Genomic DNA, 225,870 nt, shown 5'->3' on the forward strand with positions numbered 1-225,870 from the left:
TGGTTGTTTGATCGGATACTTGATAAAGAGAATATGTGTGTCATCTGCTGTGATGATGATCTGAGGTTTCCTGCCCTGTTGGGTGGGGGTGAGGGTTGTCGGTGGCGATGGCGGGGAGGGTCCGCCCGGTCCCATTCCGAACCCGGTAGCTAAGCTCCCCAGCGCTGATGGTACTGCACTCGACAGGGTGTGGGAGAGTAAGACACCGCCGACACACTACTGAGAAGGGCCCCGTTCCCGGACGTATTCGTCCAGGGAACGGGGCCTTTCTGCTGTTCCCGACAACACCCCACCGAAACACCGACCGCGATTTCGAACGGGGAGTGGTGGGACTTCGGCGTTCCAGGTCGTACGCTGACGGCATGGGTGGTGTGCGGATTCTCATTGTGCAGCCGTCGAGAACGGATCCTCCGGGACCCCTCGCGGAATGGCTGGTCACGGCCGGCGCCGAGATCGATGTCGTTCTGCCCGCCGAGCAGGAGTTGCCCGCCGACTTCAGCGAGCACCAGGGGATCGTCGTGCTCGGTGGCGAGATGGGTGTTTACGACGACGCGCAGCACCCGTGGCTGGCCGACGTCCGGGCGTTGCTCAGCAAGGCCGTGGGTGGGCGGGTTCCGGTCTTGGCGCTGTGCCTGGGGGCCCAGCTGCTGGCCGCTGCCACCGGGGGCCAGGTGCGGGCGGCTCGCAAGGGACCGGAAGTCGGCACGTTGCTGATCGCCAAGCGCGATGTCGCGGCGGAGGATTCGCTGTTCGGGCCGGTTCCCCTGACCCCGGACGTCCTCCAGTTCCACACCGACGAGGTGTCGGTCCTGCCGCCCACGGCCCAGTTGCTGGCTTCCTCGCCGAAGTGCGAGAACCAGCTCTTCCGGGTCGGGGAGTGCGCTTACGGGCTGCAGTTCCACATCGAGACGACGACGGACCTGGTGCTGAACTGGGCGGAGCTGTCACCTGACGTGGCGGCCGCGGCGCGGCCCGGTCAGCTCGAACCGGAGCACCTCGAGGAGTTCCACGCGGATCTGGCCGAGACCTGGCAGCCGGTGGCGGAGCGCTTCGTGCGCTTCGTGGGAACCGCGCCGGAGGAGCGCAAGGCCAGCAGATTCCTGCCGCTGGCGTGATCATGGCCAGGTCGGGTCCGCACCGGCACGTGGCGCGGACTACGGTCGAGTAATGGCCAACAGCAACTCGTCGCGCTCGGGTTCGGTGCCGTCTCCCGCTCGGTACGGGTTCACCGATGCGTCACGTGCTGAGGCTCAGCTGCGCCGCGCCGGCTGGTGGTCGGACCGCGGTCCGGAGGAGGCCGAGCCGATCGTGGCCGCGCTGTCGCGGACTCCCGATCCGGATCTGGCGTTGCACTCCCTGGACCGGTTCCGGGATGCCGCGGAGGCGGAGTGGGCGGAGTTCTCCCGTGCGCTGGTGGACGATCCGGGGCTGCGCGCTCGGCTGTTCGGCGTCTTCGGCGCTTCCACCGCCTTCGCCGACCACCTGGCGGCGCACCCGGATGATTGGCAGCGGCTGCGCTCGGGCGCGGACATCGCCAGAACGCTGGAAGATCGCACGGCGGTGCTCCTGGCGGCGGTCGGTGCCGAGGGAAGCGGTGATCCTGGGACGCCCGGTGGCCCGGTCGCCGAGCTGCACGGGCCTGATGCGGTCAGCGCGCTGCGCCGGGCTTATCGCGGACTGCTGATGGACGTCGCCGGGCAGGACATGGCCAGTATCGTCGACCCCTCCCTGCCCAAGCTGCTGTACGAGGACGTGGCCGCGACGTTGTCGGACGTGGCCGTCGCGGCTCTGCGCGCGGCGTTGTCGGTCGCGGTGGCCGAGTTGAAGCTCTCCGGCGTGACGGAGGTGCCGCGGCTGGCGGTGATCGCGATGGGCAAGTGCGGTGGCCGGGAGCTGAACTACGTCAGCGATGTCGACGTCGTGTTCGTGACCGGCGACGAAGCGGAGGTTCCGGCCGCGATCCGGTTGGCCAGCCTCATGATGCGGGTGGCCGGGCCCGCTTTCTTCGAAGTCGACGCGGCCCTGCGCCCGGAGGGCAAGGCCGGGGCGCTGGTGCGGACTCTCGACGGGCACCTCAGCTACTACCGCCGGTGGGCGCGCACGTGGGAGTTCCAGGCGCTGCTCAAGGCTCGTCCGGTGGCCGGGGACGCGGAACTCGGCGCTGACTACCTCGCTGCGGTGCAGCCGCTGGTGTGGACGGCGGCGGAGCGCGAGGGCTTCGTGGCCGATGTTCGCTCGATGCGGCGCCGGGTCGAGGACCACGTGCCCTCCGAGCTGTCCGAGCGGGAGCTCAAGCTCGGTCGTGGCGGGTTGCGCGACGTGGAGTTCGCCGTGCAGCTGCTGCAGATGGTTCACGGCCGCAGCGACGACTCGCTCCGTCCGACGTCTACATTGGATGCTTTGCGGGCCTTGGGCGAAGGCGGGTACGTGGCTCGCACCGATGCCGCGGACCTGGTGGATTCCTACCGGTTCCTGCGCACCGTCGAGCACCGGTTGCAGCTGCGGCAGCTGCGCCGGACGCACCTGTTCCCGGCTTTCGACGACGCCGAGGCGCTGGGTGTGCTGGCGCGGGCGGCCGGATTGCGCTCGAGCGGGCGCAACACGGCGGCGCAGGCGCTGGTGGCGGAGTTCCGGCGGCACAGCAACCGGGTTCGGCGGCTGCACGAGAAGCTGTTCTACCGGCCGCTGCTGGAAGCGGTCGCGAAGGTGCCCACCGCGGCGCTGCGCCTGACGACCTCGGCCGCGGTGGAGCGGTTGGCCGCACTCGGTTACACCTCGCCGGAGGGCGCGTTGCGCCACATCGGTGCTTTGACCTCGGGAGTGTCCCGGCGGGCCAGCATCCAGGGCACGCTGTTGCCGATGCTGCTGGATCTGCTGGCGAACACCCCCGACCCCGACGGCGGGTTGCTCGCGTACCGCAAGGTGTCCGAGGCGTTGGCGGAAACTCCTTGGTACCTGCGGTTGTTGCGCGACGAGGGCGTGGTGGCCGAGCGGCTCGCGCAGTTGCTCGGCACCTCGAAGCTGGTTCCGGAGCTGCTGGTGCGGGCGCCGGAAGTGCTGCGGCTGTTGTCCGACACACCGGCGCTGGCCGGACGCGATCCGATGGAGGCCTCGGTTTCGCTGCGAAGCACCGTCGCGCGCTACTCGGAGCCGGGGAGAGCCGTCGCCGCGGCGCGTTCGCTGCGGCGTCACGAGCTGCTGCGCATCGCCTGCGGTGATCTGCTCGGCCTGGTCGAGCCGGCCGCGGTGTTCCACGCGCTGTCCAACATCTGGGCCGCGGTGCTGGAATCCGCGCTGGACGTGTCGATCCGGGACACCGCGAAGGCGACCGGCGACGTCCCGGCGCGGATCGCGGTGATCGGAATGGGACGGCTGGGCGGCGCGGAACTCGGTTACGGCTCCGACGCCGACGTGATGTTCGTGTGCGAGCCGGTGGCCGGCGCGGAGGAGACGACGGCGGTTCGGTTCGCGACCGCGGTCGTCGAGCAGGTGCGGCGGTTGTTGGGAGCGCCGAGCCAGGACCCGCCGCTGGAGGTCGACATCGACCTGCGGCCGGAAGGACGTCAGGGCGCACTGGTGCGCACGCTGGACTCCTACCTCGCGTACTACCGGCGGTGGGGCGAAGCGTGGGAGGCGCAGGCGTTGCTGCGCGCGCGGCACGTCGCAGGCGATCAGGACCTGGGCGAGCGGTTCTGCCGGGCCATCGATCCGATCCGGTACCCGGAGGGCGGGCTCGACGAGGCCAAGGCGCGGGAGATCCGGCGGATCAAGGCGCGGGTGGATTCCGAGCGGCTGCCGCGCGGTGCGGATCCGGCGACGCACACCAAGCTCGGCCGCGGTGGTCTGGCCGACGTGGAGTGGACGTTGCAGCTGCTGCAGCTGCAGCACGCCCACGAGCACCCGGAGCTGCGCACGACATCGACGCTGGACGGGCTGCGCGCGGCGACCGAGGCAGGCGTGCTGGACGCCGGCGATGCCGATGAGCTGGCGGAGGCCTGGACGCTGGCGATGCGCGTGCGCAACGCGGTGATGCTGGTCCGGGGCAAGCCGGGCGACCAGCTGCCGAAGCAGACGCGGGAGCTCAACGCGGTGGCCGCCGCGCTGGGATATCCGGCGGAGGTGGACACCGGGGAGGTCGTCGACGACTACCTCCGCGTCACCCGGCACGCCCGCGCTGTGGTGGAGCGGGTGTTCTACGGGGCCTGAGCTCCTAGGGTGGTGGTCATGATCGATCTTCGTCGTGCCCGGGAAGAAGACCATCCGGAGATCGTGGCGGCCATCCAGCGGTGGTGGTCGGACTCGCGCAGCCCGGAAGCCGCTCGCGAGCTGTCGCTGCTCGTGCCCCGGCTGTTCCTGCAGCACTTCGCCGGAACCAGCCTGGTCGCCGAGCAGGACGACCGGATGGCGGGCTTCCTGATCGGTTTCGGCTCCGCCGACCGCGCCGCGGACGCCTACATCCACTTCGTCGGGGTCGACCCGGAGCTGCGCCGGTCCGGGCTCGCGCGCCGCTTGTACGGGGAATTCTTCGCCGCGGCCGCTCGCGCCGGGCGCACCCGCGTGCACTGCGTCACCTCACCGGCCAACACCGGTTCGATCGCCTTCCACCGGAGCATGGGTTTCGAGCTCATCGGTGGCGATGCCGAAATCGGCGGAATTCCGGTGCACCGCGATTACGACGGCACCGGCCACGACCGCGTTTGCTTCGTGCGGGATATCGATCCGGCCGAATTCCGCTGAGCCGCGGGCAGGCCGCCGAATGCTCTGAAAGGCGCAATGCTGCCGGGCATTCGCGGTTCTCCGCCGCGCGGTGGATCGTGCCGGGCGCTCGTCGCCGTTTCCCCTTTCAGCGGGCGGAACCGAGCGCTTCATTTCCGGCTCGGTCAAAGTGTTTTCGCGCTGTCCGGCGCGCAGAACGCCCCGGAAAACCGCAATGGTTTCGGCGAACCCGGTCGGCGGTCCCCGATTGCCGAATTCGCCAGTACCCTGCGCAGGAAGGCAGGGCGGCGAACAGGGGACTGCCGATGTCCGAGGACTTCGAAGTGCTCGTCGACCGGCAGGCGCTGTGCGGGGCGAGCCCGTTGTGGATGCCCGCGCTCAATTGCGTGCACTGGGTGGATCTGCTGCGCCGGGAATTGCACACCTTCCACCGCGATTCCGGCAGCGATGAAGTGCGCGTGCTGCCGGGGCCGGTGACGGCCTTGGGCGCGACCCGGCAAGGACAGCTGATCGCCGCCGCCGGGCGCGGGTTCGCCCGGGTGCACCTCGGGCGCTCGGCGCTGGAACCGGTTGTCCAGGTGCGCAACGGCGATCGCATGGGCGTGGGCGCCTGCGATCCGGCCGGTCGGTTCGTGGCGGGCACCCAGACGCACTCCCGCGAGCTGCAGGGCAGCGCGCTGTACGTGCTCGACGGGGACCGGGCGCGGCTGCTGGTCGACGGGGTGACGGCGGCGGGCGGCGTGGCGTGGAGCCCGGACGGCAGCCGGATGTACCTGGTCGACGCGCGCACCATCTGGGCCTACGACTACGACCCGGAACGCGCGCTGGCGGTCTCCGGACGGCAGTGGGTGGCGTGCGCCGAAGCGGAGGGCGAGCCGGAGGGGATCGCGGTGGACGCCGAGGGCTGCGTCTGGGTCGCGATGCACTGGACCGGGCGGATCCACCGGTACGCGCCGGGCGGAGATCTCGAAACCGTCCTGTGGGCGCCGACCCGGCGGATCACCAGCCTGGCCTTCGGCGGTTCGCGGCTGGAGGAGATGTACGTGACCTCGGCCTGCTACGGCTACGACGAGCTGGCGCTCCTCGACGACCCGTGCGCCGGTGCCCTGCTGCGCTTCAAGCCCGGTGTGCTCGGAGCCGCGCTGCAGCCCTGGCAGGGCATCTGACCCGCTGTTAACAGCGGATGCCGGGATCGGCTGAAAACGCCGGTGGCCCGCCAGCCGGAGCTGACGGGCCACCACGCGTTCAGCGCATCACACGTCGAAGTACAGCGAGAACTCGTGCGGGTGCGGGCGCAGGCGGATCGGGTCGATCTCGTCCTCGCGCTTGAGCCGGATCCAGGTCTCGATCAGGTCCGGGGTGAACACGCCGCCCTCGAGCAGGAAGTCGTGGTCGGCTTCCAGGTTGTCGATCGCCGCGGCCAGGTTGTCCGGGACGGTCGGCACGTTCTTGGCCTCTTCCGGCGGAAGCTCGTAGAGGTCCTTGTCGATCGGCTCGGCGGGCTCGATCTTGTTCTTGATGCCGTCCAGGCCGGCCATCATCATCGCGGCGAACGCCAGGTACGGGTTGCCGGACGGGTCCGGGCAGCGGAACTCGACGCGCTTGGCCTTCGGGTTCGCACCGGTGATCGGGATGCGCATGCAGGCCGACCGGTTGCGCTGCGAGTACACCAGGTTCACCGGGGCCTCGTAGCCCGGCACCAGGCGGTGGTAGGAGTTCACCGTCGGGTTGGTGAAGGCCAGCAGGCTCGGCGCGTGGTGCAGGATGCCGCCGATGTAGTGGCGGGCCATGTCCGACAGCCCGGCGTAACCGGCCTCGTCGTAGAACAGCGGGCTGCCGTCCTTCCACAGCGACATGTGGCTGTGCATGCCGGAACCGTTGTCGCCGAACAGCGGCTTGGGCATGAAGGTGACGGTCTTGCCGTTGTCCCAGGCGGTGTTCTTGATGACGTACTTGAACAGCTGCAGGTCGTCGGCAGCGTGCAGCAGCGTGTTGAACCGGTAGTTGATCTCGGTCTGGCCGCCGGTGCCGACCTCGTGGTGCGCCCGCTCGATGGTGAAACCGGAGGCGGTCAGCTGTGTGCACATCTTGTCGCGCAGGTCGGCGAAGTGGTCGTAGGGCGAGACCGGGAAGTAGCCGCCCTTGAGCCGCGTCTTGTAGCCGCGGTTGCCGCCCTCCTCGTCGCGCCCGGTGTTCCACCAGCCCTCGATGGAGTCGACCTCGGCGAACGACTTGTTCGGGCCCTCGCCGAACTTGACCGAGTCGAAGATGTAGAACTCGGCCTCGGCGCCGAAGAACGCGGTGTCGGCGATGCCGGATTCGTTCAGGTACTGCTCCGCCTTGCGCGCGATGTTGCGCGGGTCGCGGCTGTAGGGCTCCAGCGTGAACGGGTCGTGCACGAAGAAGTTCAGGATCAGCGTCTTCTCGATCCGGAACGGGTCGAGGCGCGCGGTGTAGGGGTCGGGCAGCAGCAGCATGTCCGACTCGTGGATGGACTGGAAGCCACGCACGGACGAGCCGTCGAAGGCCAGTCCCTCGGTGAACGCATCCTGGTCGAACGCGGCGGCCGGCACGGTGAAGTGCTGCATGACGCCCGGCAGGTCGCAGAACCGGACATCGATGAACTTCACGTCCTCATCAGCGATGAAGCGCAGGACCTCGTCAGGATTCTTGAACAAGCTCGGTGGCTCCTTCAGCACTCGTACAGCTCACCGACGCCACGTCGAAGTTTCCGCCGCCGGCTCGGTTCCCACCGTATGTCCTGGGTGTTGCTCCGTCGTCACCCGAATGTTTCGCCGGCGTTAACTGCGACCCGTCCGGGTGGCCGATGTTGCGGGAAGCGGTGCTCCGACGGTACCAGCGGACCGGCACGTACCCTGGATGACGTGCGAAGAGTCGGATCCTGGCTGGACGGCCCGAAGACCGCGCTGAACAACGTGCGCGAGCAGGCGAACGAATCCCGGCCCCAGTGGCGCGGCGAGAAGCTGGGGCTGCCCGAGCACGGTCCCGGCTCGGCGGCGCCGGTGAGCAGGCGGCTGGGGGCGTTCCTCATCGACATCGTGCTGGCCGCGCTGGTCGCCGCGCTGTTCACGATGCCGGACTACCCGAAGAACTGGAGCCTGCTGGCCTGGGCGGTCATCACCGTGGTCCCGGTGTGCTTCTTCGGCGCCACGCCGGGCATGGCCGCGCTGCGGATCTGGGTGGCGCGCGTCGACGGCGCGATCATGGTGGGGCCGTGGCGGGCCGCGGTGCGCTGCGTGCTGTCCGGGCTGATCATCCCGGCCGTGGTGTGGAACTTCGACGGCCGCTCCTGGCACGACCGGCTCACCGGCACCATCGTGCTGCGCCGGTGAACTCCTGACGTGAGAAAGCGGGCCCGGGGTTCGTCCCCGGGCCCGCTTCTCGTTGCCGGTCAAATCACCGCGCGCGGCGCACTGCGCGCGACACGTTGCGCATCTTGGCGCCCTGCGGCACCGGGCCCTTCGGCATCGCGTTGCCGCGGTTGGCCAGCGCCGCGAGCCGGTTCTCGATCGAGTCGATCTGCGCCGGGCCGATGTTGCGCGGCAGCTTGGTGATCCGCTGCTGGAGCTTGGCCAGCGGCACCTGGTTCTCCTCGTTGCCCACCACGATCTCGTAGATCGGGGTCTCACCGACCAGCCGGGCGACGCGCTTCTTCTCCTGCGCCATCAGCGACTTGACCCGGTGCGGGGCACCCTCGCCCACGAGCACGATGCCGGGGCGGCCGATCAGCCGGTGCACGGCGTCGAGCTGGGCGGTGCCGGACACGGCCTGGGTCAGCACCCAGCGGCCGCGCAGGTTGTCCAGCGCCCAGCCGGCGGCGCCGGGTTGGCCGTCGGCCTTGCGGTACACGCTCGACTGCACGCGGCGGCCGAAGAGGATCACCGCGCCCAGCAGGCCGAAGGCCAGCCCCACCGGGAGGAACACCCAGTGCAGGCCCCAGATCATGCCCAGCAGGAAGATCGCTGCGGTGACGCCGAGGAACACCCCGAGCATCAGCGGGAGGAGGAGCTTGTCCTCCCGGCGCTGCATCTTGAACACCTCGAGGATCTGCTTGAAGCGTCCCCGAGTTGCCTTGCGCCGTTCTTTGGCCGCCGCTTTCTTGGCGGCCTTGTCCTCCTTGGCCATGCATTTCAGGATACGGCGCGACCCGGACCAGGTGCAGACGCGGTCCCGGATGCGTGACCGACCCGTGAGGTCGGGCCCGCGCGCGTGTCCGGATCGTTTTGCCTGCTAGATGCACGTGAGCACTTCGAGGTGCTATGGCCCCTCGAAGTGCTCACGTGTCATGACCAGCGGAAACGGTGCTCAGCGGGAGAGGAGGCTGGTGGCCTCCTGCGCGGCCGTGCCCTCCTTGGCCAGGTGGGCCAGGTTCTCCGGGAGCGGCATGCCGCGGTGCACGGTGGCCTTCGCGAACAGGCGGCCCGCGCGGTAGCTGGAGCGCACCAGCGGTCCGGCCATCACACCGGGGAAGCCGATCTCCTCGGCCGCCTTGGTGTGCTCGACGAACTCCTCCGGCTTGACCCAGCGGTCCACCGGGTGGTGGCGCGGGCTCGGGCGCAGGTACTGGGTGATGGTGATGATGTCGCAGCCCGCGTCGCGCAGGTCCTGCAGCGCCGGGCGCACCTCGTCCGGCGTCTCGCCCATGCCCAGGATCAGGTTGGACTTGGTCACCAGGCCCGCGTCGCGCGCCTCGGAGATCACCTGCAGCGACCGCTCGTAGCGGAACGCGGGGCGGAGTCGGCGGAACACGCTGGGCACGGTCTCCAGGTTGTGCGCCAGCACCTCCGGCCGGGAGCCGAAGACCTCGGCCAGCTGGTCCGGTTCGGCGTTGAAGTCCGGGATCAGCAGCTCGACGCCGGTGCCCGGGTTGAGCGCGTGGATCTGGCGGACCGTCTCGGCGTACAGCCACGCCCCGCCGTCGGGCAGGTCATCGCGGGCGACGCCGGTGACGGTCGAGTAGCGCAGGCCCATGGCCTGCACCGACTCGGCGACCTTGCGCGGCTCCTCGACGTCCAGCGCGGCCGGCTTGCCGGTGTCGATGAGGCAGAAGTCGCATCGGCGGGTGCACTGCTCCCCGCCGATGAGGAAGGTAGCCTCCCGGTCCTCCCAGCACTCGAAGATGTTGGGACAGCCCGCCTCCTCGCACACGGTGTGCAGGCCCTCGCGGCGGACCAGACCCTTGAGCTCCTGGTACTCGGGTCCCATCCGCGCGCGGGTCTTGATCCACGACGGCTTCTTCTCGATCGGGGTCTGGCTGTTGCGAGCCTCCAGCCGCAGCAGCTTCCGACCCTCCGGAGCCACAGTCACGCGCCCCAGGCTACGCCCCCGGGAAGCGCCGTGGTCATCTCGCTTCCGGTTCCACCAGGCGAAAGAAACCGCTGGTGAGCTGGGTCACGGCCAGTCCGGTGCGACCCCGGTGTGCTCGGCCGTCACCGCCCACAGCCGGCCTGCGGTGCCCGCGTCCCGGGCGGCCTTGCTCAGGCGGGCGCGGCTCGGGTGGCCGCGGAGCTCGCCGATGCCGCTGGGGCCGAAGTAGTCGCCGCCGCGGACGCCGCGCGCGGTGGCGGCGTAGAGCTGCGGCAGCGCGCCCCGCTCGGCGGGTTGGGTGACCAGCCGGGTGCCCAGCCCGATCACGTCGTGCACTGCGTCGGGCATCGCGCGCAGCCGCGACGAGTTGCCGGTCAGCTCGGTCATGGCCATGCCCGGGTGCGCGGCGACGCTGATCAGGTCGCGTCCCGCGCGCTTCGCGGCGCGGTCGAGCTCCAGCGCGAACAGCAGGTTGGCGAGCTTGGACTGGCTGTAGGCGAGCAGCGGCTGGTAGCGGCGGCGGGTGAAGTTGAGGTCGTCGACGTCCAGGCCGCCGAAGCGGTGGGCGAGGCTGGAGACGGTCACCACGCGCGCGCCGGGGCGCAGCGCCGGGAGCAGCAGCCAGGTCAGCGCGGCGTGCCCGAGGTGGTTGGTGCCGATCTGCAGCTCGAAGCCGTCGCTGGTGCTGCGGCGCGGGGTGGCCATCACGCCGGCGTTGTTCATGAGGACGTCCAGGCCGTCGGTCCGGTCGCGAACGGCGTCGGCGGCCCGGTGGATCGAGGCGAGGTCGGTGAGGTCCAGCTCGACGAGCTCGGGCGCGGTGGTCGCGGTCCGGGCGATCTCGGCCAGCGCCGCGCGGCCCTTCTCGGCGTTGCGGCAGGCGATGAGGACGCGGGCGCCGCGTTCGGCCAGGGCTTGTGCGCTGCGGCGGCCCAGGCCGGAGTTCGCGCCGGTGATCAGCGCGGTCCGTCCGGTCTGGTCGGGGATGTCGGCTGCGGTCCACCTCGTCATGCCCGAAACCTACTCTCAGTAGGTTGAGCGTGCCAGCCATCCGGGTGATCGGCTGCGGGAATACTGCGGTGTCGTGCCTACGACTTCTTGGACGGTGCGCATCCGATGGGCGCCGTGGTCCCGCGTGGTGCGGTTGCGGGTGGCGGGCGATCGCTGGCCGAGGCTGAGCGAAGGCCCGTTCTCGGTGGCGCTGCGGCTCGTCTGGTTCCTGCTGCTGACCGCGGTGCTGCTCGGCTGCTGGCTGGAACTGCTCCTGGTGCTCGTGCTGATGCCGCTGGTCCTGGTCGCGCGAGCGGCCGGGCGGGGATGGCGGCTGGAGATCAGCGCCCGGCGGTGCTGCGCCGGAGTGGTCCACGTGGGCAGCCTCGCCGCCGCCCGGCGGCTGCGCCGCGCCCTGCGCGAGCACCTCGGGCGCAACAGCGGGCTCGACGGCGCGGAGGCGCTGCTGGCCGCTGAGAAGGCGGAGTTCACGCCGGTCGCGATCGACCCGAAGCGCTGGCGGCTGGTCGAGCGGCGGCTGAGCCCCTACGGGAGGCGCCGCTGGCTGCTGTGGCGGCGCAAGCTGTCGTTCCAGGACGCGATGGACAGCCTGCCCAGCGGGCTCGGCGACGACCCGATCTCGGCCATCATCGCGATCCCGTTCCTGCTGCTTTTCGTGGTCCTGTTCTGCGGTGCGGCGCTGGAGCTCGCGGCGCAGCTCGTGATCTTCCCCTTCGTCTTCCTGCTCCGGATGTGCCACGCGCTGCGGTGGCCGGTGGAGCTGGTCCGGCCGAACTCGGTCGAGCCGCCGGCGCTGATCCGCGGCACGGTCGCCTCGGTGCACGCGCGCCGCGAGCTCACCGCCGCGCACGCGCTCCGGCTGCCGGTGCCGAGCCTGACGAGCGCGTCGCGGGAGACGGTCGTCGTCAGCTGAGCTCGTGGGCGGCCGGCCGGTGGTGGACGTACTCGATCACCGTGCCGTCCGGGTGGCGGACGGTGAAGCCCTCGCCGACCGGTGCCCGGAAGCGGGGCTGCACGAATTCCAGGCCCTGCTGCTGGAAGAGCTCCTCGTGCGGGCCGACGTCGGCCACCAGGAGGGTGCCGACGGTCCGCCTGAACGGGGCCAGCGCCGCCTCGGAGCCCGCGATGATCAGGAAGCCGCCGACCGCGGTGAGCGCGAGGTCCTTCTCCGGGTACGGCATGACCATGTCGCGTTCGACGCCGAGGAGCTGCTCGTACCAGGCGACGGTCGGTTCGAGCTCGGCTCGGGGGACGAACACGCGGACGAACGTGCGGGGGCCGGTCAGGTGCGAGGAATCGGGGTGACGGCGCCAGAGCTGCTGGGACACGGGGGAGGGTCCTTCCTGTTCCGAGTGGGACGCCTCCACCCTGCTCGGCGGCCGGAGACCCGACCAGGCGTCGGTTTGTGGGGTTACTCCAGGTCATAGGCTGGCGGGATGAGCGGCGATCTGCGACGTCGGGAGCTCGGTGCGTTCCTGCGGGCCAGCCGGGAACGGCTCGATCCGGCGGACTTCGGCATCGCGGTGCGCGGGCGGCGCCGGACACCGGGACTGCGCCGGGAGGAGATCGCGTCGGAGTCCGGCGTGGGCCTGGCCTGGTACGCGTGGCTGGAGCAGGGCCGCGTGCAGACTTCGCGGGAGGTCCTGGAGGCGCTCGCGCGAACGATGCGGATGACGCACGAGGAGCGCAGGCACCTGCTCGCGCTCGGCGGCTACGCGGCCGATGGCGTGGCCGACGACGGGCTGGTGGCGCGACTGCGCCCGCTGCTGGACAACTGGCCGCTGACGCCCGCGCTGCTGCTGGACCAGCGCTTCGACGTGCTGGCGGGCAACGCCGCTCATGCCGCGGTGTGGCCGGAACCGGCGCCGACGGGCCGGCCGAACCTGCTGCTGAGCCTGGCGGGCAGCGCCCGGCTGGAGTCGTTGCTGGTGCCGGAGGAGCAGTTCCTCTACGAGCTGTTCCTGCGGTTCCGCGCGCGAGCGGACCGGTTCCCCGCCGAGGACGTGGTGGCGGGGTTGCGGGAGCTGCGGCCCGAGCTGGCGCACTGGTGGAGCTGCCGGGCGGTGCGCGAGTTCGGCAGCTGGCCGGTCACCGTCCTCGCCGACGACGCGCGGCTGCGCTTCGAGTGCTCGCTGCTCCGGCCGGACGACACCGCGACGCTGCTGGTGCAGGCGCCGGTCGACGCCGAGACCCGGGAGTGGTTGCGGCAGCGCTGCTGAGTCCTGGGCGGTGGTTCCAGGCTCGTCTTGCGTGGCGGAACCTCAGCGGCCGTCTGGCTGCGCGGGCTGTCCTCGCCAGGCGACCTCTGAGAACCCGCGGCGGTGCCGGTTGCGAGGGCGGATTATGAGCCTGCGGCAGCCCATCGACGTGCGGCTTCGGGCCTCGCGATCGCGGTATCGCCAAGATGAAGAGGCTCAGTGCAGGGACAGCAGGCAGGTCCTGCTCGACTCGACGCCGGTGGCCCTGAGCAGCTGGAGGAAAGCCTGCCCGACGCGGACGACCTCCGCATCCGGTTCGGCGGGCTCGGCCAGGCCGCTGGCCAGCGCGAGCATGCGGTGCTCGCGGGCGGCGTCGCCGCGCAGCACCGGGTCGGCCTGGTTGCGGTCGAGCAGATCGCGGAGCACCGGATTCGCCGCCGCCGTGGTGCGCCAGGCCTCGGTGACCGCCTGGATCCGGTCGCCGTCCGCGGCGTCACCGGTCTCGGTGAGCGCCACGTCGACCCGCCCGATCAGCTGCTGGGTCCACTTGTGCTGCAGGGCGCGCAGCAGCTCGGTGGCGTCGGAGAAGGGCGCGGGCACCTGGTCGAGGGCCTGTGCCGGGTTCTGGCGCGCGCTGTCGAGAACCGCCGCGATCGCGCGTTGCCGCTGGTGGAAGTCGTGCCAACTCATGTGCGCTCTCCGGGGTCGGACCCGGGGGATACCCCAGGTGTGCGGCATACCGAGAGTATGTTGGTGTACCGAGGGTAGCACGGCTCCGTACCGTCGGTATGACCTAGGGTTGTGAGCATGGCGACAGCTCGACCTCGACGTCTGGAGTACTCCGAGTCCACCCGGCAAGCGCTGGTGGACTCCGCCGTTGAGCTGTTCACCGAGCACGGCTACGCGGGCACCTCGCTGGAGGAGATAGCCAAGCGCGCCAGGGTCACCAAGGGCGCGCTCTACCACCACTTCGGCGGCAAGCAGGCGCTGTTCGAGGCCGCCTTCGACGCGGTGGAGACGAACGTGGTCGCCCGGCTGGCCGGGGTGCTGTCGGAGACCGGCGACCGGTGGGAGGCCACCTGGTCCGGGCTGAGCGCCTTCCTGGACGTCTGCCTGGAGCCGTCCTACCAGCGCATCGTCGTGCGCGACGGGCCCGCGGTGATGGGCTGGGAGCGCTGGCGCTCCGCCGAGGAGACCCACACCTTCGGCGTGGTCCGCGCCGTGGTCGCCGGACTGGTCGAGTCGGGTGCGATCGACCCGCTGCCGGTCGACGCGCTGGCCCGCGTGGTGTTCGGATCGCTGTCGGCGGGCGCGACCGCGATCGCCGGGTCCGACTCGCCGGAGCAGGTCAAGGCCGACGTCGAGGCCTGCGTCGCGCGGGTGCTGGAAGGCCTGCGCACCCGCTGAACGAGGCGCGCGGCGGTCGCGAAGACGCCCCATTAGCCTCGGGACCCGTGACCGAGAACTTCAAGTTGCGGATCTTCACCGAACCCCAGCAGGGCGCGACCTACGACGACCTGCTGCGGGTCGCCAAGCACGCGGAGGCCACCGGCTACGACGCGTTCTTCCGCTCCGACCACTACCTGAAGATGGGGCCGGTGACCGGGGAACCCGGCCCGACCGACGCCTGGGTGACGCTGGCCGGGCTGGCCCGCGAGACCAGCAGGCTGCGGCTGGGCACGCTGATGACCGCGGGCACCTTCCGGCTGCCCGGTCCGCTGGCGATCGCCGTGGCGCAGGTGGACCAGATGTCCGGCGGGCGCGTCGAGCTGGGCCTCGGCAGCGGCTGGTACGAGGAGGAGCACACCGCCTACGGCATCCCGTTCCCCTCGTTGAAGGAGCGCTTCGACCGCTACGCCGAGCAGTTGGAGATCATCACCGGGCTGTGGGCCACCCCGACCGGCGAGCACTTCCGGTTCGACGGCGCGCACTACCAGCTGGCCGAATCGCCAGCGCTGCCCAAGCCGGTGCAGCAGCCGCGACCGCCGGTGCTGATCGGCGGCCTGGGCAAGAAGCGCACGCCGGAACTCGCCGCGCGCTTCGCCGACGAGTTCAACCTGCCCTTCGTCGACGTCGACACCGCCGCCGCGCAGTTCGGGCGGGTCGACGCGGCGTGCGAGGCGATCGGCCGCGACGCCGGCGAGATCGTGCGCTCGGCGGCGCTGGTGCTGTGCGTGGGCAAGGACGAGCAGGAGATCGCCCGCCGCGCCGGGGCCATCGGCCGCGAGGTCGAGGAGCTGCGGCTCAACGGGCTGGCCGGAACGCCTGCCGAGGCCGTCGACAAGATCGGCGCCTGGCGCGAGCGCACCGGCATCAGCCGGCTGTACCTGCAGGTGCTGGACCTCTCCGACCTCGATCACCTGGACCTGGTCGCCAACGCGGTCGCGCCCCAGCTCTGAGCGCCGAGCGGGCTGCCCGCGGAAGGGGCAGCCCGCGCATCCGCCGCGGAGACCGTCCTTCAGGGGCGGAGCTGGCCTGCGATGTCGGAGGCGGCGGTGAGCAGGATCAGCGCGGGCACCGTCGCCTCGGCGCGGAGGCGGTAGGTGCCGCGCTTGTCCTGCTCCACGAGCCCGCAGCCGGTCAGGCTCTTGAGGTGGTGGTAGAGCTGGCCGGTGGAGCTCAGGCCCGCCGCTTCCTGCAGCGCTGCGGTGTGCTGGGCGCCGGAGCTCGCGAGCAGCCGCACGATCGCCGCCCTGGCCGGGTGGCCCAGCGCGGCGAGCACGTCGGTGCGCGGGCCGTCGGGCATGGTGAGGACCCAGGCCGGATCGACGTGGATGCGCCACTCCAGCGCGGCCGGTTCCACGAGGCTGCCCTGGTACTGCACGACCGAGCCGCTGGGTTCGACCGGTTCGGCGCGTTGCGCGCCCTCCAGCGCCGCGACGCGCCGTTCGAGCGCCTCCAGCCGCTGCTGCAAGTCCTCCGAGTCCACGCCGATGAGCTTCCCTCAGACCCCCAGCGCCCGCGCAAGCCGGTCCCGCCATTCCGGCTGCTGCATCGCCAGCAGCAGCGGGAGTCCGGGATCGCCGTTGCCGAGCTGCTCCGGCGAGATGTCGCCGTGCGCGAGCAGCGCCCCGGAAGCCGTGGTGCCGTCCGCGCGGCGGACGGTGAGCCCGCAGGTCAGGACGCCGGGCAGGCTGCCGCCCTTCAGGCCGATCCCGACCACCCCCGGCGGCAGGTGACCGCTGAGCGGGCGTTCCAGGTGCTCGCGCGCCACGGCCGCGGCCTCGCTCGGGAAGTCGTCGGTGGCGATGGCGCGGTGCAGCGCGGCCAGCTCCGCCGCGGTCGACGACATCGTCCGGTCGGCCCAGGACAGCTGGTGCTCGTGCGGCGGCAGGCCGTCCTGCAGGAGCCGGTCCACCACCTGCTCGCGCAGGGCGGCGTCGGTGCTGAAGCGGCGCTCCAGCCGGTATCCCCAGGCGCGGCGGGCCGGTGTCGGCAGCTGGGCGGGCGGCGCGAACTCCGGGAGCAGGAACAGGTATTCCGCGCACATCGAGCGGATGTCGGGGCGGTGCCAGCCGCCCGCCGCCGCTGCCTTGCGCAGCGCTGGTTCGCCGAGCCGGTCGCGGATGAAGTCCGGGGCGGCGCTGTCGCTGAAGGTGATCATCGCCGAGACCACGTCGTCCAGCGCCACGCGGTGCTCGGGATCGGCCGCGCGCAGGCCGGTCGGGTCGGTGGGGATGCCCAGGTGCTGGAGGGCGTTGACGTGCGCGAACCCGTCGGTCGGCACGTAGAAGCGCTCCCAGTCGCCGACGCGGACCTGCTCCGCGGGATCCAGCCTGCCGCCGGCGACCGCGGTCGCGTAGGCGGCGAGGTGCACGACCTTGACCGCCGAGGCCAGCGGCTGCGCGGCGTGCGGCCGGTGCTGCAGGTGGTTCCCGCGACCGTCGTCGAGGACCAGGCCGAGCCGGTCGCGGTGCGCGCTGATCCAGGCCAGCCAGCCCTCCGGGGTCGACAGATCCGGCGGGGCGGGCGCGGGCTGGGCCAGCGCGCTCGGCGCGAGCAGCAGCGGCGACACCGCGGCGGCGGTGACGAGCAGGTGACGGCGGGACAGCAGCATGCTCCACTCCTCCAGTAGTCCGTAATTACGGAATTCTAGAGAAGTGGAGTGCGGTTGTCAGGTCTGTCGGCGAAGCCGTCCGCGCCTGATAAGCGGTGGCAGCGCACGCACGGCGGCCACCGGCGGGTTCTGGGTGGTTTCCTGGCGAGGGCGGCCCCTCTCCCGTGCATTGGTCGCACATCAGGAGGGGCGCCCGCGGTCCAGGCAAGCACCCAGGTTCCACCGAGCGACCACCCGAGGCGCGACCATCGACGAGTTGTCAGGTGCTCAGCGCAGGCTCGGGTCCAGCGACAGCGTCACACCGGCCGCCTCCGGACGCGGGATGTCCCGCTCGGTGACCGGCAGCAGGCCGTCCAGCGCGTCCAGCACACCGCGACGGACCAGCGGGAACGCCTCCTCGGTCGACACGTCCCTGCCGAGCTCGGCGGTCAGCGAGGTGGTGCCCGCATCGGCGATGCCGCACGGGACGATCCGGTCGAACTCGCTCAGGTCGGCGTTGCAGTTCAGCTCCAGGCCGTGCATCGTGATGCCGCGCTGCACGCGGATCCCGATCGCCGCGATCTTGCGCTCCGGCTTGCCGTCGGCCGCGGGCAGCCAGACACCGCTGCGGCCCTCGACCCGGCCTGCCTGCAGCCCGAACTGATCGCACACCCAGATCAGGCCCTCCTCGATCCGCCGCACGTAGTCGACCACGTCGATCGGGTCGACCAGCTGCAGGATCGGGTAGCCGACGATCTGCCCCGGCCCGTGCCAGGTGATCTTGCCGCCGCGATCGACGTCGATGACCGGGGTGCCGTCGGTGGGACGGTCCTCCGGCGAGGTGCGCTTGCCCGCGGTGTAGACCGACGGGTGCTCCAGCAGCAGCATGGTGTCCGGGTTCCGCCCCTCGGCCCGGCCGGACGCCAGCTCGCGCTGCAGGTCCCAGGCGGAGAGGTAATCGATGGTTCCCAGGTGGCGCACTTCCACGGGCTCCGTGGAGGCGCGGCACGAAGAATTCGCACGACTCACGCGCGTCAGGCTACGCCTGCACCTGCCGGCCCGGCCCGAAGGCTTCGGTGGCTCCGTTTCCGCTGGTCAGGTCCCGTGCGCGTTTCGGGGTGTCATAGCACCCCAAAGTACTCACGGGTGACGACCAGCGGAAACGGAGCCGAAGAGGGCTCAGCCGACGGCGGCGGCCAGCGCCGAGCTGATCGACGGGTGCTGGAAGGTGAAGCCGTGCGACTCCAGGACGGTCGGCACCGCTCGCTGGCCGACGAGCGCCTGGTCGGCCAGCTCGCCGAGCACGATGCGCAGCGCGAAGCCCGGCACGATCCACGGCGCGGGGCGGCCCACCGCCTCCGCCAGCGCCTTGGTGAACTGCGCGTTGGTCACCGGGCCGGGGCCGGTGAGGTTGACCGGGCCGGAGATCTCGGGGTGCTCCAGCACGAACCGGATCGCGGCGACCTCGTCGTCCAGCGAGATCCACGGCATGTACTGCCTGCCGTCGCCCAGCCTGCCGCCCAGCAGCAGCGAGAACAGCGGGCGCAGCCGACCGAGCAGCCCGCCGGACGGGGCGAGGACCAGGCCGGTGCGCAGCAGCACCACGCGGACACCGGCCGCCGCCGCGGGCTCGGTCGCCGCCTCCCAGCGGCGGCAGAGCTCGGCGAGGAAGTCATCGCCCGGTGACGCCGCCTCGGTCACCGGCTTCGGCCCGGTGTCGCCGTAGTAGCCCACCGCCGAAGCGTTGGCGAGCACCGGCACCCCGGACTCGGCCACCGCCGCGGCCAGCACCTCCGTGGCGCGGACCCTGGAGCGCACCAGCAGCCGCTTGCGCTCAGGTGTCCACCGCTTGTCGCCGATGCCCGCGCCGGACAGGTTCACCACCGCGTCCGCGCCCTCCAGCGCATCGGCGTCGAGCCGCCCGGACTCGGGGTCCCAGCCCCGCTCGTCCGGCGCGGCGGGCCGACGCCGGACCAGCCGGACCACCTCGTGCTCGGCCGCCCGCAGCGAGGCGACCAGGGACGTGCCGATCAAGCCGGACGAGCCGGCGACAACCACGCGCATGCCCGGAATCGTCCCGCACCCGCGGGCCCGAGGCGAGCTCTTCGGCACAACGGCGAACGGCCGCCCACCGCAGCGGTGGACGGCCGTTCGCAGCTGGTCGGCTCAGAGACCGAGGTCGGCCTCGAAGGCGCCTTCCTCCAGCCGCTGCTTGAGCGTGGCCAGGAAGCGGGCGGCGTCCGCGCCGTCCACCAGGCGGTGGTCGTAGGACAGCGCCAGGTACACCATCGAGCGGATCGCGATGGTGTCCCCGCCGTTCTCGTCGGCGACCACGACCGGCCGCTTGACGACCGCGCCCGTGCCGAGCATGCCCACCTGCGGCGGGTTCAGGATCGGCGTGTCGAACAGCGCGCCGCGGCTACCAGTGTTGGTGATCGTGAAGGTGCCACCGGACAGCTCGTCGGGCTTGATCTTGTTGTTGCGGGTCCGCGCCGCCAGGTCGGCGATCTTGCGGGCCAGCCCGCCGAGGTTGAGGTCCCCGGCGTCGTGGATCACCGGCGAGACCAGGCCGCGCTCGGTGTCCACCGCGACCGACAGGTGCTCGGCACCGTGGTAGGTCACTTCCTTGGTGTCGTCGTTGATCGAGGCGTTCAGCTTCGGGTGCAGCTTCAGCGCCTCGGCCGCCGCCTTCGCGAAGAACGGCAGGAACGACAGCTTGACGCCCTCGGCGGCCTCGAAGTTCGCCTTGGCGCGGTCCCGCAGCCGGGCGATGCGGGTCACGTCGACCTCGATCACCGTGGTCAGCTGCGCGGCGGTCTGCAGCGACTCCACCATGCGGCGGGCCAGCAGCTGCCGCAGGCGCGACATCTTCTGCGTGGTGCCGCGCAGCGCCTGGGCCTCCTCCGACGGCTCCACCAGCGAAGCGCTCGGCGCCGCGGCCGGAGCGGCGGTCTGCGCCGGGGCGGACTTCTTGGCGTCGATCGCGGCCTGCACGTCCTGCTTGCGGATCCGGCCGCCGACACCGCTGCCCTTGATCGCGGACAGGTCGATGTTGTGCTCGTTGGCCAGCTTCCGCACCAGCGGCGTCACGTAGGGCGTGGCACCGGCGGGCGCGGCCTCGGCGGGAGCCGGGGCGGGAGCGGACGGAGCGGCCGGCGGAGCGGCCGGAGCCGGAGCCGGGGCGGGCGCCGGAGCCGCGGGAGCGGCGGCCTGGGGCTCGGGGGCCGGCGGAGCCGGGGCAGCGGCGGGAGCCGCGCCGGCCGCGCCGATCACGGCGAGCTTGGCGCCGACCTCGACGGTGTCGTCCTCGTTGGCGGCGATCTCCAGCAGGGTGCCCGCCACCGGCGACGGGATCTCGGTGTCCACCTTGTCGGTGGAGACCTCCAGCAGCGGCTCGTCGACCTCGACGCTGTCGCCGACCTGCTTGAGCCACCGGGTCACGGTGCCCTCGGCGACGCTCTCGCCGAGCGCGGGCATGTTCACGTCGGTGCCCTGCGCGCCACCGGCCGGAGCGGCCGGGGCCGGAGCCTCGGGGGCAGGCGCGGGCGCGGCGGGGGCGGGCTGCTCGGCGGCGGGCGCGGCGGGGGCGGGCTGCTCGGCGGCGGGCGCGGGCTGCTCGGCGGCGGCCGGGGCGGCGGGCTCGGCGGGGGCCGGGGCCGAGCCGGCGTCACCGATCACGGCGAGCTCGGCGCCGATCTCGACGGTGTCGTCCTCCTGAGCGATGATGCGCTGCAGCACGCCGGCGGCGGGGGACGGGATCTCGGTGTCGACCTTGTCGGTGGAGACCTCCAGCAGGGGTTCGTCGACCTCGACGGTCTCGCCCTCCTGCTTGAGCCACCGGGTGATCGTTCCCTCGGTGACGCTCTCGCCTAGTGCCGGCATCTGAACGGAGAAGGCCATCTCTTGCTGACTCCTCGTGGTGTGGCGGGGTGCTTGGCTGACTGCGGAGCCGACGTCAGCCGTGCACGTGCAGCGGCTTGCCGGCCAGGGCGAGGTGCGCCTCGCCCAGGGCTTCGGTCTGGGTGGGGTGGGCGTGCACCAGCGGCGCCACGTCCTCCGGCAGAGCTTCCCAGTTGTAGATCAGCTGCGCCTCGCCGATGAGCTCACCGACGCGGTCACCGACCAGGTGCAGGCCGACGACGGGGCCGTCGGTCGCGCGGACCAGCTTGACCGCGCCCTGGGTCTTGAGGATCTGGCTCTTGCCGTTGCCCGCCAGGTCGTAGGTGAAGGTCTCCACCGAGCCGTACTGCTCCTTGGCGGCGGCCTCGGTCAGGCCCACCGAGGCGACCTCCGGGTGGCAGTAGGTCACGCGCGGGATGCCCGCCTCGTCGATGGGCTGCGGGTTGAGCCCGGCGATGTCCTCGGCGATGAAGATGCCCTGCTGGAAGCCGCGGTGCGCCAGCTGCAGGCCGGGCACGATGTCGCCGACCGCGTAGACGCCCGGCAGGTTGGTGCGCAGGCGCTCGTCGGTGCGGACGAAGCCGCGCTCCACGTTCACCCCGGCGGCCTCGAAGCCGTGGCCCGCGGTGTTCGGGCCGCGGCCGACCGCGACCAGCAGCAGGTCCGCGTCGTAGGTCTCGCCGTTCTCCAGGCTGACCGAGACGCCGGCGTCGGTCTGGGTGGCACCGGTGAACTTGACGCCGGTCTTGAACTTGATCCCGCGCTTGCGGAAGGCGCGCTCCAGGCGCTTGGAGACGAACTCGTCCTCGTTGGGCACCAGGTGCGGCAGCGCCTCGACGATGGTCACCTCGGCGCCGAACGAGCGCCAGACGCTGGCGAACTCGACGCCGATCACGCCGCCGCCGAGCACCACGACCTTGTTCGGGATGAAGTCCAGGTTCAGCGCCTGCTCGCTGGCGATGACCCGCCCGCCCAGCTCCAGGCCGGGCAGCGTCTTGGAGTAGGAGCCGGTGGCCAGCACCACGTTCTTGCCGGTGTAGCGGGTGCCGTTGACCTCGACGGTGTTGGCGTCGACCAGCGTGCCCGCGCCCTCGACCAGGGTGACCTTGTGCGCCTTGGCCAAGCCCTGCAGGCCCTTGTACAGGCCGGCGACGATGCCGTCCTTGTACTTGTTGACGCCGTCGATGTCGACGCCCTCCAGGGCGGCCTTCACGCCGAACTGGTCGGCGTCGCGGGCGGAATCGGCGACCTCCGCGGCGTGCAGCAGCGCCTTGGTCGGGATGCAGCCTCGGTGCAGGCAGGTCCCACCGAGCTTGTCCTTTTCCACCAGGACGACGGACAGGCCTAGCTCGGCTGCGCGGAAGGCGCAGGCGTAGCCGCCCGAACCGCCACCGAGAATGACTAGATCGGCGGACGTGTCGGTCACTTCGCACTCCTCGACAGGCTTCGTTGACTCGCTGACAGCACTTCACCGGACCGGATGGTCACGAGCACCTGCAAGCCATCTTGTCACCACACGACAGGCTCACGCGACGTGGGCCGGGTGATCTGTGCTGCATCTCGGCGGATCACAGTGGAGGGTGGGTGATTTTCACCCGTCCCCCATGTCGGTGATGGCACCATCGGGAGCAGGCTGCTCTTCCTTCACCTGAATGGAGGCGAGTTGCGGTGGGCCTCTTCGACCGCTTCCGCAGGCGGCGCGCCGGTGAGGTGCGCGGTGCCGATTCCGCCGATTCCGCGCACTTGATCAGCTGGACCGAGCAGCACCACGGCGTGGAGGGCTACCTCGAACCGCGCACGACGGTGACCGAGACGACGCTGATGCTCATCGCGCACGACGGCGAGTGGACCCGGCGCCGGGTGGACGGCCCGGCCGCGGCGCACCGGCTGACCCGCAAGCTCGGCATCCCGCTGTACGAGGTGGCCAAGGTCGGCTACCCGCAGCGGATGCGCGACTACCAGGCCCGCCAGCGGATCCTCCGCGACCGGAACCGCCGCTCCGCCGACGGCTGAACTGGGTTTCCCCGCTCGTTTTGCGTGGCGGTGCAGGTGGCGGAACCTCAGACGCCGCCTGGTCTGCGGGAGCCCGTTCTGATGTATGTCCAATACACGGCGAACGGGCTGTCCTCGCCAGACGACGTCTGAGAACCCGCGGCGGTGCGAGCTGCGAGGGTGGGTTATGCGCCTAGCGGCGCATGCGGTCACTGCCGGGGCTGGGCGCGGAGCGGCTTCGCGGTTGCGGTTCAGAACCGGAAAGACCGGTGTGAGCTCGCCCGGCGCGGCCGGTCAGTTCGCGATGCGGGTGGTCGGGGTGCAGTTGACCGGGAAGTTCACCGCTTTGGCGATGTAGCAGAGCTCGTGCGCGCGTTCGTGCAGCGCCTCGGCCACGTCGATGCTGGCGCGATCGGACACCGTCACCACCGGGGCGAGCTCGACCGACTCGAACTGGCCGGTGCCGTCCGGGTTCTCGGCGAGGTAGCCGCGGGCCTGGTCGTGGTAGCCGGTGACCACCACTCCGCTGTCCGCCGCCAGGTGCAGGAACCACAGCATGTGGCACTGCGACAGCGAGGCGACCAGCAGTTCCTCGGGGTTGTAGCGGTCCGCGTCGCCGAGGAAGACCGGGTCCGCGGAGGCGTCGATGGCGTCCTTGCCGTCCGCGCGCACCTCGTGGGTGCGCTCGTAGCTGCGGTAGGAGCTGGTGCCCTGGCCGGTGTTGCCGGTCCACACCACGTCGACCTGGTACCCGTGCCGGGCCGTCGTCGGCGAGGCCGGTTTCGATTCGGTCATCGCCACATCGTTGCATCGCCGCGGGGTGCTGTGGTGATCCCTTTGCGGCCTACGTCACAAATACGCCACCGGGTGGGGCGATACGGGAAGCGCGGAGCGCGCCGGTTTCGCCTGGTCAGGCCCGTGAGTGCGTTGAGGGGTGCAACCCCCCCGCGAAACACTCACGGGCCATCACCTGCTGAAGCGTTCCCCGCTGCCGAAGCATCAGCGGTGGGGAACGCCGGGCTCAGCCCTGGTCGGCGATGTCGGCGAGGACCGCGGCCAGGGTGCGGACCGGGACGCCGGTGCCGCCCTTGGGCGTGTAGCCCCACGGGCCGGAGGTGTTGTACGCCGGGCCCGCGATGTCGATGTGCGCCCACTCCACGCCGTCGGCGACGAACTCCTCCAGGAAGATGCCCGCCGCCAGCATGCCGCCCCAGCGGTGGCCGGTGATGTTGGCCAGGTCGGCGAGCTTGGAGTCCAGGTCGCCGCGCAGCTCCTCCGGCAGCGGCATCGGCCAGGCTCCCTCGCCCGCGGCCTGCGACAGCCGCGCGACCCGGTCGCGGAACTGCTCGCTGCCCATCACGCCCGGCGTGCGCTTGCCCAGCGCCACCACCTGCGCGCCGGTCAGCGTGGAGGTCTCGATCAGGTAGTCCGGCTCGTCCTCGCAGGCGCGGGTGATCGCGTCGACCAGGATCAGCCGGCCCTCGGCGTCGGTGTTGAGCACCTCGACGGTCTTGCCGCCGTACATGGTCAGCACGTCACCGGGGCGGTAGGCGGTGCCGGAGGGCATGTTCTCGGCCATCGGCACGGTCGCGGTGATGTCCAGCGGGTAGTTCAGCCGGGCGGCCAGCACCATGGTGGCCACCACCGAGGCCGCACCGGACATGTCCGAGGTCATCTCCTCCATGCCCGCCGCGGGCTTGATCGAGATGCCACCGGTGTCGAAGGTGATGCCCTTGCCGATCAGCGCGACCTTCTTGGCCGCCTTCGGGCCCTTGTGGCGCATGCGCACCAGCCGCGGCGGCCGGGACGAGCCGGCGCCGACGCCGAGGATGCCGCCGAAGCCCTGCTTGCGCAGCGCGTTGTCGTCGAGCACCTCGACCTCCAGGCCGACGGCGCGGCCCAGCTCGGTGGCGCGCTCGGCGAAGGAGGCCGGGAACAGGTCGTTGGGCGGCGTGTTGATCAGGTCGCGCGCGGTGTTGACCGCTTCACCGATCGCGGTGGCGCCCTTGAGCGCGTGCAGGGCGCTGTCCGCCTTCGCGTCGGCGACCACGAACTCCACTTCGGACACCGGGGCGTCGCCGGACTTCGACTTGTACCCGGTGAAGGCGTAAGCACCGAGCACGGTGCCCTGCACCGCGGCGGAGAGGTCCACTGCGGACAGCGTGGTGGCGGCGCGCTCCACACCGGTCAGCGCGCGGGCGGCGGCACCGGAAGCGCGGCGCACCTGCTCGCCGGTCGGCCCGCCGGTCGCGGACTTGCCCAGCCCGGTCGCGACCAGGACCGGGGCGCGCAGCTTGCCACCGGCGGGCAGCTTGACGACTTCGTCGGCCTTCCCGGTCGCGCCCAGCGAGGTCAGCACCTGCCGCAGGTCGCCGTCGTAGGCCGCGGCGACCTGCTCGGAACCGGGCGCGAGCCGCAGGCCGTCGGTGTCCTGCACGGTGCCGACGATGAGCGCGTCCACGGCCAGCTTGGTCACCGCGGCGTCGGTGAGGGAGAGTTTCGGGGTCGTCACGTGGTCATCCTCCGTTGAAGCTGCCGTGTCAGCATTGGGTCCATTCGCACTCTAGAGGGTTGATTCCAGGCGTGTTTCGCCTGGCGGAAACCTCGGGGCTTGTCCGGATCGCCCGGTCGGTGGTAGTGCTCGGCCGGGCCGGAATCCGACGAGGACAGTGGTGCGCCTGCGCCGGCTCACAGCGCCGTCGGGCTGTCAACCGACAGGTGGCTGCACCATCGGGGTTCGTCTGCAAGGGTGGTCGGGTGGCCCAACAGGTTGAATCGAGCGGTCGGCTCGCGTCCGGTGCCGGGGCGGTTCCCCTGGCGCTCGGCGGGATGCTCGGCGTCGGTGTGCTCGTGGGCCCGGCGCCCGCGGCCGCCGCGGCCGGGATGTGGTCGCCCTTCGGGCTGCTGATCGCGCTGCTGGCCGCGGTCTGCTCGGCGACGGCGACCGCGTACCAGTCGGCGGCCTACCGCGGCCCGGGAGCGGTCTACGCGTGCGTTCGCGGGCGCATGGGCGTGCTGCCCGCGCGCGTGGGTGCCAGCGCCTACCTGGCCGGGCACATCGCCGCGATGGCCGCGGTCGCCCGGGTGCTCGGCGACTTCTTCCTGCCCGCTTCCGGGCCGCTGGTCGCTGCCGCGGCGATCCTGCTCGTGGTGCTCTCGGCGACGACCGGCCTGCGGATCCGCGGTGCCGCGGCCTGGATCTGGCTGGCGCTGACCGCCGCCGTGCTGGGCCTGGTGGTCGTCACGTGCTTCGCGATCGCCCCGGTCCCGCCGCTGCCGACCGGTGCCTCGCCCGCCGACAGCGCGGTGGGCATCACCGGTGCGGCCGGCGTGCTGTTCTTCGCCTTCCTCGGCTTCGAGCGGCTGACCGCCCCGGCCGAGGAGCGCGACCGGGTCCCGTGGGCCGCGGTCAAGCGCGGTGTGGTGATCTCGTTCGTCCTGCTGACCGCGGTGCTCGCGGTGGTGACGGCGGCGCTGGTGCACCAGCTCGGCTGGTCCCGGCTGGCGCTGTCGCCGACGCCGATCCGCGATGTGCTGACCGCGGCCGCGGCCTCCGAGCTCGCGCCGCTGATCAGCGTCGGCGCGGCGGTCGCGCTGCTGCCGGTGCTGCTGGCCGGGCTGGAAGCCATCCGGTCGACGGCGCTGGCCCTGGTGCAGGAGGGCGATCTGCCCCGGGGGTTGGGACGCCGGAGCGGCGCGGGCACTCCGTACCTGCTGGACGTCGGCGCCGGTGTCGCGGCGGTCGCGGTCGCGCTGCTGGTCGACCCGGTGACGGCGATGGCCTTCGCCGCGTGCAGCCTGCTGGTGCACTACGCCTTCGCCAACGCCGGAGCGCGGTTGCTGCTGGCGGACGCGGGCGGCTGGCCGATGCGCGCGGCGTGCCTGGGGATGGGCGTGTCTGTCGTAATTGCGATGAGCATGCCGATTTCTGCGATGCTTGCCACGCTTGTTGTCGTTTTTATCGGTCCTTTGGCGACGGGAGGTGTGTCCCGTCGCTGGAGATGAGGCGGGTCATGCTGAACGCGAGTGCAGGCAACCTTTCCCTGGAACCAATCGAACAGCCGATCTGGCTGCCCGGCGAGGAAGCGCTTTACAGCTTCTGGCGGCTTGACGGCTCCCTCGGCACCGTCCACCCCGCACGGGTGGTCGCCGACGACGGCGACCAGCTGCTGTGCTGGGTCCTCGACGGCACGCCGATCCGGGTCACCACATCGCCGGACGGCCGTTCGTACCGCGAAATGCCGCTGTTCGAACGCTTCAACGGGCCGCGGGTGCCCGCCAGGTCCACCTGGCGCGGCACGTCCACGCTGCGGCTGGTCTACGAGCACCGCTGGGTGTCGGTGTGGTGGTTCTTCGAAGCCGACGGCACCTTCCGCAACTGGTACGTCAACCTCGAAGTGCCGCTGGGGCGCGACGAGCTCGGGGTGCGGCGCGTCGACGGCGTGCTGGACGTCGAGGTGTTCCCGGACGGAACGTGGTCCTGGAAGGACGAGCACGAACTGGCCGCCGCGATGGCGGCAGGCCGGTTCGACCGCTGGCACCTCAAGCAGTTGCGGGCCGAGGGAGAGCGCATGATCGCGCTCGCCGAGGCGCGCTTGTTCCCGTTCGACGGCACCTACTGCGACGCGGCGCCGGATCCGAAGTGGGCACTGCCGTCCCTACCGGATGGACTGCTGCGGATCTGACCGGTGTTCGGGGGGTCAGGACACCGAGATGAACAGCAGCACGATGATGACCGCGACCAGCGCACCGATCCCGCCGACCGAGCCACCGCGCAGGTCCTTCGGGAAGAACGTCTTGTGCTTGTTGCGCCACCAGAACGCCCACCCGATGGCGCCGCCGAGGCCGAGGATCAGGCCGAACACGTCGAGCCAGGCGTAGCCGAGCGCCACGAGCAGGCCGCCACCCAGGGGCATCAGCGCCGCCAGGGTGGCGGCCAGCGCGTCTTGCGCCGCCGTGGTGGGGACCGGAACAGGAGCCTGCTGGTTCATGACCACATCATAGGGCCCGGAACGTCGGCTTCCGGAAGGTTCCGGGTAACGCTCGGTGGCTTCGGCCCAGCTGCCTGTGATCGGACGACGGACAATTGGACGACCAACTTAAGAAGACCGGTTTCCACTGCTCGGGGGGTCGCGATACGGTACGCGCATGACTGAAGCGCTGTCTTTCACCCGGACCACCAACCCGCAACCGGCCAGCGACGAGCGCCGTGCAGAGGTACTGGCCAATCCGGGGTTCGGACGGCACTTCACCGATCACATGGTGACGATCCGCTGGACCGACGATCGCGGCTGGCACGACGCCCGCGTCGAGCCCTACCACTCGCTCGAACTCGACCCGGCGACCTCCGTCCTGCACTACGCGCAGGCCATCTTCGAAGGCCTCAAGGCCTACCGCCAGCCCGACGGCTCGATCGCGGCGTTCCGCCCGGACGCCAACGCGCGGCGCTTCCAGGACTCCGCGAAGCGGATCGCGATGGCCGAGCTGCCGGAGGAGCTGTTCGTCGAGTCGCTGCGCGAGCTGATCGCGGTCGACGAGGCCTGGGTGCCCAGCGCGGCGGAGAGCTCGCTCTACCTGCGGCCGTTCATGATCTCCACCGAGGTCGGCCTGGGCGTCAACAGCCCGGCCAACGCCTACCTGTACGCGGTGATCGCCTCGCCGTCCGGCTCGTACTTCGCCGGCGGCATCAAGCCGGTCACCGTGTGGTTGAGCCACGAGTACGTGCGCGCCGCGCCCGGTGGCACCGGTGCGGCCAAGTTCGCGGGCAACTACGCCGCTTCCTTCGCGGCGCAGGCCGAGGCCGTGAAGCAGGGCTGCGACCAGGTCGTGTGGCTCGACGCGTGCGAGCGGCACGTGGTCGAGGAGATGGGCGGCATGAACCTGTTCTTCGTGCTGGGTTCCGGCGCCGATGCGCGCCTGGTGACCCCGGAGCTCAGCGGCAGCCTGCTGCCCGGCGTGACCCGCTCGTCGCTGCTGGAGCTGGGCCGCGAGCTCGGCATGCAGGTCGAGGAGCGCAAGTTCACGGTGGAGGAGTGGGAGAAGAAGGCCGTGACCGGTGAGCTCACCGAGGTCTTCGCCTGCGGCACCGCGGCGGTGATCACCCCGGTCGGCCACGTCAAGCACCGCGACGGCGAGTTCACCATCGCCGACGGCCGGCCGGGCGAGGTCACGATGCAGCTCCGCGAGCGCCTGACCGGCATCCAGCAGGGGACGGTCGCCGACACCCACGGCTGGATGACCAAGCTCAACTGAGCAGGGGTTTCCACACTCGGTTTGCGTGGCGGTGCGGTTGCCGCAGGTGGGCTATGCGCCTGCGGCGCATACGGGCCGTGAGTGTTTTGGGGTGCTATAGCGCCCCAAAACACTCACGGACACCTGCCAGGCTGAACGGGTATGACGGCGTATCGATCGGTCCTGCTCCGGCAGGTCAGGCGAAGGTCGCGCCGATGAGGACGATCGTGGTGGCCAGCTCGGAGGCCGCGCCGAGGACATCTCCGGTGATTCCGCCGAAGCGGCGGCGGACGTGGTGGGTGAAGCCCAGCAGCAGCGCGGCGGCCGCTGCTACCGCGATCGCCGTGGGCCAGTCGACCGCGATGGCCGCCACCGCGAAGAGCAGCAGCCACCAGGCCGCCACCAGCCAGGTCGGTTGGCTGCCCGCCACCAGGGCGCCCATGCCCTCCGGGCGGGCAGGTGGCACACCGCGGCGGCAGCACAGCACGAATCCCGCGCGGCCGACCGCGCAGGCCAGCACCACCACCAGCGGGTTGGTCGACAGCTCGGCGAGGCTGACCGCCTGGATGCCCAGCACGAGGATCAGCGCGACCACCGCGAACGGCCCCGCACCGCCGTCGCGCATCACGCTCAGCGCGCGCTCCGGCGGTCCGTAGCAGCCGAGGCCGTCCACCGAATCGGCCAGCCCGTCCACGTGCATGCCCCTGGTGACCAGCACCAGCACCGCCACCGTCAGCAGCCCGGCCAGCAGCGGCGGTGCGCCGAGCGCGGTCAGCCCCCACAGCGCGAGCGCGCCGGATCCGCCCACCAGCGCGCCGACCAGGGGAGCGAACGCAATCGCCTGCCCGCAGGTGGCGTCGTCGACGCGGCGCGCCGGCACCGGCAGCACGCTCAGCCACGAGACGGACAGGCGCAGGCCGTCCAGGGTCACGACTTCGCGGCCTCGGCTTCGGTCGGGCCGCCGACACCGGCTTCGTCGAAGGTCGCCATCTCGCCGAGCACCCGCGTCGCGGCGGTCAGGATCGGCAGCGCCGCCAGCGCCCCGGAGCCCTCGCCGAGCCGCATCCCGAGGTCGAGCACCGGGGTCAGGTCGAGGTGCTCGAGCACCAGCGGCCCACCCGGCTCCGCTGAGCGGTGCCCGGCCAGCCACCACTGCCGCGCTCCCGGCGCGAGCTCCTCGGCGACCAGCGCCGCCGCGCCCACCACGACCCCGTCCAGCAGCACGGGCGTGCGGCGGACGGCGGCCTGGGCGAGGAACCCGGTCAGCGCGGCGATGTCGGCACCGGAGGAGGTGCGCAGCAGCGCCACCGGGTCGTCCAGCACCTTGCGGGCCCGGCGCAGGGCGTCGCGGATGGCGGCGGTCTTGCGCATCCAGGCGTTGTCGTCGATACCGGTGCCGCGGCCGACGACCGCCACCGGCTCGGTGCCGGTGAGCACCGAGATCAGCACCGCCGCCGGAGTGGTGTTGCCGATCCCCATGTCGCCGGCGATGAGCAGGTCGGCCCCGGAGTCGATCTCCTCGTCGGCGATGGTCCGCCCGGCGTTGATCGCGGCCCGCACCTCGGCGTCGGTCAGCGCGTCCTCGCGGTCGATGGCGCCGGAAGAGCGCCGCACCTTGTGCGCGCTGACCACCGGCGGGGTGTCGGCGTTGACGGCCATGTCCACGACCCGCACGGTCGCCCCGGTGTTGGTGGCGAGCACGTTCACCGCCGCACCGCCAGCCAGGAAGTTCGAGACCATCTGGCCGGTCACCTCGCTGGGGTAGGCGGAAACGCCGTGCCCCGCGACGCCGTGATCACCGGCGAAGACGACCACGCGAGGCCGGGTGAACGGCCGCGGCGGGCATTGGCCCTGGCGGGCGGCGACCCAGACGCCCAGCTCCTCCAGCCGACCCAGCGACCCGGCCGGCTTGGTCAGCTGCTCGTGGCGGGCGACGGCCTGCCGCTGGGCCTGTTCGTCGGGGACCGGCACCGTCGGGAAGCTGATCTCGTTCTGGTCGGTGGACAAGCGAACCTCCGTGTCGATTTCAGCGCAGTCGGAGCGGAAGACCGGCGACGAGCAGGACGACCTCGTCGCACACCTCGGCCAACCGGGCGTTGAGCACTCCGAGCTCGTCGCGGAACAGCCTTCCAGACCGGGTGGCGGGAACGATGCCCAGGCCGACCTCGGCGGAGACGACGACCAACCGCCCGGCGCAGCCGACGACGGCGTCGACGAGCTCAGCGCGCCGAGCGGCGACGACCTCCAGCGCACCGGCGTCCCGTTCCCAGGCCCCGGCGTCGTCGAGCACCCCGGTCAACCAGGTGGCGAGGTCGTCGACCAGCACGGACGCCCCGGCGGGAACCTCGCCCAGCGCCTGGCACAGCGAACGGGTGTCCGGTGCCTCGGTGGTCCGCCAGCTGTCCGGCCGCCGGGCGACGTGAGCGGCGATCCGCTCGTCCCACTCGCGATCACCGGCGACCCGCCGAGCGGTGGCCACGTAGGTGACCGCCTCATCGGCACCGACCAGCCCTTCGGCGTGCGCGGACTTCCCGGAACGCGCCCCACCGAGCACCAACGTGCGCACCAACAGCCCCTCCGCAGTTCTGATCCGTGCAGACGTTACCCAGCCAGGATCGAGCGCCTCGCCGGCGGGCAGGAGCCTGCTGTCGTGCGGGAGCGCTTCGCCGGGGCGGACTGCTCCGAACACCGGTGCGGACCTGGTCGTTGCGGACCAGGAATCGCTCGCGAATGCCGAGCATTGCGCCGATCAGTGCGATTCCGATCTGCGCGGGCTGCGCTCGTGCGACACTGGGTTGCTTTTGGATCAGTTTGTTGAGCTCGTGGGCGGGGGCATGAGTCGACAGAGATTCCCGGCGAATCCCGATCCGCCCGTCATGAACGCGGTGCGAGGCACGGTAGCCGGAAACACCGTTCAGGCGGGCATCGTGCACGGCGGCGTGCACCTGCACTTCGCAGGCGCTGAGCGGGGCGGTCCGGAACCTGTTCCCGACATGTTGCCACGGGCGTCCCGCTTCTTCACCGAACGGGCCGGTAAAACCGAGAAATTCCGGGAAATCGTCGCTGACGGTCGTGACGGTTCGGTGATCGTCGTGGTCAGCGGAGTCGGTGGAGCGGGTAAGTCCGCCCTGGCCGCGCATTGGCTGCGCTCCTTGCAGCACGAGTTCCCGGACGGAGCGCTCTACGCAGACCTGGGTGCCTTCTCAGCGCGGGAGCCGGTGGCCCCCGCGCACGTCCTGGAGACCTTCCTCCGAGCGCTGGGAACGGCTCCCGAGTCGATTCCGACAGAGCTCGACCGGCTTCGTTCGCTGTACTGCCAGGTCACTTCCGGCAAGCGGCTGATCTTGTTCCTGGACGATGCGGTTTCTGCGGCTCAAGTGCGTTCTCTGCTGCCGGGTGGCGATTCCGCGCTGGTGGTGGTGACCAGCCGGTACCGGCTCTCCGGGCTGGGCATGGAGGGCGCGCACTTCATGGACGTCGGACCGCTGCAACCCGCTGAGTCGCTGGAAATGCTCTCCAACGTCCTGGGATCGACCCGGGTCGAGCGGGAGATGGACGCCGCGCGGGAGGTCGTCGATCTGTGCGGTGGACTGCCGGTCGCTCTGATGGTTGTGGCGGCCCGGCTGCTGGCGCACAAGAAGTGGTCGCTGGAGCGGATCGCGGAGGCTCTCCAAGATGAACGACGTCGCTTGCCGTCCCTGGCGTTGCGTGGTGATGTGTCGGTGACCGCTGTCTTCGACCTGTCGTACCGGAAGCTGACCTGCGAACAGGCCGAGCTGTACCGAGTGCTCGCCGTTCACCCGGGCACCTCGTTCGGGCCGGAAGTCGCTGCCGCCGCTGTGGGACGTGCACTGCCCGACACGCTGAACCAGATCGAAGCCCTGGTGGAGGCGAATCTGCTCGACGAACCGATGGAGAACAGATTCCGGTTCCACGACCTGCTGCGGTTGCACGCCCGGGAACGGGCGGAGGCGGAGATGTCCGAGGCCGATCGGGCGGCCGCGGTTCGCCGAATGGTCTCCTGGTACCTGGATTGCGCGTTCAGCGCCGATCGGCTCATCACTCCTGGCCGGTGGTACGTCTCGGAACGAGACGCGGCCGCGGGACTGCCGTTCTCCTCCGCGGCAGCCGCACTCGACTGGCTGGAGGCGGAGCGCGCCAACCTGGCGCAGGCGCAACGGGAAGCGGTCGAGCGCGAATGGCCTGATCTGGCCTGGCAGTTCGGCGAGGCGATGTGGAGCCTCTTCATCTACCGCAAGCACTACCTGGACTGGCTGGAGACCACCGAGGTCGCGGCGCGGGCTGCGGAACGGGAAGGACATCTCCGGGCGGAGTCCCGCCTCCGCGGTCAGCTCGGACATGCGCTGCTGAACCTGCACCGCTTCGACGACGGGCAGATCGAGCTGACCAGGGCGATGGAGCTGGCCGAGCTCGCGGGTGACCTGCCGAGCCAGGCCACCGCGACGTCCAGGCTGGGAATCCTCGCCAAGCAGCAGGGGAGGCTGGACGAAGCTCTCGCCCTGTTCCGCCGAGCCCTCCAGCTGGATCGCCGACTGGGGGACAGGCGCGGCGCGGCGCTGCGCACGCGCCGCATCGGGGAGACCTTGGCGGCTTCGGGCCGATACGAGGAAGCCATCGCGGAGCTGTCCTCCGCGGTGGAGCTGATGCTGGAACTCCCCGATCCCGGCGGTGCGGCGCGCGTGTCGACGTTCCTCGGGGAGACCCAAGTAGCGGCTGGGGATCCGGCTGCCGCGGTCGCCTCCCTCGGCGAAGCCCTGGCGGTCATGCGCGGGATCGGTTCCGAGTTCTTCGTGGCGGAACTGCTCGTCGCGCTGGCGGCCGCCCACGAGAGCGCCGGCGATCTGGAGATCTCGCGGAGCTGCCTGCGGCAAGCGTGCGAGCTCTACGAGCAGATCGGCGGCCCGCACGCAGAATCGCTGCGCCGACGTCTGTCCTCTGGTCCGCCTGCGGACAACAGCCAGGCGTGAACCCGGTCCGCGCAGTTCTCCGCGGTGGAGGGCGGGTGGAAGCGCAACACCTCGAACCTTCGAGTGTGCGCCAAGAACCCGGCGTCGACCTTGGTCACGGTCGCCGCGCAGCCCGGGAAGCAGTCCAGCGCGGCAACAGCCGCCTGGTGGGCCGCGCCTTCATCGGCCACCTCGGGAAGAACCAGGACGTCGGCGAGCGCGTGCCACCGCGCCGACGTCGCTTCGAACCGGACCATGAGATAGCGGTCGGCGGTGGTGGTCTCTGGCACCGCGGTGCAGGCCCGCAGCTCAGCACCCAGCACCGTGCTCGCGCACTCCGCTGCCGCTGTGGGGATTCGGCGGTTCATCGGAGCACCTCCTTCGCAACAGCTAGTCGTGGTCCTGCCACGGGACGGGAGTGCCGGACGAGCAGTCGAGCACCGGCAACGCACCGGTTCGCAACGCGCTGTAGTCCACTGTGGTGTGCTTGGTCAGGATCACCGCGATGTCGAAGCCGGTGGCGTCGAGTCGGGCCGTCGAGCGGAGCGCTCTGCCGCGCTCCATCCGCAGCTGCGGAATGCGGGGATCGTAGTAGCCGACGTCGGCTGCTTCGACGCGGAGCCGGTTGATCACCTGCACCGCGCACGAGTTCCGGATGTCGACCACGTCCGGCTTGTAGGTGACTCCGACGACGAGCACCTTGCAGCGGCTGAGCGACAACTTCCACGACCGCGCCAGTCGGTCCCGGATCAGCTCCACCGTTCGACCGGGCATCGCCGCGTTGACCGCGAGAGCGGCCTCCACCATCGGCGGAATGACCCCGCGCTGCCGAGCCGAGGCGCGGAAGAACTCGGTCACCACGGGGATGCAGCCGCCACCGGCGCCGATCCCGGGGTGGTGCGGCAGGAACCCGTAGGGCTTGGTGGCTGCCGCCTCGATGACTTCGACCGGATCGACGTCGTGGCCGCGGCACACCTCGGCGAGTTCGTTCGCCAACGAGATGTTCACCAAGCGGAACGTGTTCTCGAACGTCTTCACGAACTCGGCGGTGCGGATGCTGCTGACCGGGACCACCCGGGCGAAGGCGCTGCGCAGGAAGGTCGTGGCCGCCTTGGTGCACTGCGGAGTGAGTCCTGCGACGATGCGCGGCAGGTCGGCGGTCGGTGTCCCGCGTGCCGGGTCGATGCGCTCCGGGGCGTGTGCGATGTGGAAGTCGATGCCGGGCAGCAATCGCGACTTCCGGGCGATGAGCGGTATGACCTGCTGTTCCAAGCTGCCCGGCGCGCACGTGCTGTGCACCAGCACCAGCGCCCCCTTGCGCATGGCTTTGCCGACGGCTTCCGCGGCGTCCAGAAGATGTGCGGTGTCGATCCGCCCGTCGGCCCGCATCGGCGTCGGAACGCTGATGCAGTACACGTCGGCGTCCGGCAGCGCGCCGCGCCGGCGCAGCTCCAGCTGTCCGGTCGTGAGCAGCGTTCTCAATTCCGGGTTCTGACTCCCCTGCGCGCCGGCGCTCTCAGCGAGGTGCGAGAGCTTCTCCGCGGCCGCGTCAACGCCGCACACCTGGAATCCCGCGCGGGCCGCGGCAGCCGCGAGCGGAACGCCGACGAAGCCGAGGCCGATGACTACGACATCTGCTCTGCTCATTTCGTCTCCTCGGGCCAGCCGGCTGACATCCCGTTCGATGCCAGCTGCTGTTGTCGGCTGGTCGGATTCGTCGACAAGCTTGTGGCGCGAACGTTGGCATTCGATTGCCGGTAAACCCGCCAGGGCGCTGTCCCCGCTGGTAAAAGCTATTTTCTCGATCTTGTCGCACTTGTTTTCGAGTGTCGTGCGACGGGATTTCCGAGATTCGGTCAGCCTGTGCGGCGGCGCATTGGCGTCTCGTTGCCATTCGATTGTCGGCAGCCGCTGGCCGGTCCGCGCCAATTCGGCCCGTTGGTCGTATGAATGGAAATTCAAGCCGGGAATACTCGGAGGTACGACGGGTATCGGGGAACCAGCGAGGGGGTGCTGGTGAACATCCTGTTCAAGATCTTGGGGGCCACCAGCCTGCGGGTGGGCGACGGGTTCGACGACCACTGGGCGAAGCGGCAGGAGCGCGGGTTGCTGGGGGCGCTGCTGGTCGGCTCGCCCGGGCAGCGGCTCTCCGCGGACGAGCTGGCGTCATGGCTTTGGGGCACCGACAGCGCTGCCGGGCGGTTGCCGAATCTCCGGTCCTTGATCAGCAAGGTCAAGACCGGCCTGCGGAACCGGAGATCTCCGGCGGAAGTGCGCAGCGAGCAGGGCATGTACTGGATCGACGTGGACCCCGATGCTGTCGACTACCACTACTTCCGGAGCTCGTTGCGGACGGCCAAGTCGGCGATGGACGAGGGTGCCCACCAGGACGCCCTCACCTTGCTGGACGAGGCCATCGGACTGTGGCGGGGAACCCCGCTGAGTGACCTGTCCAGCGCGCGGGCGGATCGCTGGCGGTTGCACTCGGCGCAGGTGGTGCTGAGCGCGCGGTGCACGCGGATGGAATGCCTGCTGGCTCTCGAGCACTACGAAGACGTGCTGGACGAGCTGGACGGCAGACTCGCCCAGGAAGTCATGGACCCGCGGCTGGCGATGCTGCGGATGTCCGCGCTGCACGGGGTGGGTCGCGTCGGCGACATCACTCCCTTCTACCTGGCTTACCGGAAGAACTTCCTGGACGTGACGGGTGCTGAACCCCCGGATGCGGTGCGCAGGCTGGAGCAGGAGCTCAGCCGGGGCCGCTCGTCGCGGCCGCCCGTTGCGGAGACCGACGTGCCGCCGGCGAAGTCGGTCATCCGGAACCTGCCGCCCCAGGCGTGGGGCTTCCACGGCAGGCAGGACCTGCTCGCCGAGCTCACCCGACTGGTCGCCGAGCGATCCACCGGCCTGGTCGCGGTGGACGGCCCGGCCGGGATCGGCAAGACCACGCTGGTCGTGCAGTGGGCGGACCAGGCGATCGGCCGGGTGGTGGACCGAGTGCTCTTCGTCGAGCTGCAGGGGTACACCGGCGGCCAGCCGTTGGGCCTGGGAGAAGTGGTGGGAGCGCTCCTGACCCAGCTGGGCGTCGCACCAGATCGCATCCCGAGCGCTACGCAGCGCACGATCCGGTTGCGGCAACTGCTGGAGCAGCAGCGAACTCTCGTGGTGCTGGACGACGCGCGTGATTCGGCCCAGGTCCGAGAGGCGCTGAAGGTCCTCTCCGGAGGTCTCGTGCTGGTCACCAGCCGCAAGCACCTCGACGGGCTGGTGGTCCGGAACGGGGCGTACCACCTCGAAGTGCCGGCGCTCACCGAAGCGGAGGTCTTCCAGTGGCTGCACACCGAGCTCGGCCCGCGGGCGCTCGCTGAACCGCTGGCCGTGCAGCAACTGGCAGCGGTGTGCGCGGGGATCCCGCTGGCGGTGCGGATCCTCGCCCAGCACGCTGCGAGCAGGGCGTCCCAGTCCCTGACGAGTCTGGCGGAGGAGCTCCAGGACAAGCGCGTCCTGCTGAAGCTCGGCGGTGCGGATGACGAGGAAGCGACCATCGAGGCGGTGCTCAACTCCTCGTACCGCGCCCTGGAACCGCCCCAGCAGCGGCTGCTGCGGCTGCTGGGGCGGTACCCGGGCCGGGACCTGGAGATCGGTTCGGCGGCGGCGCTGGCCGGTCGGCCTGCTGAGGAGGTGAGTCGGACGCTGGACGTGCTGGTGGCCCTGCACCTGGTCGATCGGGTGGATGGGGAGCGCTACCACCTGCACGACCTGGTCCACGAGTACGCCGCACAGCTCCCGGAGCCCGATGCAGCTTCAGCCGCCGCGCTGCGGCGGCTGGCGGACTGGGCGGTCTGGACCGTCTACAACGCGTTTCGCGTGGTCTTTCCCAGCCGTGACCCGTTCCCGGTCGAGGGGTTCGAGACCGACGTGCTTCCGCGGTCGTTCAGGAACTACGACTCCACGATGCGCTGGTGCGCGCAGCGGCGCCATGAACTCGTCGCGGTGAGCGCGGCCACCCGCGAGCACGGGTTGAGCGGACATTGCTGGCGGATCGGGAACGGTGCCTGGGAGATCGTCCGCCTGCAAGGCTTCGACTCGGAAGCCGGGGACCTGCTCACCACCGCAGTGGACGCGGCGCGGGAAGAAGGAGATCTCGTCGGGCTGGCCGGATCCCTCAACAACATGGGCCTCTACCGAATGGTGCTGGGCGACCTGGCCGAGGCCAGGAAGTGTCTGAACGAGGCGTCGCAGATATTCAATTCCACCGGCGAGTTGTTCGGTGTGCACAGCTGCTTGCACAATCTTGCGGCCTGCGAGGTGAAGGATGGCAATTTGTCTGCCGCGCTCGACATCTACCGCTCCGCGCTGCGGATGGTGACAGGCGAGGGCGAGCCGTTCCGCAAGGCGGGCACGCTCCGCCGGATCGCCGAAGTGCTGCGGCGGCAAGGGCGCAACGACGAAGCGATGGCGCATTGCCGGGACGCGATCTGGATTTACGAGGGAATCGATGACCCGAAGGGGCATGGCGATGCTCTCGTCGAGCTGGCGCTCATCTACCGGGAGTTCGGGGACGTCGAATCCGCCTACGCCTATGCACGGCGTTCTCTGGAAGGTGCTGAGGCGGTCTTCGACGTCGATTCAGCCGCGACCGCGGCCGGGCTGATCGCCGGGATCGCGTTCGACGCAGGCCGGTACGACGACGCACTGCGGTACGGCAAGCAGGCGGTGGCCCTCTTCCACCGCCTCCGGGACGCCAGTGGCGAGGCCGACGCCTGGGACGTGGTGGCTGCGGCGCTCGAATCGACGGGCCGACCCGACGCCGCGGCAGAAGGGCGAGCCCGCGCGAAGGAGATACGAATAAATCTCGGGTTTATTTGATGCGCAATTCAACATAACGCACGTACTTTTTCATGGTCGCGGGCTGGTTGCCGATCGTACGTGCCGGCAGGGGGCGCTTCAGTGCGGGGTCCCGTTTAAGCGACACCCGATGGGGGTATACCCTACGTCTGGTAATTGAAATTGCCCATCTGAAGAGGTTCCGTGCTCAAGAAGAGTTACACCCGTTGGGTGTTGGTTGCCGCGGCTGTTGTCACCCCTGCGTGGGTCAGCATTTACTCGTTGATTCCGGGCCACACCGCCTGAGTTAGCAGCCAGTCGGCCGGCCGGTGAAATTTGGTCTCCGGCAGTAGAAATAAACAATCCGCTGGTGTCGGCATTGTGCTGGCACCAGCGGATTTGTCTATGATCTCGTCCGCCCCGATCAGCCGATCTTGGCGGCGTCCTTGGGGGTGTAGCGGGGGCGGGGGACGCGGAGCTTGCGGATCTGCATCGCGCGGGTGAAGGCGTACCAGCCCAGGGAGAACGGCTTGTCCTGGGAGTCCGGGTACTTCGCGCGGACCCGCTTGTTGATGTAGCGGCCCAGCAGGGTGCCCTCGACGATCATCATCACCAGCAGGGCCATGCAGAACAGCGTCGCGTACTGCTGGACGATCAGGTTCTGCGACAGGGTGCTGACGAAGACCACCAGCACCAGCGGCATGAACAGGCCCATCAGGTGGCGGCGGGTGTCCACCAGGTCGCGGACGTAGGCGCGCACCGGGCCCTTGTCGCGGGGCATCAGGTAGCGGTCATCGCCCTGCATCATCCGCTCGCGGCGCTCCCTGGCCGCGTTGCGCCGCTCCTCCTTGTTGCCGCGGGCGCGCTTGACCGCTTCGCGCTGCGTCTTCGGCGGCGGCGGGACCGGGCCGCGGCGCTTGCCCTCGGCGTCCCGGCGCTTCGGGGTTGGGCGGCCCTTCTTGGGCGTGTGGTTGGGGGCGTGCTCCGCCGCGAGCTGGGCAGTCTCGTTCTCGGACTCCGGGCTGGCGGCCTGCTCGGTGCTGCTGCGGCGAAGGAACCTCACTCCAACAGGGTATTCGACGCCACTCCCGTCGCTGCAGCAGACCGGGCGGAAAGACCGTTACCGGGCGCGTTCCGCCTGGCGGAACCGCGCGACGAGCTCTTAAGCACATCACACCAGCTCGGCGTGCGACTGTGCCACCATGGACGCAGGAGCACACGTCCCCGGGTCCGCCCGCGGGAATAGGCCGGTGCGGCAGGTGGTTGCACCACAGGCCGGAATCGGATGAGCGAGACCTCAAGGGAGAGTCCATGACCGCCCCGAACACCACGACCGAGACCGAGGCGCCCGCGCACGGTGTCACGTTGACCGACGCGGCGGCCCAGAAGGCCAAGGCCCTGCTGGACCAGGAGGGCCGCGACGACATGCACCTGCGCATCGCCGTCCAGCCCGGTGGCTGCGCGGGGCTGCGCTACCAGCTGTTCTTCGACGAGCGCACCCTGGACGGTGACGCGCGGCGGGACTTCGAGGGCCTGGGCGTCGTCGTCGACCGGATGAGCGCGCCGTACCTGCAGGGCGCGACGATCGACTTCGTCGACTCCATCGAGAAGCAGGGCTTCACCATCGACAACCCGAACGCCGGCGGGTCGTGCGCCTGCGGCGACTCGTTCCACTGACCGAGCGAGCCGATCTGGCATGAGGCCGGTACCCCGCGCGGGTGCCGGCCTCAGTCGTGCGCGGGCGAGAGCACCCGGGCGCCGGTTTCCGGCGGAGGTGCTCAGGCGGGGTCTCCGGGACGCCCCGGACGCAGGACTGCACCGCTTCGAGCAGGCGCTGCCGGAACTCCCGGTGAGAGCCCCGTCGTTCTGCGTCGCGGAACCTCGGACGCCGCCTGCGGAACGGGGTCCCGCTGCGAGGCGACGTCTGAGACCCCGCGGCGCGCCAAGCGGCGACGCTTCAAAGGCGAAGGGCCTTCGTGAGACCAGGTCGACCGTCGCCGCTCGCCAGCTGTTCAGCGGGTGACGACCCGGACGACCTCGGAACCCAGAACGATCTCGTCGCCTTCGGTGAGCTGCTTGCCGCGGCGGGTCTCCACCGCGCCGTTGACCTGGACCAGGCCTTCCTCCAGGACCTCCTTCGCCTCCGCACCGTGCTCGACCAGGCCGGACAGCTTCAGCAGCTGGCCGAGCCGGATCACGTCGTCCCGGATCTCCACTTCGCGCATGCCCCCATTGTCCGGCCACCGCGCGCGGCGGCCGGACGCCCCCGGCGGCGGTACTCTCGGTGCGCGTGCGCTCACCTGCAGCGACATCCGGGAGGTCGCCGTGCCCGTCGCCGTCACCGGCAGCATCGCCACCGATCACCTGATGCACTTCCCCGGCCGGTTCACCGACCAGCTCGTCGCCGACAACCTCGCGCAGGTCTCGCTGAGCTTCCTGGTCGACGACCTCGTGGTGCGGCGGGGCGGCGCCGCGGCCAACATCGCCTTCGCGCTGGGGATGCTGCGCCAGCGGCCGGTGCTGATCGGCGCGGTGGGCGATGACTTCGCCGACTACCGCTCCTGGCTGGAGCGCCACGGCGTGGACTGCTCGGGCGTGCACGTCTCGGAGGTCGCGCACACCGCGCGGTTCGTGTGCACCACCGACGAGGAGTTCAACCAGATCGCCTCCTTCTACACCGGCGCGATGGCCGAAGCCCGCAACGTGGAGCTGGCGCCGGTGCTCGACCGCTCCGGTGCGGACCTGGTGCTGATCGGCCCGAACGATCCGCTGGCGATGCTGCGGCACGCCGACGAGTGCAGGCAGCGCGGCTACCCGTTCGCCAGCGATCCCTCGCAGCAGCTGGCCCGGCTCGACGGCGCGCAGGTGCGCCGCGTGGTCGAGGGCGCGGAGTACCTGTTCAGCAACCAGTACGAGTGGGGCCTGCTGCTGCAGAAGACCGGGTGGACCGAGTCCGACGTGCGCGAGCGGATCGGCGTCCGGGTCACCACCCTCGGCGCGGCGGGCGCGGAGGTGGTCGGTGGCGACGGGTCCCGGCTGCTGGTGCCCGCGGTGCCCGAACGCGGGCGGGTCGACCCGACCGGGGTGGGCGACGGATTCCGGGCGGGTTTCCTCGCCGGGGTCCAGTGCGGACTGTCGTGGGAGCGGGCCGCGCAGCTCGGGTCGTTGGTCGCGGTGCACGTCCTGGAGGTGACCGGGACGCAGGAGTGGTCGCTGGACCACGGTCGCGCGCTGAGGCGCTTCACCGACGCCTACGGAGCCGCCGCGGCGACGGACGTCGCACCTCTGCTGGCCTAGTTTGCAAATTTTTGCAAGTATCAGAGCAGCTCAAGCCTGGTTCTGATGGCGTATTGACTTAACTCGCGCAAGAAAATGTGATCGATGGCAACCGCTCGAAGCTGAGGAGGTTGTCATGCGATTGGCATTGCTCGCGTTCGCCGCGGCGGTCGGCGGCACCGCGCTGGTGCCCACCGGGGCAGCAGAGGTGCCCGCCAGGGCGGCAGAGGTGCCCGCCACCGCTCCGGTGCGCGGACCGATCGTCCAGATGTTCCAGTGGCCGTGGGACTCCGTCGCGCGGGAGTGCACCGACTTCCTGGGGCCCAGGGGATTCGGCGCCGTGCAGGTGTCCCCGCCGCAGGAGCACGTCGTGCTCGGTGACAAGGGCTATCCCTGGTACCAGGACTACCAGCCGGTCAGCTACCAGCTGGAGAGCCGCCGCGGTGACCGGGAGCAGTTCGCCGCGATGGTGCGCACCTGCAACGCCGCGGGCGTGGAGATCTACGTCGACGCGGTGGTGAACCACATGAGCGGCTCCGGCTCGGTGGGCAGCGGGCCGGGCAGCGGCGGCTCCACCTTCGAGAAGTACGTCTACCCGGGCCTGTACTCCGACGCCGACTTCCACGGCTGCCGCCGCGACATCGCCAACTACCAGGACAAGTGGGAGGTGCGCAACTGCGAGCTGGTCGGCCTGGCGGACCTGGCGACCGAGTCGGAGCACGTGCGCAACACCCAGATCGGCTTCCTCAACGACCTGATCGGACTGGGTGTCTCCGGTTTCCGGGTGGACGGTGTCAAGCACATGCCGCCGGAGGACGTCGGCGCGATCTTCGGTGCGCTGCAGGACGTTCCCGGCACCGGTGCGCGGCCCTACGTCTTCCAGGAGGTGATCGCGGACGCGACGACGACGGCGGGGGAGTACACCGGCAACGGTGACGTGACCGAGTTCGGCTACTACGGCGTCGTCGCCAACGCGTTCCGGGACGGCTCGCTGGCGCAGCTGGCGAACCTGCCGGAGCGGATGTCGCTGCCGAGCGACCAGGCGGTGGTGTTCATCGACAACCACGACACGCAGCGCAGCTCGCCGATCCTGACCTACAAGGACGGCGTCACCTACGACCTCGCGGTCGCCTTCGAGCTCGCCTACCCGTACGGGACGCCGCAGCTGATCTCCGGTTTCGCCTTCGACGACAGCGACGCCGGGCCGCCCGCCGAGGCGGACGGCGCCACGCAGGCGGCCGGCTGCGACAACTCGGCGTGGGTGTGCGAGCACCGGCGACCGGCGATCGCCGGGATGGCCGGGTTCCACGGCGCGGTGCAGGGCACCGAGCTGACGAACTGGTGGGACAACGGCGGCGGGCAGATCGCCTTCGGCCGCGGGGACAAGGGATTCGCGGTGTTCAACCGGGAAGGCGGCGAGCTCGCCCAGACCTTCCAGACCTCGCTGCCGGCCGGGACCTACTGCGACGTGATGAGCGGCGAGCTGGTGGACGGGTCGTGCACCGGTGCGACTGTCGAGGTCGGTGCGGACGGCACCTTCACGGCCGCTGTCGCGCCGAACTCGGGACTCGCCCTGCACGCCGGCGCGAAACTCTGAGCAGGTGACGCTGCCGTGAGCGTTTTGGGGTGCCATAGCGCCCCAAAACGCTCACGGGCAGCTACCCGCGGGTGGCCGTCACGATCAGGCGCTCGTGCTCCCGGGTCAGCCGCGAACCGTCCTCACCGAGCGCTTCGATGTCGCGAAAACCCGCTTGGCGAAGCCAATCACGCAGCTCCGGCACGGTGAAGAAGCGGACCGAGTAGCGGATGGTCCGGCGTTCGCCCCCGCGGACGATCGTGCGTTCGACGTGGGAGCGGAAGGTGATCGGATCCAGGCGGTGCTGGTCGATCGACATGTCCTCGCCGACCTCGCGGACCACCGCGGGCAGATAGCGGGGCAGCAGGTTGACGACGTTGTTCAGCTCCATCGCGAACCTGCCGCCCGGCTTCAACGACCGGTGCACCTCGGCGAGGACCCGGCGGTTGCCCTCGTCGGAGAAGTAGCCGAAGGCGGTGAACCAGTTGAAGACCGCGTCGAACCGGTCGGTCCAGGGCAGCTCGCGCATGTCGCCGAGCACGTAGTCGACCTCGATACCGCGCGCCGCGGCGTCGGTGCGGGCGCGGTCGAGGAATGGAGCGCTGCTGTCCAGGCCGGTCACTCGGCAGCCGCGAGCCGCCAGCGGGCCCGCCAGCCGTCCGTGCCCGCAGGCGAGGTCGAGCACTTCCGTCCCGGGTTCCAGGCCGAGCAGCTCCCAGATGAGCGTCGCTTCCGCGTCGCTGCCGGTGTCGATCAGCTCGCGGTAGAAGTGCAGGTAATCGTCATCGAACAGACCTTCGGCGTCGAACTCCGGCTCCATGGGCACTCCCGTGATCGGTCGGCCGCTCCAGCTTGGAGCGGCCGACCGAGCGGTGACAACCGGTTTTCAGCGGGCCAGGTCGTTCTCGCTGAACCTCGCGTAGCGGATCGTCTGGTGCGCGTCCTGCGATTCCGGGGAACCCGCCTCGTAGAGCAGGCCCGCCCAGCCGCCGCCCAGGTTGATCAGGTCGGAGTACGCCGACCACGTCGCGTCCACCACCGTGCCGACCTCCTGCCAGGTCGCGCCCTCGTCGGAGGAGGTGCGGATCCGCATGGTGTGGCGGCGGTGGTCCATGTCCGGATCGGTGTTGTACGGCCCGGAGAACAGGATCAGGTTGCTCGGGTCACCGGCGGTCGTCGCGCGCAGCCGGACCACCGAGCCCTGCACCACCGGTCCGCGCAGCTGCGGCACGACCGAGAACGGCTCGCGGAAGGTCTCGCCGCCGTCGGCGCTGACCGCGTGCGCCCGGTTGCCGTCGGCCACGGTGGTCCCGGAGTTGTCCTGGTTGCGCGCGGCGACGTAGAGCTCCGCGTCGACGGTCTCCAGCAGGCTGAGCTCCTGCGGCTTGATCTTCTCGCCGGTCCGGTCGTCCAGGGCGCCGAGGCGCCAGGTCGTGCCGCCGTCGTCGCTGTGCACGATCCCGGCGCCCTTGAGCCCGTCGGTTCCCTCGTAGTTGATGCCGGCGACCATCCGGCCCTGGTGCTCGCCGCGGGTCATCTGCAGGCCGTGGCCGGGCCCGGTGGCGTACCACTTGGTCCACTCCGGCTTCTTCAGCTGCGGCTGCGCCACCGGCTCGGTCCACTGCTTGCCGCTCGGATCCGTGCTGTGCTGCAGGAAGGGCGTTCGGCGGCAACCGCTGCCGTTGCAGTCCGGGCCCGGGTTGTGCGTGGTGAGCAGCGAGATGCGGCCGGTGCCGCGATCCACGATCGGCACCGGGTTGCCGCGGGTGTCGCCGTCGCCGGGGGACACGAGTTCCAGCTTCTGCCAGGACTTCCCGTCATCGGTGGAGCGCTTGAGGACCACGTCGATGTAGCCGGTGTCGTCGCAGTTGTTCCGCCGTGCTTCGGCGAACGCGAGCAGCGCGCTGCGGTCCTGGGTGCGCACGATCGCGGGGATGCGGAAGCAGTTGTAGCCGCCCTCGCCCTTGGTGAACACGGTGGTCCCGCTGATCGCCAGCGGCTCCCCGGTGGACACCTGGGTCGCGCCCAGGCACAGCAGCGCGGCTCCGGCCGCCGCCCCCACGATCTTGGTGATCCGGCGCATGCCCGTCCCTTTCGCCGATGGATACCGAATTCCACCGCGAAGGTATCGGTTGGAAAAGAACTTTCAGATGAACTGTCCGGTAAAAGCGTCCCAGGATGGGCGGTTCGGCCCAACCCGGTCAGTCCTCCGGATCAATCAGCGCTTCCGCGATCGCCGAGATGTCCTCGGGGCCGACCCGGCAGCAGCCGCCGATCAGCTGCGCACCGGCCGCCCGCCAGCTGCGCGCGTGGTCGGCGACCGGAGCCGCGCCACCGGTCCAGGCCCGCTGCTGCGCATCCCAGACCTCACCGCTGTTCGGGTACACCACGACCGGCTTCTCCGTTGCGGTCCGGGCGATTTCGATCGCGGGCAGCACGTCCTCGGGTGCCGAGCAGTTGACGCCGACCGCGATGATCGCGGCGTCGTCGGCGACCGCGAAGGCCTCCGCCAGCGGTTGCCCGGCGCGCGTGCGGTCGCCGTCGATGGTGAACGACAGCCAGGCCGGGACCTCCAGCCCGCCCAGCGCGTCGACCAGGGCTTCCGCCTCGTCGACGTCCGGGACCGTCTCCAGCGCGAAGACGTCGGGGACGGATTCGGCCAGCACTTCCAGCCGTGGCCGGTGGAAGTCGCGCAGCTCGCGCTTGGTGAGTCCGTATCGGCCGCGGTACTCCGAGCCGTCGGCGAGCATCGCGCCGTACGGACCGATCGAGGCCGCCACCCACCGGTGCCGTCCCGGCTCGACGTCGCCGGCCAGCCGGGCCAGCTCCACGCTCCGGTGCATCAGCTTGGCGGCCTCGTCGCGCTCGATGCCGCGCGCCGCGAAGCCCTCGAAGCTCGCCTGGTAGCTCGCCGTCGTCGCGATCTCGGCCCCGGCGCGGAAGAACGCGGCGTGCGCGGCCACGATCTCCTCCGGCGAATCGGCCAGCAGCCGGGCCGACCACAGCGAGTCGGAGAGGTCGTGCCCGCGCGCCTCCAGCTCGGTGGCCAGACCGCCGTCGAGGATCGTGGTCGCACCACCGAGCGTGAACGCCGTCATGCCGCCAGCGTAGTGGGACGAAGACCCGCGCACGAGCACGCCACCACCCGGGCGAGCCGATTTCCACAGGCCTGCCAGGACATCGGTGCGTCAGTCTCCCGACACACCGGTGGATGCCGAGGAGGTGCGCAATTTCAATTGAAATCAACTCGTCGATTTCAATTGAAATTGCACGACCGTCGGCGTGTCGGGCACCCGACACGCCGACTGTGCGTCGGGTTCTGTGTGATTTCAATGGAAATCGGACGTCTGATTTCCATTGAAATCGCGTGCCACTGGGTCAGGACTTGACGCTGCCCGCGGTGAGGCCGCCGACCAGGAAGCGCTGGACCAGGTAGAAGACCAGCACCGCGGGCACCGCCACCAGCACCGATGCCGCCGCCAGGTGGCCCCATTCCGCCCGGTTCTGCTGGACGAACACCTGCAGGCCCACCGCCAGCGTCTTCGAGCGGTCGTCGGCGGACAGGAACGCCGAGGCGAAGGCCACCTCGCTCCAGGCCACGATGAACGAGTAGAACGCCGTCACCGCCAGGCCCGGCCTGGCCAGCGGGAGGACCAGCCGCCAGAACACGCCGAACGGCGAGAGCCCGTCCACCCGCCCCGCCTCGTCGATCTCGCCGGGGATCCCGTCGAAGTAGCCCTTCAGCATGTAGGTGCAGAACGGGATGGCGGTGCTGCAGTACACCAGCACCAGGCCGAGCGCGCTGCCCTGCAGGCCCAGCGCCAGCAGGATGTTGTACAGCGGCACGATCAGCACCGCGAACGGGAACATCTGCACCACCAGGAACGACAGCAGCAGCCACCGCCTGCCCGGGAAGCGGAACCGGCTGGCCGCGTAGGCGGTGGTGGCCGCCAGCAGCACGCCGAGCACCGTGGTCAGCGCCGCGATCAGCACCGAGTTGCCGAACCAGCTCAGGAACGCGCCCTTCGCCCCGGACAGCACGTTCCAGTAGTTGTCCACTGTGGAGTCGGCGAACAGCGTCGGGGTGCGCTCGATGGCCTTGGCGTCCGGCTTGAACGACACCACCAGCACCCAGAACACCGGGAACACCGCGATCAGCGAGGCCACCACCAAGGTCGCGTGCAGGCCGATGCTGGCCGCGGTGGACCGCTTGCGCCGCGCCGGCTGCCGGACCGCCGCGGTCGTGGCGCGCAGCGAGGCCGCGTCGATGGACATCTCAGAGCACCTCCCCGTGCCTGCGCATAACGCGGCGGTAGATGGTCGCGAACACCAGCAGGACCGACAGCACGAGCACGCCGTAGGTGGAGGCGATCGCGTAATCCCGGGTGGCACCGGAGAAGAACCGCTCGAAGGCGTAGGTGACCAGGATCCGGGTGTGCGGGTTGTTGCCGGTGATCAGGTAGATGACCGGGAACATGTTGAACGTCCAGATCACCCCGAGCAGCACCACCGAGCTCGACACCGACCGCAGCCCCGGCAGCGTCACGTGCACGAACCGCTGCCACGGCGACGCCCCGTCGATCTCGGCGGCCTCGTGCAGATCGGCCGGGATCGACTGCAGCCCGCCCAGCAGCGCCACCATCATGAACGGCACGCCGAGCCAGACGTTGACGACGATCACCGACACCAGCGCCAGGTCGGACTGCCCCAGCCACACCTGCGCGGGCAGCCCCACCGACTCCAGCGCCCAGTTGATCAGCCCGTACTCGGCGTTGAACAGGTACCGCCAGGCGAAGGCGCTGATGAACACCGGCACCGCCCACGGCAGGATCAGCAGCACCCGGTACACCCCGCGGAACCGGAGCTGCCGGTTGAGCAGCACCGCCAGCGCCAGGCCGATCGCGTAGTGGAAGAACACGCAGGCGCCGGTCCAGATGACGGTGCGCCCCAGCGTCGCCCAGAACGAGCCGTACGCGGGATCGCCGGAGAGCACGTTGAGGTAGTTGGCGAGTCCGGTGAACTCGTAGCTCGCCTCGCGGTCCAGCACCGGGTTGGCGATGTTGGTGTCGTTGATGTCGGTGAAGCCGAAGAACAGCCCCTGCAGCAGCGGCAGCGCCACGAGCAGCGCGAGCACCACCACGACCGGCAGGACCATCGCGTAGGCGAACCAGTAGCGCGCGAACAGATTCCGCATGCCGGCCTCAGCGCTGGGCGTAGCCGGGGACGACGGAGGTCTGGTAGGTCCGCGCGACTTCGTCGAGCGCGGCACCGGTCTCCTTCTTCCCGGCCAGGATCTCGGCGTAGGCGGTCTGCAGCGGCTCCAGCAGCTCGGCGTTCTCCGGGATCCACGGCCGCTCGTGCGTGTCGGCGGCCAGCGGCCGGAACGCCGAGACGACCGGGTTCTGCGCCACCGCCGGGTCGTCGTAGGCGGACTGGCGGGTCGGCAGCAGCCCGAGCTCCGCGGCGATCTTCGCCTGGTTCTCGGTGCTGCTCATGCACTGGAGGAACTTCACCGCGGCCTCGGTGGCGTCGCTGCCCTGCCGGATCACGTAGTCGTGCCCGCCGACCGGTGAGGTGCCCGCGCCGGGCAGCGGCGCGATGCCGAGGTTGGCCGGATCGGCGAACTGCTCGGACTGGGTGTACTCCGCGACCGCCCACGGCCCGTCGACGACCATCGCCACCTCGCCGGAGGTGAACGCGGCCTTCATCGTGGTGTAGGAGTTCGGCTGGTCGAGCGCGGTGCGGGCCGCCTTGGCGTCGATCAGGTCCTTGGCCGTCTGCACCCCGCGCACGGATTCGGCGGAGTTCACCGTGATGGTCCGGGACTCGGTGTCGACCAGGTCGCCGCCGTGGGCGTAGAGGAACGGCAGCGCGTAGTACTCGTCGTTGTTGATGAACAGCGCGCGGTCGCCGCCGAGCGCGGGCGCGATCGAGCGGAGCTCGTCCCAGCTCTTCGGCGGTTGGACGCCCGCCCGCGCCAGCTGGGCCTTGTTGTAGAAGAGCGCCAAGGCGTCGGTGACCTGCGGGACGGCGTAGGTCTTGCCCTCGTGCTTGGTGGATTCCAGCGGTGCGGGCAGGAAATCGGCGGTGTCTGCGGCCAGCGGGGTGTCCGAGAGGTCCTGGATCAGCCCGGCCTTCGCGAGCTGGGCGACCCAGCCGACGTCGGAGCGCAGCACGTCCGGCCCCTGCCCGCCCTGCGCCGCGGTCTTGTAGTTGTTCAGCGCCTGGTCGAATGCGACCGTTTCGACGCGCACCTGGTAGCCGCCGGTGCGCGCGCAGTCGGCCGCGATCTCCCGGAACACCCCGCTCTCCGCGGAGCCGCTGGTGTCCCAGAAGACGACCTCGCCGGGGTTGCCGCCGCCGCCACCGCACCCGGCGGCGAGCACGCCGACCAGGCCCAGGGCGGCGCCGACCATGACCTTGGGTCTCATGTCCGGACCTCCTGCTTGCAAAAACTTGCGAACACTTGGCGTCAAATTGCATACCCAAGATGTGATGCAAGTCAAGGTGTTCAGCGATCATCGACAAAGTTCTCGTGATCAATCCGAGGTAGAGGTTTGCAAAATATTTCGATCATGTGCAGGATTGCGTCAGCAAGTGGTCCCGGCGCGACAGGAGCGGAGCAGTGGCGGGTCTGGCCGATATCGCCCAGGCGGCGGGGGTGAGCGTGTCGACGGTGAGCCGAGTGCTCAACCGCAAGGCGGGCATCAAGGAGGAGACCCGGCAACGAGTCCTCGAAGTCCTCAACCAGATGCCGCACACCGCGCGCGGCACCGGTGCGCTGCGCCGCACCGGGGTCATCGGCCTGCTGGTGCCGGAGCTGACCAACCCGGTGTTCCCGGCCTTCGCCGAGGCGCTGGAAGGCCGCGCCTCGCTGGCGGGCTACTCGTCGCTGCTGTGCAACACCCGCGCGGCGATGACCGAGAAGGACTACGTCCGGATGCTGGTCGCCCGGGGCGTCGAGGGCATGATCTTCGTGTCGCCGGAGATCGCCAACCCGGACAACGACGAGCGCCGCAGCCGCGGCTACTACGAGAAGCTGCGCGCCGAAGGCGTCCGGATGGTGTTCGTCAACGGCAGCACGCCGAGCCTGGACGTCCCGGACATCACCGTCGACGAGCACCTCGCCGGTCACACCGCCGCCCGCCACCTGCTGGAACTGGGCCACCGCCGCATCGGCTTCGTCAGCGGCCCGGCGCGCGCCCTGCCGTCCCGGATGAAGCGGGCGGGATGGGCGTCGGCGCTGGAGGAGGCCGGGATCGAGCCGAGCGCGGACCTCGTCGTGCACGCGCCGTTCGGGGCGGAGGGCGGCGCGCAGGCCATGGGCGAACTGCTCGACGGCCCGCGGCCGACCGCGGTCCTGTGCTCGTCGGACGTGATGGCGCTCGGCGCGATGCGGGAGGCCAAGCGGCGGGGACTGGCCACGCCGGAGGACATCTCGGTGGTCGGCTTCGACGACATCCCGCTTGCCGCCTACTGCCAGCCCGCGCTGACCACGCTGGCCCAGCCGATCCGCGACATGGCCGCCGCGGCGGTCGACGAACTGACCCGCCAGCTCGACCCGGACGAACCGGTGCGGGCCTCGACCAACTTCAGCCGGATGTTCCGGCCGAACCTGATCGTCCGCGAATCCACCCGGCGGTTGTGAGGGCGTCCGTGCGCGTTTCGGGGTGCCGGAGCGCCCCGAAACGCGCACGGACCCACCTCGGCACTGCAGCCGCCCCCACCTCGGTACGCGTCGTGAACCTCATGAGGAGCAGCGAATGACGAATTGGTGGCGTGACGCCGTCGTTTACCAGGTCTACGTGCGCAGCTTCGCCGACGGCGATGGCGACGGGATCGGCGATCTGGCCGGCATCCGGGAGCGGCTGCCGCACCTGGTGTCCCTCGGCGTGGACGCCGTGTGGCTGACCCCGTTCTACCCGTCGCCGATGGCCGACGGCGGCTACGACGTGGCCGACTACCGCGACGTGGACCCGACCTTCGGCACGCTCGCCGACTTCGACGCGCTGCTCGCCCGCGCCCACGAGCTGGGCCTGCGGGTGCTCGTCGACGTCGTGCCCAACCACACCTCCGACCAGCACGAGTGGTTCGCCGCGGCGCTGGCCGCCGCGCCCGGTGATCCGGCCCGCGACCGGTACCTGTTCCGCGACGGCCGCGGCGAGCGCGGCGAACTGCCGCCCAACGACTGGGAATCCGTCTTCGGCGGCCCGGCCTGGACCAGGGTCGCCGACGGCCAGTGGTACCTGCACCTGTTCGACCCGCGGCAGCCCGACCTGAACTGGCGGAACCCGCAGGTGCGCGCGGACTTCCGCGAGGTGCTGGCGTTCTGGCTGGACCGCGGCGTGGACGGCTTCCGCATCGACGTGGCGCACGGCATGATCAAGCACCCGGAGCTGCCCGACACCGGGCTGGACGAGCAGATCTCCCTGCTGGGGCACGGAGAACTGCCGTACTTCGACCAGGACGAGGTGCACGAGATCTACCGCGACTGGCGGCAGCTCTTCGACTCCTACCGGGGCGAGCGCATCGGGGTGGCCGAGGCGTGGGCGTCGACCAGCGAACGGCTGGCCCGGTACGTGCGCCCCGACGAGCTGCACCAGGCGTTCAACTTCGCGCTGCTGGAAGCGCCCTGGTCGGCCCCGGACTTCCGGCGGGTGGTGGTGGAATCGCTGGCCACCACGGCCGAAGTCGGCGCGACCACCACATGGGTGCTCGGCAACCACGACGTCCAGCGCCCGGTGACCCGCTACGGCGACGGCGACCTCGGCTCGCGCCGGGCCCGCGCCGCGGCGCTGTTCAGCTTCGCGCTGCCCGGCTCGGTCTACGTCTACCAGGGCGAGGAGCTCGGGCTGCCGGAGGTGCTGGACCTGCCCGACGATGTGCGCCAGGACCCGATCTGGACGCGCTCCGGCGGCACTGACCCGGGGCGCGACGGCTGCCGGGTGCCGATGCCGTGGTCCGGTGACGCGCCGCCGTTCGGCTTCAGCTCGGGCGAGAGCTGGCTGCCGCTGCCGGAGGAGTGGAAGACCGCGACCGTCGCCGAGCAGGAGAGCAGCGGAGATTCCGTGCTGCGCACCTACCGCGACGCGCTGGCGTTGCGGCGCGCGATCCCCGCCCTCGGCGACGGAGAGCTGGAGTGGGTGGACACGCCCGAGGGCGTGCTGGCGTTCCGCCGCGGGCCGGACTTCGTGTGCGCCACCAACTTCGGCACCGAACCGGTCGCGCTGGAGCTGCCCGGCGAACTGCTGTGCCGCAGTGACGCCGCGACCGGCTGGAACGGTGTGCTGCCCGGCTCGACCGCGGTGTGGCTGGGAAAGATTCACGAAGAATCCGCCTAATAGGTCTGTTCTTCCCCTTTGCGGCGTGGTCGCATGAATCCCCTTGTAACTGGAGGTGGTTCATGTTGCGACGATTAGGCACGGGCGTGGCGGCTCTCGCGCTCGCGGCGGTCGGCGTGGTCGGGCTCGGGCAGGCACCCGCGTCCGCCGCGCCGAACTTCCAGGTCCCGTTCGAATGCGGCGTCACGGTGACTGCCGCGACCTTCAGCGGCCACAACCCGGCGAACTCGGTGGACTTCCAGAAGTCCGGCATCACCGGCATGCCGGTGCTCGCCTCGGCGGCGGGCACCGTCACGCGGGTCGCCAACGAGGGCAGCACCAGCTACGGCCGCTGGATCGAGCTGGACCACGGCAGCGGCTGGCGCACCCGCTACGCCCACCTGTCCGCCCAGAACGTCTCGGTGGGCCAGAAGGTCTCCCTGGGCGCGAAGATCGGCGCCGCGGGCGCGACCGGCGGAGTGACCGGCCCGCACCTGCACTACGAGCAGATCCTGAACGGCACCGTGGTCAAGGCGAAGCTCAACGGCGTTGCCGTGCCGTACTTCGACAAGACCTCGTTCACCAGCAAGAACAACTGCGGCGGCAACCCGTACTCGCCGACCGAGGTGTGCGGCTCCGGCTACAGCGTGATCAACTCCAAGGCGCTGGCCAACGGTGCGGGCACCGTCTACCTGCTCTACAACGCCTCGAACGCGAACAACTGCGTGGTGACGCTCAAGTCGACGTCGCTGGGCAAGGCATCCCCGACGGCGGCGTTCCTGGAGGTCCAGGGCAAGTCGCGGGTGACCGACTCCGGTGACTTCACCTACTACGCGGGCCCGGTCCGCCAAGCGGCCGGTGCGACCTGCGTGAAGTGGGGCGGCTCGGTCGGCTCCAACGCCTACGAGAGCCCCTTCGAGCACTGCGGCTGACACCCGGGTCGTGAGTGCGGAAGCCACCCGAGCAAAGGCTTCCGCACTCACGACCGTCAGGCTGCCGAGCTCCGGGGTCGGACCTCACGACCAGCTCCACGCCGAGCGCCCGCGCCAGCCGTTCGAGGAGTGAACGGTGCCTCCGGCCTCAAAGCGCGCCACAGCGGGCTGCGAGATCCCAGCGGCTTCGGCGAGCTGGCCCTGCGTCCAGGACCGCTGCTCCCGAAGTTCACGAGTGGTCGACCCGGATCGAAGGCGATCCGGGTGGCTTCGCACGCCTCGCTGGCCCCCGGTTCTGCCATCCGGCGGTCACGCAGCGACTGCCAATCCGATACGACCACTGCCGTCACTCCCCGATGTGCTCATCCACGGTGTGCGCTTCGCTCAAGCAGCGGCGGAACGCCTGCCGCGCCCGTTCGACCTCGCGACGTCCGTCACCAATGGGCGATCACTGGTGCAGCCAGTCATGCCAGGTGGGGCCTTCGGTGGGCTGGTCCGGGAGGGTGAGGGCTCCGGCGCGGAATGCCTTGCCCAGGGCTCCCGGGACGTGGAGGGGGAGCTGGGGCCTGCGGCGGCCCCGGGCTTCGAGCCAGGCCGTGGCGAGCTCCTTGAAGGTCAGGACCTCCGGGCCGCAGACGTTGGTGATCTGCTTCGACGGGCCCGCCGCCAGGTTCTCCGCGATGACTCGCGCGACCACGGCGGGATCCACCGGCTGACCTGGGACCTGGGACGGGACCGGCATCAGCGGGAGGCGGGCCGCGCCCGAGAGCACCATGTCGATCGCCGGGTGGAACTGCGTGGCGCGCACGATCGACCATGGCACCCCGTCGCGCACCAGCTCCTCGCCCGCGAGCTTCTGCCGGAAGAACTTCCACGGGATGTCGTCGATGCCCACGATGGACGCGAACAGCAGGTGACCGACGCCGGCCCGCCGCGCCGCGTCGCGGAGCCGCTGGGTGCCGTCCACATCGGTCCGCTGGGTGTACTTGCCCTTGTACGGGCTCGACGCCAGGTGCGCGATCGCGTCGACGTCCCGCACCGCGCCGTCGAGGCCCTCCCCGGTGGCCAGGTCCGCCTGCCGCCATCCCGCGTCCGGCGCCGCGCGCCGGCTCATCCGCACCACGTCGTGCCCCGCTGCCTGCAGCGCCGGAACCACCTGCTGCCCCAACGTCCCGGTCGCGCCGGTGACGAGAATCCGCATCATGTCCTCCTGTCGTTCACCGGGAGGACGGGGCGGCCCGGCGAAGTGTGACAGGAAAGGCGAACGGCCCGCCCACCTCCGAGAGGTGAGCGGGCCGTCCGGTGGGAAGCCTCAGAGGCGGACGGGGTAGTGCGGCTCCGGGACCTCGGGGGACAGGCGCCCCTCGATGAAGATGCCGTGCCAGAGCATGAACACCAGCAGCGCCCACAGGCGGCGGCTGTGGTCCAGCACGCCGGAGCGGTGCTCCTCCAGCAGCTGCAGCACCGCGGTGCGGTTGAGCAGGTGGTCGGTCTGCGACTGCTGGATGATGTTGCGCGCCCAGTCGTGCATCTCGTCGCGCAGCCAGTGCTTGATCGGCACCGGGAAGCCCAGCTTGCGGCGGTTGAGCACATGCGCCGGGACCACCTGGTACATCGCCTGGCGCAGCGCGTACTTGGTGGTCTCCTTGGTGATCTTCTGCTCCAGCGGCACCGTGCTGGCCACCCGGAAGACCTCCGGGTCCAGGAACGGCACCCGCAGCTCCAGCGAGTTGGCCATGGTCATCTTGTCGGCCTTGACCAGGATGTCGCCGCGCAGCCAGGTGAACAGGTCCACGTGCTGCATCCGGGTCACCGGGTCCCAGTTCGCCGACTGCCGGTACGGGCCCGCGGTGACGTCGCGGTGCGACACGCCCGGGTCGAAGCTGCGCATCACGTTGCGCAGCTGGTCGTCCCGGAAGATCCGCGCGTTGCCGTAGTAGCGGTCCTCCAGGCTCAGCGCGCCGCGACGCAGCAGGTCCTTGCCGCGCACGCCCTCCGGGATCGCGGTGGAGACCCGGCCCATGGCCTTGCGCAACGCGCCCGGCACCTTCTCGAACGGCGCCAGCGACAGCGGCTCGCGGTAGATGGTGTAGCCGCCGAACAGCTCGTCGGCGCCCTCACCGGAGAGCACCACCTTGACGTGCTGGCGCGCCTCGCGGGCGATGAACCACAGCGGCACCAGCGCCGGGTCGGCCACCGGGTCGTCCAGGTACCAGACGATCAGCGGCAGCGCCTCCATCATCTCCTCGGCGGAGACGGTGCGGACCACGTGCTTGACGCCGATCGCCGCGGCCGACTCGGCGGCCACGTCCACCTCCGAGTAGCCCTGCCGCTCGAAACCGGTGGTGAAGGTGATCAGGTTCGGGTTGTGCTCCTTGGCCAGCGCCGCGATCGCGGTGGAGTCGATGCCGCCGGACAGGAACGCCCCGACCGTGACGTCGGCGCGCATGTGCTTGGCCACCGAGTCGCGCATCACGTCGACGATCTCGTTCTGCAGCCGCCGCGCGTCGGCGTCGGTGTTCACCGGCCGGGAGTGGAAGTTCGGCTGGAAGTACCGCTCGGTGACCAGCTGGCCGCCGGGCGACACGGTGAACGAGGTGCCCGACTCGATGCGGCGGATCTGCCGGTGCAGCGTCTCCGGCTCCGGCACGTACTGCAGCTGCAGGTAGTGCTGCATCGCCTTGTGGTCGAGCTCCTCGGCGATGCGCAGCGTGCTGGCCAGGCTCAGCAGGCTCTTCTTCTCGCTGGAGAAGGCGGTGCCGCCCGGGCCCGCCGCGTAGAACAGCGGCTTGATGCCGAACGGGTCGCGCGCGCCGAAGACCACCTTGCGCTCGTTGTCCCAGATCAGGAACGCGAACATGCCGCGCAACCGGCCGACCATGGACGTGCCGAGGTAGTGGTAGGCGGCGACGATCACCTCGGTGTCGCCGTCGGTGCTGAACCGGGCGCCGAAGCGCTCGATCAGCTCGGCCCGCAGCTCCAGGTAGTTGTAGATCTCACCGTTGAAGTTGATGGTGTAGCGCCGCGGGGTCTCCGGCGGTCCCCAGGTCAACGGCTGGTGAGAGTGCTCCAGGTCGATGATCGACAGTCGGTTGAAGCCGAAGACGACCTCACCCCCCTGCCAGGTGTCGCTCTCGTCCGGTCCTCGGTGTCGCTGGCACGGCAGCGCGTTGGCCACCGCGTTAACCGCGAATCCGGCGTTCTCTTCCGTGGGACAGATCAGTCCAAGCAGGCCGCACACGCGTCTGGAGCACCTCTTCGAGTCGGCGATGTCGTCTCTCTGGAGCCTCCCCCCGAAGGCTCGCCCCAGTATGCCGTCCGCCCGCACGCGCGCTGCACGCGCGGGGGAGCAGCTGTTCGAGCGCGCGAACTCCCGAGCGCACAGGGGCGTTGGACAGGGCTTCCGGGGCTCCGCTGGGTAACCGGCGTCGCGAACGAGTAGATCGATCGACGCCCCCGGAGCAGTATCGCGGCTACACCTGGGCTAGAGTCTGCGCAGGATTCCGGCGGCAGATCCGGCGGTCCGGCTTCGCGGCCGGGCTCGGATCACCCGGCCGCACCGGTGAGTTTTGCACGAGGAGGCGTCGCGCAGTGGGCCTGAAGGAGGGGACCCGAGTGCCACGGCTGGTCAAAGTCGCTGGGCTGATCGGCCTGGTTGGTGTCGCGGCCACGGGTTGCACGACCGATGAGGTCCTGCGGTTCGGTTGGCCGGAGGGTGTCACCCCGCAGGCCGATTCGATGCGAACCCTGTGGACTTGGTCGGTCATCGCGGCACTCGCGGTGGGCGTGTTGGTCTGGGGGCTGATCTTCTGGTCGGTCGCCTTCCACCGCAAGAAGAAGGGCGACGAGGAGCTGCCCCGGCAGTTCCAGTACAACCTGCCGCTCGAGATGATCTACACGGCCATCCCGTTCGTGCTGGTCGTCGTGCTGTTCTACTTCACGGCGGTCACGCAGAACTACGTGCTGGCCAAGCCCGCGAACCCGGACCAGAAGGTCAACGTGGTCGCGTTCCAGTGGAACTGGGAGTTCAACTACCCGGAGCACAAGACGCCGGACGGGCAGCCGGTGCGCACGGTGGGCAGCAGCAGCGAGATCCCGCTGCTCGTCCTGCCGACCGGCGAGCGCATCGAGTACACCCTGAGCGCCACCGACGTCATCCACTCGTTCTTCGTTCCGGAGTTCCACTTCAAGCGGGACACCTTCCCGCACCCGAACAAGAACAACCAGGACAACGTCTTCCAGAACACCATCGACCGCGAGGGTTCGTTCGTCGGCCGCTGCGCCGAGCTGTGCGGCACCTACCACGCGATGATGAACTTCGAGGTCAGGGCGCTGTCCCCGGACAAGTTCGACCGGTACATGGAGCTGCGCACGCAGGTCAACCCGGCGACCACCCAGCCGTACACGGCGGCGGAGGCGCTGACCCAGCTCGGCAAGGAGCGGCAGGACTGCGGCGAGCTGTGCGAGCCGTTCGCGGTGACCGGCGTTCCGTTCAACACCGAACGCACCGGTGGAGCACCTTCCGGTCAGCAGGTCGGGACCAAGTAGTGGTGCCCTCGACAGGGCGTACGGCGTGAGAGCGAGGACTCCATGAAGATCGAATCCCGGATCTTCAACATCATCACCATCTTCTTCTTCCTGTCCGCGATCGTGTACGGGCTCTGGGCCAAGGAGCCGGTGGGCACCGTGGCGCTGATCCTGGTCGGCGGCCTCTCCCTGATCATCGGCAGCTACTTCTCGTTCGTGGCCCGCCGGATCGAGGACCGGCCGGAGGACAACCCGGACGCGGAGATCAGCGATGGTGCCGGCGAACTGGGCTTCTTCAGCCCGGGCAGCTACTGGCCGGCCGGCGTGGCGGGGGCTGCTGCCTTCGCCGGCGTCGCCCTGGCGTTCTTCCACGTGTGGATGATCGTCCTGGCGGTCGGCTTCCTGCTGATCATGGTCGCCGGTCTGGTGTTCGAGTACCACACCGGCCAGGGCCACCACTGACGAAGAACTGACGATCAGGCCCCCGAATCCCGCTGGGAATCGGGGGCCTGATTCGGTCTAGCATCGGTTCCGCACCCAGCTGCAGGAGGTAATTCCCGTGATCACCGCGATCGTGCTGATCCAGACCGCCGCCGACCGGCTCGCCGAGGCGGCCCAGGAGATCGCCGACCTGGACGGCGTCGACGAGGTCTACTCCTGCGCGGGTGACGTCGACCTGATCGCGATGCTGCGCGTCCGCCGCCACGAAGACCTGGCCGACATCGTGCCGGGCCGGATCAACAAGGTGGCGGGCGTCCTGGACACCGACACCCACATCGCCTTCCGCTCCTACTCCCGGAAGGACGCGGAAGCGGCCTTCTCCATCGGGCTGGAAGAGGAGTGACGCCCCGGCGCTGACCGCCGCCGGGCGGTGGTCAGCGCAGCGCGGTCGACGTCGTCGCCCAGCGGCTCAGCAGCGCCGCGGCCGCTCCCGAGTCGATCGCCTCGCCGACCCGGACCAGCGCGGCCCTGAGCTGCGCGCTGATGTCCTCTCCCGGGCCGTCGTAGGCGACCATCGCCCCGGCCGCGTTCAGCAGCACAGCGTCGCGCACCGGGCCCTTCGCGCCCGCCAGGAGGTCGTGCACGGCCTTCGCGTTCACCACCGCGTCGCCGCCCTGCAGGTCCTCCGGCCGGGCGTAGGCGATCCCGAAGTCCTGCGGATCGATCCGGTCCTCGCGGACCGTCCCGTCGTGCACCACCCAAGCGGTGCTCGGCGTCGTGGTGGTGATCTCGTCCATGCCGTCGTCGCCGCGCACCACCAGCGCGGACTTGCCGCGGGCGGCGAACACCTCGGCCACCACCGGCGCCATCCGGCGGTCGGCGCAGCCGATCAGGCCCGCCACCGGGCGCGCCGGGTTGGTCAGCGGGCCCAGCAGGTTGAACGCGGTCGGGATGCCGATCTCGCGGCGCGGTCCGCCCGCGTGCTTGAAACCGGGGTGGAAGACCGGCGCGAAGCAGAACCCGATGCCGACCTCCTCGACGCAGCGCCGCACGCCCTCCGGCGGCAGGTCGATGGCCACGCCCAGCTCCTCCAGCACGTCGGCCGTGCCGCACTTGGAGGAGGCCGCCCGGTTGCCGTGCTTGACCACGGTGATGCCCGCGGCGGCGAGCACGATCGCGGCCATGGTGGAGATGTTCACGCTGCCGGAGCGGTCGCCGCCGGTGCCGACGATGTCCACCGCGCGCTGGGCGATGTCGACGCGGCGGGCGTGCTCGAGCATGGCGTCGGCCATGCCGCGGATCTCGGCGGGCGTCTCGCCCTTGGCGCGCAGCGCGACGACGAACGCCGCGACCCGCGCCGGGGTGGCCTCCCCGGACATGATCAGGTCCATCGCCCAGGCGGTGTCCTCCGCGGAGAGGTCCTCACCCGCGACCAGGCTGCCCAGCAGTCCCGCCCAGCTTCCCGCCATGGTTCCCACGCTTCTTCTTCCGTGCTGATGGCTGTTCGGAGTCACTTTACGTAGATGGTCACCCAGCGGAACCTCAGAGGCTCCCCGGACTGCGGGAGCCCTTCCTGCTGCGTCCGCTGCACGGCGGACGGGCTGTCCTCGCCAGGAAGCCCTTGAGAACCCACCGGTGGCCGTCTTGCACGGGCGCGAGCGGCTGGCGCCGCTTCACGAGCGCGGACGGCTTCGCCGACGGGTTCTTGGCCCAGCACCGACAGCGGCGGACCGTGGAGGGCCGCCGCAGTCGTCCGGAGTTCCGGTACCCGCATCCGGCCGCGGCCGATGCGCGCCGGAGGGGTTCAGTCCACCAGGGTTCAGGCCGGGACCGGCTTGCCGCTGGTGCGCAGCACCTCGGCGACGGTCTCGGCCGCGGCCAGCGGGTCGAGCGGGTGCACCAGCACCGCGTCGGCCTGCGACCAGGTGGCGAGCCATCGGTCGTCCTTGCGGCGCACCGACACGACCACCGGCGGGCAGTCGTCGATCTCGTTCTTCAGCTGCCGCGACACGCCCATGCCGCCGGTGGGCTGCGCCTCGCCGTCCAGGATCACCAGGTCCGCCCTGCCCGCGTCGACCTCGCTGAGCACGTCGGCGACGGTGCCGACCTCCACGTAGTGCAGCCGGCCCAGATCCGGAGCCGGGCGCCGACCGATCGCTGTGATGATCGCCTCCCGGACCTCGGGGCGGTGGCTGAACACGAGAACGGTGGTGGTCGGTGCGCTCATCGACGGCTCCTCAGTGTCTGCGGGACGCCCCGGCGGCGGGCCGGGCGAGGTCGCGAACTTCCCCGGATGCTAGCGGCCGGACCGGGGCGAACAGTAGTCGCCCGGCGAAATCGATCAGCTCGGCGCGTCCGGGCCCGGCTGCAGCGCGTCCCAGCCGTAGACCTGGCCGCCGTGCCGCTGGGCCAGCCCGGCCATCCGCGAGCTCTCCTGTGAGCAATGCAACGCATCGAGTTGCTGAACACGCAGCGCGATCATCGCGGTCAGCCCGGCGCCGCCGCGCTCCGCACCGCGCCCGCCGGGGCGCAGATCCCAGCCGTCGGCGCTCAGCAGGTCGCGGGCCGACTCGATCGAGCGCTCCGGTAGCGCCAGGTGGTGGCGCAGCACCGCAGGCAGTCCGGACTGCCACTCATCCGCTCGTGCCAGCGCCGCCGAGGCCGCCTCGGTCTCGTCGTAGGCGGTCACCACGACTCGCAGCGCCGGGTCATCGGTGCTGATCACAGGCTTGCGGCGGGCGCGGCGGGCGGCCAGCCGGGCGGACCAGCGGGCGCGGATGCCTTTCACGGTGCGTCACCTCCGGATTGCGATCCGATCACCCCTCGGTCGACCTGGTGGACCCGAAGGCGCGAGCGGAAAAGCTGCAAGACATAATGCGTCGCGTGACAACGGCAGCGCCCTCAATCAGTCAACGCGTGCACTCGCTGAACCGACCGAACATGGTCAGCGTAGGCACCATCGTTTGGTTGGCCAGCGAGCTGATGTTCTTCGCTGGGCTCTTCGCCATGTTCTTCACGGTGAAGGCGCAGAACGAGGGGCCGTGGCCGCCAGCGCCGACCGAGCTCAACCTCGCGTACGCACTTCCCTTCACCGTCATCCTGGTGTTGTCCTCGTTCACCTGCCAGTGGGGCGTGTTCGCGGCCGAGCGGGGCGACGTGTTCGGGCTCCGCCGGTGGTACGTGATCACCCTGATCATGGGCACGGTCTTCGTGCTCGGTCAGGCAGGCGAGTACTACACGTTGATCACCCACCACGCGACCACCATCGCGTCGTCGGCGTACGGCACGGTCTTCTACATGACGACCGGCTTCCACGGGCTGCACGTGATCGGTGGGCTGGTCGCCTTCGTCTTCCTGATCATCCGGACGAAGCTGAGCAAGTTCACGCCCGCGCAGGCCATCGCCGCGATCGTCGTGTCGTACTACTGGCACTTCGTGGACATCGTGTGGGTCGGCCTGTTCGCCGTGATCTACCTCGTCCCGTGATGACGAGGAGCCGAGTCTCCTCGATCGGCTTCTTAGAACGAGGTCGTAACAGAACTCCCCGAACCGGACAGCAAGGGTTGCCGCTCTCATGACCACCAACAAGAAACGGAACCGCGCGGGCTCGAAGCTCAAGAGGCGGATCTCCGGTGTGCTGGCGCTGGGCATCGCGCTGGTGGGTGCCGGTGGGCTGTACACCGTCGTGACTCCCGAGCCGCAGACCGCGCAGGCCGCTGCGGAGCCGGCTCTGGTGAGGCAGGGCGAGCAGCTCTACAACAACGCCTGCATCTCCTGCCACGGCACCAACCTGCAGGGCGTCCAGGACCGCGGACCGAGCCTGGTCGGCACCGGCGAGGCCGCCGTGCACTTCCAGGTCTCCACCGGCCGGATGCCGATGGTGCGCCAGGAAGCGCAGGCCATCCGCAAGCCGCCGAAGTTCACGCCCGAGGAGATCGACGCGCTGGGCGCGTACGTGCAGACCTACGGCGGTGGACCGGAGTCCCCCAAGCAGGCCGGCGAGGCGCTGCGGGGCGAGGACCCGGCGCGCGGTGCTGAGCTGTTCCGGCTCAACTGCGCGTCCTGCCACAACTTCACCGGACGCGGCATCGCGATGTCCTCCGGCAAGTTCGCGCCGAACCTGCACGACTCGACCGAGCAGGACATCTACGAGGCGATGCTCACCGGGCCGCAGAACATGCCGAAGTTCTCGGACCGGCAGCTCACCCCGGAGGAGAAGAAGGACATCATCGCCTACGTCAAGTCGGTGACCAACGGGAACAACAACCCCGGCGGCAACGACCTGGGCGGTTATGGTCCGGGAACTGAAGGCGTCATCGCCTGGGTGGTGGGCATCGGCGCGCTGATCGGCCTCACCCTGTGGATCGGAGCCAGGGCATGAGTGAGCAGAACAAGGAATACACAGAGGCCGAACTGGCCGAGATGAGCCGCGACGAGAAGATGCGGCTCGGCCTGGCCCTCGACGACGTCGAGCTCGTCGAGTACCAGGAGCAGTGGCCCGTCAAGGGCACCCGCGCGGAGCGCCGCGCGGAGCGCAACGTCGCGGGCTGGTTCGTGCTCTCCGGGTTGTCGGCGCTGGCGTTCATCGCGGTGTTCGTCTTCTGGCCGTGGGACTACGTCCCGCCGTCGGACGAGCGCGGCTACTTCATCTACTCGCTGTACAACCCGCTGGTCGGGTTCTTCTTCGGGCTGTCGATCCTCGCCGTGGGCATCGGCGTGGTGCAGTACCAGAAGAAGTTCATCCCGCACGAGGTCGCGGTCCAGCAGCGCCACGACGGGCACGCCTCGGAAGAGGTCGACCGCCAGACGGCCGCGGCCATCCTGGCCGACGCCGGCGAGAAGAGCGGCATCGCCCGCCGGTCGATGATCAAGCGCACCGCCGGTTTCGGCGTCGGCGCGTTCGGTCTCGGCGCCGGCGTGGTCGCGATCGGCGGCTTCGTCCGCGACCCGTGGGCGACCACCGGGCCGGAGTCGCTGCAGCACACCGGCTGGCTGTCGGAGACCGGCGAGAAGACCTACCTGCGCCGCGACACCGGCAACAAGCACGAGGTCTCGCTGGTGCGCCCGGAGGACATCGACGCGGGCGGCTTCGAGACGGTCTACCCGTTCCGGGAGTCCATGCGCGGCACCGAGGAGCTCGAGACCTCGCTGCGCAAGGGCGACGCACCGGTCATGCTGATCCGGCTCCGCCCGGGCAGCAAGCCGGTCAAGCGCAAGGGGCAGGAAGACTTCAACTACGGCGACTACTACGCCTACTCGAAGATCTGCACCCACGTCGGCTGCCCGACCTCGCTGTTCGAGCAGCAGACCGGGCGCCTGCTCTGCCCGTGCCACCAGTCGCAGTTCGACGTGGTCAACACCTACGCGAAGCCGGTCTTCGGTCCGGCGACGCGGGCGCTGCCGCAGCTGCCGGTCACGGTGGACGAGGACGGCTACTTCGTGGCCAAGGGCGACTTCATCGAACCGGTGGGTCCGGCTTACTGGGAGCGTAACGCATGAGCTCGATCACCCAACCGACGAAATCGGAGAGCGCCGCGTACCGCAAGATCGCCACGGCGGCTGACGAGCTCGACTCGCGCTACCGGGTGGCCAAGGGCATGCGGCGGCAGCTGAACAAGGTCTTCCCCACGCACTGGTCGTTCCTGCTCGGGGAGATCTGCCTCTACACGTTCATCCTCCTGATCGTCACGGGCGTCTACCTGACCCTGTTCTTCGACCCCTCCATGGAGGAGGTCGTCTACGACGGCGTCTACCAGAACCTGCAGGGCATCCCGATGTCCCGCGCGTTCGAGAGCACGCTGGACATCTCCTTCGAGGTGCGCGGCGGTCTGTTCGTCCGGCAGCTGCACCACTGGGCGGCGCTGATCTTCGTCGCCGCGATGATGCTGCACATGTTCCGGATCTTCTTCACCGGTGCGTTCCGGCGCCCGCGTGAGGCGAACTGGACCATCGGCGCGCTGCTGCTGATCCTGGGCATGTTCGAGGGCTTCTTCGGCTACTCGCTGCCGGACGACGTGCTGTCCGGTACCGGTATCCGCGCCACCATGTCGGGCATCGTGCTGTCGATCCCGGTGCTCGGCACCTGGCTGCACTGGGCGCTGTTCGGCGGGGAGTTCCCCGGGACCGAGATCATCCCGCGCCTGTACGTGCTGCACATCCTGGTCATCCCGGGCATCATGCTCGGCCTGGTCGCGGCGCACCTGGCGCTGGTCTGGTACCAGAAGCACACCCAGTTCCCGGGCGTGCGGCGCACCGAGGGCAACGTCGTCGGCGTCCGCATCATGCCGGTCTTCGCCCTCAAGGGCGGTGCGTTCTTCGCACTGGTCACCGGCGTCTGCGCGATCATGGCGGGTGTCTTCCAGATCAACGCGGTCTGGCACCTCGGCCCGTACAACGCCTCGCAGGTCACGGCGGCTTCGCAGCCCGACTGGTACCTGATCTGGGCGGACGGCATCCTGCGCGTCTGGCCGGCCTGGGAGCTGTACCTGGGGCCGTACACGGTGCCGCCGGTGTTCTTCGCCGGTGCGATCGGGATGGGCATCCTGTTCACCACGCTGATCGCCTACCCGATGCTCGAGCGCAAGCTGACCAAGGACAACGCCCACCACAACCTGCTGCAGCGGCCGCGCGACGTGCCGGTTCGCACCAGCCTGGGCGTGATGGCGCTGACCTTCGTCGGGGTGCTGTTCATCTCGGGCGCGAACGACATCGTGGCGTTCCAGTTCAACATCTCGCTGAACCTGATGACCTGGTTCGGCCGGATCGGGCTGCTGGTGCTGCCGCCGATCGCGTACTACATCACCTACCGGATCTGCCTGGGCCTGCAGCACAGCGACCGCGAGGTGCTGGAGCACGGCGTGGAGACCGGCATCATCAAGCGACTGCCGCACGGTGAGTTCATCGAGGTCCACCAGCCGCTCGGCCCGGTGGACGACCACGGCCACCCGGAGCCGCTGCCCTACCAGGGCGCTCCGGTGCCGAAGAAGATGAACAAGCTCGGCGCCGCGGGCAGCCCGGTCGAGGGCAGCCTGCTCCGCCCGGACCCGGTGGACGAGACCACCGCTCTGGAGCGGGCGCGGCACGAGAGCGCCGCGCGCGACGTGGCGGCCGAGGAGCGCGAGCTCACGGCCGGCAAGCCGCAGCAGCCCACCGAGTGAGGCACTAGCCGCTGTCACCGAACGAGGCCCGGTACCCCTGGCGGGGTGCCGGGCCTCTTCGCTGCGCGGGTGTCGGAGCGGCCGCCTAGGTTGGCGGCATGACTTCGATCGACGATCCGGAAGTTCGCGCCTTCCTCGAAGCGGGCACCCGCACCGGCATGATCGGCTTCACCGCGGCGGACGGACGCCCGCTGGTGGCGCCGGTGTGGTTCGTGCTGGAGGGCGACGAGATCGTGTTCAACACCGGCAAGAACACCGCGAAGGGCCGGGCCATCGCCCGCGATCCGCGAGTGGTGCTCTGCGCGGACCTGCCCGAGCCGCCGTTCGCCTTCGTCCAGGTGCAGGGCATCGCGGAGATCTCGGAGGACCCGGCGGAGCTCTTGCGCACCGCCACCCGCATCGGCGGCCGCTACATGGGGCAGGACCGGGCGGAGGAGTTCGGCCGCCGCAACGGGGTGCCGGGCGAGCTGGTGGTCCGCATCCGCCCGACCAAGGTCGTCGCGTCCCTGGACATGACCGCCTGAGTCAGTCGATGGCGGCGTAGGGAGTCCGGCCGTTGATGGCCTTGTCGAGCCAGGTCTGCCAGGAACCGGCGGCGCTCGCGGGCTCGTTCCAGGGCGTCGAGCAGCGGACCATGCGGGTGCCGCCGGTGGTCAACCAGCGGTAGACCACGCGGGCTTCGTCGGCGCTGGTGCCGCGCAGCGGCCCGGGGCCGGGGATGACGGTCTCCGCCGATGCCTGCAGCAGGTCCACGACGGGCATCGGCGGCACACCGCGGCGTGCGGTGCCCGCGGCGGCGAGCTTGCCGTGGCGGATCACCGCGAGGTGCCAGCCGCCGCGGCCGTCCGGCCGGGCCGCGACCAGCTCCGCGACCGAAGCCAGCGCGGCCAGCCGCTGGCCCCGGTCCAGCGAGCGCACCAGGCCCGCGAGCTGATCGCGGTGCGCGGCGGCGTCCTCGAACCGCTCCGCCGCTGAGAGCCGGTCGAGCTCGGCGCGCAGGCGTTCCAGCAGGACGACGCTGCGGCCGCCGACGACCTCCCGGATGGAGATCACCTCGGGTTCGTACTCCGCGGCGCTCTGCAGACCGGCACAGGGCGCTCCGCAGCGGCCCAGCTCGTACAGCGCGCACGGCCGTCCCTGCGGGTCGCGCGCCGAGATGCGCTCGGTGCACCGGCGCACCGCGGTCACCGCTTGCAGCGCCTCGACGGCGTCGGCCGCGGTGTGGCGGGACCGGAAGGGGCCCAGCGCGCCGGTTTTCGGGGCCCGGACGATCGACAGGCGCGGGAACGGCTCGTCGGTCAGCACCACCCACCAGGCGCGCTGCGGGTGCTTCGAGCGGCGGTTGTAGCGCGGTTGGTGCGCTGCGAGCAGCCGCAGCTCGCGGACCTCGGCTTCCAGCGGGTGCGCGCACTCGACGTGGTCGACGCGCTCGGCGATCGCCACCATCTCCTTGACCCGGCTGCGCCGCTCGCCCGCGGTGAAGTACTGCCGGACCCGGCGCCGCAGGTCGGTCGCGGTGCCCACGTAGAGCACCTCGTCGTTGGGCCCGCGGAACAGGTACACGCCGGGCGCGTTCGGCAGCCGGTCGGCGAGCCCGCGCTTGCCGCGCTGCTGCGGGGTGACGTCCGGCAGGTGGCTGAGCAGGTCGTCCAGCGTCCGCAGGCCCAGCGAGCCGACCCGCTCCAGCAGGGAGTGCAGCACGTCGACGGTGGCGCGGGCGTCGTCCAGCGCCCGGTGCACGGGTTCGGTCCGCGCGTTCAGCACGCGGGCGAGCGTGCCGAGCTTGTAGTTGGGCGTCTCGTCCCTGCTCAGCACCCGGCGGGCCAGCCGAACGGTGTCCACGACCTGCGGTTTCGGCCAGTTCAAGCCGAGTCGTTCGCAGTTGGCGCGCAGGAACCCGATGTCGAACGGGGCGTTGTGCGCGACCAGCACGCAGCCGTGGCAGAACTCCAGGAAGGCGGGCAGCACGGTGTCCATCCGGGGCGCGTCGACCACCATCGCCTCGGTGATCCCGGTGATCGTCACGATCGACGGCGGGATGCCCCGCTCCGGGTTGACCAGGGTGGCGAACTCGCCGAGCACCTCGCCGCCGCGGATCTTGACGGCGCCGATCTCGGTGACCGCGTCCTGCACGCGGTCACCACCGGTGGTCTCCAGGTCGACGACGACGAAGGTCACCTGGTGCAGCGGGACTTCCTCGCTGGTCAGGATCTCGTCGAAGGACAGCTGCGGGTGCGCGGACATCATCGCGCACGTTACGGCCCGCTACCGACAGCGCGGTGGATGCGGGGTTCCGGGGCCCTGGCGATTAGCCTGTGGGGGTGGCGCCACCGATGCCGGGGTCAGCGGACACCCCCGAACCCGACGAGTCTGCTGTGGACAGTGCACAGCAGACCTCCGGTGCGTCGTCCGTGGACTGGGACGGGCTGCCGGGACCGCTGCGCGCGCGGCTCGCCGAGCTGGCCGCGGGAGCCCTCGGCGAGATGCGCCCGACCGACGTTCCCGTGCAGCTGCGCCCGGTGGTCAAGTTCGCTCCCGCCAAGCGCGCGAAGCTGGGACAGCCCGCGCTGCTCAACGCTCTGCGCGATTCCAGCGTGTTCCGCACCGCGGTGGTGGACTGGTGCCGCAACCACCGCCCGGAAGCCCTCGGCCTCGAAGATCCGGACCCGGTGGTCGTCGCCGCCGCGGCGGCGCTGCAAGGTTCGCCGATCGCACCGCACTACGCGGAGCTGATCGGGTTCCGCACCGAGCAGGGCCAGCTGCGCAGCGAGCGCGATTCCGCGGTGGCGCGGGTCGAGCGCCTGACGGCCGAAGTGGACCGGCTGCGCGGTGAGCTCGCCGAAGCGCGCCGCGCGGCGGAACGGGTGGGCGAGGAGAACAGCACCGAAGCGGACCGCTTGCGCAAGCGGCTGCGGGAGCAGGGCGTGCGGCTGAAGGAGGCCAAGGACGCCGCGGAGCAGGCGGGCAGCGAGCTGGCGGCCGTGCGAGCGGAGCGCGAAGCGGAGATCGCGGAGATCGCCGCGGAGCGCGATCGGGAGCGAGGACGCGCGCAGGAGGAGCGGCGGCGCGCGGAGCGCGCGAGCGCCGAGGTCGAGGTGGCGCGGCAGAGCGCCCGAGAAGCCCGGCAGGGCGACGAGGTGCGCCTGGCGCTGCTGCTGGAGACGTTGGAGGGCGCCGTCGGCGGCCTGCGGCGGGAGCTCGGCGCGAGCGGGAGCGGGCCCCGGCCCGCGGACGTCGTGCAGCGGGTGCGGGCGCATTCCGGCGCCACCGGCGGTGTTCCGGACGTGGCGGCGCTGGACCGGTTGCTCGGGCTGCCCGCCGTGCACCTCATCGTGGACGGCTACAACGTGACCAAGACCGGGTATCCGGAGCTGCCGCTGTCCGATCAGCGCGATCGGCTGGCGCACCAGCTCGCCGCGCTTTCCGCGCGCACCGGTGCGGAGGTCACGGTCGTCTTCGACGGCGCCGACGTGCTCGCCGTGCCCGCGGCCGGGCCGCGCGGGGTGCGGGTGCTGTTCAGCGAGCCCGGTGTGCAGGCCGACGACGTGATCCGCGATCTCGTCTCGGCCGAGCCGAAGGGGCGTCAGGTCGTGGTGGCGACTTCGGACCGCGCGGTGGTCACCTCGGTGCAGCGGCGCGGTGCCTACGCGGTTCCTTCAGCGCTGCTGCTGGCCCGGCTGAACCGGGTCTGACCCTTCGGCGACGGGAACGACCGCCCGGCGATCGGGTGGTGAGTGGCCGATCTCATAACCGATCACTCTGCTGAGTCGGTCTTCGGAGCGCGCCCGGCTGACCTTCACAAATCCAGGTGAAGCGGCCGCAATGTTCGTCACCGTGAGCAAATGATTCTCGTCCGTTAGGGGTCTTGTGCGAGTATGCACAAATTTTCGCCCCCGCTTCTGGACGTCGCGCCTCACCTTTCGTAACCTACTCGGGACCTCGTGGCGATCAGTTGCCCAGAACGGGTGGCCCGCGGGGCACCGCTGAAACGACTTGTCGGGGAGTCGGCCAGGCCGGATACGGGGGCATCCGGCAGGTGAGCGGGTGGAGAGGCAGAAGGAGCAGTGCGCGACGTGGCGTCGCACCGACTTAAGCGATCTCTGCGAGGAGCCCTTACCGCGACTGCGGTTGTCGCCGTGGTTGGCATGTCCTCCGGGCCGGCGCTCGCAGACCCACCACTTCCCGACAACGCCTCGGACGCGGCCAAGCAGGTCCGCGAGCTGCAGAACCAAGCGGTGCAGATCACCGAGGACATGAAGAAGGCCGAGGACGACCACGCGGCCAAGCAGGCGGAGCTCCAGCGCGCCAACGACGAGGCGGGCCAGGCGGAGCAGGTCGCCAACCAGGCCAGGGCCGACGAGGAGCGATTCCGCGGCCAGGTCGACCAGCTGACCCACGCCTCCTACCAGGGCGCCCGGCTGAACAAGCTGTCCGCGCTGCTGGTGAGCGAGACTCCCGAGGACTTCCTCAACCGCGCTTCCGCGCTGGACGCGCTGGCCAAGGACAACAACGACGCCGTCCAGGCGCTCGCTTCGGCGCGCCGCCAGGCGGAGACCGCTGAGCGCGCTGCGCAGGACGCCCGCAACCGGGCGGCCCAGGCCGAGGCGGACGCCGGTCGCATCTACGAGGACGTCAAGAACAAGTCCAGGGAGATGCAGGCCCAGATCAAGAAGGTCCAGGAGCGCTACAACGAGCTCACCGGCGCCGACCAGGACTCCTTGATCACCGATGGCGACACCAACGCCAGCCCGATCGCCGGTGCCGGTGCGGCGATCAAGGCGGTCAACGCGGCGCTGAGCAAGCAGGGCTCGCCGTACGTGTGGGGTGCCAAGGGCCCGTCGCAGTTCGACTGCTCCGGGCTGACCTACTGGGCCTACAAGCAGGCCGGAGTCACCCTCGGCGGCTCCACCAAGACCCAGGTCAACCAGGGGCAATCGGTGTCGGCGGCCAACCTCAAGCCCGGCGACCTGATCTTCTACTACAGCCCGGTCAGCCACGTGTCGATCTACATCGGCAACGGCAAGGCGGTGCACGCGCCGACCACCGGTGACGTGGTGAAGGTCGCGGACTACAAGAAGATCGGCCCGGTGACCTCGATCCGCCGCGTGGCGGGCTGAACCGACTGATCGCACCAGGGCCGGCGCGCACCCGCGTGCCGGCCCTGATCGTCTTCCTGCGGGCCGGAGGAGGTCCGGGATGCACTCGACCCTACGATGCGCTCTGTGCTGAGCGCTGGGAGCTTTCGCGGGTGGCTGGCGGCGGCCGCTTCCGGTGCCGTGCTGATCGGCATGACCTTGGTCGGGCTGCCCGGGACGCCTCGCCACGTCGGTCAGACGGAGTCCGCGGCGCCGGAATCGGCGCACGAATCCGCGGTCCGGCAGCTCCTGGCGCAGCGGGCCGCCGCGATCCGCTCCGGCGACGCCGCGGCGTTCGCGACCACAGTGGACCCGCTGGCGCCCGCGGAGTTCCAGCAGCGCCAGCACGAGTGGTTCCGCAACCTGGCGGCGATCCCGCTGGCCGAGTGGTCGTACGAGGTCGACGCGACGGCTGAACCGCTGCTCGGCGACGACACCTGGGAACCGGTGGTCTCGCTGCGCTACGCGCTGTCCGGTGTGGACGGCGTGCCGACGACGCGGCGGATCGAGCACTCCTTCGTGCGCCGGGGGAATTCCTGGTACGTCGCCGACGACGCGGGCCGGCACCGGTGGCGAGGACCGTGGGACTTCGGCCCGTGCCACGTCGTTCGCACCGCGGGCGGGCTGGTGATCGGGCACCGGCGGGAGCCGGTGGAGCGGGTGGCCCGGCAGCTGGACGCCGCCATCCGCGACGTGACCCGGGTGTGGGGGCCGGGATGGGCCCAGCAGGTCGGAGTGCTGATCCCGGAGTCGCGGGAGGAGCTGCGCTCGATGGTGGGCCCGGAGTTCGCCGCGGAGGGCGGGATCGCGGCGGTCGCGGTCGCCGACCGGGTGGACACCGCGGCGCGCCGGGTGGAGGGGCCGCGGGTGGTGCTCAACCTGCGGACCGCGACGGAGCTGCCGGACGCGGCGCTGGCCGTGGTGCTGCGCCACGAGATCACCCACATCGCCGCCCGTCCGTACACAGTGGATGGTGCGCCGATGTGGCTGCGGGAGGGCTTCGCCGACTACGTCGGCTACCGCGACAGCGGGATGTCGCCGCGCGAGGTCGCGCCGGAGCTGGTCCGCGAGCTGCGCGCCGGCGGCCCGCCGGAGGAACTGCCCGCCGCCGACTTCCACCGAGCCGCCCGCCTCGACCTGGCCTACCAGCAGTCCTGGTCGCTGGTCCGCTACCTCGTCGAGCGCTTCGGCGAGCCGCGCGTGGTGCGCCTCTACCACCGCGTGGCGGCCACTGACTCGCCCGCGGACGCGGACGCGGCCCTGCACGCGGAAACCGGGCTGACAGCGGCCCAGCTCCGCGAGGACTGGGCGCGTTCGCTGCCCGCCACCTTCGGCTGACGCGGAGGAGGCCCCGGCTCGTGCGAGCCGGGGCCTCCTCCGCAGTCGCGAACGATCAGGAGTAGATCGATTCGATGGTGGCCGCGTGGTTCTGGGCGACCTTGTTGCGCTTGAGCTTCATGCTCGGGGTCATCTCGCCGGTGGCCTCGGTGAAGTCCTCCGGGAGGATGCGGAACTGCTTGATCTGCTCGGCGCGGGAGACCGCCTTGTTGGCCTCGTCGACCGCCTTCTGCACCTCGGCGCGCAGATCCGGGTCGTCCACCAGGTCGGCGGCCGGGGTGTTCTCCGGGCGGGAGTTGTTGGCCAGCCAGGACGGCAGGAACTCCGGGTCGAGCGTGATCAGCGCGCCGATGAACGGCTTCTGGTCGCCGACCACCATGCACTGGCTGATCAGCGGGTGCGACCGCAGCGCGTCCTCCAGCACCGCCGGGGCGACGTTCTTGCCGCCCGCCGTGACGATGATCTCCTTCTTGCGGCCGGTGATCCGCAGGAAGCCCTCGTCGTCGAGCGAACCCAGGTCGCCGGTGTGGAACCAGCCGTCCTCGAGGGAGTCCTTGGTGGCCTGCGGGTTGTTCCAGTACTCGCGGAACACCACGTCGCCCTTGACCAGCACCTCGCCGTCCTCGGCGATGCGGATCGTGGTCCCGGCGATCGGCTTGCCGACGGTGCCGACCTTGAACGCGGTCTCCACGTTGACCGCAGCGGCGGCGGTCGTCTCGGTGAGCCCGTAGCCCTCCAGCACCGGTACGCCGACGCCGCGGAAGAAGTGCGCGAGCCGCTCGCCCAGCGGCGCACCGCCGGAGACCGCCGCGATGCACCGGCCGCCGAGCGCCGCGCGCAGCTTGCCGTAGACCAGCTTGTCGAACAGCAGGTGCTTGAGCTTCAGCGACAGCCCGGCACCGCCGGAGTCCAGCGCGCGGCTGTAGGCGACCGCGGTCTCCTCGGCGGTGTCGAAGATCTTGCCCTTGCCGCTGCCGTGCGCCTTCTGCTTGGCAGTGTTGTAGACCTTCTCGAAGACCCGGGGCACCGCGAGAACGAACGTCGGCCGGAACGAGCCGAGGTCGGTGACCAGTTCCTTGACGTCGCTGGTGTGCCCGAGGGTGACGCGGCCGTAGACGCACATCACGGTGATCGCGCGGGCGAGCACGTGCGCCATCGGCAGGAACATCAGCATCGAGTTGCCCGGCTTGGTCAGCTGCGGGAACGCCTCGATGTCGGCCCGCACCTCGGCGAGCATGTTGCGGTGGGTCAGCACGCAGCCCTTGGGGCGGCCGGTGGTGCCCGAGGTGTAGATCAGGGTGGCCACGTCGTCGGCGCGCACCTCGCGGCGGCGCAGGTGCACGTCGCGGTCGTCCACCTCGGCGCCCAGCGCGGTCAGCTCGTCCACCGCGGCGGCCGCGCCGCCGCTGCTCGGCCCGTCGATCTGCCAGACGTGCGATACCTCGGGCAGCCGGTTCACGATGCCGTCCACCTCGGCGCGGTGCGCCTCGGTCTCCACGAAGACGGCCTTGGCCCCGGAGTCGGTGAGGATCCACTCCGCCTGGTCGGCCGAGGAGGTCTCGTAGATCGGCACCGTGGCGCAGCCCGCGGTCCAGATCGCGAAGTCCAGCAGGCTCCACTCGTAGCGGGTGCGGGACATCAGCCCGACCCGGTCGCCGGGCTGCAGACCGCTGGCCACCAGGCCCTTCGCCACGGCCAGCACCTGCGCGGCGAAGTCGGCGGCGGTGACGTCGACCCAGGTGCCGTCCACCCGGCGCCGGAAGCTCACCGTGCTCCCGAAGCGCTCCGCGTTGGCCCACACCATGTCGGTGAGGTTCTCGTCATCGGCCACCGCCGTGGTGGCTGGTGCGCTGAACTCTCGCACGTCGAAACCTCCGAAAACACGCCAGTCAGTGGGGCACAACCTAACGCTGATAGTTACTGAGCGGTAGTCCCCTTCGTCCGACCGCGCCAGCCAGCACAGCCTAGAGGCCGTCACGATCGTTCGGGCGACTCCGGTCCGGGGTCGCACCACGGGCGGTGGGCGGCGGGTCCGGGACGGATTAGGTTCGGGGGAGCAGAGACCGGTGGAGAGGAGTCGGATGCGCGTCCACGTCGTTTCGGATGTTCACGGCAACGTCGAGGCGCTCAAGCGCGCGGGCGACGGCGCCGACGCGCTCGTGGTGCTCGGTGACCTGATCGACTTCGTGGACTACCACGACCACGGCAAGGGCATCCTCGGACGCGTGTTCGGCGCGGAGAAGGTGGCCCGGTTCGCCGAGCTGCGCCGCGGGCCGCACCTCGCGGAGTTCGGCACCTACGTGCGATCGCTCTGGGCGAGCCTGACGGACCCGGCCGCGGTCGTGGAGGAAGCCGTGCGCGAGCAGTACGCCGAGCTCTTCGGCGCGCTGACCGCACCCACCTACGCCACGCCCGGCAACGTCGACGCGCCGCACCTGTGGCCGGAGTTCGCCGGTGCCGGGGTGCACGTGCTGGACGGCGAGAGCGTCGAGATCGGCGGCCTGACCTTCGGCTTCGTCGGCGGCACGGTGCTCCCGCCCGGTGCGGTGCTGCGCAAGAGCGCGGCCTGGGTGCCGTACCTGCGGGAAGCGGGGGAGTACGACGCCGCGGTGGCCGGGCTGCCCGCGGTCGACGTGCTCTGCACCCACCTGCCGCCCGCCGTGCCGGAGCTGATCTACGACGTGGTGGCCCGCAGGCCGGAGCTGGGTTCGGCCGCGCTGGCCGAGCGGATCGCCGCCGATCAGCCGCGCTGGTCGCTGTTCGGGCACGTGCACCAGCCGCTGGCGCAGCGGGTGCGCATCGGGCGCACCGAGTGCGTCAACGTCGGGCATTTCCAGCGCACCGGACGTCCTTACCCGATCGAGTGGTGACCCCGGCGGCGGACCTGGCGATCCTCCGCGCCGCTGCGCCCACCCGCACCCGGTAACCTGCGCGCATGGTCGATCAGTCCACCCAGTCCATCGTGATCAAGGCCGCCGCCGCGGAGATCATGGGCGTCATCGGGGATTTCGCCGCCTACCCGGAGTGGGCGGCGGCCGTGAAGGAGACCGAGGTGAAGTCGCTGACCTCGGACGGCAAGGCCGAGAAGGTGCGCTTCGTCCTGGACGCGGGAGTGGTCAAGGACACCTACGTCAACGTCTACGACTGGGCGGCCGACGGCCTGTCGGTGAGCTGGGAGCTCACCGAGGGCCAGGTGCAGAAGGCGCAGCACGGCAGCTACCGGCTCGAGCCGCTGCCCGACGGCAGCACCGAGGTCACCTACAGCCTGGCGGTGGACCTGGCCATCCCGATGATCGGGATGTTCAAGCGCAAGGCCGAGAAGATGATCATGGACACGGCGCTGAAGGAGCTCAAGCGCCGCGTGGAGCACGCCGGGTAACCCGTTGCGGATCCTGCTTCTCACCGGGAAGGGCGGGGTGGGCAAGACCACCCTCGCCGCGGCCACGGCCGCCCGCATCGCCGCGGCGGGCCGGAAGGTGCTCGTGGTCTCCACCGACCCGGCGCACTCGCTGGCCGACGCCCTCGGCGCGGAGCTCGGCGCGGAACCGGCCGAGGTGCGGCTGGACGGCTCCCACGCGGTGCTGCACGCGGCCGAGGTGCAGACCCGCGCGCTCGTCGACGGAACCTGGCGCGAGCTGCGCGAACACCTGCGGACGATGCTTCAGGGCGCCGGAGTGGGCGAGGTCGACGCCGAGGAGCTGACGGTGCTGCCCGGCGTGGAGGACCTCCTAGCGCTCTCCGAGGTGCACCGGCTGGCGGCCAGCGGGCTGTGGGACACCGTGCTCGTCGACTGCGGGCCGACCGCCGAGACGCTGCGGCTGCTCGCCCTGCCGGAATCGCTGGCCGGCTACCTGGAACGGCTGTTCCCGGCGCACCGCAGGGCCGTGCGCGGGCTGCTGGCGGGGATCGCGGGCAGCGATCAGGTGCAGCGCTGGGACGCGGTCGCCGACGGGCTGGGGCGGCTGGCGGAACGGCTGAGCGCGCTCAAGGACATGCTCGCCGACCCGGGCACCAGCGTGCGGCTGGTGCTGACCCCGGAGTCGGTGGTCGCCGCGGAAACCCGCCGCACGCTGACGGCGCTGGCGCTGCAGCAGATCCGGGTGGACGGGCTGATCGCCAACCGGGTGGTGCCGGACCCGGGATCGGCGCGCGGCGCGGCCGCCCAGTGGCTGCGCACCCGGCGCCGCGAGCAGGAGGACGTCCTCGAATCCCTGCGCAGCGCCACGGACCTGCCGCTGCGCGTCGTGGAGCACCGCGCTGCCGAGCCGGTGGGCGCGGAGGCGCTCCTGGAGCTCGGCGCCGAGCTCTACGCCGACGCGGACCCGCTGGAGAACCTGCCTGCCGCCCCGGCCATGCGGGTCACCGGCGGTGGGCGGACGCTGGAGGCGGAGTACGACCTGCGGATCGCGCTGCCGCTGCACCCGGCGGCGGAGCTGGACCTGGCCCGCATCGGTGACGAGCTGGCGATCACGGTGGACGGCCGCCGCCGGTTGGTCGCGCTGCCCGCGGTGCTGCGGCGGTGCGTCGTGACCGGCGCGATCGCCGGTGACGACGGGCTGACGGTGCGGTTCCGGCCCGACCCGGAACAGTGGATGCGGTGAGAGCGGTGGACGAAGCGCGCAAGCACGATCAGCTGGTCGAGGAACTGCGACTGCTGCTGGACGCACTGGCCGGAAAGGCCGAGGAGTACCTGCGCGGCTGCGCCCCGCGCACCGAGGGCGAGGACCGCGGCTGCGGTTGGTGCCCGTTGTGCGCGGCGGTGGCGCTGGTGCGCGGGCAACGCCCGGAGCTCAACGACCAGCTGCTGGGGATCGTGCAGCTGCTGCGGCAGGCGATGGCCGAACCGGAGCCGCGACCGGCGGAAGAACCCGAGCCGGACGCGCCCGCCAAGGTGCAGCGCATCCGCGTGCAGCGGGTCGGCGGAACGGTGCTGGACGAGTGCTGACCATCGGCGTGGACGTCGGCGGCACCAGCGTGCGAGCCGGGGTCGTCGACCCGCACGGCGAGATCCTCGAAACCGGCCGGGTGCCCACACCGGCGGGCGGACCGCAGCTGAACGAGGCGATCGCGCGCACCGTGCGAAGCCTCTCCGACCGGTACCCGGTGGCCGCGGTCGGGCTCGCGGTGGCGGGCTTCGTCAGCGAGGACCGCCGGGTGGTGCGCTTCGCGCCGCACCTGGCGTGGCGGCACGTCGCGGTCGCCGACGAACTCGCCGCCCGGCTCGGGATCCCGGTGGTCCTGGAGCACGACGCGAACGCGGCGGCCGTCGCCGAGCACCGGTTCGGCGCCGCGGCCGGAGCGCGGGTGGCGGCGCTGGTGGCCATCGGCACGGGCATCGGCGCGGCGCTGGTGATCGACGGCCAGGTCTTCCGCGGGGCGCGCGGGGTGGCGCCGGAGCTCGGCCACCTGCGGGTCGTGCCGGACGGCAGGCAGTGCTCGTGCGGCAAGCGCGGTTGCCTGGAGCGCTACTGCAGCGGAACGGCACTGGCCGCCACGGCGGTGGAGATGCTGCGCGCCGGCGGCGAACCGAGCGCGCTGCGGGAGTTGGCCGACCCGACCGGCGTCGACGTCGCGCGCGCGGCGGAAGCCGGAGATCCGCTCGCGCGGCGCGCGGTGGACGACCTGGCGCGCTGGCTGGGGGAGGGGCTGGCGCTGGTCGCCGACGTCTACGACCCGGAAGTGGTGGTGATCGCGGGCGGCGTCTCCGCATCGGCCCACCTCTACCTCGACGCGGCCCGCGAGCACTACGCGGCGATGAGCACCGGCGCCGGGCACCGCCCGCTGGCCGACGTCGTGGTCGCCCACCACGGCGACCCGGCGGCCATGATCGGCGCGGCGACCCTGGCCAGGGAACACGTCCTCACCACCGCCAAAGCCCCCTCCGGGGGCTGACGGCGCGTCTATTTCGCGCGAAATCGACGCCGCCCCGGGTGAGTCAGACCTGGGCGCCGTCGTCGTCGGAGTTGCGCGGGGGTTGGCGCAGGCGGAGCAGGAGCCAGCCGATGCCGCTGCTGATCAGCACCAGGCCGAGCGGCAGGGTGATCGTGCTCGACAGCCCGGCCAGGCCCGGCACCAGCGCGAACAGCACGCCGATCACGACCACGACGATGCCCGCCATGGTCGTCGGGCGCGGGGTCGGCAGCGGCGGGGGCTCCGGCGGGACGTAGTGCTCGTCCTCCTCGTTGGCCGGGGCCGCCCAGTCGCGCGGTCCGCTCTCGACCGGTGCGGCCACCGGCGGCGCTTCCGGCTTCTCGCCCCTGGTGACCGGCTCGTCGTCATCGGGCCAGCGCGCGAAGTTCTCGTCCCGCTCGAGGTCGGCGACGATCTCGGCGAAGGCCGCGTCGATGTCCTCCGGCCCGTCGGCGTTGTCGTGGCGCGTGCTCATACGAGTTCCTCGACCCGATCGCGGTGGATCCGTTGCAGGAATTCGACGCTACCGCTGAACACCCGCGGCGCGTCGTGGTCCAACGTCGCGACGTGGAAGCTGTCCGCCAGCACGACCTCGGTGAGGTCCTCGCTGCGCACGCCCTCCAGCACGGTCGCGGCGTTCACCGGTTCGACGACGTGGTCGACCGCGGAGCGGAACAACAGCACCGGCTGCCGGATCCGCCCCAGATCGGCGCGCACGACGCCCCACAGCTGCTGCAGGCTCGCCATCGCCCGCAGCGGGAGCCGCTGATAGGCCAGCTCGAACCCGCCGGGTTTGGCGATGTCGCCGGGAATCCCGCCCGCCGCGGGCCACACCCGGCTGAGCAGCGGCAGCAGTCGCGCCGCCCGGCGCTGGGTCAGCACCGACGGGTTGACCAGCACGATGCCCGCGATGTCCGGGTGCTCCTGGGCCAGCCGGAGGGTGAGCGTGCCGCCCATCGACTGGCCGAACACGAACACCGACGAGCACCGCCCGCGCAGCTCCGCGAGCTCGGCCTCCGCGGCCCGGTACCAGTCGTGCCAGGTGGTCCGGTTGAGGTCGGGCCAGCGCGTGCCGTGGCCGGGCAGCAGCGGGCAGCGGACGGTGCACCCCTCCGCGGCCAAGTGCTCGCCCCAGGCCCGCATGCTCTGCGGAGTGCTGGTGAAACCGTGGCAGAGCAGTACGCCGATGTCGTCCGACCCGTCGTGCGAGAACGGTTCGGCGCCGGAAAGCACGGGCACTGCAGCCTCCCAAAGCATCGGCGTGCCTGTACCACTTCATGGTCGCATGAGAGTCCGACGAACGGGACGGCCTCGCGGATCTCGGAGTCCGCTAGATCACCTTCACCGGCACCGCATTGTGCTGGTCGCGCCTGCTCCGTAGGCTGAGCAGCGAAATCTTGCGGGGCAGGGAGGCGGCGGCGCGGTGTTGTACTGGGTGATGAAGCACATTCTGCTCGGGCCCTTGATGAAGCTGTTCTGCCGTCCGAAGGTCGAAGGCGTCGAGCACGTGCCCACCGAGGGCAGCGCGATCCTCGTCAGCAACCACCTCGCGGTCGCCGACTCGTTCTTCATGCCGCTGATGATGCCGCGGCGGGTCACCTTCCTGGCCAAGCGCGAGTACTTCACCGGCAAGGGCGTGAAGGGCAAGTTCAAGAAGTACTTCTTCTCCGGTGTCGGCCAGGTCCCGATCGACCGCTCCAGCGGCGCCGCCGCGCAGGCCGCGCTGGACACCGGGGTCCGGCTGCTCCGCGAGGGCAAGCTGCTCGGCGTCTACCCGGAGGGCACCCGCTCGCCGGACGGCCGGCTGTACAAGGGCAAGACCGGGGTGGCGCGGATGGCGCTGGAATCCGGTGCGCCGGTGATCCCGATCGCGATGTTCGGCACCGACCGGGTCAACCCGATCGGCTCGAAGATGTGGTACCCGCACAAGGTCGTGGTCAAGGTCGGGCCGCCGCTGGACTTCTCCCGCTACGAGGGGATGGCGGGCGACCGGTTCGTGGAGCGCTCCATCACCGACGAGATCATGTACGCGCTGATGGAGCTGTCCGGCCAGGAGTACGTGGACGTCTACGCGGCCAAGGTCAAGGACGAGATGACCGCACAGGGCAAGCAGGTCGCGGGCTGGAAGCCCCGCCCGGGCGGCCGGGTGCCCGAGTCGAAGGCGGGCTGACGCCCCGCCCGGAGCGGTCGCGGACCAGCACCTACGCTTCCCTGGTGAGGTTCTTCTACGACTGCGAGTTCATCGAGGACGGGCAGACCATCGAGCTGGTGTCGATCGGGATGGTCGACGAGTCCGGCCGCGAGTTCTACGCGGTGTCCACCGAGTTCGACGCGTCACGGGCCGGCGCCTGGGTCCGGCAGCACGTGCTGCCGCAGCTGCCGCCGCCCGCCGACCCGTGCTGGCGCTCCCGCGCCCGGATCCGCGAAGACCTCTACAGCTTCATGACCTCGCGCGGGTCGAACCCCGAGCTGTGGGCCTGGTACGCGGCCTACGACCACGTGGCGCTGGCCCAGCTGTGGGGCCCGATGCCGATGCTGCCGTCCCGGATCCCGAAGTTCACCCGGGACCTGCGCCAGCGCTGGGAGGACGTCGGCAAGCCGAAGCTGCCCTCGGCCCCGGACAACGCCCACGACGCCCTCGCCGACGCCAGGCACAACCTCGAGCGCTGGAAGGTGATCGAGGACGTCCGCCGCAAGCGCGGCTTCGCGATCTGACGGCTTGGCGGTGGTCGTTTCGCGCCGGTGGGCGCTTGGCGGGACCTGAGTGCTTCCCCGGGGCTGCGGGTGCCCCTCCTGATGTACGACCGAGTGCACGGCGGAGGGGCCGCCCCGCCCAGGGAACCACTCAGAACCCGCGGCGGTGCGAGCTGCGCACTGACGCCGCTCGTGAGGCGTGGACGGCTGCGCCGACAGGTTCTGAGCGGTTCGTCCGTTCCCAGGCGGGCGACGACTTCGAATGGTAAATACGCGGTTACTTGCTGCAACGATCCAGTTCATGTCAGGCTGTGCTCGGGGGAGACCTCGATCACAACTGGCTCACTGAGGAGGCGGCGAGAACCATGCCCGCTGGAATGCGTGTCGGAGTGCTCACCGGGGGCGGCGACTGCCCCGGTCTCAACGCGGTGCTCCGGGCGGCTACCCGCAAGGGGATTTCCGTGCACCAGCACGAGGTCCTGGGCTTCCGCAGCGGCTGGCTGGGGCCGGTGGAGGGCTTGACCACGCCGCTCACCCTGGACCGCGTCGAGGACATCCTCAGCCGCGGCGGCACCATCCTCGGCTCCTCGCGGACCAACCCGTACAAGATCGACGACGGCATCGCCAGGCTGAAGGCGACCCTGGCCGAGCACCGGGTGGACGCGCTGATCGCGATCGGCGGCGAGGACACCCTCGGCGTCGCCGAGCAGCTCACCCACGACGGGGTGCCGGTGGTCGGGGTGCCGAAGACGATCGACAACGACCTGGACGCCACCGACTACACCTTCGGCTTCGACACGGCGGTGCACATCGCCACCGAGGCCATCGACCGGCTGCGCACCACGGCGGAATCGCACCACCGCGCGCTGGTGGTGGAGGTGATGGGCCGCCACGCGGGCTGGATCGCCCTGCACTCCGGCCTGGCCGGCGGTGCCAACGTGATCCTGGTGCCGGAGCAGCCGTTCAGCGTCGAGCGGGTCTGCGAGTGGGTGGAGCAGCGCTTCGAGCGGCAGTACGCGCCGATCATCGTGGTCGCCGAGGGCGCGGTGCCGGAAGGCGGCAAGGAACTGCTGGTCACCGGTGAGCGCGACGCCTTCGGCCACGTCCGGCTGGGCGGCGTCGGCACCTGGCTGGCCGACGAGATCGCCAAGCGCACCGGCAAGGAGTCCCGCGCGGTGGTGCTCGGCCACGTCCAGCGCGGCGGCACCCCGACGGCCTACGACAGGGTGCTGGCGACCCGCTTCGGCCTGCACGCCATCGACGCGATCACCGAGGGCGACTTCGGGAAGATGGTCGCGCTCCGCGGCACGGACATCGTCCGGGTCCCGCTGAGCGAGGCGACCGCCCGGCTCAAGACGGTCCCCCTGGAGCGCTACGCGGAGGCCGAAGTGCTCTTCGGCTGATCTCCCCGGGCGGAGGCCGGGCTGTCCTCCGCCCGCCCCACCCCGTTGGGCCGCAGCCGAACCCGAAGCTGCGGCCCAACGCCACCTCCAACCCCCACCACCCAGCGCCGCGCCGCGTGGTTGTGCAATTTCAATTGAAATCACACGTGTGATTTCAATTGAAATTGCACAACTCTCGCCGGGGGCGTGGTGCGAGACCTGCGGTGTTCCAGCATGTGGACGCAGCTGTTCCACCAGTTAGGCTAATCCCTCGCGATCGGGCGTCGGGGCCGTGCACGGGTGCTCGCGCCGTGCGCTCCCTTCGCCTCGCAGGTTCTTCGACGCGAAGGGGAAGCAGTGTCCACGCAACCGGTGGCCGGTGGGGAGCAGGTGCTCATCCGCTCGGCTCGGGACGTCACCGATCTGGTCAACTCCGGTGCTGCTCGGGGCAGCCACGCGAGGATGATCGTGCTGCTGGCGCTCGGCGGCATCTTCCTCGACGCCTACGACCTGACCTCGCTGGCCTACGGCATCACCGACATCAAGCAGCAGTTCGGCCTGTCCCCGGCCGGTGCGGGCGCGGTCACCGCCTCCATCAGCGTCGGCGCGATCTTCGGCGCCTGGCTCGGCGGCGTCCTGGTGGACCGGCTCGGCCGCTACCGGGTGTTCATGGCCGACATGCTGTTCTTCGTGGTCTCCGCGCTCGGCTGCGCGCTCGCGCCGAACATGGAGGTGCTGATCTTCTTCCGGTTCCTGATGGGCTTCGGCGTCGGCATGGACATCCCGGTGGCCATGGCCTTCCTCGCCGAGTTCTCCCGGCTGAAGGGCAAGGGCAGCAAGGGATCGCGCACCGCCGCCTGGTCGCCCGCCTGGTACGTGGCCACCAGCGCCTGCTACCTGGTGATCATGGGGCTGTACTTCGCGCTGCCCGACGAGCACCACGACCTGCTGTGGCGGTTCACCGTCGGCTTCGGCGCGGTGCCCGCCATCGTGATCCTGCTGGTGCGCAACAAGTACATGAACGAATCGCCGTCCTGGGCGGCCAACCAGGGCGATCTGGAGCGCGCCGCGGAGATCCTGCGCAAGTCCTACGGCGTCAACGCGGTGGTGGCCCCGGACGCCGAGGTGCCCGAGCAGCAGAAGGCCGAGCGCCGCGGCCTGCGCGACTTCGCCCGGCTCTTCGAGCCCCGCTACCGCGCCCGGACCGCCCAGGCGCTGGCCATCGGCCTGGCCCAGACCTTCGGCTACAACGCGGTCGCCTACGGCCTGCCGATCATCATCGCCAGCATCCTGGCGCAGGGCGCGCTGAACACCATCACCGCATCGCTGGTGCTCAACCTGGTCTTCGCGGTCACCGGCGGATTCCTCGGCATCCGGCTGGCCAACAAGGCCGGCGCCTGGAGGATGACCTTCCTGGGCTTCGCGGTGCAGCTGACGTCGCTGGTGGTGCTGGCGCTCATCGGCAAGCCCTCGGCCACCGCCTACGTGCTGTTCGCGATCTTCGCGCTGGGCGCGTTCATGTTCGCCCAGGCCTCCGGGCCGGGCGCGCACTTCATGAGCTTCGCCTCGCTGAGCTACCCGACGACCATGCGCGGCACCGGCATCGGCTTCAACCAGGGCACCCTGCGGGTCGGCTCCACGCTCGCGCTGTTCTTCTTCCCGGTGCTCAGCGCGGCGCTCGGCAGCGGCGTGTTCTGGGTGATCGCCCTCGCGCCGCTGATGGGCCTGGTGGCCTTGCTGGCCAAGCGCTGGGAGCCGGTCGGCTACGACGCCGACGCGGTCGAGGCCGCGTGGCAGCGGGAGAAGGAGACCGCGAGCTAGCTCGGCTTGTTCCAGACGACGACGTCGAGGGTGAGCTGCGTGGCGTAGTCCTGGCTGTCGCGAACGACGACTCGCGCGTAGGTGCCGCTGGTCGTCTTCACGCAGAACGCAGAACCCGTTTCGAGGTCGCTCGAGGAGAGGTAGTCGACGTAACCGGCGCGCACGCAGTCCTCGAAGGTGGAGTCTGCTGCGGCGGGTGCGAGGTCATCTGCCGCATAGACGTAGCCGGAGCTGTTCTCAAGGTCGTGCCCGGAGGATTCCCCGGTCTTCTTGGCGACCCAAATCGGTTCTTCCGAGTCCAGGTCCAGTGAGTATCCGCTGGTCAACACGATGGGATCGGTGCCGGTCTCGCGCTTGATCGCGGGCGAAGTCGGATGGGAGCCGATCGGTGTCGATGGCGAGGTCGTCGGTGTCGAGTTCGTTGAGGGCGGAGGGGTGGTCGGTTCGGCGGGGTTCGACGAGGATTGGGGCGGCGAGTCGCTGATGGCCTGGCCGGTGGGTTGGGTGGTCAAAGCGTGCAGGGACTGCGTGACAACAGCGGTGATCACGACAGCACCTGCCACTATCCCGGCGACTGACACGATGACCCATCGGTCGACGGGTTTGCCCAGGCTTGCCGCGAGGTGCACCACGCCGAGTACCAGCGCTACTGCGGCGACGACCACCGCGAGGATCGTCCTTGAGCCGGTCACGAGCGTGACCACAGCTGCGATGTCCGCGACGATTCCGATCGGCCACAACCGCTGCGCCACCGATTTGCGCTCCGGTTGCGCCTCCACCGGCTCCCACCGCGTGCGCGTCACGGCAGCTCCTCTCTGCGTTGCACGGAACGCATAATAGTGATCACCCTGGGTGTCTGGGTTGGTTTCGGGATGCTTCACGTGATCTGCGGCTGGCGTTCTGCGCGGTGCGGTGTTGACGTGGTGGGTCGCGCCGGAACAAGATCGCCGTTACCGGCCGAGGAACGGAGCGGCCCATGTCCCGGCGCGGCCAGATCACCATGTCCGACGAGGAGATCGTCGAGTTCGTCGACCAGCGGCGGGTCGTGGTGCTGGCCACGGTGAAGGCCGACGGGCGACCGCACCTGGTGCCGATGTGGTTCGTCCACAACGGGCCGGTGATCGAGGTGTGGTCCTACGCGCGCTCGCAGAAGACGCTGAACCTGCGCCGCGACCCGCGCGCCACGCTGCTGCTGGAGACCGGGACCGAGTACGCCGAGCTGCGCGGGGTGTCGCTGGAGTGCGACGTGGAGCTGCTCGAGTCGGCCGAGGACGTGGAGCGGATCGGGTCGGGGCTGGCCGTGCGCTACGGCACGGCGTCCCCGCTGGACTTCAGCGACGAGCAGGCCCGGGCCGCCCTGCGGGCGAAGGCCGCCAAGCGGGTCGGCCTGCGGTTCACCCCGACCCGCACGATCAGCTGGGACCACCGCAGGCTCGGCGGCGCCTACTGAATCGAGCCCGGCTGGGCTTCCGCATGGTGGGACCGGCTTCCCGGAGTAAAAGCACTGGCGCGGACCGCCTATTCTGGATGCGTGAACTGGACCGTTGACGTCCCCGTGGATGACCTGCCCGAACTCCCGCCGCTGCCGCCCGAGATGCGCGCCCGGCTGGACGACGCCCTGAGCCGCCCGGCCGCCCAGCAGCCCAAGTGGCCGGACCAGGAGCAGGCGAACAACGTCCGGAAGGTGCTGGAGAGCGTTCCTCCGGTGACCGTGCCCTCCGAGGTCGACCAGCTGCGCCAGCACCTCGCGGCGGTCGCGCGCGGGGAGGCCTTCCTGCTCCAGGGCGGCGACTGCGCGGAGACCTTCGCGGACAACACCGAGCCGCACATCCGCGGCAACATCCGCACCCTGCTGCAGATGGCCGTCGTGCTGACCTACGGCGCGAGCATGCCGGTGGTCAAGCTCGGCCGCATCGCCGGGCAGTACGCCAAGCCGCGCTCCAGCGACACCGACGCGCTGGGCCTGCCGTCCTACCGCGGTGACATGATCAACTCGCTGGTCGCCACCGAGGCCGCGCGCCGCCACGACCCGTCGCGGCTGATCCGCGCCTACGCCAACGCCAGCGCCGCGATGAACCTCTCCCGCGCGCTGACCAGCGCCGGGATGGCCGCGCTGACCAAGGTGCACGACTGGAACAAGGACTTCGTGCTCAACTCCCCGGCCGGGGAGCGCTACGAGTCGGTGGCCGCCGAGATCGACCGCGGCCTGCGCTTCATGGCGGCCTGCGGCGTCGACGACTCCAGCCTGCACGCGGTGCAGTTCTACGCCAGCCACGAGGCGCTGGTGATGGACTACGAGCGCGCCATGCTGCGGCTGGACACCACCGGCGACAAGCCGCGCCTGTTCGACCTGTCCGGCCACTTCCTGTGGGTGGGCGAGCGGACCCGCCAGCTCGACGGCGCGCACGTCGCCTTCGCCGAGCTGATCTCCAACCCGATCGGCATCAAGATCGGCCCCGGCACCACGCCGGAGCAGGCCGTGGAGTACGTCGAGCGGCTGGACCCGAACAACGAGCCGGGCCGGCTCACCCTGATCAGCCGGATGGGCAACGGCAAGGTCCGCGACGTGCTGCCCGCCATCGTGGAGAAGGTCACCGCGTCCGGTCACCAGGTGATCTGGCAGTGCGACCCGATGCACGGCAACACCCACGAGGCCAGCACCGGCTACAAGACCCGCCACTTCGACCGGATCGTGGACGAGGTGCAGGGCTTCTTCGAGGTGCACCACCGCCTCGGCACCCACCCCGGCGGCATCCACATCGAGCTGACCGGTGAGGACGTCACGGAGTGCGTGGGCGGCGCGCAGGAGATCTCCGACGCCGACCTCTCGGGCCGCTACGAGACGGCCTGCGACCCGCGCCTGAACACCCAGCAGTCGCTGGAGCTGGCGTTCCTGGTCGCGGAGATGCTCCGCGGCTGAACCGCTGCGGAGGAGGGCCTGGAGCCGCTGGTTCCAGGCCCTCCTTCAGCTCAGGGCGAGGTCGAGGACGTGCTCGACGTGCAGCCGGGTGGAGTCGAACAGCGGTAGCGGGCTGTCCTGTTGGCCGATCAGCAGGGTGATCTCGGTGCAGCCCAGCACCACCGCTTCGGCACCGCGATCCGCCAGCTCCCGGATCACCCGGACGTACTGCGCGCGTGAGCCGTCCTCGACGCGGTTGCGGGTCAGCTCCCGGTAGATGACGTCGTGCACCAGCGTGCGGTCGGGCTCGGACGGCACGACGACCTCGATGCCGTGCCGGTCGCGCATCCTGGCCCGGTAGAAGTCGAGCTCCATGGTGTAGCGGGTGCCCAGCAGCCCGACCTTCCGGTGGCCGGCGGCCGCGATCCGCTGCGCGGTGGCGTCCACGATGTGCGCGAACGGCACGTCGACGGCCTTCTCGATGGTGTCGGCGACCTGGTGCATGGTGTTGGTGCACAGCACGATCAGATCGGCTCCGGCCCGCTGCACCCGGCGGGCGGCATCGGCGAGGAACGCGCCCGCCTGCTCCCACGCCCCGGCTTCCTGCATGGCCGCGACTTCGGCGAAGTCGACGCTGAACAGCACGGTCGGCACCGTGCGGTGCCCGCCGAGCCGACCGCGGCTGCCCTCGTTGAGCAGCCGGTAGTACTCGGCCGAGGATTCCCAGCTCATCCCGCCGAGCATCCCGATGGTCCGCATGTGCCCTCCTGCGCTTCGCCGAACGACCTCGCCGACAGCTTCTCCGGGTTCCGCACGCGGCGGTAGCCCGGTCTTGCTTGGCACCGGCCCAAGGGAAACTTGGGGCGTGGACGCGCAGCGGTTGTTGGTCTTCCGGGAGATCGTGCGAGCCGGCTCGCTCGGCGCCGCTGCGCGGGCGCTCGGCTGGACCCAGCCCGCGGTCAGCCAGCACCTGCGGCAGCTGGAGCGTCAGGCGGGCACCGCCCTGGTGCTGCGCCACCCGCGCGGGGTGCGGCTCACCGAGGCCGGGCAGGTGCTCGCACGGCACGCCGAGGCGCTCTCCGCCCGGTTGCGCGCGGCGGAGGAGGACTTGGCCGAGCTGGTCGAGCTGCGGGCGGGCACGCTGCGGCTGGCCGCATTCCCGTCCGCCTCGGCGACCCTGGTCCCGGCAACGGTCACGGCGCTGCGCGCGGAACATCCCGGCCTGACCGTCCGACTGCACGAAGCCGAGCCGCCGGAGGCGATCCGGCTGGTGTCCACCGGCGGTGCGGAACTGGCGATGGTCTTCACCCACGGCTCCCCGGAGCAGGACCCGGACCTCGTGTGGCTGCCGCTCGGAACCGAACAGCTCCGCGTGGTCCTGCCCGCCGACAGCCCGCGCCGGGCCGAGGTGGTCGAGCTGGCGGAGCTGCGCGAGGAGCGGTGGATCGGCGGCTGCGAGTCGTGCACCGCGAACCTCGTCGAGGTGTGCCGGTCAGCCGGTTTCGACCCGGAGATCCACCACGGCACCGACGACTACGTGGTCACCCAGGCGTTGGTGGCCGCCGGGCTGGGGTCGCACTGCTGCCGCAGCTCGCCCTGACCGCGTTCCAGGACCCGCGGGTTCACGTCGCGGCTGCGAGGCCGGAGCAGCACCGCACCCTGTTCCTCGTGCACCACCGGGACCTGGCCGGGGTGACTGCGGTCGAAGCGGCTATCGGCGCGCTGCGGACTGCGCCCGGGACAGGCTCCCGAAGGCGGGACTGAGGCCCAGCGGGTCGTAGCGGACCAGGGACAGCGCGCCGAGCACGGCCGCGCCGATGCCCACCGCCACGAACGGCCAGTTGTACATCGCCTGCTCGCCGTCCGGGTAGTACGCCAGCACCAGCGCGATCGAGGCCCCGACCACGTAGGACAGGGCGCGCGGGGTCCAGGCGAACGCCGCGCCCAGCGCGAGGCCCCAGGTCGTGTACCAGGGCAGCAGGACCGGCGACAGGAAGGCGCCGAAGCACAGGACGATCGCCGCGCGGCGGATCGCCTCCGGGCCGCCTTCGCGGGCCTGCCACCAGTTCCACGCCAGGATCGCCACCAGCAGCACCGAGCCGAGCGTGCGGGTGGTGCCCACGAACGGCCAGATGTTGGTCTCGCCGAACAGCGAGACCAGGCTGTGCACCGCTTGGCCCACGGCCGTCGGCGCGGACAGGTAGTTGACGATCATGCCGGGCGCCGACAGCGCGGACAGCCAGCCGAACCCGACCTTGGCCAGCAGCGTGCACGCCCCGAAGACCACCGCGAACACCCCGAGCGCGGGGAACACCGCGCGCAGGAACCGCCGCCACAGCGGGCCGGTCAGCCGGGACGCCCAGATCCACACCAGGAAGGGCAGCGCCAGTCCGGCGGTGGCCTTGATCGCCATCGCCGCCGAGGCCAGCGCGATGCCGCTGACGTGGCGGCCCTCCAGCACCAGCAGCGTGCCGACCGCGAGCAGTCCGATCATCAGCATGTCGTTGTGCGGGCCGCCGACCAGGTGCACCACGGTCATCGGGCTGGCCGCGACCAGCCACAGCGCGACCGGCAACCGGCCGCCGAGGTGGCGCACCAGCCCGGGCAGCGCGCAGATCAGCAGCACCAGGCCGCCCAGCAGCACCAGCCGCATCACGATGACGCTGGCGATGATGTCGTGCCCGGCCAGCAGCAGCACGCCCTTGGCCACGCCCATGAACAGCGGCCCGTACGGCGCGGGCGTGGTCTGCCAGGTCGGGTGCACGTTCTCCGGGATCGGGCCGGTGAGCGCGGACGGTCCGACGCCGTAGGGGTCGAGGCCGTGCAGCGCCAGCAGCCCCTGGCCCAGGTAGCTGTAGACGTCGCGGGTGAACAGCGGCGGGGCGATGAGCATCGGCAGCAGCCAGGCGACCGCCGCCCACAGCACGCCGCGGGAGGTCACCAGGTGGGCGAGCACACCGCGGCCCAGCCGCACCCACGCCCACACCAGCAGCGCGAACCCGATGTAGACCACCGTGACCGCGACGTCGCGGCCGTGCCCGTAGCGCAGCACCGACAGCGGACCGGTGCCGAGGACCGGGTCGTGCACGAGCGTTCCGCCCGCACCGAAGGAACCGATCAGCAGCAGCACGGAGCCGATCGCGCCCAGTGCGATGGTGCGCAGGGGCAGCGGACGGCTCTCGCGCCGTTCGCCGGTGGCCTGGTCGGCTGTCGTGTTGTTGGTCCGCTCGGACCAGTCGGGTGCCGACTCGGTGGAAACAGTCGGGGGCATCGTGCTCCCAATATTTCCACAACGGCTCGGCGCGCCACCTGTGACCAGGAAAGATCGGCCGCACGGCCACCGATCGGGTGGATTCCGGGGCCGAGTAGCCGCAGGTAGATCCCACATCGGGAAAACGTTACGCAACCCGATGGAGATCAGGATCACATCACAACGCCGTTACGTGGATCTCGCTTCCGGGCTCGACGCGCGACTCGGCGAACGGGTACTGGGTCAGGACCCGCATGTTGTCCCGCGGGAAGATCGAGGTGACGTTGAGGACCAGCCCGAGTTCCTGCGCCTTCTGCTGCGCTTCCTCCACGGTGCCCCCGGTGAGGCTGGGAACCGTCACCGCGTTCGACAGCAGCACCCCGATCCGCGGCCTGCCGACCAGCCGGACCTCTTCGCCGATCGCCGGATCGGTGCTGATGACGTGGTCGGCCGCCACGTCGGCGTCGAACTCCTTGCCCAGCTCGTAGGGCTCGAATCCGGCGTTGCTCAAGGTGGCGAAGGCGTCGTCGCGGCTCATCCCGCGCACGTCGGGCACCGGCACCGGCGGCGGTCCCTTGCTGACGATCAGCGACACCTGGCTGCTGATGTTCAGCGGCGTGCCCGGCGCCGGGTCGGTGCTGATGACCCGGCCCTCCGGCACGGTGGTGTGGAACTGGTCGGCGGACTCGTCGTGCTTCGGCTGCAGCTTCGCGTTGCGGATGAGGCTCTCGGCCTCGGCCAGCGGCATGCCTTCGGTGATCTCCGGCACCTTGGGCTTGCCCAGCGACACCACCAGGTCGACGGTGCTGCCGGTGCGCACCTGCGAACCCTCGCGGGGGTTCGAGCTGATCACCACGCCTTCCGGCACGTCGTTGTCGTTCTCCCTGGTCACGTTGCCGCTCAGCTCGACGGCGGCGAGCGCTTCCTGCGCCGCCGCCTCCTGCTCGCCGACGAGCTTGGGCACGTCGACGTAGCTGCCCAGTCCGAGCCAGAACGCGGCCCCGCCGACGAGGGCGGCGAGCACCAGGACGATCGCGGTCCACATCGCGACGGTCCGGCGCCCGCGCCGGCGCTGCGGAGCGGGCCCGGCCGCCGGGACCGGCGCCATCTCCTGCGTGTAGTCGTCACCGGTGGCCGGGCGCAGCATCGCCCGGGTGCGCTGCGGCTGCACCGGCGGCGGCGCGTCCTGGACGACCGGGATCTGCGCCGTCGGCGGATCGTCGTCGGTGACCTTGGGCATCAGGGTGGTGCTCTCGGCGGACTCCGGCACCGGCACCGGGGCCAGCGGGATGCCGAGCTCGGTGCGCGCCTGCCGCACCTCCACGAGGAACGCCTCGGCGCTCTGCGGGCGCTGCGCCGGATCGCGGCGGGTGGCGCGCACCACCAGGTCGTTGATGGCCGGCGGGAGGTCGGGCACCTGCTCGACCGGCGGCGGCACGTCGTCGTTCACGTGCCGGTAGGCCACCGAGAGCGCGGTGTCGCCGACGTAGGGCGGCCGGCCGGTGAGCATCTCGTAGAGCACGATCCCGGCGGCGTAGACGTCGGTGCGCGCGTCGGCGGCACCGGTGGTGACCTGCTCGGGGGAGAGGTAGGCGACGGTGCCGAGGATGACGCTGCCGCTGGTCGTGCCCGCCTCGGCGGCCGCGCGGACCAGCCCAAAGTCGGCGACCTTGACCGAGCCGTCGGTGCCGATCAGCACGTTCTCCGGCTTGACGTCGCGGTGCACCATCTCGGCCCGGTGCGCGGCTTCCAGAGCGGAGAGCACCGGCTCGATCACGCTCAGCGCCGTGGCCAGCGGCAGCGGGCCGCGATCCATGATCAGGTCGCGCAGCGTGCAGCCCTCGACCAGCTGCATCACCAGGAAGACGTGCTCCTCGCCGGTGCCGTGGTCCACGCCCTGGTCGTAGACGGCCACGATGTCGGGGTGGTGCAGCTTGGCCGCGGCCCGCGCCTCGCGCTCGAAGCGCTCCACGAACGACCGGTCGCCGGAGTACTGCGCGTCCATGACCTTGATCGCCACCGGCCGGTCCAGGCGGGTGTCCAGGCCCCGGTAGACGGTGGACATGCCACCGCGGGCGATCAGCGCGTCGACCCGGTACCGGCGTTCGAGCATGGCTCCGACGAGGCTCGCGCCGCGTCCTCGCCGTGTCTCTGAAGTCATCGTCCGCCAACCGCCGGGTAACCGTTCCGACCACGATTGTGGCAGGTGCGGACGACACGCCGGGGCCAGGTGGTGGGAACGGTCATGATCTTGATCGTAGGACGGCGCCGAACGCGCGGGGCGGGGATCTCCGTGCTGGCGGTGCTCGGCGTCGGTCGGTCCGATGTGGCAAGGTGTGCAGCGTGAGTGCGATCCCAGCTGCCCCGGATGTGCTCGCTCCCGATGTGGAGGTCGTTCCGCTGGAGGCCGTCGCCGAACGGCTCGGGCGGTCCGTGACCCGGGTGCACCAACTGATTCGTGATGGACATCTGCTGGCCCTGCGCCGCGACGCCGTGCTCGGCGTGCCCGACGCGTTCCTGACCGGCAACGAGATAGTGAAGGGCCTGCCTGGCACGATCACCCTGCTCCGGGACTCCGGCTACCACGAGGACGAGATCCTGCGCTGGCTGTTCACCCCGGACGACACGCTGCCGGGAACTCCGATCGACGCCCTGCGCGGCGACCGCGGCCGCGAGGTCAAGCGCCGCGCCCAGGCCATGGGTTTCTGAGGTCGGTCCGGTCGTGAGCGCGCAGCAGTTGCTCCAGCGGCGTTGCGCGCTCACGACCCGGTGATGCGCCGAGCCGCCAGCTTCCCGGAGATCAGGACCGGGGGCACGCCGACGCCCGGTGTGGTCCCGGATCCGGCGAGCACGACGTTGTCCAGGCCGCGGACCAGGTTGCGCGGCCGGAACGGGCCGGTCTGCGGGAAGGTGTGCGCGGCGGAGAACGGCGTCCCGGCGGCATGGCCCTGGGCGGCCCAGTCGGCGGGCGTGACCAGCTCCTGCACCTCGATCGAGGCACCGAAATCGGTGAATCCGCGCCGCTCCAAGGTGCGCAGCAGCTCGTCGCGGTAGGCGGGGCCGACGCGCTCCCAGTCGAATCGCGCGGTGGCCAGGTTCGGGCACGGCGCCAGCACGTAGTGCAGGTCGCGGCCCTCCGGTGCCAGCGACGGATCGGTCGTCGTCGGCCGCGTCACCAGCAGCGAAGGATCGCTCATCAGGGTGCCGTCGCGGATGATCTCGGTGAACGTCCGGTCCCAGGCCGCGCCGAAGGAGATCGTGTGGTGCGCCTCGGACCAGTTGCGCGTGGTCCCCGCGTGCAGCACCACGGCCGACGGCGACCAGCGCAGCCGCCGCCGCGGCCGGTGCCCGAGCAACCGGTGCACCACCGGCAGGTCCGGGGTGAGCACGAACGCGTCGGCGCTGATCCGCTCACCGGCCGCCGTGCGCGCTGCGACGATCCGGTCGCCCCGCCGCTCCAGGTCGGTGACCTCGGTGTCGTAGCGGAACGCGACGCCTGCCTCGGTCGCCGCGTCGGCGAGCGCACGGGGCACCGCGTGCATCCCACCGCGCGGGAACCACACGCCGTTGACGGTGTCCATGTACGAGATGACCGCGTACAGGGCGAGTGCGCGGCGCGGGTCGAGGCCCGCGTAGAGCGCCTGGAACGAGAACACCCGGCGCAACCGCTCGTCGCCGAGGAAACGTCCGACGGCCGGTCCCAGGCGCCCGAAGCCGCCCAGCGCGGTCAGCCGGGCGAGCTCCGGTGACACCAGGTCCAGCGGCGAGTCGAAGTTGGCGTCGATGAACCGGTGCATCTCCGCCCGGTACACCTCGGTCAACCAGCCCCGCAGCCGCCGGTACCCGGCCGCCTCCGCGGGTCCGGCGAAGCGGCGCACCTCCTGCTCCATGGCTTCGCCGTCGGTGTGCACGTCCAGCACCGAACCGTCGGCGAAGCGCGCCTGGTAGGCCGGGTGCAGCGGAACCAGGTCGAGCCGCTCGGCGAGCGAGCTGCCGACCGCGTGCAGCGCTTCGTCGACCAGCTCCGGCATGGTCAGCACGGTCGGGCCGGTGTCGATGCGGTAGCCCTCCAGCCGGTGCAGCCCGGCGCGGCCGCCGGGCAGCGGCGCGCGCTCCACCACCGTCACCTGCCGACCGGCCCCGGCCAGGTGCAGCGCGGTGGTGAGCCCGGCGAGGCCGGCGCCGAGGACCAGGACGTGGTCGCTGCGGCCGGTGGTGGTGCGCATCAGCGGGTGCGGTCGGTGACGGCGACGGCCAGCTCGGCGAGCCGCGACGCGGCCGGTTCGGCCAGGTCGGCGCTGTGCAGCGCGAGCAGCGCCGACCCGGTCAGGTCGGTGATCTGCTTCTCCACCGCGGCCACCGCGCCGAGCCGGGTGAGCAGCTGCCGCGCCTGCTCGACGCGCTGCTCGTCCAGGTCGGGGTCGCCGAGGACGCCGTGCAGCAGGTCCAGGGCCTCCTGGTCGCCCTGCTTGAGAGCGGTGGCCGCGGCTTCGGCGATCAGCAGCGTCCGCTTGCCCTCGCGCAGGTCGTCGCCCGCGGGCTTGCCGGTCACCTCGGGGTCGCCGAAGACGCCGAGGAGGTCGTCGCGCAGCTGGAAGGCGACACCGATGTCGGAGCCGAACCGGCGCAACGCCTCCAGCGCCGCCGGGCTCGCCCCGGCGATCTCGGCGCCCACCTCCAGCGGGCGCTGCACCGTGTAGGACGCGGCCTTGAGCTGGCAGATCCGCAGCGCGGCCTGCGGGGACTCGTCGCCGCGGACCTGGCCGAGCACGTCCAGGTACTGCCCGGCGAGCACCTCCGTGCGCATCGCGCGCCACGGCCGCAGCGCCCGGTTCAGCGCGGCGGGCGGGATCCCCGCGCTGTGCAGCATGTCGTCGGCCCAGGACAGCGCCAGGTCGCCCAGCAGCACGGCGCCCGCCATGCCGAACTGGCGGTCGTCGCCCGCGAAGCCGGACTCCCGGTGGACCTGCTCGAACTTGCGGTGCACGGTCGGGTTGCCGCGCCTGGTGTCGGACTCGTCGATGAGGTCGTCGTGCACCAGTGCGCAGGCCTGCAGCAGCTCCAGGGCGCTGGCCGCCCGCAGCATCGCGATCGCGGCCGGGCCCTCGTCGCCGCCACCGGCGGCGCGCCAGCCCCACCAGGCGAACGTCGGGCGGATGCGCTTGCCACCGCTGAGCACGAAGTCGGCCAGCTCGGCGACCGCGGTGCCGAAAGCCGGGTCGAGGTCGGCCGCTTCGTCGCGGCGGGCCCGCAGGAATTCGGTCAGCTCCCGCTGGACCTGTTCGGGAAGGCTCGACTCCACGACGGTGTCCTTGCTGGCTGCTTGCGCGGTAACCGATTGTGATGGAGGCACCCCACCATCCTCCGCGATGGCGTTCGGCTTCGGCTGCCCGGGCTACCCGTTCGCTCGCAGTCGTTGGGAAGACTCCGGAGCGTAGCCGGGTTTCCTCGTTCTTGAAGCGCCGAAGGCGTTCAGCGCACCTCCGAAGCTCGCACCGCCGCGGGTTCTCAGCGCTCGCCTGTCGATGACAGCCCGCGCGCAGTCCGGGATCCCGGAGTCCAGGTGAGCGCTGATCACCGCCACGCAGGCCGAGTACGTCGGACAGCCTTCTATTCTGACTCCCATGACGGTGGTGGACCGGTTGGGAACCGGGCGGACGACCTTCTCGGTCGAGTTCTTCCCGCCGCGCAACGACGAGGAGGAACGCGTCCTCTGGCGGGCGGTGCGCGAGCTGGAGCCGCTGGACCCGGCGTTCGTGTCGGTGACCTACGGCGCGGGCGGTTCCAGCCGGGACCGCACCATCCGCACCACCGGGCGCATCGCGCAGGAGACCACGCTGACCCCGATGGCGCACCTGACCGCCGTCGACCACTCGGTGGCCGAGCTGCGCAACGTCATCGGCTGGTACGCCGCCTCGGGAGTGCGCAACGTGCTCGCGGTGCGCGGCGACCCGCCCGGCGACCCCAACGGCGAGTGGATCAGCCACCCGGAGGGGCTCGAGTACGCCGAGGAGCTGGTGCGGCTGGTCCGCGACCTCGGCGACTTCTGCGTCGGCGTGGCGGCCTTCCCGCACGGGCACCCGCGCTCGGCCGACCTCGACACCGACGCCGACCACCTGGTCCGCAAGATCCGCGCCGGTGCGGGGTTCGCCATCGCCCAGCTGTTCCTGGATCCCGAGTACTTCCTGCGGCTGCGCGACCGGCTGGCCGCGCGCGGCTGCGACGCGCCGCTGCTGCCCGGCGTCATGCCGATCACGACGCCGCGGGTGCTGGCGAAGTTCGGCGAGCTGGCCGGGGTTCCGGTGCCCGCGGCGATCTCCGACCGGCTGCTCCCGCTGGCCGACGACCCGGCCGCGTTCCGGCAGGCCGGGGTGGAGGTGGTGACCCGCCTGTGCGAGCGCCTGATCGCCGAAGGCGTGCCCGCGCTGCACTTCTACACGCTCAACCGCTCCAAAGCGACGTGCCAGGTGGTCTCCGACCTCGGCCTCTGACCCGGGGTCAGGCGTTCTGCTCCGCGCGGTTGCGGAGGTGGGTGCGCAGGGCCAGCACCGCCACCAGCGCCGCCGCGATGAGGGTGAGGGCTCCGACCAGCAGCGCCCAGCCGATCCAGTCGCCGCCCGAGGAGTTCGAGTACTGGTAGATCGCCGACAGCTCGGTGACCGTGCCCGGCTCCAGCGCCCAGGTCACCGTGCCCGCCGATTCCTGGCCGTTGGTGTTGGTGATCTCGCCCGGTGCGCTGACCTTGAGGTCCACCGCGGAATCGGTGTCGGCCAGCGGGGTCAGGTCCACCGATCCGTCCACGATCACCAGCGAGCCGGAGCGGGACAGGTTCAGCCGGTACCGCGAATCGGACTGGCTCAGCGCCCCGGCGAGTGTCTCGACCTCGGCGAAGCTCAGGTCGTGGAACGACAGCCGGGAACCGACGCGGTTCTCGGCGCGGAACGGCACGATCTCGACCCGGTCGGCCAGCGCGTCCGGCGGCCGCAGCTCGAACGGGGCCTGTCCGTCGAGGGACTCGGTGGTCACCAGCACTTCGCCGGACACCAGGTCCTCTCCGGACACGTTCAGCGAGGCGTTGACGCGCAGGCACCCGCTGAGCAGCGTGCCGAGCACGGTGATCAGCACCAGCAGCGATGCCGCGCGGCGGCGGGATCCGGTGGCCTCCACGTGGGCGATCTTCGCATCCGGCGGCCGATTTTGCCGACTGCGAAACCCCTCTCGTCGCAGTGGCGTGCTCCTCGATCGCGCGCGATAGCGTGGCGGGCATGGGAGTTGACCACGACGGCGTGCACGAGATCAGCGACCGGTTCGTCGACGAGCTGGCCGCGCTCGACCCGATCGCCGCGACCTACCTGGGTGTGCCAGGTGGCGAAGAAGAACTGACCGATTACTCGCCGGACGGGCACCGGGCCCGGGCCGAGCTGGCCCGCCGCAGCCTGGCGGCGGTGGAAGCCGCCGAGCCGCGCGACGACTCGGAGCGCATCGCGAAGGCGGTGTTCACCGAGCGGGTGGGGCTGGACCTGGAGCTGCACGAGATCGGTGCGGACATGTCCGCGCTGAACGTGATCGCCTCGCCCGCGCAGGAGCTGCGGCAGGTCTTCGACCTGATGCCGACCGACACCCCGGAGCAGTGGCACACCATCGCCCGCCGGCTGTCGGTGGTGCCCGAGGCGCTGCTGGGCCTGCGCGCCGGGCTGCTGTCGGCGGCCGCGGACGGCAACGTCTCGGCGGTGCGGCAGATCACCAAGGTCGCCGAGCAGTGCGACACCTGGTCCGGGCGCGGCGGTCAGTCGTTCTTCGCGGCGATGGTGGCGCGCGCCGAGGGCGTGGACGAATCGCTGCGCCGCGACCTCGACGCGGCGGCGGAGTCGGCGGCCGAGGCCTACGCCGGGCTCGCCGACTTCCTGCGCGGCGACCTGCTGCCGGAGGCGCCGGAGAAGGACGCCGTCGGCGAGGAGCGGTACCGGTTGTGGTCGCGGTACTTCACCGGCGCCCGGCTGGACCTGCGCGAGGCCTACGAGTGGGGCTGGGCGGAGTTCGCCGGCATCGAGGCGGAGATGAAGGAGATCGCGAACCGGATCAAGCCGGGCGCGACGCTGGCCGAGGCGGCCGCGGTGCTCGACGCCGACCCGCGCTACCAGGTGCGCGGCCAGCAGGCGTTCGAGGAGTGGATGCAGCGGCTGTCCGACCAGGCGCTGCGGGACCTGCGCGGGACGCACTTCGACATCCCGGACGCCCTGATGGACCTGGAGTGCCGCATCGCCCCGCCGGGCGGCGGCGTCGGCGCCTACTACACCGGGCCCACCGACGACTTCTCCCGGCCCGGCCGGATGTGGTGGTCGGTGCCTGCCGACAAGGAGGACTTCCCGACCTGGCGCGAGGTGTCCACCGTCTACCACGAGGGCGTCCCCGGCCACCACCTGCAGGTGGCGACCGCGGTGCACGAAGCGCAGCGGCTGAACAAGTTCCAGCGGCTGGCCTGCTTCGTGTCCGGCCACGGCGAGGGCTGGGCGCTCTACGCCGAGCGCCTGATGCGCGAGCTGGGCTACCTGCAGGACGACGGCGACCTGCTGGGCATGCTCAACGACCAGCTGTTCCGCGCGGCGCGCGTGGTGGTCGACATCGGCATGCACCTGGAGCTGGAGATCCCGGCGGGCACCGGTTTCCACGAGGGCGAGCGCTGGACGCCGGAGCTGGGCCTGGAGTTCATGCTGAACCGGACGATCACCGATCCGCAGCACGTCCGCGACGAGATCGACCGCTACCTGGGTTGGCCCGGCCAGGCCCCGTCGTACAAGCTCGGCGAGCGCCTCTGGCGCGCAGCCCGCGACGACGCGAAGCAGCGCCACGGCGCGAACTTCGACGTCAAGGAGTTCCACACGACGGCCCTGCGCATGGGCGGCATGGGCCTCGACACCCTCCGCGAACAGCTCGCGAGGCTCTGAGGAGGAGTGCGGGGCACCCGTTGCGGGTGCCCCGCGCGCTTCACCAGGGCGCGTGCTCGGTCAGCTGGGCGCGGGCCGCCGCTTGGTCCGGGGCGCGCTCGGTTTCACGCGCGGCGCGTTCGGCCGCTCGCTCGGCTTCGACGACGTTCGGGGCTTCGCCGTCCAGGACGTCGGCGATGATGCTGGCCTGCGCGGCCATCGCCGATGCGAACGGGTGGTACGGCGCCGCCACCGGGCTCAGGTGCTGTCCGTTGATCCAGGCCGCGCCGGCGGTGGCGCAGGCGTCGTGGCCCAGCGACGGGCCGTAGGTGTCGACGAAGGTGACGCCGGTGCGCTCGGCGGCACCGGCGATCGCGGCGTTGAGCTGCTGCTCGATCTCGTCGGCGTAGCGGTAGTCGCCGTCGGCGATCGGGATGACGTCCGGGCAGTACCCGCTGGGCGGCACGATGCGCGGGTAGCCGATGACCAGGATCCGGGCCCGCGGTGATCGCTCCTGCACGCCGCGCACGACTTCCGCCACGCGGTGCCCGGTGATCTCGATGCGCCGTTCGAGGTCGTCACCGCCGTCGACGGCGAAGTGCTCGCGGCACGGCGAGCCGACCGGATCGGTGGCGCGCAGAGCGGAGCAGGTGGCGATGACGTCGCCGAAGACGCTGGAGTCGTTGCCGCCGATGCCCAGCGTGACCAGGTCGGTTTCCGGGGTGAGCGCGTCGAACTGCGGTCCGGCGTACCAGTCCTGGGCGCTGGTCATGTCGGCGGTGTCCGCGCCGCCGCAGCTGACGTCGGTGAACTCCGCCGGTTCGAGCTCGCGCGCCAGCAGCGCCGGGTAGTTGTTCGTGCTCCGCCCGCACAGCAGCGGGTCCAGGCGCATCCACGGGATCAGCGGGCCGGAGGTGAACGAGTCGCCGAGGGCGACGTAGTGCTGGTACGCGGGTTCCTCGGCCGCCGCCGGGACGACGCTCAACGAGAGCCCCGCCAGCACCGACAACGCGATCCCGCCCGCTCTGCGGAGCGCTCCCACCCGGCCCATCGGCACCTCCACCGTCGCCACCTGCTGGTAACGCAGTGAAGACGATCACCGGGTGATCGGCAAGGATTTCGTGAAAGAGCTTCGGGTTTTGCTCCGTACGTGTGATCGGGTCAGCTCTCTTCGAGCGGCAGCGAGCGGCCGAGCACCGCGAACGGGCGCGGGTCCCCGGTGAACCGGTAGTTGCGCAGCACGTCGGTGAAGCCGACCCGGCGGTACAGCCGCCAGGCGCGCGTCGGGCCCTCCGGAGTGGACAGCAGGACCTTGTTGCCCGGGGCGCCGGTCAGCAGCCGGCGCAGGACGCGCTCGCCGATGCCCGCGCCCTGACCGGCCGGGTGCACGTGCAGCTCGGTCAGCTCGAAGTAGTCGTCCAGCCAGTCGCCGATCTCCGCGCCGCTGCTGAGCAGGCCGCGCCGGACCTGCTCGTGCCACCACTGGCCGGGAGCGCCGAGATAGCCGTAGCCGATGCCGATGAGCTGGTCCTGCTCGCTGAACGCGCCGATGCAGCGCCAGCCGGCGCGCTGCATGTGCGCCGACCACATCGGGGCGCGCTGCTGGGCGGTGGCGGGTGGGTAGCCCATCGCGGTCACGTAGATCTGCAGGGCTTCGGGCAGCCGGGCCTGGAACTGGTCGGCGGTCAGCTCGGCGATCCGGTCGCAGCGGGGTGGCGGGGCGGCGGTCACGGCCGAACACTAGCCGGTTGCGGGAGCGCGGTCGTTCCTGGCGTGCGTTCCGGGTGGCGAGGCGGTCACCGGGTGTTCGATTCGTCCCTTCGGGTGATCATCTTTCCTGGTAGTGCCTCGAACAGGTGAGCTACGGCGCATTGCTTGAGTCGATCGCCCGAGCGCGCTAATCTGGAGATGTTCGAACACGGGTTCGATGGACTCCAGTTCGAACGCAAGGTCCGGCGGTGGAGTGGGGGAAGCGCCCCGCCGCCGGGCCTGCCGCCTCGGACCTGCTGGCCGGCGAAGGACGCCGGGCGGCGCGCGGTGCCCGGGTGGGCGTGGACGGCTTCGTCGTTGCAGAGGAGAGCGCCGATGTCTTTTTCCACCGATCTCTCGATTCCCGCTCCGCGTAGCTCCGTGGAGGACCAGGGCCCGACCCCCGAGGCGGAAACCCCGGCGGGTTCGCTGTCGTTGCTGCTCAACGCCCGAACCTGCCTGCACGAAGCGGAGCAGGCGGACCGGCCCGGTGAGCGGTACGCGGCCGCCCACGTGGCCGCGTTGCGCGCGGCCACCGCGGTGGTGGTGGCCCGCTCCTGGCAGCGCGAGCGGAGCCGACCGGCCAGCGTGTGGACGCTGTTAACCGGGGCCGCCCCGGAACTGCGGGAATGGGCGGCCTACTTCGCGGCGCGATCGGACCGGCGCGCGGCCGCCGAGGCCGGGGCGCCGACGATCACCTGGCTCGACGCCGACGCCCTGTTGGCGCGCAGCCGGGAATTCCTGGAGATAGTCGGGCGGAGTTTGTTGGGGGTGGCGCGGTGAACGGCACTGACTTGGGACTGGACTACGGGCGGATGCTGGACCTGCTCGGCATCGAGGCGCAGTTGCTCACCGCGGCGACGCACGATGCGCACCCGGACGCGCCGGTGTGGAGCGCTTCCGGGCGGACGCTGGGGCAGACCATCCGGCACCTGGGCGATCTGTGCGAGGACGCGCTGTGCTGGCTGGGGTCGGCGGAGGTCGAGCGGCCGTGGCAGCTGCCGGAGCGGCCCGAGCTGCGCGAGGTGACCAGCCGGTTCGCGGTCCGGTTGGCCGGATTGCTGGCGGAGTTCGGTTCCCGGCCACCGCACGACCCGTGCCCGACCTGGTGGCCGGAGCAGCACGAGGTGCGGTTCTGGCTGCGCCGGATGCTGCACGCGACCACGGTGCACCGGGTGGACGTGCAGACCGCCGCGGGGGTGGCGCGGACCGAGATCGAAGCCGACGTGGCGGCCGACGGCGTCGACGAGGTGCTGCGGGCGTGGTTCGGCTACCGGCTGCAGGCGCTCGGCATCACGGCGAGTCGCGCCTGCTCGGTGGGCGTGCACGTGACCGGCCGCAACTGGCTGGTCACCGCGGACCAGCGCGGAACCGCCGTGGTCGGCTCGGACGACGTGGCGGCCACGACGCCGGATGCGGTGGTGGGCGGTGATGCGGCGGCGGTCTACCTGTGGATGTGGGGCCGGCTGCCCAACCGCGCGGTGGAGATCAGCGGGGACCCGGACGCGGTGGCCCAGCTGTGGGGGCTGCTCCAGCTCGCCACGCGCTGATCGCGGGGCGGAAACCGTTGCGCAGCAAGCGTGATCGGTTGCTCGCACCGTGCTCCGGAGTGGACGGCCCGGCCTCGTTCCTGCGCGAGGCCGGGCTCTCCGGCGCGGCGATCGATCACCCCCAGAGGGAGAAGAGCCCTGCGAGCAGCAGTATCGAGATCAGGAAGGCCGCGTAGAAGACGAGGACCGCGACCAGTGCGGAGCTGATGATCGCGCCGGTCAGGCGCCAGCCGTTCCGCCAGCCGTGCCGTCGAACCTTGCGGTGGAAGGTCCACCCGCCGGTCGCCAGGGCGATGGCGAACAGCGAGATCAAGTACGGGTTCACGCGCCGAGTATCGAGCAGTGCTCGCTCGATGATCGGGAAAAGCCGGAAAATTCCCGATGGCGGGCCGCTCGCGGGCTGGAGGTCGCAGCACCGCGTCCGGTGCTCAGGCGATGACGAAGAGGACGGCGAGCACGATGATCATGACCGTGTACGCCGCGTAGTAGGTGAGGACGCCGATCAGAGCGGCACCGGCGACGAGGCCGGAGAAGTTCCAGCCGCCCTGCCAGCCGTGCCGCCGCACGAGGCGCCGCAGCGTGAGGCCACCTGCGGCGAACGCTATTGCCAACAGCACGACTTGGTGCATTTCCATGCCCGGCTTATCGCTCAACGCGCCGCTTTCGATACCCGGTCAACGCCGTTTCCGGAGTGCGGCACCGCCAGCGTCAGGCGCGCAGCCGCAGACCTTTCGGCGTGGCGCGGAATCCTGCCTCGGTGAGGATCGCCGCGAGCCGTGATCCCCACGCGCCTTCGCCGTCAGCGCGCTGCACCGAGAGCTGTTCCAACCAGCCGTCGCGGACGACGCGCGCGAGCCCGCCCGCAGCGGCGCGCAGCGCGGACTCGTCCTCGGTGAACGACAGCAGCGACTTCCCGCCGCGCTCGACGTAGAACACCGCCTCCCCGGACACGAGAACCACCAGCGCGCCCGCCTTGCGCCCCGGCCGGTGCCGGGTTTCGCCCATCACGACGGGCCAGTCCAGCGCGCCCCCGTACGGCTGAGCCGGATCGGCCGCCGCCAGCACCACGGCGTCACCCGCGCCTTCGTCGCGGGACAGCGCCCGCAGGCGGTCGATCGCGCCGGGCACCGCGAACTGCGCGGCCCCGAGTCCCTCGACGACGTACCCGCGACGGCAGCGCCCGGACTCCTCCATCGCCCGAAGCACCTTGTACACAGCCGAAAACCCGCCGGTGACGCGCTCGATGTCCAGCGCTCCGCGGGTGAGCACGCCGTGCCGCTCCAGGAACGCTTCGGCGCGGGCGTGCGCCCGCCGCGTCGGTTCGCTCGAAGGCTGCGGCGCGAGGGACCAACGTCCGGAGACGGTGGGCGGGCCGCTCCGGCTGGGCATCGACGGACGTCCCGCGCGCAGCCGCGCATAGCGCCCGCGAGGCGCACTGCGGCGCGGTTTGTGCGCGGCGCCGCGTCCGGACACCAGCGACCGCAGCGGTGCCAACGTGTCGTTGGTGACCGTGCCGGACCAGACCAGGTCCCACAGCGCCGAGGTGACCGCGTCATCTGCGGGAACGCTCTCGTCCTGTTCCAGCAGCAGCGCCCCGGCCCGGTCGGCCAGCTGCCGGAAGAACAGCGCCCCGCCCTCCAGTGCGGACACCACCGCCCGGTGCAGCGGGGAGTCGGTGCCGGGCTCCTCGGGCAGGTCCGGCAGCAGCAGGTCGGCCACATCGGTGGGCGCCAGCGCGATCCAGCCGTCCCCGCCGGCCAAGGCGCCGGATCCGACCCAGGTGACCTCACCGGTCGCGGTCAGCTCGTCGAGCAGCGCGGGGGAGTAGCCGGGCAGCCGCGCGGGCAGGATCAGCGACTCCAGGCCGCTGGCCGGGACCGGGACACCGGCGAGCTGCTCGACGGCGGAGTACACGTCGTCCACCGTCGGCGCCGTGCGCAACCGCGCACCGATGCCGTGCCAGGCGGGCAGGAACCGCCCCAGCGCGGCGGGTTCGACCGGCTCGACCTCCGCGCGCAGCCGGGCCAGCGAAGCCCGCCGCAACCGCCGCAGCACCTCGGCGTCGCAGTACTCCAGAGCCCGCCCGCCCCCGGCTTCCAGCGGCCGCAGCTCTCCGCGGACCAGCCGTCCGGTGCCGGTCAGCCGGTCCAGCACGCCGTGCACCACGGCCACGCCGAGCCCGAAGCGCTGCGCTGCCGCATCGGCGGTGAACGGCCCGCGGCAGCGGGCGTAGCGGATCAGCAGGTCGCCCAGCGGATCGGCCACCGGCTCGGTGAAGGCCTCGGGCACTCCCACCGGCAGCGCGACACCGAGCGCATCGCGGACCCGGCCCGCGTCCTCGACGGCGATCCAGCGCTCCTGCCCGGCAATTCGCACCTGGAGCACGCGCCGCTGTTCGGCGAGCTCGGCCAGCCATTCCGCGCGCACGCCCCGAGCTTCAGCCTCCTCAGTGGACAGATCGCCGAGGAAGCGCAGCAGGTCCACCGCGGCTTCGGCATCGCGGGCGTGCCGGTCCGGGTCGAGCCGCTGCAGCTGCCGCTCGATCTCCTCCAGGGATTCGGCGTCGAGCAGCTCCCGCAACGCCTCGGAACCGAGCAGTTCGGCCAGCAGCGTCGAGTCGAGGCTCAACGCTGCCGATCGCCGCTCGGCCAGCGGCGCGTCGGTCTCGTACAGGAACATGCCGATGTAGCCGAACAGCAGGCTGCGCGCGAACGGCGACGGCGTCGGGGTCTCGACCTCGACAACCCGCACCTTCCGCGCGGCCACCTGCGACATCAGCTCGGTCAGCCCGGGCAGGTCGTAGACGTCCTGCAGGCATTCCCGCATCGCCTCCAGCACGATGGGGAACTGCTCGTACTGCGCCGCCACCGCGAGCAGCTGCGCCGCCCGCTGCCGCTGCTGCCACAGCGGAGTGCGGCGTCGCGGATCGCGTCGCGGCAGCAGCAGCGCCCGCGCCGCGCATTCCCGGAACCGCGCGGCGAACAGCGCCGAGCCGCCGACCTCGTCGGTCACCACCTGCTGGACCTCGTCCGGCGGCAGCAGCACGTCCTCGGCGGTCGGCAGCACCTCCGCGCCGGAGTCGTCCAGCGCGTCGGCCAACCGCAGCACGATCCCGTCGTCGGAGGAGGCGACCTGCGGTTCGATGCCGCGCCGCTCCCGGATCCGCGCCCCGATCGCCAGCGCCCACGGGCCGTTGACCTTCGCCCCGAACGGCGAGTGCACCACCAGCCGCCAGTCGCCGAGCTCGTCGCGGAACCGCTCCACCACGATCGTCCGGTCGTCGGGCACGTGCCGGGTGGCCCGCCGCTGCTCGTCCAGATAGGACAGCAGGTTGTCCTGCGCCCAGCCGTCGAGCCCGGCGGCCGCGATCCGCTCCCGCGCGGCAGCGGTGTCCGCGCCGGTCAGCTCCCGGACGAAGGCGCCGAGCGCGCGCCCCAGTTCGAGCGGACGGCCCGGCGAATCGCCCTTCCAGAACGGCATCCGGGCCGGCTGCCCGGGGGCGGGCGTGACCACGACCCGGTCGTGGGTGATGTCCTCCACCCGCCACGCCGAGGTGCCGAGCAGGAACGTGTCGCCCACCCGCGATTCGTAGACCATCTCCTCGTCGAGCTCGCCGACGCGCACCCCGCCCTTGCCCGCGGCGTCCTCGCCCGGTGTGGTCACCATGAACAGGCCGCGATCGGGGATCGTGCCGCCCGAGGTGACCGCCAGCCGCTGCGCTCCCGGCCGCGCGCGCAGCTCGTCGTTGACCCGGTCCCAGACGATGCGGGCCCGCAGCTCGCCGAACTCCTCGCTCGGATAGCGGCCCGCCAGCATGTCCAGCACCGCGTTCAGCGCCGAATCGGGCAACCCGGCGAACGGCGCGGCGCGGCGCACGACGGCGGCCAGCTGCGGCAGGTGCCAGGGATCCATCGCGACCATCGACACCACGTGCTGCGCCAGCACGTCCAGCGGGTTGCGGGGGAAGGCGATCGATTCGATCAACCCGTCGGCCATCCGCTCCGACACGACCGCGCACCCGACGAGATCGCCGCGGAACTTCGGGAACACCACGCCGCGCGACACCGCGCCGACCTGGTGCCCACCGCGTCCGATGCGCTGCAGCCCGGAAGCCACGCTCGGCGGTGTCTCGACCTGGACCACCAGGTCGACCGCGCCCATGTCGATGCCCAGCTCCAGCGAGGAGGTGGCCACCACGCAGGGCAGCCGCCCGGTCTTGAGCTCCTCCTCGACCACGGCGCGCTGCTCCTTGGACATCGAGCCGTGGTGCGCTTTGGCGATGACCGGCGGCGCCCCGGCGGCCACTCCGGAACCGCCCACCGCCTCGGCCGGGAACCGCGTGGCCGGTTCGAGCTCCTCCTCGGCCGCCAGCTCGTTGATCCCCGCGGTCAGCCGCTCGGCCAGCCGCCGGGAGTTGCTGAACACGATGGTCGAGCGGTGCTGCCGGATCAGCTCCAGGATCCGCTCCTGCACCGACGGCCAGATCGACGGCTGCTGATCGGCCCCGTCTCCGCTGGACGCGCCCAGCTCGGCCATGTCCGGCACGGGCACCTCGACGCGGACCTCGACCTCCTTCGGGTGCGCGGGCTGGATGGTGCGGACCGGTCGCCCTCCGGCCAGGAAGGTGCTCACCTCCTCGACCGGCCGGACCGTCGCGGACAGCCCGATGCGCTGCGCGGGCGTCGGCAGGAGTTCGTCCAGCCGCTCCAGGCACAGCGCCAGGTGCGCCCCGCGCTTGGTGCCCGCCACCGCGTGCACCTCGTCGACGATCACCGTCTCGATCCCGCGCAGCGACTCGCGCGCCGCCGAGGTCAGCAGCAGGAACAGCGACTCCGGCGTGGTCACCAGCACGTCCGGCGGCGTCCGGTTGAACGATCGCCGCTGGTCGGCGGGAGTGTCTCCGGTGCGGATGCCGACGGTGATGTCCGGTGGGGCGCTGCCGCGGCGCTGCGCGGCCTGCCGGATGCCTGCCAGCGGCGCGCGCAGGTTGCGCTCCACGTCGACGGCCAGCGCCTTCAGCGGCGAGACGTAGAGCACCCGGCAGCGGTGCTTGGCCTCCGCGGGCGCGCCTTCGACGGCCAGCTTGTCCAGCGCGGACAGGAAGGCCGCGAGCGTCTTGCCGGAACCGGTCGGCGCGACGACCAGCGCGTGCTCGCCCGCCGCGATGGCCTCCCACGCCCCGCGCTGCGCTTCGGTGGGCGCGGCGAAGGCCCCGCGGAACCAGTCGCGGGTCGCGGGGGAGAAGGTGTCCAGCACATCGCGCACCCCTCCATGCTGGACCAACGGCCCGACAGCGCGGCGCCGAGACCGTCCGAAGTGGCCGGGGAGATCGCCAATGGCCGGGATCGGTGCTCCCGCGCGGACGCTGCATGGCAGCATTCCCGTGCGGGAAGGTCTTCTCAGCTGGGAGGGGGACGGGTGCGCGTCCTGTCGGTGGATCTCGGTACGTCGAACACCGTGGCGGTGCTGGCCGCGCACGGGCGGCCACCGCGCGTGATCGAGGTGGACGGATCGGCCACCATGCCCTCGGCGGTGTTCGCCGGTGAGGACGGCGGGCTCATCGTCGGCCGCGACGCCGAACGCCGCGCCAGGCTGGACCCGTCCCGGTTCGAACCGAACCCGAAGCGCCGCGTCGACGAGAGCACCCTGCTGCTCGGCGACAACGTCGTCACGGTCACCGACGCGCTCGCCGCCGTCCTGCACCGGGTCGCCGAGGAGACGACCCGCCAGCTCGGCGGCGCGCAGCCCGACGAGGTCCGCCTCACCCATCCCGCGCAGTGGGGCACGGTCCGGCGCAACGTGCTGCTGTCGGCGGCGCGGCTGGCCGGGTTCAACTGCAACCTGGTCCTGGTGCCCGAACCCGTCGCGGCAGCCGCGCACTTCGCGTCGTTCCCCGACCGGGCGCTCGGCAACGGCCAGGTGCTGGCGGTCTACGACTTGGGCGCGGGCACCTTCGACTGCGCGATCGTGGGGGCCGGCCAGAACGGGTTCGTGGTGCTCGCCGAGGACGGCCTCGGCGACCTCGGCGGTCTGGACGTCGACCAGGCGCTGCTGGAGCACGTCGGGCGGCAGGTCTCCAACAAGGACCCGCAGCGCTGGCAGCACCTGCTGCGGCCGGAGACCACCACCGACCGCCGCGCCCAGCGCGCCCTGATCGAGGACGTCCGGGCGGCGAAGGAGACGCTGTCGCGGCACCCGCAGACCGAGGTGCCGATGCCCGAGCCGTTCGAGGACGTGCTGATCACCCGCGCGGAGCTGGAAGCCCTGGTGCGTCCCACCATGCTGCGCAGCGTCGAGCTGCTGTCCTCGGTGCTGCGCTCCAACGGCATGGCGCCCGAGCAGCTCGCCGGGATCTACCTGGTGGGCGGTTCCAGCCGGTTGCCGCTGGTCGCGAGCCTGATCGGCGAGCAGCTGCGGGTCGTGCCGACGACGCTCGACCAGCCGGAGACGGCGGTCGCCCTCGGCGCGCACCACGTGGCCCGAGACGGCGCGGCGATGTGGACCAACGACCTCCGCCCGGCACCGGCTCCGGTCCCGGCACCGGCGCCGGTCCCGGTCGGCTACCGCGAGCCCGACACCGTGCGCACCCGCCCGGTCGCCCCGCCGCATCCGGTGCCGCCGCCGGCCGATTCGGGCTCCCGGCGCAACCTCCTGATCGGCCTGGGCGCCTTCGCCGCCGTCGCGGTGCTCGTCGCCGTGGTGGCGATCGTGGTGCGCGTCAGCGGAGGCTCGCCGGCGCCGAGCGCGTCCGAGTGCTTCCAGCCCGGTGCCCGGGACGAGAAGGGCTTCACCACGTGCCTGCGCAACTTCGCGGGCAGCGTTCCGGAACGCGCCAACTGCGCGCCGGGCTGGCAGCGGATCATGCCCGGGTTGCGGGAGCTCAGCGGCACCGTGGTGTCCTGCTCGATCGGCAATCCCAACGAGGGCACCCAGATCGTCTACACGCAGCTGGACTCGCAGGAGGCCGCGGCCGCGCGGGCCGACCTGCTGCTGTCCTTCAACGGGGTGCACAGCGACCAGGTGGAGGCCGACTGGACCGGCAACGGGCTGTCCGGCAGCTACCGCGCGGTCACCGGCATCGACTTCGGCACCCTGGTGTTCACCGTCGAGGACCGCCCGCTGGTCGGCATGCTGCTGCAGCCCAACGAGAACCTGGAGCTGAGCCCGGAGAACCTGGCCGACACCTTCGAGAAGACCGTCCAGCCGGGGCTGGCCTGACCGTCAGCGGCGGTTGCGCTGGTCCCACAGGAACCGCACCGCGACGACGATCGCGGCCAGCAGTCCGAGGGCGATCACGACCTTGCCGAGCGGGGTGGACAGCCCCGTCGGATCGGCCTGCATCAGGAGCAGCACGCCACCAGCGTACCGGCGGCGCGTAGGCTGGCGGGCGATGCGCCACACAGCTTTCCGCCAACGCATGGCCGACGAATTCGGTCGGGTCCGCGCCGAGATGCTGGCCCAGGACCACGTCTTCTCGTCGCTCGGCGGGCGCACCGTCGACCAGGCCCTGGAAGCCGGGGTGTCGACCAAGGAGGTCTGGCAGGCGGTCTGCGAAGCCTTCGAGGTGCCGCCCGAACGCCGCTGACCCCGCGGTGAGCGGGCTCAGGACTCCGGTTCGCGAGCGGGCCTGGCCTGGTCGGGGGTTTCGAAGTCGGCCCACAGGTTCTGGGCGCTGACCTGCTGCTCCGGGGACGCCCCGGTGTCCAGGTAGTGCGCGTAGGCGCGGCGTCGCTCCTCCTCCATGTGCCGCACGGCCTCGGCGCGCAACCGGCGTGCCTGCTCCCGGGTCGGGTGCCCCTCGGCCATCGCGACCTCGTCCCTGGCCAGCGGGGTGAGCTCGTCGATCCGCTGCTCGTCGGCCAGCCGCTGCTCGGGGACCTCGTCGGGCGGTTCGTGGTGCCGGTAGCGGACGAAGGGGTTGTCCGGCGGCAGGCCGCCGCTGACCCGGCCGTAGAACCCGAAGAACATCAGGACCAGCCCGGCGACCAGGCTGAACACCACGTTCTGCAGCTTGAACGCGAAGAGGTTCCAGGGCGTGTTGAGCAGCCCGAGGTTGATCAGCCCGGACAGGAAGAACAGCACGCCGATCACGGCGGTGGTGGTGGAGGCCACCGGCCCGCCCCAGGCGGCGGCGCAGACCAGGATCGCGCCGACGACGATCGAGACGACCGCCAGCAGGCCGTTGCTGGACAGCCCGAGGATGTCGATGCCGCTGGTGGTGAACAGCGGAACCCGGTTGGCCACGCCCAGCACGCCGAAGGCCATCAGGCAGGCGCCGAAGACGGCCGCCGCCATCCGGTAGAACCGGCTGAGCGGGTGATCCGGTGGAAGGTAGCGGTCCATGCGCACGGTCGGCACCTCCTCCTCGGGTCGCCATCGGGTGGTTCTCCGAGTGTCCACCTGGGCCGGACTGATCGCACCGTCACACGACCAGGTGACGCGACTGGCGTGTCGGGCGGGTGATCGAACATCCGTTCGCCTAAGATGGTGGGGCAACGGGATCGAAGTCGGCGAACCCCGCGGCCGGATTGTCGGTCCCTGCCCGTAGCGTCTGATCTGAACGACGACGACTAAGAACGACTCGACCGAGGTGGACCCCGATGGCAGCAGCGACACCGGACAAGGGCAAGGCGCTGGAGCTGGCGCTCGCCCAGATCGACAAGCAGTTCGGCAAAGGGTCGGTCATGCGACTCGGCGAGGAGACCCGCGCGCCGATCGAGGTCATCCCGACCGGGTCCATCTCGCTCGACGTCGCGCTCGGGATCGGCGGCCTGCCGCGCGGCCGGATCGTGGAGATCTACGGCCCGGAGAGCAGCGGTAAGACCTCGGTCGCGCTGCACGCGGTGGCCAACGCGCAGAAGCTCGGCGGCACCGCGGCGTTCGTCGACGCCGAGCACGCGCTGGACCCCGAGTACGCCAAGGCGATCGGGGTGGACACCGACGCGCTGCTGGTGTCCCAGCCGGACACCGGTGAGCAGGCGCTGGAGATCGCGGACATGCTGATCCGCTCCGGCGCGCTGGACATCATCGTCATCGACTCGGTGGCCGCGCTGGTGCCGCGCGCCGAGATCGAGGGCGAGATGGGCGACAGCCACGTGGGTCTGCAGGCCCGGCTGATGAGCCAGGCGCTGCGGAAGCTGACCTCCGCGCTCTACAACGCCAAGACCACCGCGATCTTCATCAATCAGCTCCGCGAGAAGGTCGGCGTGATGTTCGGCTCCCCGGAGACCACCACCGGTGGTAAGGCGCTGAAGTTCTACTCCTCGGTGCGGCTGGACGTGCGGCGGATCGAGACGCTCAAGGACGGCTCGGACGCGGTCGGCAACCGGACCCGCGTCAAGGTGGTCAAGAACAAGGTCGCGCCGCCGTTCAAGCAGGCCGAGTTCGACATCATCTACGGCGTCGGCATCAGCCGCGAGGGCTCGCTGATCGACATGGGCGTCGAGCAGGGCATCATCCGCAAGTCCGGCGCCTGGTACACCTACGAGGGCGACCAGCTGGGCCAGGGCAAGGAGAACGCCCGCCGGTTCATGCGGGAGAACCCGGACGTCGCCAACGAGATCGAGAAGCGGATCAAGGAGAAGCTCGGCATCGGCGCGACGCTGGACGCGGAGGACGCCGAACCGGCTCCGGTCGAGTTCTGATCCTGAAGCGCTGGTGCGGATGAACGACAGCGGTAGGCGTCGGGGGAGCGGTGCGCGGAACCGCTCCTCCGACGACGCCCGCCCGGAGGAAGCGGCTCGGGGCGAGACCGCGGAACCGAAGCGGAGCAAGCCCGAGACCCCGGAGCAGCAGGCGCGCGACATCGTGTACCGACTCCTGGCGGCACGTGCGCGCAGCCGCGGAGAGCTGCGCCAGTCCTTGCTGCGCAAGGGAATCGACGAGGACGTCGCCGACGGCGTGCTGCAGAAGTTCGTCGACGCGGGCCTCGTCGACGACGCCGCCTTCGCCGAGGAGTGGGTGCACTCGCGTCAGCGCACCCAGGGCCTGGGCCGCAAGGCGCTGGGTTTCGAGCTGCGCCGCAAGGGCGTCGACGGACACCTGGTGGAAGCCGCGCTATCCACTGTGGACTCCGATGTGGAAGCGGAACGGGCCCGGGAGCTCGTGCAGCGCAAGCTCCGCTCCATGGGCTCGCTCGACTACACGACGAAGATGCGCCGGCTGGTCGGCATGCTCGCCCGCAAGGGCTATTCCGAAGGTCTCGCGTACCGCGTGGTGCGCGAAGAGATCGAGCGATCCGGAGAGGAAACCCCGGACCCGGATCTCGAAACTCCGTGACGGACCGGGCCGGGCTCGGCTGCTCGGTTCGTCAACGATCGCCTCGGGGAGCGTGCGATGAACTCGTCGCCCGGAACGCACGCCTGGCGAATCGACGATCGGGAGTACGCCCAGCAGCAGCGACGGCGCGGTCGTCAGCACGCCTACGAACACCTCGTCGCCGAGCGGACCGCGCTGGTCGTGATCGACATGGTGCCGTTCTTCGTCGCCGGGATGCCGTATGCGCTGGGCATCGTCGACAACATCGGGCGCCTGGCAACGGCGCTGCGCGCGCTCGGCGGCGCAGTCGCCTGGGTCCTGCCGGCGGGAACACCGGCACGCCCGGATTTCTACGGGCCCGAGGTCGCCCGCGCGCTCCGCGAAAGCGGCGGCACCGGCCCGTTGCGAGAACGGCTCTGGCCGGAGTTCCACGTCCACGACCGGGACCTCCTCGTCGAGAAGACCGCTGCCAGCGCGTTCTTCCCCGGGCGATGCGCGCTTCCCGAACTCCTCGAACGACGGGGCATCGACACCATCCTGATCACCGGCACCGTCACCAACGTGTGCTGCGAATCGTCGGCGCGCGACGCGGCCGCCCTGGGCTACCGCGTCATCATGCTCGCCGATGCCAACGCGGCGGGCCGGGACGAGGACCACAACGCCGCGCTGCACACCATCTACCGCTCCTTCGGCGACGTCCGCCCCACCGAAGAGGTGCTCGAACTCCTCCGCAGTCCCTGACGATCCGCTGCCGGACGGTGCCGCTGCGATATCGTTCCCGAACCGACCGGAAAGCCCTGACCAGCGGCGTCGGCTTCGACGGTGGTGTGGACGTCCAGGAGCCAGCGGTGCGCGACCCCGGAAACGCTCGTCGGCTTGGCGTTCACCAGCGCATCCTGATCCGGTGCCTGCCCGGGCGAGCACGCGTCGAGGCGAGCGGAAGCAACGACGCTCCACAGTGGAGCGTTCGCCGGTTCGCGCGGCGCGAGGCCCGCTCCACGGGAGCAGGGCTCGACACCGCTCGGAGCAGGCTCGTCCGCGCGCTGCTTGCCGCAGCCGGGCTGCTCCGGACGGCTGCACGACCTGTGTGCCGTCTCTCAGATCGGGACAAGAGCGCTGGAACGTCACCGTCGGCTCGTAGAGTCGCCAGCCATGACGACTCTCGCTGGCACTCGGCACATCGTGTGGGACTGGAACGGAACTCTCCTGGACGACAACCACGCCGTGGTATCGGCGGTGAACACCGTCTGCGCGGAGTTCGACCGCGAGCACATCGACATCGACGAGTGGCGCGCGGTCTTCAGCCGCCCGCTGCTGCAGTGCTACGAGCGGCTGCTGCGCCGGTCTCTGGACGACCAGGACTGGGCTCGGATCGACGTGCTCTACCACGATGCGTACCGCGAGCTGCTGGACACCTGCGGTCTGGCGAAGGGCGTTCCGAACGCCTTGCACGACTGGGCGAAGGGCGGCCGCAGCCAGTCCCTGCTGTCCATGTGGTTCCACGACGAGCTCGTCGACCTGGTCACGGCTCGCGGCCTGTACGAGCTGTTCGCGCGCGTCGACGGCTTGCGCGCGGAGGTCGGCGGCGGTTCGAAGGCCGAGCACCTGCGCCGCCACCTGGCCGCGCAGGAGCTCGAAGCCCGCGACGTGGTGCTGATCGGCGACGTCCTCGACGACGCCCACGCGGCCGAGCAGGCCGGAACGCAGTGCGTGCTGGTGACCACCGGCGTGACCAGCCGCGCGGCGCTGGAGAAGACAGGCCGCCCGGTCGTCGACTCGATCCCCGAAGCGTTGGCCGTCCTCGCCGCGTCGTGATCCCCCGGTTCGTGAGCACTTCGTGGCGCTGCCGCACCGCGAAGTGCTCACGGCCTCAGCGGCCGGTGACCGCCGCGAGCACCTTGCCCAGCACCGCGTCGTCGGCGTTCTGATCGGTGCGCCAGGCGATGAAGCCGTCCGGGCGCACCAGCAGCGCTCCGCCCTCGTCGATTCCCACCGAACTCGCCCACTCCGCGTCGAGCCGAGCGGTGCGCACTTCGAGCCCCAGAGGCGCTGCGACCCGCTCCGCCGCTTCGCACCACGGCTCTCCGGCCGGGCCGGTCAGCACCGCGAACCGGGATCCGGGGAGGTCGAGCGAGGAGGTGCCCTCGTCCAGCCACCGGTGCGGCAGCAGCGAACCCGGCGCCCCGTCCCGGCTAGCTCGGACGTCCTCAGTGGACGGAACGGCGGTGACCGGGTCGATCACCGCCGAGGAGTCGTAGCGGTAGCCCATGAGCACCATCGGCGCGTGCCACATCCCTGCCGCCGCGCGTCCGGCCACTGCTGCCGGATCCCAGTGCAGCGCCGGGTTCTCCCAGCGCAGCAGCGCCTGCTGCGTCACCAGCTCGGCGACGGCGTGGCGTTCCTCGTGGTAGCTGTCCAGCAACCGGTCACCTGCCCGCCCGCCCAGCACCAGGGCGAGCTTCCAGGCCAGGTTGTGCGCGTCGGCGAGTCCGGTGTTCAGGCCGAAGGCGCCCAGCGGGGAGATGGTGCGCGCGGCGTCGCCGACCAGGAACGCCCGGCCCGCCCGGAACTCGTCGGCCATCCGCGCGGTCGCCCGCCAGGTGAGCGCGCTGACGATCTCGACGGGCACGTCCGCGCCGATGGCCGTGCGCACCGCGGCCGCGCAGCGCTCCTCGGAGAAGTTCTCCCCGGTCGGTGACACCACGTGCAGCACCCACCGCCGCTCGCCGACGGACAGCAGCATCCCCGGCGCGTCGGGGTGGCTGATCTGCGTCATCACCGGCATGGAGCCGAAATGGCCCACCAGATCGGCGTGGAAGAGGATGTTGACCGTCGTGTCGCCGATCTCGCCGGGGCCCGTGGTGCTGATGCCCAACAGGTCCCGGACCGCGCTGCGCGCCCCGTCCGCGCCCACCAGGTAGTCGGCCCGGATCACGCGGCCGTCGGAGAGCGCGACGGAAACGCCGTCGCCGTCCTGCTCGACACCGGTGACTTCGACGCCGAACTCGATGGTCGCCCCGCGCTCGCGCGCCGCCGGGACGAGCACCGCGTCGAGCGCGTCCTGCGGGTAGTGGCCGTGCGAGGTCTCGGGGGAGTTGGGGTCCTCCAGATGCGGCTTCGGGTGGTTGCCGCTGCGGTCGATCTCGGCGACGGTGCGGACGTCCGCCTTCCACAGCTCGGTCGAGCGGACCGCGACCGCGTCCACGGCGTCGCGGATCCCGGCTTCGCGGAATAACTCCAGCGTGCGCGGGCTTATGCCGAGTGCTCTCGGGTGATCGGACGGTGCGGCTCGGCGTTCGACCACCAGCGAGGGCACGCCGTGGTGTCCGAGGAACACCGCGGTGGCCAGGCCGACGGTGCCGCCGCCGGCGATGACGACGGGGTACTGGTTCATGACTTCCTCCGCTCGCGAGCTGGGAACACTGTTCCCGATATGGGAACACCGTACCCGACGAGGTACAGTGTTCCCATGTCTGGCCGATCACAGCCCGCGACGCTGGTCTGGATGCGGGACCGGGAGCGCGGCAGCCGCCCGGCGATGACCGAGGAGCGGATCGTGCGCACCGCGATCGACCTCGCCGACGCCGAGGGCATCGACGCGCTGTCGATGCGGCGGATCGCCTCCGAGATGGGCTCGGGCACGACCTCGCTGTACCGGCACATCACCAACAAGGACGAGCTGATCGAGCTCATGGTCGACGTCGTCTTCGGCGAGATCGAACCGCCGGCCGCCTCCGACGACTGGCTGGCCGAACTCGCCGACGTCGCGCGCGGTTTCCGGCGCGCGCTGCTGCGGCACCCGTGGCTCGCTCAGCAGGCCACGCGACGACCGGCGCTCGGCCCCAACGTCATCAAGAGCACCGATCACGCGCTCGGCGTGGTGGGCCGGGCGACCGACGACGCCTCCCGGGCCGCCATGATCGTCGGTTCCATCAACACGTTCGTGCTCGGTTCGGTGGCCGCCGAGCTGGCGGAGCTGGAGGCGCAGCGCAGCACCGGGATGACCGAGGCCGACTGGCGCGACTCGGTGGGCGACTACGTGCGGCAGGTGGTCGATTCCGGCCGGTACCCGCACTTCAACCGCCGGATCCTGGAGGCCGACGACCGCGACTACGAGGCCCGCTTCGAGTTCGGCCTCGGCTGCCTGCTCGGCGGCATCGCCGCCGCGCTCACCTGAGACCGGTCAGGACGCCGAGCCGCGGGGCCGGACGGTTTCGAGGTAGCGCCGGAACCCCTGCGCCCGCGATTCGAACCCGCAGGACTCGTAGAAGGTGTGGACGTAGTCGTCGTCGGCGGCCAGCAGCTGCAGCTTGTAGCAGCCGGCCGATCGCCCCAGGTCCGCGGCGGCGTCCAGCAGTAGCCTGCCGACGCCGAGCCGCTGGTGGGAGGCGGCGACCACGACGTTCTCCACGAACATGATGGACCGGCCACCGCGGGTGAGGTTCGGCAGGACGATGCAGTCGGCGGTGCCGGCCACAGCGCCGTCCGCCTCGGCGACCAGCACGGTGCGCCCCTGCTGCGCCGAGATCTCCGCCCAGATCGCCGTCGCGGGTTCGCGGGGCAGCGCTTCCTCGCCGGGGTAGAACTCGTCGTAGAGCAGGACGAGCAGCGCGGGCAGATCGGCCTCGACGGCGGGACGCACGGTGATCTCCACGCGCCGGAGTCTAGAAGAACGCGGCGCACCACCGCCCCGGCGCTCGTCGGGTTCGGTGCGGCGTTGTCGGTGCTCCCGCCGCCGACCGCGAACGCGCGATCAGCACAGCCAGCGCAGCAGCGGCGTCCACGGCAGGCGATCGCACAGCCGCTCGTGCCGCACCTGCGGATGTTCCTGCAACCCGTAGTCGTCGGTGGTCAGCGATCCCGGCGTCGACAGCGCGAGCCCGAAGCTGAGCCCGGTCGTGCCGGGCGGAGCCTCCGGGGTCGTCCACGTCGCCGCCGTCCACCCGTTCGCCGGGGCGAAGAACGGGCTGGTGATCCAGTAGCGCCAGAACCCGGACCGGTCGCGGTAGTAGACGGCGAACTGCGTCGGCGCGGTCGACTTGTACCAGGCGTTGAGCGTGTAGGTGTTGTTCTCGTGCGCCAGCGGTGCGGCCTCGCCCATGTCCATCCGCTGCAGGAGCTTCGCATCGCCGCTGACCTCGCCCGCCAGGTCGAGCCGCTGAGCCCACCGGCCGCTGCGGGCGTCCGGCACCAGCGTCCACTTCGGACTGGCCCGTCCGGAGCTGCTGGTCGCCCAGCCGCGCGGCCCGGGTTCCTCCAGCGAGGCGTTCACCAGCCCGGCGCGCGGTTGCGGCGCGGGCGGCCGGACCAGCGGCCCGGATTCCCCGCCCACCACCTGGTCGACCGTGCGCACCACGGTGCCGTGGGACTCCCTGGTGGCCAGCCAGGACGCGAACTGGTCCAGCACCCGCGGGCTGATGGACAGCGAACCGCAGAAGTCGCAGGTCTGGTGCAGCACCAGCGGAACCCAGCCGCCGCCGTCGGCCTCCGCATCGCGCACCAGCCGCTTGAGCTCGTCGAGCGTCCAGCTCGGGTCGACCATGCCGGTGCCGCGCACCGCCATCGGGTTCGGCGGCGGGATGGCCTCGGCAGTCGGGCAGTTGTCGCAGCCGCGAGCCGTCCGGATGCTGCCGGTGATGCGGGCGCTGTTGTACCCGCAGTCCTGCGCGGCCCGCTGGGCGCTGCGGTCGGCGGTGCCGAAGGGGTAGGCGAAGGACGTGACGCGGAAGCCCCAGCCGGTGAGGTTGGCGCGGTCCTGGCAGATCTCCCGCCGGAGCTCGTCCGGGCCGACGGTGCCGATGTCGGGGTGGTTGACCGTGTGCCCGCCGATCTCGTGCCCCGCGGCGGCCATCCGGCGCAGGTCGTCCATGCCGAGGTAGCCGGGCTGGCCGATGGAGCCGGAGACCACGTAGAAGGTGCCGCGCATCCGGTGCTCGCTGAGGATGCGGGCGCCGGCGCTCTGCGATGCGGTGCCGTCGTCGACGGTGAAGCTCACCACGGTCCGCGGCGGTGCGGCCCCGGCCGACGGGCTCAGGGCCAGCACCAGCAGCACGACCCCGGCGCAGGTGAGGGCCCGGTCCAGCAGCTTGCGAGCATCCATCACCTGACCACCAACCGGGGCCGATCCTCCCGACTCCCGGCACCCTACGGCGGGTGGGGGAGGCGGTGGATCCAGCGCATGAGGTGCGCGCGGTACCCCGTCGTGCGGAGGTGGCGGGCGGCCACCTCCGCACCGGATCAGCGCAGTGCGGCGGCCTCGCGGGCCAGCTGCTCGACCTTCGCCCAGTCGCCCGCGGCGAGCAGGTCCTTCGGCGCGAGCCAGGAACCGCCGACGCAGCCCACGTTCGGCAGCGCGAGGTAGTCCGGCGCGGTCTGCGGGCTGATGCCGCCGGTGGGGCAGAACCGCAGCTGCGGCAGCGGCCCGGCGATCGCCTTGAGGAACGGCACGCCGCCGCTGGGCTCGGCGGGGAAGAACTTCATCGCGCTCGCCCCGCGCTCGGCCAGCCGCATCGCCTCGGACACCGTGCCCGCTCCGGCCAGGAACGGCACGCCGGAGGCCTCGACGTCGTCGAGCAGCCGGTCGGTGGTGCCCGGGGTTACCAGGTAGCGAGCCCCGGCGTCGGCGGCGCGCTTGGCCTGGCCGGGCTCGGTGATGGTGCCCGCCCCGGCGACCATCTCGGGGACCTCGGCGGCGATCCGCTCGATCGCGGGCAGCCCGGCCGGGGTGCGCAGGGTGACCTCGATGGTCCGGATGCCGCCGCGCAGCAGCGCTTCGGCCAGCGGAACGGCGTGTGCGACGTCGTCCAGCGCGACGACCGGCACCACCGGGGAGAGGTCGAGCACGTCAGCTGCAGTGTTCATCAGGTCGTTCATCCGTTCTAGTGCGCGATTTCCGGGGAAACCAGACGTCTGATCTCCATTGAAATCGCGTCTCCTTGCCTGGGTGCGTGCGGGGTCGTGAGTGCGCGACAGCGTTCGAACACTGGTGCGCTCACGACTCATGCTGGCACGTCGCTGGGTCGGGGCTGAAGCTGCGCGAAGACGCTCGCTCCGCGGTCGGCTCGGCCGACCGCCTGGCGGAAGGCGGAGAACAGCTCGCGGCCGGTGCCGAACGGAGCCCGGTCGGCTCCGGCCGCGGGTTCCCGCGCGGCCAGCTCGTCGTCGGGCACCAGCAGCTCCAGCGTTCCGCGCTCGGCGTCGAGGCGGACCACGTCGCCGTCGCGCACCCGCGCCAGCGGGCCGCCCGCGCTGGCCTCCGGCGTCAGCTGGATCGCGGCCGGGATCTTGCCGGAGGCGCCGGACATGCGGCCGTCGGTGACCAGCGCGACCTGGTGGCCGCGGTCCATCAGCACGCCCAGCGCCGGGGTGAGGCCGTGCAGCTCGGGCATCCCGTTGGCCTGCGGTCCCTGGTTGCGGATCACCACCACGACGTCGTGGTCGATCTCACCGGCCTGGAACGCGGCGGTGAACCCGTGCTGGTCGTCGAAGACCCGCACCGGAGCGGTGACCGCGCGGTGCTCGGCGGCGACCGCGGACACCTTGATCACCGAGCGGCCCAGGTTGCCCTCCAGCACCCGCAGCCCGCCGTCGGGCGCGAACGGCTCGTCGACACCGCGCAGCACGTCCGGGTCCAGGCTCTTGCGCGGCGCATCGCGCCACACCAGCTCGCCGTCCACCAGGAACGGCTGCTGCCGGTAGCGGTCCAGGCCGGGCCCGGCGACGGTCTTGACGTCGGCGTGCAGCAGGCCCGCGTCCAGCAGCTCGCCGACCAGCGTCTGCACGCCGCCCGCCGCGGCGAAGTGGTTGATGTCCGCCGCGCCGTTCGGGTACACCTTCGCCAGCGACGGCACGACGGCCGACAGCTCGGCGAAGTCGTCCCAGGTCAGCTCGATGCCCGCGGCGGCAGCGATGGCGACCAGGTGCAGCGTGTGGTTGGTCGAGCCGCCGGTGGCCAGCAGCGCGACCACCGCGTTGACGATCGCGCGCTCGTCCACGATCTCGCCGATCGGCGCGTCCAGCGAGACCACGCGCCGCGCGGCCTCCTCGGTGAGCGCCTTGCGCAGCGGGGTGCCCGGCGGCACGAAGCTCGACCCGGGCAGGTGCAGGCCCATGACCTCCACCACGAGCTGGTTGGAGTTCGCGGTGCCGTAGAAGGTGCAGGTGCCGGGTGAGTGGTAGGAGGCGGACTCGGCTTCCAGCAGGTCCTCCCGGCTGGCCTTGCCCTCCGCGAACAGCTGCCGGATGCGGCTCTTCTCCCGGTTCGGCAGCCCGGACGGCATCGGCCCGGCGGGCACCAGCACGGTCGGCAGGTGCCCGAAGGCCAGCGCGCCGATGAGCAGTCCCGGCACGATCTTGTCGCACACCCCGAGCAGCAGCGCCCCGTCGAACATCTCGTGGGAGAGCGCGACACCGGTGGCCATCGCGATCACGTCGCGGGAGAACAGCGACAGCTCCATGCCGGTGCGGCCCTGGGTGATCCCGTCGCACATCGCGGGCACTCCGCCGGCGAACTGCGCGACGCCACCGGCCTCGCGCACCGCGTCCTTGATCCACGCCGGGAACTCGGCGTAGGGCTGGTGCGCGGAGAGCATGTCGTTGTAGGCCGACACGATCGCCACCCCGGGCTTCACGGCACCGCGCACGGCGATGCGGTCGGGGCCGCTGCAGGCCGCGAACCCGTGCGCGAGGTTGCTGCACGGGAGCTCGGTGCGGGCCGGGCCCACGGCGGCCGCGGCGCGGATGCGTTCTAAGTACGCGGAGCGGGTCGGCGCGCTGCGCTCGGTGATGCGCTGGGTGACCTGCTGGACGACGTGCTGCACTGACCGCGCCATGGATCGCCTCCGGAGTGAGAGCTCGAAACCGGGCGGCAACGCTGGCGCCACATGACAGCAATCACACTAACGGGTGTGTTCTGGATTTCACAATCGATCCAGCTTCTGGCCGATCCGCCCCCGTTCTGTCGGACCGGTGCGCGATCATTGGGCAGTATCGGGTGAGCGGGAGGAGTGATGATGCGGATTCGGGTGCTCGCACTGGTGTCGCTGACCGCCGTGCTGGCGGCGTGCGGCCAGGACCCGGAGGTCTCGCAGAACCTGCTGCCTCCGCTGCCGCCCGCCCCGGCGACCTCCGCCGCGCCACCGGCGCCGTCGGCGGGCACCTCGGTGGAGCTGTCCACCTCACCGACCCTGGTGCGCATCCAGCAGCGCCGGAAGCTGCTGGTCGGGGCGCGCATCGATACCCCGCCGGCCTTCCTCAGCCGCGATCCGGCGGGCGGCGGCTACCAGGGCTTCGACGTGGAGATCGCGCGCGATCTGGCCCAGCGCATCGGCCTGCGGCCGGAAGACGTGCAGTTCCGGCGCCTGCCGCCGACCCAGCTGCAGAGCGCGGTGCTCTCCGGTGACGTGGACCTGCTGCTCGGCGGCACGGCCGAGGTCCCGTCGCTGACCGCGGTCGGCCCGTACGCGATCACCGATGCCGAGCGGAACCTGGTGATCAAGGCCGACGACCGGTTGCTGGCCGAGGAGCTCCAGCGCATGCTCGACGCCGCCGTCGCCGACGGATCCTGGCAGCGCGCCTACGAGACGACCCTCGGTGCGGCCGGAATCGAGGCCCGGCCGGGCTCCTGAGCGCTCCCGCCGCGTAGTGAGCTTGCCTGCTCTCGGCGAAAAGAACGTGCCGATTCCGCGGCGAATGAGCAGACTTGAAATCACGTCGCGTTCGACGGCTGCGGCCCCGCTCGGGCTGCGCCGGTCGGACCGATCGATCACTTGCGAGGTGCAACCCAACCATGACCGATTCCGCGACAGCGGACGTCGCCCGCAGCACCACACCACTGCGGGCGCCAGTGCTGATAGGTGTGCTGGTCGTCTCTGCGTTCGTGATGATCCTCAACGAGACGATCCTGAGCGTCGCGCTGCGCGACCTCACCGTCGACCTCGAGGTCAGCACCACGACCGTGCAGTGGCTGACCAGCGGTTTCCTGCTGACCATGGCGGTGGTCATCCCGACCACCGGTTTCCTGCTGGAGCGCTTCACCCCGCGCCAGATCTTCCTGGCCGCCCAGACGCTGTTCAGCGCGGGAACCCTGTTCAGCGCGCTCGCGCCGGGTTTCGAGCTGCTGCTGGTCGGTCGCGTCGTGCAGGCGTGCGGTACCGCGGTGATGATCCCGCTGCTGATGACCTCGGTGATGCGCCTCGTCCCGGAGGAGAAGCGCGGCGCGACGATGGGCACCATCACCATCGTCATCGCCGTCGCCCCGGCGATCGGTCCGACGATCGGCGGCGCCGTGCTCGGTTCGCTGGGCTGGCGCTGGATGTTCTGGATCGTGCTGCCGCTGGCGCTGATCGCGCTGGGCATCGGCGCGGCCTGGATGCGGCTGGACAGCGAGACGCGCGCGGTCCCGCTGGACCTGTTCTCGGTGCTGCTGTCGGCGCTGGGCTTCGGCGGCCTGCTCTACGGCCTGTCCTCGATCGGTGAGTCCAGCGGGCAGCACCAGGTGGCGCCGTGGATCCCGATCGCGGTCGGGGCGGTCTCGCTGGTCGGGTTCGCGGCGCGGCAGATCCGCCTGCAGCGCCAGGACCGGGCCCTGCTGGACCTGCGGCCGCTGGCCAACCGCTCCTTCGGGGTGGCCCTGCTGCTGAGCGCCCTGCTGTTCATGTGCCTGCTGGGTGCCGGCGCGATCCTGCTGCCGCTGTACCTGCAGACGGTCCTGCACGCGTCGACGTTCGTCAGCGGTCTGGCGGTGCTGCCGGGCGGCCTGGTCCTGGGTCTGCTCGGGCGCCCGGTGGGCCGGTTGTTCGACCGGGTCGGCGCGCGGCCGCTGGTGATCCCGGGCGCGGCGGCGATGGCGGTGTCGCTGTGCCTGTTCGCCACCCTGGGCCCGGATTCGTCGCTGGCCGCGGTCATCGCGATCCACGTGGTGCTCATGTGCGGTCTCGGGCTGATGATGACGCCGCTGATGACCGCGTCCCTGAGCGCGCTGCCCGATCACCTGTACTCGCACGGCAGCGCGATCCTGGCGACCCTCCAGCAGGTCGCGGGCGCCTTCGGCACGGCGGTGTTCGTCACCGTCTCCGCCCTGGCCAGCACCGGCGCGTCCGGTGCCCCGGACGCGGCCGGACTGCGCACGGCCTTCATCGTGGCCGGTGGCATCGGCGTGCTGGCGTTCATCACGTCGCTGTTCATCCGGACGCCGAACAAGACTTCCTCGGCCGAGGAGTCGGACGAGCCCGGCAGGAAACCGACCCCGGTGCACTGACCGCGTTCCAGGAAGCGGCCCGCCACCTCGCCAGTCGAGGCGGCGGGCCGCTTTCTCGTTCCCGGGTTCAGGCTCGGCGTTCTCCGGCGAGGCGTTGCAGGCCGTCGAGTTGCCACTCCAGCTGCTGCTCGAAGGTCACCACCTCGGCCGACCGGTCCGGTTCGGCCAGCCAGCGGATGTAGTGCGGGTAGCGGCCCTCGGCCTTGATCCGCTCCAGGTAGGGCCGGGCCGACTCCTCCAGGTCGCTGTCGGAGGTGAGGCCGGTCCGGCTGCGCATGGCGAGCTCTTCCAGCAGGGCGAGTCCGGAGCCGAAGACCTGCCCGAGCACCGTGTTGATGAAACCGACGCGGGTCGCCGCGTCCAGGCCCAGTTCGTCGACCGCGGCGAAGGCGGTGTCGTAGAGGCGCAAGGCGTTCGGGCCCAGCGGTGGGCGGCTGAACGCCATCCGCGCGAACCACGGGTGGCGCTGCACCGCGGCCCAGGCGGACATCCCCATCTCGCGCAGGCAGGCGCGCCAGTCGCCGGGTGGCGGCACGGTGATCTCGCCGTACACCTCGTCGACCATCAGGTCGGTCAGGCCGTCCTTGCTGCCGACGTAGCGGTACAGCGCCATCGGGCTGCGGGAGCCGAGCCGGCTCGCGATCGCCCGCATGGTGATCTCGCCCGACGAGCTCTCGTCGGCCAGTGCGATCGCGGCGGCGACGACGCGTTCCCGGCTGAGCTGGTCGGTGGCGGGTGGGGGCGGCGGCTCGTCGAACCAGACCAGGCCGCCCGGCTGTTTAGCGGTACTCATTTGCCACGGATGTTAGCTGCGTGTACAACGTACATCGTGAATGTACAACGTACACTCGACTGTCAGGTACTGGTGGTGGGCGGCGGCCTGGTCGGTCTGACCACCGCGCTCGTCCTGCGCCACCACGGCGTCGAGGTGACTCTCGTGGAGAAGCGCGCGACGACGTCGCCGCAACCCAAAGCCCGCCGCTTCCACGTGCGCAGCCTGGAGATCTTCCGCGGCCTCGGGCTCGCCGAGGTGGTCCGCGAAGCCGCGCGCGACCTCGCCGAGCACGACCACATGGCGACCGGGCACACGCTCGCCGAAGCCCGGCAGCTGCCGCTGTGGCAGCCCTCCGGCTCGGGCGATCCGGTCGAGATCAGCCCGGAGCTGCCGTGCCTGGTCGCTCAGGACGTGATGGAACCGGTCCTGCGGCAGGCCGCCGAGGACGCCGGGGCGCGCGTGCGGTTCCAGACCGAGCTGACCTCGTTCGCGCAGGACGCCGACGGCGTGTCCGCCGAGCTGCACGACCACCGGACCGGCGAGGACACCGCGCTCCGGGCGGCGTTCGTCGTCGCCGCGGACGGTGCGCGCAGTCCGGTGCGGTCCGCGTTGGGGATCGACCGGTCCGGGCGTGGCGCCATCGGCGACCCCAGCGTGAACGTCTACTTCCACGCCGATCTGTCCGACGTGGTCCGCGGCCGGGAGTTCAACCTGTGCAAGTTGGAGCACCCGGCGCTGCCCGGCGCGCTGGCGTCGGTGGACGGGCGGTACCGGTGGGTGTTCATGACCGGTGGTGAGGTCGAGCGGGACTGGCCCGCGCTGCTGCGCACCGCGCTCGGCGTGCCCGCACCGGATCTCGAAGTCCGCAGCGTCCTGCCCTGGCAGGCGGAGATGCTCGTCGCCGACCGCTATTCGGACGGGCGGGTGCACCTCGCCGGAGACGCCGCGCACGTGATGCCGCCGTTCGCCGCGCTCGGCGCGAACACCGGCATCGCCGACGCGCACAACCTCGGCTGGAAGCTCGCCGCGGTGCTCTCGGGTGCGGCGGCGCCCGCGCTGCTGGACAGCTACGACGCCGAGCGGCGCGCGGCCGGGTGGTTCACCGCCGACCAGTCGAGCCGCCGGACGTGGGATGCGACGACCGCGCCCGATCCGACGCTGGCCGACCCGTTCGTGCTGGCCGCGGGCGCGTTCCAGTACCCGGCAGGGGCCTTCGCTGGTGATCTGGACGACGTCGAACCGGTCACCGAGTTCGCCCCGGCCGGGCGGATCGCCACCCGCATCCCGCACCGCTGGCTCGACACCGATCTGTCCACTCTGGACATCGCTGGCCCGGGATGGGCGCTCGCGGTGGCCGACGACCCGCAGCGCTGGGCGGCCGACGGGATCCCGGCCCACCGCCTGGACGCCGACTTCCTGGCGCCCGGAGAAGGACTCCTGATCCGCCCCGACGACGTGATCGCCTGGCGCGGCACCGATCCCACCACCCCGGCGACCGTCCGCGAGAAGCTGCTGGCGGGTTGAGGATCTTCACCGGCTGGTCTCGGCGACCTTGCGCGGGGCGGCTCTCCACACCAGGAACGCCGCCCCGACCAGGAGCGCGGCGCCGATCGCGGTGCTGACGTGCAGCGCTTCGGTCCAGGCCTCGCGTGCTCGGTCGAGGAGTTCGAGGCCTTCCGCTCGGGGCAGCCGGGCGGCCAGCTCGACCGCCGCACCGATGCCGCCGCGCGCGGCCTCAGCGGCTTCCGAACCGACCGCGCTGGGCACCGCGTCGCCCAGGGCGCCCCGGTAGACGGCGGTGCCGACGCTGCCCAGAACGGTGACGCCGAGCGCGATTCCGAGCTCGCCGCAGGTCTCCTTGAACGCGGTCGCCGACCCCGCGCGCTCCGCAGGCGCCGCGTCGATGATCGCGCTCGTGCCGGCCGTCATGACCGGCACCGCTCCGATGCGGAGCACGATCATGCCGAGTACCAGGAGAGCCGGTGCGGTCGGTCCGTCGGCCACGGCGAGCAGTCCGGCTCCGACGGCCGCGATGGCCAGCCCGGCCGTCAGCAGAACGGTCGGGCGGAATCGGCGCGTGAACATCGAGGACGTGGCGGTCAGCGCGATACCGGCCACAGTGGACGGCAGCAGCCAGATCGCCGCCTGCAGCGGCGGCAGGCCCAGCACGCCCTGCAAGTGCTGTGCGAGCAGCAGCGTCGTGCCCGCCGTGGTAAACACCATGAGGGTGACCGCCAGCAGCGGCGCGGTGAACGCCCGGTCGCGCAGCAGCGAGAGATCGAGCATCGGCTGCGGTGACCTGCGCTGACGGCGGACGAAGGCGTACCCGACGACGAGCCCGCCGAGGATCGCCAGCGCGGGCACCAGCCGTTGAGCTCCGGTCGACAGCTCCTTCAAGCCATAGACGAACAGCACCACCGCTGCCGCCGACAGCAGCGAGCTCGTGAAATCCGGCCTCCCGCTCGACCGGTCGCGCTGCTCCGGCAGCAGGAACGGGCCGGTGACCAGCAGCAACGCCAGCACCGGTACGCCCAGCAGGAACACCGACCGCCAGCCGGCGAGCTCCATCAGCAGCCCGCCGGCCACCGGGCCGAGTACGTTCCCCGTGATGAAACCGGTCACCCACCAGCTGATCGCGGCCGCGCGCTGCTCGGGTGCCTGGAACATCATGCGCAGCAACGCGAGCGAGGTGGGCATGAGCGTCGCACCGGCCGCACCGCTCAGCGCGCGCGTCAGGATCAGCACCTCGGCATTGGGCGCGAACGCGGCGAGCAGGGTGGCGGCGCCGAACACCGCGGTCCCCGTCAGCAGCAGCCTGCGATGCCCGATCCGGTCGCCGAGCGATCCCATGGTGATCAGCAGCGCCGCCGTGGTGAAGCCGTGGACGTCGACGATCCAGAGCAGCTGCGGGCCGGTGGCGGCGAGGTCGGCGCTCAGCGTCGGCAGCACCAGGTGCAGCGCGGAGTTGTTGATCGACAGCATCAGCACCGGGAGGGCGAGCACGGCCAGACCGGCCCACTCCCGCCGTCCGGCACGGGATCGCGGAGTTCGCACAGCCGCCGACGCTAGGCAGCGGCGGCGGCCGGTCGCCTCGGTCGGGTGACCAGGTCGCCCGGAACCCGGTCGTTCGACCGAGGCGAGGTGGTGCTGGGTCTTCCTAGCGTTGGCGGGGACGGAAGGAGCGGCGGATGAGCGGATACGAAGCGACCGTCAACGAAGCGCTGGACCGGGTGGCGAACCTCGGTTACGAGCGCACCGGGGGAGAGCTGGCGAACCACGCGCCGATGGGTGCGGAGACCATCGCGGTGCTCGGCTACTTCGACGCGGTGGGGCCCTGGATCGAGAACTACCGCCGGGGGCAGGAGCACTACGACCCGCCGGAGTCGTCGAACCGGATCGACGCGGCGGAGGAGTCCTCGTGGCGCTCCGCGCTCGGCGTGTTCGGGCGGGCCGGGGACTGGGAGCGGCTGTTCCGCCGCGAGCTGGCGGACGAGCCGTGGCGCGCGGTGCTCGCCCGCTGGTGGCCGCGGCTGATCACGGGCGTCTTCGCCGGTATGACGCACGGGGTGATCCGCACCGCGCACGCCGTGCGCGGCCTGGCCGCGGTCGCGGAGCCGAGTCCGCTGCAGCTCGACGAGCTCTCCCGCGGCATGGCCTACTGGGCCGCTCGTTTCGTGCACCTGCCCGGCAACACGACCTTCGACGCCCAGGGCGGATTCGCCGCGGCCGTCGCGGCATTGCCCAGGGAAGGCCTCGCCGAGGCGAGCAACCTCGGCGAGCTCCGGCAGGCGTGGTCCCGGATCGACGAGGTTCCCGGCTACTCGGAGGCGCTGCGCGCACCGGGACCGGCCGAAGCGCAGTGGTTGCTCAGCGAGATGACCGCCGAGTTCGCCGGGGTCTTCCTCGCGCACCCCGAGTTCGTCCCGGCTCCGGCGCTGGTCCACGCGGTCACCGCACCGGCGGCCGTGCGGCTCGTGCTCCCTCACCTCCCCGCCGAGCAGCACTTGGCTTCGGTGGGCGAGCTGTGGAAGATGCAGGCTGCGCTGCTGACGACGTTCACCGTCGGGCGCCAGGGCGAGGACGCCGCGCGCACGCTCGCCGGTGAAGCGGAGCAGCTGGGCTTCCCCGAACTCGCGGCGCGGGCCGTGGAACACGGCGACGAGCACGTCATCAAGTTCACCGAAGCCTGCATGCGCGAGCACGCGTTGCGGCCGGACGCGCGCTACGCCGCCGCGGTTCTCTCGGCGCAGCAACGGATTCCGCGAGGTGCCGGGACGAACGCTCGCCGGATCGTGTCCGGCTAGCCTTTCGACGTGATCTGCGGACGGGTGGAGGAATCGGCGGTCATCACCGGATTGCTGCGCGCTGCCCGTTCCGGGCGGGGCGGTGCGCTCGTGATCCGCGGCGAGGCCGGGATCGGGAAGAGCGCACTGCTGCACCACCTCGACGACGACGGGATGCGGCTGCTGCGGGGGAGCGGTGTCGAGGCCGAGGCCGAGCTGCCTTACGCGGGTCTGCACCTGCTGCTGCGCACCGCCGCGCACCGGTTCGACGAGCTTCCGGCGGAGCAGGCCGGTGCGCTGCGCACCGCGTTCGGTCCGGGCGGTGCCGACCGATTCCTGGTCGGCCTGGCGGTGTTGACGCTGTTCGGCCTGCTGGCCGCCGAACGACCGCTGCTGTGCGTGGTCGATGACGCGCACTGGCTCGACGCGGCATCGGCGGAGGCCCTGCTCTTCGCCGCCCGCAGGCTGGACACCGAGCCGGTGGCGCTGCTCCTCGTCGTCCGCGAGCCGCACGCGCCGGAGTTCCCGGCACCGGGCGTGCCCGATCTGCGCCTGGAAGGGCTCGACGACGCCGCCGCGGATGCCCTGCTCCCCGCCGATCTGCTCGAAGACGTCCGCACCCGGATCCTGGCCGAGGCGCGCGGAAACCCGCTGGCGCTGCTGGAACTACCCGCGATCCGGACCGCTCTCGGCTACGAGCCCGCTCCGCTGCGCACCTCGGTCCAGCGGATGCTCGCGGCCCGGATCGCCGAACAACCGCCGCGCACCAGGACGTTGCTGCTGGTCGCAGCCCTGGCCGACACCGGTGGCGCAGCGCTGGTGCTCGATGCGGCCGAATCTCTCGGGGCATCTGTCGAGGACCTCGCCCCGGCGGAGCGAGCTGGCCTGCTCCACCTGGTCGGCGGCACTTTCGTCTTCGGTCACCCGCTGCTCCGGAGCTCTGCGTGCTGCGGGGCCGAGGTGCCCCGCCGACTCGAAGCGCATCGGGCGCTCGCCGAACGGCTCGACCGGGGCAGGCGGGCCTGGCACCTGGCCGCCGCCACCGTCCAACCGGACGAGGAGATCGCGGCCGAACTGGAGGAGAGCGCGGCAGAAGTGCGCCGCCGCGGCGGATACGCCGCTGTCGCCGCCCTCTACGAACGCGCGGCCGCGCTCACCCCCGACCGGCGTCAGCGCGGGCGGCGGCTCATCGCGGCGGCGAAGGCGGCCGCCGACGCGGGGCGGCCGGAACGCGCCGCGGGATTCGTTGCCGACACGGCCGGGTTCCTCACCGATCCTGTCGACCTGGCCGAAGCCGCCGGCGTCGACGCGCTCCTGGCCCAGGACCGGGGCGCCCAGCCGTACCGGGCGCTGATCGAGGAAGCGGCCGACGTCGCCGCACGTGCCCCGGAGCTCGCCGGGCACCTGCTGTTCCGCGCGGCCAAGAACGCCTGGGAATCCGGCGACCTGGCAGCCGTCGTGGACGCCGCGCGCAGCGCGGACGCGCTCGGCCGGACGAATTCGGACCTGGTCGCCGCACTGGCCCGCGCCGCGACCGGATTCCAGCGGCTCACCAGCGGTGGCGCCACCGACGGTGTTGCGGCGGTGCGGGAGATGCGCAGCGCGCTGGGACCGTCGACCGGGCCGCCGCGCAAGCGCGTGATGATCGTGTGGTCGCACGTCTGGCTCGGCGATTTCCGCACCGCCCACAACCTCGCCGCGGTCCTGGTGGACAGCTGCCGCGCCGAAGGCGCGCTCGGAGCGCTGCCCGACGCCGTGGCGGTTCTCGCGCTGGCGCAGATGCAGCTCGGGATGCACGCCGAGGCGTGGGCCAGCGGGACGGAAGGCCTGCGCTTGGCGGATGAACTCGGCCACGCCTCGGCAGCCGGGGTGCTGACGGTCGTCCTCGCTCACCTGGCCGCCGTCGAAGGCGATGACGAGCGGTGCCGCAGCCTGCTGTCCGACGCACGGGGGCACGGGGTGCCGCCGGTCGCGCTCCGCGCCACGCGCGCGCTGAACCTGGCCGACCTGGCCGCGGGTCGCCCGGAGGCCGTCGTGGCCAGAGCGGACGACATCGCGGCCGGGCTGACCAGGATGGACGCCCGCAACGGCCTGCCGGACCTGGTCGAGGCAGCGGTCCGAACCGGCCGACCGGAACGCGCGCAGGAACCGTGCGACTGGTACGCGGACTGGGCCACGCACATCGGCCGCTCCTGGGCCGCCGCCATCGCCCAGCGCTGCCGAGCACTGCTCAGCGAAGATCCCGAGCCGCACTACGCGGCGGCCGTGCGACTGCACCGGGACGGCGACGACGTGCCGTTCGAACGCGCTCGCACCGAACTGCTCTACGGAGAGTGGCTGCGTCGCCGCCACCGTCGCGTCGATGCTCGCGTGCAGCTGCGCTCAGCGCTGGAGATCTTCGAGCGGCTGAAGGCACGTCCATGGGCCGAGCGCGCCCGCGAAGAACTGCGCGCCACCGGGGAGAGTCGTCTCCCGGCTTCGCAGCCCCGGCTGACGCCGCAGGAACGCCAGGTCGTCCGGCTCGCAGCGACCGGCCTGACCAACCGGGACATCGGAGCCCAGCTGTTCCTCAGCCCGCGAACCGTCGGCTACCACCTGTCCAACGCCTACGCGAAGCTCGGCGTCACCTCGCGCCTCGAACTCGCCCGCCTGACCGACCTCGCGAGCTGAGGACGGAAGAGGGCGCGGGCGGCAGCTCGAACCGCGCATCACGAGATGTGCCGACTCCAGAAGGCGTCTTCCGCCCAATTCTCGGGGATTCCCATCCCCGAGAGGTTCATCGCCGGGCGCGCGTCGAGGAGATCGTGCAGCCGCTGAGCCCAGGTGCTGCGCGGCGACACCGAGTCGAGCACGGACTGCAGCGACACGAGGACCGGGTACAGGCGTTTCCGCGAACGTTCCGGCAGGGCGTCCGTCCCCTGCAACCACGAGATCGCGGGTGACGTCGGGATCGCGGGATAGACGCCGAGACCGACGTTCCACAGCCGCCCGTGGTGCGCGCAGATGTTGCGCACGCGGACGTAGGTCTGCATCCAGGACTCCAGCACCGTCGCGGTCAGGCCGATGCTCGCCGCGACCGCGGTCCTGTCCGATCGTCGGCCCAGGTTGCGGTACGCGCTGGTCAGCTGCCCGATGGTCAGGGTCTCCACCATGAGCCAGGAAGGCGGCAGCTCGGGCGAGCCGTAGGTCGTCAGGTAGTGCTCGAGAGCGGACCGGTGGACCAGCGAGTCCTCCCCGGCGTCCGGCGATCCGCGCAGCCGCTCGTCGCAGGTGGCCCGGACGATCCGCAGGAGCCCCGCGTGCTTGTCGCGGTGCCGGAAGTGCGATGCGTCCACGTACCAGTGCGGATCGTCGTACCTCGTCGACATGTGGTCGGTGAGCGCGGCGCGAACGGCGACCTCGACCCGCTCCAGGGCGTCCATGACGAGCAGGCGCAGCGCGCGGTCGAACACGTAGAGGTCGACCACGTCGTCGAACGCCGTGCCCTCCCGGAAGAGGTGGTCGGGCCGCCCCTGCTGGAACGGGATCGTGTACGGCGAGAGCCGGTAGTAGCCGATGTGCCGCAGGTACCGGCCGGCCCTGTCCGGGGCGGGGACCTGCAAGCCGCGATCGGCGAGGCGACCGACGAGCTCGTCGAGGGCCAGCGGCGGCTTGGTGTAGCGGAGAGCGCCGCGAGCCCGCTGCGCTCGGGGCATCGCCGCTCCTCCCGGCCAAGGGCAGAGAAAATCCCCCAAGTGCGCATCGTGGAGAGGCGTGGGGGATGTAGTGGGACCCAGCCTAGCACGGTGGGCCCGGACTGCGCTCCCGTGATCGCTGGGCGTCCACCGGCCCGTAAGACGGAGGAGGGCACCGCCGGTCTTCCGGCGATGCCCTCCTCGTGCGGCAGTGCTCAGTCGCCGACGGTGGTCTCCGCCAGCGGCTTGGCGGCCGGGGCCAGCTGCTTGGTCTTCTTGGTCCGGCGGTTGCGCCGGTCCAGGTAGGTGGCGAACCACGTCAGCAGCAGGCACATCGAGATGTAGATCGCCGCCACCACCAGGCTGACCGGGATGATCGGCCGGTCCAGCGTCGGGATGCCGCCGAGGTAGCGCGCGTAGTACAGCAGCTCCTGGTAGGTGATCAGGAAGCCGAGCGCGCTGTCCTTGAGCAGCACCACCAGCTGGCTGACGATCGCGGGCAGCATCATGCGCACCGCCTGCGGCAGCACCACGGTCCGCATGACCTGGTTCTTGCGCATGCCGATGGAGTAGGCGGCCTCCGTCTGCCCCTTCGGCAGGGCGGCCACACCGGCGCGGAACACCTCGGCCAGCACCGAGCCGTTGTACAGCGTCAGGCCGAGCACGACCGACCAGTACTGGCCGAAGTTCACGCCCAGCGTCGGCGCCGCGTAGTACAGGAAGAAGATCAGCACGACCAGCGGGATCGCGCGGAACAGCTCCACGATCGCCGCGGACGGCAGCCGGATCCACTTGTGGTCGGAGAGCCGGCCGAGCGCGAACACCGCGCCGAAGGCCAGCGCCAGCAGCGCGCCCATCAGGAACGCGCGGACGGTGTTCCACAGCGCGCCGAGCAGCTCCACCTGGATCTGCTCGTAGAGCAGCCACTCCCACTTGCTGGCGTCGAACTGCCCGGTGGCGTAGAAGCGCAGCACCACGTAGCCCAGCAGGCCCAGCACCACGAGGGAGCTGACGATGCTGATCAGCCGGTTGCGCGCGCGGGCGCGCGGACCGGGGGTGTCGAACAGGACGCTGCTCATCGGGACACGCTCCACCGTTTCTCGAAGCTGCGCTGCACCAGGGTCAGCGGGATGACCAGGATCAGGAACCCGACGGCGATCCACACGAAGGCGTTCAGCGTCGGCTCACCCTGCTCGTTGAGGAACGGGATGACCGCGCCGACCTCGTTCACGCTGAACCCGGCCGCGACCGTGGTGTTCTTCAGCAGCGCGATCAGCACGCTGACCAGCGGCGGGACCGTGGCGCGGAACGCCTGCGGCAGGATCACGTTGGTCAGCGACTGGCCGAAGCCCAGCCCGATGGAGCGCGCCGCCTCGGCCTGACCGACCGGAACGGTGTTGATCCCCGCGCGCAGCACCTCGCAGACGAAGGCGGAGGTGTAGATCGTCAGAGCGATCACCGCGGCGGTGAAGAACGGGAACTGGACGAGCTCCAGCTTGGGGTAGGCGAAGACGAAGAAGAAGAACACCAGCGTCAGCGGGGTGTTGCGCAGCAGCGTCACGTACCCGGTGCCGACCGCCCGCAGCGCCGGGATCGGGCTGACCCGCATCGTGGCCAGGAGCGTGCCCAGCACCAGCGACCCCACCGCGGAGAGCAGGAAGAGTTTGATGGTGTTGAGGAAACCCCTGGCGAGGACGTCGCCGTACTCCACCAAGATGTCGAACAATGCGTACTCCAGGAGGAATCGGGTGCCCGGGACCGCGCACGGCCCCGGGCACCCGATGACGGATCAGTAGCGGTCGACCTTGGGCGGCTCAGCGGTGCTGCCCGACTTGCCGAGGGTCGCGTCGTAGACGCGCTTCCACTCGCCGCTGGTCGCGGCCTGCTCCAGGATGTCGTTGACCTTGGCGCGCAGCGCGTTGTCCTCGCGGGACAGGCCGACGCCGTAGGGCTCCTCGGAGAAGACCTTGCCGACGACCTTCAGCTTGTCCGGGTCCTGGGCCGCGTAGCCCTTCAGGATCGCGTCGTCGGTGGTGACGGCGTCGATCTGACCGTCGAGCAGCTGCTGGACGCACTCGGAGTAGCGCTGGAACTCGACGATGTTCTGCGGCTCGGTCAGCTGCTCGCTCTTGACCTTCTGGATCGGGGTCGATCCGGTCGCCGAGCAGACCTTCTTGCCCTTGAGCGATTCCTTGCCGGTGATGTCGGTGTTGTCGGCGCGCACCAGCAGGTCCTGACCCGCCATGTAGTACGGCCCGGCGAAGCCGACCTGCTCCTTGCGCTTGTCGTTGATGGTGTAGGTGCCGACGTAGTAGTCGACCTCACCGGTGGAGAGCGCCTGCTCGCGCGAGGTCGACGGGATCGGCTTGTAGTCGATCTGCGTGTTCGGGTCGAAGCCGAGCTGCGCGGCGATCAGCCGGGCGATCTCGATGTCGAAGCCGGAGTACTGGTTGGTCACCGGGTCGCGGAAGCCCAGCCCCGGCTGGTCCTCCTTGACGCCGATCGTGACGCGGCCCTTCTGCTTCATCCGGTCGAACGTGGGCGATCCCTCGACCTGCACGTTCTGCGCGACGTCCTGCTGGACCTGCGGTTCACCGCCGCCGGGGGCGCCTTCCCGGCCGCAGCCGGTCAGGGCCAGCGCCAGCGAGGCGGCCAGCACGGTCACCAACCGCATCTTCTTGGCTCGCATTACCTCTGCCTTTCTACGCAGTGGGCACTCAGTGGGTGAGGATCTTGCCGAGGAAGTCCTTGGCGCGGTCGCTCTTCGGGTCGTCGAAGAACGCGTCCGGCGCGGCGTCCTCGACCACCTCGCCGTCGGCCATGAAGAGCACCCGGTGCGCGGCACGGCGCGCGAAGCCCATCTCGTGGGTGACGACCAGCATGGTCATCCCCTCGGCCGCGAGGTCGGTCATGACGTCCAGGACCTCGTTGACCATCTCCGGGTCCAGCGCCGAGGTGGGCTCGTCGAACAGCATCACCTTCGGCTTCATCGCCAGCGCCCGCGCGATCGCGACGCGCTGCTGCTGGCCACCGGAGAGCTGCGCCGGGTACTTATCCGCCTGGTTCGCGATGCCGACCCGCTCCAGCAGCTGCAACGCGGTCTCCCGCGCCGCCTCCTTGCTCTGCTTGCGGACCTTGATCGGCCCCAGCGTCACGTTCTCCAGGATCGTCTTGTGCGCGAACAGGTTGAACTGCTGGAACACCATGCCGACGTCGGAGCGCAGCTCGGCCAGCGCCCGGCCCTCGGCGGGCAGCGGAACGCCGTCGATCTCGATGCTGCCCGAGTTGATCGGCTCCAGCCGGTTGATCGCGCGGCACAACGTCGACTTGCCCGACCCGGACGGTCCGAGCACCACCACGACCTGCCCGCGGGGGACCTCCAGGTCGATCTCCCGCAGCACGTGCAAGGAACCGAAGTACTTGTCGACCGCGGACATCCGGATCATCGGTGTGTCCGTGGAAGCTGCGGTCATTCGAACTCCTGAACGCGTCAAAGTGGATTCGTTGGCCGAAACTTAAGCCTCATTTGGGGGATAGTCCAGACGGAACGGACCAAGGCATGTTGCAACTAGGTTACGCTCCGCAGTCGCTTTTCGTGGGTGATTACTGACGCTCGGTAGCGAAACTGCCCGCGACCTGCTCGCCGGGCGGGTGAATCCGCGATCTGACCAGGCGCTACCGTGGAACGGTGAGCACGAGGACGTACGAGATCCGAACCTTCGGCTGCCAGATGAACGTGCACGATTCGGAGCGGCTCGCGGGCATGCTGGAGGACGCCGGGTACGAGCGCGCCGGTTCGGGTGACGCCGACGTGGTCGTGTTCAACACCTGCGCGGTGCGGGAGAACGCGGACAACCGCCTCTACGGCACCCTCGGCCACATGCGCCCGGCCAAGGACCGCAACCCGAACATGCAGATCGCGGTGGGCGGCTGCCTGGCGCAGAAGGACCGCGACACGATCGTCAAGCGGGCCCCGTGGGTGGACGTCGTCTTCGGCACCCACAACCTCGGTTCGCTGCCGACGCTGCTGGAGCGCGCCCGGCACAACGAGGAGGCCGAGGTCGAGATCCTCGAAGCGCTCGACGTCTTCCCCTCCACGCTCCCGGCGCGCCGCGAGTCGGCCTACTCGGGCTGGGTGTCGGTGTCGGTCGGCTGCAACAACACCTGCACGTTCTGCATCGTGCCCGCGCTGCGCGGCAAGGAGAAGGACCGCAGGCCGGGCGAGATCCTCGCCGAGGTGCAGGCCCTGGTCTCCGAGGGCGTGCTGGAGGTGACGCTGCTCGGGCAGAACGTCAACGCCTACGGCGTCGAGTTCGGCGACCGCTTCGCGTTCGGCAAGCTGCTGCGCTCCTGCGGGGAGATCGAGGGCCTGGAGCGGGTCCGCTTCACCTCGCCGCACCCGCGCGACTTCACCGACGACGTGATCGAGGCGATGGCCGCGACGCCGAACGTGTGCCCGCAGCTGCACATGCCGCTGCAGTCCGGCTCCGACCGGATCCTCAAGGCGATGCGCCGCTCCTACCGCTCCGAGCGGTACCTGAACATCCTGCGCAACGTGCGCGAGGCGATGCCGGACGCGGCCATCACCACCGACATCATCGTCGGCTTCCCGGGCGAGACCGAGGAGGACTTCGAGGCGACGCTGGAGGTCGTCCGGCAGGCCCGGTTCTCCAGCGCGTTCACCTTCCAGTACTCCAAGCGCCCCGGCACGCCCGCCGCCGAGCTGCCCGACCAGCTGCCGAAGGAGGTCGTCCAGCAGCGCTACGACCGGCTGATCGAGCTGCAGAACGAGATCTCCTGGGCGGAGAACAAGAACCTCGTCGGACGCCCGGTGGAACTGCTGGTCGCCGAGGGCGAGGGCCGCAAGGACGCGGAGACCCACCGGCTCTCCGGCCGCGCCCGCGACGGGCGGCTGGTGCACTTCACGCCGACCGGCGCCGTCGACCGCGAGATCCGGCCCGGCGACGTCGTGCACACCACCATCACCCGCGCCGCCCCGCACCACCTGGTCGCCGACACCGACATCAGCTCGCACCGGCGCACCCGGGCGGGTGACCACTGGGAGGAGGGCGTGCGGCCGAAGACCTCGGGCGTCACGCTCGGCCTGCCGTCCTTCGGGGCCCCGGCCCCGCAGCCGATCGCCGAACAGGGATGTGCGTGTTGAGCGGAGTGCAGGAAGTGATGATGAGCGAGGCCGAGGAGCAGCGTCAGCAGCGGGCCTGGCTGCGCCGCATCGACCCCGGCTCCCGCGCGATGGTGATCGCTCCGGTGATGCTGGTGCTGGTCGTCTCCGCGATGCTGCCCTGGGCCGGTGACGCCGCAGGCTGGGAGGTGCTGACCGGTCAGGCGGACCCGGCGCTCAAGATCGGCCTGCTGCCGTGGCTGTTCGCGGTCAACTCCACCGTTGTCGGGCTCGGCGTCGGCGCGCTGGCGCTGATCACCCGCCGCTGGCTGTTCGCCTTCGTGGCGGGCATGGCCGGGCTGGTGGTGGCCTTCGAAGGCGTGATCGCGATCTGGTCCCGCCAGACCAGCGGTCAGCACGGCCCGGCGCTCGGCCTGATCATCGCGGCGGCCTGCATGGTCGTCCTGGCCGTCCAGTGGATCAAGGTCATCTGGTCCAGGGACTGACGCCGAACGTCGAGAAGGGCCCCTCCGCCTCGTGCCGGAGGGGCCCTTCTCGCATCCGCTACCTGCTGGCGATCGCCTGCTCGGCGGCCGACAGCCACTCCCGCCACTGGTCGGCCTGCTCCTGCGCCTTCTTGGCGCGGCGCTCATCGCCCGCGGCGCGCGCCTTCTCGGCCTGCGCCTCGAACTGCTCGACCCGCTCGCGGAACTGGTCGACCCTGGCCTGCGCCTCCGGGTCGGTGCGCCGCCACTGCGCGTCCGCGGCGTTGCGGACCTTGTCGGCCACCGCCCGCAGCCGGCCCTCCAGATCGCGCATCCGCTCGCGCGGCACCTTGCCGATCTCGTCCCACCGCTCCTGGATCCGGTGCAGGTGCGCCTGGGCGGCCTTCAGGTCGGTCGACGGGTCGATCTGCTCGGCCTCGACGAGCAGCTCATCCTTCAGCTTCGCGTTCGCGGCGAACTCGGCGTCGCGTTCGGAGAACGCCTCCGAGCGGCGGCTGAAGAACCGGTCCTGAGCGGCGCGGAACCGCTGCCACAGCGCGTCATCGCTGTCCTTGGGCGCCCGCCCGGCCGCCTTCCACTCCGCCATCAGCTGCTTGTAGCGGTTCGCCGTCTCGCCCCAGTCGGTGGACTCGGTCAGCGACTCCGCTTCCTCGACGAGCTCCTGCTTGTGGGCCTTGGCGGCCGCGCGCTGCCGGTCGAGCTCGGCGAAGTGCGAGCCCCGGCGGCGGCTGAACGCGTCGCGCGCCTTGGAGAAGCGCCGCCACAGCTGCTCGTCGGTCTTGCGGTCGACGCCGCGGACCTTCTTCCACTCCTCCAGGATCTCCCGCAGCCGATCGCCCGCGCTCTTCCAGTGGGTGGCCTCGGCCGCGATCTGCTCGGCCTCGGCGACCAGCGCTTCCTTGCGCGCGATCGCGTCCGCGCGGGCCTGCTCCTTCTCGTGCTTCGCGCCCTCGACGGCCTGCTCGGCCCGCACCAGCAGGTGCTCGATGCGGGCGTTGAGCGCCGCGAGATCACCGATGACCGCGGCCTCGGCCAGCGATTCGTGCAGGTGCTTGGCGTTGGTCAGGGTGTGCTTCGGGTCGCCCGCGTGGGTGCGCAGCCGGGTCTCCAGCAGCTCCACCTCGGTGAGCAGGTCGTCGAACTTGCGGGCGTAGAGGGCCAGGCCCTCGGCGGCGTCACCGGCTTGCCAGGAGCCGATCGCCCGCTCGCCCTCGGCGGTGCGGACGTAAACCGTGCCGTCGGCGTCCACCCGCCCCCACTTGGTGGGATCGGTGGACGCGGTCGGCACCGCGGGCGCGACCGCGGCTGACCCGGTGGTGCCGGTGGTCGAGTCCTCGGTCGCCTTGTCAGCGACCGGCTCGGGGGTCGTGTCCTGGTGCGTCATGGCCGGCTTCCTCCTTGCGTGCCCGCTCCGATGCCCGTGCCAGGCACGGGCGCCCCGAATGGACGGGGCCCAGCAAGCGGCGACCCGAACCCATCGGCGGTCCGGCCTCCGCTGGCGCATTCAAACAGGTCAGGGCGTGAATCGGTACTCCGCCGCGAAATCGACGCGCCGGAGCAGCGGTGAACCACCAGCGGCGATCCGGTGACCTGCACGGCTTCATTGTCATCAAGCACCTGTTCGGGCGCAGCGGGCAGGGGTGGGCAAGCCCGCGTCGCCGCCGGTCTCGGTGCCATTCGCCAGTGCCTCTACCGTGCACGGATGTGATCGCCTGTATCGCTGTGGTGCCGTACCCGCCGTTGCTGGTTCCCGCGCTGACCGTGCGTGCCGATGCGGAAACCGCGCGCTTGCGGGGCGCCTGTTCGCGCGCCGTGTCCAGTCTGACTGAACGTGCAGCCGAATGGGTGGCCGTTGGCGTAGAACGGACGGGTCCGGTCGTGCTGGGCCCGGCCACGGCGGGCACGTTCGAGGGCTTCGGCGTGGACGTCCGGGTGACGCTGGGCGAAACCGCCACGCCGGACCCGGAACTCCCGCTACCAGCCCTGATCACCGGTCTGCTGCGGGAACAGGCCGGCGCCCGGTCCGCCCCGGTGCACCTGCTCGCGCCGGACACGCCGGCCGCGGAGAGCAGGCGGCTGGGGGAGTCGCTGGCGGCGGAATCCGTCGGCCTGCTCGTGCTGGCGGACGGCACGAACTGCTCCGACGAGCGCTCGCCCCACCCGCCCGACGAGCGCGCGAGCGGGCTCGACGAGCAGATCCGCACGGCGCTCGCCGAGGTCGACACCGCACAGCTGCAGGCCCTGGATCCGCTGCTGTGCGCCGAACTCGGCGTCGAGGGCCGCGCCGCGCTCCAGGTCCTGCCCGGGGTGGTGGCGGCCACCGGCGGAACCTGGCGCGGCGAGCTCCTCTACTCGGCGACCCCGTACGGCGTCACCTACCACGTCGCGACCTGGACCAGGCAGCCCTGACGCCGATGCCGTCCAGCTCGGTGAAGGGCGTTGTCGGCGGGATCTGGGGTCGCGCTGGGCGGTTCCGGCCGGCGGCACGTCCGCGGCGTCCGCACCCACGGCCTGATCCGGCAGGTCGAAGGCCAGGAACTAGGGTCGAGGGGTGCAGTGCCTCCCCCATCTGGTGGCGATCGTCGGCCCCACCGCAACCGGCAAGTCGGACCTGGCCGTGGAACTCGCGCAGGAGCTCGGCGGCGAAGTGGTCAACGCCGATGCCATGCAGCTCTACCAGGGGATGGACATCGGCACCGCCAAACTCACCGAGACCGAGCGACAGGGCGTCCCGCACCACCAGCTCGACGTCCTGCACGTCACCGAGACCGCATCGGTGGCGGCCTACCAGCGGCACGCCCGCGCCGCCGTGGAGGACGTCCTGGCCAGGGACCGCACCCCGATCCTGGTCGGCGGCTCCGGCCTCTACGTGCAGGCGGTGATCGACGACCTCACCTTCCCCGGCACCGACGCGGCGGTCCGGCGCAAGTACGAAGCGGAACTGGAGCAGGTCGGCCCCGCGGCGCTGCACCAGCGGCTGGCGGAGCTGGACCCGGCCGCCGCAGCGGCCATCCTGACCAGCAACGGGCGGCGCATCGTGCGGGCGCTGGAGGTCATCGAGATCACCGGGAAACCGTTCTCGGCGAACCTGCCGAAGCCCGGTCCGCCGCGCTACGGCGCGGTGCTGCTGGGCCTGGACCGCCCGGTCGAAGACCTCGACGAGCGCGTCGACCGCCGGGTGACCCGCATGTTCGACACGGGGCTGGTCGAGGAAGTCCGCCGGCTGGCCGAGATCGGGTTGCGCGAGGGGCGCACCGCCAGCCGGGCCCTCGGCTACCAGCAGGTGCTGGCCGAGCTCGACGGCGACGAGGACATGGCGGTCGCGGCGGCGGAGACCGCCAAGCTCACCCGCCGCTTCGTCCGGCGGCAGCGCTCCTGGTTCCGCCGCGACTCCCGGATCCGCTGGTTCGACGCCGCCGACCCGGCCCTGGTCTCCGACGTCCGGGCCGCGCTCGCTCCGTAGACTCGACGACGTGCGCACTTCTCAGGGACCCGAGTTCATCAAGGGTCACGGCACCCAGAACGACTTCGTCATCCTGCCCGACCCGGACGGCGCGCTGGAGCTGACCGACGAACGCGTGCGGGCGCTGTGCGATCGCCGCCGCGGTCTCGGCGCGGACGGCGTGCTGCGGGTGGTCCGCGCCGGTGCGCTGCCGGACGCCCCCGCCGACGTCCCGGCGGACGTGTGGTTCATGGACTACCGCAACGCCGACGGTTCGATCGCCGAGATGTGCGGCAACGGCGTGCGGGTGTTCGCCCGCTACCTCGCCGACGCCGGGCTGGTCACCGCGGGCGAGCTGCCGGTGGGCACCCGCGCGGGCGTGCGCCCGGTCCGGATCCGCGAGGACGGGCAGGTGACCGTCGACATGGGTGCGGCGAAGATCTTCGGGGAGTCCACCACCAGCGCCTCGGGCCGCACCTTCAGCGGAGTCGCCGTCGACGTCGGCAACCCGCACCTGGCCTGCGTGAGCGATGCCGATCTCGAAGGCCTCGACCTGGAGACCCGGCCGCCGCACGACCCCGACCTGTTCCCGAACGGCGTGAACGTCGAGTTCGTCCGCCCGCTCGACGGCGACCACGTGCAGATGCGCGTGTACGAGCGCGGCGTCGGGGAGACCCGCTCCTGCGGGACCGGCACGGTCGCCGCGGCGGTGGCGGCGCTGCGCGCGGCCGGTGCGGACACCGGGCGCCGAGTGGTGCACATCCCAGGCGGCATCGTCGAGGTGGACGTCACGCCGACGACCGCCACGCTCACCGGCCCCGCGGTCCTGGTCGCCCGCGGGCACCTCGACCTGGACTGGTGGCAGAACGCGTAGGGCCGGTGGTGCCCTTCGCACGGGCGCAAACGGGTCACCGCGGGTTCGAGGCGTGAAAATGGGTCGCGAGCCGTGGGACAATGGACTCGATATGAAAAATTCTTTGACCCGATCCGCCGAGCTCGACCACGACGTGGTCGAAGCCGACGAATACGAAGCCATTCCCTCCGTCGAGCCGTCCACGGGTGAGATGGAGCTCGCCGAGCGCGCGTCGCTGCGGCGGATCGCGGGGTTGTCCACCGAGCTCGCGGACATCACCGAGGTCGAATACCGCCAGCTCCGCCTGGAACGGGTGGTGCTGGTCGGCGTCTGGACCGACGGCGATGCCGCGCACGCCGATGCCTCGCTGACCGAGCTGGCCCGCCTGGCCGAGACCGCTGGTTCGGAGGTGCTGGAGGGTCTCATCCAGCGCCGCGACAAGCCGGATCCCGGGACCTACATCGGCTCCGGCAAGGTGCTCGAACTCCGCGACATCGTCGTCTCGACCGGTGCCGACACCGTGATCTGCGACGGTGAGCTCTCGCCCGGCCAGCTGCGCCAGCTGGAGGAGAAGCTCAAGGTCAAGGTGGTCGACCGGACCGCGTTGATCCTGGACATCTTCGCCCAGCACGCCCGCTCCAAGGAGGGCAAGGCGCAGGTGGAGCTGGCCCAGCTGCAGTACTTCCTGCCGCGCCTGCGCGGTTGGGGCGAGACGATGTCCCGGCAGGCCGGTGGCCGCGCCGGGGCCAACGGCGGCGTCGGTACCCGAGGTCCTGGTGAGACCAAGCTGGAGACCGACCGGCGGCGCATCCACAAGCGCATCAGCAAGCTGCGCAAGGACCTGGCCGCGATGCGCACGGTGCGCGGCACCAAGCGCGGGCGCCGGGAGGCCAACGAAGTGCCGGGCGTGGCCATCGCCGGTTACACCAACGCGGGCAAGTCCAGCCTGCTCAACGCGTTGACCGGTGCCGGTGTGCTGGTGGAGGACGCGCTGTTCGCCACCCTGGACCCCACCACCCGGCGGTCCACCACCCCGGACGGGCGCCCCTACACGCTGACCGACACGGTCGGTTTCGTGCGCCACCTGCCGCACCAGCTGGTGGAGGCCTTCCGCTCCACGCTGGAGGAGGTCAGCGGCGCGGATCTGCTGGTGCACGTCGTGGACGGCTCCGAGGCCGCGCCGCACGACCAGGTCGCGGCGGTGCGCGAGGTGCTCAACGAGATCGGCGACGAGCACGAGTCGGGGATGCCGCCGGAACTGCTGGTGGTGAACAAGATCGACTCGGTGGACGAGACGCGCATCGCCGAGCTGCGCCGGCTGATGCCGGACGCGGTGTTCGTCTCCGCGCACAGCGGTGTGGGCGTGGCCGAGCTTCGCGAGGTCATCGCCGACCGGCTGCCCCGCCCGGACGTCTTCGTCGACGCACTGGTGCCCTACACCCGCGGCGAGCTCGTCGCGCGCGTCCACACCGAGGGCGAGGTCGTCGACGAGGAGCACACCCCGGACGGCACCCGCCTGCAGGCCAAGGTCCGACCCGACCTGGCCAGCGCGCTGGAGCCGTTCACCGGGAAGGAGTGAGCGCTGTCGGTGCGGTTGCCGCCGCACTGCTGCTGGTGACGCCCGGCGCCGCCGCGGCGGCACCAGCAGCCGCGCCACAACCGGTCGAGCAGTGCCGGATCCAGGACGAGCGCCTGGACGAGCTCTCGGGCTTGGCCTCCGATGGCCGGGCCTGGTACGCCGTCAACGACGGTGGCCGCTCGCTGCGCGTCCACGTCCTGGATCCGGCCGACTGCTCGGTCCGCGACGTCCGCACCGGGTCGAACGATCCGTACGACGTGGAAGATCTCGCGCTGGGCCGCGACGGATCGCTCTGGCTGGCCGACATCGGTGACAACCGTCGCCGCCGCGACACGATCGCGTTGCACGTGATTTCGCCGGGCGGTGGTCTCACCCTGCACCGGCTGGCCTACCCGGACGGCGCGCACGATGCGGAAGCGCTGCTGCTCGACCGGGCGGGCGTGCCCTTCATCGTCACCAAGGAACCACTGGGGAGGGCTGGCGTCTACCGGCCCGCCGAACCGCTGGACGCCGAGCGGACCGTACCGCTGGAGCGGGTGGGCTCGGTGACGGTGCGCGCGACCAAGACACCGGGCGGCCCGCTCTCCGGGAGCTTCGGCTCGACGCTGGTGACCGGAGGTTCGGTGAGCCACGACGGCACGGCCATCGCGATCCGCACCTACACCGATGTCCATCTCTACAGCGCACCGGACGGCGACGTGGCAGCCGCGCTCCAGCGGGAGCCGCTGCACATCCCGCTGCCGAACGAGCCGCAGGGCGAAGCGATCGCCTGGGAGCCCGACGGCACCCTGCTGTCCGCGTCCGAAGGCCACGAACCCGTCCGCCGCATCCCGGGAGCGGCGGGACTGCTGGCCGAAAGCACCACTGCGCCGGCCGAGGACGCCGAACAACCCTCGAAGCCCGTCGACGGGGCTGAGCCCGCCGGTGGGACCGGCGCATCGACCGGCCAGACACTGCTGTTCGCCGCCGTGCTGGCCGGGCTGATCGTCTTCCTCGCGGGCCGACTGCGCCGCAACCGCTGACCGGGCTTCCCCGAACCCGGTACCAGGGCCGCTCGGCGCCGCGGGAAGATCCGCTGCCGCGGTCGGCCGGCCTCAGAGCCGGCGCAGGACCGCGACCACCTTGCCGAGGATCGCCGCGTCATCGCCCAGGATCGGCTCGTAGGCGGTGTTGTGCGGCAGCAGCCAGACGTGCTCGTCGGTGCGCTTGAAGGTCTTCACCGTCGCTTCGCCGTCGATCATCGCGGCCACCACGTCGCCGTTCTCGGCGTCCGGCTGCTGGCGCACCGCGACCCAGTCACCGTCGGTGATGGCCAGGTCGACCATCGAATCGCCGACGACCTTGAGCAGGAACAGCGTCCCGTCGCCGACGATCTCCTTCGGCAGCGGGAAGACGTCCTCGATCGATTCCTCGGCCAGGATCGGCCCGCCGGCCGCGATGCGGCCCACCACGGGCACGTAGGCCGGCTTGACCTGACCGGATTCCTCCAGCTCCGGCTCACCGCCGACCAGCACGCCCACGGTGCGCGGCCGGTGCGGGTCCCGGCGCAGGTAGCCCTTCCGCTCCAGCACGCGGAGCTGGTAGGCGACCGAGGAGGTCGAGGTGAGCCCGACGGCGTCCCCGATCTCCCGGACGCTCGGCGGATAGCCGTGCTCGCGCATCCACTTGCGGATGGCCTCCAGCACCCGGAGCTGCCGATCGCTGAGCTCCTCGGTCCCGCGGGCCTGTTCGGGCAGGGTGTGCACGTCGGCCTGGGAATCCTTGACGTCGTGTACCCGGCCCTTGATCGAGCCGGTCGCATTGCTCGCCACCGCTGCCTCCTGTCCGTCTGAACTGCGGTGCTGATCACGGGGGCCGTTCGGTCCGCCCGGTTTCCACAGTAGACGCGCAAAACGCGGAGATCAAACACCTGTTCGAGTTAATTTTCGCCCCGGGTATCGCGCTGTGGCGCACTCCTGGTACACAATCGCACGCAGGTTCGATCGAACATCTATTCGATCATGGTTCGCGGTGCGGGAGGCGGCATGACCACGTTCATCGATGCGGCGGGGCGGACGCGCCAGGTCGAGCGGCGGTCGGCCGCCCGGCGGCGGGTGGACGATCCGGCCGAGGTGGCCCGGCCTCGCGACGGCGAGCGACGGCTGGTCGGCGAGGGTGCGGCGCAGCCCGCGGCCGTCCGCGTCCGGACGGGCCGCAGCGGCGAATGGCTTTGGCTGACCTCGGTGGCGATCTTCACTTTCCTCATTGTCATGCTGGTGGGGTTGTTCGGCGTTCGCGACGCGCCGATGGCCGGCGGTACGGCGCTGGTTGAGGTACTGCCGGGTGACACTCTGTGGGGAATCGCCGACCGGGTGGCGCCGAACAGCGACCCGCGAGCGGTGGTGGCCCGGATCGCGGAGCTCAACGGTCCCGACGCCGCGTCCGCCCCGGCGGGGCACCTGCTGCTGGTCCCGGTGTCCGGCTGACCCGTCGTCCGGCGGGGCGGTCCGGATCTCCTCGGGCTCGGCGACCTGGGCGTTTCCGCAGGGGGTCGGACACGCCGTTCCGAAGCCCCTCCCGGGTTTGCGCCGCGATGGGGCGCGGTTTAGAGTCGACCACAACATCTAGTAGTTACGTCCGTGTATTTAGTCCACAGGTTGGGCTTGTAAGGTGTTCGCGCACCCACGGAGCGTGAGTGGTCGTCGACTGCCGCGGGGCGGGTGGCGGCGAACTGGGGAAGGGGGGTGAGTGCCGGTGCGGTGCCCATTCTGTCGCGGGGAGGACTCCAGGGTCGTCGACTCGCGCGAGGTCGAGGAAGGCCAGGCGATCCGGCGCAGGCGATCGTGCTCGACGTGCGGTCGGCGCTTCACGACCATCGAGGAGCTGGTGCTGTCGGTGGTCAAGCGCTCCGGCGTCACCGAGCCCTTCAGCCGGGAGAAGGTGGTGCGCGGCGTGCGCCGCGCGTGCCAGGGCCGTCCGGTCGAGGAGGACGCGCTGCAGCAGCTGGCGCACCAGGTGGAGGAGACCGTCCGGTCCCTCGGCGTGGCCGAACTGCCCAGCCACGAGGTCGGCCTGGCGATCCTCGGACCGCTGCGCGAGCTGGACGAGGTCGCCTACCTGCGCTTCGCCAGCGTGTACCGGGCGTACTCCTCGGTGGAGGACTTCGAGAAGGAGATCGCCGACCTGCGCGCGGCGCGCGAAGCCGCGCGGGCCGGTGCGGAGAGCGACCGTGAGTAAGGCCCGTCGGCGTGCGGTTCGCCGCAGCGCCGGAAACGCAAGACGCCAGCAGGCGCCCCGAACGGGGGAGCAGCTGGAAGGACAGCCACGACCGAACCGGACGGGGAGCCCGGACGGGGCCGACGAAGCACGACGAGCGAGTGACAAGGAAGAGGGTCAGGTCATGACAGAGACCGTCGGTAGCCCGGCCGGCGCAGCGGGGGAGCCGGAAGCAGGTGCTCGCGAGGGCATCCGGGTGCAGCGCGTCTACACCACCGAGGGGGTGCACCCGTACGACGAGGTCAAGTGGGAGCGCCGCGATGTGGTGATGACCAACTGGCGGGACGGGTCGGTCAACTTCGAGCAGCGCGGCGTCGAGTTCCCCGACTTCTGGTCGCTGAACGCGGTCAACATCGTCACCAGCAAGTACTTCCGCGGTGCGGTGGGCACCGACGAGCGGGAGAGCAGCCTCCGGCAGCTCATCGACCGGGTCGTCAAGACCTACGTCGCCGCCGGCGTCGAGCACGGCTACTTCGCCACCGACGCCGACGCGGAGATCTTCGAGCACGAGCTGACCTGGATGCTGATGCACCAGGTGTTCAGCTTCAACTCGCCGGTGTGGTTCAACGTCGGAACCAGCTCGCGCCAGCAGGTCTCGGCCTGCTTCATCCTGTCCGTCGACGACACGATGGAGTCGATCCTCGACTGGTACAAGGAAGAGGGCCTGATCTTCAAGGGCGGTTCCGGCGCCGGGCTGAACCTGTCCCGCATCCGCTCCTCGCGCGAGCTGCTGTCCTCGGGCGGCACCGCCTCCGGTCCGGTTTCGTTCATGCGCGGTGCGGACGCCTCGGCGGGCACCATCAAGTCCGGTGGTGCGACCCGCCGCGCGGCGAAGATGGTCGTGCTGGACGTCGACCACCCGGACATCGAGGAGTTCATCGAGACCAAGGCGCGCGAGGAGCACAAGATCCGCGCGCTGCGCGACGCCGGTTTCGACATGGACCTCGGCGGTGCCGACTCCAACTCGGTGCAGTACCAGAACGCGAACAACTCGGTGCGCGTCTCCGACGAGTTCATGCGCGCGGTGGAGAGCGACGGCAAGTTCGGGCTGCGCGCCCGCATGACCGGTGAGGTGCTGGAGTCGGTCCAGGCCCGCGACCTGTTCCGCAAGATGGCGCACGCCGCTTGGGAGTGCGCCGACCCGGGCATCCAGTACGACGACACGATCAACGACTGGCACACCTCGCCGGAGACCGGTCGGATCACCGCGTCCAACCCGTGCTCGGAGTACATGCACCTGGACAACTCCAGCTGCAACCTGGCCTCGCTGAACCTGATGAAGTTCCTGCGCGACGACCTGACCTTCGACGCGGAGCTGTTCGAGAAGGCCGTCGAGTTCGTCATCACCGCGATGGACATCTCGATCTCCTTCGCGGACTTCCCGACCGAGTCCATCGGCATCACCACCCGCAAGTTCCGCCAGCTGGGCATCGGCTACGCGAACCTGGGTGCGCTGCTGATGGCCACCGGTCACGCCTACGACTCGGACGGCGGCCGCGCCCTGGCGGCGGCGATCACCTCGCTGATGACCGGTACCGCCTACAAGCGGTCGGCCGAGCTGGCCGGTGTGGTCGGCCCGTACGAGGGTTACGCCCGCAACGCCGAGGCGCACCAGCGCGTGATGCGCAAGCACGCGGCGGCCAACGACCTGGTCCGCACCTACCACCGCAACGACGCCACCGTGCACAAGCTGGCGACGAAGGTGTGGCAGGACGGTCTGGAGATCGGTGCCCGCAACGGCTGGCGCAACGCGCAGGCGTCGGTGCTGGCCCCGACCGGGACCATCGGCCTGATGATGGACTGCGACACGACCGGCATCGAGCCGGACCTGGCGCTGGTCAAGTTCAAGAAGCTGGTCGGCGGCGGCTCCATGCAGATCGTCAACCAGACGGTGCCGCGGGCGCTGCAGGCGCTGGGCTACCAGGACGAGCAGATCGAGGCGGTCGTCGAGTACATCGCCGAGCACGGCCACGTGGTCGACGCGCCGGGGCTGCGCCCGGAGCACTACGAGGTCTTCGACTGCGCGATGGGCGAGCGTTCGATCGCCCCGATGGGCCACGTGCGGATGATGGCCGCGGTGCAGCCGTTCATCTCGGGCGCCATCTCCAAGACGGTGAACATGCCGGAGGCGGCGACCGTCGAAGAGGTCGAGCAGCTCTACTTCGAGGGCTGGAAGCTGGGCCTGAAGGCGCTGGCGATCTACCGCGACAACTGCAAGGTGGGTCAGCCGCTGTCCGCGGGCAAGGGCGGCAAGGCCGAGAAGGAGAAGGAGGTCGAGAAGCAGATCGAGTACCGCCCGGTCCGCAAGCGGCTTCCGAAGAAGCGGCCGAGCCAGACGGTCTCGTTCACCGTGGGCGGTGCCGAGGGCTACCTGCACGCCGGTTCGTACCCGGACGACGGCCTGGGCGAGATCTTCGTCAAGCTCGGCAAGCAGGGTTCGACCCTGGCGGGCGTCATGGACGCCTTCTCGATGTCGATCTCGGTGGGTCTGCAGTACGGCATCCCGCTGGAGTTCTACGTCTCCAAGTTCCAGAACCTGCGGTTCGAGCCGGCCGGGATGACCGATGACCCGGACGTCCGGATGGCCAGCAGCGTGCTGGACTACCTGTTCCGCCGCCTGGCGCTGGACTACCTGCCCTACGAGAAGCGCGCCCAGCTGGGCATCTTCACCGTCGATGAGCGGGAGGCGCAGGTCAACGGCACCGATGTGGCCCCGGCCGAGCAGCCGAGCGAGGTCCACCTGGACACGCTGCGCTCCACTGTGGACTACTCGCGGCAGGAGCAGCCCGAGGAGGCGCCGCGTGCGGGCAGCTCGACCGAGCTGCTGGAGCTCCGCCTGGGCAAGGCGGCGGACGCCCCGCTGTGCATGACCTGCGGCACGAAGATGCGCCCGTCGGGCTCGTGCTACCTCTGCGAGGGCTGCGGCTCCACCTCCGGCTGCAGCTGAGCCGGAACCAGCTGAGCACAACGGAAGAGTGAGCACCTGAAGCGAAGGTGCAGCGGAAGGGGAGTCGGCCACTCGGTCGGCTCCCCTTCCCGCGTCTCCAGCGCCGCAGAAACTCAGTGGCGTCGCGACTGCCGTGGCGCGGATGCTGGTGAGGTGGCAGGTGAGCTCAATCAGCTCGCCCTGCGATCGTCGTTCCCGAGCTCGGGGCGGAGGGCGCGGTCGAGGTGCGTCCGATCGTCGACGGAGTGGACGTCGTCGCACTCGGTTTGCCGATGGAACCGGCTGAGTCCCCGCGAACGCTGCTGGGCCGGACGGTCCGCTTGTGGCGAGTGCTGAGCCACGTGAGGTGCGGCTGGCATTAGCCAAGTGCACCGAGGAGTGCTGTGGTGCGATCTACGTGACGATTCGACGCGATGGCGTCGTCTGGTCCGGTTGGCGCGATCCTGCCGCCCCGGAAACAAGCCTGTCCGAGTTCCGGTTCGGTGCGCAGCAGTACGCGGCGGAGGTTGAACGGGCCAGCGCGGATCGGAGCTGGGAGTGGCCTGCCTGCACCGTGGCGCGGTTGCTGCAGCAGGAACTCGAGCGTCACGACGAACGGTTCGAGCGGTGGGACTGCGGGTTCGTGGGTGTGCATTCCTACCCCTTGACCCGGGCCTGGTTGACCCTCTGCTTCTCCCACCCGCGTCAGGCGGGCAAGGTCGGTCCGTGGTTGCAGTTCAGGATCGTGCGGCGGGTCTCCCCAGCAGATCGGGAAACCGAGGCGGCGGAGATCCTCGCGCGCCTGCTGGCGAGGGATCCCCGCGAAGTCGCCGAGGTGTGCGGTGGCACGCCGGAGTGGGCCGAACAGCTCGGGTGCCGCTGGCGCGATGTCCCGCGGCAGCGAATTTCTTCTCGTTGTGCTGATATTGCCAGTGCTCCGGGATCTCCGCGTTTTCGTTCCACATCGGACTGGAACTCCCTTCGTGGAAGCGGTGCGCGGAATTCGCTTGTCCTGCATGGGAAACTTGTTTCATGGTCATCGATTACGCGCTCGCGGGGTATCGCGTTGCATCACGGGATGTCCGGCAGGACTGGCAGGACGTCAGCCTGCCGGACACCGAGCTGGTGTCGATGAGCAGCTGCGTGGCGGACTTGCTCGACGTCGGCCCGGACACCTGGGACGACTGGTTCGAGGACGTGGAATCGGCCAGGCGCGGACGTGCCCGGGAAGTGCGGGCCGACCTGCACGTGCTCGGCGTGGGTTTCGCGGTGCCGGATCTCCCGGAATTGCTCACCGACATCACGGCCAGCGGCTGGGAGCGCGCGGCGGGCAGCCTGCCGGAGCGGCTGGTCCGGCAGGAGCCGGTTCCCGGGGGCCGGGTGCTCGGGTTCGAACTCGTCGGGTACGACAGCGGGATCTGGCACACCTGGACCTGCCTCGGCGGCCTCGTCCGCGATGTCGGCCGCGCTACCGGCGTCCGGCCTGGGCGCTGGGGCCTGATCCAGGACGAGGAGCAGGCCCGGTCGGCAGCCGACTGGCTCACGGAGTCCGGCCTGGGTGATCCGAAGGTCTTCTTCTGGGCCGCGGCCAAGGTGGTCGAACTGCCCGCGTAGCCCGGGTTCGCCCACGGAGCGCGGTTCTTCGGGCGAGGGTGGTTCGAACCCGCACGAGGTCGAGCTGCAGGCGCTGGCTGGCGGATCACCCGACCGCTACTGCATGTTCGCCAGGACCGAGTGCTCGGGCGACTTCGGGCAGCGGTAGATCTGCATGTTGTAGCCGCGGCCGATCAGCACCATCGGCGGATTGGACGGCTCGCGGAGTCCCACCGGCCCAGGGTGCGGTGTCCGGTCTTCGAGGGGAATCCAGCTTTCGTTGCCGCCGTCCCACTCATCGGAACTGATGGTCAGCAGCGGCTGGAGTTCCGCGCCGCAGTCGGTGCAGTGCATGGGCCAGGGATCGCAGAAGCTCCACGGTGCCCAGCCGCCGACCTTCCAACCGGGAGCGACGGACAACTCGTACTGGTAGTGGCAGTTCGCCGTGCTGCTCCACTCGTGGAGCCGGTTCGCCAGTTCGGCCGGGAGTTCCAGCGGACTCGGGTATTCGGTGACGATCTCCGGGTGCACGGCGCAGGGCTCCGGGACGTAGCTGCCGTCACGATCCACATCGACGGGCTCGGGAGGCACGTCGAGCGGATCGACCACGTCCGCGGCGGTCCGCCACACGAGGTGGACGGCGGGCATCGACGTTTCGACGTGATCGAGCGGGCACCACAGGACCTGGAGCACGTCGGCCCCCGCGGGGCCGGTCAATCCCGGGACGTCGCGCAGGTAGAGCTGGGCGACGGGAAGCAGTGCGTTCGGCCCGGCGTGCTCAGCGTGGCCTTCCTCCAGCGCCGCCAGGTGCGCAGCTTCCTCGGCGGACAGCAGGTTCTGCCCGGGCGGCCGCGGGCGGAGCCAGGCCTGTTCCAGCAGTGCGCGGCGACTGCGGAGGTCCTCCAGCGATACGGGCTTCTCCCAGCCGTCGTGCGCTGCGGTGCAGACCGGCCAGTCCTCGTTGGCGGGCCAGAGCAGCGGACCGCCTACCGAGCTCTCGAAACGCGTCGGCCGACCGCGGCGGGGGTGCAGGCGCACCGCCCGCCGGGCCAGCGGACGCAGCTCGGGGAACGCCGAGGTGACGTCGAGCGGCCGTGGCGGCGTGGTCCTCGTCACGGCCTGCTGCCGGTCAGCTCTGGCGGTCGGCGAGGAGCTTCTCCGTGCCGACGAGGCGGACGCAGGTGGTCAGGCCGGTGATGGCCTCTTCGAGCTCAGCCTGGTCCGGGTAGGTCGGCGCGATGCGGATCACGCTGTCGGTCGGGTCGTCGCCGTAGGGGTGGGTCGCACCGGCCGGGGTGAGGGCGATGCCCGCCTCCTTGGCCTTCGCGACCACCGCGCGGGCGCAGCCCTCGGGGACCTGCAGGCTGATGAAGTAGCCGCCCGCCGGCTTGGTCCACGAGGCGAGCCCGGTGCCGTCCAGTTCGGCGGTGAGGATCTTGTCGACCGCGTCGAACTTCGGGCGGATCAGCGCGGCGTGCTTGCGCATGTGCTCGCGCAGGCCCTCGGCGTCGCGGAGGAAGCGCACGTGCCGGAGCTGGTTGATCTTGTCCGGGCCGATGCTGCGCTTGGCAGTGGCGGCCAGCCACCACTCGATGTTGGCGGGGGAGGAGCCGAAGAAGGCGACGCCACCGCCCGCGAAGGTGATCTTCGAGGTGGAGCCGAAGACGAACGCGCGGTCGGCGTTGCCGTGCTCGGCGCACAGTGCGAGCAGGTCGGCGATCTCAGCGGCCTCGTCGGTGAGGTGGTGCACCGCGTAGGCGTTGTCCCAGAAGATCCGGAAGTCCGGGGCGGCGGTCGGCATGGCGGCCAAGCGGCGCACGGTCTCGTCGGAGTAGACGGTGCCGTCCGGGTTGCTGTACTTGGGCACGCACCAGATGCCCTTCACCTTCGGGTCCTCGGCGACGAGGCGCTCGACGACGTCCATGTCCGGGCCGTCCGGGGTCATCGGGACCTGGATCATCTTGATGCCGAACCGCTCGCAGAGCGCGAAGTGCCGGTCGTAGCCGGGCACCGGGCACAGGAAGGCGATCTCGGGCTCGTCCACCCAGCGGCGCTGGGCACCGGGGAGGGCGCCGAGCTGCGCGAAGACGAGCGCGTCGTGCATGAGTTCGAGGCTGGAGTTCCCCGCCGCCAGCAGCTGCTCCACCGGCACCTGCAGCTCGTCGCTGAAGATCGCGCGCAGCTCGGGCAGGCCCTGCAACCCGCCGTAGTTGCGCAGGTCGGTGCCCGCGGCGGAGGTCAGCGGGCCCTGCAGGTCCACCAGGTCGTCGGCGAGGTCGAGCTGGCGCGGCGACGGCTTGCCCCGGGTGAGGTCCAGCTTCAGGCCGCGCGCGACCAGGGCCGCGTGGTCCTGCTGGGCGCGATCGCGCTGGGTGGTCAGCTCTTCGACGGTCGATGCTGGAGCGTTCACCGGAGTCCCTTCGCCGTGAATCGTGGACGGGCCACCTGCACAGCCTAATGACCTGCTCGCAGCGCTTCGGACGGCACCGGGTCGCCTCTGCGCGAGCGCGCCGGGGCGCCCGCGGAATGCCAATGGTGCCAACTGATTCACCGGAACTCGGTGCGGTCGTGTTCCTGACCACATGCGCCGGTGGTGCCGCGAACGGTCAGGTCCGCTCCGACTCGGGGGCAGATCCCAAAGCGCCCCGCAGCGCGCCGAGGCAGATCTCGCGTAGTTCGTCGCGCGAGAAGGTCTCGTTGGCCAGCCATTCCACGCAGATCGCGCGCACGAACACCAGCCAGGCGTGCAGTGCCGCCGACGCGGCCTCCCGGCGCAGCCCGTTCAGCTCGGACGAGTCGAGGATGCGCTGCCGGAGCTGAGCCATCTCGTCGGAGATGATCGCTTGGATCATCGGGTCGCCGGACAGGGTGCGGTTGGCCGTCAGCACGGTCTGCCGATTGGCGATGAAGTAGTCGAGGTGCGCATCGAGGCCCGCCGACACCTGTTCGAACACCGGTCCGGTCGGGTCGACCGCGGCCGTCGCCAGCAGCTCGTCGGCTGCCCGCCGGTAGATGGCGGCGAACAGGTCGCGCTTGCTCGCGAAGTAGCGGTACAGGTTGGCCCGCGACACCCCGGCCAGCTCCGCGACCTGTTCCATCCGCACCTCGTCGTAGGGGTGCGAGGCGAACAGCTGCGCGCCGATGTCGAGCAGCTCACCGCGCCGTTCGTCCGGCATCAACCGCCGTCGTGTTCCCACGCTGGTCATCTTAGTTGACGTGTGTCCAGTAGCGCTCCTACGCTAATTGACAGTTGTCCATTAGTCGTTGCGCGGGTCTCTGCGAGACAGGTGGGTGTTGTGGTGACGAACGTCGGGGTGAGCCCGGGCCCGCGAAAAATAGCGCCGCCCGATGATGTCCGGGAGCGCAGTGCGCTGCGCAGGGTCGATTACCAGGACGCGTTCACGGTCCGCCTCGGTGACGGCGTGAGCAGTGCTGAGCAGTGGGCCCGCGAGCTGCTGGAGTCCGCGCCGGTGCCCGTCCGCGCTTTCCTCCGAGCCGGTTGGTCGATGTTCGGCGCACAACTCGGCCTGGCATCGTCCTCGGCTCACGTGCTCGGGTGGAAGATCGGCGCGCGGGAAGCCGACTGGATCCGCCTCGAAGTGCTCTGGAAGGTCGGTCTGCGGGCGAACCTGGTAGTGCGGGTTCGGCCGGATTCCCTGGTGGTCGCCACTTTCGTCGAGCACTTCCGGCACGCGAGCCGGCTCGTCCGCCTGTTCCTCATCCCGGTCCACCTGGTGGCGTTGCGGTACCTGGTGTCCCGCGCCGCACGATGTCCGCCGGCCATGAACCGCTGATCGGACCGGCGGTGGCTTTCAACGCCGGAGCAGATGCCCGTACCTCTGCTTCCCGGCCTCCTCGGAGCTCGATGACCAGGGAATCGGGCAAGGGCTCGAGTGCTCGGGGTCCGGGCAGATGACGCGCGTGAGCGCATCGCGGATCGGGGTGGTCTCCGGGTGGGCGGTCACCAGGCCGATGCTGATCTCGTGGATGTGCCGAGAGCCCGGATCAGCGGCCGGGTGCTGGAGTCGCCACTGCTCGGGCAGCTCGTCGTAGACCTCGGAGATCGCCATATCTCTTCCCGCTGGCGTCCGCTCCGGTCCGGTGAGCGAAAGTTCGTGCGCCACACCGCTCTCGCGCAGCACTGCGCCGCATTCCTCGGTGATCCTGGCGGCATCGTCCGGGGTCGCGTAGATCCCGATTCGGACCTCGGTGAGGTGTTCGCCGGGCATGGTGTGCTCCGCGGTGGCTGGGTGATCGGCGGTGTGCAGACCGTAGCGCGATGCCGATGCCCGGCGCACGTCATTTTCCGCCCGCTCGGCCCGGATCCGGGCGAGCGGCACCGAATCCGGGGAGGCGGTTCAGCGGTCCACTGTTGACGGCAGGCCGTCCCGGTAGGTCGGGTACTCCGGGGCCCAGCCCAGCTCGCGCTTGGCCTTGCTGTTGTCGAGCCCGATGCGGGTGCCGACCAGCAGGGAGTGCATGTAGGGCACGGCCCGGAACAGCCAGCCCGGGACCCGGCGCGGCGGCGGTGCCCCTGCGGTCTCGGCCAACGCGGCCAGGTAGTCGCCCATGTCGACGGGCTGGTCGTCGACGATGTTGTACGCCTGGCCCGCTCGGCCGCGCTCGAGTGCGGCGACCGTGGCGGAGGCGGCATCGGCGATGTGGATCGGATGCAGGGTCGCGGCCGGGCGGGGGATGGGCAGCTGCCGCTTCCTGGTCAGCTCCAGCATCTTCCGGGTGGCCGGCTCGGGCCCGTAGAACAGGCCGTAGCGCAGGGCGATCCCTTCGAGATCCGGCGACCCGAGCACCTGGTCCTCATTGGACCGCAGCGACCGCAGGTGGTGCCCGAAGGGGCCGCGTTCCGGCTCGGCGTACGGGTGCTCTTCGGTGAGGAGGCCCGGACCGTGGTCGCGCCAGCCGTAGCCGAGGAAGAACGACTGGGTGATGAACCTGCGCGCGCCGAGCCGCTTCGCGGCGTGCAGCAGGTTCCGGGTGCCGACGTCGCGCAACGCATCGGTGGGGTGCAGGTCGCGGTGGAAGGCAGGCGTCCGGGTGATGGCGGTGGCCTGGTGGATCACCGCGTCCGCGGTGTGCCCGTCGAGTGCGGTGAGGAGGGCATCGGCGGCCATCACGTCGGTCACCACGGGGGTGACCCCGGCGGTGCGGAGCCGCTGCGCTCCGGATGTCGTCCGGGTGAGGCCGACGATCTCGTGGCCTGCGGCGAGCAGACTCGGCACCAGTTCGGAGCTGAGCGTCCCGGTCGCTCCGGCGAGCACGATCCTCATCGCCGCACCTCCCGCTGGAAGCCGGTCGCCGGCGGGGTCGGGGTGTTCCACGGGAGTCGAGCGCGCGTTGTCATCAGGTGGTTCCCTTCGGTCTCGGGTCGCTGGGAGGACGAGCGGGGCTCCTGGGATGTGACAGCAGGGGATATTGGACAGCTCATTTCATAACCTGTTACGGTCATCGCATGGCGCGACCGAGGCTGTTCGACGAGGACCGTGCGCTGGAAGCCGCGATGCGGACTTTCTGGGCGAACGGTTATGAGGCGACGTCGACTCAAGATCTGTGCGAGGCGACCGGCCTCGGTCGCAGCAGCATCTACAACACCTTCAGCAGCAAGCACGACCTGTTCATCCGGGCGCTCGTCCGCTACGTCGAAACCACGACGGCGAACCAGCTGGAGATCCTGGACGACGCCGGACGTTCCGAGCTGGACCGGATTCGCGCGCTGTTCGGAGTGGTCGTCGACTCGGAGCTGGAGAACCAGCAGGACGGGCGCAGCGTCGGCTGCCTGACGGTGAACACGGTCGTGGAGCTCGCTGGGCGGGATGCGGAAGCGGCCCAGGTTCTCGATCGCGACGCGGAGCGTCGCCTGAACTCGCTGCGGATGGTGATCGAGGCCGGGCAGCGCAGCGGGAGCATCACGTCCACGCGCGATGCGGCTGCGCTCGCCGCATACGTCAACGCGGTGATCGGCGGTATGCGGATCGCCAGCCAGGCGGGTGCCGGTCAGGCCGTGCTGTCCGCCATCGCCGAAACGGCAATGGACGCCCTGACCTGCTGAGTTGATGCGGGTCAGCGGCCGGTTGAACTCTGCGACAATTTTGTACTGATCTATCTAAAAGGGAGAACAATGCCTCGCGCGGTCTACATCCTCGCCCTGGGCATCTTCGCCATGGTGACCAGCGAGTTCGTGGTGGCCGGGCTGATGCCGCAGATGGCCACCGGGCTCGGTGCCACCATTCCGCAGATCGGGTACCTGATCACCGCCTTCGCCGCTGCGATGGCCTTCGGCGGACCGCTGCTCAACATCGTCCTGCTGAAGATCCGGCCGAGAACGGCGCTGCTGTCCCTTTTCGTGATCTTCCTCCTCGGCAACCTGCTGGCGGCCACCGCGGTGGGCTACGGCGTGATGGTGGCGGCCCGCGTCATCACCGGTGTGGCGTCGCAGGCGTTCTTCGGGGTCGCGCTGTCGCTGGCCGCGCAGCTGACCCGTCCGGAGATCCGCGGCCGGGCTTTCGCAGTGGTGATGAACGGGCTGATGCTGGGCACCCTGCTCGGCATGCCGCTGTCCACGCTGGTCGGTGAGGAGTTCGGCTGGCGCGCGGCCTTCTGGGCGATCTCGGGGCTGGCCGTCGTCGCCGCACTGTGCACCCTCGCCGGCGTGCCCGACCTGGACAGCGCGAAGGAGGACGGCGACTTCCGGCAGGAGCTGGGCGTCTTCCGCAAGCCGAAGCTGTGGCTGGTCCTGCTCACCAGCATGTTCATCATCGGCGGCACGTTCACGGCGTTCAGCTACTTCAACCCGATCCTCACCCAGGTGAGCGGCTTCCAGACCGGGACCGTCCCGCTGCTGCTCGTCGCCTACGGCGCCGCGACGGTCATCGGGAACACCATCGTCGGCCGGTTCGCCGACCGCTACCCGGTCGGGGTCCTGCTCATCGGGCTGGTGCTCAACGCGGGCTTCATGACCGGATTCGCGCTGCTGGCGCACCTCAGCGTCGCCGCAGTGCTGTTCATGCTGGGCATCGGCCTGGTCGGGGTCACGATGAACCCGGCGATGATCACCCGCGTGCACCGAACCGCCAATGCGCGGCCGCTGGTGAACACGGTGCACTCCTCGTTCATCACCATCGGCGTGATGATCGGTTCCTGGGGAGGCGGAGTGGCCATCGGCCACTTCGGCTTGCGCGCCCCGCTGTGGCTGGGTGCGGCGCTGGCGGTGGTCGGAGTCCTGACGCTGGTCCCCGATCTGGTGCGCCGCCGCGCAGCCGACACTGCAGCCCAGCCGGTCGACAGCGCACAGCCGGCGCCAACGGTGTAACGGCGCGGAGTCTCGCGGCGTGCCGGGTACCTGTTCCCGGCACGCCGCGGGTGCACTAGCCTTCACGACGTGACGGCACCTGCTCATGCTGCTGTGGTCGGTTAGCTCCGGACCTCTCCCGACCTGTCGACCGGTCGGGATCTGACGTCCACCTTCCTCTTGATGCGGCTCGAAGCGCGATGCGCGGCCGAGCCGCATCCCACCGCATCAGCAGGAGCGGTTCGTGCACCTCCCTGAAATCGATGCTGCCCGCGCGCAGCAGATCATGCCCTCAACCGGCCGGTGGCTGTCGGCGAACGGCGCGGAACCACCGGCCAGTTTCGTCCACGCCGACGACCGGATGTCGGCGAAGCGCGCGTGCGAGTTGGTGAGCCGGGGAACCGGTTTGCTGTGGCGAGGCGATTTCCACCAGGCCCGCCAACTGCTCGCCGCGCTCTCCCGCAGGCTGCGGCGGTCGTCGCAGCGCCCTTCGTCGCCAGCCGAAGCGTTCATCCACCACCGGCAGGAGCAATCTCGCAGGGCACGAGCGTTGTCGCTCGTTCTGGTGAGAATCGAGCCCGGCCACGTGCTGGCGCTGCGTCGCGCACCGGACGTCGGTGCTGCTTGTCAGGACGTCTACGGGACGGTTGACGAACCGTACGTCGTTCCGCTGCGAGAGCTGCTCGGGGTGATCAGCGCGCGGGAATGGCGGCAGAAGGGCGTCCCGGTGCCGGCGCTCGGCGCGCGAATCCACCCGCACTACGGAGTGTTCGCCCCGACCCGGAACGAGTACGTCGACCTGGTCGCGGATGCACCGCTGCCGCCGGTCGGGACCGCGTTCGACATCGGAACCGGAACCGGCGTGCTGGCAGGGGTTCTCGCCCGACGCGGCGTGCCCCGGGTGGTGGGCACGGACAGCTCCGCACGGGCGATCCGCTGTGCGGAGGACAACGCACGACGACTCGGATTCAGCGAGCGATTCGAAGCCGTCCGGACCGATCTCTTCCCGCCGGGACGCGCTCAGCTGGTCGTGTGCAACCCACCGTGGATCCCCGCCGAGCCGCATTCGACGCTCGACCACGCGGTTTACGACCCGGGCAGCCGGATGCTGCTGGGTTTCCTCGGCGGACTGGCCGATCATCTGCGGCCAGCGGGCGAAGGCTGGCTGATCCTCTCCGATCTGGCTGAACGCCTCGGCCTGCGCACCCGGGCCGACCTGCTGAACGCGGTTCGCGGAGCGGGACTCCGCGTCCTCGCCAGATCGGACACCTCGGCCCGTCATCCGAAGGCGGCAGCTTCCGGCGATCCGTTCCACACCGCTCGCGCAGGCGAGATCATCTCCCTGTGGCGGCTCGCACGGCCGGAGAACTGACCGGGCATCCGCGGGTGTCGTCCGGCACGGCACCCGCGGATGTCACGCTCCACGCCCTTGCCCCGTCCCATCCGAAGCGACGGGAAGGAAGGACGAATGCGGAAACCGATCTTGGTGACTGGTGGGACGGGCACGCTCGGCAGCGTCGTCGTGCAACGACTGCTCGACGCCGGGCAGGACGTGCGGGTGCTCAGCCGTCGTCCCGGCTCGACCGGCACCGCGCGCGAATGGGCGACCGGTGATCTGCGGACCGGTGAGGGCATCGACGCGGCGACCTCGGGCGTCGACGTGATCGTGCACTGCGCCACAACGCTGAGCAGCAAGGACGTAGCTGCGACGGAACGATTGATCGGCGCGGCGCGGCGCAACGGCGAACCGCACCTGGTCTACATCTCGATCGTCGGCGTCGACCGGGTGCCGCTCTTCTACTACCGGGCGAAGCTCGAAGCCGAAGAGCGCGTGATGAACTCGGGGCTGCCCTGGACGATCCTGCGGACCACGCAGTTCCACGACCTGGTGGCCCGCACGTTCTCGCTGCAGCGCCGGTCACCGGTGATCGCGACCCTCGCGGGGGTGAAATTCCAGCCGATCGACGTCCGGGACGTCGCAGGCCGCCTGACCGAACTCGCGACCGGTGCTCCGGCGGGCCGCGTCCCGGACATGGGCGGCCCGGAGATCCGCGGCCACGGCGACCTCGCGCGCACCTACTTGGCCGCGACCGGCCGCCGCAGGCCGGTTCTGCCGATCCGGCTGCCGGGAGCGGCCGTCGCCGGCTACCGCCGCGGCGGTCATCTTGCTCCGGACCAGGCCGTCGGGCGCGTCACCTTCGCCGAGTTCCTCGCCGAGCGGAGCCGGTGAACGTGCGGGCTTCGCGGGCCTGTGCTCAGCCGCGGCGCTTCGACAACAGGTGCGCGGCGGCCGCGGTCGCGCCCGTGACGGTGAAAACCGCGGGCCACGCACCGATTCCCTTGGCCAGCGGATGCGACCCGGCCAGCGCCGCCGCGTAGGTGGTGCCCAGCGCGAGGGCCGGTCCGATCCCGGTCCGGCGGCGGCAGGTCTCCATCGCGGCGAGGCCTGCGCCTGCTGCCACCGCCCCGCCCCAATGCCGGTGCTTGGACGCGCGGGCGACCGCGAAGCCGCCGATCAATCCGGCCGAGGTCAGCAGGCTGGACGGGATGGACATGCGCACTCCTTGCAGCTGGCTGCGGGCTTGCTCCCGCGACTCTACCGGGACGGGATCGGGAGGTTCTGGCGCAAACCCGCCCGGAAGGTGCCCCGCCGGGCATTTCGCGCTAAGAAATGTGCTGGTGTCTTGTCCCTTCGGAGTTCCGGGAGCCTGCATGCGGCGCGTTCGGATGGGTCTGCTGGCTGCGTTGTGCGTCCTGCCGCTGAGCGGGTTGCCCGCGGCGGCGCAACCACCGCAAGGCCCGGTCTTCGAGGACGGGGAGGCGCAGCCGGTGTTCGACCCGGCGCAGGCGGTGCACGAGGACCTGTTCGTGACCGCGCCGGTGGACAGCGACCACGACGGGCAGGACGACCGGGTGCACGTCCAGGTGGTGCGCCCGAAGGAGACCGACCGGGGTCTGCGCGTGCCGGTCGTCTACCAGGCGAGCCCCTACTTCTCCGGCGGCAACGACGTGCCCAACCACAACGTCGACACCGAGCTGCACGTGCCCGAGCAGCCGGGCCACCGGTCGTTGCGCACCGCCGCCGGTGATCAGCGGATGTCGGCGGCCGCCGACATCCAGTGGGCCTACGAGGAATACCTGCTGTCCAGGGGATATGCCGTGGTCTACGGGGAGTCCCTGGGCACCGGGGAGTCCACCGGGTGCCCCACCACCGGGGCCGAGAACGAGACGATCGGCGCGAAGTCGGTCGTCGACTGGCTGAACTCGCGAGCCCCCGGCCACGACCCAGGCGGTGCGCCCGCGAAGGCCGACTGGGCGACCGGCAAGGTCGGGATGATGGGCGTCTCCTACAACGGCACGCTGCCCAACGCGGTGGCCAGCACCGGAGTCGAGGGGCTGGAGGCGATCGTGCCGATCGGCGCGATCTCCAACTGGTACGACTACTACCGCAGCGCCGGAGCCGTCGTCGCGCCGGGCGGCTACCAGGGCGAGGACGCCGACGTGCTCGCGAAGTTCGTGCACACCCGCGCCGACCGCGAGCCGTGCCGGGCGGTCATTGACCAGATCACCGCTGATCAGGACCGGATCACCGGTGACTACAGCCCGTTCTGGGACGAGCGCAACTACCTCAACGACGTCGACGACGTCCGCGCCGCGGTCCTCGCGGTGCACGGCCTCAACGACTGGAACGTGAAGACCGGGCAGGCCGCCCAGTGGTACGAAGCGCTGCGGGAGCGCGACGTGCCGCACAAGATCTGGTGGCACCAGTCCGGGCACACCGACCCGCTAGGGCTCCGCAAGGAGGAATGGCTGCGCGAGCTGAACCGCTGGTTCACGCGCTACCTGTACCAGGTTCCCAACGGGGTAGAGGAAGAACCGCGGGCCACCGTGCAGCGCGAGGACGGCAGCTGGGTCGAGGAAGCCGAGTGGCCGGCGCCGCAGGCGGCGGAAGCGACCCTGCGCCCCACTCCCGGCGGCCCCGACCGGGGCGGGCTGACGACGGCGAGCATCGCCGGCCGGGCCGTCGAATCGCTGCGCGACGACGCCACCCGGACGGCCGAGGACCTCGCGGCGGCACCGAGCTCGCCGAACCGGCTGGCCTACTTCGGCGAACCGCTGGCGGAGCAGGTCCGGGTCAGCGGAACGGTGCGCGCGTCGCTCGCCCTGGCCTTCGACCGCCCGGCGGCGAACGTGACCGCGCTGCTGGTGGACCAGGCGCCCGACGGCTCGGTGTCGGTGGTGACCCGGGGCTGGGCCGACCCGCAGAACCGGGACGCGATCGACCGGACCTCGCCGATCGAGCCGGGGCGGACCTACCAGATCGAGGTCGCGATGCAGCCCGACGACTACGTGTTCGCCCCGGGACACCGCCTCGGCATCGTCGTGCTCTCCAGCGACCACGACTTCACCCTGCGCCCGAAGCCGGGAACCGGTCTGTCGCTGGACCTGTCCCGGACCGCGATCACGCTGCCGGTGGTCGGGTCCATCGGGTAGCGGACCGGTCGTTCGACGGGCAGTCGGAGCGTCGGCTCCGGCTGCCCGTTTTTGATGCTTGCTCGCGTTGCTGGCCAGTCGCGGAGCGCATTCACCTGTCAGGCGATCGCTGTCACCCTGGCAGTTGTCACACCACAGTGGACTTTTCGATGCCCTTCCGACGAGCTGTCCACAGCGGACCTGTTTGTCAACAGATTCCGAAAAAGGGCTTTCCACAACGGGTTTCGGCGTCGATCGTGGTGGCATGACAACGCGACTCAACACCACCGTTTCGCTGACCGAACCCGCCGACGTGCTGGCCGCCGTGCCGCACATGCTCGGATTCCACCCGACGGACTCGCTCGTGGTGCTGACGCTGCACGACCTCGCGTTCACCCCGAGGTTCGGCGTCACGCTGCGCACGGACCTGCCCTGCTCGATGCAGATCTGCGGGTTCGGCGAGCACCTGCTGTCCGGGCCGCTCGGGAGCCAGCGGGCAGAGGCCGTCATGCTCGTCGTCGTCGGGGCCGAGCCGAACGTGGCCGCCTGCGACGACAACTGCGCCGGCGCCTGCCGCAGGCCACTGCTCAACGGGCCCGACGTGGACGAGAACGACACCGGTCCGCCGCACGCCGACCTGATCGACATGCTGCGCGATTCGTTCAACCGGGCCGGAATCGTCACGGCCCACGCCATGTGGGCGCCGGAGATCCAGGCCGGTGCCCGGTGGCGCTGCTACGCCGACCCGAAGTGCTCCGGCGAGATTCCCGATCCGAAGTCCTCGCCCGTCGCGGCGGCGATGGCCGCCGCGGGGGCGGTGACATTCGGCAGCCGGGACGAGCTCCGCGCGCTGGTCGAGCCCGAATCGCCCCAAGCCGTCGCGCGCTGGTCGGCCAAGCTCGACGTGCTGGCCGAGGAACGCATCGAAGACGACGCCCAGAACCGGGTGGCGCGGGACGTGCAACTCGTGCTCGCGGCAGTCCAGCGCGCGGCCAGCGGTTCAGCGCTGACCGAGGACGACCGGCTCCGGGTGCTGCTGGCGGTGTCGGACACCAGGGTGCGCGACATCGCCCTGGGCACCGCGCTGGGCGAAACGGCCAGGGCGGCCGAGGAGCTCTGGCTCGCCCTGGTCCGCAACGCCCCGGCTCCGGAACTGCCCGAGGTCGCCGCGCTGCTGGCCTTCTCCGCCTACCTGCGAGGTGAGGGAGCGCTCGCCGGTGCCGCGCTGGAGCGGATCGAGCGGACCCGCCCGGACCACCAGCTGGGCATCCTGCTGCGGCAGGCCATGGAATCCGGCCTGCCGCCCGCTGAACTGGCCATCATCGCCCGGGACGCCGCCGAGGACGCCCGGATCGTGCTCGAAGAGGAGGGGACCTGGTGATGCACGACGACGCGAAGACCCGACTGCCGTGGAAGACCGGCTCAGGCGCCCTGGCGCTGCTGGGTGAAGTTCCAGGCGTCCCGCACGATGACGTCGAGATCGGCTCGCTGCGGCTGCCATCCCAGCTCGTCCCGCGCGCGCTGGCTCGAGGCCACCAGCGTCGCCGGGTCACCGGCGCGGCGCGGCGCGACCTCGGCGGGGATAGGGTGACCGGTCACCTGGCGGCAGGTGTCGATCACCTGCTTGACCGAGAACCCGGTGCCGTTGCCGAGGTTGTAGATCCGGTGCTCGCCGGCGACGGCGTTCTCCAGGGCAAGCAGGTGGGCGTCGGCCAGGTCCGTGACGTGGATGTAGTCGCGGATGCAGGTGCCGTCGGTGGTGGGCCAGTCCTCGCCGAAGATCTGCACCTGCTCGCGCTGGCCGAGGGCGACCTGCAGCACGATCGGGATGAGGTGCGTCTCGACGGTGTGCCGCTCGCCGAAGGCCCCGTGCGCGCCGGCCACGTTGAAGTACCGCAGGCTCACCGCGCCGATGCCGTGGGCGTTCGCGTAGGAGGTGATCGCGTGGTCGATGGCCAGCTTCGTCGCGCCGTAGGTGTTCGTCGGTCGCGTCGCGGTGTCCTCGGTGATCGGCGTGTCCTCGGGCTCGCCGTAGGTCGCCGCGGTGGAGGAGAACACCAGGCGGGGCGTGCCGTGCTCGCGCATCGCGTCCAGCAGGCTCAGCGAGGTCACGACGTTGCCCTGCCAGTACTTCTGCGGGTCCTGCATGGATTCGCCGACCAGCGACTTGGCCGCGAAGTGCAGCACACCGTCGTACGGCTCCGCGAGCAGCTCGCTCGCCGACGCGGCGATGTCGGCCTCGACGAACTTGCAGCCGGCCGGGACCGCGTCGGCGTGCCCGGTGGACAGGTCATCGACCACGACGACCTCGTGACCGGCCTCCACCAAGCGTGCGGCGCACACGCTTCCGACGTAACCGGCGCCGCCTGTGACGAGGAGCTTCAAGTGGGTACTGCCTTCCGTGCGAGTTCTAGTTCGGCCGCCGTCGACCGGCGAGCGGCAGCGGTCGCCCGGTGGTCACCGGTCCCGCCCCGCCCCGGCGGAGGGTACCGCTGTGAACAACCGGGGCGCGGTCAGGTTCGCCCGGGCGAAGGCGTCCAGGACGGCCTGCTCGATCTTCGTCCGGTCGGGGACGGGCACCAGCGCGATCGCGGAACCGCCGAAACCACCGCCGATCATCCGGGAACCCAGCGCGCCGGCGGCCAGGGCGGAATCGACCGCGAGGTCCAGCTCCGGGCTGGAGATCCGGTAGTCGTCGCGCAGGCTGGCGTGCGAGGCGTTCAGCAGCGGGCCGATCTCGGCGTACCGGCCGGCGCGGAGCTCGTCCACTGTGGCCAGCACCCGGTCGTTCTCGGTGACGACGTGCCGCACCAGCGGCCGGAGTTCTTCCGGAAGCTGCGGCAGCACCGTCGGCAGCTCCGCCGCGGCCACGTCGCGGAGCGCCTTGCGCTCGAGCAGTTCCGCTGCCCGCTCGCAGCCCCGGCGGCGTTCTCCGTAACCGGATTCGCTGTGCGAATGCTTCACCCGGGTATCGATCACGAGCACTTCCAGCCCGGTGCGGACCGGGTCGAACGGGATCTGCTCGCCGACACCGGTGCGCACGTCGAAGAACAGCGCGTGCGCCTCGGTGCACGACAGCGAGGCGGTCTGGTCGAGCAGGCCCGTCGGCGCCCCGGCGAAGTCGTTCTCCGCCCGTTGCACCAGGCGCGCGATCTCACCGAGGGTCGGCGCGCCCGGCTGCCCTGGCGCGGCGTTCGCGGTGTCGAGCAGTGCCAGCGCCGTCGCGCACTCCAGCGCGTGGGACGAGGACAGGCCCGCACCGGTCGGCACCTCGCCGACGATCATCAGGTCCGCTCCGCGGAGCGGGAACCCGGCCTCGCGCAGTGCCCAGGCGACACCGGCCGGATAGGCGGCCCAGCCGCCGGGAGAACCGGGGCGCAGGTCTTCGACGGCGATCTCGGGGCTGCGGTGCAGCCGCCCGTCGCTGCCGAAGGTCGCCATGGACAACCGGCCGTCGGTGCGCGGCCGGACCGCGACCGCAGTTCGGTGCGGCAGGGCGAAGGGGAGCACGAACCCGTCGTTGTAGTCGGTGTGCTCCCCGATGAGGTTCACCCGTCCAGGTGCGGACCAGACCGCGCTGGCGGCATTGCCGTGCTCCTCGGCGAACAATGCCGCCGCGCGCTCGGCCGAGGTCACTTGGCGTGCACCATGACCGCGTGCGCGATGCCGGAGGTCAGCTCGGTGCTGCCGTTCTCGCCCCGGACCTCGATCGGCTTGTTCGGCCCGACGACGGACATGATCTCCACCTCGTTGCCGGGCACGACACCGACTTCCTTCAGCTCGGTCATCAGGTCCGGGTCGAGCTGGACGTGCTCGGCGATGCGGCGGATGATCGCGCGGCCTCCGCCGTTGCGGGCGATCTCGTCGACCCGCTGCAGGTCGCCGTCGACCGAGCTCTCGGCGTGGTCCACGCCGAGCTCGTCCAGACCGGGGATCGGGTTGCCGTAGGGGGACGTGGTGGGGCTGCCGAGCAGTTTGACGAGCTTGCGCTCCACGGCTTCGCTCATCACGTGCTCCCAGCGGCACGCTTCGTTGTGCACGTGCTCCCACTCGAGGCCGATCACGTCGACGAGGAGCCGCTCGGCGAGGCGATGCTTGCGCATCACGCTGATGGCGCGTGCGCGGCCGGTCTTGGTGAGTTCGAGGTGCCGGTCCTCGGCGACGGTCAGCAGCCCGTCGCGTTCCATTCGGGCGACCGTCTGGCTCACCGTGGGGCCGCTCTGCTCCAATCGTTCGGCAATTCGGGCACGGAGTGGAACAACGCCCTCTTCTTCGAGGTCGTAGATGGTGCGGAGGTACATCTCAGTGGTATCGATGAGATCGTTCACGTCGGCTCCCCATTCAGTCCCAACCACGATGCTAGTCGCCCCGGGCGACAGCGGTCAGCGGTCGGGGAGTTGACTGCCAGGATTTTCGACCGACCTCGTCGCCGGGCTACGAAAGGCCGTCCTGTGGATCCTTTGATCAGTACCGATGATCTCATGACCGCGTTGCGGGGGCAGGCACCCCCGACCCTGCTCGACGTCCGCTGGTCCTTGCTCGGGCCGCCGGGGCGCGAGGCTTATGAGGAGGGCCACCTGCCGGGCGCGGTGTTCGTCGATCTGGATGCCGAACTGGCCGCCGCACCGGGCACGGCCGGACGCCACCCGCTGCCGGAGCCGGAGGATCTCGAGGCGGTCCTGCGGCGTGCCGGAGTGGACTCGGACCGGCCGGTGGTCGTCTACGACGCGGACAACGGTTCGGCGGCCTCCCGCGCCTGGTGGCTGCTGCGCTGGGCCGGGCACCGGGAGGTGGCCGTGCTCGATGGCGGCTACGCGGTGTGGGTCGCGGAGGGATTGCCGACCACGACGGAGCAGCCGCAGCCGAGCGAGGGTGATTTCCGGGTCCGCGCGGGGTCGATGCCGGTCCTGGACGCCGACGGCGCAGCCGGGCTGGCCCGCGAGGGCACTCTGCTGGACGCTCGCGCGCCCGAGCGCTACCGGGGTGACGTCGAGCCGATGGACCCGCGGGCCGGGCACATCCCGGGTGCGCGGAACGCGCCGTTCTCCGCGCACGTGAACGACTCCGGGCGGTGGCGGCCCGCTGAAGAGCTGGCCGAGCACTTCGCCGCTCTCGGTGTCGACGCCGGCGGACCGATCGGGGCCTACTGCGGCTCGGGTGTGACGGCGTGCTCGGTGCTGCTCGCCCTGGAGCACGCCGGCGTGACCGATCCGCAGCGCCCGGCCGCGCTCTACGCGGGCTCGTGGTCGAACTGGTCGGCGGATCCGGACCGTCCGGCCGCAACTGGAGAGGAGGTGAGGTGAACGATCCGTCCGGAGCAGCGCAGTGGCCTGGAACACAGTGTCGGCGGACACAGGAGAGGTAGCGTCCGGGGCATGGGTTCTCAGTGCGCGGTGGTGTGGGACGAGTCGGTGCTCGACTACGACCTCGGTGGTCATCACCCGTTGCATCCGATCCGGCTGGACCTGACCATGCGGCTGGCCCGCTCGCTCGGCGTCCTCGACGGCGTCGACGTGCTCGCCCCGCAGCCGGCGACCGAGGAGGACCTCCTGCGGGTGCACACCCCGGAGTTCCTCGAAGCCGTCCGCGCCGCGCCGCTGGCCGGGGCCGAAGTGGGGCACGGGCTCGGCACCGAGGACAACCCGATCTTCGACCGGATGCACGAGGCCGCGGCGTTGATCTCGGGTGCGTCGATCCGGGCCGCCGAGCAGATCGTGTCCGGCAAGGCGGACCGGGCGGTCAACATCGCGGGCGGACTGCACCACGCGATGGCCGATCGGGCGGCGGGCTTCTGCGTCTACAACGATTGCTCGGTGGCCATCGCGTGGATGCTGGAGCAAGGGGTGGAGCGGATCGCCTACCTCGACGTCGACGTGCACCACGGCGATGGCGTCCAGGCCGCGTTCTACGACGACCCGCGGGTGATGACCATCTCCCTGCACCAGCACCCGCTCACGCTGTGGCCGGGCACCGGGTTCAGCACCGAGATCGGCAGCGGGGCGGCGGACGGCACCGCGGTCAACATCCCGCTGCCGCCGGGGACCGGTGACGCCGACTGGCGTCGCGCGTTCCACGCGGTGGTGCCCTCGGTGCTGGCGGCGTTCCGGCCGCAGGTGCTGGTGACGCAGTGCGGGGCCGACGCGCACCGCGAGGACCCGCTGGCCGACCTGTCCAAGAGCGTGGACGGGCAGCGTGCCACCTACCAGGACCTGCGGGAGCTGGCCGACAGCTGCGCAGGCGGCAAGTGGCTGGCCCTCGGTGGCGGGGGCTACTCGCTGTTCCGCGTGGTGCCGCGCGCCTGGACCCACCTGCTGGCGACCCTGCTGGACCGGGACATCGCTCCGGAGACGACCGTTCCGGAGGACTGGATGGCGCACGCGGTGCGGGTCGCCGAGAGCGTGCCGCTGCCGACGTCGATGACCGACGGGGCCGACCCGTCGTTCGAGCGCTGGACGGGGGTGACCGCGTCCTCGGTGGACACCTCGATTCGCGATACCCGGCACGCGGTGTTTCCGTTGCATGGTCTCGACCCGGTCGACAGCCGCGACTGAGGAGTCCGAAGTGGACGGTACGGTTCAGGAGCAGACCCCGGAGCGGACGGGCTACCCGCGGCAGTGGGAGGCCGACGTCGTGCTCTCCGACGGCGGCACGGTGCACATCCGGCCGATCGCGGCCGCGGACGCCGAGAAGTTGATCGCCTTCCACGGGCGGCTCAGCGACCGGACCCGCTACTACCGCTACTTCGGCCCGTACCCGCGCATGCCCCAGCGCGACGTGGAGCGCTTCACGCACGTCGACTACGTGAACCGGGTCGCGCTGGTCGCGCTGCTCGGCGACGACATCGTCGCGGTGGGTCGCTACGACCGGCTGGGCGAGCAGAAGTCGGCCGAGGTGGCGTTCGTGGTGGAGGACTCGCACCAGGGCCGCGGTCTGGGGTCGATCCTGCTGGAGCACTTGGCGGCGGCCGCGCGGGAGCGCGGGCTGCAGCGCTTCGTGGCCGAGGTGCTGGCGGAGAACTCGACGATGGTGCGGGTGTTCCGCGATGCCGGCTACCAGGTGAGCCGCGCGATGGAGGAAGGCGTCGTCCACCTGGAGTTCGACATCGACCTCACCGAGGAGTCGGTGGCGGTGGCCCGCGCCCGGGAGCAGGCCGCCGAGGCGCGCAGCGTGCACAACCTGCTGCGGCCGCGCTCGGTGGCGGTGATCGGTGCCTCCACCGACCACCGCAAGATCGGCCACGCGGTGCTGGCGAACCTGCTCACCGCGGACTTCACGGGCCCGGTCTACCCGGTGAACCCGGAGCACCGCTCGGTGCGCGGCGTGCGCGCCTACGCATCCGTGCTCGCCATCCCGGACGAGGTGGACCTGGCCGTGGTGGCGATCCCGGCCGCCAGCGTGACCGAAGTGCTCGACGACTGCCTGGCCAAGGGCGTCAAGACGCTGGTCATCGTCAGCTCCGGGTTCAGCGAGAGCGGACCCGCGGGGCGGGAGGTCGAGCGCGAGATGGTGCGCGAGGCCCGCGTGCACGGGATGCGGGTGGTCGGCCCGAACGCGCTCGGCGTGGTCAACACCGATCCGGACTTCCGGCTGAACGCGAGCCTCGCGCCGCAGCTGCCGGGGCGCGGGCGCACCGGGTTCTTCTGCCAGTCCGGTGCGCTGGGCGTGGCGATCCTGGCCACCGCCACCGAGCGCGGGCTGGGCCTGTCGACGTTCGTCTCGGCGGGCAACCGGGCCGACGTGTCGGGCAACGACCTGCTGCAGTACTGGCAGACCGATCCGGCCACCGATGTCGTCCTGCTGTACCTGGAGTCGTTCGGCAACCCGCGCAAGTTCGGGCGGTTGGCGCGGCGACTGGCCCGCAGCAAGCCGGTCGTCGTGGTGAAGTCGGGGCGCAACGCGGTGCGCCCGGGCTTGGCGGCGACCTCGGTGCAGATCGACGAGACCAGCGTGCAGGCGCTGTTCGAGCAGTCCGGCGTCATCCGGGTGGAATCGGTGGCGCAGATGTTCGACACCGCGCTGCTGCTGGCGCACCAGCCGTTGCCGCAGGGCGACCGCGTTGCCATCGTGGGCAACTCCTCGGCGCTGGGGATGCTCGCGGCGGACGTGGCGCAGGCCCAAGGGCTGGCGCTGGCCGGCGAACCGGTCGACGTGGGTGCCTCGGCGGAGCCGGAGGTGTTCGCCGCCGCGGTTCGCGATGCCGCCCTGCGCCCGGACGTCGACGCGCTGGTGACGGTGTTCGCGCCGCCGGTGGCGGTTCCCGGCACCGCGTACGCCAGGGCCATGCGGGAGGCGCTGCAAGAGGCCGATGTCGCGCGCTCCAAACCGGTGGTGACCACGTTCCTGGCCGCCGAAGGCGTGCCGGACGAGCTGGTGGTGCCGGGACCGGACGGGATCGCGGGCAAGGGCTCCGTGCCGTCGTACCCGAGCCCGGAGCGTTCCGTGCTGGCGCTGGCCAGGGTGACGCGCTACGCCCAGTGGCGCGCCGCTCCGCAAGGTCACTTCGTGCGGCCGCCGGGCGTCGATGCCGAGGGCGCGCGGGCGCTGGTCGAGGACTGGCTGGCGGAAGGCATCACCAAGCTCGACGACGAGCGCGCGTTGCGGCTGCTCGCCTGCTACGGCATCGACGTGGTGCCCTTCCGGCGGGTGGGCGGTGTGGCGGCGGCCGTGGCCGCTGCCGAGGAACTGGGCTTCCCGGTCGCGTTGAAGTCCGTCAGCGACCAGCTCCGGCACCGCAACGATCTGGTCGGCGTCCGGCTCGACCTGGGCAGCGCGGAGGCGGTGCGGGCGGCGTACGCCGACATCTGCCGGGTGTCCGGGCTGGAGGAGGTCTACGTGCAGCGGATGGCGGTGCGCGGGACGTCGTGCGTCATCGATCTGATGGACGACCCGTCGTTCGGCACGTTGGTGTCCTTCGGGCTCTCCGGGGTGGCCAGCGAACTGCTCGGCGACAAGGCATACCGCGCCCTGCCGCTGTCCGATGTGGATGTCTCGGCGCTGGTCAGGGCGCCGCGGGCGGCGCCGCTGCTGGCGGGGTACCGGGGCAGCGAACCGGCCGACCTAGCGGCCCTGGAGGACCTGGTGCTGCGGGTGGCGACGTTGGCCGAGGACCTGCCGGAAGTGCGCGACCTGGCGCTGCGCCCGGTGCTGGCCTCGCCGGTGGGAGCCGTGGTCACCGGTGCCAAGGTGGTGCTCGGCGCGTCTCCGGTGGTGCTGGACACCGGGCCGCGACGGCTGCGCTGAGTTCCTGTCCGAGACGGTTCCGTTCCGTTAATCTGTGCGACGTGGACACCGATACCGCCGCCCGCAGTCCTGAGCCCGATGCGCCTGCTTCGGTCGTGCTCGGACTGGTATCGGCCGGGCAGCACCGGATCAAGGTCCGCGCGGCGCAGCAGGACGACCCGGGCAGCCCGGTCGTCGTGCTGGTCCCCGCCATGGGAGTGCCCGCGCGGTACTACCGGCCCTTCGTGGCCGATCTGCACCGCCAGGGCCTGACCGTGGTGACCTTCGACCTGCGCGGCCAGGGGGAGAGCAAACCGCTCGCGGCCCGCGGCGTGCGCTTCGGCTACGAGAGCCTGATCGACGACCTGAACGGTGTCCTCGACCTGATCGAGGACGTCTTCCCGCAGGCGCCGCGCTTCCTGCTGGGGCACAGCCTCGGCGGCCAGATCGCCTTGCTGCACACGGCGCGCCACCGGGACAGGGTGCGGGGTGTCGCGCTGGTGGCCTCCGGATCGGTGTGGTTCCGGAGCTTCCCCGGGTTCTACAAGCTGCGCACGCTGGTCGGCACCCAGGCCGTGGCGAGCGCGTCGACGCTGCTCGGCTACTGGCCCGGGCACAGGTTCGGCTTCGGTGGCCGGCAGGCGACCGGCCTGATGCGGGACTGGGCGCGTCAAGCCCGCACCAGCAAGTACCGGCTGCACGGCTCGGCGACCGATTACGAAGCGGCCTTGCGCGAAGTGCGGGTGCCGCTGCTGACGGTCAGCGTTGCGGGCGACCGGTTGGCTCCGCAGTCCTCAGTGGACCACCTGGCGGCGAAGGCGCGGCACGCGCTGCGCACGTCCAAGCACTACACGAGGGCGGAGTCCGGGGCCGAGAACCTCGGGCACTTCAGCTGGGTGCGCAACGGAGCTGCGCTGTCGCAGTGGGTTCGGGACTGGATCACCTCCGTGCCCGAGCCGTCCGTCCACTCCTGAACGAACAGGGCCGCATCGGCGGAGAAGCCAGCGCCCGGACCGTCGCGAACGCGACAGCCCGGGCGCTGTTTGCATCAGGACTGGACACCGCATCGCCCATGCCGGGCGAAGTCGTGGACCTGCGATGGGTCAGCAGACCGAGTCGCTCGGCTTGGGAACTCCGAGCCCGAACAGCGGGCGCAGCTTCAGGCCGATCCAGGTGCCGACCAGCGCCAGCAGGCCCCAGACCCAGCCGTGCACGGAGAACGAGGCGATTCCCGAGAAGTAGGCGCCGATGTTGCAGCCGTAGGCGAGACGGGCGCCGTAGCCCATCAGCAGACCGCCGATCACCGCGGCCAGCACGACCTTCGCAGGCATGCGCTTGGCCAGCACGAACGCTCCGGAGGCGGCTGAGGCGACCAGCGCTCCGACGATGATCCCGAAGTCGAGCACCGAGGTGGAGTCGGCCAGCACCGGGCCCGCCAGCGAGGCGGCCAGCTCGCCCTGCCAGTAGGGCCAGCTGGCCACGTCGACGCCGATCGCCTGCAGCGCCTTCGAACCCCACAGGACGAACGCCGAGGTGATGCCCCACGGCGAGCCGCGGGTCAGCAGGACGACGGCGTTGAGCCCGGCCAGCAGGAGCGCGCCGACCCACAGCGGCCACGCGCCGCGCAGCACCCGCCACAGCCCGCGCGAGGTCGGCGGGCGGCCGGCCGGGGGAGCGTCGTGCCTGCGAGCCCACCGGATCGCGACGAAACCGATCGCACCGAGCACGGCCAGCTGGACGACCAGCGCACCGAAGTAGCCCAGACCGGTGTCCTCGGCCAGCGAGAAGGAACCGAGGGTGATCGCCTCGGAGGTCCACAGTGGAAAGTGCAGGGCGCCCAGCACCGAACCGCAGATGAAGAAGAACAGCGTGATGACCATCAGGGTGTTGCCGCCGCCGACGGCGAACAGCGTGCCCGAGGCGCACGCACCGCCCAGCTGCATGCCGATCCCGAACAGCACCGCACCGACGACCAGGCCGAGGCCGACGGGGGAGACGTTGCCCTCCGCCTCACCGCCGAAGAACGTCACGCCTCCGGCCAGGATCGGGGCGAACAGGATCGAGGCCGCGCCGAGCATCAGCAGGTGCGCCCGGATGCCCTCGGTCTGCCCGACGGAGACGAGCTGCCGCCAGGCCGAGGTGAACCCGAAGCGGGAGTGGAACAAGGTCAGCCCGAGGGCGAGTCCGAGCGCGGCGAGCACTGCTGACTTCACCCCGACCACGAGGGCCGCGGCAGCCACCAGGGCCACGGCTGCGAGCACACCGACGGTCAGCGGAACCCACTGCGGTTTTCCCTGCGCTTCTTGCGGGGGTGCAGTTCTCTGCGGGGCGGATGTGGCTGTGGTCGACATTCTCGTCACTCCAAGGCTGGAAGTGGATCGCACCGACGAAACCACGTCCGGGCGACCGATCACCACCAGTTCCGGACTGTGGGAAAGCCGTGGATCGATCCGATGTGATCCCCTTCATCGGTTGTGGCCGCCGCCGCGATGCTCAACGTGACCAGACCACCCGAGCGGTCGCACCGCCGGGCGCACAGCTCGGCTAAGACGCTTGCGCTGCCGCGGATTCTCAGACGTCGCCTGGTGAGGACAGCCCGTTCGCCGTGTGTCGCGGACCTGCACCAGAACGGGATCCCGCAGCCCAGGCGGTCGTCTGGAGTTCCGCTACCCGCACCGCCACCACGCAGAACGAGCCTGGAAAACCCGATGTGAATTCCGCGCAACCCGGCGCGGCACCGGCTCCGTCTGTAGGGCATGAGACGCCTACACACCGCAATGGGTGCGGGGGCTCTGCTCCTTGCGCTGGCAGCCTGCGCCCAACAGCCGACAGATGACGTGGGTTTCGGCGGCCAGCCGCCGGCCCCGCCCGGACCGGTGCAGCCGAAGCCGGAGAACGAGCGGACCCCCGTCGCGGAGAGCTCCCTCGACACCACGGCGTTGCCGAAGGGCTACCCGGCGAAGGTCTGGACCCAGGAGAACGGCACCGCCCTGGTGGCCACCGGTCAGGAAGGCGGCTGCAGCAAGGTGCACGCCGAACTGGCCGAGCAGACCGCCGAGCAGGTCAAGCTCGTCCTGGTCGAGGAAACCCCGGAGCCACCGGGGATCTGCACCATGGACCTGCGCTACCCGCCGGTGGCGGTCCGCCTGGACGCACCGCTGGACGCCAGGAAAGTCGTGCTGGAGCAGCGCGACGTCAAGGTCCCGCGCTGACCACCGGCAGCAGAAGGGGCTCCCGGGCTCGCTCCGCGCGGCGGTGCGAGTAGCCGAACCTCAGCGCGGCCACGATGAAGTGCACAGAAGGAAAACCTGCCCGTGAGCACGAGCTGAACGGATGATCGGAACACCGCGTTTCCCGCAGGAGGTGGGGCTCCTGCGGGAAACGTGGCGTTTCAGCGTCTGCGCCGGCTCAGCGGCCGAAGGAGATCTGGAGGGTCGGCTTCGTGGCCTCGGCGAAGAAGTCCTCGCCCTTGTCGTCGACCACGATGAACGCCGGGAAGTCCTCGACCTCGATCCGCCAGACCGCTTCCATGCCGAGCTCGGGGTACTCGAGCACCTCGACCTTGCGGATGCAGTCCTGCGCCAGCCGGGCCGCGGGGCCGCCGATGGAACCGAGGTAGAAGCCACCGTGGGCGCGGCACGACTCGGTCACCTTGGCCGAGCGGTTGCCCTTGGCCAGCATGACCAGCGAGCCACCCGCGGCCTGGAACTGCTCCACGTAGGCGTCCATGCGCCCGGCCGTGGTGGGGCCGAAGGAACCGGATGCGTAGCCCTCCGGCGTCTTGGCCGGTCCCGCGTAGTACACCGGGTGGTCGCGCAGGTAGTCGGGCATCGGTTCACCGGCGTCGAGCCGCTCGGCGATCTTGGCGTGGGCGATGTCGCGCGCCACCACCAGCGGCCCGGTCAGCGACACCCGGGTCTTGACCGGCAGCTTGGACAGCTCGGCGCGGATCTCGCTCATCGGGCGGTTCAGGTCGATCTTGACGACCTCGTCGGAGAGCTGCTCGTCGACCACGTCCGGCAGGTAGCGGGCCGGGTCGCGCTCCAGCTGCTCCAGGAACACGCCCTCCGGCGTGATCTTGGCCTTGGCCTGGCGGTCCGCGGAGCAGGACACCGCGACGCCCACCGGCAGCGAGGCGCCGTGCCGCGGCAACCGGATGACCCGGACGTCGTGGCAGAAGTACTTGCCGCCGAACTGCGCGCCGATGCCGAACTGCCGGGTCATCTCCAGCACCTGCTGCTCCATCTCGACATCGCGCAGCGCGTGCCCGGAGGCCGAGCCCTCGCGCGGCAGCTCGTCGAGGTAGCGGGCGGAGGCCAGCTTGGCGACCTTGAGGTTGAACTCGGCGGACATGCCGCCGACCACGATCGCCAGGTGGTAGGGCGGGCAGGCCGCGGTGCCCAGCGAGCGCAGCTTCTCCTCCAGGAACCGGCCGAGCCGCGTCGGGTTCAGCAGCGCCTTGGTCTCCTGGTAGAGGAACGTCTTGTTCGCGCTGCCGCCGCCCTTGGCCATGAACAGGAAGTCGTAGTGCGGATCGGTGCCGCCCTTGGAGTACAGCTCGATCTGCGCGGGCAGGTTGCTGCCGGTGTTGCGCTCGTCCCAGAAGTTCAGCGGAGCCATCTGCGAGTAGCGCAGGTTCAGGTCCTGGTAGGCGTCGAAGATGCCGCGGGCGAGCGCTTGCTCGTCCTGGCCGCCGGTGAGCACGGACTCGGTGCGCTTGCCGATCACGATCGCGGTGCCGGTGTCCTGGCACATGGGCAGCACGCCGCCAGCCGAGACGCACGCGTTGCGCAGCAGGTCGGTCGCCACGAACCGGTCGTTCGGGCTGGCCTCCGGGTCGTCGATGATCGCACGCAGCTGGGCCAGGTGCGACGGGCGAAGCAGGTGCTGGATGTCCTTGATCGCCTCGGTGGCCAGTGCGGTGAGCGTGCTCGGCTCGACTTCGAGGAAGCGCCGGCCCGCCGCCTCGACGACGCGAACGCCTTCGGTGGTGACCAGGCGGTACTCGGTGTCGTCGGGACCGAGCGGCAGTACCTCGGTGAAATCGAACTTCGTGGTGGTCACGTCGCGGCTCCTTTGCGCGCGTTCGGGTTACGCGATGCCCCATGTAACCGCGTGGTGGATCAGCGCGTCCACGGGGGTGGCTCAGGTGTGACGGATCGCCAATCCGGCCGGTCGCGGAGTGCGGCGGGGCACCTGCGACGCTTGCCACCGGACTTGTCGCCGCACTTCGGGAGCGGTGCCGGAAGCTACGGAGGTCACTTTGTCGACGACAGATCCGCTGGACGGGCTGGTCAACCTTCGCGACCTGGGCGGGCAGCCCCTCGGGGGCGGCGCGCTGACACGATCGGGGGTGGTCTACCGCAGTGACGCTCCGCACATCGGTGACCGGAACCCGGAGGACGTGCCGAGCTGGCCGCCGAGCGTGGTGGTGGACCTGCGGGGCTCCTGGGAGACGAAGGACGAGGAGCACCCGCTGGCCGGTGTCGCCGAGGTGCACCACGTCTCGCTGCTGGAGGACCTCCAGGACGTCGAGATCGAGATCGACGATGCGGCGCACGACCTGACCAAGCTCTACCAGACGATCCTGCAGGGAGCCTCGAAGAAGCTGGTCGAGGTCTTCCGCATCGTGCTGGAGGCCGACGGCCCGGCCCTGATCCACTGCTCGGCGGGCAAGGACCGGACGGGAGTGTCGGCGGCGTTGCTGCTGAGCGCGGCGGGAGTGCGCGACGATGCGATCGTGGCCGACTACTCGCGCACCGACCAGAACATGCTCCGGGTCCTGCAGCGGCTCGACAAGGCCCCGATCTTCCCGCCTGGCGTGGACGAGGAGATGGTCCGCGAACTGATGTCGACGCCGACGGAAGCGATCGAGAGCGTCCTGGAGACCTTCGCCGCCCACGAGGACCGCGCAGCGGGCTGGCTCCGGAGCCACGGAGCGACCGAGGAAGAGCTGACCCGCTGGCGCCGGAAGTTCAACGCCGAACCCTCCTGACCCGAGCAAGAACGACGAACGGCCTGCTCACCTCGCGGAACGAGGTGGGCAGGCCGTTCGTCGCGAACCAGCACCCGCGAAGGGCGCCGAGTAAGGGTCGGGAGGTCGGACCCGTCCAGCGACGACCCCGGCCTCCCGGAGGAAGCGGCAGGAGAACCCACCGCGAAGCCGAATCACCCGGAAACCAAAACCTTGGCCCCCCGACCAAGAAAATCAAAGAGCCAACCGGGTAAAACCCAACAACAACCACCACAACCCGACCACAGACCCAGCCCGGAGCCCAACCAGCGCTTCCGCAGACATGGAGGGCTGGTCCGTGAGCAGGTGGGGGACGCTCAGGAAAGCGAGAAGTTCTCCTGGGCGTCACCACCGCACCGTGGGGGTCTGCGGGGCTCGGCCCCCGCAAAATCATCTAAAGGGGCGAATGGTCTGCGCTTTCCGCAGACACACCACTCCCGTCGACGCCCCTTTAGCTCGCGTAAGCCCGCAGCCGGTCGGCGCGGTCGCCCTGCCGGAGCTTGGACATGACCTCGCGCTCGATCTGCCGGACCCGCTCGCGGGACAGGCCGAACGACTTGCCGATCTGGTCCAGGGTGCGCGGCTGGCCGTCGTCGAGGCCGTAGCGCATCCGGATCACCGACTGCTCCCGCTCCTCCAGGGTGGCCAGCACGCGGCGCAGGTCGTCCTGCAGGAAGCCGGAGATCACCGCGTTCTCCGCGTCCGCGGATTCGGCGTCCTCGATGAAGTCACCGAGCGGCGCGTCCTCCTCGGCACCGACCGGCATGTCCAGGCTCACCGGGTCGCGGGAGTGGTCCATCAGGTCGAGGATCTTCTCGACCGGGATGCCTGCCTCTTCGGACAGCTCTTCGTCGGTGGCCTCCCGGCCGAGCTTCTGGTGCAGGTCCCGCTTGATGCGGGCCAGCTTGTTGACCTGCTCGACCAGGTGGACGGGCAGCCGGATGGTGCGGCTCTGGTCGGCCATGCCGCGGGTGATGGCCTGCCGGATCCACCACGTCGCGTACGTGGAGAACTTGAAGCCCTTGGTGTAGTCGAACTTCTCCACCGCGCGGATCAGACCCAGGTTGCCCTCCTGGATCAGGTCCAGCAGCGGCATGCCGCGGCCGGTGTAGCGCTTGGCCAGGCTGACCACCAGGCGGAGGTTGGCCTCCATCAGGTGGTTCTTGGCTCGGCGGCCGTCGCGGACCACGGCGTTCAGGTCGGAGCGCCGCTCCGGGGAGAGGTTGTTGCTGGTCTCCAGCAGGTGCTTGGCGAACACCCCGGCCTCGATGCGCTTGGCGAGGTCGACCTCTTCCTGTGCGGTGAGCAGCGCGGTGCGCCCGATGCCGTTGAGGTAGACGCGCACCAGGTCTGCCGATGGGCCCTGGGTGTCCAGGTCTTCGGTGACTGCGACGTCTGGCTTGGTGGTCTGCGGGACGGTCATGAGCTCCCTCCCTGACGGGCTGGCTTGGCGGGCGCAATTCACACCTGCGCGCCGTTGCGCGGTGCGTTGGACGCGTACGCTCGTTGGTACGGGCTTGCGCGTCGACGTCTCCTCCGGGTGTTGTCGATCGGTGCCCCCGGCACCTCTCGGCATGGCCGTCGAAGCTTCGTTACCTGGAAAACGACCGGCGTGCCGAATTCGTTCCCGAAGTTCTCGATTGGGAGACGTCATGGCGGTCACATCGGTTGCGCCACCAAGTCTGAGGATTTCCTGAGAGCCCCCGTTACATTTACACCTCAACCAAAAGGGTGAATGGCCCGTCGTTGACGCTCTCCACCGACATCATCGCCCCGAACACCCCGGTGGCCACCCGCGCGCCCCGCTCGCGCAGCTCCGCCACGACCGCTTCGACCAGCGGTTCGGCGTGCTCCGGGCGGGCCGCCTCGGTCCACGAGGGGCGCCGCCCCTTGCGGGTCGAGCCGTAGAGCGTGAACTGGCTGACGACGAGCAGCGGTGCCCCGGTCGTGGCGCAGGACTCCTCGTCGCGCAGCGCGCGAATCTCGTGCAGTTTGCGGGCCATTTTGACGACTTCTTCACGCCCGTCGGAATGGGTCACACCCAATAGCACTAACAGCCCGGGCTCTTCGATCTTGCCCGCGACGACACCGTCGACCGTTACCGAGGCGCGAGTGACCCGAGTGGCGATTGCTCTCATTGCGCACCATCCGCCCATTCCGCCGGAACGACCATTCCGTGCCGGACGAGCTCCCGGACCACGGGCACGGCGGCGCGCGTCAGCTCCTCGGCGTCCTCGCCGAATCCCATCGCGAGCAGTTCGAGGAGCTCGCCGAGCGGCAGCGCACCCCGGCACCCGGCGAGCAGCCGGACGCCGAGTTCGTCGACCTCGTGCTGCCAGCCCGGGCCGTCCGTGCGGTGCAGCCGGTGCACCAGCGGGCTCCAGCCCTCGTCGCCGGGCTCGGACACCTGTTCCAGCACCGTGCTGTCCGCGGTGACCAGCCGGGACGCCAGCAGGGTCTCGGGCGACCCGTTGGCGCGCAGCCAGTCGACGCGGCGCAGCCACTGGTCGGACTCCGGGCCGAGCGGGTCGCTGAAGGCGTGCCGCAGGTCCTCGCACACGACCTCGCCGCGCGCGGCGTCGGTGCGGCGCAGGGTGACGAACCCGAAGCCGATGCCGAGCACGTCGTTGGCCTCGAACCAGTCCAGCCACTCGCCGGCCTTCTGCAGGCCCTGCGGGGAGCGCAGGTCGTAGCCCGCGTCGCGCAGCCAGGTCCCGACGTACAGCGCCGGGTCGGCGACGTCGCGCTGGACGAACCACGCGTCGACACCGGCGCCCGGGGGCAGCCACCGGGAGACCCGGTCCTCCCAGTCCTCGCCGTCGCGGTGCACCCAGGAGGCCAGCAGCTGCCCGGTGCCGCCCTCGTTGAGGAAGGAGGGCAGCTGGCGCACCACCAGCGCGCTCGCGTCGTCACCGGCCAGGCCGGAGTCGCGGTAGGTGAAGTCGGTGCGCGGCGGCCCGACGACGAACGGCGGGTTGCACACCACCATGTCGAACCGGCGGCCGCGCACCGGGTCGAACCACTCGCCCTCGCCCAGCTCCACGTCGATCTCGTTGAGCCGGAACGTCGCCTCGGCCAGCGCCAGCGCGCGCTTGGAGACATCGGTCGCGGTGACGCGCTGGGCGTGCGTGCTCGCGTGCAGCGCCTGCACGCCGCAGCCGGTGCCCAGGTCCAGCACGGAGCCGACCGGTCGGCGGGAGGTGGCCTGCACCAGGCTCAGCGATGCGTGCCCGACGCCGAGCACGTGGTCGGGCTCGACCGGTCGGCCGCCGCGCAGGTCGGAGTCGAGGTCGGACACGACCCACCACGAGTCGTCGCCGACGCCGTGCGGGCGGACGTCGAGCCCGGCGCGCAGCCGGTCGCCGTCGGCGACGACGAGCCCGGCGGCCTGCGCATCGGACAGCGGCAGCGGGGCGAGCGCGGCCTCGACGGCGGCCCGCGGCTCGGCCAGCCCGAGCAGGAACAACCGGATGAGCGTGCCGAGCGGCCCGGCGTCGGCCGTGGCGCGCAGCGCGGGTACGGGTTCGCCGCGGCCCAGGGCGATGTGCGCTTCCGGGCCGAGCAGTTCGACGACGCCATCGGCGTCGTACCCGGCGGCGCGGAAGGCGTCGCGGAGGCGGTCGATGCGGTCGTGGGACAGGTCTGGAATCACGCCCCGATCCTCCCGCATCCGCCCGCCGCCGTGGTCAGAGGTGGTGCGCGGGCCTTTCGTAGACGATCTCCAAGCCGTCCTCGTCGTCCCACTGCTCGCCGACCTCGGCGAAGCCGTACTGCGAGGCCAACCGGTAGGACGCTGCGTTGTCCGGGCTGATGGTGACCCGAACCGTGCGCACCTGCGGTTCCCGGGCCGCGCGCCGGAGCAGCGCCTCCAGAGCTGCGCGCGCGTACCCGCGCCGGCGGTGCGCGGGATCGACGGCGTAGCCGATCTCCACCATCCCGGATTCATCGGGCGGTCCGTGGTACCCGGCCCGTCCGACGGCCAGCTCGCGCTGCACGTCCCAGATGACGCCGGTGACCCAGGCCGCGCTGCCCGGGTCCTCCGCGACCTGCTCGCTGCGCCGGAGCCACACCCCGCGCCATTCCGGGCCGGCGAAGTAGGGCGGGAGGGGCACCGGGCTCGCGGTGTTCGCCGCGGCCGGATCGCCAGCGGCGAGCGCCTGGAACGCGGGCCCGTTCAGGTGCACGATGCGCACCTCGGGAAGTGAGGTTCGGTCCACCGGCTCTCTCCGTAAGTGGGCGGGGCAACGCCGAAAACCGCTTTACTCCGCCGTCTCCGTGCGCAATTCTTCGCACGGTTGCTCGATCGGGTTTCGGAAGGTTGCGAATGTTCTCGATTTCCCTGGGGGATGACAACGCGGTGCTCCGCCCGCTGGAGCCGTGGCGCGCAGCGGAGTTCCTGGCCCACATGGACCGGGGGAGGGAGCTCATCGGGCAGCACATCGGGCTGGCCGACGCGGTCACCGACCTGGCTTCGAGCCGCGCCTTCCTCCAGCAGTACGCGGAGAAGGCGGCGACCGACACCGGGCGGATCTTCGGGATCTGGGTCGCCGACGAGCTGGTCGGCGGTGTTCTCTTCCGGACCATGGACGTCCCGCGCGGCACCGCGGAGGCGGGCTGCTGGCTGGAGCCGTCGGCGGTGGGCAAGGGGCTGGTCACGAGGGCAGCGCGGGTGATCATCGACTGGGCCGTCGAGGAACGCGGCATTCACCGGGTGGAGTGGCTCGTCTCGGCGGCGAACCACGCCAGCATCGCGGTCGCCAAGCGGCTGGGGATGGTCAAGGACGGCGTGCTGCGGGAGAGCGGTGTTCACCGGGGCGAACGACAGGACCTGGAGGTCTGGTCGGTGCTGGCACCGGAGTGGCGGAGCCGGCAGGCCGGCTGACCGAGGGCTCACGCCTCCGCCAGGACGCGGTCCAGGGTGCGCCGTCCCAGCGAGCTCATGCTCGGGTTGCTCTCGGCGTAGTACCAGACCAGCCCCATCGCCTGCTGGAAGGCCCACGCCCTGCCGCGCTCCCATTCGAGGGAGCCGCACCCGAGTTCGGCGCGGAACACCTGCCGCGGTTCCGCGTCGAACAGGTGCCAGGCGGCGACCAGGTCCAGCGCCGGATCGGCCGGGCCCAGACCGCCGATGTCGATGACCCCGGTCAGCCGCCCGCCGGACATCAGCAGGTTGCTGGGGATGAGGTCGCCGTGCGTCATGACGTCACCGGCCGAGCCGCGCGGGAGCTCGCGCATGGCCCGCCACGTCCGGCGGAGCAGCGCGACGTCCAGGAGCTGCTCGCTGTGCTCGAAGCAGGTCTCCATCCAGGCGTCGTGGGATCGCAGAACACCGCCGCGCCCCGTTCCGGAGAACGTCCGGCCGCGGGTGTCGATGGTGCGGACACCGCGGATGAACTCGGCGAGGTCGCCGGCGAACGCCGCGGACTCCCCAAGACCGTCGACGACCACCCCGGGCACCCAGGTCTGCACCGACCACGGCAGCGGATAACCCGCCCCGGGCTCGCCCAGCGCGATCGGTTCGGGCGTGCGGAAGCGCGTGCGCCCCAGCAGCTCCCGAGCCGCTGCCGCCTCGGCTTCGAGTTCGGCCCGCTTCGCCCCGGCTTCTCCCGGTTCCAGCGGGAACCGGGCCGCGAACCGATCACCGATGCGGAAGATCGCGTGGACCGTTCCCCGCGAATCGACGCTGCTGACGGGCAGATCCCGCCATTCGGGGAACTGCGCGTCCACCAACGCCCGCACCATTTCCGGTGACACGGTCAACTGCCCGGCGTGCATGTCCACACCGGTCAGCCTCACACGCCGCGATCACCACCCGCAAAGCATTTTCGGCCGCGCTCAAGCCGGTGCGAGCTTGTAGTGCAGGCGCACGACCCGGGCGGACCACAGGTGCAGGGCGTGGTCGGTCCGGAGGGTGCCTTCGTCGTCGACGTAGACGTGGAACGTCTCGTGGATCGGGATGCGGGCGGCGTACGTGCGTCCGTCGTCCTCGACGACAGCGTAAGCCCCGTTCTGGCCGAACCTCCCGGGCGGGGAGCGCAGCTCCAGCGCGCCGTCCGGCAGCGCGACCGGTTCGAGGAGCACCTGGATGTTGCCCGATTCGAGCGGGAACGCCACGTGGACGCTCGGGTTCCGCGCGCCCGGCAGCAGTTTGGTGGAGTAGCAACCGCTGTAGACGTACTCGCCGGTCGATCGCAGCGTCCGGATCCACGCGGCGGCCTGCTGGTCCCCATCGGACCCGAGGATGGGCACGACCCTGCTGTCCATGCCGCGGGCCACGTCGAGCGGGCGGGTGGGCAGCGCGAGCTGCCGCACGCGGCGGCCGAACAACCGGGAGACGAGTTCACCGCCGGGCTGGAACACCGCGTTCCACTGCGTCCACACCTCCATGCGCCACCGGGAGGTGCGCTCGTAGAAGTCCCGGATCTCCGGCCGCAGGTCGGCCGCCCGGAAGGTCGGGCCGTCCAGCTGGGCCATGTCCGCGAGCAGCCCGGCGCCATCGGCGGAGTCGCTGCCCGTGGGCAGCCATCCCGCACCGACCTGCGAGCTGTCGTGCATGGGCGCGTCCAGCCACTGCTCCGAGCCGTCGAGGTCGACGGGCCGACCGCGGAAGCGCCAGTAGCGGCGAGTGCCCCGATCAAGCCACGACATCAACGAACTCACCCGCCCAGCGTGCCAAAGCCGCTCGCGCCGTGAGCGCCGATGCCCGGGAAAGGCTCTTTATCGGCGCACCAGGTGCCCCGGCCGAGCGGCGGGGCACCTGGCGAGTCGGTCCTACTGGCGCTTCAGGAGCTCGAAGAGGCTTGAGAAGCCCTGGTCGCCGTGTCCGTCGGCGATCCGGCGGTCCATCAGCTCCTTCACCTCCCGCATCCGCACCGCTTCCACGCCGAGGGAGTCCCGGTGGCTGATCATGTCGTCCATCAGCGCGGCCTGGACGTTGAGCGGACCGAGGTCGGGCGCGTACTCGCCGCTCTTGACCGCCTTGCTCATCGAGGTCAGCAGCGGCGGGAAGGCGGCCAGCGAACCGGCGAAGCGGTCGGCGAACTCCACGACGTCGACCCCTTCGGCCTGGACCAGCCGGAGCGTGTGGAGGAACCCGATGAGCAGCTCGTAGGACGCCGCCACCTGGGCCATGAACTCCACGGCGGCCGAACCGGCGTCCTCGCCGTGGTAGGCGATGGTGCCCAGCTCCCGCAGCGTGGACTCGTGGGCGTCGAACGCCTGCCGGGAACCGCTGAACGGGAACATGATGTTCGGCGTTCCGACGTACGGCGGGTCGCCCATGATCTTGCCGTCGACGTACTCGGCGCCGCGCTCGCTCGCCCACCGCTCGGTGGCCCGGGCCTGGGAGGGCGAACCGCTGGTGACGTTGACCAGCACCTTGCCCGCGACCGAGTCCCCGACGGTGCTCAACACCTCGTCGACCGCAGTGCCGTCGAGCAAGCAGATCACCACGAGCGGACTCGCCGCGACGGCCTCCGCCGCGGTCGCGGCCGCGGTGGCACCGGCGTCGACCAGCGGCGTGGTCTTGCTCGCGGTCCGGTTCCAGACCGTCGTGCGGTACCCGCGGTCGACGAAGGTCCTGGCGATCGCCGATCCCATGTCGCCGAGTCCGAGCACGGTGACCTGGCCCGCGGCACCTTCGGCAGTCGTTGTCATGTCGTTCCTTCCCGAACCACGATCGAGCTTTTCGCCGATCCGACTGCGAGCAGCCTCCAACTTCCAGCAAAGTCGAGGTCAAGAAGAAGGTCGATCGGGTTTTCCGCGCACCTGCGACGCCGCGTGCCAGGATGGGGCCATGCTGGACGAGCCCGACCGCACCGACCGGCAAGCTGCTCAGCGAAGACGCACTCCGCCGCAGCGCCGGCTGAGCGCCCGGCCGCTTCGGGGCGTTCGGCGGGCTCGCTACGAGGTGACGACCACTCCGCCGATGCCGGTGCGCTCGGCCGGGGTGCCCACGAGTTCGACCGTCACACCGGCGCGGACGCGTTCACCGAAGACGTCGACGATGGCGTCGGTGACTCCGGCGACGAGGCGGGCGACGATCTCGTCGGCGTCGGGTCGGCTGAAGGCCGCTTCCCGGATGCCGAACGTGACGCTCGGCGCGGGTGCTTGTGCGGGCTTGCCGCCGATGCCCCACCGGTTGGGCGGCATGCCGATCAGCCGCACGACCGCGATGCTCCGGGCCCACTCGCCGTAGACGGCGACGATCGCATCGGTCAGCTTCTCGATCAGCTCGGTCTCGCGGCCGGTCAGGTCGCTTTCCAGCACGTGGACGTCGAGGTGGGGCACAGCACCCTCCGAGGAATGTTTGGAAGCAAATTGAATTTGGAAGCAAAGCTATTGGGAGGCCGTGCGGATGTCAACGCCTGACGCCACCGATGACGCGGTCAGGGAGTTGCTCCTGGTGATGCCGAGGCTGGTCGGCAGGATCAAACGCCTGCCGCTGCCCGAACAGCTGAGGTCGCTCGACCTGGCGCCGAGGCATCTGTCGATGCTGTCCCTGCTGCTGCTCGACGGGCCGTTGACCGTCTCGCAGCTCGCCGGAGCGCTGGGGGTGGCGCCGACCACGGTGAGCCTGATCGTCAGCGAGCTGAGCCGCAAAGGCGTCCTGGTGCGGCACGAGGACGACGCCGACCGCCGTCGGCGCATCATCGACATCAGCCAGGACAGCCGCCCGGCCATCGCCGAATGGTTGTCGCCGGGCGCCCACGCGTGGCGGCACGCGCTCGAACCGCTGAGCCCAGCGCAGCAGCGGACGTTCGTCGACACCTTGCTCAGGTACGAGGAGGCCTTCGCCGCGACGAAGACGGAGCCGGAGGGCGACTAGCGGAGCAGCGGACCCGGGTGCGGCCGAAGCGCTGCGTGCGACGATGGGCCCATGCCGAAGAACCTCAACCTGACCGGTGACGCCGAGGCCGACAAGTTGCTCAGCGATGACCCGTTCGCGCTGCTCACCGGGATGCTGCTCGATCAGCAGGTGGCGATGGAGGTCGCTTTCGCCGGACCGAGGAAGATCGCCGAGCGGATGGGCGGGTTCAGCGTCACCCGGATCGCCGAGTCCGATCTGGACGAGTTCGTCGAGCTGTGCGTGCAGAAGCCCGCCATCCACCGGTACGGCGGGTCGATGGGACGCCGGGTGCACGCGCTGGCGCAGTACGTCGTCGAGCACTACGACGGCCGTACCGAGGCGATCTGGACCGAGGGCGACCCGGACGGCAAGGAAGTCCTCAAGCGGCTCAAGGCGCTGCCCGGCTACGGCGACCAGAAGGCGCGGATCTTCCTCGCGCTGCTGGGCAAGCAGCGCGGCGTCGAGCCTGCCGGGTGGCGGGAAGCCGCCGGGGCCTACGGCGAGGACGGCTCGCGCCGGTCGATCGCCGACGTCGTCGACGAGCAGACCCTCAACGAGGTCCGGGCCTGGAAGAAGGAGCAGAAGGCCGCCGCCAAGGCCGCCAAGGGCTGATCGAAAACCCGTCGACGCTGTTTCTCCCGGGCGGTTAGCGTGGGCCCGTGATGGACGAGCAGCGGCTGGTGCGGATTTCGAAGTACCTGGCCAAGCACCTGAGACACCAGCCGGAGCGGATCGGCGTCGAGCTCGACGCGAACGGCTGGGTGGACGTCGAGGTGCTGCTGGCCGCCGCTGCCGCGCACCGGTTCCCGATCTCGCGGGCGGAGCTGGCCGAGGTCGTCGCGAGCAACGACAAGCAGCGCTACGTCATCGACGGCGACCGGATCCGGGCCAGCCAGGGCCACTCGGTCCCGGTCGACCTCGACCTGCCGGTCAGCGAGCCGCCCGCGTTCCTGTTCCACGGCACCGTCGGCCGCAACCTCGCCGCCATCCGGCAGGAGGGGTTGCGGCCGATGGGCCGCCAGCACGTCCACCTCTCCACCGACCGCGAGACCGCGCAGCGGGTGGGAGCGCGGCGCGGCAGGCCCGTCGTCCTGGCGATCCGCGCGGGCGCGATGCACGAGGCCGGTCACGAGTTCCGGGTCAGCGCGAACGGGGTCTGGCTGACGGCGCACGTCGCGCCGTCGTTCATCGACTTCCGGGGCCCGTGAGCGCACCGCCGGGCGCTCACGGGCGCGGGTATCAGGCCGCTGCCGCGCCGGGGCGCTGGTAGCGGTCGACGTACTCCTGGTCGGAGAGCTCGGCGATGGCGTACATGATCTCGTCGGTGATCGAGCGCAGCACCGGCAGCGAGCTGTCCAGCCCCGAGTAGCGCTTGAAGTCCAGCGGGTCGCCGAAGCGCACCGAGACCGGGTGCAGGCGCGGGATCTTCTTGCCGCGCGGCTGGAGCTTGTCGGTGCCGGTCAGCGCCACCGGCACGACCGGTGCGCCGGTGCTCAGCGCGAGCCGCGCGACGCCGGTGCGGCCCCGGTACAGGCGGCCGTCAGGGGAGCGGGTGCCCTCCGGGTGGATGCCGAACGCGCCGCCGGCGCGCAGCACCTTCTCCGCGGCTTCCAGCGACTCCTTCGCGGCGCGCCCCTTGCCCCGGTCCACCGGGATGGCGCCCCAAGTGCTGAACAACCACTTCATCAGCGCGCCCTTGGCGCCGGTGCCCGTGAAGTACTCGGCCTTGGCCAGGAACGCGACCGGGCGGGGCAGCACCAGCGGGACGATGAAGCTGTCGAGCACGGCGAGGTGGTTCGGCGCCAGGATCACCGGACCGGTGGTCGGCACCTTGTCCGCGTCGATCACAGTCGGCCGGTAGATCGTCCGCGCCACCGCGCCGACGACCCGCTTGCTCACCGCGTACAGCATTCGACCTCCACGTATTGATCCCGTCCGAATCTAACCGGTCGAGGTTTCGCGCGTGCGTCGTGCCGGTCAACCTCGGGACCGGAGCTCCGACTTCGCGCGGCACCCAGGGTGTTGGCGGCGGCGATCGAGTGGGAGCATGGAAGTGGAGGTGGCGTCGTGAACAGCTCACATCGTGACGACTCCCCGGTGCTGATCACCGAGGCCCAGCCGTCCTTGGACGATCAGCAGGCGCTGCGTCGCCGCAAGTACGCGATCATGATGGCCAGCCGGGTTCCGTGCCTGGTGCTGGCCGCCGTGGTGTTCCAGGTGTGGCAGCTGTGGTGGTTGTCACTGATCATCCTGGCCATCTCGATCCCGCTGCCGTGGATGGCGGTGCTCATCGCCAACGACCGGCCGGTGCGCAAGAGCGAGAAGGTGAGCCGGTTCCGGCACTCGCACCACGCGCTGGAATCGCGGGAGCACCAGGTCATCGAGAGCTGACCGGCGCGGGGCGGAACCGCCCGGGCCGGTCGTGCGGCATCATTGGGACATGAGCACGATGACGCTGCCGGAGACCGATACCCGGACCGAGACCACTGATCAGACCAGTGACGACCGTCCGGAGATGTTCCACTACGTGCAGAAGGACAAGATCGCCGAGAGCGCGGTCATGGGCACGCACGTGGTGGCGCTGTGCGGTGAGGTGTTCCCGGTCACCAAGTCGCCGAAGCCGGGTTCGCCGGTCTGCCCGGACTGCAAGGAGATCTTCAACTCGCTGCCGCCCGGCGGCAAGGACTGACTCCGCACCGCTGCCGCGCGGTGGTACCGGAGCCTGTTCGAGCGGCGGAAACCGCGGGCAGGTTCTCAGCCACCGCGCGGTTCGGTCTGCTTGTGCGGCGGTTCCGGCAGCGGCACGCCGTTGCGCGGTAGCTCCGCCGCGTCGTCGTCCGGCTCCTCGCGCGGGGCCGGTGCACGTGCTTCGGGCGCGACCGGCTCTTCCGGCGCGGTGTCCTCGGCCTGGCCGTTGCGCCACGCCCGGTAGCCCTCTTCGGTGTGCATGCGCTGTTCGAGGCGCCGCATCTCCAACCGCCGCCACCGGCGCCGCTCCCGGCGCGTCATCTTCGCCGGGTACATCTCCTGGATCGCGTTGTTGAACTGCGCGCCCATGATGATCGCCAGGCCGATGAAGAACGCGAACAGCAGGAACGCGATCGGGGTGGCCAGCGCGCCGTAGGTGTAGCCGGTGCCGGTCACCCACGTGATGTAGAGCCGCAGGCCGATGCTCGAGCACAGGAACAGCAGCATCGCCAGCAGCGCGCCGGGCAGCCCGCGGTGCCAGGGCAGCTTGCGCGGCACCGCCACCTTGTACAGCGTGGCCAGCGCCACGACCAGCCCGAGCGCGGTCGCCGGGTAGTAGAAGATCTGGATCAGCCAGGCGATGTCGTCCTGGTAGTCCCGCGGGAACACCGTCGGCAGCCAGTCCGGGCCGAGCGCGATGACCGGCAGCCCGAACACCGCCAGCACCAGGCACACCAGGTAGAGCAGCAGCGCGAAGATCCGCTGCCACACGCTGTTGCGCACCAGGTACTGGTTGTAGGCCATGGTGATCGAGTCGACCAGCGAGGCCAGCGCCGACGACCCGGCCCACAGCGACAGCAGGAAGCCGACCGAGACGATCTCGCCCTTGCCCTTGGTCAGGATGTCGCCCACCGTCGGCCCGATGATCTCCCGCACCACGTTCTCGGTGAACACGGTCCGGGAGAAGGCCAGGATCTTGTCGTGCACCGCGTCGACGACCGACGGGCCGAACCAGTCGCCGAGGAAGCCCAGGCTGCCCAGCAGGCCGAGCAGCAGCGGCGGCATGGACAGCGTCTGCCAGAAGGCGGCGGCCGCCGACTCGGAGAAGATGTTGTCCCACCAAGCCTTGTCCAGGGTGCGCGCGATCAGGCGCAGTGGCCCTCGTCGCACCGGGGCGTCCCGTGGTGCGGCGGCTGCACTGCGCCCCCGGCTTTCTGGCGAACTCGGCGAACCCATGGCACCCATAAGGATGCTGCATCGGTCCCGGCGATGAGCGTCGACCCGGAAAAACGGTGTGTCGCATTCGTCTCCACGGCCTTGCCGGTGGAGATCGAACCGCGGAGGTAAGCTGCACGGCGGCCCGCAGCGAGTTGACCGATGTCGGAGTGGGCGTTCGCGGGGCGGTGCAACGACTCGCCCTCGCCATTCAGGTAGGGGAGACCTAGGAAGGAGCGGCGAGCCGGCGTGTCCGAAGCGCAACTCGACAATCCCGTCCGATCAGTGCTCAGCGAAGCCCCGCAGGCTGCTTCCCGACCGCTCCGCGCGTGGCAGCGCAGAGCGCTCACCAAGTATCTGTCGACCAAGCCGCAGGACTTCCTGGCCGTCGCGACGCCGGGCGCGGGCAAGACCACCTTCGGACTCCGGATCGCCGCGGAGCTGCTGGCCGACCGCACGGTCGAAGCCGTGACCGTCGTCGCGCCGACCGAGCACCTCAAGCACCAGTGGGCGCTGGCCGCCGCCGGCGCGGGCATCGCGCTGGACCCGAACTTCCGCAACGCCGACGGCATCACCTCCAGCGACTACCAGGGCGTCGTCGTCACCTACGCGCAGGTCGCGGCGCACGAAGCCCTGCACCGGGTGCGCACCGAGCGCCGCAAGACGCTGGTGATCCTCGACGAGGTGCACCACGCCGGTGACGCGAAGTCCTGGGGTGACGCGATCCGGGAGGCCTTCACCCCGGCCGTGCGGCGCCTGTCGCTGACCGGTACGCCGTTCCGCAGCGACGACTCGCCGATCCCGTTCATCAGCTACGAACCCGACGCCGACGGCTCGCTGCGCAGCCGCCCCGACCACGCCTACGGCTACTCGGACGCGCTCAACGACGGCGTCGTCCGGCCGGTGGTCTTCCTGGCCTACTCCGGCGAGGCGCGGTGGCGCACCAGCGCCGGTGACGAGTTCAGCGCCCGCCTCGGCGAGCCGCTGACGGCCGAGCAGACCGCCCGGGCCTGGCGCACCGCCCTGGACCCGTCGGGCGACTGGATCCCGGCCGTGCTGCGGGCCGCGGACACGCGGTTGGCGCAGCTGCGCAAGGGCGGCATGCCCGACGCCGGTGGGCTGGTGATCGCCACCGACCACGTCACCGCCAAGGCCTACGCCAAGGCGCTGCAGCAGATCACCGGCACCGAACCGGTAGTGGTGCTCTCCGACGACCCGCAGGCCTCCGGGCGGATCGCCGAGTTCTCCGAGTCCGACGACCGCTGGATGGTCGCGGTCCGGATGGTCAGCGAAGGCGTCGACGTGCCGCGGCTGGCCGTCGGCGTGTACGCCACCAGCGCCTCGACGCCGCTGTTCTTCGCGCAGGCCATCGGCCGCTTCGTGCGATCCCGGCGGCCGGGGGAGACGGCCAGCGTCTTCCTGCCGAGCGTGCCGGTGCTGCTGGAGCTGGCCAGCCAGCTGGAGACCCAGCGCGACCACGTGCTGGGCAAGCCGCACCGGGAGAAGGACGGCTGGGACGACGAGCTGCTCGCCCAGGCCAACCGCAAGGAGGACGAGCCCGGCGAGGAGGAGAAGGCGTTCACCTCGCTGGGCGCCGAGGCCGAGCTGGACCAGGTGATCTACGACGGTTCGTCGTTCGGCACCGCGGCCTTCAGCACCTCCGAGGAGGAGCAGGACTACCTCGGTCTGCCGGGTCTGCTGGAGCCCGACCAGGTGCGGGCGCTGCTGCGGCAGCGCCAGTCCCAGCAGCTCGACGACGTCGCCAAGCGCGAGGCCGAGGCGAAGGCGGCCAAGGCCGCCGAGCAGGCCGAGCAGCGCGCGAACGCGAAGCCGCAGAGCGTGCAGGAGCGGCTGCAGAAGCTCCGCAAGGAGCTGAACACCCTGGTGTCGCTGCACCACCACCGGACCCGCAAGCCGCACGGCAAGATCTACAACGAGCTGCAGAAGTCCTGCGGCGGCCCGCCGACGGCGATGGCCACGATCGAGCAGCTCGAAGAGCGCATCGCCACCCTCCGCTCCTGGTAGGGCTCGACCGGCTCCTCGCCTTCACGCGTGGACGCGGCTGCGGAGCAGCTCCGCGCGACGCTCGCAGCCGCGCACCTCGCTCGGGCGGAGCTCGGTCGAAGCGTTGCGGGCGGAGCACGACTCCGGAGTCAGCGCGAACCAACTCGCCCAACACGTCCACGGTCTGATGTCCGGTGCGCGCGTTGGAGGGCGATCGGAGCGGGACGGCACCCGCTGATCGACGAGCGCCACGAATGGCTCGGATCCCGCCGGAACCGTAACCCGCCCCGAACGGCGCAGCGCGATCGGTTCTGCTGGCCGGTCCGGTCTCCTAGGGTCGGGGCCATGGCTTTCGACGTGGAGAAGGTCCGGGCGCAGTACCCGGCGCTGGCCGATGGCAGGGCGTGGCTGGACGGAGCGGCGGGCACGCAGGTGCCGCAGCCGGTGATCGATGCCGTCACCGACGCCTACCGGGTCGGGATGTCGAACGTGGGCGGTCCGTACGCGTCCAGCCGCCGGGCCGGCGGGATCGTCGCCGAGGCGCGAGCGGCGGTGGCCGACCTGGTCGGGGCGCGCGATCCGGCCTGCGTGGTGTTCGGCCCGAGCATGACCGCGCTGACCTACCGGTTCGCCGCGGTGCTGGCCGACGGCTGGCGGCCCGGCGACGAGGTCGTGGTGACCCAGCTGGACCACGACGCCAACGTCCGGCCGTGGATCCAGCACGCGCAGCGCGCGGGCGCGTCGGTGCGGGTGGCGGAGCTGGATCCGGCGACCGGTGAGCTGCCCGCGCAGCGCGTCACCGATCTCATCGGCGAGCGCACCAAGCTGGTCGCGGTCACCGCGGCGTCGAACGTGCTGGGCACCATGCCCGACCTGCGCACGATCACCGACCGGGCCCGCCAGGTGGGCGCGCTCTCCTACGTCGACGGCGTGCAGCACTGCCCGCACGCGCACGTGCAGCTCGCGGAGCTCGGCGCGGACTTCTACGCGACCAGCGCCTACAAGTGGGCGGGACCGCACCTGGCCGCGGTGGTCGCGGGGGACCCGTGGTCGCTGGAGAACCTGCACCCGGACAAGCTCAAGCCGTCGCCGGACACCTCACCGGACCGCTTCGAGCTCGGCACCAACCCGTTCGCCGCCATGGCAGGCGTCGTGGCCGCGGTGGAGCACCTGGCCGGGCTGGATTCCGACGCCGACGGCAGCCGCGCCGACCGCCTGGCGGTCTCCCGGCGCGCTGTGGTCGCCCACGAGGAGGCACTCGCCGGAGTGCTGTTCGACGGCATCGCGGCCCTGGACGGTGTGGTGCGCTACGGCGCTCCGCAAGGCCCGTGCACGCCTACGGCCTTCTTCGGCCTTCCCGGCGCGGAACCCCGGCAGGTGGCCGAGCGGCTGTCAGAGCGGGGTCTCAACGTCTCCCACGGCCATTCCTACGCGTGGGAGGCCGTGCACGCCCTGGGCATCGGTCCGCAGGGCGGGGTGCGCGCGAGCCTGTCGCACTACACCGACGAATCCGACGTCCGCCGCCTCCTCGAAGCCCTCGCCGACCTCACCTGACACCCGAGGCCCGATCGGCAACAGCAGTCGCGCCTGTTGCTCGGCCAACCGCACCGCCACGCAAGGTGGACCTGGAAACCCTCGAAAACGGGCCGTGCCCCCGCAGGAAGCCTGCGGGGGCACGGCCATCTCGTCTGACGGGTGTTTACTGCTCGTCCTGCTGCAGGTCGGCCTGCACGTCGCGCAGCCCGGCCTCGTACGCGCGGGCGTGGTGCCCGCAGAACAGAAGCTCCCCACCGGATGGCAATACGGCGCGAAGCTTGGCAGCGGCCCCGCAGCGGTCGCAGCGGTCGGCGGCGGTCAGCTCGGGGCGGGTGAGCGTTCCCGGCATAGTGATCTCCCTCCGTCCCGGCGTCGGAAACATCCGACGCCCTCGATCCTGCTACGACCACCGGTGGCCCACTGGCTGCGGGGTCGGTGCTCGTGGCTCCACTCTTCCAGACGCTTGGGCCGTAGTCAGTGTTCCCGCGCCGACCGGCGACGGTCGTCACCATTAAGCACCCGGTTGCAGCAGCGTCGTGCGCGGAACGTGATCGAATCCGCGAAAACCCTTGTGACTAGGGAAAATGACGGCGCCGCCGCGATCAGCGCGAAGTCCGGTGTTGATCTGATTCCGGACATTCGGTGTTTCAGATCACAGAACGGGCGCTGTCCGATGCGCGCCGTTTCCGCTGGAAGCGAACAGCGAATCCCATCAGTCGGACCGCTCGAGCCGCCGAATGGACGCCCCGGTCCGGGGTCGAACAGCAGCGAGGGCCGTCGACCGGGTGGTCGACGGCCCTCGCCGGGTCCTGCTGATCAGTCCAGGTAGTCGCGGAGCACCTGGGAGCGCGACGGGTGGCGCAGCTTCGACATCGTCTTCGACTCGATCTGCCGGATCCGCTCGCGGGTCACGCCGTAGACCTGGCCGATCTCGTCCAGCGTCCGCGGCTGACCGTCGGTCAGGCCGAAGCGCAGCCGGACCACGCCGGCCTCGCGCTCGGACAGCGTCGCCAGCACCGACTGCAGCTGGTCCTGCAGCAGCGTGAACGACACCGCGTCGACCGCCACCACGGCCTCGGAGTCCTCGATGAAGTCGCCGAGCTGGCTGTCGCCCTCGTCGCCGATCGTCTGGTCCAGGGAAATGGGCTCCCGGGCGTACTGCTGGATCTCCAGCACCTTCTCCGGGGTGATGTCCATTTCCTTGGCGAGCTCCTCGGGCGTGGGCTCGCGACCCAGGTCCTGGAGCAGCTCGCGCTGGATGCGGCCGAGCTTGTTGATGACCTCGACCATGTGCACCGGGATGCGGATGGTGCGGGCCTGGTCGGCCATGGCGCGGGTGATGGCCTGCCGGATCCACCAGGTGGCGTACGTGGAGAACTTGTAGCCCTTGGTGTAGTCGAACTTCTCGACCGCGCGGATCAGGCCCAGGTTGCCCTCCTGGATCAGGTCCAGGAACGCCATGCCGCGGCCGGTGTAGCGCTTGGCCAGGCTGACCACGAGCCGGAGGTTGGCCTCCAGCAGGTGGTTCTTGGCGCGCTCGCCGTCCCGCACGATCCAGCGCAGGTCGCGCCGCATCTGGGTGGTCAGCTGCTCGCCGGTCTCCTCGATCTGGCGGATGCGCTCGGCGCCGTAGAGGCCGGCCTCGATGCGCTTGGCCAGCTCGACCTCTTCCTCGGCGTTGAGCAGCGCGACCTTGCCGATCTGCTTCAGGTACGCGCGCACCGAGTCGGCGGAGGCGGTCAGCTCGGCGTCCTTGCGCGCCTGGCGCAGCGCCTCGGACTCCTCCTCGTCCCAGACGAAGTCACCGGACTCCTTGGAGTCCTCGTCCGGGACCGGCTCCTCCGGGATCTCCACCTCGACCTCGGCCAGGTCGCCGACGTCCGGGGAGGTCAGGTCGGTCTCGATCGGTTCGTCGATCTCCATGCCCTCGCCGCTGCCCTTGGCCGAAGCCGACTTGGTCGTCTTCTTGGCCGGGGCCTTGGCGCCCTTCTTGGCCGCCGCGGGCTTCGTGGCGGTCTTGCGGGTCGTCGACTTCGCACCCGTCGAGCTCTTGGTGCTCTTCCGCGCGGCGGTGGTCTTCGGCTGCTCGGAAGAAGCAGCCGCCTCCGAAGCTGGGGTGGCCTGGGACTGGCCCGACTCGGACTGGGCACCGCCGGCTGCGGCGGAGCTGGAGCGTCGGGTTGCGGTTTCTGCGGCTGCCACGTACGCCCTTTCGCGACGGTCGATCAGGGCTGGCCGGAGGGCGCGAAACCTCGGCCGCCAAAGGTCGGGGAACAACCCACCGGATTCCAGTCCCTCCGGAAAGGGGAGAACACCAGGTGATATCGGTGTTTTCGCCTTGTCGAAGGGCCTCGATCCGAGCGGGCCGTGTTCCATTGTAACTGCGATGCGGGGGTGCGGTTCCGCTGCAAGGCGGAGTCCGCGTGCCCCATCGTGTGCTAGGCGACCGTCAGGTCAGGCGTTGCCGCTGGTCGCAGCGGTGGCGGCGCCGACGATGCCCGCGTCGTTGCGCAGCGCGGCGGCGACGACCGGAGTTCGCGTCTCCAACAGCGGAATCCACTTGTGACCCTTCTTGCTGACCCCGCCGCCGGCGATGATCAGGTCGGGCCACAGGAACTGCTCCAGCGCCTGGACGTACCGGGTGACCCGCGGGGCCCACTCCGGGTAGGACAGGTCGAGCTCGTCCTTGACCGACGCGGCGGCCTGCGTCTCCGCGTCGTGGCCGTCGACCTCGATGTGGCCGAACTCGGTGTTGGGCACCAGCCGGCCGTCGATGAACATCGCGCTGCCGATGCCGGTGCCGAAGGTCAGCACCACGACCAGCCCGCGGTGCCCGGCGCCCGCTCCGGCGCGCATCTCGGCGATCCCGGCGGCGTCGGCGTCGTTGAGCACCACGACGTCCTCGCGGGCCCGGCCGAGCCGCTCGGCGAACAGCGCCTGCGCGTCGGTGCCGATCCAGCCCTTGTCGATGTTCGCCGCGGTCAGCGCGGTGCCGTCCTTGACGACGCAGGGCAGCGTGATGCCGACGGGGCCGGTCCAGGAGAACTTGTCGACGATCTCGGCCACCGCATCGGCGACCGCGGACGGCGTCGATGGCTGCGGGGTGGGAATCCGCATGCGCTCCTCGGCCAGCACGCCGCCTTCGATGTCGACCGGACATCCCTTGATGCCGGACCCGCCGATATCCACGCCGAAACCGCGGGCAGTCCCCATGGCCGATCCTTCCTATTCGATTCAGATCGAGGTGTGCAGACCTTAACCGGGTTGTGTTGCGATGTGGGCGTGGGATTGGCAACTGAAGTAGACGCAATGGCGTTGCGCGAGGTCGCGGTGCAGATCGCCCGCGAAGCCGCACAACTGGCCCGCACCGTGCGTGACGATGCTGTCACGGATGGTGTTGACACGAAGAGTACCGAAACCGATGTCGTGACAGCCGGTGATCGCGCGGTGGAGCGCTTGGTCCGCGAGCGGCTCGCCGAGCTGCGGCCCGGCGAATCGGTGCTGGGGGAGGAGGAAGGCGGCGAGCGGGCGCTCGAAGGGCTGCGCTGGGTCGTCGACCCGATCGACGGCACGGTCAACTACCTGTACGGGTTCCCGTGGTACTCGGTGTCGCTGGCCGCGCAGCTCGACGGGCGTTCGGTGGCCGGTGCGGTCGTCGAGCCGGTATCCGGGCGGGTCTGGAGCGCGGCCACCGGGCACGGCGCGTTCCTGGACGGCCAGCGCCTGCGCGTCTCGGCCGCCGACCGGCTGGACCTGTCGCTGATCGGCACCGGTTTCGCCTACGACGTCGACCGCCGCAAGGCGCAGGCGGCGGTGGTGGGCCGGTTGCTGGGGCAGGTGCGCGACATCCGCCGCGCCGGTGTGGCGTCGCTGGACCTGTGCGCGGTCGCCGCCGGCTGGCTGGACGGCATGTACGAGGTCGGCCTGAAGCGGTGGGACTGGGCGGCAGGCGTCCTGATCGCCGAGGAGGCCGGTGCCCGGCTGCGGCTGCCGGAGCGCGGCAGCGCGGACGGATTGGGCGACGAGATGCTGATCTGCGCCACGCCGGGCATCGCCGATGCGCTCACCGAGGCGCTGCGCGAGGCCGACGCGGGCCAGGTCTGACCGGCGGTTCGGGCGCGCGGGCCGGTGGAGGCCGGATCGCGCGCCCGGCGCTCAGCAGTGCACGTCGCGTGCCTTGGTGAGCAGTTCCTCGTCGATCTTCGGCGGCGTGACCTCCTGGTTCGCGCCGCCCTGCTGATCGCGCTGCGGCACCCAGTTCTCCAGCTCCTGGAGCACCTGCTTGGCCGCCGAGGTGGTCTTGATGTCGTCGAACTTCGAACCCAGCGCGAAGTCGACGGTGGCGTCCGACCGGTCGTCGCGGACCAGCTGCGCGCACGGCGCGATCAGGCTCAGCGTGCGCGCCGCGCTCACCCCGGCGCCGCCGAAGCGGATCTGGCCGTGGCACTTCAGGTCGTAGTTGACGTAGACCGGGTCGTTGTCCGCGCCGCCCTCGGCGAAGCCGAGGCTGCTCAGCTCGTCGCTGACCAGCGTGGCCTGCCTGCTCTCCCCGTTGCCGTTGAGCACCCGGACCTGCACGTCCTGCGGCGGGATGGGGCCGGTGGAGTCCAGCGCGTCGCGCGCGAGCATCTCGCCCAGCGGCACCTGCTCGGTCGGCTCCTCACCGGCGGCCGGTGCGGCGGTCGGCGGGGTCGGCGGGTTGCAGGTGGTGGCGGCTTCGATGTCCTGCACGGAATCGAAGACGCGGGTCCACAGGAAGCCGGCCGCCACCACGAGGCAGGCCAGCACCAGCAGAGCGGGCAGTGGCCGACGGCGCCGGTACCCGGCCCGTCGTCCCCCCCTTGCACCAACGGCTGCCACGTCCCGCCCCTCCCTGGAAGCTCCTCATCCGTGCACTGGATCAAGCCTATGCGGAGAAGTCCCGTCGTGCGGTGCCGGACGGCCTTGCTGTGTCGCGACCGACGCCGCACCGGTGCTGAATCGATGTGGTCCGGGCGAACAACCAGCGCACGGCATCGCGGGGCCGGGGAACGGGCAACCGGTGGCATCGGCGAGGGGCCGCGCCGGTTTGATCTTCGGGAAGCCGCGGATGCAGTGAACACCACACCTATGGGTGACCTGATGCATGTGCGGATTCGCCATGAGCTACCCTCTCGGCGCCTCACGGAGTGCCGGATGAGGCAAGTCGCTCATAACGGGGGAACTGAACACGTTGCAGGGCGAGACCACGATCACTGCGCCGCCGGGCACAAATCCTGGTCCTGGAACGTTTACCAGCGGCACACCATTGCAGTCTCCACAAACGCAGGGGTGAATCAGGATGGCGACCGACTACGACGCTCCGCGCCGGGAGTCCGAGGACTTGGCAGAGGACTCGCTGGAGGAGCTGAAGGCGCGACGCAACGATGCGCAATCGGGCGTCGTCGACGAGGACGAAGGGGCGATCGCGGAGAACTTCGAGCTCCCGGGCGCTGACCTGTCCGGCGAGGAGATGACCGTCAAGGTCCTCCCGAAGCAGGCGGACGAGTTCACGTGCGCGAGCTGCTTCCTCGTCCACCACCGCAGCCGACTGGCCGAGACGAAGAACGGCCAGCTGATCTGCCGCGACTGCGCGGCCTGAACATCGGGCGGACGTCGACGAAACCGGGGAGTGGCTGGGCACACGCAGGGCGTGTGCCCAGTTGTCTTTTGCACCGCCCGGTCCCGCTCAGGCCTTGCCCAGCGCCTTGACGAGCTCCGCGGGCCGCCGGGTGCTGACCACCCAGTACGGCGTGGGGTCGTCCGGATCGTCCAGCCAGATCCGCACCGAGGTCCGGATCGAGGAGCGGTGCACCATGAACGCGGCCGGATCCAGGTCCGGTCCCAGCGCCCGGCGCTGCTCCTGCGGGGTGATGATCTCGACCTCGTCGACGAACCGCAGCGGCAGGTGCGCATCGCCCACCCACAGCTCACCGCCGTTGACCTCGACCTTGGTCCGGCCCAGCCACAGCGGGATGGCGATCGCCAGCGGCACCAGCACCGCGTACGGCAGCCACGCCCGGATTCCCGGGTAACCCATGTGCACCTGCGCGGCCATCAGCACGGCGCCGATCAACGGCAGCGGCCAGGACCACCAGGCCGCGTACAGCCGCTCCCGGAACACCGGGCGCTCCGTCGAGTTCGCCTGACCGGGCAAGTCGCCGGTCGTGCTGGCCGCTTCTACGCTTTCCGACACCTCTTCAGGGTAGTCTCGCCGCCCGTGTCGAACGTGAAGGTCCTGCTTACCCGACTTGACCCCGATGTGCCGCTGCCGTCCTACGCCAAACCCGGCGACGCCGGAGCGGACCTGGTGACGACCACCGACCTGGTGCTCGAACCCGGCGAACGCGCGGTGGTGGGCACCGGCATCGCGCTGGCGCTGCCCGAGGGCTACGCCGGTTTCGTGCACCCGCGCTCCGGACTGGCCGCCAAGGCCGGGTTGAGCGTGGTCAACGCGCCCGGCACGGTCGATTCCGGGTACCGCGGTGAGATCAAGGTCTGCCTGATCAATCATGATCGGGAAGACTCGCTGTCGTTGCGGCGCGGCGACCGCATCGCGCAGCTCGTCGTGCAGCGGGTCGAGCACGCGGTGTTCCAGGAGGTCGACGAGCTGCCCGCGTCGCAGCGGGGCGCCGGGGGCTACGGGTCCACCGGCGGGCACGAGGTGCTGGCGGTCTCGGGAACCGAGGCCGGTCACAGGACGGAGGGCTGAGGGGATGTTCGGATTTGGCCGCGGTCGGGGCAAGCGCGCCGACGACGTGGTTGAGGAGTCGGCGGAAGACGAGGCCGTCCCGGAGCGCGGGCCGTTCGACGAGAGCGAGGCGCCGAAGGACGAGGTCGAGCGCCTCGACCTGGGTTCGGTGCGGTTGCCGGTGCCCGAAGGCGGCCAGCTCCAGGTCGAGGTGGACCCGGCAGGCCCGGTGCGGGCGGTGCACGTGGTCACCCCGGTCGGCCGGCTGACCGTGAGCGCCTTCGCCGCGCCGCGCAGCGACGGCCTGTGGCGCGAGGTCAGCGGCGAGCTCGCCGAGCAGCTGCGCAAGGACGGCGCCCGGGTGCACACCGAGGAAGGCGAGTGGGGCACGGAGCTGGTGGCCGACTCGCCGAAGGCGGCGCTGCGCTTCATCGGCGTGGACGGCCCGCGCTGGCTGCTGCGAGGGGTCGCGGCCGGTCCGGCCGAGACCGCCGAGGAGTGCGCGAAGCTGCTGTACGCGGTGCTCGACGAGACGATCGTGGTGCGCGGCACCGACCCGATGCCGGTGCGCACCCCGCTGCCCATCCAGCTGCCGGAAGCGATCCTGCGGCACATCCAGCAGGCGCAGCAGGCCCAGGGCAACGGCCAGGCCGCGCAGTGACCGGGCTCGGGCGCCGTCCCGCCGCGGGACGACGTCCGAGCCTCCGCCAGCCGCAGGTGGCGGTGGTTGACCCGGACGAGTTGATCCGATCGAGCGATCATCTTCTCAATCGCGCCGGGGGCGCGACCCTGCGCCGATCGGCCGCTACGCTGGTGGTGCACGGGCTGCGCGAGTCGAGCCCCGAGGGCGCACAGGAGCGCTAATGAGCAAGAGCGAGGGCGGCTACTGGCGTCGCCTCGTACGGCGCTTGACCAGTGACGTCGCCGAGCTGGACGCCGACGACCTCTCGGAGCGGTCGCAGGCGGGCGGGGCGCAGCGGGCCAGCGACTGCAAGTGCGGCCAGGAGGCGGTGGTGCTCGGCCGGGTTCGCAGCGTCGGGCTGTGCCCCAAGGCGTCGGCACCGACGCTGGAGGCCGAGCTCTTCGACGGCACCGAGGACGTCACGCTGGTGTGGCTGGGCCGCCGCCGGATCGCAGGCATCGAACCGGGCCGCACCATCAAGGCCCGTGGCCGGATCGCGGATCGCGACGGTCGCAAGGTGCTTTACAACCCCTACTACGAGTTGCAGAACACCGCATGAGCGAACGCGACGCAGCGGCTGCCGGGCTGTCCGCCCAGGACGCGGCCGAGAAGCAGACGGACGACGACGGGCAGCGCGCCGCCGGTGCCGAGAACACCTTGCTGGAGCAGATGGGCGGGGTCAGCGGCCTGGCCTACTCCGCGGTGCCGATCGTGGTCTTCGTGCTGGTCAGCTCCTTCACGAGCCTGATGCCGGCGATCTGGTCGGCGATCGGCGTGGCGGTGGCCATCGCGATCTTCCGGCTGGTGCGCAAGGAGCCGCTGCAACCGGCCATCTCGGGCGTGATCGGGGTGGCGGTGTGCTCGTTCATCGCCTACCGCTCCGGGGACGCCAAGGGCTTCTTCCTGCTGGGCATCTGGACGAGCCTGATCTACGGCGGGCTGTTCCTGGTCTCCGTGCTGGCCCGCTGGCCGCTGGTGGGCGTCGCCTGGTCGGCGCTGAACGGGCTGGGCTTCTCCTGGCGCAAGCAGCGGCGCGCGCTGCGCGGGTACGACCTGGCCACGCTGGCGTGGGTCGCGGTGTTCGGCGCGAAGTACGTGGTGCAGCAGTGGCTCTACGACGCCGACCAGACCGGCTGGCTGGCGTTCGCGCGGATCGCGATGGGCTACCCGCTGACCGGTCTGGCGCTGATCGTCACGGTGTGGGCGATCCGGCGCGCGGCGAAGGTCGCGGAGCAGGAGAAGGCAGCCGCGGAGTCGACCGCGGTGAGCCCCAACCCGTCGGTCGGCTGAACCGACTTCTTCCCGAACCTCCCGACACGCGTCTTCCCGAACCTCCCGACACGCCGATGCCGTGTCGGGAGGTTCTGCGATTTCAATGGAACTTGCGCGCACCGTCGGCGTGTCGAGTCCGCGACACGCCGACAGTGCGTCGGGATCTACGCAATTTCAATGGAAATCAGACGTCTGATTTCCATTGAAATTGCGGTGTGTCCGCGGGACCGGGTCAGGTGGCCTGGTCGTGGATGACGGCCCGGATCTGCTGCTCGACGTCCGCGGTGGCCACGAAGAGCAGCTCGTCGCCCGCCTCCAGCGGGTCGTCGGCCTGCGGCACGATGACCCGGCCGCCGCGCAGGATGGTCACCAGCGCCGCGTCCGCGGGCAGCTTCAGCTCGCGGACCCGCCGCCCGGCCAGCGGCGTGCCTTCCGGCAGCGTCACCTCGACCAGGTTCGCCTGGCCCTGGCGCAGCGTCATCAACCGCACCAGATCGCCGACGTTGACCGCCTCCTCGACCATCGCGGCCAGCATCCGCGGCGTGGACACCGCGACGTCGACGCCCCAGGCCTCGGTGAACAGCCACTCGTTGAGCGGGTCGTTGACGCGGGCGACGACCCGGCGCGCGGCGAACTCGGTCTTCGACAGCAGCGAGACCACCAGGTTCACCTTGTCGTCGCCGGTGGCCGCGATGACCACGTCGCACGACTCCAGCCCGGCCTCCTCCAGCGACGCCAGCTCGCAGGCGTCGGCCAGCATCCACTCGGCGCCGGGGATGTTGCGCGGGTGGTAGTTCTGTACGCTGCGCTCGATCAGCAGGACCTCGTGGTCGCCTTCGAGCAGCTCCCGGGCGATGGACTGGCCGACCGCGCCGGCGCCCGCGATCGCGATGCGCATCACTCGCTCTCCTCGGGTGTGCGGCGGGCAGCCGCCGTGACGTCGGTGACGGTGCCCGACAGCGCGGCCACGTAGACCGCGTCGTCGGCCTGGACGACGGTCCTGGCATCCGGCAGCACGCCGTTGCCGAACCGCATGATGAACGCGACCCGCGCGCCGACGGCGGCCTCCACCTCGGACACCCGGTGCCCCACCCACGCCTCGTGCAGCGGCAGCTGCAGGACCGCGACGGTGCCGGACGGCTCCCGCCACGCGGTGGCCACGCCCTCGGGCAGCAGCATCCGCAGGAACCGGTCGGTGGTCCACGGGACGGTGGCCACCGTGGGGATGCCCAGCCGCTGGTAGACCTCGGCGCGCTTGGGGTCGTAGATCCGGGCGACCACGTGCTCCACGCCGAAGGTCTCGCGGGCGACCCGCGCCGAGACGATGTTGGAGTTGTCCCCGTTGGACACCGCCGCGAACGCCGCGGCCCGCTCGATGCCCGCTTCGACCAGGATGTCCCGGTCGAAGCCGTTCCCGGTGATCTGCGTGCCGCGGAAGTCCTTGCCCAGGCGGTGGAACGACTGCGGGTCCTTGTCGACCACCGCCACCGTGTGGTCGAGCCGCTGCAGGGCGGCGGCCAGGGACGACCCGACCCGGCCGCAGCCCATGATCACCACGTGCACGAGCTTCGTCTCCTCGTTGCGGGATGTGCGCGACGATCTCCCGATCGTCTGCCGACGGTACCCGGACGGCGGCGGCTCCGGGGTGCGACCGCCGGTTCCGGGCTGCTGCACGGTACCGGTTGGGGTGCCGGTCCGGGCAGGGGTGGCCCCGGGATGTGACCTGCCAGCAAAACGGACGACCGAACCACCCGGTCGGCCGGTGTTTGCGCTTACGCTCTGTGCCGTGTCCAAGCTCGCAACCGCGGCGAAACGGTTGATCGTCGGTCGCCCGTTCCGCAGCGACCGCCTCGCGCACACGCTGCTGCCCAAGCGCATCGCGCTCCCGGTGTTCTCCTCCGACGCCATGTCCAGCGTCGCCTACGCCCCCGAAGAGATCCTCCTGGTGCTCTCGGTGGCGGGCCTGTCCGCGTACGCGGTGAGCCCGTGGATCGGGCTGCTGGTCGCCGTGGTGATGATCGCGGTGGTCGCGTCGTACCGGCAGAACGTGCGCGCCTACACCTCCGGAGGCGGCGACTACGAGGTCGCCACCGTCAACCACGGCCCCCGGTGGGGCCTGGTGGTGGCCAGCGCGCTGCTGGTCGACTACATCCTCACCGTCGCCGTGTCGATCTCCTCGGCGGCGGCCAACATCGGCTCGGTGATCCCGTTCGTGGCCGAGCACAAGGTGCTGTTCTCGGTCGGCGCGATCGTGCTGCTGACCGCGATGAACCTGCGCGGTGTCCGGGAGGCGGGCTCGATGTTCGCGATCCCGACCTACGCGTTCCTCATCGGCGTTCTTGGCATGATCGTCTGGGGCCTGTTCCAGACCTACGTGCTCGGTGCGGACCTGCGGGCCGAGAGCGCTGACTTCGGGCTGGTGGCCGAGGAGAGCCAGATGGCCGGGGTCGCGTTCGCGTTCCTGGTGCTGCGCGCGTTCTCCTCCGGCAGCGCGGCGCTGACCGGTGTCGAGGCGATCAGCAACGGCGTGCCCGCGTTCCGGAAGCCCAAGTCGCGCAACGCGGCGACCACGCTGGCGCTGATGGGCTCCTTCGCCGTGATCATGTTCCTGGGGCTGCTGTGGCTGGCCGGCATCACCGGTGCCGTGATCGCCGAGGACCCGGCCCACCAGCTGATCGGCGCCCCGGAGGGGTACCACCAGAAGACGCTGGTCGCGCAGCTGGCCGAGGCGGTCTTCGCGGGCTTCCCGCCGGGCGTGTGGTACCTGGTGTTCTTCACCGGTCTGATCCTGGTGCTGGCGGCCAACACCGCGTTCAACGGCTTCCCGGTGCTCGGGTCGATCCTGGCGCAGGACCGGTTCCTGCCGCGGCAGCTGCACACCCGCGGCGACCGGCTGGCGTTCTCCAACGGCATCGTGTTCCTGGCCGTCGGCGCGGTCGTCCTGGTGGCCGCGTTCGACGCCGAGGTCACCCGGCTGATCCAGCTCTACATCGTCGGCGTGTTCGTGTCGTTCGTGCTCAGCCAGAGCGGCATGATCCGGCACTGGAACCGGAAGCTGCGCACCGAGACCGACCCGCAGGCCCGGTCGCGGATGCGGCGGGCGCAGGCGATCAACGGCTTCGGACTGGTGATGACGGCCAGCGTGCTGGTGATCGTGCTGATCACCAAGTTCACCCACGGCGCCTGGATCGCCATCGCCGCGATGGCAGGCATCTACGTGCTGATGACCGGCATCCGCAGGCACTACGACCGGGTGGCCGAGGAGCTCAAGCGGCAGGAGGCCGACGCCGTGCTGCCTTCGCGCAACCACGCGCTGGTGCTGGTCTCCAAGCTGCACCTGCCGACGATGCGCGCCATCGCCTACGCCCGCGCCACCCGCCCCGACGTGCTGGAGGGCGTCACGGTCAACGTCGACGACGGCGACACCCGGGCGCTGACGGCCCAGTGGGAGGCGGAGAACCTGCCGGTGCCGCTGAAGGTCCTGGAGTCGCCGTACCGGGAGATCACCCGGCCGCTGCTGGAGTACGTCAAGCGCATCCGCCGGGACAGCCCCCGCGACGTGGTGACGGTGTTCATCCCGGAGTATGTGGTGGGGCACTGGTGGGAGCAGCTCCTGCACAACCAGAGCGCGCTGCGGCTCAAGAGCCGGCTGCTGTTCCAGCCGGGTGTGATGGTCACCAGCGTGCCGTGGCAGTTGGAGTCCTCCGACCGGATCCGCCAGAAGAAGAAGCAGCAGCTGGCCTCGATGCCCGGCGCCACCCGGCGCGGGCTGGGGGCCAACGGGAAGGGAAACGGTGACCGGAAAACCGGACTGGACCGGTAGACGGCTCGAGGTCGAGGTGGGCGCCGTGGCGCACGGCGGCCACTGCGTGGCGCGGCACGAGGGCCGGGTGGTGTTCGTCCGGCACGCGCTGCCCGGCGAGGTCGTGGTCGCGGAGGTCACCGAGGACGCCGGGGGAGGGTTCTGCCGCGCGGACGCGGTCGAGGTGCTGACCCCGGCCGCCGGGCGGGTGGACCCGCCGTGCGAGCTGGCCGCCATGGCGCGCGGCCGCGACCGCTGCGGAGGTTGCGACTGGCAGCACGCCTCGGGTGAGACGCAGCGCGAGCTGAAGGCGGCCGTGGTGGCCGAGCAGTTGCAGCGGATCGCCGGGATCGATTGGCCGGTGCGGGTGCGCGAGCTGCCCGGCGGGCTGCTGCGCTGGCGCACCCGCGCGCGGCTGGCGGTGGACCGCCGCGGCAACGCCGGGTTCCGGGCGCACCGCAGCCACCGGGTGATCCCGGTTGCGGACTGCCCGATCACCGCGGCGGGCGCGATGGACGAGGTCACCGAGCGCCGCTGGCGCCCGGGCGCGGAGCTGACCGTGGTCGAGGACTCGCTCGGCGAGGTGCACGTGACCGCGGTGGACCACAAGCCGCAGCGGCGGCACGCGCGCCCGGTGGCCCGGCACGTCCGCGGCGGGTCGGTGGCGCACGAGTCCGCCGCGGGCCGCGCGTTCGACGTGTCGGTGCAGGGCTTCTGGCAGGTGCACCAGGCCGCGCCGGACGTGTTCAGCGAGACCGTCGCGCGGCTGGCCGAGGTGCCCTCCGGCGGCGTGGCGTGGGACCTCTACGGCGGTGTCGGGTTGTTCGCCGCGGTGCTCGCCGAGCAGGCCGGGCCGACCGGCTCGGTGCTGCTGGTGGAGTCGTCCAAGCACGCCGTGGAGGAGGCGGTGGCGAACCTGCGGGAGTTCCCGCAGGTGTCGTTCCGCGCGGGCACGGTGGAGCGGGTGACCGAGGACGAGGACCTGCCGGTGCCGGACGTCGTGGTCCTGGACCCGCCCCGCAAGGGCGCCGGGCGCGCCGTGGTGGACGCCATCGCCGATCGCCGCCCGTCGCGGATCGTGCACATCGCCTGCGATCCGGCGGCCCTGGCCCGCGACGTGGGCCTCTACGCGGAGCGCGGCTACCGCCTGCGGGAGCTGGAGGCCTTCGACGCCTTCCCGATGACCCACCACATCGAGTGCATCGCGCTGCTGGAGGCGGCCGAGGAGTGACCGGTCGCGGGCGTGGCCGCCCGACGGGTGCCGCCCGGTGGTGTCGTGGTGGCCCGGACCCGGCACGACGAGCAGCGCCGCCGGTCGATCCGATGTCCTGAGCGCCTCGACGCCGGTGGGTGCTGACGGTTCGAGGATGGGAAACGGCGAGATGACACAACGCGAACACCTGCCGGAGGTGCTGCCCGCCCCGCCCGAGTCGGGGACCGAGGTGCGCGCCGTGCCGGGGAACCCCGGCACGGCGGCGGAATCCGTGCCCGGGCGGCGTCCGGTGGCGATGCTCTCGGGCGGGCTGGCCGTCGTGGTGCTGCCCGCCCTGGCGCTGCTGCTCGCCGCGCCCGCCGCACCCGGCTTCATCCTGGTCTGGGCCGCGGTGTGGATCGGGATCGCCGCGGTGTGCTGGCTGCTGGACCAGCGGACACCGCGCCGCTGGCCGGGGTGGGCGCTGCTGGCCGTCGCGCCGCCGGTGGTCGCCGACCTGATCTTCGCGGCTCCGCTCGGCCTGCTCGGACTGGCTGCGCTGGTCATCGCGCCGCTGGTGGCGCGGGCGGCGTCCCGCCGGTGCACCGCGCTCGCGGCCGACCTCGCCGAGCTCGACGTGGAGACCGTCCTGCCCGCGGGCACCGCGCGGCTGCGGATCGGCCGGGACCGGGTGGTGCTGGTGCGCGGCGCCATCGCCGGCGGCGGGCACGTCGACCACGCGCTGCCGCTGGCGGAGCTCTCGCTGGCCCAGCCCGGCGAGATCACCGCGGCGGAGGCCCGGTGGCCGCTGCCCGGCGGTGTCGACGTCCGGCTGCGGCGCGGGCCGGCGGTGCGGCTGGTCGCCGGGAACCAGCAGTGGGTGCTGCCGGTCGAGGACCCGCGGTTGGTGGCCGACATCGTTCGTCGTCGCGGCACAGCGGCGTGGTCGCAGCGCACCGGTCCGCAGGACCTCGGTTCCTGGCGCGCGCTGCACGAGTGGGCCGTCGCGCGCACCACGACCTACCGCCACGGCGGGAAGAAGCAGGCGTACCCGGCGTTCCGGGCACCGGTGGGCTTCCTGGCGGCGATCCTCGGCACCGGGCTGCTCGCCACTGCCGCCGGCCGGGCGCTCACCGATCCCGGTGTGTGGACCGTCGGCGCCGTCGCGTCGGTGCTCGGTGGCTACTTCGTCGTGGCGTGGCTGCGCGTGCGGAAGCGGCTGGAGTTCGCCGAGCTCCAGAAGCTGCCGCCGCACAGCCCGCCGTGGGGCGACCGGCGCCCGGATTTCGCCCCGACCCCGGAGTGGCGGCCCTGGCGGTGAATCAGTTCGGGCCCTTCGGCATGAACGCCGGTGGGGGCGGTGACGACGCCCACAGCGTCGGCGGCCGCGCGTCTCGCCCTCCGCGCCGCGCGCCGAACGTCGGCACCAGCGGCCTTCCGGAGGTACCGGAACGCGTCCGTTCTGGTGAGAACGCGGGTGCGCACCGCGGCCGGGCGCCCGGGAGTCCGCTCCGTAGACTGGGCGGACCATGCATCGCGGCGGAGCCGGGCAGCCAGTCCGGTCCCAGCATGCGAATGAACCCGACCAGCACGATGAGTGAGGTGGAGTGGTGACGCTGCTGGGGTCCGTGAGCAGTCCGGCCGACGTCCGGCGCCTTAAACACGCTGAGCTGGCGCAACTGGCCGACGAGATCAGGAAGTTCCTGATCGAGAAGGTCTCGCGCACCGGTGGTCATCTGGGGCCGAACCTGGGCGCGGTGGAGCTGACCCTGGCCGTGCACCGGGTGTTCGACTCGCCGCGCGACGCGGTCGTGTTCGACACCGGGCACCAGGCCTACGTGCACAAGATCATCACCGGCAGGCAGGGCGGCTTCGACCAGCTGCGCAAGCGGGACGGCCTGTCCGGCTACCCGTCGCGCGCCGAGAGCGACCACGACCACGTGGAGAACAGCCACGCCTCGACCGCGCTGTCCTACGCCGACGGCATGGCCCGCGCCTACCAGCTGCGCGGTGAGCAGCGGCACGCCGTGGCGATCGTCGGCGACGGTGCGCTGACCGGCGGGATGTGCTGGGAGGCGCTGAACAACATCGCCGCCGACCAGGAGCGCCCGGTGGTGATCGTGGTCAACGACAACGGCCGCTCCTACGCCCCGACCATCGGCGGCCTGGCCGAGCACCTCGCCGCGCTGCGGCTGAACCCGAGCTACGAGAAGGCGCTGGAGAGCGGTCGCCGCACGCTGCGCAACCTGCCCGTGGTGGGCCGCTCGCTCTACACCGGCCTGCACGCGGCCAAGAGCGGCATCAAGGACGCCTTCGCCCCGCAGGTCATGTTCTCCGACCTCGGCATCAAGTACCTGGGTCCGGTGGACGGCCACGACATCCGCGCGATGGAGCACGCGCTGCAGATGGCCAAGTCCTTCGGCGGGCCGGTGATCGTGCACGCGGTGACCCGCAAGGGCAACGGCTTCGCCCCGGCCGAGAACGACCAGGCCGAGCAGATGCACCAGGTCAAGGTCATCGACCCGGAGACCGGCCTGCCGAAGAAGCCGGCCCCGAAGAGCTGGACCGACGTCTACGCCGACGAGCTGGTGAAGATCGGCGCGGAGCGGCCCGACGTGGTGGCCATCACCGCGGCCATGCTCGGCCCGACCGGGCTGCGCAAGTTCGGCGAGGCCTACCCGGACCGCTGCTTCGACGTCGGCATCGCCGAGCAGCACGGGATGACCGCGGCGGCCGGACTGGCGATGGGCGGGCTGCACCCGGTGTTCGCGGTGTACTCGACGTTCCTCAACCGCGCCTTCGACCAGCTGCTGATGGACGTCGCGCTGCACAAGCAGGCGGTGACGGTCACCCTGGACCGCTCCGGCATCACCGGCGACGACGGCGCCAGCCACAACGGCATGTGGGACCTGTCGATCCTGGGTCTGATCCCGGGCATCAAGGTCGCCGCACCGCGCGACGCGGTGACGCTGCGCGAGGAGCTGCGCGAAGCGGTGGCCGTGGAGGACGGGCCGACCGTGGTGCGCTTCTCCAAGGGATCGGTGATCGAGGAGGTCCCGGCGGTCGAGCGCGTCGGCGGCGTCGACGTGCTGCGGCGCGGCCAGGGCGACGTGCTGCTGGTCGCGGTCGGCGCGTTCGGTCAGCTGGCGGTGGCGGCGGCCGAGCGGCTGGACGCGCAGGGCATCGACGTCACGGTGGTCGACCCGCGCTGGGTGGTGCCGGTCCCGGAACAGGTCGTCGAGCTGGCGGCCCGGCACCGGCTGGTGGTCACCCTGGAGGACTGCGGCAGGCACGGCGGCTTCGGCTGGGCGCTGGCGGCCGCGCTGCGCGACGCGGAGCTGGACGTGCCGCTGCGCGACCTGGCGGTGCCGAACCGGTTCCTGGACCACTCCTCGCGCGAGGAGGTGCTGGCCGAACTCGGCCTCACCGAGCAGGACATCGCCGCCCGGATCACCGGCTGGCTGGCGAAGTTCGGCGGCCCGCGGGTCCCGCTGCGCGTCGCCGACCGCCCGGCCGCCAACGGCTGACCGCCGCCTGCGGACCACCTGCGCAACTTCCATTGAAGTTGGATGTCCAATTTCAATGGAAGTTGCGCGCCGTCGGCGTGTCGGGGCCCGACACACCGACGGGTGCGCAATTTCAATGGAAATCAGCTCTTCGATTTCCATTGAAATTGCCTGCCTCCGGAGGGGTTGATCGCGTCGGGGGTTCGCGGGGGGTGCGTTGTGGCAGGGTGAAGGCGTGCGAATCCTGGTCGTCGAGGACGAGAAGCCGTTGGCCGACGCGGTCGCCCGGGGGTTGCGGCGGGACGGGATGGCCGTCGACGTCGCCTACGACGGCGAGAGCGGTCAGGAGAAGGCGTCCATCACCCGCTACGACGTCGTGGTGCTCGACCGCGACCTGCCCGGCATGTCCGGCGACGAGCTGTGCCGGCAGCTGATCAACTCCGGCGCGCTCACGCGGGTGCTGATGCTCACCGCGAGTGGCACGGTCGCCGACCGGGTCGCCGGGCTGTCCCTGGGCGCCGACGACTACCTGGCCAAGCCGTTCGCCTTCGCCGAGCTGGTGGCCCGCGTGCGGGCGCTGGGTCGGCGCGCGACGCCTGCCCAGCCGCCGCTGCTCACCGCGCTCGATCTGGAGCTGGACCCGGCGCGGCGCACGGTCCGCCGCGGCGACGGCGAGATCGAGCTGACCCGCAAGGAACTCGGCGTCCTGGAGGTCCTGCTGTCGGCGGGCGGCGCGGTGGTGAGCTCCGAGGAGCTGCTGGAGCGGGTCTGGGACGAGAACGCCGACCCGTTCACCACGACGGTGCGGGTCACGATGATGACGTTGCGCAAGAAGCTGGGCGAGCCGGGCATCATCGAGACCGTGGTCGGCTCCGGCTACCGCGTGCCGTCGGCGGGACGCGCCGAGCACGCGCGGGACTGACCGGATGTGCACCTCCGGCCGGTCGTTCTCCCGCCGCGGCCCCGGCCTCCGGCTCCGCCTGACGCTGCTGTCGACCGGGCTGGTCGCGGTGGTCAGCGGCCTGCTGCTGTGGCTGGGCTGGGTGCTGGTGGGCAACGTGGTGGCCGCGGTGCCGCAGCTGCCGGACGGCACGGTGGTGCGCGTGCACGGTGTGGACGTGCCCGCGCCGCTGCTGGGCGAGGCGCTGCGCGACTCCGCGCGCCAGCAGGTCCTGCTGATCGGCGGCGGGGCCTTCGTGGCCGTGGTGCTGGCCGCCGCGCTGCTGGCGTGGACGGTGACCGGCCGGGTGCTGCGCCCGCTGCACGAGGTGACCGCGACCGCGCGGCGGCTCTCGGCGGAGTCGCTGGACGAGCGGATCGCGCTGAGCGGCCCGCGCGACGAGGTGGCCCGCCTGGCCGACACCTTCGACGAGATGCTCGACCGGTTGCAGGCGGCGTTCGACTCCCAGCGCCGCTTCGTGGCCAACGCGAGCCACGAACTGCGCACGCCGCTGTCGGTGATCCGCACGGAGCTGGAGGTCACGCTGTCGGACCCCGACGCCGACGAAGCGGAGCTGCGCCGGATGGCCGAGGTGGTCCGCGAGGCCACCGCGCGCGCGGAACGGCTGGTGGAGGCGCTGCTCCTGCTGGCTCGCACGGAAGGCGTCGAACTGGCGGTGCGCGAACCCGTGGACCTCGCCGAAGTGGTGGGGCGAGCGCGGCGCGCGGTGGAACCCGAGGTCCGCCAGCGCGGATTGCGGGTGGAGTGCAGCGGCGAACCGGCTTTCGCGGTGGGCGACCCGGCGCTGCTGGAACGGGTGGCGGGAAACCTGCTGGAGAACGCGGTGCGGCACAACGCCGACGGCGGCTGGGTGCGGATCTCCATCGGCAGCGATCCGCGGTGGACGACCCTGCGAGTGGCCTCCTCGGGGCCGAGAATCCCGCCGGAGCAGGTGGAATCGCTCTTCGAACCGTTCCGCCGGGCAGGCGTCGAGCGAACCGCCCGCAGCGGAGCGGGCCTGGGCCTGTCCATCGTCCAAGCGGCGACGAAGGCCCATCACGGCCGGGTCAGCGCCGAAGCCCTGCCCACCGGGGGCCTGGCGGTCACGATCCAACTCCCCGCCGCGCCCTGACGGATCAGGTCGAGAGCCGCAGCGATGCCACGTCGACGTCGAGGGTGACCGGGCTCGAGGCGATGCGCACCGGTCCTTCGCCGAGCGCCGCGGTGCCTTCGCACTTGTACCTGCCGTCGACCAGCCGGTACGCGGCCAGTTCGACGGGGCCGCCGTGGTCCTGGGCGACGCTCCAGAAGTAGGGGACACCGGCCCGCTCGCAAGCCTGGAACTTCTCCTGCTGCTCGCTGGAGGTGTTGCCCGGGGACCAGATCTCGCCGATGAGCAGGACGTTGCCCGGTTGGAACGAGGTGCCGACCGGCGGGGTGTCGAGCACGAGGAAGTCGGGGATGAGCGCTGAGCGGTTGCTGGTGCTGATCTCGACGCCGATGCCACCGACCGCGTAGAGATCGGTGCGCTCAGCGGTGCTGATCGCCTGGTCGAACAGCGAGATGATCCGCTTCTCGGCCCACTGGTGCTGTCCGCTGGGCGGTGGCGTCACGAGCCAGTACCCCTCGATGAGTTCCAGGCGCGAACCGTCCTCGCGGGCCGGGAGCGCATGCCAGTCGGCGATCGTGAAGGGACCCAGTTCGTGCTGGACAAGCGCGGTCACCGGCCATCACCTCATCTCCGTCCGATCCCATCATGGCAGATGAGGCCACCGGACCTCATGCGCGAAGCGGGGCCGGGGCGCTTCTCGCCCCGGCCCCGCGTCAGCTCGCTCCGATCAAGCGGGGACCGATGCCGCGCCCGGGTCGAGGAAGCGCTTGCCGTTGATCTTCTCCGAGATGCCCGCCCGGTCCAGGTACGGCGTGATGCCGCCCAGCCAGAACGGCCAGCCCGCACCGAGGAGCATGCACAGGTCGATGTCCTGCGCCTCGGCGACCACGCCCTCGTCGAGCATGATCCGGATCTCCTCGGCCAGCGCGTTCAGCGCGCGGTCGCGGACCTCCTCGGAGGTCGAGGGCTTGTCGCCCTGCTCCCACAGCGCCGCGACCTCGGGGTCGACGACCTGCTCGCCGGAGTCGTCGCTGGTCCACACCGCGGTCTTGCGGGCCTCGACGAAGCGCTGCATGTTGGCGCTGATGCCGAAGCGGTCCGGGTAGGCCGCGTGCATCGTCTCGTTGACGTGCTGGGCGACCGCCGGGCCGACCAGCTGCAGCAGCACCATCGGCGTCATCGGCAGGCCCAGCGGCTCCAGGGCGTTGTCGGCGACCTCGAACGGGGTGCCCTCGTCGACGGTCGCGATGACCTCGCCCATGAAGCGGGTCAGCAGCCGGTTGACCACGAACGCCGGGGCGTCCTTGACCAGCACGCTGGACTTCTTCAGCTGCTTGCCGACCTTGAACGCGGTGGCCAGCGCCGCGTCGTCGGTCCGCTCGCCGCGCACCACCTCCAGCAGCGGCAGGACCGCGACCGGGTTGAAGAAGTGGAAGCCGACGACCCGCTCCGGGTGCTGCAGCTTCGAGGCCATCTCGGTGATCGACAGCGACGAGGTGTTGGTCGCCAGGATCGCCTCGGCGGAGACGTGCTGCTCCAGCTCGGCGAACACCTGCTGCTTGACCGACATCTCCTCGAACACGGCCTCGATGACGAAGTCGGCGTCGGCGAACGCCGCCTTGTCCAGCGAGCCGGTGACCAGCGCCTTGAGCTTGTTCACCGCGTCCGGCGACAGCCGGCCCTTGGCGGCCAGCTTGTCGATCTCGCCGTGGATGTAGGCCACGCCGCGGTCGATGCGCTCCTGGTCGATGTCGGTGATGACCACCGGCACCTCCAGGCGGCGCACGAACAGCAGCGCCAGCTGTCCGGCCATCAGCCCGGCGCCGACCACGCCGACCTTCTTGACCTCCCGGGCCAGCGACTTGTCCGGCGCACCGGCCGGCCGCTTGGCGCGCTTCTGGGTCAGGTCGAACGAGTACAGCCCGGAGCGCAGCTCGTCGGACATCAGCGCGTCGGCCAGCGCCTCGGTCTCGGCCGCGTAGCCGGCGTCGAGGTCGTTGCCGCGGGCCAGCTCGATCAGCTCGACGGCCTTGGTCACGGCCGGGGAGGCGCCGTGCGTGCGGGCCTCGACGATGCCCTTGGCGCGGGCCACCGCGTCGTCCCAGCCCTTGCCGCGGTCGATCTCCGGGCGCGTCACGGCCTGCTCGCCGTTGATCACGCGGACCGCCCAGCGGATCGACTCCTCGATGAAGTCGGGGCTGTCCAGCAGCTCGTCGAAGATGCCCAGGCCCTGGGCCTTCTTCGGGCTGAGCATCCGGTTCTGGCTGAGCGCGTTCTCGATGATCACGGTGACCGCGGCGTCCGGACCGATCAGGTTCGGCAGCAGCTGGGTGCCGCCCCAGCCCGGGAACAGGCCGAGGAAGCACTCCGGGAACGCGACCATGCCCGCGGACTTCGACACCGTCCGGTAGTGGCAGGACAGCGCCAGCTCCAGGCCGCCGCCCAGGGCCGCGCCGTTGACGAACGCGAAGGTCGGGATCTTCGACTCGGTCAGCCTGCGGAACACGTCGTGACCGGTCTTGGCGATCAGGTGCGCGTGCTCGCGCTCGGTGATCCGGCCGATGCCCGACAGGTCGGCGCCGACGGCGAAGATGAACGGCTTGCCGGTGACCGCGATGGCCGCGGGCTCGGCCGCGAACGCCTCGTCCAGCGCGGCGTTCAGGCTCTCCAGCCCGCCGGGGCCGAAGGTGGACGGCCGGGTGTGGTCGTGGCCGTTGTCGATGGTGATCAGCGCGAGCTTGCCGGACAGGCCGGGGACGTCCACGAGGCGGGTGCGCGCCTTGGTGACCACCTCGTCCGGGAACAGCGCGGCGAATTCGGTCACTGCTCGCCTCCTGCGTTGTAGTTCGGGTTCTCCCAGATGACCGTTCCGCCCATGCCGAAGCCGATGCACATGGTGGTGATGCCGTAGCGGACCTCGGGGTGCTCGGCGAAGTGCCGGGACAGCTGCGTCATCAGCCGCACGCCGGAGGAGGCCAGCGGGTGACCGCAGGCGATCGCGCCGCCCCACGGGTTGACCCGCGGGTCGTCGTCGGCGATGCCGAAGTGCTCCAGGAAGGCCAGCACCTGGACGGCGAACGCCTCGTTGATCTCGAACAGGCCGATGTCGTCGATGCTCAGCCCGGCGCGCTCCAGCGCCTTCTCGGTGGCGGGCACCGGACCGACGCCCATGACCTCCGGCTCGACACCGGCGAAGGCGTAGCCGACCAGCCGCATGCCGACCGGCAGGCCCAGCTCGGCGGCGGTGTCGGCGTCGGCCAGCAGGCAGCCGGTGGCGCCGTCGTTGAGGCCGGCCGCGTTGCCCGGCGTGACCCGGCCGTGCGGGCGGAACGGCGTCTTGAGTCCGGCCAGCGCCTCGGTGGTGGTGCCGGGGCGCGGCGGCTCGTCGGTGGTGGCCAGGCCCCAGCCCTGTTCGGCGGAGCGGGTGGACACCGGCACCAGGTCGGGGGTGATCTTGCCGGCCCGCAGCGCATCGTCGTAGCGCTGCTGGCTCAGGGCCGCGTAGGCGTCGGTGCGCTCCTTGGTCAGCGTCGGGAACCGGTCGTGCAGGTTCTCCGCGGTGGAGCCCATGATCAGCGCGGTCGGGTCGACGATCTTGTCGGACACGTACCGCGGGTTCGGGTCGACGCCCTCGCCCATCGGGTGGTTGCCCATGTGCTCGACGCCGCCCGCGATCGCCACGTCGTAGGCGCCGAAGGCGATGCCGCTGGAGATCGTGGTCACCGCGGTCATGGCGCCCGCGCACATCCGGTCGATGGCGAAGCCCGGGACCGACTTGGGCAGGCCGGCCAGCAGCGCGGCGCTGCGGCCGATGGTCAGGCCCTGGTCGCCGATCTGGGTGGTGGCGGCGATGCCGACCTCGTCGATGCGCTCCGGCGGCAGCTCCGGGTGCCGCCGCAGCAGCTCACGGATGACCTTGACGACGAGGTCGTCGGCGCGGGTCTCGGCGTAGATGCCCTTGGAACCGGCCTTGCCGAACGGCGTGCGTACGCCGTCGACGAAGACCACGTCCCGAACCGCTGGGCGGCTGCGGCTGTCGGCGGGTGCCGACGCAGGTGCGGCCACGGCGTGCTCCTCACTGGCTTGGTGGATGGTGCTCGGCCGGGTCCGCGCGGAGACTACCGACCGGTAACCGCACTCTAGCGCTTATTACCCGCCGGTAACCACACGCCCACCCCTGTCGGGTGTCTCACATGCTGATCGCGCGCCCGCCGACGGTGTCGATCATCCTCGACGTCGGCCCGTTCCGCCGTGGCGGCTCACTCCGGGGCGGGCGCCGTGGCCTTGAGCGCTTCGGCGATGGCCGCCGCGGTCAGCTCCAGCTGCCACTCGCGGGCGCCCTTCTCGCGCAGCAGCGCGGTCACCGCGGCGAGGCTGCGGTCCTCGGGCGGGCTCCAGCAGGTGCGTCGCACCAGATCCGGGAGCAGCAGGTTCTCCACCGGCAGCTGGTTGGCCTCGGCGATCTCCGACAGCGCGGCGCGCGCCGCGGTCAACCGCGCGGCCGCGTCCGGATCGCGGTCGGCCCACCGGTTGGTCGGGGGCGGACCGTCGCTGGCGGAGGCCGGAGCGGGCAGCTCGTCGTTCTCCAGGCGGCGCGCCGAGCGCAGCGCCTGCAGCCACATCGAAGCCCGGCGCCGCTGCTGCCTGCCGCCGAACACCGGCAGCGCGACCAGATCGGCCTCGGTCTTCGGCCCGGCCTGCGCGGCCTGGACGATCGAGGAATCGGGCAGCACCCGGCCCGGTGCGAGATCGCGCTCGCGGGCGAACTTGTCGCGGGTCTGCCAGAGCGCGCGGACCGCGGCCAGCTGGCGGGGATTGCGCACCCGGTGGATGCCCGACGTGCGGCGCCACGGTTCGGCGCGCGGGGGTGCGGGTTCGGCGGTGCGGACCGCCTCGAACTCCTCCAGCGCCCAGTCGAGCTTGCCCTGCTTCACCAGCTCGTCGTGCATCGCCTCGCGCAGCGCGGTCAGCAGTTCGACGTCGAGCGCGGCGTAGACGAGCCAGTCCTGGGGGAGCGGGCGCCGCGACCAGTCGGCCGCGCTGTGCCCCTTCTCCAGCCGGTACCCGAGCATGCGCTCCACGAGAGCGCCGAGCGAGACGCGCTCGAACCCGGCCAGCCGGCCGGCCAGCTCGGTGTCGAACAGCTTCGCCGGGCGCAGGTCCAGCTCGGCCAGGCAGGGCAGGTCCTGCGAGGCGGCGTGCAGCACCCACTCGGTGCCGGCCAGCGCCGGCACCAGCGGATCGAGCTCACCGCCCAGTGCGATCGGGTCCACCAGCACGGTCCCAGCGCCTTCGCGGCGCAGTTGCACCAGGTAGGCGCGCTGGGAGTAGCGGTATCCCGAAGCTCGCTCGGTGTCCACGGCCACCGGTCCGGTGCCCGCGGCGAGCGCGGTCGCGGCGGCGTCCAGCGCCGCCGGCGTGTCCACCACCGGCGGCACGCCGTCGGCGGGTTCGGTCAACAACACCGGTTCCGGGCGGTCGGACCCGACGGTCTCGGGGCTTGCAGCTTCCACGGCTATCAGACCTTACGTGCTTTGGTCCGATCCGTGGGGCCACTCCGACCGAGCTCGTCGGGCCGACCGTTCCGGTACAGGTGCTTCGGCGTCCGGATCAGCGGATCACGCCGGCCCGCATGGCCAGCGCGACCATCTGCGCCCGGTCGCCGGTGCCCAGCTTGCGCCCTATCCGCGACAGGTGGCTCTTCACCGTGAGCGCGGAGAGGTTGAGGGCCTCACCGATCTCCTTGTTGGAACGGCCGTCGGCCACCAACTGGAGAACTTCGACCTCGCGCCCGGACAGCTCGCGAGGGGTGTTGTCCGTCCCCGGCACGCGGGTACCGGCGGCAAGCACCGGCGCCACGCTGGGGTCGGCGTACACCCCGCCGTCGAGCACGCGGCGCACGCCGTCCGTGACCACCATCGGCGAGGCCGACTTCAGCAGGTACGCCTGCGCACCTGCTTGGAAGGCGGCCCGTACCGCGTACGGGTCGTCGGACGATGCGAGCACCACGATCCGCGGCCATCCCTGGCTCCGGAGTTCGGTGACCAGTTCGATACCGGTCCCGTCCGGAAGCCCGAGATCGAGGATCGCGAGGTCGCACGGACCGGTGGCCAGAGCGCGAGCCCTGGCCTCGGCCATCGATGCGGCCTCGTGCACCGTGCCGGCGCCCATCTGCAGCAGCCGGGCGGCGATTGCCTCCCGGAGCAGCGGATGGTCGTCCACCACGAGCACCGTGAACAGCTCTTCCCGCGGGTGCGGGACCATGTTGGCCGGCAAGGTGCCGGCGGGCGTGGTTCGAGCGGCCTGACCTAAGCCGACGGCAGCCACGTCACTACCTCCCTGGAGTCGGTCGTGCCCCCCGACCGGCACCGGGACTCTCGACCAATCAGCCGCGCCACTGATCGACCGAAAGTGGTGTCGTCGGGTGGCAGCGTAACCGCCCAAGCGGGTCAGCGGGACGATCAATCGGGTATCTATCCCGATCGAGTTGTGACCTGACCATGATCACATCGCACTTTCGGGTGACTATCCGCAATCGCCGTAACGTCGGAGCGTGGCTAATCGACATAACATGAATGCGTATCGTGAAAAATTTGCACAATCAACGGTTTCGCGGCCTCTGGCGGAACTTCGCGAATGAAAACGCGGCTTCGGCGTGTCGCGCAGTGGGCTTGTCGCTGCACCTTACGCGCCGCAATCGGCGGATACAGCCGGTGATCGGACCAAACAGGATCAGTCGCGCGGCGCAATGCCGTTCGACGGACGGCCGAGCATCGACACGCCTTCGGGAGGCAGACCCGACGCGCTGGCCATCAGCTCGTGGAACGCCGCCGCGTGCGGCCCCAGGTCGGCGTCGGTGGCCGTCCACGACCCCCGCAGCTCCAGATCGTGGCTGCGGGAGGGGCCTGCGATGTCTCCGAAGCGGGCCGAGGACGTCAGGGTCACCGTGCCGCCGAGCGCGGTCCACGCCGCCCCGGCGCACTCCAGCGCATCGGTGAGCCACGACCAGCCGACCGCGGGCAGCAGCGGGTCGGTGGCCAGCTCCGGGTCCAGCTCGGCCCGCAGGTACACCACGAGCCGCAGCACGCCGTCCCACGCCTCCTGGCCCTCCGGGTCGTGCAGCAGGACCAGTCGAGCGGTGGCCAGCTCACCTGCCGGGCCGTTGGCCTCCGCCGCCAGCGCGTGCGCCCAGGGGGCGAGCCGCTTGGGCGGGCCGACCTCCGAGAGCTCGATCTCCGCTCGCGGGCGGGCCGACGTCAACGTGGCAACTGCCTGCCGAAAAACCTCGGGCGCCGCCGCCATCTCCGTCACGCCGCCGACTCTAGGCGGCCGGGCGCGAGCGGTGGCGGAGGCACGCCGATCAACATCGCGCCGCACCTCGCTCCAGGGGCCCGACCTGCGCCGCCGCGCAATGCCAGTTCGCCGGACCGGGCCTCCGGGCGACATGCGAAGATTGCCGCGCAAGCCCGGTCCGCCGCCGAGGCAGCGCCCGTGCGGTACTCCCGGGATCGATCGACGTACGGACATTGACCCCGATGACGAATCCCGCACCGGTCCCGGCCCGCCGAGACCTCGCCGACGCCCCCTTCCTCGTCGCCGCGCGCGGCGGCACCCCCCGGCACACCCCGGTCTGGTTCATGCGTCAGGCCGGCCGCTCGCTGCCCGAGTACCGCCGGATCCGCGAGGGCGTGCCGATGCTGCAGTCGTGCCTGACACCGGAGCTGGTCAGCGAGATCACCCTGCAGCCGGTGCGCAGGCACGGCGTGGACGCCGCGATCCTGTTCAGCGACATCGTGCTGCCGCTCTACGTCGCGGGCATCGGGCTGGACATCGTCGCGGGCACCGGGCCGGTGGTGGCCGAGCCGGTCCGCAGCGCCGCCGACGTCACCGCGCTGCCGCAGCTGGAGGCGAGCCAGGTCGAGCCGGTCGCCGAAGCGGTCCGCCTGCTGGTCGGCGAGCTGGGGTCCACGCCGCTGATCGGGTTCGCCGGTGCTCCGTTCACGCTCGCCTCCTACCTCGTCGAGGGCGGCCCGAGCCGCAACCACGAGAAGACCAAGGCGCTCATGCACTCCGACCCGAAGACCTGGCACGCGCTGCTGGAGAAGCTCTCGGAGACCACGCTGCAGTTCCTACGGGTGCAGCTGGCGGCGGGTGTCGACGCGATCCAGCTGTTCGACTCGTGGGCTGGCGCGCTGTCGCTGCGCGACTACCGCGAGTTCGTGCTGCCGCACAGCGAGCGGATCTTCGCGGGCGTCGCCGAGATCGCCGACGTGCCGAAGATCCACTTCGGGGTGGGCACCGGCGAGCTGCTCGGCGCGATGCGCACCGCCGGGGCCGACGTGGTCGGCGTCGACTGGCGGATCCCGCTGGACGACGCGGCGGCCCGGCTGCGGGCGGCGGCGCCGGACGCGGGCGGGCCGGTGGTGCAGGGCAACCTCGACCCGGCGGTGCTGTTCGCCGGGTGGGACGCGGTGGAGCGCGAGGTGCGCCGGATCCTCGCCGAGGGCCAGGCGGCGGGCGGGCACATCTTCAACCTCGGCCACGGGGTGCTGCCGAGCACCGACCCGGAGGTGCTGACCCGGGTGGTCGAGCTCGTCCACACCGCGAGCAAGCAGCAGTGATGGCGCCGCGGGTCGCAGTCGTCGGCGGCGGCATCGCCGGACTGGCCGCCGCCCACCGGCTGCGCCGGGAGCTCGGGCCGCAGGCCGAGATCGTGCTGGTCGAGCAGGCCTCCCGGGTCGGCGGCAAGCTGCGCACGGTCGAGCTGGCCGGACGGGCCTACGACCTCGGCGCGGAGGCGTTCCTGGCGCGTCGGCCCGAGGTCCTGCGCCTCGCGGACGAGCTGGGCGTGGCGGCCGACGTCGTGCACCCGGGCGGTGTGTCGGCGTCGGTGCACGCCGGTGGCCGCACGCGGCGCCTGCCGACCGGCACCGTGATGGGCGTGCCCGCCGGCCCGGAGGCGGTGCGCGACGTGCTGTCGGATTCCGGCCTGGCGGCGGTCCGTGCGGAACCGGAGCTGCCGCCGCTGCGGCTCGAAGGTGCCGACATCTCGGTCGGCGAGCTGCTGCGCGGCCGGGTCGGCGACGAGGTCGTGGACCGGTTGGTGGAGCCGCTGCTCGGCGGTGTCTACGCGGGCGACTCGAACCGGCTCGGCCTGCGGGCGACCGTCCCCGCCCTGGCGGCGGCGCTGGACGCGGGCGCGGAGTCGATCACCGAGGCGGCCGCTTCGGCGTTGCCCGCGCCGAAGCCCGGTGCGCCGAAGCTGCCGGTGTTCGGCGCGTTCCACAGCGGCTACCGGCGGCTCATCGACCAGCTGCTGATCGCCGCCGACGCGCGGCTCCGGCTCGGGCTGCCGGTGCGGGGCCTGACCCGGACCGCGACCGGCTGGCGGCTGGAGATCGGCGCGGCGCCGAGCCCGGAGTTCCTCGACGTCGACGGCGTCGTGCTCGCCGTGCCCGCCCCTTCCGCGCGCCGCCTGCTCCAGGACGTCGTGCCCGCCGCAGCGGTCAAGCTCGGCGAGGTGGAGCTGGCCTCCATGATCGTGGTCGGCTTCGCGCTGCCCGCGGACGTCGCGCTGCCCGAGGCCTCGGGCGTGCTGATCGCGCGCGGCGAGCGGCACGCCGACGGAACCCCGTTCACCGCGAAGGCGTTCACCTTCTCCAGCAACAAGTGGCCGCACCTGCGCGGTGCGGGCGGTGAGCTGCTGGTGCGCGGTTCGGTCGGCCGCTTCGGCGAGACCGCCGACCTGCGGCTGGACGACGCGGAGGTGCAGCGCCGGGTGCGGGCCGATCTCGCCGAGCTGACCGGGATCGCGGCGGAGCCGGTGGACTCGGTCGTGCTGCGCTGGGGCGGCGGGCTGCCCCAGTACGGCGTGGGGCACCTGGACCTGATCGCCGACGTGGAACGCGCGGTGGCCGAGCAGCCGGGACTGGCGCTCGCCGGTGCGGCACTGCACGGCGTCGGGGTCCCGGCGTGCGTCGCGACGGGCGAGGCCGCAGCGATGGAGATCACCCGGGCCCTGCTGCGGGGGACACGCCGCGAAGTGGGAACATGAAGCCATGGCGCGGCTGAACTACGACGAGCTCAACGACACCATCCGCTACACCATGTGGTCGGTGTTCCGCATCGAGCAGGGCACCCTGCCGGAGGACCGGGCCAAGGCGGCTCAGGCGACCCAGGAGTACCTGGAATCGCTGGCCGACTCCGGCGTCGTGGTCCGCGGCGTCTACGACGTCTCCGGGCTGCGGGCCGACGCGGACTTCATGATCTGGTGGCACTCCGAGCACATCGAGCAGGTGCAGGCGGCCTACACCGGTTTCCGCCGCGAGACCCCGCTCGGCCAGTCCTCCGAGCCGGTGTGGAGCAACGTCGCGCTGCACCGCCCCGCGGAGTTCAACAAGAGCCACATCCCGGCGTTCCTGGCAGGCGAGGAGCCGCGCCAGTTCATCTGCGTGTACCCGTTCGTGCGGTCCTACGAGTGGTACCTGCTGCCCGACGACGAGCGCCGCAAGATGCTGGCCGACCACGGCAAGGAAGCCCGCGACTACCCGGACGTCCGGGCGAACACGGTGGCCTCCTTCGCCCTCGGCGACTACGAGTGGATCCTGGCCTTCGAGGCCGACGAGCTGCACCGCATCGTGGACCTGATGCGGCACCTGCGCGGCACCGAGGCCCGCCTGCACGTCCGCGAGGAGATTCCGTTCTACACGGGCACCCGGGTCGACGTCGCCGACCTGGTCACCCGCCTG

Annotated in this window: 208 protein-coding genes and 1 rRNA gene (1 of these 209 only partly in view); 109 read left to right on the top strand and 100 right to left on the bottom strand. The window is 71.0% G+C overall.

The window, feature by feature from the left end; translation table 11 throughout:
• The first annotated feature begins 97 nt into the window (after positions 1-97).
• From rrf to C4T78_RS22870, 5 genes are all read left to right on the top strand, one after another.
• A 5S ribosomal RNA gene (gene rrf / locus C4T78_RS22850) occupies positions 98-214 on the top strand.
• A 148-nt stretch (positions 215-362) separates the two neighbouring features.
• Positions 363-1,115, top strand: coding sequence for a type 1 glutamine amidotransferase (locus tag C4T78_RS22855; protein WP_093357849.1), 753 nt, complete (start codon positions 363-365; stop codon positions 1,113-1,115).
• Between the two features lie 52 nt (positions 1,116-1,167).
• Positions 1,168-4,206: a bifunctional [glutamine synthetase] adenylyltransferase/[glutamine synthetase]-adenylyl-L-tyrosine phosphorylase gene (locus tag C4T78_RS22860; RefSeq protein ID WP_093357850.1), complete on the top strand. Its 3,039-nt coding sequence runs from the start codon at positions 1,168-1,170 to the stop codon at positions 4,204-4,206.
• 18 nt (positions 4,207-4,224) lie between these two features.
• On the top strand, positions 4,225-4,737 hold the full coding sequence (locus C4T78_RS22865) for a GNAT family N-acetyltransferase (protein WP_093357954.1): 513 nt from the start codon (positions 4,225-4,227) through the stop codon (positions 4,735-4,737).
• A gap of 284 nt (positions 4,738-5,021) precedes the next feature.
• Positions 5,022-5,882, top strand: coding sequence for an SMP-30/gluconolactonase/LRE family protein (locus C4T78_RS22870; RefSeq protein ID WP_093357851.1), 861 nt, complete (start codon positions 5,022-5,024; stop codon positions 5,880-5,882).
• A gap of 87 nt (positions 5,883-5,969) precedes the next feature.
• Here C4T78_RS22870 and glnA read toward each other — a convergent pair whose 3' ends face one another.
• Entirely contained in the window at positions 5,970-7,394 is a 1,425-nt protein-coding gene (gene glnA / locus C4T78_RS22875) for a type I glutamate--ammonia ligase (protein WP_093357955.1), read from the bottom strand.
• 207 nt (positions 7,395-7,601) lie between these two features.
• On the opposite strand from glnA, the gene C4T78_RS22880 reads away from it, so the two are divergent.
• Complete coding sequence (locus tag C4T78_RS22880) at positions 7,602-8,069, top strand: RDD family protein (RefSeq protein ID WP_093357852.1); 468 nt, start codon at positions 7,602-7,604, stop codon at positions 8,067-8,069.
• A 64-nt stretch (positions 8,070-8,133) separates the two neighbouring features.
• Here the strand turns inward: C4T78_RS22880 and C4T78_RS22885 are convergent, their stop codons facing one another.
• The 3 genes from C4T78_RS22885 to C4T78_RS22895 all read right to left on the bottom strand — a co-directional run bounded on the left by C4T78_RS22885 (position 8,134) and on the right by C4T78_RS22895 (position 11,055).
• Positions 8,134-8,862, bottom strand: coding sequence for a DUF4191 domain-containing protein (locus C4T78_RS22885; protein WP_093357853.1), 729 nt, complete (start codon positions 8,860-8,862; stop codon positions 8,134-8,136).
• 180 nt (positions 8,863-9,042) lie between these two features.
• Positions 9,043-10,044 carry a lipoyl synthase gene (gene lipA, locus C4T78_RS22890; RefSeq protein WP_093357854.1) on the bottom strand — a complete coding sequence of 334 codons (1,002 nt, stop codon included), beginning with the start codon at positions 10,042-10,044 and terminating at the stop codon, positions 9,043-9,045.
• An 84-nt stretch (positions 10,045-10,128) separates the two neighbouring features.
• A complete protein-coding gene (locus C4T78_RS22895; protein ID WP_093357855.1) occupies positions 10,129-11,055 on the bottom strand; it encodes an oxidoreductase in 927 nt (308 codons plus the stop codon).
• Positions 11,056-11,128: 73 nt separating this feature from the next.
• Between C4T78_RS22895 and C4T78_RS22900 the strand changes: the two genes are divergently transcribed.
• Positions 11,129-11,968 carry a hypothetical protein gene (locus C4T78_RS22900; protein WP_143186041.1) on the top strand — a complete coding sequence of 280 codons (840 nt, stop codon included), beginning with the start codon at positions 11,129-11,131 and terminating at the stop codon, positions 11,966-11,968.
• On the opposite strand, the gene C4T78_RS22905 is transcribed toward C4T78_RS22900, so the two are convergent.
• Positions 11,961-12,383, bottom strand: coding sequence for a VOC family protein (locus tag C4T78_RS22905; RefSeq protein WP_093357856.1), 423 nt, complete (start codon positions 12,381-12,383; stop codon positions 11,961-11,963). The two genes, C4T78_RS22900 and C4T78_RS22905, sit on opposite strands and share 8 nt — an antisense overlap.
• Before the next feature lie 108 nt (positions 12,384-12,491).
• On the opposite strand from C4T78_RS22905, the gene C4T78_RS22910 reads away from it, so the two are divergent.
• Entirely contained in the window at positions 12,492-13,274 is a 783-nt protein-coding gene (locus tag C4T78_RS22910) for an MmyB family transcriptional regulator (RefSeq protein WP_093357857.1), read from the top strand.
• Positions 13,275-13,469: 195 nt separating this feature from the next.
• On the opposite strand, the gene C4T78_RS22915 is transcribed toward C4T78_RS22910, so the two are convergent.
• Entirely contained in the window at positions 13,470-13,943 is a 474-nt protein-coding gene (locus C4T78_RS22915) for a hypothetical protein (RefSeq protein WP_093357858.1), read from the bottom strand.
• Positions 13,944-14,060: 117 nt separating this feature from the next.
• Between C4T78_RS22915 and C4T78_RS22920 the strand changes: the two genes are divergently transcribed.
• Together C4T78_RS22920 and C4T78_RS22925 are read left to right on the top strand one after the other, a co-directional pair.
• On the top strand, positions 14,061-14,660 hold the full coding sequence (locus C4T78_RS22920) for a TetR/AcrR family transcriptional regulator (RefSeq protein ID WP_093158980.1): 600 nt from the start codon (positions 14,061-14,063) through the stop codon (positions 14,658-14,660).
• Positions 14,661-14,707: 47 nt separating this feature from the next.
• Positions 14,708-15,652, top strand: coding sequence for an LLM class F420-dependent oxidoreductase (locus C4T78_RS22925; protein WP_093357859.1), 945 nt, complete (start codon positions 14,708-14,710; stop codon positions 15,650-15,652).
• Positions 15,653-15,711: 59 nt separating this feature from the next.
• Here the strand turns inward: C4T78_RS22925 and C4T78_RS22930 are convergent, their stop codons facing one another.
• The 6 genes from C4T78_RS22930 to lpdA all read right to left on the bottom strand — a co-directional run bounded on the left by C4T78_RS22930 (position 15,712) and on the right by lpdA (position 22,615).
• Entirely contained in the window at positions 15,712-16,182 is a 471-nt protein-coding gene (locus C4T78_RS22930) for an ArsR/SmtB family transcription factor (RefSeq protein ID WP_093357860.1), read from the bottom strand.
• A gap of 15 nt (positions 16,183-16,197) precedes the next feature.
• The gene (locus tag C4T78_RS22935; protein WP_093357861.1) at positions 16,198-17,310 is read right to left on the bottom strand and encodes a serine hydrolase; all 1,113 of its coding nucleotides are present in this window, start codon (positions 17,308-17,310) and stop codon (positions 16,198-16,200) included.
• Positions 17,311-17,577: 267 nt separating this feature from the next.
• Positions 17,578-18,318, bottom strand: a complete 741-nt coding sequence (gene lipB, locus C4T78_RS22940; RefSeq protein WP_093357862.1) for a lipoyl(octanoyl) transferase LipB — start codon at positions 18,316-18,318, stop codon at positions 17,578-17,580.
• A 150-nt stretch (positions 18,319-18,468) separates the two neighbouring features.
• On the bottom strand, positions 18,469-19,353 hold the full coding sequence (locus tag C4T78_RS22945; RefSeq protein ID WP_093357863.1) for a TIGR01777 family oxidoreductase: 885 nt from the start codon (positions 19,351-19,353) through the stop codon (positions 18,469-18,471).
• A gap of 102 nt (positions 19,354-19,455) precedes the next feature.
• Complete coding sequence (sucB, locus tag C4T78_RS22950) at positions 19,456-21,189, bottom strand: 2-oxoglutarate dehydrogenase, E2 component, dihydrolipoamide succinyltransferase (protein WP_093357864.1); 1,734 nt, start codon at positions 21,187-21,189, stop codon at positions 19,456-19,458.
• Between the two features lie 55 nt (positions 21,190-21,244).
• Positions 21,245-22,615 carry a dihydrolipoyl dehydrogenase gene (gene lpdA, locus C4T78_RS22955; RefSeq protein WP_093357865.1) on the bottom strand — a complete coding sequence of 457 codons (1,371 nt, stop codon included), beginning with the start codon at positions 22,613-22,615 and terminating at the stop codon, positions 21,245-21,247.
• A gap of 242 nt (positions 22,616-22,857) precedes the next feature.
• Here lpdA and C4T78_RS22960 point away from each other — a divergent pair, with 242 nt between their 5' ends.
• Positions 22,858-23,202, top strand: a complete 345-nt coding sequence (locus C4T78_RS22960) for an oxidoreductase (RefSeq protein WP_093357866.1) — start codon at positions 22,858-22,860, stop codon at positions 23,200-23,202.
• Positions 23,203-23,475: 273 nt separating this feature from the next.
• On the opposite strand, the gene C4T78_RS22965 is transcribed toward C4T78_RS22960, so the two are convergent.
• Together C4T78_RS22965 and C4T78_RS22970 are read right to left on the bottom strand one after the other, a co-directional pair.
• The gene (locus C4T78_RS22965) at positions 23,476-23,976 is read right to left on the bottom strand and encodes an OsmC family protein (RefSeq protein WP_093158958.1); all 501 of its coding nucleotides are present in this window, start codon (positions 23,974-23,976) and stop codon (positions 23,476-23,478) included.
• Between the two features lie 226 nt (positions 23,977-24,202).
• Positions 24,203-25,693, bottom strand: a complete 1,491-nt coding sequence (locus C4T78_RS22970; RefSeq protein WP_093357867.1) for a leucyl aminopeptidase — start codon at positions 25,691-25,693, stop codon at positions 24,203-24,205.
• Between the two features lie 245 nt (positions 25,694-25,938).
• Here C4T78_RS22970 and C4T78_RS22975 point away from each other — a divergent pair, with 245 nt between their 5' ends.
• On the top strand, positions 25,939-27,186 hold the full coding sequence (locus tag C4T78_RS22975) for an APC family permease (protein ID WP_093357868.1): 1,248 nt from the start codon (positions 25,939-25,941) through the stop codon (positions 27,184-27,186).
• A gap of 8 nt (positions 27,187-27,194) precedes the next feature.
• Positions 27,195-27,866: a ribonuclease FAU-1 family protein gene (locus tag C4T78_RS22980; protein WP_093357869.1), complete on the top strand. Its 672-nt coding sequence runs from the start codon at positions 27,195-27,197 to the stop codon at positions 27,864-27,866.
• Between the two features lie 15 nt (positions 27,867-27,881).
• Here C4T78_RS22980 and C4T78_RS22985 read toward each other — a convergent pair whose 3' ends face one another.
• Complete coding sequence (locus tag C4T78_RS22985) at positions 27,882-28,172, bottom strand: hypothetical protein (RefSeq protein WP_093158948.1); 291 nt, start codon at positions 28,170-28,172, stop codon at positions 27,882-27,884.
• A 157-nt stretch (positions 28,173-28,329) separates the two neighbouring features.
• On the opposite strand from C4T78_RS22985, the gene C4T78_RS22990 reads away from it, so the two are divergent.
• Positions 28,330-29,433 (top strand): branched-chain amino acid aminotransferase, encoded by a 1,104-nt coding sequence (locus C4T78_RS22990; protein WP_093357870.1) that lies wholly within the window; start codon positions 28,330-28,332, stop codon positions 29,431-29,433.
• Positions 29,434-29,608: 175 nt separating this feature from the next.
• Here C4T78_RS22990 and C4T78_RS22995 read toward each other — a convergent pair whose 3' ends face one another.
• Genes C4T78_RS22995 through cobU form a run of 3 tightly spaced genes read right to left on the bottom strand, consistent with a single transcriptional unit; the run spans position 29,609 to position 31,984 of the window.
• Positions 29,609-30,337 carry an adenosylcobinamide-GDP ribazoletransferase gene (locus tag C4T78_RS22995; RefSeq protein ID WP_093357957.1) on the bottom strand — a complete coding sequence of 243 codons (729 nt, stop codon included), beginning with the start codon at positions 30,335-30,337 and terminating at the stop codon, positions 29,609-29,611.
• Between the two features lie 2 nt (positions 30,338-30,339).
• Positions 30,340-31,419, bottom strand: a complete 1,080-nt coding sequence (gene cobT / locus C4T78_RS23000; protein ID WP_177247797.1) for a nicotinate-nucleotide--dimethylbenzimidazole phosphoribosyltransferase — start codon at positions 31,417-31,419, stop codon at positions 30,340-30,342.
• Between the two features lie 19 nt (positions 31,420-31,438).
• Positions 31,439-31,984, bottom strand: coding sequence for a bifunctional adenosylcobinamide kinase/adenosylcobinamide-phosphate guanylyltransferase (gene cobU / locus C4T78_RS23005; RefSeq protein ID WP_093357959.1), 546 nt, complete (start codon positions 31,982-31,984; stop codon positions 31,439-31,441).
• Positions 31,985-32,405: 421 nt separating this feature from the next.
• Here cobU and C4T78_RS23010 point away from each other — a divergent pair, with 421 nt between their 5' ends.
• Entirely contained in the window at positions 32,406-34,400 is a 1,995-nt protein-coding gene (locus C4T78_RS23010; protein ID WP_258958357.1) for a tetratricopeptide repeat protein, read from the top strand.
• On the opposite strand, the gene C4T78_RS36155 is transcribed toward C4T78_RS23010, so the two are convergent.
• Positions 34,316-34,747 (bottom strand): hypothetical protein, encoded by a 432-nt coding sequence (locus C4T78_RS36155; protein ID WP_143186043.1) that lies wholly within the window; start codon positions 34,745-34,747, stop codon positions 34,316-34,318. The two genes, C4T78_RS23010 and C4T78_RS36155, sit on opposite strands and share 85 nt — an antisense overlap.
• Positions 34,748-34,769: 22 nt before the next feature.
• Entirely contained in the window at positions 34,770-36,341 is a 1,572-nt protein-coding gene (locus tag C4T78_RS23015; protein ID WP_143186045.1) for a nucleotide sugar dehydrogenase, read from the bottom strand.
• Between the two features lie 54 nt (positions 36,342-36,395).
• On the opposite strand from C4T78_RS23015, the gene C4T78_RS23020 reads away from it, so the two are divergent.
• Positions 36,396-39,248 (top strand): ATP-binding protein, encoded by a 2,853-nt coding sequence (locus C4T78_RS23020; protein ID WP_177247799.1) that lies wholly within the window; start codon positions 36,396-36,398, stop codon positions 39,246-39,248.
• 382 nt (positions 39,249-39,630) lie between these two features.
• Here the strand turns inward: C4T78_RS23020 and C4T78_RS23025 are convergent, their stop codons facing one another.
• Positions 39,631-40,269, bottom strand: coding sequence for a DUF3043 domain-containing protein (locus C4T78_RS23025; RefSeq protein ID WP_093357874.1), 639 nt, complete (start codon positions 40,267-40,269; stop codon positions 39,631-39,633).
• Between the two features lie 248 nt (positions 40,270-40,517).
• On the opposite strand from C4T78_RS23025, the gene C4T78_RS23030 reads away from it, so the two are divergent.
• A complete protein-coding gene (locus C4T78_RS23030) occupies positions 40,518-40,883 on the top strand; it encodes a HesB/IscA family protein (RefSeq protein ID WP_093158940.1) in 366 nt (121 codons plus the stop codon).
• A gap of 335 nt (positions 40,884-41,218) precedes the next feature.
• On the opposite strand, the gene C4T78_RS23035 is transcribed toward C4T78_RS23030, so the two are convergent.
• Positions 41,219-41,431, bottom strand: a complete 213-nt coding sequence (locus tag C4T78_RS23035; protein ID WP_093357875.1) for an RNA-binding S4 domain-containing protein — start codon at positions 41,429-41,431, stop codon at positions 41,219-41,221.
• Between the two features lie 142 nt (positions 41,432-41,573).
• On the opposite strand from C4T78_RS23035, the gene C4T78_RS23040 reads away from it, so the two are divergent.
• On the top strand, positions 41,574-42,503 hold the full coding sequence (locus tag C4T78_RS23040; RefSeq protein ID WP_235863855.1) for a carbohydrate kinase family protein: 930 nt from the start codon (positions 41,574-41,576) through the stop codon (positions 42,501-42,503).
• A 115-nt stretch (positions 42,504-42,618) separates the two neighbouring features.
• Positions 42,619-44,079: an alpha-amylase gene (locus C4T78_RS23045; RefSeq protein WP_093357877.1), complete on the top strand. Its 1,461-nt coding sequence runs from the start codon at positions 42,619-42,621 to the stop codon at positions 44,077-44,079.
• A gap of 61 nt (positions 44,080-44,140) precedes the next feature.
• Here C4T78_RS23045 and C4T78_RS23050 read toward each other — a convergent pair whose 3' ends face one another.
• The 6 genes from C4T78_RS23050 to C4T78_RS23075 all read right to left on the bottom strand — a co-directional run bounded on the left by C4T78_RS23050 (position 44,141) and on the right by C4T78_RS23075 (position 50,489).
• The gene (locus tag C4T78_RS23050) at positions 44,141-44,878 is read right to left on the bottom strand and encodes a class I SAM-dependent methyltransferase (RefSeq protein WP_093357878.1); all 738 of its coding nucleotides are present in this window, start codon (positions 44,876-44,878) and stop codon (positions 44,141-44,143) included.
• A gap of 66 nt (positions 44,879-44,944) precedes the next feature.
• On the bottom strand, positions 44,945-46,141 hold the full coding sequence (locus tag C4T78_RS23055) for a sialidase family protein (protein WP_093357879.1): 1,197 nt from the start codon (positions 46,139-46,141) through the stop codon (positions 44,945-44,947).
• Positions 46,142-46,259: 118 nt separating this feature from the next.
• Positions 46,260-47,156 carry a homocysteine S-methyltransferase gene (gene mmuM, locus C4T78_RS23060; protein ID WP_093357960.1) on the bottom strand — a complete coding sequence of 299 codons (897 nt, stop codon included), beginning with the start codon at positions 47,154-47,156 and terminating at the stop codon, positions 46,260-46,262.
• A 280-nt stretch (positions 47,157-47,436) separates the two neighbouring features.
• The gene (locus tag C4T78_RS23065; RefSeq protein ID WP_093357880.1) at positions 47,437-48,333 is read right to left on the bottom strand and encodes a sugar ABC transporter permease; all 897 of its coding nucleotides are present in this window, start codon (positions 48,331-48,333) and stop codon (positions 47,437-47,439) included.
• Between the two features lies 1 nt (position 48,334).
• Positions 48,335-49,252: a carbohydrate ABC transporter permease gene (locus C4T78_RS23070; RefSeq protein WP_093357881.1), complete on the bottom strand. Its 918-nt coding sequence runs from the start codon at positions 49,250-49,252 to the stop codon at positions 48,335-48,337.
• A gap of 7 nt (positions 49,253-49,259) precedes the next feature.
• Entirely contained in the window at positions 49,260-50,489 is a 1,230-nt protein-coding gene (locus C4T78_RS23075) for an extracellular solute-binding protein (RefSeq protein ID WP_093357882.1), read from the bottom strand.
• Between the two features lie 194 nt (positions 50,490-50,683).
• Between C4T78_RS23075 and C4T78_RS23080 the strand changes: the two genes are divergently transcribed.
• The 3 genes from C4T78_RS23080 to C4T78_RS23090 all read left to right on the top strand — a co-directional run bounded on the left by C4T78_RS23080 (position 50,684) and on the right by C4T78_RS23090 (position 54,310).
• The gene (locus tag C4T78_RS23080) at positions 50,684-51,706 is read left to right on the top strand and encodes a LacI family DNA-binding transcriptional regulator (RefSeq protein ID WP_093357883.1); all 1,023 of its coding nucleotides are present in this window, start codon (positions 50,684-50,686) and stop codon (positions 51,704-51,706) included.
• A gap of 115 nt (positions 51,707-51,821) precedes the next feature.
• Positions 51,822-53,399, top strand: a complete 1,578-nt coding sequence (locus C4T78_RS23085; RefSeq protein ID WP_093357884.1) for a glycoside hydrolase family 13 protein — start codon at positions 51,822-51,824, stop codon at positions 53,397-53,399.
• A gap of 62 nt (positions 53,400-53,461) precedes the next feature.
• A complete protein-coding gene (locus tag C4T78_RS23090; protein ID WP_093357885.1) occupies positions 53,462-54,310 on the top strand; it encodes a M23 family metallopeptidase in 849 nt (282 codons plus the stop codon).
• Between the two features lie 84 nt (positions 54,311-54,394).
• Here C4T78_RS23090 and C4T78_RS37095 read toward each other — a convergent pair whose 3' ends face one another.
• From C4T78_RS37095 to asnB, 3 genes are all read right to left on the bottom strand, one after another.
• On the bottom strand, positions 54,395-54,586 hold the full coding sequence (locus tag C4T78_RS37095) for a helix-turn-helix domain-containing protein (RefSeq protein ID WP_235863843.1): 192 nt from the start codon (positions 54,584-54,586) through the stop codon (positions 54,395-54,397).
• Positions 54,587-54,758: 172 nt separating this feature from the next.
• The gene (locus tag C4T78_RS23100; RefSeq protein WP_235863844.1) at positions 54,759-55,511 is read right to left on the bottom strand and encodes an SDR family oxidoreductase; all 753 of its coding nucleotides are present in this window, start codon (positions 55,509-55,511) and stop codon (positions 54,759-54,761) included.
• Positions 55,512-55,622: 111 nt separating this feature from the next.
• Positions 55,623-57,551, bottom strand: coding sequence for an asparagine synthase (glutamine-hydrolyzing) (asnB, locus tag C4T78_RS23105; RefSeq protein WP_093357887.1), 1,929 nt, complete (start codon positions 57,549-57,551; stop codon positions 55,623-55,625).
• Between the two features lie 350 nt (positions 57,552-57,901).
• Between asnB and ctaC the strand changes: the two genes are divergently transcribed.
• The 3 genes from ctaC to C4T78_RS23120 all read left to right on the top strand — a co-directional run bounded on the left by ctaC (position 57,902) and on the right by C4T78_RS23120 (position 59,681).
• Positions 57,902-58,858 carry an aa3-type cytochrome oxidase subunit II gene (gene ctaC, locus C4T78_RS23110; RefSeq protein WP_093357888.1) on the top strand — a complete coding sequence of 319 codons (957 nt, stop codon included), beginning with the start codon at positions 57,902-57,904 and terminating at the stop codon, positions 58,856-58,858.
• A 42-nt stretch (positions 58,859-58,900) separates the two neighbouring features.
• On the top strand, positions 58,901-59,299 hold the full coding sequence (locus C4T78_RS23115; RefSeq protein ID WP_093357889.1) for a cytochrome c oxidase subunit 4: 399 nt from the start codon (positions 58,901-58,903) through the stop codon (positions 59,297-59,299).
• A 97-nt stretch (positions 59,300-59,396) separates the two neighbouring features.
• Positions 59,397-59,681 (top strand): Lrp/AsnC family transcriptional regulator, encoded by a 285-nt coding sequence (locus tag C4T78_RS23120; RefSeq protein ID WP_093158894.1) that lies wholly within the window; start codon positions 59,397-59,399, stop codon positions 59,679-59,681.
• 31 nt (positions 59,682-59,712) lie between these two features.
• Here C4T78_RS23120 and trpD read toward each other — a convergent pair whose 3' ends face one another.
• The 3 genes from trpD to C4T78_RS23135 all read right to left on the bottom strand — a co-directional run bounded on the left by trpD (position 59,713) and on the right by C4T78_RS23135 (position 62,057).
• A complete protein-coding gene (gene trpD, locus C4T78_RS23125) occupies positions 59,713-60,747 on the bottom strand; it encodes an anthranilate phosphoribosyltransferase (RefSeq protein ID WP_218161739.1) in 1,035 nt (344 codons plus the stop codon).
• Positions 60,748-61,097: 350 nt separating this feature from the next.
• Complete coding sequence (locus C4T78_RS23130) at positions 61,098-61,505, bottom strand: response regulator (RefSeq protein ID WP_093158889.1); 408 nt, start codon at positions 61,503-61,505, stop codon at positions 61,098-61,100.
• A gap of 114 nt (positions 61,506-61,619) precedes the next feature.
• Positions 61,620-62,057 (bottom strand): hypothetical protein, encoded by a 438-nt coding sequence (locus tag C4T78_RS23135; RefSeq protein ID WP_235863856.1) that lies wholly within the window; start codon positions 62,055-62,057, stop codon positions 61,620-61,622.
• Positions 62,058-62,152: 95 nt separating this feature from the next.
• On the opposite strand from C4T78_RS23135, the gene ctaE reads away from it, so the two are divergent.
• From ctaE to C4T78_RS23160, 5 genes are all read left to right on the top strand, one after another.
• Positions 62,153-62,764, top strand: coding sequence for an aa3-type cytochrome oxidase subunit III (ctaE, locus tag C4T78_RS23140; RefSeq protein ID WP_093357891.1), 612 nt, complete (start codon positions 62,153-62,155; stop codon positions 62,762-62,764).
• A gap of 88 nt (positions 62,765-62,852) precedes the next feature.
• Positions 62,853-63,659, top strand: coding sequence for a cytochrome bc1 complex diheme cytochrome c subunit (gene qcrC / locus C4T78_RS23145; protein WP_093158884.1), 807 nt, complete (start codon positions 62,853-62,855; stop codon positions 63,657-63,659).
• Positions 63,656-64,777, top strand: a complete 1,122-nt coding sequence (gene qcrA, locus C4T78_RS23150; RefSeq protein WP_093357892.1) for a cytochrome bc1 complex Rieske iron-sulfur subunit — start codon at positions 63,656-63,658, stop codon at positions 64,775-64,777. The genes qcrC and qcrA overlap by 4 nt, the downstream gene beginning before the upstream one ends.
• Positions 64,774-66,435, top strand: a complete 1,662-nt coding sequence (gene qcrB, locus C4T78_RS23155) for a cytochrome bc1 complex cytochrome b subunit (RefSeq protein ID WP_093357893.1) — start codon at positions 64,774-64,776, stop codon at positions 66,433-66,435. Before qcrA ends, qcrB begins: the two co-directional genes overlap by 4 nt.
• A 98-nt stretch (positions 66,436-66,533) precedes the next feature.
• Positions 66,534-66,959, top strand: coding sequence for a PPOX class F420-dependent oxidoreductase (locus C4T78_RS23160; protein WP_093357894.1), 426 nt, complete (start codon positions 66,534-66,536; stop codon positions 66,957-66,959).
• Position 66,960: 1 nt separating this feature from the next.
• On the opposite strand, the gene C4T78_RS23165 is transcribed toward C4T78_RS23160, so the two are convergent.
• Positions 66,961-68,679: a DEDD exonuclease domain-containing protein gene (locus tag C4T78_RS23165; protein WP_093357962.1), complete on the bottom strand. Its 1,719-nt coding sequence runs from the start codon at positions 68,677-68,679 to the stop codon at positions 66,961-66,963.
• An 89-nt stretch (positions 68,680-68,768) separates the two neighbouring features.
• Between C4T78_RS23165 and C4T78_RS23170 the strand changes: the two genes are divergently transcribed.
• The 3 genes from C4T78_RS23170 (at position 68,769) to C4T78_RS23180 (ending at position 72,908) form a co-directional block, all read left to right on the top strand.
• The gene (locus C4T78_RS23170) at positions 68,769-70,127 is read left to right on the top strand and encodes an NYN domain-containing protein (protein ID WP_093357895.1); all 1,359 of its coding nucleotides are present in this window, start codon (positions 68,769-68,771) and stop codon (positions 70,125-70,127) included.
• Positions 70,128-70,580: 453 nt separating this feature from the next.
• Entirely contained in the window at positions 70,581-71,552 is a 972-nt protein-coding gene (locus tag C4T78_RS23175; RefSeq protein ID WP_093357896.1) for a C40 family peptidase, read from the top strand.
• 105 nt (positions 71,553-71,657) lie between these two features.
• A complete protein-coding gene (locus tag C4T78_RS23180) occupies positions 71,658-72,908 on the top strand; it encodes a hypothetical protein (protein ID WP_374703897.1) in 1,251 nt (416 codons plus the stop codon).
• A 55-nt stretch (positions 72,909-72,963) separates the two neighbouring features.
• Here the strand turns inward: C4T78_RS23180 and C4T78_RS23185 are convergent, their stop codons facing one another.
• Positions 72,964-74,772, bottom strand: coding sequence for an AMP-dependent synthetase/ligase (locus tag C4T78_RS23185; RefSeq protein WP_093357897.1), 1,809 nt, complete (start codon positions 74,770-74,772; stop codon positions 72,964-72,966).
• Positions 74,773-74,989: 217 nt separating this feature from the next.
• On the opposite strand from C4T78_RS23185, the gene C4T78_RS23190 reads away from it, so the two are divergent.
• The 5 genes from C4T78_RS23190 (at position 74,990) to C4T78_RS23210 (ending at position 78,800) form a co-directional block, all read left to right on the top strand.
• A complete protein-coding gene (locus tag C4T78_RS23190) occupies positions 74,990-75,778 on the top strand; it encodes a metallophosphoesterase family protein (RefSeq protein WP_093357898.1) in 789 nt (262 codons plus the stop codon).
• Positions 75,779-75,843: 65 nt separating this feature from the next.
• On the top strand, positions 75,844-76,287 hold the full coding sequence (locus tag C4T78_RS23195; RefSeq protein ID WP_093357899.1) for an SRPBCC family protein: 444 nt from the start codon (positions 75,844-75,846) through the stop codon (positions 76,285-76,287).
• 4 nt (positions 76,288-76,291) lie between these two features.
• A complete protein-coding gene (locus C4T78_RS23200) occupies positions 76,292-77,509 on the top strand; it encodes an ArsA family ATPase (RefSeq protein ID WP_093357900.1) in 1,218 nt (405 codons plus the stop codon).
• Positions 77,506-77,853: a hypothetical protein gene (locus C4T78_RS23205; RefSeq protein WP_235863847.1), complete on the top strand. Its 348-nt coding sequence runs from the start codon at positions 77,506-77,508 to the stop codon at positions 77,851-77,853. The genes C4T78_RS23200 and C4T78_RS23205 overlap by 4 nt, the downstream gene beginning before the upstream one ends.
• Positions 77,847-78,800, top strand: a complete 954-nt coding sequence (locus C4T78_RS23210) for an ROK family protein (RefSeq protein WP_093357902.1) — start codon at positions 77,847-77,849, stop codon at positions 78,798-78,800. The genes C4T78_RS23205 and C4T78_RS23210 overlap by 7 nt, the downstream gene beginning before the upstream one ends.
• A 43-nt stretch (positions 78,801-78,843) precedes the next feature.
• Here the strand turns inward: C4T78_RS23210 and C4T78_RS23215 are convergent, their stop codons facing one another.
• Positions 78,844-79,293 (bottom strand): hypothetical protein, encoded by a 450-nt coding sequence (locus C4T78_RS23215; RefSeq protein WP_093357903.1) that lies wholly within the window; start codon positions 79,291-79,293, stop codon positions 78,844-78,846.
• A complete protein-coding gene (locus C4T78_RS23220) occupies positions 79,290-80,057 on the bottom strand; it encodes an alpha/beta hydrolase (RefSeq protein WP_093357904.1) in 768 nt (255 codons plus the stop codon). Before C4T78_RS23220 ends, C4T78_RS23215 begins: the two co-directional genes overlap by 4 nt.
• A gap of 184 nt (positions 80,058-80,241) precedes the next feature.
• Between C4T78_RS23220 and C4T78_RS23225 the strand changes: the two genes are divergently transcribed.
• From C4T78_RS23225 to C4T78_RS23240, 4 genes are all read left to right on the top strand, one after another.
• Positions 80,242-80,988, top strand: coding sequence for a lysophospholipid acyltransferase family protein (locus C4T78_RS23225; RefSeq protein ID WP_093357905.1), 747 nt, complete (start codon positions 80,242-80,244; stop codon positions 80,986-80,988).
• A 44-nt stretch (positions 80,989-81,032) separates the two neighbouring features.
• Positions 81,033-81,533, top strand: a complete 501-nt coding sequence (locus C4T78_RS23230; protein WP_093357906.1) for a polyadenylate-specific 3'-exoribonuclease AS — start codon at positions 81,033-81,035, stop codon at positions 81,531-81,533.
• A 356-nt stretch (positions 81,534-81,889) separates the two neighbouring features.
• Positions 81,890-82,915: a 6-phosphofructokinase gene (locus tag C4T78_RS23235; protein WP_093357907.1), complete on the top strand. Its 1,026-nt coding sequence runs from the start codon at positions 81,890-81,892 to the stop codon at positions 82,913-82,915.
• Between the two features lie 336 nt (positions 82,916-83,251).
• Complete coding sequence (locus C4T78_RS23240) at positions 83,252-84,715, top strand: MFS transporter (RefSeq protein ID WP_093357908.1); 1,464 nt, start codon at positions 83,252-83,254, stop codon at positions 84,713-84,715.
• Here C4T78_RS23240 and C4T78_RS23245 read toward each other — a convergent pair.
• Positions 84,712-85,518 (bottom strand): hypothetical protein, encoded by an 807-nt coding sequence (locus C4T78_RS23245; protein WP_093357909.1) that lies wholly within the window; start codon positions 85,516-85,518, stop codon positions 84,712-84,714. The two genes, C4T78_RS23240 and C4T78_RS23245, sit on opposite strands and share 4 nt — an antisense overlap.
• A 173-nt stretch (positions 85,519-85,691) precedes the next feature.
• On the opposite strand from C4T78_RS23245, the gene C4T78_RS23250 reads away from it, so the two are divergent.
• Together C4T78_RS23250 and C4T78_RS23255 are read left to right on the top strand one after the other, a co-directional pair.
• Positions 85,692-86,165: a pyridoxamine 5'-phosphate oxidase family protein gene (locus C4T78_RS23250; protein ID WP_093357910.1), complete on the top strand. Its 474-nt coding sequence runs from the start codon at positions 85,692-85,694 to the stop codon at positions 86,163-86,165.
• An 81-nt stretch (positions 86,166-86,246) separates the two neighbouring features.
• Positions 86,247-87,635, top strand: coding sequence for a class II 3-deoxy-7-phosphoheptulonate synthase (locus tag C4T78_RS23255; protein WP_093357911.1), 1,389 nt, complete (start codon positions 86,247-86,249; stop codon positions 87,633-87,635).
• A gap of 45 nt (positions 87,636-87,680) precedes the next feature.
• Here the strand turns inward: C4T78_RS23255 and C4T78_RS23260 are convergent, their stop codons facing one another.
• Positions 87,681-88,373, bottom strand: coding sequence for an aspartate/glutamate racemase family protein (locus tag C4T78_RS23260; protein ID WP_093357912.1), 693 nt, complete (start codon positions 88,371-88,373; stop codon positions 87,681-87,683).
• Between the two features lie 106 nt (positions 88,374-88,479).
• Between C4T78_RS23260 and C4T78_RS23265 the strand changes: the two genes are divergently transcribed.
• Positions 88,480-89,214 (top strand): LysR family transcriptional regulator, encoded by a 735-nt coding sequence (locus tag C4T78_RS23265; RefSeq protein WP_177247800.1) that lies wholly within the window; start codon positions 88,480-88,482, stop codon positions 89,212-89,214.
• Positions 89,215-89,325: 111 nt separating this feature from the next.
• Here the strand turns inward: C4T78_RS23265 and mptB are convergent, their stop codons facing one another.
• Together mptB and pknB are read right to left on the bottom strand one after the other, a co-directional pair.
• The gene (mptB, locus tag C4T78_RS23270; protein WP_093357913.1) at positions 89,326-90,885 is read right to left on the bottom strand and encodes a polyprenol phosphomannose-dependent alpha 1,6 mannosyltransferase MptB; all 1,560 of its coding nucleotides are present in this window, start codon (positions 90,883-90,885) and stop codon (positions 89,326-89,328) included.
• Between the two features lie 157 nt (positions 90,886-91,042).
• Positions 91,043-92,977 (bottom strand): Stk1 family PASTA domain-containing Ser/Thr kinase, encoded by a 1,935-nt coding sequence (gene pknB / locus C4T78_RS23275; protein WP_093357914.1) that lies wholly within the window; start codon positions 92,975-92,977, stop codon positions 91,043-91,045.
• 230 nt (positions 92,978-93,207) lie between these two features.
• On the opposite strand from pknB, the gene C4T78_RS23280 reads away from it, so the two are divergent.
• Positions 93,208-93,573 carry an Rv2175c family DNA-binding protein gene (locus C4T78_RS23280; protein WP_211841171.1) on the top strand — a complete coding sequence of 122 codons (366 nt, stop codon included), beginning with the start codon at positions 93,208-93,210 and terminating at the stop codon, positions 93,571-93,573.
• Positions 93,574-93,623: 50 nt separating this feature from the next.
• On the opposite strand, the gene crtI is transcribed toward C4T78_RS23280, so the two are convergent.
• Together crtI and C4T78_RS23290 are read right to left on the bottom strand one after the other, a co-directional pair.
• Entirely contained in the window at positions 93,624-95,090 is a 1,467-nt protein-coding gene (gene crtI, locus C4T78_RS23285) for a phytoene desaturase family protein (protein WP_093357915.1), read from the bottom strand.
• Positions 95,090-96,166: a polyprenyl synthetase family protein gene (locus C4T78_RS23290; protein WP_093357916.1), complete on the bottom strand. Its 1,077-nt coding sequence runs from the start codon at positions 96,164-96,166 to the stop codon at positions 95,090-95,092. The genes crtI and C4T78_RS23290 overlap by 1 nt, the downstream gene beginning before the upstream one ends.
• A gap of 322 nt (positions 96,167-96,488) precedes the next feature.
• Here C4T78_RS23290 and metF point away from each other — a divergent pair, with 322 nt between their 5' ends.
• Complete coding sequence (metF, locus tag C4T78_RS23295; protein WP_093357917.1) at positions 96,489-97,355, top strand: methylenetetrahydrofolate reductase [NAD(P)H]; 867 nt, start codon at positions 96,489-96,491, stop codon at positions 97,353-97,355.
• Positions 97,356-97,362: 7 nt separating this feature from the next.
• On the opposite strand, the gene C4T78_RS23300 is transcribed toward metF, so the two are convergent.
• Positions 97,363-98,031 carry a DUF3153 domain-containing protein gene (locus C4T78_RS23300; RefSeq protein WP_093357918.1) on the bottom strand — a complete coding sequence of 223 codons (669 nt, stop codon included), beginning with the start codon at positions 98,029-98,031 and terminating at the stop codon, positions 97,363-97,365.
• A 98-nt stretch (positions 98,032-98,129) separates the two neighbouring features.
• Here C4T78_RS23300 and C4T78_RS23305 point away from each other — a divergent pair, with 98 nt between their 5' ends.
• Entirely contained in the window at positions 98,130-99,809 is a 1,680-nt protein-coding gene (locus tag C4T78_RS23305) for a DUF885 domain-containing protein (protein ID WP_093357919.1), read from the top strand.
• A gap of 40 nt (positions 99,810-99,849) precedes the next feature.
• Here the strand turns inward: C4T78_RS23305 and C4T78_RS23310 are convergent, their stop codons facing one another.
• Together C4T78_RS23310 and C4T78_RS23315 are read right to left on the bottom strand one after the other, a co-directional pair.
• Entirely contained in the window at positions 99,850-100,839 is a 990-nt protein-coding gene (locus C4T78_RS23310; RefSeq protein ID WP_093357965.1) for an SGNH/GDSL hydrolase family protein, read from the bottom strand.
• A gap of 110 nt (positions 100,840-100,949) precedes the next feature.
• Positions 100,950-101,519, bottom strand: a complete 570-nt coding sequence (locus C4T78_RS23315; RefSeq protein ID WP_093357920.1) for a GNAT family N-acetyltransferase — start codon at positions 101,517-101,519, stop codon at positions 100,950-100,952.
• 354 nt (positions 101,520-101,873) lie between these two features.
• Between C4T78_RS23315 and C4T78_RS23320 the strand changes: the two genes are divergently transcribed.
• Positions 101,874-102,320 carry an SAV_6107 family HEPN domain-containing protein gene (locus tag C4T78_RS23320; RefSeq protein ID WP_093357921.1) on the top strand — a complete coding sequence of 149 codons (447 nt, stop codon included), beginning with the start codon at positions 101,874-101,876 and terminating at the stop codon, positions 102,318-102,320.
• Positions 102,317-103,087, top strand: coding sequence for a maleylpyruvate isomerase N-terminal domain-containing protein (locus tag C4T78_RS23325; RefSeq protein WP_235863848.1), 771 nt, complete (start codon positions 102,317-102,319; stop codon positions 103,085-103,087). Before C4T78_RS23320 ends, C4T78_RS23325 begins: the two co-directional genes overlap by 4 nt.
• A gap of 115 nt (positions 103,088-103,202) precedes the next feature.
• On the opposite strand, the gene C4T78_RS23330 is transcribed toward C4T78_RS23325, so the two are convergent.
• The 3 genes from C4T78_RS23330 to C4T78_RS23340 form a co-directional block, all read right to left on the bottom strand.
• A complete protein-coding gene (locus C4T78_RS23330; RefSeq protein ID WP_093357922.1) occupies positions 103,203-103,412 on the bottom strand; it encodes a hypothetical protein in 210 nt (69 codons plus the stop codon).
• Positions 103,413-103,515: 103 nt separating this feature from the next.
• A complete protein-coding gene (locus tag C4T78_RS23335; RefSeq protein ID WP_093357923.1) occupies positions 103,516-103,722 on the bottom strand; it encodes a hypothetical protein in 207 nt (68 codons plus the stop codon).
• A gap of 73 nt (positions 103,723-103,795) precedes the next feature.
• Positions 103,796-108,352 carry an ATP-dependent helicase gene (locus C4T78_RS23340; protein ID WP_093357924.1) on the bottom strand — a complete coding sequence of 1,519 codons (4,557 nt, stop codon included), beginning with the start codon at positions 108,350-108,352 and terminating at the stop codon, positions 103,796-103,798.
• A gap of 153 nt (positions 108,353-108,505) precedes the next feature.
• Here C4T78_RS23340 and C4T78_RS23345 point away from each other — a divergent pair, with 153 nt between their 5' ends.
• Entirely contained in the window at positions 108,506-110,305 is a 1,800-nt protein-coding gene (locus C4T78_RS23345; RefSeq protein ID WP_093357925.1) for an Hsp70 family protein, read from the top strand.
• A 3-nt stretch (positions 110,306-110,308) separates the two neighbouring features.
• Here the strand turns inward: C4T78_RS23345 and C4T78_RS37100 are convergent, their stop codons facing one another.
• Positions 110,309-110,440 (bottom strand): hypothetical protein, encoded by a 132-nt coding sequence (locus tag C4T78_RS37100; protein ID WP_256258584.1) that lies wholly within the window; start codon positions 110,438-110,440, stop codon positions 110,309-110,311.
• A 37-nt stretch (positions 110,441-110,477) separates the two neighbouring features.
• Here C4T78_RS37100 and C4T78_RS23350 point away from each other — a divergent pair, with 37 nt between their 5' ends.
• Complete coding sequence (locus C4T78_RS23350; protein WP_093357926.1) at positions 110,478-110,672, top strand: DUF3046 domain-containing protein; 195 nt, start codon at positions 110,478-110,480, stop codon at positions 110,670-110,672.
• 17 nt (positions 110,673-110,689) lie between these two features.
• On the opposite strand, the gene C4T78_RS23355 is transcribed toward C4T78_RS23350, so the two are convergent.
• Positions 110,690-111,430, bottom strand: a complete 741-nt coding sequence (locus C4T78_RS23355) for a DUF4383 domain-containing protein (RefSeq protein WP_093357967.1) — start codon at positions 111,428-111,430, stop codon at positions 110,690-110,692.
• A 257-nt stretch (positions 111,431-111,687) separates the two neighbouring features.
• Here C4T78_RS23355 and recA point away from each other — a divergent pair, with 257 nt between their 5' ends.
• The 4 genes from recA to C4T78_RS23375 all read left to right on the top strand — a co-directional run bounded on the left by recA (position 111,688) and on the right by C4T78_RS23375 (position 115,159).
• Complete coding sequence (gene recA, locus C4T78_RS23360; protein WP_093158786.1) at positions 111,688-112,731, top strand: recombinase RecA; 1,044 nt, start codon at positions 111,688-111,690, stop codon at positions 112,729-112,731.
• Between the two features lie 13 nt (positions 112,732-112,744).
• Positions 112,745-113,365 (top strand): regulatory protein RecX, encoded by a 621-nt coding sequence (locus C4T78_RS23365; protein ID WP_235863849.1) that lies wholly within the window; start codon positions 112,745-112,747, stop codon positions 113,363-113,365.
• Positions 113,366-113,422: 57 nt separating this feature from the next.
• Positions 113,423-114,085 carry a cysteine hydrolase family protein gene (locus C4T78_RS23370; RefSeq protein WP_093357928.1) on the top strand — a complete coding sequence of 221 codons (663 nt, stop codon included), beginning with the start codon at positions 113,423-113,425 and terminating at the stop codon, positions 114,083-114,085.
• 411 nt (positions 114,086-114,496) lie between these two features.
• Entirely contained in the window at positions 114,497-115,159 is a 663-nt protein-coding gene (locus C4T78_RS23375; RefSeq protein ID WP_093357929.1) for an HAD family hydrolase, read from the top strand.
• A 55-nt stretch (positions 115,160-115,214) separates the two neighbouring features.
• Here C4T78_RS23375 and C4T78_RS23380 read toward each other — a convergent pair whose 3' ends face one another.
• Positions 115,215-116,738 (bottom strand): FAD-dependent monooxygenase, encoded by a 1,524-nt coding sequence (locus C4T78_RS23380; protein ID WP_093357930.1) that lies wholly within the window; start codon positions 116,736-116,738, stop codon positions 115,215-115,217.
• A 75-nt stretch (positions 116,739-116,813) separates the two neighbouring features.
• On the opposite strand from C4T78_RS23380, the gene C4T78_RS23385 reads away from it, so the two are divergent.
• Positions 116,814-117,521 (top strand): TetR/AcrR family transcriptional regulator, encoded by a 708-nt coding sequence (locus C4T78_RS23385; protein WP_093357931.1) that lies wholly within the window; start codon positions 116,814-116,816, stop codon positions 117,519-117,521.
• 6 nt (positions 117,522-117,527) lie between these two features.
• Here the strand turns inward: C4T78_RS23385 and C4T78_RS23390 are convergent, their stop codons facing one another.
• The 4 genes from C4T78_RS23390 to edd all read right to left on the bottom strand — a co-directional run bounded on the left by C4T78_RS23390 (position 117,528) and on the right by edd (position 122,175).
• Entirely contained in the window at positions 117,528-117,998 is a 471-nt protein-coding gene (locus tag C4T78_RS23390) for a GNAT family N-acetyltransferase (protein WP_093357932.1), read from the bottom strand.
• Between the two features lie 99 nt (positions 117,999-118,097).
• Positions 118,098-119,444, bottom strand: coding sequence for a polysaccharide deacetylase family protein (locus C4T78_RS23395; protein ID WP_093357933.1), 1,347 nt, complete (start codon positions 119,442-119,444; stop codon positions 118,098-118,100).
• Positions 119,445-119,581: 137 nt separating this feature from the next.
• On the bottom strand, positions 119,582-120,205 hold the full coding sequence (gene eda / locus C4T78_RS23400) for a bifunctional 4-hydroxy-2-oxoglutarate aldolase/2-dehydro-3-deoxy-phosphogluconate aldolase (protein ID WP_177247801.1): 624 nt from the start codon (positions 120,203-120,205) through the stop codon (positions 119,582-119,584).
• A 137-nt stretch (positions 120,206-120,342) separates the two neighbouring features.
• On the bottom strand, positions 120,343-122,175 hold the full coding sequence (edd, locus tag C4T78_RS23405; protein ID WP_093357935.1) for a phosphogluconate dehydratase: 1,833 nt from the start codon (positions 122,173-122,175) through the stop codon (positions 120,343-120,345).
• 180 nt (positions 122,176-122,355) lie between these two features.
• Here edd and C4T78_RS23410 point away from each other — a divergent pair, with 180 nt between their 5' ends.
• Both C4T78_RS23410 and C4T78_RS23415 read left to right on the top strand, forming a co-directional pair.
• On the top strand, positions 122,356-122,970 hold the full coding sequence (locus C4T78_RS23410; RefSeq protein ID WP_177247802.1) for a transporter substrate-binding domain-containing protein: 615 nt from the start codon (positions 122,356-122,358) through the stop codon (positions 122,968-122,970).
• Positions 122,971-123,131: 161 nt separating this feature from the next.
• Positions 123,132-124,601 carry an MDR family MFS transporter gene (locus tag C4T78_RS23415; protein ID WP_093357937.1) on the top strand — a complete coding sequence of 490 codons (1,470 nt, stop codon included), beginning with the start codon at positions 123,132-123,134 and terminating at the stop codon, positions 124,599-124,601.
• 67 nt (positions 124,602-124,668) lie between these two features.
• Here C4T78_RS23415 and C4T78_RS23420 read toward each other — a convergent pair whose 3' ends face one another.
• Entirely contained in the window at positions 124,669-125,394 is a 726-nt protein-coding gene (locus tag C4T78_RS23420; RefSeq protein WP_093357938.1) for a TetR/AcrR family transcriptional regulator C-terminal domain-containing protein, read from the bottom strand.
• A 9-nt stretch (positions 125,395-125,403) separates the two neighbouring features.
• Between C4T78_RS23420 and C4T78_RS23425 the strand changes: the two genes are divergently transcribed.
• Complete coding sequence (locus C4T78_RS23425; RefSeq protein WP_093357939.1) at positions 125,404-126,900, top strand: FAD-dependent oxidoreductase; 1,497 nt, start codon at positions 125,404-125,406, stop codon at positions 126,898-126,900.
• A 6-nt stretch (positions 126,901-126,906) separates the two neighbouring features.
• Here the strand turns inward: C4T78_RS23425 and C4T78_RS23430 are convergent, their stop codons facing one another.
• Positions 126,907-128,430: an MFS transporter gene (locus C4T78_RS23430; RefSeq protein WP_143186047.1), complete on the bottom strand. Its 1,524-nt coding sequence runs from the start codon at positions 128,428-128,430 to the stop codon at positions 126,907-126,909.
• A 134-nt stretch (positions 128,431-128,564) separates the two neighbouring features.
• Here C4T78_RS23430 and C4T78_RS23435 point away from each other — a divergent pair, with 134 nt between their 5' ends.
• Positions 128,565-129,680, top strand: a complete 1,116-nt coding sequence (locus C4T78_RS23435; protein WP_093357941.1) for a questin oxidase family protein — start codon at positions 128,565-128,567, stop codon at positions 129,678-129,680.
• 9 nt (positions 129,681-129,689) lie between these two features.
• The gene (locus tag C4T78_RS23440; RefSeq protein WP_093357942.1) at positions 129,690-132,329 is read left to right on the top strand and encodes an ATP-binding protein; all 2,640 of its coding nucleotides are present in this window, start codon (positions 129,690-129,692) and stop codon (positions 132,327-132,329) included.
• A 38-nt stretch (positions 132,330-132,367) separates the two neighbouring features.
• Here C4T78_RS23440 and C4T78_RS23445 read toward each other — a convergent pair whose 3' ends face one another.
• The 5 genes from C4T78_RS23445 to C4T78_RS23465 all read right to left on the bottom strand — a co-directional run bounded on the left by C4T78_RS23445 (position 132,368) and on the right by C4T78_RS23465 (position 136,779).
• The gene (locus C4T78_RS23445; protein WP_093357943.1) at positions 132,368-133,354 is read right to left on the bottom strand and encodes an Abi family protein; all 987 of its coding nucleotides are present in this window, start codon (positions 133,352-133,354) and stop codon (positions 132,368-132,370) included.
• 194 nt (positions 133,355-133,548) lie between these two features.
• Positions 133,549-134,412, bottom strand: coding sequence for an amino acid ABC transporter permease (locus C4T78_RS23450; RefSeq protein WP_093357944.1), 864 nt, complete (start codon positions 134,410-134,412; stop codon positions 133,549-133,551).
• Entirely contained in the window at positions 134,409-135,059 is a 651-nt protein-coding gene (locus tag C4T78_RS23455) for an amino acid ABC transporter permease (RefSeq protein WP_093157409.1), read from the bottom strand. The genes C4T78_RS23450 and C4T78_RS23455 overlap by 4 nt, the downstream gene beginning before the upstream one ends.
• A 63-nt stretch (positions 135,060-135,122) precedes the next feature.
• Positions 135,123-136,007 (bottom strand): glutamate ABC transporter substrate-binding protein, encoded by an 885-nt coding sequence (locus tag C4T78_RS23460; RefSeq protein ID WP_491572069.1) that lies wholly within the window; start codon positions 136,005-136,007, stop codon positions 135,123-135,125.
• Positions 136,008-136,050: 43 nt separating this feature from the next.
• The gene (locus C4T78_RS23465; protein WP_177247804.1) at positions 136,051-136,779 is read right to left on the bottom strand and encodes an amino acid ABC transporter ATP-binding protein; all 729 of its coding nucleotides are present in this window, start codon (positions 136,777-136,779) and stop codon (positions 136,051-136,053) included.
• Between the two features lie 242 nt (positions 136,780-137,021).
• On the opposite strand from C4T78_RS23465, the gene miaB reads away from it, so the two are divergent.
• Both miaB and C4T78_RS23475 read left to right on the top strand, forming a co-directional pair.
• Positions 137,022-138,497, top strand: coding sequence for a tRNA (N6-isopentenyl adenosine(37)-C2)-methylthiotransferase MiaB (miaB, locus tag C4T78_RS23470; RefSeq protein ID WP_177247803.1), 1,476 nt, complete (start codon positions 137,022-137,024; stop codon positions 138,495-138,497).
• Between the two features lie 5 nt (positions 138,498-138,502).
• Positions 138,503-138,961, top strand: coding sequence for an Rv2732c family membrane protein (locus C4T78_RS23475; protein WP_235863858.1), 459 nt, complete (start codon positions 138,503-138,505; stop codon positions 138,959-138,961).
• A gap of 58 nt (positions 138,962-139,019) precedes the next feature.
• On the opposite strand, the gene C4T78_RS23480 is transcribed toward C4T78_RS23475, so the two are convergent.
• A complete protein-coding gene (locus tag C4T78_RS23480; RefSeq protein ID WP_093357948.1) occupies positions 139,020-140,345 on the bottom strand; it encodes a DUF349 domain-containing protein in 1,326 nt (441 codons plus the stop codon).
• Between the two features lie 461 nt (positions 140,346-140,806).
• Here C4T78_RS23480 and C4T78_RS23485 point away from each other — a divergent pair, with 461 nt between their 5' ends.
• The 5 genes from C4T78_RS23485 (at position 140,807) to C4T78_RS23505 (ending at position 145,857) form a co-directional block, all read left to right on the top strand.
• The gene (locus tag C4T78_RS23485; protein WP_235863851.1) at positions 140,807-141,370 is read left to right on the top strand and encodes a class III extradiol ring-cleavage dioxygenase family protein; all 564 of its coding nucleotides are present in this window, start codon (positions 140,807-140,809) and stop codon (positions 141,368-141,370) included.
• A 142-nt stretch (positions 141,371-141,512) separates the two neighbouring features.
• Entirely contained in the window at positions 141,513-142,424 is a 912-nt protein-coding gene (gene miaA / locus C4T78_RS23490; protein ID WP_093357950.1) for a tRNA (adenosine(37)-N6)-dimethylallyltransferase MiaA, read from the top strand.
• A 10-nt stretch (positions 142,425-142,434) separates the two neighbouring features.
• The gene (dapF, locus tag C4T78_RS23495) at positions 142,435-143,277 is read left to right on the top strand and encodes a diaminopimelate epimerase (protein WP_093357951.1); all 843 of its coding nucleotides are present in this window, start codon (positions 142,435-142,437) and stop codon (positions 143,275-143,277) included.
• A 91-nt stretch (positions 143,278-143,368) separates the two neighbouring features.
• The gene (gene hflX, locus C4T78_RS23500; RefSeq protein ID WP_093357952.1) at positions 143,369-144,835 is read left to right on the top strand and encodes a GTPase HflX; all 1,467 of its coding nucleotides are present in this window, start codon (positions 143,369-143,371) and stop codon (positions 144,833-144,835) included.
• Entirely contained in the window at positions 144,832-145,857 is a 1,026-nt protein-coding gene (locus C4T78_RS23505) for a hypothetical protein (protein WP_235863852.1), read from the top strand. Before hflX ends, C4T78_RS23505 begins: the two co-directional genes overlap by 4 nt.
• A 72-nt stretch (positions 145,858-145,929) precedes the next feature.
• Here C4T78_RS23505 and lexA read toward each other — a convergent pair whose 3' ends face one another.
• The gene (gene lexA / locus C4T78_RS23510; RefSeq protein WP_093357953.1) at positions 145,930-146,646 is read right to left on the bottom strand and encodes a transcriptional repressor LexA; all 717 of its coding nucleotides are present in this window, start codon (positions 146,644-146,646) and stop codon (positions 145,930-145,932) included.
• Positions 146,647-146,859: 213 nt separating this feature from the next.
• Between lexA and C4T78_RS37105 the strand changes: the two genes are divergently transcribed.
• The 4 genes from C4T78_RS37105 (at position 146,860) to C4T78_RS36505 (ending at position 152,630) form a co-directional block, all read left to right on the top strand.
• Positions 146,860-147,300: a LysM peptidoglycan-binding domain-containing protein gene (locus tag C4T78_RS37105; protein ID WP_235863853.1), complete on the top strand. Its 441-nt coding sequence runs from the start codon at positions 146,860-146,862 to the stop codon at positions 147,298-147,300.
• Positions 147,301-147,568: 268 nt separating this feature from the next.
• Positions 147,569-148,051, top strand: coding sequence for a transcriptional regulator NrdR (gene nrdR, locus C4T78_RS23520; RefSeq protein ID WP_093157570.1), 483 nt, complete (start codon positions 147,569-147,571; stop codon positions 148,049-148,051).
• Between the two features lie 163 nt (positions 148,052-148,214).
• On the top strand, positions 148,215-151,037 hold the full coding sequence (locus C4T78_RS23525) for a vitamin B12-dependent ribonucleotide reductase (RefSeq protein ID WP_093355222.1): 2,823 nt from the start codon (positions 148,215-148,217) through the stop codon (positions 151,035-151,037).
• 1,011 nt (positions 151,038-152,048) lie between these two features.
• Positions 152,049-152,630, top strand: a complete 582-nt coding sequence (locus C4T78_RS36505) for a hypothetical protein (RefSeq protein ID WP_177247676.1) — start codon at positions 152,049-152,051, stop codon at positions 152,628-152,630.
• Positions 152,631-152,726: 96 nt separating this feature from the next.
• On the opposite strand, the gene C4T78_RS23535 is transcribed toward C4T78_RS36505, so the two are convergent.
• The 3 genes from C4T78_RS23535 to C4T78_RS23545 form a co-directional block, all read right to left on the bottom strand.
• Entirely contained in the window at positions 152,727-153,725 is a 999-nt protein-coding gene (locus C4T78_RS23535) for a hypothetical protein (RefSeq protein ID WP_093355218.1), read from the bottom strand.
• A gap of 13 nt (positions 153,726-153,738) precedes the next feature.
• Positions 153,739-155,019, bottom strand: a complete 1,281-nt coding sequence (locus C4T78_RS23540; RefSeq protein WP_093355216.1) for an aspartate aminotransferase type Ic — start codon at positions 155,017-155,019, stop codon at positions 153,739-153,741.
• Between the two features lie 196 nt (positions 155,020-155,215).
• Complete coding sequence (locus C4T78_RS23545) at positions 155,216-155,815, bottom strand: TetR/AcrR family transcriptional regulator (protein ID WP_177247675.1); 600 nt, start codon at positions 155,813-155,815, stop codon at positions 155,216-155,218.
• A 93-nt stretch (positions 155,816-155,908) separates the two neighbouring features.
• On the opposite strand from C4T78_RS23545, the gene C4T78_RS23550 reads away from it, so the two are divergent.
• Positions 155,909-156,403, top strand: coding sequence for a hypothetical protein (locus C4T78_RS23550; RefSeq protein ID WP_143185930.1), 495 nt, complete (start codon positions 155,909-155,911; stop codon positions 156,401-156,403).
• 18 nt (positions 156,404-156,421) lie between these two features.
• On the opposite strand, the gene C4T78_RS23555 is transcribed toward C4T78_RS23550, so the two are convergent.
• Together C4T78_RS23555 and C4T78_RS23560 are read right to left on the bottom strand one after the other, a co-directional pair.
• Positions 156,422-156,838: a hypothetical protein gene (locus C4T78_RS23555; protein WP_143185927.1), complete on the bottom strand. Its 417-nt coding sequence runs from the start codon at positions 156,836-156,838 to the stop codon at positions 156,422-156,424.
• Positions 156,839-156,967: 129 nt separating this feature from the next.
• Positions 156,968-157,894, bottom strand: a complete 927-nt coding sequence (locus C4T78_RS23560) for an NAD-dependent epimerase/dehydratase family protein (RefSeq protein ID WP_093355207.1) — start codon at positions 157,892-157,894, stop codon at positions 156,968-156,970.
• 182 nt (positions 157,895-158,076) lie between these two features.
• On the opposite strand from C4T78_RS23560, the gene C4T78_RS23565 reads away from it, so the two are divergent.
• The 4 genes from C4T78_RS23565 to C4T78_RS23580 all read left to right on the top strand — a co-directional run bounded on the left by C4T78_RS23565 (position 158,077) and on the right by C4T78_RS23580 (position 162,142).
• The gene (locus C4T78_RS23565) at positions 158,077-158,673 is read left to right on the top strand and encodes a TetR/AcrR family transcriptional regulator (RefSeq protein WP_093355203.1); all 597 of its coding nucleotides are present in this window, start codon (positions 158,077-158,079) and stop codon (positions 158,671-158,673) included.
• A gap of 69 nt (positions 158,674-158,742) precedes the next feature.
• Positions 158,743-159,933: an MFS transporter gene (locus C4T78_RS23570; protein ID WP_093355199.1), complete on the top strand. Its 1,191-nt coding sequence runs from the start codon at positions 158,743-158,745 to the stop codon at positions 159,931-159,933.
• Positions 159,934-160,198: 265 nt separating this feature from the next.
• Complete coding sequence (locus C4T78_RS23575) at positions 160,199-161,284, top strand: methyltransferase (RefSeq protein WP_093355318.1); 1,086 nt, start codon at positions 160,199-160,201, stop codon at positions 161,282-161,284.
• Positions 161,285-161,380: 96 nt separating this feature from the next.
• Positions 161,381-162,142: an SDR family oxidoreductase gene (locus C4T78_RS23580; protein WP_093355195.1), complete on the top strand. Its 762-nt coding sequence runs from the start codon at positions 161,381-161,383 to the stop codon at positions 162,140-162,142.
• 25 nt (positions 162,143-162,167) lie between these two features.
• On the opposite strand, the gene C4T78_RS23585 is transcribed toward C4T78_RS23580, so the two are convergent.
• Complete coding sequence (locus C4T78_RS23585; RefSeq protein ID WP_093355192.1) at positions 162,168-162,467, bottom strand: hypothetical protein; 300 nt, start codon at positions 162,465-162,467, stop codon at positions 162,168-162,170.
• Between the two features lie 157 nt (positions 162,468-162,624).
• On the opposite strand from C4T78_RS23585, the gene C4T78_RS23590 reads away from it, so the two are divergent.
• Both C4T78_RS23590 and C4T78_RS23595 read left to right on the top strand, forming a co-directional pair.
• Positions 162,625-164,406, top strand: coding sequence for a Xaa-Pro dipeptidyl-peptidase (locus tag C4T78_RS23590; RefSeq protein WP_093355190.1), 1,782 nt, complete (start codon positions 162,625-162,627; stop codon positions 164,404-164,406).
• Between the two features lie 244 nt (positions 164,407-164,650).
• Positions 164,651-165,766, top strand: coding sequence for a DUF4192 domain-containing protein (locus C4T78_RS23595; RefSeq protein ID WP_093355187.1), 1,116 nt, complete (start codon positions 164,651-164,653; stop codon positions 165,764-165,766).
• Positions 165,767-165,807: 41 nt separating this feature from the next.
• On the opposite strand, the gene galE is transcribed toward C4T78_RS23595, so the two are convergent.
• The 3 genes from galE to C4T78_RS23610 form a co-directional block, all read right to left on the bottom strand.
• The gene (galE, locus tag C4T78_RS23600) at positions 165,808-166,770 is read right to left on the bottom strand and encodes a UDP-glucose 4-epimerase GalE (protein ID WP_093355184.1); all 963 of its coding nucleotides are present in this window, start codon (positions 166,768-166,770) and stop codon (positions 165,808-165,810) included.
• Between the two features lie 72 nt (positions 166,771-166,842).
• The gene (galK, locus tag C4T78_RS23605) at positions 166,843-168,021 is read right to left on the bottom strand and encodes a galactokinase (protein ID WP_093355181.1); all 1,179 of its coding nucleotides are present in this window, start codon (positions 168,019-168,021) and stop codon (positions 166,843-166,845) included.
• The gene (locus tag C4T78_RS23610; RefSeq protein ID WP_093355177.1) at positions 168,018-168,713 is read right to left on the bottom strand and encodes an iron-dependent transcriptional repressor DtxR; all 696 of its coding nucleotides are present in this window, start codon (positions 168,711-168,713) and stop codon (positions 168,018-168,020) included. Before C4T78_RS23610 ends, galK begins: the two co-directional genes overlap by 4 nt.
• Before the next feature lie 153 nt (positions 168,714-168,866).
• On the opposite strand from C4T78_RS23610, the gene C4T78_RS23615 reads away from it, so the two are divergent.
• The 4 genes from C4T78_RS23615 to C4T78_RS23630 all read left to right on the top strand — a co-directional run bounded on the left by C4T78_RS23615 (position 168,867) and on the right by C4T78_RS23630 (position 174,578).
• Positions 168,867-169,688, top strand: coding sequence for a sulfurtransferase (locus C4T78_RS23615; protein ID WP_374703898.1), 822 nt, complete (start codon positions 168,867-168,869; stop codon positions 169,686-169,688).
• A 72-nt stretch (positions 169,689-169,760) separates the two neighbouring features.
• Positions 169,761-170,936 (top strand): acetoin utilization protein AcuC, encoded by a 1,176-nt coding sequence (locus C4T78_RS23620; protein ID WP_093355171.1) that lies wholly within the window; start codon positions 169,761-169,763, stop codon positions 170,934-170,936.
• Positions 170,905-173,625 carry a bifunctional acetate--CoA ligase family protein/GNAT family N-acetyltransferase gene (locus C4T78_RS23625; RefSeq protein WP_093355167.1) on the top strand — a complete coding sequence of 907 codons (2,721 nt, stop codon included), beginning with the start codon at positions 170,905-170,907 and terminating at the stop codon, positions 173,623-173,625. The genes C4T78_RS23620 and C4T78_RS23625 overlap by 32 nt, the downstream gene beginning before the upstream one ends.
• A 41-nt stretch (positions 173,626-173,666) precedes the next feature.
• The gene (locus C4T78_RS23630) at positions 173,667-174,578 is read left to right on the top strand and encodes an alpha/beta hydrolase family protein (protein WP_177247674.1); all 912 of its coding nucleotides are present in this window, start codon (positions 173,667-173,669) and stop codon (positions 174,576-174,578) included.
• Between the two features lie 129 nt (positions 174,579-174,707).
• Here the strand turns inward: C4T78_RS23630 and C4T78_RS23635 are convergent, their stop codons facing one another.
• Complete coding sequence (locus tag C4T78_RS23635) at positions 174,708-175,955, bottom strand: YeeE/YedE family protein (RefSeq protein WP_093355162.1); 1,248 nt, start codon at positions 175,953-175,955, stop codon at positions 174,708-174,710.
• A 486-nt stretch (positions 175,956-176,441) separates the two neighbouring features.
• Between C4T78_RS23635 and C4T78_RS23640 the strand changes: the two genes are divergently transcribed.
• Positions 176,442-176,816: a hypothetical protein gene (locus C4T78_RS23640; protein ID WP_235863665.1), complete on the top strand. Its 375-nt coding sequence runs from the start codon at positions 176,442-176,444 to the stop codon at positions 176,814-176,816.
• 196 nt (positions 176,817-177,012) lie between these two features.
• Here the strand turns inward: C4T78_RS23640 and C4T78_RS23645 are convergent, their stop codons facing one another.
• Positions 177,013-178,668 carry a fumarate hydratase gene (locus C4T78_RS23645; protein WP_093355157.1) on the bottom strand — a complete coding sequence of 552 codons (1,656 nt, stop codon included), beginning with the start codon at positions 178,666-178,668 and terminating at the stop codon, positions 177,013-177,015.
• Between the two features lie 199 nt (positions 178,669-178,867).
• Here C4T78_RS23645 and C4T78_RS23650 point away from each other — a divergent pair, with 199 nt between their 5' ends.
• Positions 178,868-179,599 carry a tyrosine-protein phosphatase gene (locus C4T78_RS23650; protein WP_093355154.1) on the top strand — a complete coding sequence of 244 codons (732 nt, stop codon included), beginning with the start codon at positions 178,868-178,870 and terminating at the stop codon, positions 179,597-179,599.
• A gap of 469 nt (positions 179,600-180,068) precedes the next feature.
• Here C4T78_RS23650 and C4T78_RS23655 read toward each other — a convergent pair whose 3' ends face one another.
• The 4 genes from C4T78_RS23655 to C4T78_RS23670 all read right to left on the bottom strand — a co-directional run bounded on the left by C4T78_RS23655 (position 180,069) and on the right by C4T78_RS23670 (position 183,834).
• Positions 180,069-181,040, bottom strand: coding sequence for a sigma-70 family RNA polymerase sigma factor (locus C4T78_RS23655; protein WP_093157460.1), 972 nt, complete (start codon positions 181,038-181,040; stop codon positions 180,069-180,071).
• A 289-nt stretch (positions 181,041-181,329) separates the two neighbouring features.
• Entirely contained in the window at positions 181,330-181,755 is a 426-nt protein-coding gene (gene dtd / locus C4T78_RS23660) for a D-aminoacyl-tRNA deacylase (RefSeq protein ID WP_093355152.1), read from the bottom strand.
• Positions 181,752-183,287, bottom strand: a complete 1,536-nt coding sequence (locus tag C4T78_RS23665) for a N5-glutamine methyltransferase family protein (protein WP_177247673.1) — start codon at positions 183,285-183,287, stop codon at positions 181,752-181,754. Before C4T78_RS23665 ends, dtd begins: the two co-directional genes overlap by 4 nt.
• A gap of 16 nt (positions 183,288-183,303) precedes the next feature.
• Entirely contained in the window at positions 183,304-183,834 is a 531-nt protein-coding gene (locus tag C4T78_RS23670; protein ID WP_235863664.1) for a GNAT family N-acetyltransferase, read from the bottom strand.
• Positions 183,835-183,941: 107 nt separating this feature from the next.
• Between C4T78_RS23670 and C4T78_RS23675 the strand changes: the two genes are divergently transcribed.
• Complete coding sequence (locus C4T78_RS23675) at positions 183,942-184,499, top strand: GNAT family N-acetyltransferase (RefSeq protein WP_093355147.1); 558 nt, start codon at positions 183,942-183,944, stop codon at positions 184,497-184,499.
• Between the two features lie 8 nt (positions 184,500-184,507).
• Here C4T78_RS23675 and C4T78_RS23680 read toward each other — a convergent pair whose 3' ends face one another.
• The 4 genes from C4T78_RS23680 to C4T78_RS23695 all read right to left on the bottom strand — a co-directional run bounded on the left by C4T78_RS23680 (position 184,508) and on the right by C4T78_RS23695 (position 187,906).
• A complete protein-coding gene (locus tag C4T78_RS23680) occupies positions 184,508-185,413 on the bottom strand; it encodes an aminoglycoside phosphotransferase family protein (protein ID WP_235863663.1) in 906 nt (301 codons plus the stop codon).
• Positions 185,414-185,452: 39 nt separating this feature from the next.
• Positions 185,453-186,277, bottom strand: coding sequence for a hypothetical protein (locus tag C4T78_RS23685; RefSeq protein WP_093355143.1), 825 nt, complete (start codon positions 186,275-186,277; stop codon positions 185,453-185,455).
• 111 nt (positions 186,278-186,388) lie between these two features.
• Positions 186,389-187,273, bottom strand: a complete 885-nt coding sequence (locus tag C4T78_RS23690) for an NAD(P)-dependent oxidoreductase (protein WP_093355141.1) — start codon at positions 187,271-187,273, stop codon at positions 186,389-186,391.
• Positions 187,274-187,519: 246 nt separating this feature from the next.
• On the bottom strand, positions 187,520-187,906 hold the full coding sequence (locus C4T78_RS23695) for a tautomerase family protein (RefSeq protein WP_093355138.1): 387 nt from the start codon (positions 187,904-187,906) through the stop codon (positions 187,520-187,522).
• A 67-nt stretch (positions 187,907-187,973) separates the two neighbouring features.
• On the opposite strand from C4T78_RS23695, the gene C4T78_RS23700 reads away from it, so the two are divergent.
• Genes C4T78_RS23700 through C4T78_RS23710 form a run of 3 tightly spaced genes read left to right on the top strand, consistent with a single transcriptional unit; the run spans position 187,974 to position 189,673 of the window.
• Complete coding sequence (locus C4T78_RS23700; RefSeq protein WP_093355136.1) at positions 187,974-188,444, top strand: MarR family winged helix-turn-helix transcriptional regulator; 471 nt, start codon at positions 187,974-187,976, stop codon at positions 188,442-188,444.
• Positions 188,445-188,495: 51 nt separating this feature from the next.
• Positions 188,496-189,077, top strand: coding sequence for an HhH-GPD-type base excision DNA repair protein (locus tag C4T78_RS23705; RefSeq protein ID WP_093355131.1), 582 nt, complete (start codon positions 188,496-188,498; stop codon positions 189,075-189,077).
• Positions 189,078-189,127: 50 nt separating this feature from the next.
• Complete coding sequence (locus C4T78_RS23710) at positions 189,128-189,673, top strand: RNA 2'-phosphotransferase (RefSeq protein ID WP_093355127.1); 546 nt, start codon at positions 189,128-189,130, stop codon at positions 189,671-189,673.
• 31 nt (positions 189,674-189,704) lie between these two features.
• On the opposite strand, the gene C4T78_RS23715 is transcribed toward C4T78_RS23710, so the two are convergent.
• On the bottom strand, positions 189,705-190,376 hold the full coding sequence (locus C4T78_RS23715) for a lysophospholipid acyltransferase family protein (RefSeq protein WP_093355124.1): 672 nt from the start codon (positions 190,374-190,376) through the stop codon (positions 189,705-189,707).
• A gap of 156 nt (positions 190,377-190,532) precedes the next feature.
• On the opposite strand from C4T78_RS23715, the gene C4T78_RS23720 reads away from it, so the two are divergent.
• Entirely contained in the window at positions 190,533-190,856 is a 324-nt protein-coding gene (locus C4T78_RS23720) for a DUF3099 domain-containing protein (protein WP_093355120.1), read from the top strand.
• A gap of 49 nt (positions 190,857-190,905) precedes the next feature.
• Positions 190,906-191,154 carry a DUF3039 domain-containing protein gene (locus tag C4T78_RS23725; RefSeq protein ID WP_093157479.1) on the top strand — a complete coding sequence of 83 codons (249 nt, stop codon included), beginning with the start codon at positions 190,906-190,908 and terminating at the stop codon, positions 191,152-191,154.
• A gap of 65 nt (positions 191,155-191,219) precedes the next feature.
• On the opposite strand, the gene C4T78_RS23730 is transcribed toward C4T78_RS23725, so the two are convergent.
• A complete protein-coding gene (locus tag C4T78_RS23730) occupies positions 191,220-192,323 on the bottom strand; it encodes a YihY/virulence factor BrkB family protein (protein WP_235863662.1) in 1,104 nt (367 codons plus the stop codon).
• 294 nt (positions 192,324-192,617) lie between these two features.
• Here C4T78_RS23730 and C4T78_RS23735 point away from each other — a divergent pair, with 294 nt between their 5' ends.
• Entirely contained in the window at positions 192,618-194,393 is a 1,776-nt protein-coding gene (locus tag C4T78_RS23735) for a DEAD/DEAH box helicase (RefSeq protein WP_093355116.1), read from the top strand.
• A 324-nt stretch (positions 194,394-194,717) separates the two neighbouring features.
• Positions 194,718-195,926: a cysteine desulfurase-like protein gene (locus C4T78_RS23740; protein WP_093355114.1), complete on the top strand. Its 1,209-nt coding sequence runs from the start codon at positions 194,718-194,720 to the stop codon at positions 195,924-195,926.
• A gap of 145 nt (positions 195,927-196,071) precedes the next feature.
• Here C4T78_RS23740 and C4T78_RS23745 read toward each other — a convergent pair whose 3' ends face one another.
• The 3 genes from C4T78_RS23745 to ppgK form a co-directional block, all read right to left on the bottom strand.
• Positions 196,072-196,257: a DUF7455 domain-containing protein gene (locus C4T78_RS23745; protein WP_093157581.1), complete on the bottom strand. Its 186-nt coding sequence runs from the start codon at positions 196,255-196,257 to the stop codon at positions 196,072-196,074.
• Between the two features lie 467 nt (positions 196,258-196,724).
• Complete coding sequence (locus C4T78_RS23750) at positions 196,725-198,110, bottom strand: RNA polymerase sigma factor (RefSeq protein WP_093157484.1); 1,386 nt, start codon at positions 198,108-198,110, stop codon at positions 196,725-196,727.
• Positions 198,111-198,362: 252 nt separating this feature from the next.
• Entirely contained in the window at positions 198,363-199,121 is a 759-nt protein-coding gene (gene ppgK, locus C4T78_RS23755; protein ID WP_093157485.1) for a polyphosphate--glucose phosphotransferase, read from the bottom strand.
• A 96-nt stretch (positions 199,122-199,217) separates the two neighbouring features.
• On the opposite strand from ppgK, the gene C4T78_RS23760 reads away from it, so the two are divergent.
• Positions 199,218-200,012 carry an inositol monophosphatase family protein gene (locus C4T78_RS23760; RefSeq protein ID WP_093355111.1) on the top strand — a complete coding sequence of 265 codons (795 nt, stop codon included), beginning with the start codon at positions 199,218-199,220 and terminating at the stop codon, positions 200,010-200,012.
• Between the two features lie 51 nt (positions 200,013-200,063).
• Here C4T78_RS23760 and cei read toward each other — a convergent pair whose 3' ends face one another.
• The gene (gene cei, locus C4T78_RS23765) at positions 200,064-200,768 is read right to left on the bottom strand and encodes an envelope integrity protein Cei (protein ID WP_177247671.1); all 705 of its coding nucleotides are present in this window, start codon (positions 200,766-200,768) and stop codon (positions 200,064-200,066) included.
• Between the two features lie 460 nt (positions 200,769-201,228).
• Between cei and C4T78_RS23770 the strand changes: the two genes are divergently transcribed.
• Entirely contained in the window at positions 201,229-201,528 is a 300-nt protein-coding gene (locus tag C4T78_RS23770) for a DUF4193 domain-containing protein (RefSeq protein ID WP_093157488.1), read from the top strand.
• Between the two features lie 87 nt (positions 201,529-201,615).
• Here C4T78_RS23770 and C4T78_RS23775 read toward each other — a convergent pair whose 3' ends face one another.
• Positions 201,616-202,122: a DUF3093 domain-containing protein gene (locus C4T78_RS23775; protein WP_093355109.1), complete on the bottom strand. Its 507-nt coding sequence runs from the start codon at positions 202,120-202,122 to the stop codon at positions 201,616-201,618.
• Between the two features lie 24 nt (positions 202,123-202,146).
• On the opposite strand from C4T78_RS23775, the gene dut reads away from it, so the two are divergent.
• The 4 genes from dut (at position 202,147) to C4T78_RS23795 (ending at position 204,589) form a co-directional block, all read left to right on the top strand.
• Entirely contained in the window at positions 202,147-202,638 is a 492-nt protein-coding gene (gene dut, locus C4T78_RS23780; RefSeq protein WP_093157490.1) for a dUTP diphosphatase, read from the top strand.
• A 4-nt stretch (positions 202,639-202,642) separates the two neighbouring features.
• Entirely contained in the window at positions 202,643-203,278 is a 636-nt protein-coding gene (locus tag C4T78_RS23785) for a DUF3710 domain-containing protein (protein WP_093355106.1), read from the top strand.
• 202 nt (positions 203,279-203,480) lie between these two features.
• Positions 203,481-203,858 (top strand): OB-fold nucleic acid binding domain-containing protein, encoded by a 378-nt coding sequence (locus C4T78_RS23790; protein ID WP_093355104.1) that lies wholly within the window; start codon positions 203,481-203,483, stop codon positions 203,856-203,858.
• Positions 203,855-204,589: a DUF3159 domain-containing protein gene (locus C4T78_RS23795; RefSeq protein ID WP_093355101.1), complete on the top strand. Its 735-nt coding sequence runs from the start codon at positions 203,855-203,857 to the stop codon at positions 204,587-204,589. Before C4T78_RS23790 ends, C4T78_RS23795 begins: the two co-directional genes overlap by 4 nt.
• 214 nt (positions 204,590-204,803) lie before the next feature.
• Here C4T78_RS23795 and C4T78_RS23800 read toward each other — a convergent pair whose 3' ends face one another.
• Both C4T78_RS23800 and C4T78_RS23805 read right to left on the bottom strand, forming a co-directional pair.
• Positions 204,804-205,469, bottom strand: coding sequence for a potassium channel family protein (locus C4T78_RS23800; protein ID WP_093355097.1), 666 nt, complete (start codon positions 205,467-205,469; stop codon positions 204,804-204,806).
• Positions 205,469-206,134 (bottom strand): potassium channel family protein, encoded by a 666-nt coding sequence (locus C4T78_RS23805; protein ID WP_093355094.1) that lies wholly within the window; start codon positions 206,132-206,134, stop codon positions 205,469-205,471. Before C4T78_RS23805 ends, C4T78_RS23800 begins: the two co-directional genes overlap by 1 nt.
• Positions 206,135-206,357: 223 nt before the next feature.
• Here C4T78_RS23805 and C4T78_RS23810 point away from each other — a divergent pair, with 223 nt between their 5' ends.
• The 6 genes from C4T78_RS23810 (at position 206,358) to C4T78_RS23835 (ending at position 215,143) form a co-directional block, all read left to right on the top strand.
• The gene (locus tag C4T78_RS23810) at positions 206,358-208,394 is read left to right on the top strand and encodes an APC family permease (protein WP_093355092.1); all 2,037 of its coding nucleotides are present in this window, start codon (positions 206,358-206,360) and stop codon (positions 208,392-208,394) included.
• Entirely contained in the window at positions 208,366-209,604 is a 1,239-nt protein-coding gene (locus C4T78_RS23815) for a class I SAM-dependent RNA methyltransferase (protein ID WP_093355089.1), read from the top strand. Before C4T78_RS23810 ends, C4T78_RS23815 begins: the two co-directional genes overlap by 29 nt.
• A 151-nt stretch (positions 209,605-209,755) precedes the next feature.
• Positions 209,756-210,886, top strand: coding sequence for a hypothetical protein (locus C4T78_RS23820; RefSeq protein WP_103908155.1), 1,131 nt, complete (start codon positions 209,756-209,758; stop codon positions 210,884-210,886).
• 289 nt (positions 210,887-211,175) lie between these two features.
• On the top strand, positions 211,176-213,092 hold the full coding sequence (gene dxs, locus C4T78_RS23825; RefSeq protein ID WP_093355083.1) for a 1-deoxy-D-xylulose-5-phosphate synthase: 1,917 nt from the start codon (positions 211,176-211,178) through the stop codon (positions 213,090-213,092).
• Positions 213,093-213,306: 214 nt separating this feature from the next.
• Complete coding sequence (locus C4T78_RS23830) at positions 213,307-213,993, top strand: response regulator transcription factor (protein WP_093355306.1); 687 nt, start codon at positions 213,307-213,309, stop codon at positions 213,991-213,993.
• A gap of 4 nt (positions 213,994-213,997) precedes the next feature.
• Positions 213,998-215,143 (top strand): sensor histidine kinase, encoded by a 1,146-nt coding sequence (locus C4T78_RS23835; protein ID WP_093355080.1) that lies wholly within the window; start codon positions 213,998-214,000, stop codon positions 215,141-215,143.
• 4 nt (positions 215,144-215,147) lie between these two features.
• On the opposite strand, the gene C4T78_RS23840 is transcribed toward C4T78_RS23835, so the two are convergent.
• The 6 genes from C4T78_RS23840 to C4T78_RS23865 all read right to left on the bottom strand — a co-directional run bounded on the left by C4T78_RS23840 (position 215,148) and on the right by C4T78_RS23865 (position 222,424).
• Positions 215,148-215,735 (bottom strand): Uma2 family endonuclease, encoded by a 588-nt coding sequence (locus C4T78_RS23840; protein ID WP_093355078.1) that lies wholly within the window; start codon positions 215,733-215,735, stop codon positions 215,148-215,150.
• Between the two features lie 114 nt (positions 215,736-215,849).
• Entirely contained in the window at positions 215,850-217,946 is a 2,097-nt protein-coding gene (locus C4T78_RS23845; RefSeq protein WP_093355075.1) for a 3-hydroxyacyl-CoA dehydrogenase NAD-binding domain-containing protein, read from the bottom strand.
• Complete coding sequence (locus tag C4T78_RS23850; RefSeq protein ID WP_177242059.1) at positions 217,943-219,187, bottom strand: thiolase family protein; 1,245 nt, start codon at positions 219,185-219,187, stop codon at positions 217,943-217,945. Before C4T78_RS23850 ends, C4T78_RS23845 begins: the two co-directional genes overlap by 4 nt.
• A 194-nt stretch (positions 219,188-219,381) precedes the next feature.
• Positions 219,382-220,641 carry a ribonuclease D gene (locus tag C4T78_RS23855; RefSeq protein WP_093355072.1) on the bottom strand — a complete coding sequence of 420 codons (1,260 nt, stop codon included), beginning with the start codon at positions 220,639-220,641 and terminating at the stop codon, positions 219,382-219,384.
• A 91-nt stretch (positions 220,642-220,732) separates the two neighbouring features.
• Positions 220,733-221,449, bottom strand: coding sequence for a response regulator (locus C4T78_RS23860; protein WP_010695004.1), 717 nt, complete (start codon positions 221,447-221,449; stop codon positions 220,733-220,735).
• A 405-nt stretch (positions 221,450-221,854) separates the two neighbouring features.
• Positions 221,855-222,424, bottom strand: a complete 570-nt coding sequence (locus C4T78_RS23865; RefSeq protein ID WP_093355070.1) for a DUF3000 domain-containing protein — start codon at positions 222,422-222,424, stop codon at positions 221,855-221,857.
• Between the two features lie 233 nt (positions 222,425-222,657).
• Here C4T78_RS23865 and hemE point away from each other — a divergent pair, with 233 nt between their 5' ends.
• The 3 genes in view from hemE to hemQ are tightly spaced (at most 4 nt apart) and all read left to right on the top strand, a layout consistent with a single transcriptional unit that may run on beyond the window.
• Positions 222,658-223,743, top strand: coding sequence for a uroporphyrinogen decarboxylase (gene hemE / locus C4T78_RS23870; protein ID WP_093355067.1), 1,086 nt, complete (start codon positions 222,658-222,660; stop codon positions 223,741-223,743).
• On the top strand, positions 223,743-225,176 hold the full coding sequence (gene hemG, locus C4T78_RS23875; protein WP_093355065.1) for a protoporphyrinogen oxidase: 1,434 nt from the start codon (positions 223,743-223,745) through the stop codon (positions 225,174-225,176). The genes hemE and hemG overlap by 1 nt, the downstream gene beginning before the upstream one ends.
• 4 nt (positions 225,177-225,180) lie before the next feature.
• Positions 225,181-225,870: the 5' portion of a hydrogen peroxide-dependent heme synthase gene (hemQ, locus tag C4T78_RS23880; RefSeq protein ID WP_093355062.1), read on the top strand. 6 nt of this gene lie beyond the right edge of the window; the window shows 690 of its 696 coding nt (coding positions 1-690); the start codon lies at positions 225,181-225,183; its stop codon lies off the right edge, out of view.

The organism is Saccharopolyspora kobensis (genome assembly GCF_900108315.1).
GTDB classification, from domain to species: Bacteria; Actinomycetota; Actinomycetes; order Mycobacteriales; family Pseudonocardiaceae; genus Saccharopolyspora; species Saccharopolyspora kobensis.

What these genes read in the sequence shown, in the direction of transcription:
- C4T78_RS22855 (WP_093357849.1), top strand. Translation starts at nt 363, where the DNA reads ATGGGTGGTGTGCGGATTCTCATTGTGCAGCCGTCGAGAACGGATCCT.
- C4T78_RS22860 (WP_093357850.1), top strand. Translation starts at nt 1,168, where the DNA reads ATGGCCAACAGCAACTCGTCGCGCTCGGGTTCGGTGCCGTCTCCCGCT.
- C4T78_RS22865 (WP_093357954.1), top strand. Translation starts at nt 4,225, where the DNA reads ATGATCGATCTTCGTCGTGCCCGGGAAGAAGACCATCCGGAGATCGTG.
- C4T78_RS22870 (WP_093357851.1), top strand. Translation starts at nt 5,022, where the DNA reads ATGTCCGAGGACTTCGAAGTGCTCGTCGACCGGCAGGCGCTGTGCGGG.
- C4T78_RS22885 (WP_093357853.1), bottom strand. Translation starts at nt 8,862, where the DNA reads ATGGCCAAGGAGGACAAGGCCGCCAAGAAAGCGGCGGCCAAAGAACGG.
- C4T78_RS22895 (WP_093357855.1), bottom strand. Translation starts at nt 11,055, where the DNA reads ATGACGAGGTGGACCGCAGCCGACATCCCCGACCAGACCGGACGGACC.
- C4T78_RS22910 (WP_093357857.1), top strand. Translation starts at nt 12,492, where the DNA reads ATGAGCGGCGATCTGCGACGTCGGGAGCTCGGTGCGTTCCTGCGGGCC.
- C4T78_RS22915 (WP_093357858.1), bottom strand. Translation starts at nt 13,943, where the DNA reads ATGAGTTGGCACGACTTCCACCAGCGGCAACGCGCGATCGCGGCGGTT.
- C4T78_RS22920 (WP_093158980.1), top strand. Translation starts at nt 14,061, where the DNA reads ATGGCGACAGCTCGACCTCGACGTCTGGAGTACTCCGAGTCCACCCGG.
- C4T78_RS22935 (WP_093357861.1), bottom strand. Translation starts at nt 17,310, where the DNA reads ATGCTGCTGTCCCGCCGTCACCTGCTCGTCACCGCCGCCGCGGTGTCG.
- C4T78_RS22945 (WP_093357863.1), bottom strand. Translation starts at nt 19,353, where the DNA reads ATGCGCGTGGTTGTCGCCGGCTCGTCCGGCTTGATCGGCACGTCCCTG.
- sucB (WP_093357864.1), bottom strand. Translation starts at nt 21,189, where the DNA reads ATGGCCTTCTCCGTTCAGATGCCGGCACTAGGCGAGAGCGTCACCGAG.
- C4T78_RS22965 (WP_093158958.1), bottom strand. Translation starts at nt 23,976, where the DNA reads ATGACCGAATCGAAACCGGCCTCGCCGACGACGGCCCGGCACGGGTAC.
- C4T78_RS22980 (WP_093357869.1), top strand. Translation starts at nt 27,195, where the DNA reads ATGCTGAACGCGAGTGCAGGCAACCTTTCCCTGGAACCAATCGAACAG.
- C4T78_RS22985 (WP_093158948.1), bottom strand. Translation starts at nt 28,172, where the DNA reads ATGAACCAGCAGGCTCCTGTTCCGGTCCCCACCACGGCGGCGCAAGAC.
- C4T78_RS22990 (WP_093357870.1), top strand. Translation starts at nt 28,330, where the DNA reads ATGACTGAAGCGCTGTCTTTCACCCGGACCACCAACCCGCAACCGGCC.
- C4T78_RS23010 (WP_258958357.1), top strand. Translation starts at nt 32,406, where the DNA reads ATGTTGCCACGGGCGTCCCGCTTCTTCACCGAACGGGCCGGTAAAACC.
- C4T78_RS36155 (WP_143186043.1), bottom strand. Translation starts at nt 34,747, where the DNA reads ATGAACCGCCGAATCCCCACAGCGGCAGCGGAGTGCGCGAGCACGGTG.
- C4T78_RS23030 (WP_093158940.1), top strand. Translation starts at nt 40,518, where the DNA reads ATGACCGCCCCGAACACCACGACCGAGACCGAGGCGCCCGCGCACGGT.
- C4T78_RS23035 (WP_093357875.1), bottom strand. Translation starts at nt 41,431, where the DNA reads ATGCGCGAAGTGGAGATCCGGGACGACGTGATCCGGCTCGGCCAGCTG.
- C4T78_RS23040 (WP_235863855.1), top strand. Translation starts at nt 41,574, where the DNA reads ATGCACTTCCCCGGCCGGTTCACCGACCAGCTCGTCGCCGACAACCTC.
- C4T78_RS23045 (WP_093357877.1), top strand. Translation starts at nt 42,619, where the DNA reads ATGCGATTGGCATTGCTCGCGTTCGCCGCGGCGGTCGGCGGCACCGCG.
- C4T78_RS23050 (WP_093357878.1), bottom strand. Translation starts at nt 44,878, where the DNA reads ATGGAGCCGGAGTTCGACGCCGAAGGTCTGTTCGATGACGATTACCTG.
- C4T78_RS23055 (WP_093357879.1), bottom strand. Translation starts at nt 46,141, where the DNA reads ATGCGCCGGATCACCAAGATCGTGGGGGCGGCGGCCGGAGCCGCGCTG.
- mmuM (WP_093357960.1), bottom strand. Translation starts at nt 47,156, where the DNA reads ATGACGGCGTTCACGCTCGGTGGTGCGACCACGATCCTCGACGGCGGT.
- C4T78_RS23065 (WP_093357880.1), bottom strand. Translation starts at nt 48,333, where the DNA reads ATGTCCATCGACGCGGCCTCGCTGCGCGCCACGACCGCGGCGGTCCGG.
- C4T78_RS23070 (WP_093357881.1), bottom strand. Translation starts at nt 49,252, where the DNA reads ATGCGGAATCTGTTCGCGCGCTACTGGTTCGCCTACGCGATGGTCCTG.
- C4T78_RS23075 (WP_093357882.1), bottom strand. Translation starts at nt 50,489, where the DNA reads ATGAGACCCAAGGTCATGGTCGGCGCCGCCCTGGGCCTGGTCGGCGTG.
- C4T78_RS23085 (WP_093357884.1), top strand. Translation starts at nt 51,822, where the DNA reads ATGACGAATTGGTGGCGTGACGCCGTCGTTTACCAGGTCTACGTGCGC.
- C4T78_RS23090 (WP_093357885.1), top strand. Translation starts at nt 53,462, where the DNA reads ATGTTGCGACGATTAGGCACGGGCGTGGCGGCTCTCGCGCTCGCGGCG.
- C4T78_RS23100 (WP_235863844.1), bottom strand. Translation starts at nt 55,511, where the DNA reads ATGCGGATTCTCGTCACCGGCGCGACCGGGACGTTGGGGCAGCAGGTG.
- C4T78_RS23115 (WP_093357889.1), top strand. Translation starts at nt 58,901, where the DNA reads ATGAAGATCGAATCCCGGATCTTCAACATCATCACCATCTTCTTCTTC.
- trpD (WP_218161739.1), bottom strand. Translation starts at nt 60,747, where the DNA reads ATGGCGGGAAGCTGGGCGGGACTGCTGGGCAGCCTGGTCGCGGGTGAG.
- C4T78_RS23130 (WP_093158889.1), bottom strand. Translation starts at nt 61,505, where the DNA reads ATGAGCGCACCGACCACCACCGTTCTCGTGTTCAGCCACCGCCCCGAG.
- ctaE (WP_093357891.1), top strand. Translation starts at nt 62,153, where the DNA reads ATGCGTCGCGTGACAACGGCAGCGCCCTCAATCAGTCAACGCGTGCAC.
- qcrC (WP_093158884.1), top strand. Translation starts at nt 62,853, where the DNA reads ATGACCACCAACAAGAAACGGAACCGCGCGGGCTCGAAGCTCAAGAGG.
- qcrA (WP_093357892.1), top strand. Translation starts at nt 63,656, where the DNA reads ATGAGTGAGCAGAACAAGGAATACACAGAGGCCGAACTGGCCGAGATG.
- qcrB (WP_093357893.1), top strand. Translation starts at nt 64,774, where the DNA reads ATGAGCTCGATCACCCAACCGACGAAATCGGAGAGCGCCGCGTACCGC.
- C4T78_RS23160 (WP_093357894.1), top strand. Translation starts at nt 66,534, where the DNA reads ATGACTTCGATCGACGATCCGGAAGTTCGCGCCTTCCTCGAAGCGGGC.
- C4T78_RS23165 (WP_093357962.1), bottom strand. Translation starts at nt 68,679, where the DNA reads ATGTCCGCGCACCCGCAGCTGTCCTTCGACGAGATCCTGACCAGCGAG.
- C4T78_RS23170 (WP_093357895.1), top strand. Translation starts at nt 68,769, where the DNA reads ATGCCGGGGTCAGCGGACACCCCCGAACCCGACGAGTCTGCTGTGGAC.
- C4T78_RS23175 (WP_093357896.1), top strand. Translation starts at nt 70,581, where the DNA reads ATGTCCTCCGGGCCGGCGCTCGCAGACCCACCACTTCCCGACAACGCC.
- C4T78_RS23190 (WP_093357898.1), top strand. Translation starts at nt 74,990, where the DNA reads ATGCGCGTCCACGTCGTTTCGGATGTTCACGGCAACGTCGAGGCGCTC.
- C4T78_RS23195 (WP_093357899.1), top strand. Translation starts at nt 75,844, where the DNA reads ATGGTCGATCAGTCCACCCAGTCCATCGTGATCAAGGCCGCCGCCGCG.
- C4T78_RS23215 (WP_093357903.1), bottom strand. Translation starts at nt 79,293, where the DNA reads ATGAGCACGCGCCACGACAACGCCGACGGGCCGGAGGACATCGACGCG.
- C4T78_RS23235 (WP_093357907.1), top strand. Translation starts at nt 81,890, where the DNA reads ATGCGTGTCGGAGTGCTCACCGGGGGCGGCGACTGCCCCGGTCTCAAC.
- C4T78_RS23250 (WP_093357910.1), top strand. Translation starts at nt 85,692, where the DNA reads ATGTCCCGGCGCGGCCAGATCACCATGTCCGACGAGGAGATCGTCGAG.
- C4T78_RS23260 (WP_093357912.1), bottom strand. Translation starts at nt 88,373, where the DNA reads ATGCGGACCATCGGGATGCTCGGCGGGATGAGCTGGGAATCCTCGGCC.
- mptB (WP_093357913.1), bottom strand. Translation starts at nt 90,885, where the DNA reads ATGCCCCCGACTGTTTCCACCGAGTCGGCACCCGACTGGTCCGAGCGG.
- pknB (WP_093357914.1), bottom strand. Translation starts at nt 92,977, where the DNA reads ATGCTCGAACGCCGGTACCGGGTCGACGCGCTGATCGCCCGCGGTGGC.
- crtI (WP_093357915.1), bottom strand. Translation starts at nt 95,090, where the DNA reads ATGCGCACCACCACCGGCCGCAGCGACCACGTCCTGGTCCTCGGCGCC.
- metF (WP_093357917.1), top strand. Translation starts at nt 96,489, where the DNA reads ATGACGGTGGTGGACCGGTTGGGAACCGGGCGGACGACCTTCTCGGTC.
- C4T78_RS23305 (WP_093357919.1), top strand. Translation starts at nt 98,130, where the DNA reads ATGGGAGTTGACCACGACGGCGTGCACGAGATCAGCGACCGGTTCGTC.
- C4T78_RS23310 (WP_093357965.1), bottom strand. Translation starts at nt 100,839, where the DNA reads ATGGGCCGGGTGGGAGCGCTCCGCAGAGCGGGCGGGATCGCGTTGTCG.
- C4T78_RS23320 (WP_093357921.1), top strand. Translation starts at nt 101,874, where the DNA reads ATGTCTTTTTCCACCGATCTCTCGATTCCCGCTCCGCGTAGCTCCGTG.
- C4T78_RS23335 (WP_093357923.1), bottom strand. Translation starts at nt 103,722, where the DNA reads ATGGAAATGCACCAAGTCGTGCTGTTGGCAATAGCGTTCGCCGCAGGT.
- C4T78_RS23350 (WP_093357926.1), top strand. Translation starts at nt 110,478, where the DNA reads ATGCGCCACACAGCTTTCCGCCAACGCATGGCCGACGAATTCGGTCGG.
- C4T78_RS23355 (WP_093357967.1), bottom strand. Translation starts at nt 111,430, where the DNA reads ATGGACCGCTACCTTCCACCGGATCACCCGCTCAGCCGGTTCTACCGG.
- recA (WP_093158786.1), top strand. Translation starts at nt 111,688, where the DNA reads ATGGCAGCAGCGACACCGGACAAGGGCAAGGCGCTGGAGCTGGCGCTC.
- C4T78_RS23370 (WP_093357928.1), top strand. Translation starts at nt 113,423, where the DNA reads ATGAACTCGTCGCCCGGAACGCACGCCTGGCGAATCGACGATCGGGAG.
- C4T78_RS23375 (WP_093357929.1), top strand. Translation starts at nt 114,497, where the DNA reads ATGACGACTCTCGCTGGCACTCGGCACATCGTGTGGGACTGGAACGGA.
- C4T78_RS23380 (WP_093357930.1), bottom strand. Translation starts at nt 116,738, where the DNA reads ATGAACCAGTACCCCGTCGTCATCGCCGGCGGCGGCACCGTCGGCCTG.
- C4T78_RS23385 (WP_093357931.1), top strand. Translation starts at nt 116,814, where the DNA reads ATGTCTGGCCGATCACAGCCCGCGACGCTGGTCTGGATGCGGGACCGG.
- C4T78_RS23395 (WP_093357933.1), bottom strand. Translation starts at nt 119,444, where the DNA reads ATGGATGCTCGCAAGCTGCTGGACCGGGCCCTCACCTGCGCCGGGGTC.
- eda (WP_177247801.1), bottom strand. Translation starts at nt 120,205, where the DNA reads ATGAACACTGCAGCTGACGTGCTCGACCTCTCCCCGGTGGTGCCGGTC.
- edd (WP_093357935.1), bottom strand. Translation starts at nt 122,175, where the DNA reads ATGGCGCGGTCAGTGCAGCACGTCGTCCAGCAGGTCACCCAGCGCATC.
- C4T78_RS23410 (WP_177247802.1), top strand. Translation starts at nt 122,356, where the DNA reads ATGCGGATTCGGGTGCTCGCACTGGTGTCGCTGACCGCCGTGCTGGCG.
- C4T78_RS23415 (WP_093357937.1), top strand. Translation starts at nt 123,132, where the DNA reads ATGACCGATTCCGCGACAGCGGACGTCGCCCGCAGCACCACACCACTG.
- C4T78_RS23420 (WP_093357938.1), bottom strand. Translation starts at nt 125,394, where the DNA reads ATGAGTACCGCTAAACAGCCGGGCGGCCTGGTCTGGTTCGACGAGCCG.
- C4T78_RS23425 (WP_093357939.1), top strand. Translation starts at nt 125,404, where the DNA reads ATGTTAGCTGCGTGTACAACGTACATCGTGAATGTACAACGTACACTC.
- C4T78_RS23435 (WP_093357941.1), top strand. Translation starts at nt 128,565, where the DNA reads ATGAGCGGATACGAAGCGACCGTCAACGAAGCGCTGGACCGGGTGGCG.
- C4T78_RS23445 (WP_093357943.1), bottom strand. Translation starts at nt 133,354, where the DNA reads ATGCCCCGAGCGCAGCGGGCTCGCGGCGCTCTCCGCTACACCAAGCCG.
- C4T78_RS23450 (WP_093357944.1), bottom strand. Translation starts at nt 134,412, where the DNA reads ATGAGCAGCGTCCTGTTCGACACCCCCGGTCCGCGCGCCCGCGCGCGC.
- C4T78_RS23460 (WP_491572069.1), bottom strand. Translation starts at nt 136,007, where the DNA reads ATGCGGTTGGTGACCGTGCTGGCCGCCTCGCTGGCGCTGGCCCTGACC.
- C4T78_RS23465 (WP_177247804.1), bottom strand. Translation starts at nt 136,779, where the DNA reads ATGATCCGGATGTCCGCGGTCGACAAGTACTTCGGTTCCTTGCACGTG.
- C4T78_RS23480 (WP_093357948.1), bottom strand. Translation starts at nt 140,345, where the DNA reads ATGACGCACCAGGACACGACCCCCGAGCCGGTCGCTGACAAGGCGACC.
- hflX (WP_093357952.1), top strand. Translation starts at nt 143,369, where the DNA reads ATGAAAAATTCTTTGACCCGATCCGCCGAGCTCGACCACGACGTGGTC.
- C4T78_RS37105 (WP_235863853.1), top strand. Translation starts at nt 146,860, where the DNA reads ATGACCACGTTCATCGATGCGGCGGGGCGGACGCGCCAGGTCGAGCGG.
- C4T78_RS23525 (WP_093355222.1), top strand. Translation starts at nt 148,215, where the DNA reads ATGACAGAGACCGTCGGTAGCCCGGCCGGCGCAGCGGGGGAGCCGGAA.
- C4T78_RS36505 (WP_177247676.1), top strand. Translation starts at nt 152,049, where the DNA reads ATGGTCATCGATTACGCGCTCGCGGGGTATCGCGTTGCATCACGGGAT.
- C4T78_RS23545 (WP_177247675.1), bottom strand. Translation starts at nt 155,815, where the DNA reads ATGACCAGCGTGGGAACACGACGGCGGTTGATGCCGGACGAACGGCGC.
- C4T78_RS23555 (WP_143185927.1), bottom strand. Translation starts at nt 156,838, where the DNA reads ATGCCCGGCGAACACCTCACCGAGGTCCGAATCGGGATCTACGCGACC.
- C4T78_RS23560 (WP_093355207.1), bottom strand. Translation starts at nt 157,894, where the DNA reads ATGAGGATCGTGCTCGCCGGAGCGACCGGGACGCTCAGCTCCGAACTG.
- C4T78_RS23565 (WP_093355203.1), top strand. Translation starts at nt 158,077, where the DNA reads ATGGCGCGACCGAGGCTGTTCGACGAGGACCGTGCGCTGGAAGCCGCG.
- C4T78_RS23570 (WP_093355199.1), top strand. Translation starts at nt 158,743, where the DNA reads ATGCCTCGCGCGGTCTACATCCTCGCCCTGGGCATCTTCGCCATGGTG.
- C4T78_RS23575 (WP_093355318.1), top strand. Translation starts at nt 160,199, where the DNA reads ATGCCCTCAACCGGCCGGTGGCTGTCGGCGAACGGCGCGGAACCACCG.
- C4T78_RS23580 (WP_093355195.1), top strand. Translation starts at nt 161,381, where the DNA reads ATGCGGAAACCGATCTTGGTGACTGGTGGGACGGGCACGCTCGGCAGC.
- C4T78_RS23585 (WP_093355192.1), bottom strand. Translation starts at nt 162,467, where the DNA reads ATGTCCATCCCGTCCAGCCTGCTGACCTCGGCCGGATTGATCGGCGGC.
- C4T78_RS23590 (WP_093355190.1), top strand. Translation starts at nt 162,625, where the DNA reads ATGCGGCGCGTTCGGATGGGTCTGCTGGCTGCGTTGTGCGTCCTGCCG.
- C4T78_RS23595 (WP_093355187.1), top strand. Translation starts at nt 164,651, where the DNA reads ATGACAACGCGACTCAACACCACCGTTTCGCTGACCGAACCCGCCGAC.
- C4T78_RS23615 (WP_374703898.1), top strand. Translation starts at nt 168,867, where the DNA reads ATGACCGCGTTGCGGGGGCAGGCACCCCCGACCCTGCTCGACGTCCGC.
- C4T78_RS23620 (WP_093355171.1), top strand. Translation starts at nt 169,761, where the DNA reads ATGGGTTCTCAGTGCGCGGTGGTGTGGGACGAGTCGGTGCTCGACTAC.
- C4T78_RS23625 (WP_093355167.1), top strand. Translation starts at nt 170,905, where the DNA reads ATGGTCTCGACCCGGTCGACAGCCGCGACTGAGGAGTCCGAAGTGGAC.
- C4T78_RS23635 (WP_093355162.1), bottom strand. Translation starts at nt 175,955, where the DNA reads ATGTCGACCACAGCCACATCCGCCCCGCAGAGAACTGCACCCCCGCAA.
- C4T78_RS23655 (WP_093157460.1), bottom strand. Translation starts at nt 181,040, where the DNA reads ATGACCGTCCCGCAGACCACCAAGCCAGACGTCGCAGTCACCGAAGAC.
- dtd (WP_093355152.1), bottom strand. Translation starts at nt 181,755, where the DNA reads ATGAGAGCAATCGCCACTCGGGTCACTCGCGCCTCGGTAACGGTCGAC.
- C4T78_RS23665 (WP_177247673.1), bottom strand. Translation starts at nt 183,287, where the DNA reads ATGCGGGAGGATCGGGGCGTGATTCCAGACCTGTCCCACGACCGCATC.
- C4T78_RS23675 (WP_093355147.1), top strand. Translation starts at nt 183,942, where the DNA reads ATGTTCTCGATTTCCCTGGGGGATGACAACGCGGTGCTCCGCCCGCTG.
- C4T78_RS23690 (WP_093355141.1), bottom strand. Translation starts at nt 187,273, where the DNA reads ATGACAACGACTGCCGAAGGTGCCGCGGGCCAGGTCACCGTGCTCGGA.
- C4T78_RS23700 (WP_093355136.1), top strand. Translation starts at nt 187,974, where the DNA reads ATGTCAACGCCTGACGCCACCGATGACGCGGTCAGGGAGTTGCTCCTG.
- C4T78_RS23705 (WP_093355131.1), top strand. Translation starts at nt 188,496, where the DNA reads ATGCCGAAGAACCTCAACCTGACCGGTGACGCCGAGGCCGACAAGTTG.
- C4T78_RS23710 (WP_093355127.1), top strand. Translation starts at nt 189,128, where the DNA reads ATGGACGAGCAGCGGCTGGTGCGGATTTCGAAGTACCTGGCCAAGCAC.
- C4T78_RS23715 (WP_093355124.1), bottom strand. Translation starts at nt 190,376, where the DNA reads ATGCTGTACGCGGTGAGCAAGCGGGTCGTCGGCGCGGTGGCGCGGACG.
- C4T78_RS23725 (WP_093157479.1), top strand. Translation starts at nt 190,906, where the DNA reads ATGAGCACGATGACGCTGCCGGAGACCGATACCCGGACCGAGACCACT.
- C4T78_RS23740 (WP_093355114.1), top strand. Translation starts at nt 194,718, where the DNA reads ATGGCTTTCGACGTGGAGAAGGTCCGGGCGCAGTACCCGGCGCTGGCC.
- C4T78_RS23745 (WP_093157581.1), bottom strand. Translation starts at nt 196,257, where the DNA reads ATGCCGGGAACGCTCACCCGCCCCGAGCTGACCGCCGCCGACCGCTGC.
- ppgK (WP_093157485.1), bottom strand. Translation starts at nt 199,121, where the DNA reads ATGGGGACTGCCCGCGGTTTCGGCGTGGATATCGGCGGGTCCGGCATC.
- C4T78_RS23760 (WP_093355111.1), top strand. Translation starts at nt 199,218, where the DNA reads ATGGCGTTGCGCGAGGTCGCGGTGCAGATCGCCCGCGAAGCCGCACAA.
- C4T78_RS23770 (WP_093157488.1), top strand. Translation starts at nt 201,229, where the DNA reads ATGGCGACCGACTACGACGCTCCGCGCCGGGAGTCCGAGGACTTGGCA.
- C4T78_RS23785 (WP_093355106.1), top strand. Translation starts at nt 202,643, where the DNA reads ATGTTCGGATTTGGCCGCGGTCGGGGCAAGCGCGCCGACGACGTGGTT.
- C4T78_RS23790 (WP_093355104.1), top strand. Translation starts at nt 203,481, where the DNA reads ATGAGCAAGAGCGAGGGCGGCTACTGGCGTCGCCTCGTACGGCGCTTG.
- C4T78_RS23795 (WP_093355101.1), top strand. Translation starts at nt 203,855, where the DNA reads ATGAGCGAACGCGACGCAGCGGCTGCCGGGCTGTCCGCCCAGGACGCG.
- C4T78_RS23800 (WP_093355097.1), bottom strand. Translation starts at nt 205,469, where the DNA reads ATGCGCATCGCGATCGCGGGCGCCGGCGCGGTCGGCCAGTCCATCGCC.
- C4T78_RS23820 (WP_103908155.1), top strand. Translation starts at nt 209,756, where the DNA reads ATGACACAACGCGAACACCTGCCGGAGGTGCTGCCCGCCCCGCCCGAG.
- C4T78_RS23835 (WP_093355080.1), top strand. Translation starts at nt 213,998, where the DNA reads ATGTGCACCTCCGGCCGGTCGTTCTCCCGCCGCGGCCCCGGCCTCCGG.
- C4T78_RS23865 (WP_093355070.1), bottom strand. Translation starts at nt 222,424, where the DNA reads ATGGCGGCGGCGCCCGAGGTTTTTCGGCAGGCAGTTGCCACGTTGACG.
- hemE (WP_093355067.1), top strand. Translation starts at nt 222,658, where the DNA reads ATGACGAATCCCGCACCGGTCCCGGCCCGCCGAGACCTCGCCGACGCC.
- hemG (WP_093355065.1), top strand. Translation starts at nt 223,743, where the DNA reads ATGGCGCCGCGGGTCGCAGTCGTCGGCGGCGGCATCGCCGGACTGGCC.